Genomic DNA, 230686 nt, shown 5'->3' with positions numbered 1-230686 from the left:
CAGCAATCGATGCTTATGTAGAAAAAACGGCAAAACGTTCCGAAAGAGAACGTATGGCCGATGTAAAAACCATTTCGGGAGTATTTACGGGAGCGTATGCTGAACATCCTTTTACCAAAGAATCCATTCCGGTTTGGATTGGGGATTATGTTTTGGCAGGTTATGGAACAGGCGCGGTTATGGCCGTTCCTTGTGGCGATGAAAGAGATTATGCGTTTGCGAATTTCTTCAAGGGTCAAAATGGTATGACAGAAATCAAAAACATTTTTGCCAATATAGATATTTCTGAAGTTGCCTATGGCTGTAAAGACAATGTGATTATTGCTAATTCTGATTTCCTAAACGGACTGACCTATAAAGAAGCGACTAAAAAAGCTATCGAAGAATTAGAAAAACTAAACCAAGGAAAAGGTAAAATCAATTACCGTTTGCGTGATGCTGTTTTCTCTCGCCAGCGGTATTGGGGAGAACCTTTTCCGGTATATTATGTGAATGGCTTGCCGCAAATGATTGATGCGCAACATTTGCCAATCATCTTGCCCGAAGTAGAGAAATATTTACCAACTGAAGACGGTCAACCTCCTTTAGGAAACGCTTTGGTTTGGGCTTGGGATAGTGTGAATAACAAAGTAGTTGAAACTAATTTGGTTGAAGATAAAACAATATTTCCATTAGAATTGAACACGATGCCAGGTTGGGCGGGAAGTTCTTGGTATTGGATGCGTTATATGGATGCGCACAATGAAAAGGAGTTTGCCAGCAAAGACGCATTGTCGTATTGGGAAAACGTCGATTTATACATTGGCGGAAGCGAACATGCCACCGGACATTTATTGTATTCTCGTTTTTGGAACAAATTCCTAAAAGACAAAGGTTTTGCACCCACCGAAGAACCGTTCAAAAAACTGATTAATCAGGGAATGATTTTGGGTATGAGTGCTTTTGTTTATCGATTAAATATAACAAGTGTTTCAGGAGGAAGAGATAGTTTTGGCAATGATACTGTTGGAGATGGCATTTATGGAGAAACAGTATTTGTTAGTTCAAAATATTATAAAGAATTTGTTCGATGTAAAAAACTATATGATTTGACTGACTTTGGACTTTCTTTAAGTAGAGGAAAAGAAGTTTTTATTGGTGGAGAAAAGAATGAAATTTTTACTGAATTATCAGCACGTCTGTTTGAAATGACGACTAACAATACTACTGGAATTACGATTTATGAGGATTCATTCGTTGAATTGGATATGAATGAGTTGCATACTGATGTAAAGTTGGTAAATGCTTCTGATGAATTAGAAATAGAAGGATTTAAAAATCATCCTTTAAATCAAGATTATAAAGATGCTATTTTTATCACTGAAGAAAACGGTAAATACATAGTGGGTCGCGAAATCGAAAAAATGTCGAAATCCAAATACAATGTAGTGACGCCGGATGATATTTGTAATGACTACGGAGCTGATACCTTGCGTTTGTATGAAATGTTTTTAGGACCATTGGAACAAGCTAAACCATGGAATACCGCAGGAATTTCGGGAGTTTTTGGTTTCTTGAAAAAACTGTGTCGTTTGTATTTTGATGACAATGGTTTGATTGTTACCGATAACGAACCAACGAAAGACAACTTAAAATCATTACACAAAACCATTAAAAAAGTAGCAGAAGATATTGAAGGTTTCTCTTTCAATACTTCGGTTTCTCAGTTTATGATTTGTGTGAATGAATTATCCACTCAAAACTGTCATTCTCGTGCGATTCTGCAACCATTAGCGATTTTGATTTCGCCTTATGCACCGCACATTGCCGAAGAATTATGGTCATTGTTAGGAAATGCAGGTTCAATTGCAACGGTTGATTTTCCGATTTTCGACGCGCAACATTTGGTCGAAAGCAGCAAGGAATATCCAGTTTCTTTCAACGGAAAAATGCGTTTTACTATGGTTTTACCTTTGGATTTAACCAAAGAACAAATCGAGGAAATCGTAATGAAAGACGAAAGAACCATCAAACAATTAGAAGGAAGAACACCGAACAAAGTAATTATTGTTCCGGGAAAAATCATCAATTTGGTGGGATAACGTCTAATGTAGAGACGCACAGCCGCGTGTCTTTACGGTAAGTATATTAAATCCAAATCCTAAAATTATTTTTGGAATTTGGATTTTTTGTTTTAATTCATAATATTCATTTGATCTGGATTCTGTTTTATAAATGCCAAATTGACATTGTAAAAAAGTGGTGCTAAATTTGATATGTAAGTGGTAAGTTTATATTTTAAAAACAAGAAAATATGGGAATGAGTTATATAGTACTGGCTGGAGTGATTATGCTTTTTAGCTGGTTGGTAAGTTCAAGACTGAAAAGTAAATTCGAACATTATTCTAAATTGCATTTGCAAAACGGAATGAGCGGTGCTGAAATAGCCGAAAAAATGTTAGCTGATAATGGAATTCGCGATGTGAGAGTAATTTCGGTTGCGGGACAATTAACAGACCATTACAATCCATTGGATAAAACAGTGAATTTAAGTGAAGCAGTTTATAACCAAAGAAATGCTGCTGCTGCAGCTGTTGCTGCGCACGAATGTGGTCACGCGGTGCAACATGCTGTGGGATATCAGTGGCTGACGATGCGTTCTAAGTTGGTTCCAGTGGTAAATATTGCATCAACTTATATGCAATGGATTTTACTGGCGGGTATCTTGTTGATTCGTACTTTTCCGCAATTGCTATTAATAGGAATTATAATTTTTGCTGCAACCACTTTGTTTTCAATAATTACTTTGCCTGTTGAATACGATGCCAGCCATCGTGCATTAGCTTGGTTAGAAAGTAAAAATATGCTGACTCAACAAGAACAGGCAGGCGCTAAGGATTCTCTGAAATGGGCGGCAAGAACTTATGTGGTGGCTGCTTTAGGTTCCATTGCGACTTTATTGTACTACATTTCAATTTACATGGGAGGAAACAGAAGATAATAATACTCGTTTTAATAAATAAAAATCCGTCTTGTTTTAAAACAGGACGGATTTTTTTATCAAATAATCAAATTGACGATTAACCGATAAAACCAAAAATTACAATTGTATCTGTCTGTCAATTTGTTGGTCTAATGAAATGAAGGTTTCTGTTCTGGAAACGCCTTCAATAGCCTGAATTTTTGTGTTGAGCAATTGCATTAAATGTTCATTGTCCCGACATATAATTTTTATCAGAATAGACCAGTTTCCAGTGGTGTAATGGCATTCTAAAACTTCTGGAATTTTTTTTAAATCTCGAACGGCTTCTGGATTTCTTGCGGCTTTATCTAAGTAAATACCAACAAATGCCATCGTATTATATCCCAGGATTTTGTTGTTCACTGTAAACTTTGAACCCGAAATCACTCCGGATTGTTCTAGTTTTCGCAAACGTTGATGAATCGCAGCTCCTGAAATCCCTATTTTATTAGCGATTTGAAGGATTGGCATTCGCGCATCTTCCATCAGGAAACGTAGGATTTCTTTATCGATACCGTCTATTTCTACTATTAAGGAATTGATTTTCATAATTTACTGCTTGAAACTAAAGAATAGTTTTTAGTTTTAATTTAAAACCAAATTTAAGGAAAAAACGAATAATAGGAACAAAAAACGATTTTTTTGTAATGGTTACAAAACAAAAACCATCCGTTTTGGCGGATGGTTTTTGTTATTTAGAGATAAATTAAAATTTATTTTGTTTTGTTTGCTTCGATGATATACTTTTCCAAAGCCATGGTCATCGAGGGAGTTGCAGGTGTAGGTGCAAGTATGTCCACTCGTAAACCGTGATCCAAAGCTTCTTTTTGGGTTGTGCTTCCAAAAACTGCAATTCGAGTATTGTTTTGTTCGAAGTCTGGAAAATTCATAAACAATGATTTTATTCCGGTTGGGCTAAAGAAAGCCAAAACATCATAATATACATCGGCCAAATCAGATAAATCACTCATTACTGTTCTGTAAAAAACAGCAGGAGTCCAGTCCACTTTTAATGCATTCAATGTTATAGGTGCATCGGCATTTAATTGATCTGAAGCAGGTAATAAGAATTTTTCGTCTTTGTATTTTTTTATCAATGGAGACAAATCAGCAAAATCTTTAGGTCCAACATAGATTTTACGTTTTCTATATACGACATATTTTTGTAGGTAAAACGCAATTGCTTCAGACTGACAAAAGTATTTTAATCCTTCAGGAACTTTATAACGCATTTCATCAGCAACTCTAAAGAAGTGATCAACAGCATTTTTACTCGTCAAAATGATAGCAGTATATTGATTAAGATCGATTTTTTGGAGTCTAATCTCTTTTGCATTTACTCCTTCTACGTGAATAAAAGGTCTGAAATCAATTTTTACTTTATGCCTTTGTTGAAGCTCAAAGTATGGGGAATTTTCCACTTTAGGTTCGGGTTGTGACACCAAAATTGTTTTCACTTTCATATTTAAAACGGTTTCTAAGCACTCCCTTTTGTAAAGCAATAATACATAAAATAATAGGGAGCTATTTCAAGAGTGCAAAGATATAAAATAAAATAAAACAACTTACCTAATATTAAATTTTGATAATTTTTTATTGAAATTAAATAGCTTATTACGTTGGCAGCTATTACTACAGCTATAAATACGAAAACGATATTTGGTGATAAGGAGTTGTAATAGAACAAAATAATATTGATTGGCAGTATAAATAACCCAATATAAGTTCTATAAGTAACCTTTTGAAGGTTAAATTGTTCAACAAATTCTTCGATATCAAATGCTGTAGCAATTATTTTTTCGATTAAATATTTCGATAGGATGAAGAAAATAAGAAAGGTTATTATTTGAATATATAAAACCCAATCTGTTTTTAAAGCTTTACCAAAAGAACTAAGCGAAAGCTGAATGAAAAAAGCAAGTGAGATTACCTGCACAAAAAACAAGGAGATGGTAAAACCACTTTTAAGGTGGCTACTGTCTCTGTAAACTTTAATGTATTTATCTGAAAAAATTAAATTTGCAAAATCACCAAAGCGGTTTTCGAAAATGGATTTAGTAATTGCAATAGTCCCAAATGACAACACAAATAAAAGCGTTGCCCAGTCATTATTTTCAATTGTTCTCAGGTGAAGTACATGTTCCGTCATAGCGATGCAAAATTACAAATTTTTTATATCATTCTTTTTATTATAATTTTATTATGAATCAAATCGTATAAAAAGTTTACTTTTGCGGTGAAATTACTCTAAAATATGAACGATTCCATTGTTATAATCCCAACCTATAACGAGATTGAAAATATAGAAAGCATTATTAGATCAGTGCTTTCACAACACAAACCTTTTAATGTTCTTATTATTGATGATAATTCGCCAGATCATACAGCTGATAAAGTGATTCAACTACAATCGGAATATTCCGGTAGGTTATTTTTAGAAAAAAGGGCCAAAAAATCAGGTTTAGGAACCGCTTATGTACATGGTTTTAAATGGGCTTTGGAACGTAAATATGAATACATTTTTGAAATGGATGCTGATTTTTCACACAATCCAAATGACTTAGAAAGATTATATAATGCCTGTCATTTAGGCGACGCTGATTTGGCAATAGGTTCTCGGTACGTCACTGGAGTGAATGTGGTAAACTGGCCTTTAAGCCGGGTATTGATGTCCTATTTTGCATCCGTTTATGTGAAATTGATAACTGGAATGAAAATTCACGATGCTACGGCCGGATTCGTTTGTTACAAAAGAAATGTTTTGGAAAAAATTAATTTAGATAAAATAAAATTTGTTGGCTACGCGTTTCAAATTGAAATGAAGTATCGAACATTTTGTAAAAAATTTCAAATTGTCGAGGTACCTATCATTTTTACGGATAGGATTAAAGGACAATCCAAAATGAGTAACTCTATTATTGTTGAAGCAGTTTTTGGAGTTATTTCACTTAGATTGAAAAAATTAATTAACACATTATAAGAAAAAGATACGATGAACAGGTTTTTAATTAAAAATGCCAAAATAGTAAATGAAGGAGTGATTTTTGAGGGCGATGTATTAATTGAAAATGACTTAATTGTTGAAATTTCAGAAAGTATAAGTGCCAAATCTTCCCAATGTGTGATTATTGATGCCGAAGGAAATTATTTGATGCCAGGCGCCATTGATGATCAGGTACATTTTAGAGAGCCTGGACTTACTTATAAAGGGGATATAGAATCAGAATCGAAAGCGGCAGTTGCAGGTGGAATTACTTCTTACATTGAGCAGCCTAACACGGTTCCTAATGCTGTAACACAAGAAATTTTAGAAGAAAAATACCAAATCGCTTCAGAGAAATCCTATGCGAATTATTCTTTTATGATGGGTGCAACAAATGATAATCTGGAGGAAGTTCTAAAAACAAATCCAAAGAATGTTGCAGGAATAAAAATATTTTTGGGATCATCAACAGGTAATATGTTGGTTGATAATGAAGCGACTTTAGAAAAAATATTCTCAAGTACGCCTATGCTTATTGCCGTACATTGCGAGGATGAATTCACAATTCAAAATAATTTAGCGAAATACAAAGAAGAATTTGGAGAGGATGTTCCTGTAACTGCTCACCATTTAATTCGCAGTGAAGAAGCGTGTTACATCTCTTCTTCAAAAGCTGTAGCACTAGCTAAGAAAACTGGGGCCCGTTTGCATGTTTTTCATCTTTCTACTGCCAAAGAAATGGATTTGTTTACCAATAAAATTCCATTGGAAGACAAAAAAATTACGGCCGAAGTTTGTATTCATCATTTGTGGTTTACCAATGATGATTATGCGACCAAGGGAAATTTGATCAAATGGAATCCTGCAGTAAAAACAGCCAATGACAGAAAAGTGTTATGGGAAGCTTTACTGGATGATAGAATCGATGTGATTGCAACAGATCATGCGCCACATACCTTCGAAGAAAAAAAACTGCCGTATCTGAAAGCTCCTTCTGGTGGACCATTAGTGCAACATGCCGTTGTGGCTATGTTTGAAGCGCATCACCAAGGGAAAATCAGTATTGAAAAAATTGTTGAAAAAATGTGTCATAATCCGGCCAAGATTTTCAAAATTGAGAAGCGCGGTTTTATAAAAGAAGGTTATTATGCCGATTTAGTTATTGTCAATTCAGGTTTGCCTTGGAGTGTAAAGAAAGAAAATATTATTTCTAAATGTGGTTGGTCACCTTTTGAAGGATTTACATTTAAATCCAGAATTACACATACTTTTGTAAACGGACAATTGGTTTACAACTCTTTTAAAGTGAAAGACATCCGTGCAGGAAAACGATTGTTGTTTGATAGATAGAAAAAATGAAGAAAATAATTATACTTTTAGCGATTGTATTTGTGTTTGTTAGCTGTAAGGATGAGGTTATCAAAAAACCAAATCGTTTTATAGAAAAAGAGACAATGATTAATATTATGTATGATTTAGCAGTTTTAGACGGTATCAAATATCAAAATCCGGCTTCTTTGGACTCTTTTAAAATAAATCCAAAGAAATATATTTATAAAAAATACAAAGTTGACAGTCTTCAATTTGCGCAAAGCAACATTTATTATGCTTCTAATTATGAAGAATATTCAGCAATTATAGATCAGATAAATATTAGATTAGTTGCAACTAAAGCAGAAGTAACTGCCTTGATAAAAGCTCAGACCAAGAAGAAGAAACCGATAAAGAAAGCAATTTTGCCTAAAAGTAAAGAGCTAGATTCCTTGGAACTATCGCAGAAAAAAAGTCTTTAGTTACAAAGTTGAAATTTCTTTGATGTATTGATGAATATCTAAAAAATCCGTTTTTAAAATAATTGTGATTTTCTCATTAGAATACTTATTTTTAGAATAAGATGCTTTTGCGATAGCACTGGGTAGTTTTCTTTTTTGCATAAAAATATTCGATAGAATCCAATCCATTCTCCACATAATTTCCATTAAAAATGGTTTTGCATGAAAGGAAGGCCTTTTTACAAGTAGCGAATCAGCAATGCTGTTCAAGATATCTCTAAAGACAATATTTGTTGCAATTAATGTAAATCGTTCGTTATGGATGTCACTTTTCATTAATTGAGCTGCAATTCGGACTACATCAGTCACGGCAATAAATCCGGAACTTCCCAAAGTGTAAAATGACAATCCTTGTTTTACTTTCGTAAAAATTTTTCCGCTTCCCTGTTCCCAAAAACCAGGGCCGATAATAACACCGGGATTTATAATTAGTACTTGCAATCCTTCTTGTTGTCCACGCCAAATTTCCATTTCGGCACCATATTTAGAAATAGCATAATCGCTATGTGGTTTCTCGGGATTCCATTCGGTTTCTTCTGTAATAACTTTTTCATGTGAAGCAATATCACCAAGGGCAGCAATGGAGCTCACAAAACATAGTTTTTTTATAGCATAGGCAACACAAAAATTGACAATATTTGCGGTTCCTTCAATATTGATTTTTCGAATTAAATCTTCGTCTTTTGGATCGAAAGAAATCAAAGCGGCGCAATGATAAACGTACTCGATTCCCAGGAAAGCATTTTCTAAAGCAGGAACGTCAGTGATATCAGCTTGAATCCATTCGATAGCGGCAAATAAGTCAGGCTTTTTGTATAAATTAAAGAGATTTTTAGTTTTTTCGATACTTTTTGCACCGCGATAGATAGCACGAACATTTTCACTCCCGATACTTCGGGATTCCATTAAATGAAACAATAGATGCGCTCCTACTAAACCGGTTCCTCCTGTGACTAAAATCATGCTACGAAAATACGAATAATTTTTTTCGAATAACCTAATAAACAAATAACCTAATCCGCAATAAATTTTATCTTTGTGCAAATTGATTAAAAAGATGAAGAATTTTATTGAAGAAGTAACTTGGAGAGGAATGCTCCACGATGTTATGCCCGGCACAGAAGAACATTTGATGGAACAAATGCGAGTGGCGTATGTGGGAATTGACCCAACTGCCGATTCATTGCACATAGGACATTTAGTTGGCGTTATGTTATTAAAACATTTTCAACTATCGGGACATAAACCTTTAGCTTTAGTCGGTGGTGCGACAGGAATGATTGGTGATCCGTCAGGGAAATCAAATGAAAGAAATTTATTGGACGAATCGACTTTGCGTCACAATCAAGAAGCTATAAAAGGACAATTGTCCCGTTTTCTGGATTTTACTTCCGATGCGGCTAATGCGGCAGAATTAGTGAATAATTACGACTGGATGAAGAACTTTTCTTTTCTGGATTTTATTCGGGATATTGGTAAACACATCACAGTAAATTACATGATGTCTAAGGATTCAGTAAAGAAACGTTTGTCTTCTGAAGCTGCCGAAGGAATGTCATTTACGGAGTTCACGTACCAATTGGTTCAAGGATATGACTTTTTGCATTTGTACAAAAATAAAAATTGTACGCTACAAATGGGAGGAAGTGACCAGTGGGGAAATATCACTACAGGAACCGAATTAGTGCGCAGAATCGCTGGTGGAAAAGCATATGCTTTGACTTGTCCTTTAATTACAAAAGCGGATGGAACAAAATTCGGAAAATCTGAAGGCGGAAATATTTGGTTGGATGCAGCCAGAACTTCTCCTTATAAATTTTACCAATATTGGTTAAATACATCCGATGCTGATGCGGAAAAATACATTAAGATTTTTACTTTTTTATCGAAAGAGGAAATTGAAGTTTTAACCGAAAAACATCGAGAAGCACCACATTTACGTTTGTTACAAAAACGTTTAGCCGAAGAAATTACGGTAATGGTACATTCAGCCGAAGATTTAGAAAACGCTATAAAAGCATCGAATATTTTGTTCGGAAATTCTACTTCAGATGATTTGAAACAACTGGATGAAGCAACTTTCTTAGATGTTTTTGACGGTGTTCCTCAAGCAGAAATCAGTAGAAAAGAGATTGAAGCTGGAATTGATATTGTTGCTGTTTTGAATGAAAAAACAGGTTTTATGAAATCGAATGGTGAAGCAAGACGCGCATTGACGGCTAATTCTATTTCAGTAAATAAAGAAAAAGTTGCCGAAGATTTTGTGCTTTCGACGAAAGATTTAATTAACAATCAATTTGTATTGTTGCAAAGCGGTAAGAAAAATTATTTTGTGGTGAGAGTGGTTTAATAGGTGAATTGTTTATCGTTTATTTGGTTAACCAATTAAACAAATAAACTTTTTAAAGCACCATCAAATTACACCCTCGAATATCAGAATTATCAAAACGTCCCAGTACCTCGAAAGAGTTGTTGGGATTTTTTTTGCCCAAATCCTGCGTAGCAATAAAAGAACAGGAATTGATGTTAGCAAGATCGATAACGTTGATTCCGCCCGTTTTTCCGTCTCGAATATAGGTCAAAGCATCTTCGGTGTCACGAATGAGGATTTGCATCCAAGAAGGACATTCAAATACGCCTTCACCAAGAGAATAGGCCTGCGAAAGTAATTCGGTCATTCCGTATTCTGAATGAATGGCTGAAACGCCAAAACCTTTACACAATTGTTCGTGCAATTCTTCCCGTATCATTTCTTTGCGTTTACCTTTCATTCCGCCAGTTTCCATGATAATGGTATGTTGCAGTTGAAACTGGTGTTTTTCAACTAAGTCCAATAACGCATAAGTGACGCCTATTAAAATGACATTTTGTCCAGCTTGGTCTAAAGCAATTAGTTTGGCTATAAGTTCATCATGATTGTGCAGATAAAAACCGCTTTCTGGATGATTTGACAGTTGAATTAAATCTTCGACCATATAAATCAACGAAGAACCTTTTCTTTCCAGATAGGATGGCAATAAAGCCAAAACGGCATAATCTTCGATGTTGCCGTAAAATTGAGAAAATCCTTTGCGATAACTTTCTTCGTAGATGGAAGTATCAGTTACCAAGTGTTTGCTCGTTATCATTCCGGTTGTTCCGCTACTGGTAAATGTAGCCTGAATCGAATTTGCATTCGAAACCACAGAATGACTCTTGAAAAACTGAATAGGCAAAAACGGAATCTGCTGTAATGATTTTACTTTATGGGAATCTGTTTTCAAAAAATTACAAAATTCTTGATATACTAAGTTATTTTCATATTGAAAACGAAACGTTTGTAAGGCTGTTTTTTCAAATTGCTTTTGAGAAGAAATGGCAAATATATTGGTAGTTGGAATCAAGCTTATTTTTTTACAAAAGTAATTAAAAAATCTGTTGGGTTTCTGTAAACGCAAAGTCTACTAAATGTTTTTCCATAAAAAAAAGCTCCAACATAATTGGAGCTTCTAAATTTATGTTTAAAGGATTATCTTACGATTAATTTTCTTGTAGCTGTTGCTTCCTCCTCGTTAATTTTTATAATATAAACGCCTGGAGAAAGATTGGAGATGTTTAATTCTCTCGAGCTTAGCATTGTTTGAAGTACTTTTTTTCCTAATATATCAAAAATAATTACTTCTTTGTCCAAATCATTTTTTGATGTAATGTAGATTTTGCCATTACTCACAGGATTTGGGTACAAACTTAAACCTTCAATTGAGGTAGTTTGTTGCGTCCTTGGCTGTTGTTTATTTTCCTGAGCAGTAAGGCTCAAGGAAAAGAAAAAAGCCAATAAAGTGATAATATAAAAGTAGTTTTTTTTCATTAGTTCTGATTGTTACTAGTAAAGATATAAAAAATATTTCAAATACTGTACCAAAAAAAACACCTTTCAAAAGAAAGGTGTTTAGTAAATGTATTTATGGTTTTTTTAATAAAAACTATTTAATTAAACTAGTGCCGCCAACGGTTGTCCATGTACCAGCAGTTAATGAAGCACCTGTAGCAGATGTACTTGATGTAAAATTGCCAACTGGAAAACTCACAACTATAGCAGATGTAGCTCCTACAGGTACAGTTTGTGTTGTTGAAGAGATGGTCACATTAGTTAATTTTATTTTTGATCCATTAACTTGATTAATGTTTGTCGTAGCATCTTGAATTTTTACTACAGCACCTTTATAGATAGTTGTTCCTTCAGTATAGTCTCCGTATCCTGAGATAATGATATTGCTATAATCTCCATTTCCTTCTTTTTTGAATTGGAAAGCATCAACTTGAACATCACCAGCAACTTCTGGTACACATCCTGCTTCTCTTTTTAAAGTAATGTTAGAAACTTTTGGCCAAAATCCATTGTTATTATTAGAACATTCGATTTCCATTCCGTAATTTCCTTTACCCGTTTGGTAAGCATACCAGTTAGAGTTGTTTTGACCTTGCCATCCATCTTGCCAGTCAAAAGCATCATCATAGTTACCGTAAGAAATAGCGTTTGTCATACTTACAGTTCCTCCAAAAAATTCATATCCATCATCAGCACCTTTGTAAGAAACTAAGTGGTCTAATGTTGTTCCTGAACCTACTGAATAAAATGTAAATCCATTATTTTCTTTTGTTCCATCAGCTAATTTTGCTCCAGCATATTCAACTCGGGCATAGTTTAATGAACCTCCGTTGTGAGTTGCATTTGTTCCTCCATAAGGTAATGCATTTCCATCTTCTGAAGTAGAAGTTGTTACACCACCAATTGCTTTAATTGGCGCATCGCCGTAAATTATAATTCCTCCCCAAGCACCTGGAGTTGCAGAAGCTTCTGTAAATACAACTGGTTTGTCAGCTGTACCATTAATGTTTAATTTTCCTCCGTTTAAAACAACGAATGCATTGTCTCCAGTAGTTTTATTTGCTGTAATTGTGGAACCTGCATCGAAAGTAACTGTTACTCCTGAAGCAACCTTAACAATACCTTTTAAAGTGTAATTTCCATATGCAAAAGTTTTATTTGCAGTTATTGTACCTGTAATTTCTCCTGTTGCTGCTGGTGTAACAGGGATTGGGCTGTCACTATTAGAGCAAGAATTTAGAAAAAGCCCTGTAGCAAGCGCTAAAGCAAAAAATTTAGTTTTCATAATCAGTTGTATTATTTATTGTTTTTTATTTTTGTCAAAATTATGGGAAAACTTCACAAAGGGTGTTAGCTGAATATTACAATACAGTTATTAAAAAAACACTAAAATGTGAAGCTAATGTTAAGGGTGTTATGTGAATTTTAAGCGTAAAAAAAGCCCTAAGTAAATAGGGCTTTCTCGTGTTAGGCAGTATATGTTAAAAAGTGTATCCTAAATTAACTGAGAATCCTCTCCCTTTTTTGTAACTGTTTGTTATGTTTGATTGTTCTACAATGGAAGAAGTTCCGTTATTTCCTTGTTCCGATTTGCGCATTGGATCAAGTAGATTATCAGCACTGAATTTTAAATCAAAATGATTAGATAATTTGCTGCTCCAGATGAAATCCAACTGTTGCACCGGTAATTCATAAATATGGTCTAATCCACCTGTTCCTACAGCATAAATTCTTTTTCCAAATACAGAATAAACTAATGAAACCGTGTTGCTCCAAGATTTGCTTAAGTCAAATTGGTATTTTAAATCAGAATTGATTAACCATTTCGAAGCGCCTTGTAGTTCTCTATTTCTAAAAGTTTCGATTGATGTAGTCACATTGCCGTCACTATCAGTAGTGGTTGGTTTCACATCTACTTTCGTATGCATTAAAGAAGTGTTGAACCCAAAAGAGAAATCAGTTAAGCTTTCGTTAATTCTTGCAAAATCCAATAGGAGTTCAATTTCTGCTCCATATAAAATTGCATTGTCTGAATTTAAATAAGTTGTGATAGTTGAATTCGCAGCATTAGAGATGAATGTTCTTTCAATAGGCTGATCTATTTTTTTACCGAACAATCCAAGTACTAAAACTTCTTTTGATGTTGGGAATAATTCATATTTTAAATCAACATTGTAGTTGCTGCTATTTTTTAAAAATGGATTTCCTTTTGTTGAGGTTCCATCAGCATTGATATACTCGATAGGATAAGATTCCATTACTACCGGTCTGGTGTATGTTTTTCCGGTAGCAAAACGTAGATTCGAGTTTTCATTCAAACCGTATTTCACATTTAAAGCGGGTAAGACATAGAAGTTGTCATATTTTAAAGTTTTAAATGGATCTGAGAAAGAACCTTGAGTTCTGTACTTTGTTTCTCTCATGGTGCTTTCTAAACGAATTCCTCCGTTTACTTCCCATTTTTCTCCAAACTTGTAAAGTAAGTTGGCATAACCGGCATTAGCGCTTTCCTTTAATTTTGCCTGATATGTTGCATTAGAACTTTCTCTAAAACTAATTGCGTTTGAAGATAAATAACCATTTAATTGCGTATCCAATGAATTTAACGGTGTTGTAAAACTGTTTGGCGCACTATTATTTACCGGTGTAATAAAACGATAGGATGAGGTCATGTCAGACATGTTTCCATTGTATCCAGCCGTAAAAATATTATTTTTTTCAGTTTTACCAAATTTCAACGTGTATTCTCCTAATCCTGAGAAATAAGAATCACCAGAAACATCCAAATACTGTTTGATGAAATTATTTCCGGCAACAGAAACTAAAATATCGTCTGTTCCTGATCTTGTTCCTGAAAAGAATTTTCTATCTGGTTGCGCATACTTCGTAATCGCATAGGAAACTGCCGCTTTTACATTTTGACTTTTATCTTCATTCAATGCATATTCGCCCAATAACTGGTTGTTTAAATAATTAGATTCGTCTAATTGATTGGTTCTAATTAAAGTGTTATTGTTGCTTGAATTTGAATCAGCTATACCAAATTGATCTTTAACCAAATTTTCAGTTGTTCTGATGAAAAGTGTATTGTAAGAAAGTTTCAGTCTATCTGTAGTGTAATTTAATCCTACTAAAGAAGACAGTGATGTTTTATATCGGTATTCTGTATTGTCGAAGTCATTTCTATAAGTGAAGCCAGAAGGATTGTTAGTAAACGTTCTTTCCACTCCGTTTCTAATCGAATAATTATTGTCAAAATTAATAGAAAGTAAGTACGAAAAAGTCTTGTCGTCTTTCAGGTTAAATTTCTCGGAATGAAGAAAACCAATGCTTGAATTTAGAGGACTGTTTATTTTTGAAACATCAAATCCACTTTTAAAAGATCTTAAAGATTCATCTGCAGTAAGCGTGTAACTTGACGGTGTGTTCCCAAGTAATCCTGGAAGTTTTCTGTCGTTTCCGGTCAAGCCAAATAATCCTTTGGTAGAATTAGCGTCTTTAGAAATTAAAAACTTTTCTAAATTGTTATTTACAGTGTAGCCAACTCCGACATTCAATTTGGTTACGCTTTTTGAACCTTTAGATGTTTGGATATTAAAAGTTCCTCCTGCAAAATCACCATAAATATTTGGATTAAACGTTTTATATACTTCAATAACACCTACAATATCGGTAGAAAACAAGTCTAAAGAAATAATTTTTTTGAAAGGATTATTAGTTGGAGCAGCAAGATCGTTTATCAATAAGTTGTTGTAACGGTCTTCCAGTCCGCGTACAAATAATCCTCTTGAACCTACTTTTGTAATTCCTGTTATTTTGGTAAGCCCTTCCTCTACATCGCTAACTCCTTTGCGAGCCATTTCTTGCGCGCCGATACTTTGTTTTATTACAACTGCTTTCTTTTGATCAAGCAATAAGGCAGTTTCTTTTTCTCTGCTCACATTAGATTTTATAACAACATCATCTAGTTTGTAGCTTCCTGAGCCAATAGCTTGATTTACGGTCGCAGTTTCATTTGCTACTATAGTTACAGGAATTTCTACAGATTCATAACCTACGAAACTAAATTGAACAGTATAATTCCCCGGTGCTATAGCAATGGAATATTTACCATCAATATCAGTATTAGTCCCTATAGTGGTCCCTTTTATAAGTACATTAGCAAAAGGCAGGGATTGATTGTTAGCATCTTTGTCTGTAAGGATTCCAGAAACGGTACCTTTATTCTGTGAAAAAGAAAAAGTTGTAATTAACAATGCTATAAACAATATTCTAAATTTCATTTTTGTTTGTTTTATTTTTATGCAAAGTAATGTCTGTTTTGTAAAGTAAAAGTTACTGGATTATTACCATTTAGTTTTGTAAACATTAATAAATCGTTAACATATTAAATTACGGTTAATGTGAATTTTAAACGATTCTTTTATTGCTATATTTACATTCGGAATTAAAAATCAATGAGTATTTCAGGCGTAAATTCCATCAGAATAATATAATTTTTCTATTATGAAAAAAAGAAACACAAAGATTTTACTCGTTGATGATGAGCCGGATATTTTGGAAATTGTCGGGTACAATCTTACTCAGGAAGGATATCAGATATTTACTGCAGCAAACGGAAAAGAAGCTATTATAAAAGCTAAAAAAGAATTGCCGGATCTAATTATCATGGATGTAATGATGCCGGAGATGGATGGAATGGAGGCGTGTGAAAATATCAGAAAAATACCGGAACTGAATAATGTGATTATTACTTTCCTGACAGCAAGAAGCGAAGATTATTCCCAAGTGGCTGGCTTTGATGCTGGCGCGGATGATTATATTACGAAACCCATCAAACCAAAATTATTAGTCAGTAAAGTGAAAGCATTGTTAAGACGCTTGAAAGAGCAAGAGCAAAATAGCGAAACGCTTAACGTAGGTGGAATCGAAATCAATCGGGAGGAATATAAAATAAGAAAAGATAATGTGGAGATTGCTTTGCCTCGAAAAGAATTTGAATTGTTTTACTTATTGGCATCCAAGCCGGGAAAAGTATTCAAGCGTGATGAGATTTTAGATAAAGTATGGGGCAATGAAGTCGTAGTTGGCGGAAGAACCATAGATGTTCATATTAGAAAATTACGGGAGAAAATTGGGGAAGATTTATTCAAAACCATTAAAGGAGTAGGGTATAAATTTGAAGTGTAAACACCTTTTTTTTATAAGAATACAAATTACAAAAGCCAAATCGCTTTAAAAGCGAGGTGTAAAATAAATGAAAATAAATTTTAAGAAAACCTATAAGTTCGCCATAAAATCTGCTTTGTTCATTAGCCTTTTTGCTGCTGGATTTGTTGTGTTAATGGTAGTGTTATTCTTTGGTTCCAAAGTAACTAATTTGCTGCTTTTTGGAATCGTTTGTCTCTTAATTATTTATCTGTTTTCTTTTATAGTTTTACAATATCGAGTCGAACGGTTTATTTACAGACGTGTAAAAAAAATATACGATGATGTGTCGCTTTTGGAATCTAGTACTTTTATAAATCAGCCCATTACCACTGATATGGAAACCTTGACGCGAGAAGTCAAGAAGTTTGCCACCGATAAAAAGCTAGAAATTGAAATGCTGCAGATGCGGGAAGAATACCGAAGAGAATTTCTTGGAAATGTTTCACATGAACTTAAAACACCATTGTTTACAGTTCAAGGTTACATTTCTACTTTGCTGGACGGAGCAATGGATGATAAAAATATTAGAAAAAAATATTTAAAACGTGCCGAAAAGGGAGTAGAGCGATTAATCTATATTGTGGAAGATTTAGATATGATTACAAAATTAGAATCTGGTGATTTGAATCTGGAGTTTTCTGAATTTGATATTGTAGAATTAATACAAAACGTTTTTGATCTATTGGAAATGAAAGCTGATAAGAAGAAAATCGCATTGGCTTTCGAAAATTATCACATACAACCCATTCTTGTTCATGGAGACAAAGACAAGATTCAGCAAGTTGTTGAGAATCTAATTGTAAACTCCATAAAATATGGTAGAGAAGGGGGTTTTACAGAGGTCGCCGTTGTTAATCTGACTAAGAAAAAGGTCTTGGTTCGAATAACTGATAATGGAGAAGGGATTGAGAAAAATAATATAACAAGGCTTTTTGAACGTTTTTATAGAGTAGACAAAAGTGGTTCCCGTACAGAAGGAGGGTCAGGTTTAGGATTAGCAATTGTAAAACATATTATAGAAGCGCATAAAGAGAAAATATATGTGGAAAGTGAATTTGGAATTGGATCTGAATTTTCCTTTACAATTGAAAAGGCAGGATTAAAAAAACCAGAATTAAATCCGAAAGAAATATATAGTAAAAGTCTTAAAATTAATAGATTAAAAAAATAATAGATTTAGAAATTAATGCGAATGAATCCTAAAAGAAGGATTGGGAACTTTTACGAAACGATAATTTATCACCAACATAATAATTTGTTAACATTGGCTTAACATACTAAGATGACCTTTGCAAAAAATTAAATCATACAACAACGATGAAAAAAATTTTATTTGCAGTTTTAGTTATGACTTCAGCGTTAGCTAATGCACAAGATATAAAGAATGATACTATTAAAACAATATCGGTCGATTCTTTAGAAACAATGAGTGTTGATACCGTTAAGACGGTGACAATAGAATCGTTGAAAGAAGCACTAGACGAGCATTCTATGAAATTTTCAGGTTTGGATGAAAGGCTTGCAACTATGGATAGTGATTTGGGGAAATTAACCAAAATTAAATTTTCAGGGTACTTACAGGCGCAATACGAAATGTATAATTATCAAGACAATATTGGGCCAGGGCCTTCCACTACTGCTGTGCCTATAAAAAACACTTTTTTTATCAGAAGGGCACGCGTAAAATTGACTTATGAGCCATTAACTGGTGCGGTTTTTGTAATTCAGCCGGATTATGCTTTTGATAAAGTAACTTTAAGAGATGCTTATGTTCAGTTAAATGATAAGTGGTTGCAAACATTTAAATTGTTTTTAGGACAGTTCAATAGAACAAGTTATGAAGTGGAATTTTCTTCACGCTCAAGAGAATTGTTAGAGAGAAGCAGAATGTCTGGAATTTTGTATCCGCAAGAAAGGGACTTAGGAGCAAAAATTGAAATGGATTTAGACACAAAATATGAGATACCATTTAAATTTCAGTTAGCTGTTTTTAATGGAAATTATGGAGAAGGTTCTTTGACAAATAATCTTAGAGATGTCGATAATAAGAAAGACGTCATGATGAGAGGCGTTTATTCTTTCCAGTTTCCTTCTCAAGGTTTGGGAATTGACATTGGAGCTCATACTTACTTAGGTAATACGGCTGTTTTACAAGCTGGAACTTTTAGCGATACAAATAATAAAAATTTCACAGCTAAAGTTGGGGATAGTTTCCAAAAAAAATGGTTTGGTGGTGAGATGAGAGTTTACTATGATTTTCTTGGCGGAATGTCTCTAAAGGGAGAGTATATTTCTGGAAAGATATCTGGCGAAAAATCAAGTACAGCGTTGCCTGTAGCAAATAGCAACCCTAGTTTTAATTTCAATGGTATTAGAGATTTCACAGGATACTATGCAACTTTGGTGAAAAATATTGGAAAAAGCAATCAAATTGCAGTTCGATATGATAGTTGGGATCCAAACAGACATTTAGCTGGAGATGCAGTGACTATTAAAGAAGATCTGAAATACGATAACTGGTCATTTTCTTGGCAGTACTTTTACGATGATAATGTAAAAATTGTTGCGGGTTATAGTTTACCAATCAATGAAAAAAGTACCACAGTGGGTGGCGATTATATAAAAGATAAATTAGATAATACCTTTACAATTAGAATTCAAGCGGGATTTTAATTATATAATAAATTAGACTTTAATACAATAAAAAAAATAAAATGAAAACAACAAAAATTAAATTAGCGGCTATTCTATTAGTTGTTATGGCAGTAGGATTTTCTTTTACCGCACTGAATAAAATAACAGTTAAAGGGTCTGATACCATGGTTATTTTGTCACAAAAATGGGCTGAAGTCTATATGCAAAAACACCCAGGAACTACCATTCAGGTTACAGGCGGTGGATCTGGTGTAGGACTTGCGGCTTTGATAAACGGATCAACAGATATTGCAAATTCAAGTCGCCCTATCAAAGCTACTGAGGTAGAAAAATTAAAAGCGCGATATAGTACTTTAGGAGTAGAAATTCCTTGTGCAAAAGACGGGTTGTCTGTATATTTAAACAAAGCAAATGGAGTTTCCGAATTAACAATTAAACAAATTGGATTAATTTTTGCCGGAAAAATTACAAACTGGAAAGAAGTAGGTGGAGTAGATGCAAACATTAGATTGTACGGAAGAGAAAGTAGTTCAGGTACATTTGCTTTTTTTAAAGATAATGTAGTGAAAACAGATTACTCTCCAAGTTGTCAAACATTACCAGGAACGGCAGCTATTGTAAATGCAGTAAAGAAAGATAAATTAGGAATTGGTTACGGTGGTGCTGCGTACGCAGAGGGGGTAAAAGACTGTAAAGTAAAAAAAGACGATAAAAGTCCGGGTATTGCACCAACTGCAGAAACGATCAAGAACAAGACATACCCAATTACAAGATACTTATACATGTACTTGAAATCAAGACCAACAGGTGAAACAAAAGTTTTCATAGACTGGATCTTAAGCCCTGAAGGACAAAAAATCATTACATCAGTAGGTTATTTTCCTGTAAAATAAGTTAAGCTTTTAATATCCTTTACTGCTTTTTTCAGTGAAGGATATTTCTGTATTTTAAAAGAAAAGTAGATTTAATGTTACCCTAATAATTGAAAATTATGAAAACAAGTAAATTAAAAATTGTAACAATTTTATTGGCCGTGATGGTAATAGGATGTACATCTAGTGAATCGAAAAATGTAACTGTAAAAGGTTCAGATACCATGGTGATCTTATCTCAAAAATGGGCTGAGGCATTTATGAAAAAAAATCCTAAAACTACAATCCAGGTGACTGGAGGAGGTTCTGGTGTGGGTATTGCAGCACTTATCAATGGTTCAACAGATATTGCAAATGCAAGTCGTCCTATGAAACCATCTGAAATAGATCAAATAAAAGAAAAATATAAAACAAGCGGGATAGAAATTGCTTGTGCGAAAGATGGTTTGTCTGTTTTTCTAAATAAAGAAAATCCGGTTGCGGAACTTACATTAGATCAATTAAGCGGAATTTTTTCTGGTAAAATTACGAATTGGAAAGAAGTAGGCGGCGACAATCATAAAATACAATTGTATGGTAGAGAAAGCAGTTCAGGTACTTTTGAGTTTTTCAAAGAGCATGTTGTAAAAACAGATTTTTCAAAAACATGTCAAACTTTGCCCGGTACAGCTGCTATTGTAAATGCAGTTAAAAAAGACAAATATAGTATTGGATATGGTGGCGCAGCTTATGCAGAAGGGGTAAAAGATTGCAAAATTAAAATAGATGCTAAAAGCGAAGGGATTTTGCCAACGGCGGCAACTATTAAAGACAAAACTTACCCAATTTCAAGATATTTATACATGTATTTGAAATCGCAACCAACAGGAGAAGCCAAAGCTTTTATAGACTGGATATTGAGTGCCGACGGACAAAAAATGGTTGAAGAAGTAGGATATTATCCTTTAAAATAATACGCGTTTGGTCTCATCTACCTTTTTGTTGGGGGAGCGTTTTTTATATTAAATAAACATATGAATTCTTAAATAAAATAAATGGATTCCGAATTTCCAATCAAGCAGAATTTCACTAAAGAGAGTCTAAAGAAACAATTTAGACTTTCTGAATTCCTAGCTGAAAAAATTATTTCATCGGTTGCTTTTTTATCGATAGCCATAATTGTTCTTATTTTTGTTTTTGTTTTTAAAGAGTCGCTGCCTATTTTTAATTTTGGCTCATCCGAGAAAGTAAAAACTGAAATTGAGGCTACTTCGAATTCAGGTTCTAAACCAGAATCTTATGGTTCAGAACCAACTGAAGTTTTAAAACCGGAAACATACGGTTCAGAGCCAGTTGCTAATGAAGACTTGAAGCCTGAAACGTATGGTTCAAAAGCCGTAACCAATGAAGAGCTAAAGCCGGAGACTTATGGTTCAGAGCCTGTCACCAATGAGGATTTAAAACCAGAAACATATGGCGATGTGAAAGCCCAGCTAATTATTCCAGCCTCTTCAGACGAAATGAAAGAAGTTGTCGGGAGTAATAATGATGGTGCTGACAAAACATGGAGTACTTTTTTTACGACAGAATGGGTACCTGTTTCTGAACATCCAAGATTTGGTTTAATAGCTTTATTAATAGGAACTTTAAAAGTGACAATAATCGCTATGTTGATTGCGGGACCTATTGCAATATTAGCTGCAATTTACACTTCTTGTTTTGCATCAAAAAAAGCCAAAGAAATTATTAAGCCTATCATTGAGATGCTGGCTGCGTTTCCATCAGTTGTTATTGGGTTTTTTGCATTGATGGTTTTAGCTACATTCTTTCAAGATGTTTTTGGATATGAATCAAGATTAAATGCTTTTATTGGTGGAGTTGCTATGGCATTAGCAGCAATTCCAATTATTTATACCATCTCAGAAGATGCACTTTCAGCAATACCAAAAACATTTACTGAAGCAAGTTTAGCATTAGGCGCAAGTAAGTGGCAGACTGCTTTTTTTGTGATTTTACCTGCCGCTACACCAGGAATTTTTGCCGCTTTACTTTTAGGAGTTGGTCGAGTTTTTGGAGAAACTATGATTGCACTGATGGCAACCGGAAATGCAGCACTATTGTCAGCAAATCCGTTTGAGAGTGTACGTACGTTTGCAGCAACAATTGGGTCTGAAATGGCGGAGACAGTTTTTGGCGAAACCCATTACAGTGTCTTATTTTTCATTGGATCATTACTTTTCATTTTTTCATTCGTGTTAAATGCCGTTGCAGAGTTTTATGTAAAAGGTAAATTAATCAAAAAATTTCAAGGTAAATAATCATGAATACAGCTATCAAGGAAACAGAAAACCATTTTTTTTCAAACAAAAAAAAGGGTGTAGATGTAAAAGGAAAATTTATTATTGGGATTACTCAGGTTGCGGTACTTTTGATTATAGCCGTTCTTTTTATTATTTTAGGAATAATTATTTATGAAGGACGCGAAAAATTTTCATGGGAATTTATCAGTTCATTTCCAACAAATGGAATGACCGAAGGAGGAATATTTCCTGCTTTAATTGGTACTTTTATATTGGTTATTGTGATGTCAATCGCAGCAGTTCCTTTTGGAACTATTACCGCTATTTATTTAACAGAATACGCTAAAGAAAATTCAAAAATTGCAGCTGCAATTCGATTCTCAATTCGAACATTAGCAGTTGTGCCTTCGATTATTTTTGGTTTATTTGGACTTGGATTTTTTATTCAGTTTGTAGGTGGTGGAATCGATAAAACATTTAATGCAGGTCAATTGCATTGGGGACAGCCTAATATTCTTTGGGCAAGCCTTACCATGGCATTACTAACTTTACCTGTAATTATTGTTTCTGTTGAAGAAGCACTGAAAACAATTCCTCGAGAGTTGCGTGAGGCAAGTTTAGCTTTAGGTGCAACAAAGTGGCAAACTATAAAAAATGTAGTGCTTCCGGGATCTATTTCCGGGATTATGACCGGGACAATTTTGGCTGTGAGTAGAGGTGCCGGTGAAGTGGCTCCTATTTTATTTACAGGAGCGGCTTATTATTTAGCCACTTTACCAGCTTCGTTGAGCGATCAATTTATGAATTTGGGATACCATATTTATATCATGGCAACTCAATCTTCTGATGTCGAAAAAACAATGCCAATTCAGTTTGCTACAACTTTGGTATTGTTAATCCTTACCTTATCACTAAACTTAGTAGCAGTAATTATTAGATCCAGAATCAGAAGAAGAGCGAAATAATTTGAAATCTGACTAATAAATTTTACTTTAGATATAACATAAACACACATGAAAGATATAAAAATACAGGTTAATGATTTATCATTATACTATGGCGAAAAAAAGGCATTAAAGGAGATTTCGATGCAAATCCCTGCCAATAAAGTAACTGCTTTGATTGGACCATCCGGTTGTGGGAAATCTACTTTTCTTAGATGTATCAATAGAATGAATGACCTTATTCCTGAGGTAAAAATTACTGGTGAAATGCTAGTTGAAGGAGTTGATATCTATGACAAAAATGTCGATGTTGTTAATATTAGAAAAAAAATTGGAATGGTTTTTCAAAAATCAAATCCATTTCCAAAATCTATTTATGAGAACATTGCTTATGGTCCAAAAATAAACGGAATAAAAAATAAAACTGAATTAGACGAAATCGTAGAAACTTCATTACGAAAAGCAGCTATTTGGGAAGAAATTAAAGACAGACTTGATGATTCAGCTTTGGGACTTTCTGGTGGACAACAACAACGTTTGTGCATTGCGAGAACATTGGCAGTAAGCCCGGACATTATTTTGATGGACGAACCAGCCAGTGCACTGGATCCGATTTCTACTTCAAAAATTGAGGAATTAGTCCATGAATTAAAGGAGCAGTATACCATAATTATTGTAACCCACAACATGCAACAAGCGGCAAGAACAAGTGATTATACCGGTTTCTTTTACCTGGGTGAGTTGATAGAAATGGGCAAAACTAATGCTATATTTACAAAACCAGAACGAAAGCAAACTGAAGATTATATCACTGGTAGATTTGGATAATTGTTTAATTGTATTATATTTAATTGTTTAATCGCTGGGTCTAAACTCTTAAACTTTAAAATTTAAACTTAAATTAAAAAAAAACATGGCGTCACATTTTGAAATAGAATTAGAAAAACTTAAAAATATAATTGAAAAGATTGGCGTTTTGGCAGAAAATCAAGTAGGCGAAGCCGTTAAAGCGTTACTGTCGGAACCTGTTTCAGAAGGAAAAGAAGTAAAAAAAACAGAAAACAAAATTGACAAACTAGATGTAAAAATCGATGAAATTTGTCAAAGTATTTTCGCTTTGCAACAGCCCGTAGCGTCTGATTTACGCTTTATTATGTCGGCAATGCAAATAAGTAATGAAATAGAACGTATTGGAGATTTGGCAGTTAGTATTATCAAAAAAGCCAAAAATATAAAAGATAAGCACGATCTAATTGTCAAGTTTAGCATTGCAGATCTTGCCAGACAAGTAGAGATTGTTACTTTAAAAACCAATGAATGTTTCTTGACTCGCAGTGAAAATTGTATTGGGGAAATCTTTATTTTAAACAATACGATCAAAAATGATTGTGAGGATGCGATTCACAATATTATCAATGAAATGAAGATTAATTCTAAGGCAGTTGTTTCAGGAACAAATCTGATTATTGTTTTAAAACATTTAGAACGTATTTCTGAGCATTGTACTAATATTGCTGAATATGTTTATTTTATGATCAATGCTAAAATAATCAAACACGAAAAGTTTGGTGACAAGAAATTAGATAGCTAGTTGTTTACCAATGAACGTTATTTAATAGAACTGCAGTTTAAAAAAACACACTAATTACTTACGTTGAAGGTAGTATTAGTGTGTTTTTTGTTTAGGGTAACAAATGGAGTGATTTAAGCACATTAAATCGCTTCAAAAACCTGAAATAATGACTGCCAATTCAATACTGTTTCTATTTGCGGAAGCCCTTTGTACTGTTCTATTTCAAACAAATGTTCTATTTTAAAATCCTCTTGTTCCGCATAAGGAACTAATCCTTCTTCTTTTAATTTTTTGGCTAAATACTGTTGTTCATATTGACCTGGAGTAGGAATAAAAAACGCTTTTTTACCGAGTTTCACCAAGTCCATAATTGTGGTATAACCTGATCTACACAATACCAATTCACTTTCATTAAAAACTTGTTCGAGTTGGCGCGTATTCATAAAATTGAAATAGGTAACATTTCCTATTTTCTCGTTCTTCTGAATTTTTTCTACAATTCCTTTAATAAAAATCACTTTACCTTGATATCGCAAAATTTCTACTTTTAACTTTTCTTCCAATAATCCTCTTTGCGGTTCAGGTCCTGACAGAATAATCATTAAATCATATTTTATCTCTGTTTTTTTTTTGTGCAAACGGCTCAAAGGGCCAATATATTTAATATTTAACTTATTTTTCTCCAGATGACCCAATTTACCGGTCAAATTCGATGTTCCGTCAAAGTCAGGTACCCAACACACAGTGTTTCTTTTTATTATATATTGATGTAGTTTACTGGTTACCCAAGTGGTATTCCCCGTCAACACATTCAATTGGTGTGTTATAAACACAGTAGGTATTTTTTTGCTAAAAACACCTAAACGATTATCAGATATAATGCCATCAATATCATATCTTCTAATCCATTCTTTGGTCAATTTTTTCTCGTTCCAAATCGCTTCCATCATTTTTGGAAAATTTTTTAATAATTTCCATTTAAAATTTTTTCCATTTTTGGAATATTCTATTTGGTAAGATGGGAGTTCGAGGAATTGTAAATAAGGGAATTCTTTTCGCAAAATTTCAAGTGCAATACCATCAGAAGCGATTATGGGAATATAGTTATTTTCTTGTAAAGCCTTTATAATTGGAATACATCTTGTGGCATGTCCCAAACCCCAATTTAACGGTGCAATCAGAATAGTCTTGCTGTATGAATTAAAATCCATTGGTAGAGATATCAATTAGTTTTAGTGTGGTGAAAGATACATAAACTAGAAGTTTGTTTGTATTTGCAAAGCATTACCAAACTATTAAGTTATCTAATTAATTTTTGTTACTTATAGGCTAATATACATGCATTTTTGTAATAATTAGAAAGAGACTATCAATAAATGACAGCCTCTTTTCTAGTGTTTTTAAGATGAACTTATTCTTGAATATAGGTTTTGTTTCCGTTTGAATTGATATAATATTTTCCCCCTCTTAGACAGGTATTATTCTTCACATCGCTTTTTGTCTTCTCAGCTTTGTCTTTTTGCTTCTTTTGCTTCTTTTGCTTCTTTTGCTTCTTTTGCTTTTGCTGTAGCCTTATCTTTCGCTATTTTCTCCGTTTTATCTTTCATTTTTTGCTATAACGCAAAAGTTTCTTATCCGTAAAAGTTTTCAGATAAAATAAAGACAAAACAGCAGAACAATAATTTTTTCATGACCTATTGTTTTTAAAGTTAGAATTATGAAGCCTGATTTTCAATAAATTTAATAATTTTCATCTCTATAATTAAGCTAAATAGCTAAAAATAAGCTCTTAACTGAATACTTCCTGTGTGAATAGTTTGAGTTGATTCACTTTTTCGGCCTTGGTAATTTAGATTTACATCTAAAAATTGAGTTAAGTTTTTCTGCACCAGAAATCTCCACGTCAAGTTTTGTCCAGTTTGCAGTCCTTCCAACATTTGAAAACCAACTGAAGAAAATTCATTTCCTGTAAATTTATTTTGATAGAACGATATTTCTCCATTTAGCGTAACTTTTTTATTACTGGCATAAGAGAAGGAAGTTCCCAAACGATTTTGTAATAATGTTTCTAAATTTTGAATTCGGTTTTCTTTATTTTGTAATTCATAAAACAGATCCCAGCTGGTGTTTTTAGAGAATAGATAACTGATTTTTGGAGCCAACTGATATCCACATAACACATAATTTTTTTCAGGAAAATTTTCGGAAGCAATTGATGTTTGAATGGTCTTTGCAAAAAAATTGAACAACCAGCTTTTCTTGTATAAATGTGTGTATTGTAATTGATGTGAGCTGTTTTTGGCTTCTTGAAAACCTATCGATAATAAATTTTTTGTTTGATTTTGCAAGTAAGAATAGGTAATGGAGTGATTTTGTTTACCCCGATTATAATACAAACTATTTCTGAAACTGGAATTCAATCCTAAGACATTTTCATCCGAGGAACTAAAAGGATTTAATTCGAAATTATTGCCTTCGCTTTTTGTTTTTCGGTCAATTATAAATGCCGTTTGGTTGTAAAAATAAGATAGCAATTTTTTTAATCCAAATTCGTTTTGCCACTGATTTGGGTTTAGCGTAACAGATTGGGAAAACTTATTTTGGTGCGTTTTTATATAGATTCGGTTCGGCAGAAAAATTCTAATATATTTAGCCTGATCTATAAATGGCGCAATTTCAAACTCTTGCAATTCCTGGATTCCATTAGCATTATAATCATTCCAAGTATATACTCCCTGACCTGCGGGAACCTCCAGATAAGTAAATTCTTGTTGTGGAATGCTTCCCGATATGGTTTCATAGACGGTTGTACTTTGAATTAATTGGTTAAAAAAACGGTCGGAATATATTATTCTGGAATTCAATGAAGACTCTCTTTTTTTAGCGGCATCAATAAAATTTAAGTTTCTGTAATTTATATAAATGGACAAATCACTTTTGTTGGTTTGGATCAATTTAGACTTCAAAAAGTAGGTTTGCGAATTATTTACTCTTTGCAATAATCCATTTTGCAAACTGTCATTTTTTCGGTTTAAATAGCCTAATTCAACGAAAACTTTAGTGCTGTCCCCACGACCTGTAAAAAAGCTGTATTCTGTAAATCTTTGGCTTACAGCCGAAAATTGATTTGTTGTTTTATTTTTTTCTTGATTGTCCTCCAATCGCAAACTGTTTCCAATCCAGTTTTTATTAAAATGATAACGAGTTTGTGTTTGGTTTCTAATGAATTTGGATGAAGAGACTACTCCGTCACTTTTTAGGAAACTTCCTTGGTTTTGAACCGTCCAATTTTTCAAACGTAATAACCCATTTAGAATATGTCTGCTACCAGAAAAACTTTCAGAAAAGTCAAGTTTTTCAAATTGGTAGGTTAGCAATCCTCTATTTTGATTTTCCGGATTTTCATTTAAAATAAAATTTAATCCTGAAACCAAAAAACTTTGATTGCCAATTACGGTAGCTCCCAGATTCCAATCTCTGTCGAATTCAATGGTATAAAGACGTTCAACGGACCTGAAATTTTTCTGTACAAATTGATAATTGGCAAAAGCATCAACGTTCCATTTTTTTGAAATCAACCGTTGTTTTGCATTTATTTTTCCTACAAGACCTTTGTTATTGTTGTCATCTAAAGAAGAGAACAAATTCTGGTCATTGTTACTAATTCCTATTTCAAAATCGACAGCTGTTTTTTCTGTGGGTTTGAATTTTCCTAAGAAGGTGGCGATTTGGATTTTCGTTGGAGCTATTAATTGAATTACGGGCTCGTAATTTCCTTGCGGAACTCCATTGGGCTCAATATATTCATAAATTCTACCATTTGCGGCTGAATTTGTCAGGATATAATTCCCCTTATTTGCTCCTACAAAACTAAATCGAACATTGAATAGTTCGTCTTGAGGATTATTTGAATATTCGAAGATTTCTTTAGTTTTGAAAATGGTTTTTTTGTACAACACTTTGTTTTCTGAATACGTGTCTGAATAAGCAGAAGGTGAAACCATCAAATCGGGATTGTCTCCGGAATTTACTAATATTTGAGCTTGCTCCTTAGAGAGATTTTGTTGTAAAGGTTGGTTTCTCAAATCATTTTCGGAGTATAAATAACTGCCAAAGCTCCACTTTTCATTTTCATGAGTGGCACCGGTATAAGTAACAAATCGCGTATAATTTCTATCCGAATATTGGTATTCTATCGTAATCCGCATTTCGGAAGTAATAGTAAAAAGAGCAGTAAATATGATTTCGCCTGCATTATAATCAATGGTGTAATCATTGTTTTCTCCTCTTTTCAGTAAAATTCCATTTACATAAACCCGCTCTGAACCGGAAATCACAAGAACATATAATTCACCATTTTGTCCTTTTAATTTATAAGGACCTTGGTTCCCTTCTTGTCCTGTAAAATTACTTTTGGCATATTGTCCCTTCACAAGTGCCGCAGATGCAAAAACATTGGTTTTGCTGCCTTCTGTTCCAAAGTCGAAACTGGTTGCCAGACCTTGCACTTTTTTATTGAAATTTAGGAACTGTGTTTTTTTATTTTCAAGAAAAATATCCCCGGCTCTTATATTCCATTTGTCGCTAAATAATTCCATGAATACATTGTCGAATTGATCTAATTTTTGGGAATAGCCACCATCTTGTAAAGGGATGTTGCTGTCCTGTAGGGAAGCTCTTAGGCTTACTTTTTCGGATATTTTTCCTGTTATTTGTAAATCTAAATTTGAATTTAAAACGGTATTTTGATTGTTGCCAATAGTTACTCCACGAGTAATACTTCCGGAAGTATTTAATCCGTCAAAAGGGACGTTTTTTTTCTCCGCTTCCGGTTCAATTTTATATAATTTTCCTGAAGTGGCTTCGTTACTCACCACCCGGCTTGGATCGTAAATACGATATTCTTTAGTCAGAATTTCAGGTAGTTTGAGATAGTTAATCGTTATGGAATCAGAAGGAGCCGGATAATTTTCGTTAAGAAATAAGGTGGCTTTTTGAAAGTTTACTTTGTAAAATGAAGTGTCAATTGATTTGCCAGTGGAGTCAAGCACTTTAAAAAAATTAGAATTTAGGCCTCCACTTTCGAGATGGATTGTATCGCGTGAAGCAAGTAATTTTTTGGTTTTGTATAATGAATTGGTTTCCTGGGCTTGCAGTCCAGAAAAACAACCGATGACCAGCCAGAAAAGTAATTTTTTCAACATAAATACAATAGCTCGAAAGTATCAAAAGTAGTATATATAATTGTTAAATCGGCGGTTGTTATTTTTTTGATTTTTAAAAGCCAAAAAGTGATTTTTCGGGTGGGATATAAATAAAAAAAGGAAGCCGCAGTGGGACTTCCATTTTTTGGGTTAGAACAATATAACTTATTCTTTGGTAATTACTTGCATCGTTTCTCGACTCACTTGTTTTAACAAAACAATTTTATTTTTTTCAACAGTTTGTGCTGCATTATCATTAAAATGTCTAATCGTGTATAAAGTAACATTTTCGTTAAATTCGACTTTGAATTTTTTGGATAAAATCGCGTTTAAGTCTGTGAAGTTGCTAAATTTATCTTCCACACAAACAGAAAAACTAATGGCAGAATTCTGAATTAAGTTTACCTTGATTTTAAATTGGTGAAATAAAGCAAAAATCTCGCTAATATTTTCTTCCATAATAAAAGAGAAATCTATTGAGGAAAGCGAAATCAAGAGCTGGTTTCTTTTGACAATAAAACAAGGCAAATAAGGTTCTAAATCAGCACCTTTGGCAACGCGGGTTCCCGGTAGCAAAGGATTAATAAACGATTTCACATACAAAGAAATTTCCTTTTTTTGTAAAGGTTGTAAAGTTTTTGGGTGAATAACGGTGGCGCCATAAAAAGCTAATTCGATGGCTTCACGATATGAAATTTGATTAAGCAAACTTGCATTTTCAAAATATCTAGGATCAGCATTCATAACTCCGGGAACATCTTTCCAGATGGTTACACTTTCGGCATTTAAACAATAGGCAAAAATAGCTGCGGTATAATCAGAACCTTCGCGACCCAATGTGGTGGTGAAATTATTTGCGTCAGAACCCAAGAATCCTTGAGTAATATTCAAAATTTTTCTTTTTACGTTTTTGGCAATATTTTTTTGTGTCAATTCCCAGTCCACTTCCGCATCTCTATAGTTAGCATCAGTTTTTATAAAATTACGCACATCCAGCCATTGTGTTTTTATTCCCATAAAATTCATGAAATGGCTTAGAATAGTGGTTGAAATTAATTCACCATAACTTACAATTTGGTCGTAAACAAAATTATAATTTGGAGATTTATTATGAGCCAAAAAATATTCTAAATCAGAAAATTGGATATTTACAGCACTGAAAACTACATTTTTTTCATCTTCAAACAAATCCATTAAGATTTGATTGTGGTATTTTTTTACTTCTTGAACCGAAGAATTTAATTCAGCTGATTTTTCGAAATAATTTTTAATAACCACTTCCAGTGCATTTGTAGTTTTCCCCATGGCAGAGACCACCAACAATACGTCTTCGTAACCTACTTTTTGTAAAACGTCATAAACATTTTTAATTCCTTCGGCATCTTTAACAGAAGCACCACCAAACTTGAATACTCTCATATTTTTTTAAACAAAAAATTTGTAATTTTATTTTAATCTATTATCTACAAAATAGTTGATAGCTTCTTCATCCATTTGTGCCAAATACCAATTTTTTAGCACTTTTGCCCCTGATTTTTCATAAAATTCGATAGCAGGAGTGTTCCAGTCCAGAACATGCCAGTCAATTCTTCGAACATTGTCTCTCTTGCCTTGTTTGATAATTTCTGAATACAAAGCGTAGCCTAATCCTGTGCCCCTCATCTTATCTTTTACCACTAAATCTTCTAGATGTATTATTTTTCCTTTCCAAGTAGAATAACGATAATAATACAAAGCGATACCTACGATTTGCTTCGCCTGTGCGCTATCGCTCGGGTCGTCATCTAGTTCGGCTACAAAAACATGAAATAAAGGAGTTGTGCCAAAACCATCGCGGACTAAATCAGCGACAGTTACCAGAACAGCATCTGGCTCTTTTTCGAATTCGGCTAATTCTTTAATAAGACCCAAAACGGCAGGCATGTCTTCGGGTGTTCCTTTTCTAATATTCATAGGTAGATTATTTTTTATTGGAATATGGAATTTGCATGGTTTGATAGTTGTTTGTATTAAACGCCTATAATGCTCATTTCATAAATTTTTATTTTTAATGTTTTCAATTGATCAAAATAAAGCTATTTAGCTTAAAATCCGGCAATTTTTAAAGCAAATATACAATAGTGGCAAACTAAGTAACTATTATTGAAATCATTTTCACAAAAAAACCGATATTTGTGACTTCAAAATAACTACAACGATTTCGTAATGGAAGAACGCAACAAAACATTAGGTGAGTTTATCATCGAAAACCAAAATGCTTTTCAATATTCGTCAGGTGAATTATCACGAATTATCAATTCAATCCGTCTGGCTGCTAAGGTGGTCAACTATAAAGTAAACAAAGCTGGATTGGTCGATATAATTGGTGCTGCCGGAGAACAAAATATTCAAGGGGAAGATCAACAGAAACTGGACGTATATGCCAATGAAGTTTTTATCCAAACTTTAATAAATAGAGAAATTGTATGTGGCATCGCTTCAGAAGAAAATGATGACTTCATCACTGTTGAAGGAAGCGACAAAAGCCACAATAATAAATATGTAGTTTTAATGGATCCGCTTGACGGCTCATCAAATATTGATGTAAATGTCTCTGTGGGAACAATATTTTCCGTTTATAGAAGGATCACTCCAATAGGTGCTCCGGTTACAATCGAAGATTTTTTACAACCGGGAATCAATCAAGTAGCAGCGGGATATGTAATTTATGGAACATCGACCATGCTGGTTTACACTACAGGATGTGGAGTAAATGGGTTTACCTTAAACCCTGCAATTGGAACATTTTATTTATCTCATCCAAACATGCAGTTTTCTAAAGATGGAAATATCTATTCAATCAATGAAGGAAATTATGTTCACTTTCCGCAAGGTGTAAAAGATTATATTAAGTATTGTCAGCTTGAAGAAGAGGATAGACCGTATACTTCTCGTTATATAGGAAGTTTAGTTTCTGATATCCATAGAAATATGATAAAAGGCGGAATATATATTTATCCAACAAGTTCTAAAGCTGTAAAGGGGAAATTACGTTTGTTGTACGAATGTAATCCAATGGCCTTTATTGTGGAGCAAGCGGGTGGAAAAGCTTCGGATGGTTTTGGAAGTATAATGGAAATATTACCAACGGAATTGCATCAGCGGGTTCCTTTTTTCTGCGGAAGTTATAATATGGTAGAAAAAGCAGAAGAATTTATGCAAAAAGCAAAATTAAGCAAGTACTAAAGCAAGAAATATAAAAAAGCTTCCGCCATGGCGGAAGCTTTTTTTATTTATGAATGTTTCATCATTTCTGAAACAAAAATGTCTAAATCTACTTTTTCATCCACCAATATCATTGCTTTCTCAATAATGTAGTCTACATTTTCAGGGGTAAAACCTAATGCCAATCCGATTTTTCTTAGCAACAGATCTTGTGTGTCTCCTAAATGATGATCTACATGAACCATTCGTGCTAAATCAAACAAACGCTCCACTCTTTGCTCTTGTAAATACGGAGGATTGATCGGATATTTTAATGGGTTTTCTAAAATTTCTGCATATTCTATCGGAGAAATTTCTAGTCTTAAAGCTAGTTTATCTAAAAACGCTTTTTCTTCTGGAGCAAATTTTCCATCGGCAAGTGCCACACGAACAATAGCTGAAAAGTGACCTTTATTTCTTTGTTTGAATTCGCTATCAAATAAATCTGAAAATGACATAATTATAATTTTTTATTTGACAAAGATAAATCTATTTTTAAATTTATTGATTTTAATTTTCTTATTAATTTTCTTTTATGGAATTTAACTTTTTAAGGGATGATTTATTTCCTCAAATCAATCATTTTCAAAATTAATCGTAAGTTTACAACCCCAATCTCAATCAAATTATTTACCTATGTCAGAATTTTGGATTTATTTTCAAATAGGATTAAAACATGTTTTGGATATTCATGCTTACGATCATGTTTTGTTTTTAATAGCTTTAGCCGTACCTTTCTCTTTCAAGGATTGGAAACAAATAGTACTGTTAGTGTCAATGTTTACAATAGGTCACACGCTGGCTTTGTTATTATCCATATTTGGAATAATTGCCATCAAAGCAAATGTGGTAGAGTTATTAATTCCCATAACCATTTTAATAACGGCAGTTTTTAATCTTTTTACTGCAGGGAAATCAAGTAAAAAAGAGAGCATAAATCTGGTGTTTTTTATCACGCTTTTCTTCGGAATAATTCATGGTTTGGGTTTTGCAAATTATTTCAAATCAATCCTAGGAGGAAGTCCTAGCTCGAAATTAATACCTTTAGGGGAATTTGCATTAGGAATTGAAGCAGCTCAAATTGTAGTGGTTTTTGTAGTTTTGGTTCTATCTTATATTGTACAAACTATTTTTAGATTTTCGAAAAGAGACTGGACTTTGGTTATGTCCGCTTTTATAATAGGAGTAGTTTTACCAATGATTGTAGAAAGTAAAATTTGGATTAGATAAAAAAATGGAAACGATAAAATTAAATAAGTACGATAAAGCCTATCTAAGAATTGCTACGGAATGGGGACTTTTATCCTATTGCAAAAGAAAACAGGTAGGTGCAATCATTGTAAGAGACCGAATGATAATCTCTGACGGATATAATGGAACTCCATCTGGTTTTGAAAATTGTTGTGAAGATGCTGAAGGCTTAACGCGCTGGGATGTTTTACATGCTGAAGCAAATGCTATTCTGAAAGTAGCAAGATCGACACAATCTTGTGAAGGAGCGACACTATATATTACACTTTCGCCTTGTAAAGAATGCAGTAAATTAATTCACCAATCTGGGATAAAAAGAGTGGTTTATCATAATGGATATCGTGATGAATCAGGAATTCAGTTTTTGATTAAAGCCGGAGTAGAAGTAGAGCATATTTCAATATTAGAAGAACAATAAAATTGATAAAACATTAAATGGGTTATCCATTTAAGAAATATACGAACACCTTAGAATCATTGTCAACCCAATTTAAATCATCTTATATTTCTCATGTGATGTAAAGTTTGTTTTTGGTGTTAATTATTAGATAATAAATGAAATTGGAGATGTTCTATTGTTTAATTTTATGGTTTTTAAAGCGTAATTTGATAAAATATAAGTGTGCTTAATTCCATTAATTGACAATCTAGCTTAAATGAAATTCGATAATAAATATCTGCCTATTCTTATTGGTGTGACTCTTGCTCTAGGAGTTGTTCTGGGCGGTGCATTAAATTTTCCCAACCAAAATCAGTTTTTGATAAAAAATAATTCTAAAAATAAGTTGAATAAACTTATTGATTTTATTGATAATGAATATGTAGATAATGTAAATACGGATTCTATTGTAAATCTTACCGTGGACAATATTCTGGCCAAATTGGATCCGCATTCCGTATATATTCCACCAAGTGAACAAGCGGAAGTTGTTGAAAACATGAAAGGAGATTTTGTTGGAATTGGCGTAAATTTCTATATGTACAATGATTCCGTTGCCATAATAAAACCGTTGGAAAATGGCCCTTCGGCAAAAGCTGGCATAAAAGCGGGAGATCGGATTTTGTATGTTAATAAAACAAAATTATACGGACGAAAATTGCCTAATGATAGTTTGTTTGCTAAATTAAAAGGTTCGGTAGGTTCCGAAATAGAACTTACCGTTTACAGAAAATCGGAAGGTAAAAAAATAAAATTAAAAGTAAAACGAGATGTTATTCCAATTAAAAGTGTTGATGTAACGATGCTTTTAAAAAACAATACCGGTTATATAAAAATAAATCGATTTGCTGAAACTACTTACAGTGAATTCAAAGCCGGTCTTTTAGACTTGAAACGGCAAGGTGCAAAATCATTGATTATAGATGTTCGTGATAATGGTGGAGGTTATATGGAAGAAGCTATCGCTATTGCCGATGAATTACTGAAAGACAACCAATTGATTGTTTTTACGAAGAACAAAAAAGGTAATATTGACAAAACATTTGCAACAGAAAGGGGAAGTTTTGAAAGTGGAAATGTATTTGTATTAATCAATGAAAATAGCGCGTCTGCCAGTGAAATCTTAGCAGGAGCCATTCAGGATAATGACAGAGGGACTATTGTTGGCCGACGTTCTTTTGGTAAAGGATTGGTACAACGTGAAATGGATTTTGATGATGGTTCGGCAGTTCGTTTGACCATTGCAAGATACTACACACCAACTGGTCGCTCGATTCAAAAACCATATTCTAAAGGGAATGAAGCTTATTTTAAAGAATCGGACGAAAGATTTGAAAACGGTGAATTGTACAATAAAGACAGTATAAAAGTTTCGGACACTTTAAAGTTTAAAACTAAAAAAGGTAAAATTGTATATGGTGGCGGTGGAATTGTTCCTGATGTTTTTGTGCCGCTTGAAGTGGAACACGGCAGTGAAAGCACGCCTTATTTATTGCAATCTGGTATTGTTGGTCATTTTGTTTTTGAACAATTAGATAAAAATAGAAATGCATTCAAAGGATTGGCTTTTCAACAATTCATAACTAAAATGAATGCGACCGATTTGTATTTTAATTCTTTTCAGAAGTATATTTTCCAGAATGGATTGGATTTGAAATTTGGAAAAAGCAAGTCCTTGGTAAAACGATACCTTGTCGCTGAGTTTGCGCGACAATTATATGGTGAAAAGTATTATTATGAAATTGTATTGAAAGAAGATGCGATGATTAAAGCAGTTTTCGAAAAAAAATAATCAATACATTTTACAGTATGGAAAATAAATTTTCTGGAATGACAGTTAGTTAATGATTATATGTTGGAGGTCTTATGAATGATTTTGACAATTGTCTGAAGCAAAAAAATATTGAAGGAATCAAATCTATTCTAAAGAAGGTTGAATTAAATGAAGAATCTATTTTTGAAATAATTAATAGTTTAGAGCTGATAGGTAACTAAAAATTTTACATTAAACGCAAACGTTTTATCTAATGCTATCGTGAGAATGAGTTTGCACACCGCCATTCCATAAAGTAAGAATATCGGTAGCAACAGCAGCACCGCTTCCGGCAGCAATGGCAAGTTGGCTTCTCCAGCCAGCTAAAGTTCCCACAACATAAATTCCTTCTGCAACTTTATGGTCACTGTTTTTCAGCTGAATTCTTTGTTTTTCTGGAAGTGATTTTTGGTGTGGTTCGATGTATTGCATCAAACCTTCAATCGCAAAAGTATTTGCCGAACTAATACCTATAACAATAGTCTTTGTTTTATAGCTGTTCTTATTTGTAGTAACTATAAAATCCGGAAAAGTTCCCTCGATTTTCAACACTTTTTCATTTGGAATTTGTGCGACATGAGGATACGTTTTGGAAAGATGTTGAATGCTCTCCTCCAGTAAATCGGATCCTAAAGTGTCTGGAGTTATTCCATAAGCATTATTAAAAAGAGCTTCTTGAAGAGAGGATGTTTTTTGATGGATAAAAACGCCAATTTTTTTATCAAAGGCAAAGAGTTTGTTTTTGGCTGATCCTAAAACAAGCGAACATGACATTCCAGATACTCCACCCCCAACAATTAAAATGTCAAACATGTTAGAATTTACCATTCATTTTTTCTTCAATTTTTTTAGACATTCTAAAGATTAGAAGAATTAAGACGGCACATAAAGAAGCTGCAACACCTATAATAGCATATAGACTATTACCTTGAAAAGGATGGCTAAAATCAAGTAAAGTAACATTAAATATGATTAAAGCTAAGGCTAAAAACACGAGTATGTTAGTGAAGATTTTCATGATATTTTTTTGTTTTTTAATGAAAAATTTAAGATTATTTAATTAAAAATTAATTTTAATAAAAATCAAATATTTTTATACATTGTTGCGTTATGGGGTAAATTTATGAAAATTTATTCTACACAAACAAACCTTTAACATTCGCAGCGAATAATTTAACAGCGATGGCAAGAAGAACTACTCCAAAAGTCTTTCTAATGACTCCAAGTCCGTTCTCACCTAACAACTTTTCGATTCTTGCAGATGATTTCAAAACAATGTATACGAGTATGATATTCAGAATTATGGCAATGACAATATTAATAGTTTGAAATTCTGCTTTCAAGGATAATAAAGTAGTCATTGTCCCGGCGCCAGCAACAAGTGGGAACGCTATTGGGACTATTGATGCAGAACTGGCAGCTTCATCACGATACAACCGAATTCCTAATATCATTTCTAATGCTAAAAAAAATAAAACAAAAGATCCGGCAACGGCAAATGAATTAACATCGATTCCAATTAAATTTAAAAATTCCTCCCCTATAAAAAGAAAGACAATCATAATGGCTCCTGAAGCTAATGTTGCTTTTTCTGATTCGATATGTCCAAATTTTGATCGTAAATCGATGATAATGGGGATAGTACCAATAATATCAATTACTGCAAAAAGGACCATACTCACGGTTACAATTTCTCTAATATCGAATCCTATCATATTTTTTTGATTGTAAAGTTAAACTTTTTGGCAAATTATCAGTTAAAATACAAAGGTATTGCTGTATTTTGAAGCTTTTTTAAACTAATATAAAACAATGTTTTATCCGATTTGTTTAGGTGTTGTAGTCGCTGTGAATCTGATTTTATCGATGACAGATTCGATTTTGATAGAAGGTTAAAGTTGGGTTTTAACTAAAAAATTACCATATACTTTGACTACCTTTGCATTTTATAATCACAGTACCACAAAATAATGTTTCAATTAGGAAAAACAATAGTCTCAGAAGACATATTAGGAAAAGATTTTGTTTGCAATTTGTCAGCTTGTAAAGGAGCCTGTTGTGTAGATGGCGACGCCGGAGCTCCGTTGAGTCTTGAGGAAACAAAAATTTTGGAGGAAATCTATCCTAAGGTTAAGCCGTTTTTACGTAAACAGGGAATTGCCGCTATCGAAGCGCAAGGGACTTGGGTAAATGGTACTGATGGGGATCTTGAAACACCCTTGATTGATAATAAAGATTGTGCTTATGTTATTTTTGATGGTAAAACGGCCCTTTGCGGTATCGAACAAGCCTACAATCAAGGAATAATTGACTGGAAAAAACCTGTTTCCTGTCATCTGTACCCAATTCGAGTAAAAGACTTTACCGAGTTTGCCGCTGTCAATTATGACAAGTGGGATATTTGCGACCCAGCCTGTTCTTTAGGTCAGGAACTTGAGGTGCCAGTATATAAATTTGTCAAGGAAGCATTAGTTAGGAAATTTGGCGAAGACTGGTATGCAGAGCTTGAAAAAGTGGCTCTCGACATGAAAAAATAATTTAAAAATAATTAAAATAATCCTTGTTTTTTATTTTTATAATCCTATATTTTACAGTACTTTACGCGCTTTTTTATTTTTCAATACGCTAATATTCAGCTATTTGAAAAAGACACGAAAAATATTTCGATTTTTCTCATTTGTTAAAAACTAAAGCCGATTGTGAATAAGTTTGGCTTTTATTAGTCGCAATATTTTACAACCTTTGTATTCTACAGAAAGCATAAAATTTCGGTGAAATCTAAAAAAAAACACACATTTATAATGGCACAAGTTGAACCAATTTTACAAGAAAATAAAAATCGTTTCGTAATTTTTCCAATCAAACACCATGATATTTGGGAATTTTATAAAAGTATGGAAGCCAGTTTCTGGACTGCTGAAGAAATTGATTTGTCTCAAGATTTAAATGACTGGAATAACAAACTTTCGGAAGATGAGCGTTATTTTGTTAAACACATTTTGGCATTTTTTGCTGCTTCAGATGGAATCGTAAATGAAAATCTGGCTGAAAATTTTGTGAACGAAGTGCAATATGCAGAAGCAAAATTCTTTTACGGTTTTCAAATTATGATGGAAAACATTCATAGCGAAACCTATTCGTTATTGATTGATACGTATGTAAAAGATGAAGTGGAGAAAGATGAATTGTTCAATGCTTTAGAAGTTTTTCCTGCAATTAAGAAAAAAGCGGATTGGGCTTTGAAATGGATTGAATCGGATTCATTTGCGGAGCGATTGATTGCTTTTGCAGCAGTGGAAGGAATTTTCTTTTCGGGAGCATTTTGTTCGATTTATTGGTTGAAAAAACGTGGATTAATGCCAGGATTGACGTTTTCTAATGAATTGATTTCTCGTGACGAAGGAGTTCACTGTGATTTTGCCGTGCATTTACACAACCACCACTTGGTGAACAAAGTGCCAAAAGAAAGAATTAGAAGCATTATTGTAGATGCTTTAAATATCGAAAGAGAATTTATCACCGAGTCACTTCCCGTGAGTTTGATAGGAATGAATGCTGTATTGATGACGCAATATTTAGAATTTGTTGCTGATAGATTATTGGTTGAATTAGGTTGTGAACGAGAATACAACACTTCAAACCCTTTTGATTTTATGGACATGATTTCCCTTCAAGGAAAAACAAACTTCTTTGAAAAGAAAGTAGCCGAATATCAAAAAGCGGGTGTTATGAATACGGATGAGGATGCTCAGAAAATATCTTTTGACGCTGATTTTTGATTTTAACTATTATGAAACATATTGAAAACATAGAATGTTTTTCGAATTTTGATGATAAATATTATTATGAAGAGGTTGGGAAAGCTAAGTTAAAGTTATGTGAATTAAACAATGATAAAAACATACAGTTTAATTTAATTAGAGAGTCATTAGATGTAGATTTAAATAATAAATATTTATGTAATTACACGATTCATGATGTCATTAGTAACGGAGCTGTTTTAGGAGAATTGCGTTGTTTTAAAAGCAATGATTATGATTTTTTTACAATATACACTTTCGATAAACAATAATTTAATTTTGATTGTTAGCTAAATTTCATAAAAACAAAACAACTAATTCATATTAGCCCAGATAGTAATGGAAATCCTTTCTAGTCCTGAACTTGTTTCAGGATCCTGAAACAAGTTCAGGACTAGAAAGATTGCAATGGATAGCTGGAAACAGCTCCAAAAAAAGATGCTGAAACAAGTTCAGCATAAATTACAAATAACGAAAAACAGCGAAGGGATTTTCTGTTTTAAAAAACAAACAAAAGTATGTACGTAGTAAAAAGAGACGGGCACAAAGAGCCGGTAATGTTCGACAAAATCACAGATAGAATTAAAAAACTATGTTATGGTTTAAATGATTTGGTTGATGCCGTGAAAGTAGCAATGCGAGTAATTGAAGGGCTTTATGATGGAGTTTCTACGTCAGAATTAGATAATTTAGCAGCCGAAACTGCGGCTTCAATGACTATTGCGCATCCTGATTATGCACAATTGGCAGCGAGAATTGCAATTTCGAATTTGCATTCCAATACTAAAAAATCATTTTCGGAAACAATGAACGATATGTTTCATTATGTAAACCCGAGAAATGGACAAGATGCACCTTTGTTATCTGAAGAAGTTCATCAGGTGATTATGAAAAATGCTGAATTTTTAGATTCCCATGTGATATACAATAGAGATTTTAATTATGATTATTTTGGGTTTAAAACCTTGGAAAGATCATATTTACTTAAAATAAACGGCAAAATAGTGGAGCGTCCGCAACACATGTTGATGCGTGTTTCGGTTGGGATTCACTTAGATGATTTAGATTCAGTGATTGAGACATACGACTTAATGTCGAAAAAATTCTTTACCCATGCAACGCCTACATTATTCAATGCAGGAACTCCAAAACCTCAGATGTCTTCTTGTTTCCTTCTTGCGATGCAAGATGATAGTATTGACGGGATTTATGACACGTTGAAACAAACCGCTAAAATCTCGCAGTCAGCAGGTGGTGTTGGGCTTTCTATTCACAATGTGAGAGCGACGGGTTCTTATATTCGTGGGACTAATGGAACGTCAAATGGAATTGTTCCGATGTTGCGTGTTTTTAATGATACAGCTCGTTATGTAGATCAAGGTGGTGGAAAACGCAAGGGAAGTTTTGCAATATACATCGAAACCTGGCATGCGGATATTTTTGAATTTTTGGACTTGAAAAAGAACACCGGAAAAGAGGAAATGCGTGCCAGAGATTTGTTTTTTGCGATGTGGACGTCTGATTTGTTCATGAAAAGAGTACAGGAAGACAGTTATTGGACATTGATGTGTCCTAATGAATGTCCGGGACTGTACGATGTTTATGGCGAAGAATTTGAAGCCATGTACATTGATTACGAGAAACGTGGAAAAGGTAGGAAAACCATCAAAGCACATGAACTGTGGGAGAAAATTCTGGAATCGCAAATAGAGACTGGAACTCCTTACATGTTGTATAAAGATGCAGTTAATAGAAAATCAAACCAGAAAAATCTGGGTACGATTCGTTCTTCGAATTTGTGTACCGAGATTATGGAATTTACATCCAAAGATGAAATTGCAGTTTGTAACCTGGCTTCTCTTTCCTTGCCAATGTTTGTTGCCAATGGGAAGTTTGACCATGAATTGATGTATACCGTTACAAAACGCGTAACCAGAAACTTGAATAAAGTAATCGACAGAAATTATTATCCGGTAATTGAAGGAGAAAATTCGAATAAACGCCACCGACCAATTGGTCTTGGAGTACAAGGTTTAGCCGATGCTTTTATTATGTTGCGTTTGCCGTTTACGAGCGACGAAGCTAAAAAACTGAATCAGGAAATTTTTGAAACATTATACTTTGCTGCGGTAACAGCATCGATGGAAATGGCGAAAGAAGAAGGTCCTTATTCCACTTTTGAAGGTTCGCCAATTTCTCAAGGAGAATTCCAATACAATTTGTGGGGAATGAAAGATGAGGAATTATCTGGTCGTTGGGACTGGGCTTCATTACGAAAAGAAGTGATGGAACACGGAGTGAGAAACTCGTTGTTAGTGGCGCCAATGCCAACAGCTTCGACGTCACAAATTTTGGGTAACAACGAAGCATTCGAGCCCTATACTTCTAATATTTACACCAGAAGAGTACTTTCGGGAGAATTTATTGTGGTAAACAAACATTTGTTACACGATTTAGTGGAGCGCGGTTTGTGGAACGAAACATTGAAACAAGAATTAATGCGAAATAACGGTTCAGTTCAAGACCTGAATATTCCGCAAGACTTGAAAGAATTGTACAAAACAGTTTGGGAAATGTCTATGAAAGACATTATCGATATGTCTCGTCAACGTGGTTATTTTGTGGATCAATCGCAATCGTTGAACTTATTCATGCAAAACGCCAATTATTCAAAATTGACATCAATGCATTTCTATGCTTGGCAATCTGGATTGAAAACGGGAATGTACTATTTAAGAACAAAAGCTGCGGTGGATGCGATTAAATTTACATTAAACAATGATAAAAAAGCAGAGCCAATCGAAATTAAAGAGCAATCAATCGCTGTTCCTGCAGTTGCTGAAGCAGTAGAAATGACTTCGGATGAATACAGAGCTATGCTTGAATTATCTAAAAATGCAGGGCCTGACGAATGTGAAATGTGTGGTAGTTAATTAAATGAATATAAAATGATAAAGGCCTCTTAATGGAGGCCTTTTATAAGAATACTAACTTTAAATCGATCGCTGAGGTAAAGAAAAAAAATAATACGCATAAAAAAAGGGACATCTGTGATATCCCTATTTTGGAAAACGTAAAATTAAAACGGCCAGCAAGCTTTTAAAAAATTAAGTTATAAAGATAATGAGGTTGCCTCACCTTCTTTTTATATACTTCAAAAGTATATAATTCGAATCTTCTTTCCAAAATTATTTTTTAAGATAATATCAATGTTGATATTATTAATCTACAACTCTTATGTCATAATGGATTATAGAGTTGTTAACAAAACAAGTAAAATGGAAAATCCATCAAACAATGATTTTTACTACATTTTTAGAAAATGTATAACAACAAGGAATGGAAGAAGAATTTGTAAAACAGACGGAAGTTGTTTTAAAATTCGAATTAAAAAAAGTATTTAAATTTAAAAACAGTTATTGTAATGATAGCTGTTTTTTTTTAGAGCTATTTCCCGCTTTTCGTTGCAATCTTTTTCTTCACCAAAAAAAGGTGAATAAAAAGGATTTCCACTTTAATCGGGGCTAAAACATCAAGAGATAATAGTTTGAATTTGTAAATAATTCACTATATTTGAGATAATTCCCATCAAAAACAATCCTTTTTAAATTACTACCATGGATAATAAAAAATTTACTGTTACAGATGATTTATTAGCTTCCAAAAGCCAGCGTCTCCTGAATCTACTTATCGACTTATTGATTATTTATATTATAGCAATAAGTATTGTCGCTACCATTAATATAATTGCAGATACAACAAACAGTTATGGGGCATCGAACTGGGTTACATCATTAAGCGTAGTTGAAAGTTTCTTTTTCGGACTTGTTACCTTGTTTTTTTATTATTTAATTACTGAAATGTACTTTTCCAGAACCTTCGGGAAGTATTTCATGAAAACAATGGTTGTAAAGCATGACGGTTCAAGACCCAACATGAAAAGTGTAATGATTAGAACACTTTCTAGATTAATTCCTTTTGAGCCTTTTTCTTTTTTAACTGCTAATAGAGGATGGCATGATACATTATCAGTTACTTATGTGGTGAAAAAACACGAATTTCTTGAGAAAAAGAAAATGTTTTCTGAGGAATAAAGAAATAGAAAAGATAAAAATAGCGGTCATTTTAGACTGCTTTTTTGTTTTTAAACACATCCTTTTCTTTATATTCGCTCCTTTTAAATACCAAAAATAAAATGATGAACTGGGAACAACTTTTATCACTGAAACGACAAGGCGACAAAGGCAAAAGATTGCGTGTAGAACAAGACGATACTCGTTTGGGTTTTGAGGTGGATTACGATCGTATTATCTTCTCGGCGGCTTTTAGAAGTTTGCAGGATAAAACGCAGGTTATTCCGTTATCAAAAACTGATTTTGTTCACACCAGATTAACGCATAGTTTAGAAGTTTCGGTTGTGGGGCGTTCTCTAGGACGATTGGTTGGTAAAAAAATAATTGAAAAATACCCGCATCTGAAAGAAGTTCATGGCTACCACATGAATGATTTTGGGGCAATTGTTGCCGCGGCATCCTTGGCGCACGATATTGGCAATCCGCCTTTTGGTCATTCTGGCGAAAAAGCGATTGGAGAATATTTCTCCATTGGAAACGGACAAAAATATAAAAATCAGCTTACTGCTAAAGAATGGCAGGATTTAATTGATTTTGAAGGAAATGCTAATGGTTTTTCAGTTTTAAACAGTTCAAGACCAGGAGTAGAAGGAGGAATTCGACTTTCATATGCAACATTGGGTGCATTTACTAAATACCCAAAAGAAAGTTTACCAAAAAAGCCGACGCAAAATATTGCGGATAAGAAATATGGTTTCTTTCAAACCGACAAAGTCTTTTTTCAGGATGTAGCTTCTGAGATGGGGTTGATTCCAAATAAATCGGGAGAGAATATAGGTTTCGAACGACATCCTTTGGCTTATTTAGTGGAGGCGGCTGATGATATTTGCTATACGATTATTGATTTTGAAGACGGAATAAACTTAGGATTAGTTTCTGAAGATTTTGCTTTAGAATATTTGATAAAATTGGTAAAAGACAGCATAGACACTTCCAAATATAAAACGCTTACCACCAAAGAAGACCGAATAAGCTATTTGCGAGCTTTGGCAATAGGAAGCTTAATTAATGACGCAGTAAAAGTTTTTATCGAAAATGAAACATTAATTCTGGAAGGTAAATTTCCTTTTGCGATCATGGATAAAAGTAAGTATAAAGCACAAATGGATGATATTATCAAGATTAGTGTTAATAATATTTACCAAAGTAGAGAAGTGATTGAGAAAGAAATTGTGGGTTATCAGATTATTCAAACGTTGTTGGAAAAGTTCCTCACTGCGTTCAACAATAAATTCGATGGGAATGCATCTAATTATGATACTTTAATTTTAAAAATGTTGCCAGAAAAGCATCATTTGGAAAAAGAAAACCTGTACAGTCGCTTGTTACATATTTGTCATTTTATTTCGTTACTTACCGATGGTAATGCTTTGTTATTTTATAAAACAATTACCGCAGTCAAAAGTTAAATTACGAACACTTAAATGGTTAATTGTTAAATCAAATAAAAACAATTATGTTTGTGGCACTAATTAACCCTGTTTGAATTTAACTATATCTATGAAAAAAATTACCCTATTAATTTTATTTCTTATCCCTATTATTAGTTTTTCACAATCTAATGCTGAAACGATTCAAAGATATTTGAACAGCAAAACCGCTAAATTGGATGTTTCCAATGCTGATGTTAAAGATTGGATAATTGAAAGTGAAGGAAACTCTACGACAACTAATATAAATAACTGTTATGTTTTACAACGTTATCAGGGCATCGAGGTCTTTAGAGCACTTTCTAATTTCTCGATAAAAGAGGGTCAAGTAATTAATGTAGGCAACCGTTTTGTAGCAAATTTATCTCAAAAAGTGAATGCTACCAAGCCTTCGCTTCCTATACTTGATGCTTTGGCAAAGACATATTTAAAATTAGAAATTACGGCTACTGCACCATTTAAAATTCTGGAAAAAACAGGTCAATATAAATTTAAAATTTCAAACGGCCTGTCTATTGAAGAGCCTGTAAGTGCAAATTTAGTATATCATTTGACTAAAGAAAACACTTTAAAATTAGCTTGGGATTTTACCATAAACACACCTGCCCACAATCATATTTGGAGTATTAGAATTGATGCTTTAAATGGTGAAATATTGGAAAAAATAGACTTAAATATTTCTTGTAATTTTGACAGTAATAAATATTATTCCTCTGCAAATACTTCTTTAAATATGCCTGCAAAGGCTACTTATAAACAATTATTTTCTACGGCTCCGGTATACGCAGGAGGAGGTTCGTATAATGTCATTCCTTTTAATTACGAAAGTCCAAATCACAGTGGGAGAAAGTTAATATCAAATCCGGCAAATGCTTCAGCCTCTCCTTACGGCTGGCATGATATTGATGGCTTTGCTGGTGCAGAATTTACCGTTACAAGAGGTAATAATGTTTGGGCAAAAGATGACTTCCTCGGTGATAACATTGTTGTAGGAAATGGTGCTGATGGGGGAGCGGGTTTAGTTTTTGACTTTTCTTATGCAGGGGCGGGAGCTGATGCATCTTCATACATTGATGCCGCGACAACCAATTTGTTCTATATGAACAATGTGATGCATGACATCTGGTATCAATATGGTTTTAATGAAGCTAGCGGAAATTTTCAAGAGAATAATTATTTACGTGGAGGAAAAGAAAATGATTTTGTTAATGCGGATGCTCAAGACGGATCTATGGCAAATCCTAAGAGTATAAATAATGCAAATTTTTCTACGCCTATAGATGGGGGTAAACCTAGAATGCAGATGTTTTTATGGAATTACGGTCCTGAAATCAAGCCTATAATCGTTAATTCTCCAAAAAATATAGCAGGAAGTTACGTGGCTAAACAAAATTCTTTTAACCCTGGACGAGTTGATTTACATATAGTGCCTAATTTTATTCAATCCGATTTAGTTCTATATTTAGATAGTGCAGGTGGGACTAGCGATGGTTGTAATGCGCCATCAAATGGGAATGCCATAAATGGAAAAATTGCAGTAATAAGAAGAGGGTCTTGTACATTTGTAGTGAAGGTTAAAGCTGCTCAGAATGCAGGTGCGTTAGCTGTAATTATTGTTAATAATGCCGACGGTGCAATAACGATGTCGGGAGCTGACGCGTCTATTGTAATTCCTGCTATAAGTGTAACACAGGCTATTGGAGAATCTCTGATATCGCAAATGCAAACACAAAATGTGAATGTCAAATTACAGGTGGAAAACTCCCCATTTATAAATTCAGATGGAGACTTTGATAATGGTATAATTGCCCATGAATATGGACATGGGATTTCAACTCGTTTAGCAGGGGGGCGAAATAATTCCAGTTGTCTTCAAAATACAGATCAAATGGGAGAGGGATGGTCTGATTGGTTTGCACTTATGTTACAAATTAAGCCCGGCGACGTCGGGACTTCAAAACGAGGTATAGGAACATTTGTATCGATGCAACCAACAGATGGATTAGGAATAAGAGATTATCCATATTCTACGGATAAGGCCATAAATCCTATGACTTATGACAATACAAATAAATATCAATATACAGATAAAGACGGTAAAGAACAAACTGAAATTCATGGAACTGGTTCTGTATGGACTACCGTTTTATGGGATTTGACTTGGGCTTATATCAGTAAGTATGGCTATGATGACAATAAGTACACCGGTATTGGTGGGAACAACAAACTAATGCGAATTGTATTAGATGGCATTAAGTTACAACCCTGTAGCCCCACTTTTGTTAGCGCAAGAGATGCGATTATAGCAGCTGATCAGGCAATTACCGGTGGTAAAGATTATTGTGTGATATGGGGGGTATTTGCAGCTCGAGGTTTAGGTGTAAATGCGTCAGCTGGCGATGGGAATATAGGTAATGATCAGGTAGAGGATTTTACAGCTCCTGCTGCTGGACCAAATTGTGTTCTTGCGGTAAATGATTTTGAAAGCAATAAGGGAATAAGTGTTTATCCTAATCCTTCTAATGGGCAAGTAAATCTACATATTGATCAATATGTCGGCAAAGTTACTATTCAAATAATTGACATCAACGGAAGAGTAGTTTCTAAATTTAAAAATGAAGAATTCAATAATTTTAAAACTATTGATTTAAGCCGTCTTCAAAAAGGAGTTTATATTTTGAAGGTTAACGGTAATAATCTTGATTTTACTGAAAAAATTATTTTGAATTAAATTTCAGATGAAAAATTTTGGTAAATGGCTTGAATGTCAAGAGATGAAAAACCAAATACAGTTTTAATAAATAATCCATCCGTCCAAAATAGACTGATGGATTATTTTATGCTTTATAATTTCTTTGTGGATTCGCGTTCTTTTAATTTAGTTTTAATGACAACGGTTTCGTAAGGAATGTTTTCTTCTTTTGATTCTAATCTTTCAATAAGTAATCTTGCTGCTACTTCGCCTATTTCGATGCCGTGCTGGCTAACAGTAGTTAAACTCGGGGACAATCTTCTAGAGGCAAGAATTCCATCAGCAAAACCTATAATAGATAGGTCTTCAGGGATTTTATATCCTTTTTTAAGACCAAATTTCAATGCAGCTACTGAGTCACTTTCTTCTAAAGCAAAAATTCCATCAATTGTATTGTTATCAAAAATCTTCTCAATTTTCTCGTTTAAATCGTCTTCGGAATCTGTTCTCAAGATTAGATTCGGATTAATGGTTATGTTATTATTCTCTAATGCCTTGAGGTAACCTTCAGCTCTGAGCTTACCCACACTCAAATTATCTATCGAAGAAAATAATGCAATATTCTTACATCCTAAATCTATTAAACGTTGCGTGGAGTTTAAAGCAGAATCAAAATCATCGACAATAACTTTATCGCAATCTACCCCTTCGGCAATTCGGTCAAACATAACTATAGGAGTGCCATCATTAATAATTTCTTTAAAATGATTGTATTCATGGAGTTTTTGTGCTTCTTCAGAAACAGATAAAATAAATCCATCGATAGTTCCATTGCTAAGCATTTCAAGTGTATGGGCTTCTTTTTCTAAAGATTCGTTAGAGATACACATTATTACATTGTATCCTTTTTCATCAACGACTTTTTCTATACCACTAAATACTTTGGCAAAAAAAGAATTTAGAATATTCGGTATAATAACACCAATCGTTTTTGTTTTTCTGTTTTTAAGATTCAGACCAATAATGTTTGGTTTGTAATTCTTAAGTTTTGCGTATTCTTTAATTTTAATTTTTGTCAACTCACTAATCTCCGGGCTATCATTAAGTGCTTTTGAAACAGTAGAAACAGATACATTAAGTTCTTTTGCAATTTGTTTTAATGTTGCTTTAGCTTTCATAAGGAGAAATTTATTGTAATTTATAATGTAAAAAGAAGGTTAAGATAGAAATAATTAGAATATTAACTATATAACAGACAAAAATAACCATTAAAATATAAAATTCACCCTTGAAAAATGATTAATGTTTAATTTACTCCCAAAAAACGGTAGCGGTTTAGTTTAATAAGTCAACTATCTATTAATTCTAAATTCAATCCTGGATAATTATTTTAAATATACATTTGATTATCAGAGTCAAAACAAGATAAAAATAATCATTTAAGGTATTTGGATTTAAAATAATTAATTGTACTTTTGCAACCCCTTTATAGGGGATGGAATGTTTAATTAAAAATATATTATGGACGCATTAAGCTACAAGACACAATCAGCAAGCAAAGCCACCGTTACAAAAGAGTGGATTGTTGTAGATGCTGATGGTCACAACTTAGGTCGTCTTGCTTCAAAAGTCGCTATGATTTTGAGAGGTAAGTACAAGCCAAGTTACACACCACACGTGGACTGCGGAGATAACGTAATCGTTATCAACTCAGAAAAAATTAACCTTACAGGTAACAAAATGGACGAGAAGACTTACATTCGTCACACAGGTTACCCAGGTGGTCAAAGAACTTTAACTGCTAAAGTATTGCAAGCAAAAAACCCTGCATTATTAGTAGAGAAAGCTATTAAAGGGATGTTACCTAAAAATAAATTAGGGGCAGAGCTTTTTAGAAATTTAAATGTTGTTGTAGGATCAGAGCACAAACAAGGCGCTCAAAAACCTAAAACAGTTAACCTTAACGATCTTAAGTAATGGGAGTAATTCACAAAATCGGTAGAAGAAAAACCGCTGTTGCACGTGTATATGTTTCGGAAGGAACAGGAGTAATCGTTGTAAACAAAAAACCATTCGAAACTTATTTCCCTACTGCAACTTTACAGTACAAAGTATTACAACCAATGTCTATGACAGAAAATGTAACTAACTTTGACGTAAAAGTGAATGTTTACGGAGGTGGTTCAACTGGTCAAGCAGAAGCTGTAAGAATGGCATTAGCACGTGTTATGTGTGAAGTAAATGCTGAAAACAGAGCTATCTTGAAACCAGAAGGTTTATTGACAAGAGATCCAAGAATGGTTGAACGTAAGAAATTCGGTCAGAAGAAAGCTCGTAAGAGATTCCAATTCTCTAAACGTTAATATTACCTGTCTTGTTCAAATGGGACAAGACATCGTTTATTTATTATTGAATTTAAAAAACAAAGTTGTTGTTGCTCTCCTACTGAGGTAGGAAATAGTTTAGCATCTAAATGGATAAAGCCGAGAAATCGCCATTTATTCATTGCTAATCAACAGAACGTAAACTAGAACAAAATGGCAAACAAAGTAGAAGTAAAAGAATTACTAGAAGCAGGTGTTCACTTCGGACACATGACTAGAAAATGGGATCCAAACATGGCTCCTTACATTTATATGGAGCGTAATGGTATTCACATTATCAATCTATATAAAACTGCAGCAAAAATTGAAGAAGCGAATGAAGCTTTGAAAAAAATCGCTGCATCAGGTAGAAAAATATTATTCGTTGCTACCAAAAAACAAGCAAAAGACATCGTTGCTGAAAAAGCAAAAGCTGCAAACATGCCTTATATTACTGAAAGATGGCCTGGTGGAATGCTAACTAACTTCGTAACTATCCGTAAAGCTGTTAAAAAAATGGCTACTATTGATAAAATGAAGAAAGATGGTACATTCATGACCCTTTCTAAAAAAGAGCGTTTACAAGTTGATCGTCTTCGTGCTAAATTAGAGAAAAATTTAGGTTCAATCGCTGACATGTCTAGACTACCAGCTGCATTGTTCGTAGTTGATATCAAAGCGGAACATATCGCAATAAAAGAAGCTCAAAAATTAAACATTCCAGTTTTCGCAATGGTGGATACCAATTCTGACCCAAGAGAGGTTGAATTTGTAATCCCATCTAACGATGATGCTTCTAAATCAATTGATAAAATTTTATCTTTAGTAACAGCTGCAATTGTTGAAGGACTTTCTGATAGAGGTTCTGACAAAGAAGGTGAAGCTACTGCTGAAGTCGTTGCTCCTGCTGCTGAAGTTGTTACTCCTGCTGCTGAGGTAGCTGAGGTTGCTCCTGCTGTTGAGGCAGCCGCTCCTACTGCAACTGAAGAATAAATAAACATTTAATTCCAAGTTTTAATTCCTCTCCATAAAAAATTAGAAACCTAAAGTTGATAATTTAATAAAATTGGAAACTGGATTTGAAACTTGGAATTTTTTACTTTTAACCTTAAAAAAATATACAATATGGCAACAATTACTGCTGCAGACGTAAATAAATTAAGAACAATCACAGGTGCAGGAATGATGGACTGCAAAAAAGCTTTGGTTGAAGCAGACGGAGATTTTGATTTAGCGATCGAAAACTTACGTAAAAAAGGACAAAAAGTAGCTGCAAACCGTTCAGATAGAGAATCTACTGAGGGTGCTGCAATTGCTGTTGTAAATGCGGACAAAACTGCAGGAGTTGTTATCACATTAAACTGTGAGACTGACTTTGTAGGGATGAATGAAAACTTTGTGAAAATGGCTACGGAAATGGCTAATTCAGCATTGAACTTCAATACTAAAGAAGAATTTTTAGCAAGTGATTTCAACGGAATGACTGTTGCTGATAAATTGATCGAGCAAACTGGAGTTATTGGTGAAAAATTAGAAATTAGAACTTTTGAAAAATTAGAAGGTGCTTTTATCGGTTCTTACATACACTCTGGGAACAAAATTGCTACTTTAGTTGGTTTATCTGCAAAATTAGATGGTGCTGATGAAGTTGCAAGAAACATTGCTATGCAAGCTGCAGCTATGTCTCCTATCGCTTTAGACGAAACTGGTGTTGATGCTGATACTATCGCTAAAGAAATCGAAATTGCTAAAGATATCCTACGTCAAGAAGGAAAACCAGAAGCAATGTTAGACAATATTGCTAAAGGTAAATTGGCTCGTTTCTTTAAAGACAATACTTTAGTGAACCAAGATTACATCAAAGACAACAAAATGAGCGTTGCTGCTTATGCGAAATCTTTAGATAAAGATCTTATCGTTACAGGTTTCAAAAGAGCTGCTTTAGGGTAATCAGATTTCTGATTTCATAAAATATAAATTCCCATTTTGTTGTAAAACAAGATGGGTTTTTTTTTGTCTGAAAAGGAATTAAAATACTAAATTTGAATGCTAATTATTCATTTATGTTTCAATCCAAAAAAGACACTGTTTATGTTGTTCTAGCTGGAATTTTCATAACCAATGCTGTTGTTGCCGAATTAATAGGTGGAAAACTAATTTACGTAGGTCCATATTTGATGAGTATTGGCATATTGCCTTGGCCTATTGTTTTCTTGACAACCGATTTAATCAATGAATATTTTGGAGAAAAAGGGGTTAAAAAATTATCGTTGATAACCGCCAGTTTAATTGCTTATTATTTTGTATTATTATTCTTCGCTTTAAGAATTCCTGCGGTAAAAGGAGTAAATTTGGTAACTGATGCGCAATTCAATGGGGTTTTCGGACAAAGCATGTGGATAATTGTTGGAAGTATTACGGCTTTTTTAGTGTCACAATTAATTGACGTAAGTATTTTTCACTTTTTTAAAAACAAAACCGGCAACAAAATGATTTGGTTGCGAAGCACTGGCTCAACGGTTATTTCGCAATTTTTTGATAGCTTTATTGTGTTAGGAATTGCCTTTTGGATGACTGGAAAAATGACTACCGACGTTTACATTGCTTCGGCCTTTACCGGTTATTTTGTGAAGCTGATTATTGCTATTTTACTAACGCCGCTAATTTATTTAGGACATTCCTTAATTGAGAAATACATTCATAGTAAATAATTATGGATGATAAAATGCGCTGCAATTGGTGTGAAAAAGATGATTTATATCGAAAGTACCATGACGAAGAATGGGGAGTTCCCGTTTATGAAGATCAAAAATTATTTGAATTTCTGATTTTAGAAACTTTTCAGGCGGGTTTAAGCTGGTATACGATCTTAAAGAAAAGAGAAAATTTTACACTGGCTTTAGATAATTTCGATTACAAAAAAGTAGCTAACTTTTCAGAAGATAAAATACAGGAATTGCTTCTTGATTCAGGAATTATTCGCAATCAATTAAAAATTCGCGCTGCAGTTTCGAATGCCATTGCATTTTTGAAAGTACAAGAGAAATTTGGTAGTTTTTCCAAATACATTTGGGAATTTACCGATGGAAAACCAATTCAAAACAACCGACAATCCTCAAAAGATATTCCTGCCACAACGCCACTTTCAGATGAAATTAGTAAAGATTTGAAAAAACGCGGGTTTAAGTTTGTGGGATCCACTGTTGTTTATGCGCACATGCAAGCAACAGGAATGGTCGATGATCATGTAGCAGATTGCTGGAAAAGAAAATAGTATTTCAATTGACAGTAAGATAGAAGTGCATATGTTTAGAATCTGTCAACTATTCAATTTTCAATATCTCCATAAAATCGGTTCGGTCAATTTCTCTACAGCCCAAACTTTCGAGATGCGGATTATAAACTTGGCAATCCAGCAGTTTGTAGTTGGCTGCCTTTAATTGGTTTGTCAAAGCAATGAAAGCGACTTTTGAAGCATTCGATACCAAAGAAAACATACTTTCACCACAAAAAACATGACCTAAATCGATTCCGTATAAACCGCCGACCAATTTCTCATCCTGCCAAACTTCAACTGATTTTGCAATTCCCAATTCATGAAGTTTACAGTAGGCTTCAATCATGTCATTGGTAATCCAAGTCCCGTTTTGACCGTCTCGTTTTATATTTTTGCAGTTTGAAATTACATCTCTTAAATTTTGATTGAAGGTGACAGTAAAAATATTTCTATTAAGAATGCTGCGCATACTTTTGGAAATTACCAATTCATCTAAAAATAAAACCATTCTGGGATTGGGTGACCACCACATAATTGGTTCTCCTTGTTCAAACCACGGGAAAATACCACTTTTATAAGCAAGTTGCAATCGTTCCGAAGATAAGTCACCTCCAATAGCCAAAATTCCATCGCGGTTGGTTTGGGAAACAGGAGGGAAGAATAAGGCTGCAGTTAAATAATACATCTTTTATATTACTATAAAACCCGACAGTTAAATCAATAGCTGTCGGGTTTTTATTATAAAATCAATTAAGATCAAATGATTAAAATGGTAAATCGTCCGCTTCTTCTTCGTTTAAATTTGTAGCTGGAGCAAATGCTTCAGCAGCTGGCATTGGAGCTATTTGAGCATTAGGAGCATCAGCAGATACTCTTTCTACTCTCCATCCTTGTATAGAATTGAAATATTTAGTTACACCTTGAGGATCTACCCATTCGCGGCCTCTTAAGTTGATAGAAACTTTTACAGCTTCCCCCACTTTAAAACTATTCAATAAATCACATTTGTCTTGTACAAATTCCACTAAAATGTGCTGTGGATATTGTTCCTCAGTCGTTACAACTAGTTCTCTTTTTAAGAAACTTCCATTTCCTACATTTTTAGCTTCTCCAAGCATTTTAATTTTTCCTGTAACTTCCATCTTCGTTATTTTTTGTTGTTATATTGAATTATTTTTTTTTAGCTAAAAGTACTTTCCAAGCAGCTAGAACATCCTTTTTATTCAGGTATTTTTTCGCTTCCATATGCAATTTTTGCTGATCATCTGAGCTTAAAACCCCTTTTACAGGAAAATTCTGTTTTACAAATATACTAACTTCCTCTAAAGTAGGCAAGGCCTCAATATTACCCAACATCCCTAAATCATTTCCATCAAAGACAGCACTTTCTTTTATGAAATCAGGTATCGCATCAACCCCGATTCCCTGTGTTGTAAGTGGTTTTGGTACTTCAAAAAGTCCCTGGTTTGATCTGGAATACCAGTTGGCTCCTAATCTAGAAACTAAGTCTATTTTATATTGATTAATTGCTCCATTTTCGTCTAAAATACGTTCGTCAATATGAATTCTCAGTACTTCACAAAGGATCAAATTGCCAGCTCCGCCTTCGGTTCCCAAAGGGATAATCTGAGTAACTTTGCATTCAAATTGCACAGGTGACTCTTTTACTCTAAAAGGTTTCACAACCTCAGAGGGAATTGATGTAAAACCTGATTTTAGAAACTCATTTACGCCCTCCGCATATTCCGTACTTGCAAGAGATGTTTGTTGCACCATATCAAAATTAACCACATTTATCACTACTTCTCGAGTAGATTCAGCATTGATCAAAGTGTGTTTTATCGAATTGTCACGAACACGTCTGGCAGGTGAGAAAATAAGAATTGGCGGATTGGCGCTAAATACATTAAAGAAACTAAAAGGAGATAAATTTGGGTTTCCCTCACTGTCCATAGTACTGGCAAATGCTATAGGTCTTGGTCCCACGGAACTTTGAAGGTAACCTTGTAGCTTTGCGGTTTCAATACTTTTTGGATCAATAGTAATCATGTTGATGTAGTTTCGGATGAATGGATTTGCTTAATGCAAAAGTAGCGAAACCGTTTAAATTTAGAAAGGAGGTTTAAAGATTTAAGTTTAAATAAATATTTTGCTCTCAATAAAAAAGGCTCTTAAACCAAAAACTAAAATAATAGTGCAAGTATTTCGTTATATTTATACCTCAAAATTTAATTTATGCAGTTTTCTGATAAAAAAAATACAACCCGTTGGGCCATCATTTTTGCTTCATTCTTTATCATTTCTCTAATTCTGTGGAATACATATACCTTTTTTCAAATCTTCAAAAATGAAGAACGTCTTAAAATGAACCTCTGGGCAAATGCACAAAAAACATTAAAAAATGCTGATGAAAATACTGATGTAGAGCTTCCTCTTCAAATATTCAGTAACAATACTTCCATTCCGATTATTCTTACGGAGAATGACATTATCATAAATACTGTCAATGTAGAGGAAGAAATAGTAAAAGATAAGATGAAAGCCAGGGCTTTTTTATCTGATTTACGAAATGAAAACGAAGCCATTGTTATTGAATACGTTCCCAACAAGTTTCAAAAATTATATTATGGCAACTCAGCTTTACTGAACAAACTTAAATATTATCCTGTTGCCTTAGTGCTAATTATAGTGTTGTTTGGCGGCTTAGTTTATAATTTTTATCGAAGTAACAAAATGGCTACTCAAAACAAGCTTTGGGCCGGGATGGCAAAGGAGACTGCCCATCAAATAGGAACGCCCCTTTCTTCCTTAATTGGTTGGGTTGAATTATTGAAATCTGAAAATGTAGAGGAGAGTACCACATTCGAAATAGAGAAAGACATTGAAAGATTACAAACGATTACGGATCGTTTTTCAAAAATAGGCTCTGAGCCAAAATTAGAAACCAAAAATATTATAGAAGAAACACTGCAATCCTATGATTATCTGCAGTCGCGTTTCTCAAAACAAATTGAATTTTCTTTTAAAGCACCGCAAGCGCCAATCTATGTTTTACTCAATCCCACTTTGCACAGTTGGACGATCGAAAATTTGGTAAAAAATGCTATTGATGCGATGAAAGGGAGAGGCAAATTGTCGTTAGAAATAGAACAAGATGCAGGGCATGTGAAAATAAATGTTATAGATACAGGAAGCGGTATTCAAAAAAAACAATTCAAATCCATTTTTGAACCGGGATTTACGACCAAAAAAAGAGGTTGGGGCTTGGGACTTTCTTTGACTAGAAGAATTGTCGAAGAATATCATAAAGGAACCATAAAAGTCCTGAATTCCGAATTAGGAAAAGGAACTACAATGCAAGTTAGTTTTAAAAAAATATCTTGAATAACCAATTAAATCAGTACCAAATTGTTTTAGTAAACATTCCTTTTCTGGCTATATTATTTTTGCTTAAATAGTTTTGTACAAATAGAATATGTTCTTCCGTTTGTGCCAAAGCATTAGTAACTGATTTTTTTAGAGAAGCTAAACTGGATGAATTTTCGTTTCCAACATAGCCCACGTTGTAAAGTGCATTTTTGCATTCAATTAATTTTTGTTTTGGTATTTCAATCATGCTTTTAATTTCGTTATCTGGTAGGGCAGGGCTGAATCTTTTGTTTCTGTAATAAATAAAATCATTCAACAAGTTAATAGCCTGATTGCAATTGTTAGCAATTAGATTTAATTTTTCAACATTTGTTTTTTGGCGTAAGTAGGTTATGTTTCTATCTTTGTTTTTTAATCGTTCTAAAATCAGATTATTTTCAACTCCGTTCTTTTCTATTCTTTCAGCCGAGTCGTATAATTTAGCGATTTCTGAGGATGATTCGTATTTAGCAATTTCACTTTCAAAATCGAAGTATTTCTTTGATTTATTAATTTGAGTTTTACCTTGATAAAACTCTGTGTTTGTTATTGGATAATTTAGAAATTGCCATAAATAATCAAACGGAATGTGTGATGTGATCGATTGTGAAGGGTTAACTTTAAAATAAGAATTATCTATTTTTTTATAGAAACGACCGTTATTTGCGAAACCGGAACCCCAAGTTGGATCAAATAAATACCATTTGCTGTTTATTTTTGAGCCACACCAAGCATGAGAAATGGTGTCAATCACCCCATTTTGTTTTGTATATCCGCTTATAATAACTGATTTTATACCCACTTTATTCGCTAAATCATTAAAGATTTCAGTGTAATCACTACAAACTCCCTTTCTGGTTTTGAGAATATTTTTTATTTTATTTTCAGAAGTTTCTCTGCTATTTGAAGTAAACGTATTATCCATATCATAGCGTATATTGGAGGCTGTCCAATAAAAAATCGCCCGAATTTTGTCATTATCTGTTCTGAAATTTGAATTTATATAATTGGCGATGCCTTTAATTGTAGTAGTAGAGCTATTAGGAATCTTGGAAATTTGGCTGTCAATTAAAGTATAGTCTGTTTGGCTCTGACCAAAACTTAAGACAGATAAAAATAAAGAAAGTAATAAATAAATGTTTTTCATCTTATAGGGTAAGCTTATAAATTAGAAAGGGAATAAGTTTTCACCTATTCCCTTTCTAAACGAAAACCGTACCAATTTATTTTATTTGTAAAAACATTATAAATTGCTTTTAATAAGTATTGCTAATGCTTCAAATTCTTCTTTTGAAAGTGACACTTTATTTTGAAAACGCATTTCATCCATTTCATTTAAAGGAATAAGGTGAATGTGAGCGTGAGGAACTTCAAGTCCTACAACTGCCATTCCTATCCTTTTGCAAGGAACTGATTTTTTTAAGGCAATGGCAATTTTTTTAGAAAACTGCATCAATCCGATATATAATTCATCTTCGATATCAAAAATCTTATCAATTTCGAGTTTTGGAACACAAAGTGTATGTCCTTTAGCGTTTGGATTTACATCCAAAAAAGCCAAAAAATTGTCATCTTCAGCAATTTTATAACTAGGAATTTCTCCTTTTATAATTTTAGTAAATATTGAACTCATGAGTTAAATTTTTAAAGAATGGTCATTCGATGTAAGATGCTGCTCTGTTTACAGAAGAGACTGAATATTACTGCTGAACACTGAATACTAGCTTTAATCGCGTGAAATTTCTAAAATCTCAAATTTCAAAACTCCGTTTGGAACTGTGATTTCAGCAGATTCACCTACTGATTTTCCCAATAAACCTTTACCAATTGGTGAGGTCACAGAGATTTTTCCTGTTTTTAAATCGGCTTCACTTTCGGCAACTAATGTATAAGTCATTTCCATTCCGTTAGTTTGGTTTTTGATTTTTACATTAGATAAAACCAACACTTTAGAAAGATCTAAATGAGATTCATCAATTAATCTGGCGTTAGAATGTACCTCTTCCATTTTAGCAATACGCATCTCAAGCATTCCTTGTGCTTCTTTGGCTGCATCATACTCGGCATTTTCAGACAAGTCACCTTTATCTCTTGCTTCAGCTATATCTGCGGATGCTTTTGGACGCATTACACTTTTTAAATAATCTAATTCTTCTCTTAATTTTTTTAATCCTTCTGCTGTATAATAAGATACTGTACTCATAACTTCCTCGTTTATATAAATAGAAAAAATCCCATCAGGACGGGATTTCTTTCCACTAAGATACTATTAATTTTTTTAGCCTATAATTATATGTTAATCATATATAATTCAAAGTTAAATAAATTAAATTTGTTTCGCTAATTCTTTTACAATATTTTAGAAAATGAAAAAATTTATCCTATTCTTGGTTCTTTCATGCTTTTTCTTTTCCTGCAGTGATAATGGTTTTAACAATAAAAACCCTTTTATACCTAATTATAGCTTCACTATAGATCTCAACATGAATTTGCCTGCTTATTCGAAGCTGCAATACACCAGCAATGCTATTTATTATTCTGGAGTAGGAGCCAAGGGAATTTATGTATTTTGTACGGCACCAGGTAATTACAATGCTTTTGATGCAGCCTGTCCCAATCAAGATTTGAGCTCTTGTTCTACCATGACTCTAAAAGGTATAAATATAGTTTGTGCTTGTGACAGCAAAGAATACAGTTTGTTTACAGGTCAAGCTCAAGGCGGGGCGCAATATCCTTTGAAACAATATCGTGTAGAAGTTAATGGAAATGTGCTTCGGGTTTATAATTAAAACCAAAAAAAATCCTGACAGTCAGACTAGACCATCAGGATTTTTAAAATTTAATTTGACACTATTCTAAAACTTCAGCGTCAATCCAGCCAAGAAGTTGATTCCGGCTTGCGGGTAATAATAGGGATAAACATCCCACATATATCCATTTGAAACATATTTCTTATCAAAAATGTTATTAACCAAGCCGGTAATTATAATTGATTTGAAAACTGATTTCGGTTTGATTTCATAAGCGATATTCAAATCATTTACAAAATAGTTAGCCAATTTCGCAGCCGGTAATTCAATATTATTCATATATTGCTCTCCTACAAATTTTTGTAGCCATGAAATCTGAAGGTTTTCTAGCGGTTTGTAAACGATAATATTCCCTACTATAACCGATGGCGAGTAAGAAATATCAGTAGTTCCATAATTCTCCCCTTGCACAGCTAAATCAATATTTTTATTACTGCTTAAAGTAAAATTTGGACGAATAATAAATTGTTCTGATAAGGCAATTGTAGCATCGACCTCTAACCCTAGACGGTAACTTTTTTCGCTGTTCGAACGAATCGGACTTCCTACATCATCTAGTTTTCCAGTTAATATCAATTGGTCTTTATAGGCCATGTAATACACATTCGAATTGAATTGTACTTTATCAGCAACATATCTCCAGCCCATTTCAAAGTCATTTAACTTTTCTGGTTTAGCATTTCCACCTTCATAATCCGTTCTGTTTGGTTCCCGATTGGCTCGTGCATAAGAAAAGTACAGTTTATTATTAGGAGTAATATCGTAATTCAAACCTGCTTTTGGATTGAAGAAATTGAAATTATCATTTACAGAACCTGTTTCGTAACTATTGGCTTTGTAATGTACGTTTCTAAGTTGCAGATCTCCAAATAAGCTAATTTTTTCTGTGATTTGATAATTGGCTTTTGCAAAAATATTTCCATCAGTTTTAGTTGCAAAATCATCGTAATAATGATCTCCCAATTCACTTTGTGAAGCATATCGTGCCCAAATTACTTTTCCAAAATGGGCTCCCTCATATTTATTATAACCACCTCCAAATAGTAAGTCTAACTTTTCGTCTCTATAATTTGCTGAAAATGTAGTTCCGTAGAAATCATTATCTAACCATTTTTGACGGATTAAATCAGTTTTCTTTATTGTTGCGCCGTTAATGACTATTGGAGCTAATCCATAGCTGGAAAATTTGGCATCTTCTTTATAATTTTCATAAAAGCCTTTTCCTTTAGTATAATGGAAAGCTAAATTCGTACTCCAATTATTGGAAACTTTTTCGTTCCAATGCAATTGATAATGGTATTGTTGGTAATTATCGGTTTCATTGTCATAAAAACGGGTTTTTCCAAATTCGTCTGTGAAAATCCCAGAGGAATTAAACGTTCTGTCACTGTTTAAAGTTGCTTCATCAATTCCATTCCAGGATTGGTAGGTTTTTTCTTTTCCTCCAAAAGCCAACGCTTTAATCAAAGTAGTTTTCCCCACATAAGTTCCTTGAAGAAAATAAGATTTCAAGTCAGAAGCACCTCTGTCAACAAAACCATCCGATTTTAAAGCTGACAAACGACCGGCAATTTCAAAATGGTCATTCATTAATCCCGTGCTGAATTTTACAGTATGTTTTTGGGTATTAAAACTTCCAAATGAATTAGAAATTTCACCGGATGCTTTATCAGAATAGGAATCAGTCAACATGTTTAAACTAGCACCAAAAGCACCAGCTCCATTTGTCGAAGTTCCTACACCGCGTTGCAATTGCAAACTCTCCACCGAAGAAGCGAAATCTGGCATATTCACCCAGTAAGTTCCATGACTTTCTGAATCATTATAAGGAATTCCGTTGATGGTGACATTCACTCTTGTTGCATCGCTCCCACGAACACGTATTCCGGTATATCCGACACCATTTCCAGCATCGGAAGTAGTAACTACTGAGGGAAGATAATTCATCAAAATTGGGATATCTTGTCCTAAATTTCGAAATTTGATGTCTTTTTTATCCAAATTGCTGAAACTTACCGGTGTTTTTGAAGTAGCGCGAACGGCCGAAACCAATACTTCATCGAGTTGATTGACTTTAACAGTGTCTTTGACTTGTGAAAAGGAAGAGATAGAGAATAGAGAAAAGATAATAGACATGCAAGGAGTAAGAACCTTGCTTTTAAAAACTTTACAATTTTGCAATTTTGCAACTTTGCGACTAATAATAGTATTCATCCGTAAAAAGATTACGAATAAAAGGGGGAATTATTCTTTTGTTAAATTTAAATCATTGTTTCCTATGACAAATAGATAGTGTGCACGCTATTTTTTGTCATTTTTTCCCTTAACAGCATTACCTGTTCAGGTTCGTTGGGTATAATCTCAGCTTTATTCTGAATTTGATTCAGAGTTTAAGCACCCCTTTGAGACGGTGCAAAAGTAGTTTTTTTTGTTTAAAGTTTAAAGTTTTAAAAAATAAAAGTAAAAACGAACTAATCTAATTTAGGTTTTTTTCTGTTTTTCTTGACCTCAGACACATTTTTTTTATCTTTTATTCGCTTTCTAATTACCGACTTCGGAATTTTAGTAGTCTTACGTTCTTTAGGAATAAACAATGCATTTTTAATCAATTCTAAAAATCGTTTGATTACAATTTCTTTGTTTCTAAACTGACTTCGATCTTCATCGCAGTTCAAGATTAAAACTAAATCCGTTGTCAATCTTGAAGCTAATTTGGTTTCCAGCCGCACTTTTTCCTCTTCGGTTAATGCTTGCGAGTTTTTCAAATCAAAAGTCAAAACCACTTTAGAGGAAACCTTGTTTACATTTTGTCCACCGGCACCGCTGCTACGAATGGCTTTGAAACTTAATTCTGATATGATTTTCTCTTTTTCCATTTATGCTTTCCCGAAACTTTGGGATTGTTTTCAGTACCTCTATTGAGGTTGGTGTGCCGATTTTAATAAATCATTTACGCTTTTTACAGGATTGAATGTAATTAATGGAACTTGAACAAAAATGGTAATCCAGTTTGCCATAGCTCCATTCCATAAACCAGGTAATTCATATGATTTAATTTCCCGTCCAAATATAGTTTTTTGTACTATAAAACCACTGTTATGGTCTACAAATTGAGTCAAATCAAATTTCTCTTTTTTGTAGTTTTTAATTCCGCAAACTAAGTCGACAGGGTTAAAATGTGTTGAAGCATTAAGAATATTCTTTTGATTTTCATTTGACAGATCTACTTGTGAACTTTCTACAATTTGAAGCGAAATAATTCCATTGTCATCTTTTACCCAGAATGGTCCGCCTCCGGATTCACCTTCATTTTTTACCATTCCACAAACTCTTATGGGTTTGTTTAAAATAGCTTTAATTTCGGTCACTCTGTTATCAAAATTACGTTTGTCAAAACTGTCCGGGATTCTAATGTTTAATTTTTCCTGCAAAAAAAGTAAAATCTCATCAAGATATTCTTGTTGTATTTTGTTGGTGTCTAGTGCATGCAAATACTTGAATATGATTTCTTGCAATTCGATCAAAATTCCTGCCAGTGCTTTTTTATACCTTGCCGTTTTTTCAATATTATTGTGAATTATGTTGTCTATATTTTTAATAAATATAATATCAGAATTCAATTGGTTGAGGTTTTCTATCAAAGCGCCGTGACCTCCAGGTCTAAAGAACAATTTGCCATTTTCATCTCTAAATGGATTATTCTTAAAATCTACTGCGATTGTGTCCGTATTCTTGTTTTGAAACGAATAGCTTACATTTAGTGCTATTTCTGATTTTCTTTTTACTTCACTTTTAAGGGAATTGATTATCGTTTCGAATTGGCCTAAATGGGACTCTGACATTGTAAAATGCATATTTGAAACGCCATCAGAACTCGCATAATACATACATTCATGAAGGTGTTCTTCAACAGGGGTTACAATACGTTTTTTATATTTGTGAAAAGGGAGCGCTCCTTTAGGTTTGGCGGAAAAATCAAAGTAATCTTTTGCTAAAAGTAATTTTATGAAATAATAATTTTTATGGTCCCTATCAAGATATTCAAAATTCGGATATATTTCTCTCAATTTTTTATCAACTTTATTGAAAAAGGGAAATTTCTCTAAGGCCACAATAAAAATAGAAAGTTCTGAATCTTTTTTTCTATTGATGTATGCATTGATGGTCTCATTTTCAATATCAAAGTCTTGTAAAAAGGAAAGTAAAAATTTAAACATTCTACTTGCCGCACCCGATGCAGGAACAAATTTTTCCAGTTTTAAATTTGATTTGTTTTCATCAAAAAAAGTTGCTTTTTCCTGAAAATCATTTTCAGATAATTTTAAAATACCATTAAATAAAGTTGCTGGTGCTACCAGATTGCTCTTTGCTATTCCATTTCTAAAGAAACTCAATTGTTGTTTAATGTTTTTTAGTGGAATTTCATTTTCATAAATTTGTACAAAATCAATAGAAGAAAAACCCATTTTTTTGGCTTCTGTCAAATCATCAATTATAGTAATAGCTTTATTTAATCGTAAATCCTTATCTCCAGTAAGGGTTATGAATGGTTTTTTATTATCAATTAGCGATTGTTTGAAAACTGCAAACACAGATTCTCTGCCTTCTGCTTGATCTCGTAAGTCATCTTTTTCCCAAGGAACGTCAATATCCGTCAGGAAAAATAAATCGTATTTATGTTCGCGAGCTGCCTGATCTAATAATGGATCGCAATAGCCATAATACACTTCTGAAAACACTTTAGTCACCATTAGATTCGTGTCACAAAAGAGATATTTATTGGCTAAAAATAAACATTCATTTTCCAGTTTTGTTTGACCATACGCAATAGGCAGCATATCATCAATATTGCAAATGTCTTGATTTTTATCCCATTTTTCTTGAAGATAATCTCGCGCAAATTCAGGAACCCATTCCGTTTTATAATATGCGGCGAGTTGTTTTGCTAATGTCGTTTTGCCTGTACTTTCAGGACCAAAAAGAGCAATTTTTATAATTTCGGTAGCTCCAGTTTGCTGGAGTTGTCTAAGGTTTTCTTCCATTCTAAATAACCGTAAATGGCAACAATTGTAAATATTATATATTGAAAACTTGTAAAGGTAAATCCTTTTGCAAAATATAAAGGAATAGAAATGACATCTCCAATAATCCAAAATATCCAATTCTCGATTTTTCTTTTTGCCATTAACCACATACCTATAAAGAAAATACCCGTTACAAAGGAATCGACATAAGCAAACCAAGTGGTGAATTTACCAAAATAGTGATAAACAGAAACAACAAATGTGACCGTAAATATAAAGATAATTATTGCTATTTTTTTTTCATGATTAGAAATTACTGAAATTGGGAATTCCACGGCATCCCCTTTTTTTCTGGTCCAATGGTACCAACCATAAATACTCATTATGAAATAATAACCATTTATCATCATATCGCCCCATAAAGTCCATTTCCATAATAAGTAGACGTAAATAAAGGTACTCACTAATCCTGTTGGGAAAACTAAAATATTATCTTTTTTGGCATACCAAACACTGAATAGCCCAAAAATGACCGCAACAATTTCCAGAACTATGTCTAATGTGGGGTAATCTTTATATTGAGAGAAAAAGTATTCTATCATTAGTCAATCTTAAATTATTGATTAAAAAAATTCATGTCATTTTCAAAAGCCGTTCCTATAACCACTAAATCAGCTCCTGCAGCATAAGAATCCTTAATCCCCTGCAAATCTACAATTCCGCCACCAACAACTAACGGAATTTCAATATTTTGAGCTACTTTTTTAATAGTTTGGAAAGAAACAGGCAATTCTGCGCCACTTCCTGCTTCCAGATAAATCAACTTATTTCCTAACATTTCGCCAGCTTGCGCGGTTTGAATTATATAATCAATATTATTCCGGTCTAAAGGCTTGGTTTTACTGACGCGTTCTACTGCCGTTTCATTGCCACTTTCAATTAGAATGTAACCAGTCGAGATTACTTCTAAATCTGTTTGTTTCAAAATTGGAACAGCATTTACTTGATGTTCTATTAAATAGTCGGGATTCCGTCCTGAGATTAAAGACAAAAACAAAATCGCATCAGCTTTATCTGAAATTTGGGATGGGTTTCCGGGGAAAAGAACGATTGGTAAATTGCAGTTTTGTTTAATTTTTAGAATTAATTCGTTTAGAATAGTAGTTGTAACATGGCTTCCGCCAATGAAAATATGGCTTGCCGGCGAATGATTGATTTTTGTAATTAAAAGATCTAGGTTTTCTAAAACTAATTTATCAGGATCAAGAAGAACTGCCAGAAGTTTTTTACGTTCGACTTTAGATTGGATGATTTCGTTATAAATGTTTGTCATTTGTGGCATTTAGATTACGCGGATTTTACAGATTTAAACTGATTTCTGTTATTTAGGACTGTTCCTTTTTACTTGTCTTGTCATTGCGTACCTAGTTCGGGCAAAGCAATGACAAACTGCGCGGCGGAACATTGAATACTGATCACTATTTTTCGAAAGCATAAACTAAGGTAAAATCCTCTATTTCTTCAAAATGAATATTGAAATACTTTACTACATTATCATAATGAAGCTTAGCGTTATTTTGTTTAGCATTTAATTCGAATGATTGAACATTTATATGATCTTTGAAACTGATTCCTTTTTCGTTTCGAATTTTGAAAATGGCTTCTTTGGCACCCCAAATAACGGTCAGTTTTCGGATGTATTCGTCACTATCCATATCCAAAAACTTAAATTCCGAATTACAAAATTTATCTGCGATTCGGGTAATTTTATTTCTTTGCAATTCGATATCGATTCCTACGGTTTCGTCACTGATAATAATAGCGGAAAAATTATGCGAATGTGTTATCGAAATATGCTTTTCTCCATGAAGATGTGGCTTGCCGAATTCATCGTAATACAAATCTAAATCCGTACGTCCAGTTTCCTGCAATAGTTTGCGAACACTAAGGAATGCACACTGGTGCATCTGGGACTTCATTCCTTCAAGGCGAATGCGATTGGTATCGTTTAAGACCACTTGCTCGAATAATTCGGTATAGGATTCGGTTACCTTCCAAACGAGGATTTGAGTAGTAGAATTGAAGTTTACGGTTTTGAAAAGTGGCATCGTGTTCAGGTTTTGTTTTTTAGCCCCGGTAGCAGCGATATCCTTTTTTCACGCTTTTTTGCGTGTAAAAAGATATAGCGAATAACGGGAATAGCTCCAAAAAAAAATTATTTAGTTAATGTTCAAAAGATTAGCGAATTAAACAATTCATAAATCTTTTGGAAAACAGTTAAATTCTAAAGTTATTACGTAAATTTGCAAAAAATTTATAATTACAAATATACTGTAAATGAGTACGACAACTATGCCTTTTGTGGCTTTCAAAGTAAAAGACATTTCTCTAGCGGCTTGGGGAAGAAAAGAAATTGAACTAGCAGAAGCTGAAATGCCAGGTTTAATGGCACTTCGCGCTGAATACAAAAACGAACAACCACTTGCTGGTGCTCGTATTGCAGGATGTTTGCACATGACAATCCAGACTGCGGTTTTGATTGAAACTTTAATCGCTCTTGGTGCTGAAGTAACTTGGAGTTCTTGTAACATTTTCTCTACTCAAGATCAAGCTGCTGCCGCGATTGCTGCTGCAGGAATTCAAGTTTATGCTTGGAAAGGATTGAACGAGGAAGATTTTGACTGGTGTATTGAGCAAACATTATTTTTTGGTGAAGACAGAAAACCATTGAACATGATTCTTGATGACGGTGGAGATTTGACCAATATGGTTATTGACCGTTTCCCGGAATTGGTTGCTGGAATTAAAGGATTATCTGAAGAAACTACAACTGGAGTTCACAGATTGTACGAAAGAGTAAAAGCGGGAACATTGCCAATGCCGGCAATCAACGTGAATGATTCGGTTACTAAATCGAAATTTGATAACAAATACGGTTGTAAAGAATCTGCAGTTGATGCGGTTCGTCGTGCAACTGATATTATGCTTGCTGCAAAAAGAGTAATCGTTTGTGGTTACGGTGACGTAGGAAAAGGAACTGCGGCTTCTTTTAGAGGTGCTGGATCTATTGTTACTGTTACTGAAATTGACCCAATTTGTGCGCTTCAAGCTGCAATGGACGGTTTTGAAGTAAAAAAATTAGATACCGTTATTGCTACTGCTGATATTATCATTACCACGACTGGAAATAAAGATATTGTTTTAGGTTCTCATTTTGAAAAAATGAAAGACAAAACTATCGTTTGTAACATCGGGCATTTTGATAACGAAATTGATATGGCTTGGTTGAACACAAACCACGGTGCATCAAAAATCGAAATTAAACCACAAGTTGATAAATATACTATTGCTGGAAAAGATATTCTTATCTTGGCCGAAGGTCGTTTAGTAAACCTTGGTTGTGCTACAGGTCACCCAAGTTTTGTAATGAGTAACTCATTTACGAACCAAACTTTAGCTCAAATCGAATTGTGGAAAAACAGCGCGTCATACAATAATGAAGTGTACATGTTACCAAAACATTTAGATGAGAAAGTAGCAATGTTACACTTAGCTAAGTTAGGTGTTGAATTAGAGACTTTACGTACTGATCAAGCGGATTATATTGGTGTTCCAGTTGAAGGACCATTCAAACCAGAATATTACAGATATTAGTCTGAAATTAGATTTTTAAAACCCTTGCAGTCCCGAAGTTTCGGGAGCAAGGGTTTTTTGCTTTTGGACATGCAAACAATAGCAAAAAATAATTCTTCGGAAATGCACCATTATCAAGCACTTGTGCTGCACAAAAATAGTATGTTTGTGCATCTATTAACACACATACAAGTAGCAAAATACTTCCCCAACTTTAAATATTATTAAATTCTAATGCTTTTAAAAAAAACAGTTTATTTATTCGTACTATTATTTTCATTAACGCTCAGTCAATTTATTTCTGCCCAAGAGAAAAAACCTAAAGTAGTTTTAGTCTTAAGCGGAGGTGGTGCCAAAGGAATAGCACACATCCCGCTTTTACAAGCTTTAGACTCCTTGAATATTGTTCCTGACCTTATCGTAGGAAACAGTATGGGAAGTGTTATTGGAGGCATGTATGCAATGGGGTATTCTGGTGACAGTATTGAAAAAATAACCAAAACCATCGATTGGGACAAACTCCTAGGAGGAAATATGTCTTTGAAAAGTGTGAGTGTGGAAGAAAAAAGTGAATTTCAGAGATACTTGGTTGGAATAGGAATTAAGGACGGTAAACCAACGAGCGTAAGTTCTTTATTAAACGATCAATATTTAAGAGAATTTCTTTCAGAATTGACCTTTCCAGTTTACAATGTCAAAGATTTTGATAATCTAGCTATTCCATTCAGGGCAATGGCTACAGATGTTGTATATGGTAAGGAAGTTATTCTTAGCAAAGGAAATTTAGCCTTTGCTATGCGATCGAGTATGTCATTGCCCGCCGTTTTTAAAACCATGCCTTATGAAAAAACTCTTTTAGTTGACGGAGGAGTAATGAATAATTTCCCAACTGATATTGCTAAAAAAATGGGTGCCGACATCATCATTGGTAGTGATGTAGGTGGAGGAATGGAACCGATAGACAAATTAGATAATTTTGTATCAGTACTGATGCAAACTAGTATGTTTCCCAGTAATATCAAAGATCCGGAAAATCGAAAACTATGTGACATTTTAGTAGATCACTTTCCTAACTTGAGATTTTCTACAGCTGATTTTACAAAAAGTAATGAAATTTACAAAGATGGTAAAATTGCAACTAATCTTAATTTAGAGGCACTAGCAGCATTAGCAGAAAAATTAAAAGGATTCAAACAACGAACTCATGAACTGCCAAAAATTTCCCGCGAATTTATAATTGATACCATCGTTTATAAAAATATCAGCAAGGAAAATCTTCCTCTTGTTATTGCCCGAACAAATATAAAAACACATACTAAATATACGACGAAAGATTTAACAGTCGGCATCAATGGTGCCATGGGGACAAATCTTTTTAACCAAATCACTTACAGTTATTTCGTGCACGACGGAGACAAATTAGGTTTACTATTAAACGGATTAGAATATTCTAAAAACCAAGTTAATGCATCGCTGCATTACGACACTTATAGAGGTGTCGGACTAATTCTTAATTATAATGCCAGAAATGTTCTGGCCGAATCTTCCCGTCTTGTTGTTACTGCTGATATTGCAGAACAACCAAAAGTGCGAATAGATTTTCAGAAAAACTTCGGTAAAAATAAAGATTGGTGGTGGGGAACGGAACTTTATGGTGCTTTCCTTCAACAGGAAATTTTTATAGATGGAGAATCAGCAGATAACATGCGGTATACTGCTTTTGAATTTAATAATGAGGCAAACCGAAATTTGAATTCTCTACAAAGTTATGTGGGATTTGGCTTAAACTATAGTTACACCGTGGTGAAACCTAAAAATGATCCCGATATAAATGATAACTTACTATCACTTAAAAACTATAATTTTAATAACATAGAAGTAAACGCACATTATTCTTATAACGATATGGATAAAGTTTTTTTTGCTACAAATGGAACAATTTTAAAAGCAAATATAAAGCGATCACTGTTCAACGACATTAACATAGCTTTTACAGAAACAGACTCAACCGATTTTTCGGGTTCAACAAATGGCTTCGCAAAAGTAGGCTTCGAATTTGAAAAAAGACTACAATTAAAAAAGAAGATTACCGGAATAATAGGATTTGATGCAAATTTTATTTTTCAGGACAAACTAAAAGACAATCAGGGCTCCTTTTCTAATTATGGTTATGCCGCAAAATATTTCCTTGGAGGTTTTAATCCAAGTTCCGGCAGTAATCGGTTTGTATTCCCCGGTCTGTATGAGGACGAGCTGAGTGTCACTCAATTTATGGCAATTAAACTTGGCGTACAATTAAATCCCTTGGGTAAATTTTATCTAACTCCACATTTTAATATTGCATCCGTTGGCTTTGGTAATTTTAATGAATATATAGGTCACGTTTCTTCTACAGTGGGAAGTTGGGACGACAATAAACAAACCAGTTTATTAATGTCAGGCGGAGTAGCAATCTCCTACCTATCCATTTTAGGACCTTTTCATTTTGATACCTCATGGATAAACGATATTAACAAAGTAAGATTGTTTTTCAGTGTAGGATTTTCATTTAATCCGTCAAATTAGAGCACTGAATTGAAGTATGCCCGTACTTGATCATTTGAGTTCACGTTGAAGGTCCATTCAAACCAGAATATTACAGATATTAGTAGTAAGAATGTTCTACTAAGTATTAAGATACAACCCTTGCAGCGATGTGAGGGTTTTTTATTTTTGCATGGCCACGTTGAGCGAATTTTTATTATCAGTAAAACCCACCTAACGGATTTTATTTACTAATTAACATGTGTAAAGACCAATGTTTAATTGAAAGCACAATAAAAGTAACACCCATTATTAATAAATCAGTAACGGAATCATTATAATCTAAGTTTATGGTATATTTGAGAGAATTATTTTTATTCAGGAAATTTAACTTACTGAAAAGCCGTAATCATAAAACCGAAGAAAGAATAACCTTAACTACAAAATCATGAATACTTATTCCATTATCGCCCAACTTATAATCGCATTGTCTGTATGTTATGTTTGGATTTTTAGATTTGATAACATCGTTAAAGAATTTCAACAATATGGACTTTCGGATTTAACACGAAATATTGTAGGAGCTTCAAAAATAGCCTTATCAACCTTGTTAATAACAGGAATTTGGTATCCTGAATTAGTATTTATACCGGCACTTATAATGGCCTTTCTAATGATAAGCGCACAATTTTTTCATTTTAAAGCAAAAAACCCTTGGTCTAAACATTTTCCATCATTATTCCTTTTGGCGTTATCTCTTTTTGTCGCATTATGTGCCTCCAAATAATTAAAATATGAATTTCATAAATATGCTTATTTTCTTTTCGGCAGCCTCCTTTCTCATTTACGGAATCGCTTATTTTGTCTCTACAAACATGAAAAATGAATTCAAACGCTTTGGCCTTGAAAAATATGGTCCCTTAACGGCCATTTTGGAATTGGCGGGTGCTATAGGTTTATTTATCGGTACTCAAAATCATACCGTTTTATTGCTTGCTTCCGGGGGTTTAACATTATTGATGCTTCTTGGTACAGGAGTAAGAATAAAAATGAAAGACTCAGTATTGGTTTCTTTACCTGCTTTTTTTTATTTTCTGTTGAACGGCTATATTTTATATAAAACCTTAGAATAAATCAACCTTAAATTACGCTCCTTCTTTAATCAGCACTTTATCTATTCTAAGAATTTGCTGTTCAATCATATTAACATCTAAACAAAAAACCCGTTTCTTTCGAAACGGGTTTTTATAATAATTGAGAAAATCAATTATGCTTCAACTTCAAATGGAAGGATAGAAACATACGATTTGTTATCTCTTTTCTTTTGGAAGAAAACAACTCCGTCTACTCTTGCGTGTAGTGTGTGATCTTTACTGATGTAAACGTTTTCACCTGGATTGTGTTTTGAACCTCTTTGTCTTACGATGATGTTCCCAGCAATAGCAGCTTGACCACCAAAAATCTTAACACCTAAACGTTTTGATTCTGATTCTCTACCATTCTTCGAACTACCGACACCTTTCTTGTGAGCCATGACGTATTAGTTTTATTTTGTTATTATTCTTTTGTGTCTTCTTTTTTAGCTTTAGCTACCTTTTTCTTAGGAGCTTCAACTTCTTCTGTAGTTGCTTCAACTGCTGCTTTTTTAGGAGCTGCTTTCTTTGCACCAACACCAGTAATACCTTCAATTACAATTTGAGTAAGATACTGTCTGTGACCATTTCTCTTTTTGTATCCTTTTCTTCTTTTCTTTTTGAAAACGATAACTTTATCTCCTTTTAAGTGTTGTAACACTTTAGCTTCTACTGAAGCACCTTCTATAGCTGGGGCGCCTAAAGTGATAGTTCCGTTATCATCTAATAAAAGAACTTTGTCAAAAGAAACTTTTGAACCTTCTTCATTAGTCAAACGGTTAACATAAACCTTTAAGTCTTTGCTTACTTTGAACTGTTGCCCTGCTATCTCTACGATTGCATACATACTGAATTGTTTTAATAATTTTTAAGGTTGCAAATATACAATTAAATATTTATCCTGCAATCTCTTAAACAAAAAAATACTTCACCTATTTTATTCTTTGTTTTTCAACACTTTATCCCCTTTAAATCAATAAATTTTTCATCGGAAATTGTTAAAATTAATCGAAAGTTGAAATCAGTAAACAATCATGATTAAAAAAGGGTATTTTTGAAGTACAATTATTTTTCGTTTTTATCTATTGCAAATAGAAATGTATTAATCCGTATGAAAAAATTATTAATGATGTTAAGTACTGCGCTTATGTTGGGAGGAATAGCTTCGGCTCAAAAAATAGCTTTTGAAGAATACAATTTAGACAATGGCATGCACGTCATATTACATAACGATCCATCGGCGCCAGTTGTTGTGACTTCTGTAATGTATCATGTGGGATCCAAAGATGAAACACCGGACAGAACTGGTTTCGCTCATTTTTTCGAACATTTATTATTCGAAGGAACTGAAAATATAAAAAGAGGGGAGTGGTTTAAAATCGTCACTTCAAATGGCGGAGTAAATAACGCCAACACCTCAGATGATCGTACCTATTATTACGAAGTATTTCCTTCTAATAATTTAGAATTGGCACTTTGGATGGAATCCGAAAGATTAATGCATCCGGTAATCAACAAAATTGGGGTTGATACTCAAAACGGAGTGATAAAAGAAGAAAAAAGATCTCGTTATGACAATCAGCCTTATGGAAATATCATTGGTGCTGTAAAAGAAAAGATGTTCAAGAACCATCCATATCGTTGGACGACTATTGGTTCGATGGAACATTTAGACGCTGCTACTTTAGAGGAATTTCAGGCTTTTAATAAAAAGTTTTATATTCCGAACAATGCTGTACTTGTTGTTGCAGGAGATTTTGAAAATGGCAAAGCCAAAGAATGGATTCAGAAGTATTTTGGATCAATCCAAAGAGGCAAAGACATAAAAAAACAAATTTTTGTTGAAGAACCGATTACGCAAATGATAAAAGCGACATACGAGGATCATAATATTCAGATTCCAATGGTTTTGGCTACCTACAGAACTCCTTCAATGAAAACGAGAGATGCCAGAGTATTGGATTTAATTTCGTCTTATTTAAGTGATGGAAAAAGTTCTAAACTATACAAGAAAATCGTCGATGAGAAAAAAATGGCATTGCAAATTGACGCTTTTGGTTTTAGTCAGGAAGATTATGGAATGTATATTTTGTATGGCTTACCAATGGGAACGCACACTTCTGAAGATTTAATAAAGGAAGTTGACGAAGAAATTGTAAAAATCCAAACCAAATTGATTTCGGAGAAAGATTACCAAAAATTGCAAAATACATTTGACAATCGTTTTGTAAATAAGAATGGAAATTTGGAGGGAATCGCTGAAAATTTAGCGACTTATTATTTACTTTATGGGGATGTTAATTTGATAAATTCGGAGATTGAGTTGTTGCATTCTATAACTCGAGAAGAAATTAGAGAGGTAGCCAAAAAATATTTAAATCCAAATCAACGACTTATTTTGGATTATGTTCCCTCAAAGACAGCGTCTCAAAATTAAGACTTTCTCGATAATGAAAAAAACAACTATTCTATTATTCATTTTGTTCATAACAGGAATTATGCAGGCACAAAATCGTCCACAACCAAAACCGGGAGTTTCTCCGGTTGTAAATATAAAAAAACCACAAACCTTTATTTTGGCCAATGGCTTAAAAGTAATGGTTGTTGAAAATCACAAATTGCCCAGAGTAACTTTTAACCTTGCTTTAGACAATGAACCTTTTGTTGAAGACACTAAAAAAGGTGTAGATGAATTAGGCAATAACATGATAGGAAATGGCAGTGTGAAAATTGCAAAAGATGCATTCAATGAGGAAATTGATTTCCTGGGCGCTAATATAAATTTTGGTTCAAAAGGGGCGTATGCCAGTTCTCTCTCTAAATATTCAGGAAGAATTTTGGAACTCCTGGCAAATGGAGCATTACACCCGAATTTCACACAAGAAGAATTTGATAAGGAAAAAGCCAAACTTTTAGAAGGTCTTAAGGCAGAAGAAAAAAGCGTTCCTGCAATAGCGAACCGAGTGGTTGAAGCACTTGCATTTGGTAAAAATCATCCTTCGGGTGAATATATGACCGAGGAAACACTGAAAAACGTGACACTTGCAGACATTAAAACCAATTATGAAACCTATTTTGTACCTGAAAATGCCTATTTGGTAATTATTGGAGATGTGAAATATAATGAAGTAAAGCCAATTGTTGAAAATCTGTTTGGCTCTTGGGAAAAAAGAAGTACGCCAAAACTGACGTACCCCGCTCCGCAGAATGTTCCGTTTACCCAAATCAATTTTGTAGATGTGCCAAATGCCGTTCAATCGGAAATCTCATTGGTAAACACCTTGAATTTAAAAATGAGTGATAAAGATTTCTTCCCAGCTGTCATTGCCACTTATATCCTTGGCGGGGATTACAGTAGTTATTTAAATATGAATTTAAGAGAAAAACAGGGCTGGACTTATGGCGCAAATTCAATAATTGGCTCTGGAAAATACGTTACGAAAATTAAATCGACATCGGCAATACGAAGTTTAGTTACGGATAGTGCCGTGGTGGAATTTATCAAAGAAATCAAAAAAATAAGAACCGAAAAGGTATCAATAGATTTACTCAACAATGTGAAAGCTGGTTATATTGGAAGATTTGTAATGCAAGTGCAAAAACCACAAGCAATTGCACGATATGCTTTAAACATAGAAACAGAAGAACTTCCTGCTGATTTTTATGAAAATTACATCAAAACCATAAATGCTGTAACTCCTGATGACATCATGCGAGCTGCGAATAAATATTTCCTTTTGGATAATACTCGAATTATTATTGCAGGAAAAGGATCGGAGGTAATTCCTGGATTAGAAAAATTAAACATGCCAATATTTTATTTTGACAATTACGGTAATCCTGTGGGAAAACCGGTTTACAAATAATAATTTCTTTTTCTAACTTAAAAACAAATAAAGCTGTCTTTTCGGACGGCCTTGTTTGTTTTTTATAATTACAACATCTGCAATTTGGAAACTACTTCTTCGCCGACAAATAAACCCCAATCAAAATAATAAATGCTCCAAAAAACTGAACAGGAGTCAGCATTTCATTATCCAATAATCCCCAGAAGAAAGCAACTATTGGAATCAAATACGTTACCGAAGTTGCAAAAACAGGTGAAGACATTTGTATCAGTTTAAAGAAAAGAATGTTTGCGATTCCAGTTCCTATAACTCCAAGAACCATTATAAACAAAATCGAATGTTGTACTTTGGCCACATGGATTACTTCAAAAAAACCAGAAAAAATTAAAATGAGAAAAGTGGGTATAACTAAAAAAGCAAAATTTCCCGTGGTAATACTCAATGGACTCAAATCATGAAGATATTTTTTCAGCAAATTGACATTGACAGCGTAACAGATAGAAGCAATTATAACCAAAATGGCATAGTAATAGTTTTGTTCCGGATGGTTTATAGCTCCATTAAAAACTAAAAGCATACTTCCCAAAAGTCCTATAAACACTCCCCAAACCTGATTTTTTTTGAAATTTATCCCAAAAGCCATCGCTCCCAAAATCAATGTATTTAATGGAGTCAAGGAATTAAGAATGGCGGTTATGGAGCTGTCTATTTCTGTTTCTGCAATGGCAAAAAGATAGGCTGGGATGAATGTTCCAAACATGGAAGTAAGTGCAATATATTTCCATTTTTGCTTTGGGATTTTCATCAGACTTTTGAAACCTATCAATAACAGAAAAACGGCTGCAAATAGGATTCGCAAGGAGCCCAGCTGCAAAGCGCTCAATCCTACTAATCCTTTTTTTATTAATATAAATGAACTTCCCCAAATCAAGGCAAGAATCATCAAGTAAACCCATTTCAATTGTCGTGCATTCATAAATCTAAATTTGCCCCAAAATTGTAATAATTTTATGAATTACTGTTCCTTTTTTTTCGTTAATTTTGCAACTGATTATTAAGTAATTAATTTAAATCTCATAAAAATGAATTTCACAAAATCAATAGCAGCGGTAGCAATTGCAAGTTTTTTGTTTATTAGCTGTAAAAAAAATACTTCAGAAGTTGCTAAAAACGTTATGAACAGAACAGAAACTACTGCTCCAAAAGTTAAAAAGGAAATTGCAGCCGCTAATTTGCAAACAGCAAGTTTCAAGGTAGAAGGAATGACTTGCGCTATTGGCTGTGCCAAAACCATACAAGAAGAATTGACAGAACTTGACGGTGTGCAAACAGCGACAGTAGATTTTGATAAAAAACTGGCAACTGTAACTTTTGACAAAACGGTTCAAAATCCTGAAAACTTAACTAAAGTAGTTCAAGCGACAGGCGATGGAAAAACATACAAGGTTTCGAATATGAAATCGTAATCGAAATTACTATATAAAGAAAGCTTCTCAATTGAGAAGCTTTCTTTATTGAACCATATAAGAAATTGAAGGTCATTTAAGAATTGCTTGAATGATAATTATCAATAAGCTTATTTGTTCTTAAATGTTGTTGTGGTTAAAATTGTTTTTATTGAACTTTTTATAAAAATCATTTCCACTTTAGTGTTTCCATGAGCTTTTGCATGTCGTTTCTAACATAGCTTGCCGCCGGCATAATAGAATCAAAGTTGGGTTTTGCATAGAAATAAACGGAGCCCGTTACAAAATGCTTGGTGCTATCGGTTGCATAGAATTGGGAGTTCGTTGCTGCATTTCCATCAACCTGATAAAACATTCCATATACTTTCTTGGTAGGATTTAAATAAGGCTGTTCTAATATGTCATCTGCTTTTATGACGTGTTCGTAGGTCAGTTTTTGGGCATCTCGCAGCAATTTTGCGATATTATTGTTCACGGGTTTATACGTCAAATAAATCGTGGCTTTCATTTTTGGGTACGTGATAGTAAATCCGCAATCTTTTTCTCCTTTGATAACCGCTTCTGAATTAATTTCGAAAGCGAATGGACATTCATTTTCAAAACCTACATATTTTGCCTCGGGATAATCCAATCGTAAATGGCTTGCTGGCTTTGGTACAACGTCATCTTTGCAGCTAAAACTTAAAAATGACGCCAATATTATTGTTGAAAAAGTGATTATTTTTTTAAACATTTTTAATTATTCAATCGTTACTTTTATTTGTTTAATTCTTTTTTTGTCAACCGCTTCTACCGTGAATTGGCAGTTTTCAAAAGAGATTTTTTGATCTTTTTTTGGAAAATTCCCTAAAATCTCAAGAATAAATCCGGCCAATGTCTCCGCTTCTCCTTTTTTAATTTCGAATAACTCTTCCTCAACGGCAATAATTCTATAGAAATCTTTGAGGTTTGTTTTTCCTTCAAAAATATAATTTTTATCATCAATCTGAGAAAAATTAAGGCTTTCATCATCAAATTCATCACTGATGTCGCCTACAATTTCCTCGATTACATCTTCAAGAGAGACCAAACCTGAAGTTCCGCCATATTCATCAACAACAATGGCCAAATGACTTTTCATACTTTGAAAATCTTTTAGCAAATTGTCTAATTTTTTATTTTCAGGAACAAAAAATGGTTCTCTTAATAAGGTCTTCCAGTCAAATTCATTGGTGTTTATATGAGGTAATAAATCTTTGACAAACAAAACGCCTTCAATCTGGTCAATATTGTCTCGGTAAACAGGAATTCTGGAATATCCTTTTTCTATAATTTTTGGACAAATAACTGAAAAAGATTCTTCTATTTCTAAAGCGAAAATATCTATTCTAGGGCTCATCACTTGCTTGGTGTCTGTATTCCCAAAACTCACAATTCCTTCTAATATTTTTTGCTCTTCAGATGAGGTTTCATCTGAGTCGGTAAGTTCTAATGCTTGTGATAATTGATTTACTGAAAAATTAGTCTTTTGTTTCCCCAATTTATTATGCAAATATATTGTTGCTGCTCGCATTGGCAGACTTAAAGGCGAAAGCAATTTATCAAGTGCTGCAATAGGGTAAGCAATCAACTTGGCAAACTTGATATTGTTTCTGCTGGCATATACTTTTGGTAAAACCTCGCCAAATAGCAACAATAAAAAGGTAACGACGATTACTTCCAGAATAAATTTTAAAACGGGTGAAGTTACAGCGGCAAATAAATTTTTCCCAACAAATGAAAACAGGATTACTACGCCAATGTTGATGAAATTATTGGCGACAAGAAGTGTAGCTAATAGCTTTTTGGGTTTTTCTAAAAGATTACAGATAATTTTCCCTTTAGAAACATTTTCTTGTATTGTTTCGTCGATGTCTTTTTGTGACAGTGAAAACAAGGCTACTTCTGCTCCTGAAACTAAAGCAGAGCAAAATAATAAGGCAAATATCCCAATAAAACCAAATACTAAATCAGTATCAATGGCATAGGAAAAGAATAAACTGGGCTCTGGGTCCAAATTAAATAAGATTAGTTAAACAATCAAAACGGTAAATCATTGATAGGTAAATCGTTTTTTTCTGGGTCAAAGTTAGTGTTTTTTGTGGATTCCGAACTTTGAATTTGTTTGTTACTGTCGTTGTCCTTCTTTGTAGATAAAAAAGTAAACTCTGTAACTTGAATTTCGGTCGTGTATTTAGTAGATCCATCCTCAGCCTGCCACTGACGGGATTTTAATCGTCCTTCAACATATATTTTGTCACCTTTGGAAAGGTATTTTTCACAAAGTTCAGCCGCTTTATTGCGTACCACTAAATTATGCCACTCCGTAGAAGTAATTTTTTCATTGGTGGTTTTGTTGATGTATACTTCATTGGTGGCTAATTGAAATCTGCCGATACAGTTGCCTCCGTCAAAATAATGCATTTTGACTTCGTCACCCAAATGCCCTATTAGCATAACCTTATTTAAAGTTCCATTCATGATATTAAATCCTATTTCAATCAAAGATACATTATTTTTGCAATCTTATTTTATTCCTTTTCTATAAAATTATAAATCACGATAGGGAAGGGGAATGTTCTTAAAACGGCTTTATTTATTCCATTTTCAATACTTCCGTTTAGGTTGACTTTCCAAAATTTGATATGCAAATGTTGATGTGACAATTTATGAATGATACTTTTCTCGTTGTATTCTAACATACTTATAACAGTATTATCTTTAAAATAATCACCCTGAACAGCTTCACTTACATAATCAAAATCCTCTTCTTTTTCTGTTTCAATTAAAGGGAACTCATATAGATTATGCCATATTCCTTTATCCGTTCGTTTTTGAATTATGGTGTTGTCATTTTCATCTGCAACAACCAAATAATTAAAGTATCGGTTGCGAATTTTTATCTTTTTGGATTTTACAGGTAACTGATCGACTTTATTTTTTTGCAAAGCGGCGCAACTTTCGTTGAAAACACAACTGCCGCAATTCGGACTTTTAGGAACGCATTGCAACGCACCAAATTCCATAATGGCCTGATTGAATGTTGCAGGTTTGTCTTTTGGCATTAATTCGAAAGCCAAAGCAGCGAATTCTTTTTTGGCGGAAGCCTGAGCAATATCTGTTTCAATATCAAAATAACGGGACAAAACCCGAAATACATTCCCATCAACAACTGGGACTGTTTCGTTATAAGAAAAAGAAGCAATGGCCGCAGCGGTATATTCCCCAATCCCCTTTAATTTTAATAAATCAGCGTAGTTATCCGGAAATATTCCCCCTAAATCAAAGGCCACATATTGAGCCGTTTTATGCAAGTTACGGGCTCTGGAATAATACCCTAATCCCTGCCAGAGTTTCAAAACCTGTTCTTCATTGGCTTTCGCCAAATCAAAAACAGTAGGAAAAGCGGTTGTAAAAGATAAAAAATATGGCATTCCTTGGACTACTCGTGTCTGTTGTAACATGATTTCGGAGAGCCAAATTGGGTATGGATTGGTGGTATTCCTCCATGGTAAATCACGTTTATTTTGTAAATACCATTTTATCAGCACTTTAGAAAAATTCATCTTTAAATATTAGACTACAAAAGTAAAAGTTTATGTGATTAAAATTTAATGAATTAGCTTGAATATTTGTTTTTTAAATTCCTATATTTGCAAACTCAAAAAAATAGTACAACATAATAAAATAGGAAAGAAAATGACGAAAGCAGATATCGTAGCAAAAATTTCAGAAAAACTAGGTCTTGAAAAAGGAGATGTTCAGGCAACTGTAGAGACTTTTATGAATGAAGTAAAAAATTCATTAGAAACTGGAGATAATGTTTATTTAAGAGGTTTTGGAAGTTTTATTGTAAAAACTAGAGCAGAAAAAACAGGTAGAAATATCTCAAAAAATACAACAATAAAAATTCCTGCACACAATATTCCTGCATTTAAACCTGCAAAAGTTTTTGTTGAAGGAGTAAAAATAAATAACGAAGCAAAATAACATAATTAATTAATCATAAAATCTTCAAGATATGCCAAGCGGTAAAAAAAGAAAGAGACATAAGGTAGCGACTCACAAACGTAAAAAAAGAGCGAGAGCTAACCGTCACAAAAAGAAAAAGTAGTTTTAAACTACTTTTTTCTTTTTAAAAGTTCATTGAAATCGAAAGTTAGTAATCAGTATTCAGATTTTAGTATGCAGTTAACTGCAAACGCAACACTGCAAGCTGCCAGCTAATTTTCCCCGGGTTCAATACCTGTTAAAATATTGTTTAATCCATTTGTTCGCTTTGGCGAATAGATAAAAAATTTACAGTGTGAATAAAGAATTAATCATTAGATCTAGTTCTGAAGCCGTAGATTTTGCCTTATTAAAAGATGGAAAACTAATTGAATTACACAAACAGGAAGAAAAAAGCAATTTTCAAGTAGGTGATATTTTTATTGCCAAAATACGAAAACCAGTTGCCGGACTTAACGCTGCTTTTGTAAATGTAGGCTTCGAAAAAGATGCCTTTTTACATTATCATGATTTAGGACCAAATTTAGCTTCCCAATTGAAATTCATAAAACTTGTAAGCGCAGGTAAATTAAAAGATTTCTCCCTAAAAACCTTTCCGTTTGAAAAAGAAATAGACAAAGATGGTACTATTACTGATGTATTAAGTGCCAATCAATCTGTTTTAGTACAAGTCGTTAAAGAACCAATATCTACCAAAGGACCAAGAATTAGCGCTGAGCTTTCTCTTGCCGGACGTTTTATTGTTCTGGTTCCCTTTTCTGACCGTGTTTCTATTTCACAAAAAATAGAAGACAAAAAAGAAAAAGACCGTTTAAAACGATTAGTACAATCCATCAAACCAAAAGGATTTGGTGTTATTGTTCGCACAGTAGCCGAAGGCAAAAATACAGCCGAATTAGAAAAAGATTTGCAGAACCTGCTTAGCAGATGGACTGCAATGTGTAAAAAATTACCAACTGCTCATCATCCTTCCAAAGTATTAGGAGAACTCAACAGAGCCTCTTCGATATTGCGAGACGTTTTTAATGATACCTTTAGTGGTATTCAAATTGATGATGAAGAGTTGTACAACCAAACGAAGGATTATTTGCAAGAAATTGCACCTTCAAAACAATCAATTGTTAAGTTTTATCAATCAAACGATACGCCTATTTTTGAGAAATACAACATAGAGAGACAAATCAAAACATCCTTTGGGAAAACAGTTTCCATGAGTAAAGGGGCTTATCTTATTATCGAACACACTGAAGCTTTACACGTTATAGACGTAAACAGCGGAAATCGTTCTAATAAGGCCACTAATCAGGAAGACACCGCAATGGAAGTAAATATGATCGCTGCTGCCGAAATCGCTAGACAATTACGTCTTCGTGATATGGGTGGTATCATCGTAGTAGATTTTATCGATATGTCTAATCCAGAAAATCGTAAAGTTTTGTTCGAGTTCCTTAGGGAAGAAATGAGCGATGATAAAGCAAAACATAAAATCTTACCTCCTAGCAAATTTGGATTAGTTCAAATTACAAGACAGAGGGTAAGACCAGAAGTAAATATTAAAACTAGAGAAGAAGATCCAAACAATGAAAATGGCGAAATCGAAGCGCCAATATTAATCATTGATAAAATTGCTTCCGATTTAGAAAGAGTTTTAAAAAATCACAAAGAAGTGGTACTTAATGTACATCCATTTGTGGCCGCATACCTTACCAAAGGTTTTCCATCATTACGTTCAAAATGGTTTCTTGAACATAAAAAGTGGGTGAAAATCATACCTCGTGACGCTTACACGTACTTAGAATATCATTTCTACGACAAAAAAGAAAATGCTGTCATAGAATAAATTAATAACTCCTCAAGAAATTGGGGAGTTTTTTTTTGCTCTTTTTTTAGGAGCTATTTCCAGCTATACGTTACAATCTTTTATCCCTAAAAATCGGGATAAAAGGATTTTCACTTCAAACAAAGTTCACTGAGCTCCTATGAAAATAAACATTAAGTGAAGTAATCTGGGCTAGGGCGTTTGTGTAAATAGTATTATTTTCTTTTCTCAGCAAAAAACCGCTTCATCAACTCCGAAGCTTCATTTGCCATAATTCCAGAAACGACAGTTGTTTTAGGATGCAATTGCGTTCCCATTTTTGCAAAACCACGATTTTCATCAGTGGCTCCATACACAATTCTTGAAATCTGACTCCAGTACAAAGCTCCAGCACACATCTGGCAAGGTTCCAGTGTGACGTACAGCGTACAACCCATTAAATATTTCCCGCCAAGATAATTCGCAGCAGCAGTGATGGATTGCATTTCGGCGTGAGCCGTAACGTCATGAAGTAATTCGGTTAAATTATGACTTCTGGCAATGACTTTATTATCAATGACAATTACAGCGCCAACAGGAATTTCGCCCTTTTCAAAAGCCATTTCGGCTTCCTGCAAAGCTTTTTTCATGAAATATTCGTCGGTGAAAGGATTTATCATAATTGCAAAAATAAGGCTTTACAATTTATTTTTAAGTACATTTAAATATTGATATTCAAAAATGGAAAGAATGTACAAAATTGCGATGCCCAAACCTTGTAGCAAAAACTGGGATGAAATGACTCCAAAGGAAAACGGTCGTTTTTGCTTAAGTTGTTCCAAGTCAGTTATCGATTTTACTACAATGCTTCCTGATGAAGTACAGCATTTTTTCATTCAAAATCAAAACAAAAATATCTGCGGAAGATTTAGAAAATCACAATTAGATACGATAACAATTCATATTTCGAGTCGTGTTTTATTAACACAAACGCAATATCACAAAATGTTTTTATTGGCATTGTTTATCGCAATGGGAACCACTTTGTTTAGCTGTAAAGATAAAAATGGTAACAAGCAAAAAATAGATAAAGTAGAAGTTGTTAGCAAACTTGAATTAGATACCAATAGAATAATGATTGGAAAATCGAAATTCGATCCGAATGATAGTTTACACAACAACATTCCCCCACCGCCGCCACCTAAAACAACGCAAGTAAAATTTATAAAAACAAACAAATCTAAAATTAAAGCAAACTCCACCACAACTATATGTGATTCTGTTTCTACAAAAGTTCAGGAAGAGGAAATAATATACATGGGAGCGGCGATTTATACAGATCCTGAATTCAAAGGTGGTATAAAAAAATTCAAAGATTACATACAAAAAAATTATGTATTCCCTAAAAAAACAAAAGAGATAAATGGGGAAATCCTAGCTACATTCGTAATTGGAAAGGATGGTGGGTTAAGTGATATCAAATTAATAAAAGATATTGGAGACGGAATGGGACAAGAACTGATTCGACTTTTAGAAAAATCTGAAAACTGGATTCCTGGTTCTCAAAATGGAAAAATGGTACGTAATTTATTCTCGATAACACTGTTTATAAAAACCAACACCTTAAAAAAGTCATTTTTTACAAATAAATTTAATCACCGAATTGATTCTATAATCGTTACACAATAACCTTTTTGAATAAACTAAATTTCCACTATAAAATCGTAAATTTGTTTTTTTAGATCTCAATGAAAAACAGTTTACTTTCAAACATAAATAACCCAACCGATTTACGCCTGCTTCACGAAGCGCAACTTCCTCAAGTCGCTCAGGAATTACGTAATTTTATTATCGATATTGTATCTGTTAAAGAAGGGCATCTTGGTGCCAGTCTTGGAGTTGTAGAACTTACTATTGCTTTGCATTATGTTTTTGACACGCCAAACGATTTGTTGATTTGGGACGTAGGCCATCAGGCTTACGGACATAAGATACTGACGGGCCGAAGAGAAAGTTTTCATACCAATAGGCAACTCGGCGGTATTTCCGGTTTCCCAAAAAGAAGTGAAAGTATTTACGATGCCTTTGGCGTAGGACATTCCTCGACTTCCATTTCGGCGGCATTAGGAATGGCAATTGCTTCCAATTTGAAAGGCGATTACGATAAACAACATATTGCGGTGATTGGAGATGCCTCCATCGCATCAGGAATGGCTTTTGAAGGATTAAATCACGCCGGAGTTACCGATGCTAATTTATTGGTTATTCTTAATGATAATGCCATCGGTATTGATCCAAGCGTTGGTGCATTAAAAAAGTACCTTACTGCCGTAAAAGAAGGAAAAAACCCAAGGCAGAATAACATGATCAAATCACTAAATTTTGATTATTCAGGACCTTTTGATGGTCATGATATATTTGCCGTTATCAAAGAACTCAAACGCTTAAAAAAAGTAAAAGGACCAAAATTTCTTCATATCATTACCACCAAAGGCAAAGGACTACAACAAGCCGAAGAAAATCAGGTTAAATATCATGCTCCAGGGAAATTTGACGCAATTACGGGCGAAATTCATATAAAATCTGTAGAGAATTTACCTCCAAAATATCAAGATGTTTTTGGCTTGACCGTATTAGATTTGGCTAAAAAGAATGAAAAAATTATAGGAATTACACCTGCAATGCCTTCGGGAAGTTCTCTCAAATTCATGATGGACGCACTACCGAAACGCGCTTTTGATGTGGGAATTGCAGAACAGCACGCCGTTACATTAGCCGCTGGAATGGCCACGCAAGGCATGGTTGTTTTTTGCAATATTTATTCTACTTTTTTGCAAAGAGCATACGACCAGGTGATTCATGATGTAGCTTTGCAAAATTTACCGGTTATTTTTTGTTTGGACAGGGCAGGATTAGTGGGTGAAGATGGAGCCACGCATCACGGGGTTTTTGATTTAGCTTATTTACGTTGCATTCCTAATATGATTATTTATTCTCCGTTGAATGAAATTGGATTGCAAAATATTTTATATACCGCACAATTAGGATTAAACAACCCTATTTCTATTAGATATCCTCGTGGTCGTGGGGTGATTACTAATTGGCAGTCTAAAAATTTTGGAAAATATGAAAAAATAGAAATTGGTAAGGCAATTTGTCTCCAAAAAGGTTCTAAAACAGCTGTTTTATCTAATGGAACTATTGGGAACAATGTTACTTTGGCAATAGCCAAAATAAAGTATCCAGAAACAATTGCGCACTATGATTTTTCTTTCGTTAAACCATTAGACGAAAGATTATTACATAATATTTTTATGGAATTTATAAATATAATAACAATTGAGGATGGTGTTATTAAAGGTGGATTTGGCAGTGCCATTCTAGAGTTTTCTTGTTCATATAATTACAATTCAAAAATTAAAATACTGGGTATTCCGGATGAATTTATTGAACAAGGAACTGTTGATGAATTACAACAATACTGCAAAATTGACGTTAAAAGTCTAGAAGTGCTTTTTTCAAATTATTAAAATAATTATTTGCACCCTTAAATTTATCCGCCTTATAATGAAATTACTGCCTTACAATCTTCTTTTCTTTATATTCTCAATCGTTACAAATAGTTTTTGCCAAGAGACCATATTACCTGAACTTCTACCTGTAACAACGCTTGTAAAAGTTACTGCATATGAACCATTAACAGTAGAATTAAATATACAACCATCAAAACCATTTATTCCATTATCTCATTGGACAAAAAAAAATACCTTAGGATTTTACATTTCTGAAATTGCTTTTGTTAATTGGAGTGCGGGTGGAACCAGTTCCGTATCAGGTTTGATCAAAGGGGATTTTTCAAAAGTTTATACAAGAGAAAATTATAAATGGTCAAATGAACTTATTGTTCGCTATGGCTTAAATAAGCAAGACGGAATCGAAGTCAGAAAAACAGATGATGCGCTCCAATTAAATTCTACATTTGGCTATCGCCAAGACACTATTTCAAATTGGTATCATTCAGCTAAGTTTAACTTTAACTCTCAGTTTACAAATGGTTATTCGTATCCTAATACAGAAATTGCTATATCAAAACCATTTGCACCCGCTTATATTTTCTTAGGAGTAGGGGCTGAAAATATAATTAAGGAAAAGAAGAGAACGTTTTATATTTCGCCTTTTACATTTAAGAAAACGTTAGTTTTAGATCAAAGACTGGCTAATCAAGGGGCTTTTGGTGTTACTAAAGCGGTTTATGACGCAAACGGCATTTTAATTATGGAAGGGAAAAGATCTAAAACTGAACTTGGTTTTTTGATGACCAGTTTTTATAAAAAAGAAATTTTTAAAAATATCAATTTAGAAAACCGATTGAGTTTATATTCTGATTACATCAATAATTTTGGTAATGTCGATGTGGATTGCGATTTAATATTAGATTTAGTTGTAAACCAATATGTAAAAGCAAATATTGGGACACGCATCGTTTATGATGACGATATAAAATCTAAAAAAGAAGTTGATGGCACTCAAGTTACTCAAGGACCTAAAGCGCAACTAAAACAAATGTTAGGAGTAGGAATTGTGTATGTTTTTTAAATAATCATCCTAAAACAAGTTGACAATAATGTTCAATTTATTTTAGGACGTTACTCATTTTAATATTAATGCGCCTCTAGCCAATCTTTCCCGGCTCCTAAATCGACATCTAAAGGTACATCGAGTTTAAAGGCATTTTCCATCTCTTGTTTGATCATTGGTTTGATTTTTTCCAATTCACTATTGTGAACATCAAAAACAAGCTCATCATGAACCTGTAAAAGCATTTTGCTTTTCCAATTTTCCGAAGATAATTTTTCATGAATATTGATCATTGCAATTTTAATGACATCCGCTGCACTTCCCTGAATGGGTGCATTTACAGCATTTCGTTCCGCACCCCCGCGAACTATTGCATTTTGGGAATTTATGTCTTTTAAATAACGACGACGTCCAAGAATAGTTTGAACATAGCCATTCTCTCGTGCAAATTCTATTTGTTCCTGTATGTAGGACTTCAGTCTTGGGTACGTTTTGTAATAAGCGTCAATCAGTGCTGCGCTTTCGCTTCTGGATAAAGAGGTTTGATTGCTCAGTCCAAAGGCAGAAACTCCGTATATAATTCCAAAATTCACCGTTTTCGCATGACTACGTTGTTCTCGCGTAACTTCTTCCAAAGGAACATTGAATACTTTTGAAGCCGTAGATTTGTGAATGTCTTCCTGATTTTGAAAAGCTTTTATCATGTTTTCCTCACCACTTAAAGCAGCAATAATTCTCAGTTCTATCTGAGAATAATCGGCAGAAACAATCGTGTGATTTTCATCCCTGGCAACAAATGCTTTCCTGATCTGTTTTCCTCTCTCTGTACGAATAGGGATGTTTTGTAAATTTGGGTTATTAGAACTCAATCGCCCAGTTGCGGCAACCGTTTGCATATAATCCGTGTGGATACGATTTGTAATTGTATCTACCTGAAGCGGCAGGGCTTCAACATAGGTGTTTTGTAGTTTTATCAATTGGCGCCAGTCAAGAATATCTTTTACAACTGGGTAATCAGTGGCTAAATAGCTCAAAATTTCTTCTCCGGTAGCGTATTGGCCCGTTTTAGTTTTCTTTTGTTTTAGACCGCCAATTTTTAATTTATCAAACAAAATGTCACCGAGCTGTTTTGGCGAAGCCAAATTAAATTTCTCTCCGGCTATTTCAAAAATAGTTGTTTCTAATACTTTGATATCTTCATCCAATGTTTTTGAAAGGGATTTCAAGAAATCAACATCCACACGAATTCCTTCCTTTTCCATATCCGCTAAAACTTTTACTAATGGAATTTCTATTTCTTCAAATAATTTTTTGGTACCTGTTTTGTCTAATTCTAAGGTAAATATTTCCTTAAGTTGCAAAGTGACATCGGCATCTTCAATAGCATATTCTTTGATTTCTTCGAGTTCAATATCTCGCATTGATTTCTGGTTCTTCCCTTTTTTTCCAATTAAAGCTTCAATAGATTTCGGTGAATATTTTAAATACGTTTCGGATAAAATATCCATATTATGACGCATATCCGGATTGATCAGATAATGTGCAATCATGGTATCGAATAGTTTTCCTTTTACAGTAATGTTATAATTAGAAAGAATTTTTAAATCATATTTTAAATTTTGTCCAATTTTCTCGATGTTTTCATTTTCGAAAAATGGAATAAACTTCTCGGCTAAAGTTTGTGCTTCTGCTTGATTTTCTGGAAACGGCACGTAAAAACCTTTTCCTTTCTCATAGGAAAATGAAATTCCAACCAATTCTGCATGCAAGGCATTTATACCAGTTGTTTCGGTATCAAAACTAACAGAAGATTGGTTTTTTAAATTTTGAAGCAGTAATTTAATTCCCAAGTCACCTTGAATTATCTGATAGGAATGCTCCGTATTTTCTAATGTATTGTAATATTTATGACGTGTTTCTTCAGTCGTATCCTCTGGAATTGTGCTCCCAAAAAGATCGAATTGTTCTTCATTTTTAGGTTGTATTTTTTTGTATAATTTTGTATCATCAACAGTGTTATTTGTCGTTGCATTTCCATCTTTTTTAAATATGGCATCAAATTGTTCAGCCATTCTACGGAATTCCAGTTCGTTGAAAAGGGCGTCTGTCTTTTCGACATCAGGAGTTGATAATTCATAATCTGTTTCATCAAAAACGACGGGACAATCTAGTAATATGGTTGCTAAAGTTTTAGATAATAATCCCTTTTCCTTATTTGCTTCAATGTTCTCTTTCATTTTCCCTTTTAGCTTGTCAGTGTTGGCTAAAAGGTTTTCCATGGTTCCAAATTCTTTCAAAAGTTTCTTGGCAGTAACTTCGCCTACGCCGGGCAGTCCCGGAATATTATCGGCTGTATCGCCCATCATTCCAAGAAAGTCAATTACTTGATCTGGTCGTTCGATTTCAAATTTTGCCAGAACCTCAGGAATTCCCCAAATTTCTATTCCATTTCCCATTCGGGCGGGTTTGTACATAAATATGTTTTCAGAAACCAATTGTGCAAAATCCTTATCTGGCGTAACCATAAAAACTTTGTAGTTCTGTTTTTCAGCTTGTTTGGCAATAGTCCCAATTAAATCGTCGGCTTCATAACCTTTAACTTCAATAATGGGAATATGCATCGCTTTTAATAACTCTTGTATGTAGGGAATGGCAATTTTTATGGCCTCAGGCGTTGCATCACGATGGGCTTTATATTCTGGAAATATATCATTCCTTAACTGGCTTCCCCCATTGTCAAAAGCTACCGCTAAATGATCCGGTTTCTCTCTTTTTATTACATCCATTAAGGAATTCATGAACCCCATAATGGCTGATGTATCCATTCCTTTTGAGTTAATTCGAGGGTTTTTTATAAAAGCGTAATAACCGCGGAAGATTAAAGCATAAGCATCAAGAAGGAAAAGACGTTTTTGTTGTGACATGATTGTGATTTTGTAAAGTTTTCAAAAGTACAAAACTTGTCAGATAAAGGAGTGACAGATTGAAATAATTCTTCCTTATTCTTGTCTTGCCGCTATTTATTTAAACACGACTGTTGGTAAAAAAGCAGTTCTAAAAAATTGAAAATTATTTAATTGAAAATCATTGATGTTATTTATTTATCAGAAAAATATCAATAAATAATTTATTGTATAAATAAACAGTTTATTTTTGTAGGAAATTAATAATATTTTACGAAATATCGTGTAGTTAATCGATTAAATAAGCATTTAACCGAGGTAATTCTTATTTTTGTAAAACAATTTTGAACGCCGATTTCGGTTCTTTTATTTAATCTTTTATTCGTTTGTTATGAAAAAAAATTACTCTGCTAAAAAGGTATTACAAGCCTGTCTATTATTTTTCATGATAATCACGACAAATTTGTTTGCTCAAGTGGGAATTGGAACATCAACTCCAAATGCGAGTTCAATTTTGGACTTAACATCTTCAACGCAAGGGCTGTTAACCCCAAGAATGACGACAGCGCAGAGAATAGCTATTTCATCTCCAGCTGATGGATTGATGGTTTATGATACAGATTTGAAATCATTTTTTCACTATGATACCAGTATTTCTGCTTGGGATAAAATTAACACGGATGCTAATTATGGTAGGACTAAATTTAAACGAATAAAATCTACAGATGTTTTAGCAACTGTTTTGGCAGCAGAAAAAAGCGCCGGAGGTGATAAATATCGTTTGGATACCGGTACATTGTATGAAATTAACGGGACAATTAATCTTGATTGGCCGATAGAATTAAACAATGCTTATGTTATTGGTTTAGATTCTGGAGAGGATAAATTGGTTAAAGCTAGCGGAGATCTTTTTGTGGGAACAACAGGTGGGTCAATTAGGGGATTAACTTTGGTGGCATCAGCAGGAAATGTTTTTAATATTTCAGGGCCAGAAGCTATAGGGGCTCAAACACAAAATTTAATTTTAAGAGATGGTGTTATTGCCAATTCAGCTAATGTAGGTCTTATCAAAGGTTTTTCAATGGTATTTGTGAGTATTATACAATATGTTGGTAATGCAAAGGGAATTATTTATCAAGACATTAAAAAGTTGTTGATTAATAATGCAGGTTGGTTTGGAGGTAGCTTGCCTCTGGGTAATTCTGGAACTTATGAAACAATTCAAGGCACGTTTGACTTAGTGCAAAAACAAGGTGGTTTCAGTGAAGTTTCGGGGACGAGTGTTGGCTTTGATGTATCGTCCAATCCAACAATAACAGGAGATGCTGTTATGGAAACAGTTGTTTTTACTGGACTCGGAAAATATGTAAATGGATATGCCGCCGGAAGTTATACGGGATATAATTTTAATGGTTTTTGGTCCGTACGTTCAACAGGAATTCCAAATGAGGGGGATTCTTTTACAACTGGTAATTTATATTTGAATAGAGCAGCAACTCCAGTAGCCGCAATACAATTTACAGATCCGGGTGTAGCCTATAAAATTCCGGGAACCACAATTGCTACGAATTTGTTTAGAATGGATGGCGCGACCAATAATCGTTTATTATATTTAGGTAGAAAATCAAGAACATTTACGGTAACTGCTTCAGTTTCCTTCGAAGGTGCAAATGGTAATACTGATCTTTTGTTTTATTTTGTAAAATTTGCTTCTGATGGAAATACTTCTAAGCCCATAACTTCATCAGAGACTTTTATAGATTCCAATACTGCAAATGTGCAAAGTTTTTCTGTTTCAGGAACCATAAATCTTGTTAATGGTGAATATGTTGAATTGTATGCACAGCGGTTAAATGGTACAAATAAAATATTTACATTTCGTTCATATAATATGTCAATGAAATAAAATAAATAAATTTACAGCTTATTAAAAACCGCATTATTTTTAAACTAAATATTACGGTTTTTTTTGAGATACATATTTTCGAGTTACAGTTGCGTTTTTAAGTTTTAATCAACCGTTAAATTTTAACCAATACTAATCTGTTTTAATTAATTGTTTTGTTATTTTGTCTAAAATTTGATAGAAATGATTTTTAGAATACTATTATTATGTATTGTCCTTCTTATTATTGAACTTTATGCATTCCAAGCATTACGAACTTTGATAAAGGTGAAATGGGTTTTGGTTTCTTATCAAATTCTTAGTTTGCTGCTTTTTATATTTATTATTTATTCTTTCATGCAATTTGATCGCTCAGTAGGACAAACTAAGCAAACTATGTTCACTATGGGTTTGGTGCTTTTAGTATATGTTCCAAAAATGGTTTTAGCTCTAGTATTGCTTGGTGAAGATATTTTTAGAATGGCAGCTGGCTCCGTAAATTATTTTATTAAGAATAATGATAAAACCACTTTTTTTGCTTCAAGAAGAAAATTTGTAAGTCAGGTTGGATTAGGATTGGCGGCAGTTCCTTTTTTGTCTTTAATATATGGAGTGACCGTGGGTAAATACAATTACAAGGTTATCAGACAGCAGATATTTTTTCCTGATCTGCCAGATGCTTTTGATGGTTTTACCATTACTCAAATATCAGATGTTCACAGCGGAAGTTTTGATAATCCCGAGAAGATAAATTATGCTATAGATTTAGTCAACGAACAGAATTCGGATATGATTTTATTCACCGGTGATATTGTCAACACAGATGCGAAGGAAATGCATCCCTGGATAGCAACTTTTAATCGAATAAAAAAACATGAGTATGGTAAATATTCGGTTTTAGGGAATCATGATTATGGTGAATATATAACTTGGCCCACAGAAGCTGCTAAAGAGAAAAATTTTCAGGATATAAAAAATCTTTACGGACAAATTGGTTTCAAATTAATGTTGAATGAGCACACCTTTATTGAAAAAGGAACCGATAAAATTGCATTAGTTGGTGTTGAGAATTGGGGACAGAATTTCAAAAAAGCCGGTGACATCAGTAAAGCTTCCGAACAATTAAATAAGGAAGATTTTAAAATCTTGATGAGTCACGATCCAAGCCATTGGGACTATGAAATCAAAAATCACGATAAAAACTTCCATCTTACATTATCCGGACATACCCATGGAATGCAATTTGGAATAGAGATTCCAGGTTATTTCAAATGGAGTTTGGCGCAATATGTTTATACACAATGGGCTGGTTTGTATGAAAATTTAGGACGATATGTTTATGTAAATAGAGGTTTTGGCTTTCATGCGTATCCAGGAAGAGTAGGAATTATGCCTGAAATTACAGTCATTGAACTAAAAAAGGGTAAGGCTATCGCTTAATTCGTTAAAAATGTTACATTTGTATAATAATTATCTCTTTTTAGTAAATTTAGAAAATTAAATTTTTGGTTTTATGTCAAAATTTGGAGAACTTATAAACACACAAATTCCTGTGTTGATTGATTTTTATACGGATTGGAATGAATCATCAGTTTCGATGCATCCTGTTATTAGAGATGTTGCGGCCGCTCTTGGTGATAAAGCCAAAGTTATAAAAATTGATGTGGATAAAAATCAGGAATTAGCCGAAGCTTTACGAATAAAAGGGCTTCCTACTTTAATGATTTATAAAGAGGGTTTAATGATCTGGAGACAATCTGGGGAGTTAGATGCTAATACGATCATTAACCTTGTTCAAGAGCAGTTATAGTATTGTCACTGACTTGTCTTATTTTATAACTTCACAGACAAAATTGTTTTCTTTTAAGTAGACTAAGGTTTTGGGTAATACATATTCAAGGTTTTTGAAGGCTTTTATACTGTCATGAAAAACAATTATACTTCCAGATCTTACATTGGAAAGTACATTTTCTAAGCATTTTTCTCGCGATAAAGTGGAATCAAAATCTACACTGAGAACATCCCACATTATTATTTTATAACCTAATTGTTGTATCGCTGTCGCTTGTGATCTTTTTATCTTGCCATATGGTGGACGAAAGATTTTAGAATGCAGATTGTTGATTGCAAATTGGTGAATAGTTTCCTTACATCGTTCAAAATTTGCTAAATACCTTTCGGTTGTTGTTTTCCATCCATTCAAATGATTGAAGGTGTGATTTCCAACAGCGTGTCTTTCACTAATTACTTTTTTGAATACTACAGGGTGTTTGACAATATTATCACCAATACAGAAAAACGTTGCTTTAACATTGTGTTTCTTTAATACTTCTAAAACCCATTCGGTAATTTCGGGTGTGGGACCATCGTCAAAAGTAAGGTATATTTTATTTTCAGTATTGGGAAAATCCCAACTATAGTTTGAAAATAGTTTCTTTATAATCCAGTTTGTTTTTACCCAAAGAAAGTTCATCTTTTTATTTTTAAAAGTAAAAAAAAAATAGCGACATTTTTCAATATCGCCATAATCTATGATTGTCAATTTTTTTTAATCAAATTTACTCTTTCTCACGACCAAAACGTTCAAACATTTTAATATAAGTATTGAAAGCGGTCCTGTTTTGATTGTAAAATGCTATATCTCCGCTTTCTTTCATGACTTTCAATAAGCCTCTGTAGCGCTCAATATCTGTTATAATATCAATTCCAATACTAGTTTGATCCGATGCGCTTAAGTTTCCGTAGTAATTAAGATTCTCTTTGTATTTCGACATTAATTTTTCTAGAAGTTGTTGCGCTTTTGCTTTTTCGCCAATATTATAATATCCTTCAGCAAATGGCTCAACTAGTGAATAATATCCAAATTTATCCAATGGCATTTTAGTCATGACTAAATCAATGATGTTTTTAGCTTTGTCTTTTTTTCCTTCGGTAATTAACTGATTCATCAATCGGGAAAGATTCATTCTATAAGTAATGCTGTTTCTTCTAGTTTCAGGATCATGATATATGGTTGGACTTTCGCTATTTCCCCAATCCCATTTCATAACGTTGGCGTACATTTTATCCGAATCTATTTGACCCATGTCCATTTGTCCGGCGTCTTTTTTTAATCTCGTTCTTATAGGAACTAATTTATAAACCATTCCGTCTAGCTGAAGATACTCTTTCATCCAGATATAATCTTCGTTATCAAATGCTCCACCGCTGAAATAGATGGGTCTTTTCCAGTTGTTATTAGCAACGATATCAAGCATCATTAACCTATTTTTATACAATGCATTCCCTTTTATGTCTAAATCTATATAAGGAACGATAGAATCATTGTATTTAGCTGAAACAACTTTGTTTTTGATAATCAAATTTTTATCAACAGGAATTCTAACTTTATTTGTTGGATAAAAATGTATCGTCTGTCCATTCTGCATCTCAACGGTAGATTTTGGATTTTTAATAAAATCGATAAAATCTTTTATTTCCCATCGGCTTTCTACTTTTGGAATATGAGCCACATAATCCAGTTTGTCTCCTACGTATTGATCGTGTGTAAATGAAATGGGCAAGGGGTCAGATTCATACGTTTTGGTTTTCATTTGATCAATATACCAATCAGTCATAAAAAGACTCGTATTTACGATTTTAACGTCTGTTCTTATTTTTTCTATTTCTTGGGCGTACCATAATGGGAAGGTGTCATTGTCACCAATAGTGAATAATATGGCATCTTTATCGCAAGAGTTTAAATAGGCTTTTGCCATAGCTACGGCAGTATATTTTCCAGAACGGTCATGATCATCCCAGTTTTGAGAAGCCATTAATACTGGAGCTGCTAATAAACAGGAAGCAATAAGTAATGGACCGGCAATTTTTGGCGCCAAATATTTCTGGGCACTTTCGTAAAGCGCATAAACACCAAATCCTATCCATATGGCAAATACATAGAAAGAGCCAACTAAGGCATAATCTCTCTCGCGAGGTTCAAAAGGTCTTTCGTTTAGGTAAATTTTCAATGCAATTCCTGTAAATAGAAACAGTGCAAGCAAAACATAAAAGCTCTTTAAATCTTTGTTGGCATGATACATCAAACCGATTAGTCCAAGTATAAATGGTAAGAAGAAATATACATTTCGACCTTTATTATTTAACACATCTGATGGTAGATTATCTTGGGAACCTAAATGTAAGTCATCAATGAATTTAATTCCACTAATCCAATTTCCGTCTAAATTGTCGTATTTTCCTTGAACATCACTTTGGCGTCCAACAAAATTCCACATCAAATACCTCCAATACATGTATCCAAATTGATATTCAAACATGAAACTTAAATTATCAACAGTTGTTGGTTTTTCAATAATCAAATAATCTCCGTAACTTTTTAGAAAAGAAACATAACCATCATTATCAATTTGTTTTTGGGCATACGCTTGTCTGAATTCATTTACCGTTTTTTCAACTTCATTTTTCAACTGTGCAATGGCCTTGTTGTATTCCTCTTCAGTTAATTTGCTTGGGTCAATACCATATTTTGATAAATCATCCTCATAAGGATAGTCCGGATTGATTTTGAATGTAGGAGGACTTGTAAAATTCATGTAATTCGCTACATGCTCCGTACTCCACATTCTTGGTAAAATAGTTTTTTGGTGGTCGTCACTATTTTGCTCGGCATTTTTAAAATTATTTGTGATAATGTATTTACCGGTTTTTAAATCTCTTTCGTAGTTAGGCGCTTTGTCTAAGTAAGGATGTTCTTTGTCAAGGCCAGTAAAGGTTTCCGTGTATTGAGGTCCGTAAAATAATGGATTTACACCGTATTGTTCTCTGTTATAATACGCAAGAACTTCCGCTGCATCCGATGGTTTATTTTCGTTAATTACTGTATTGGCATTTGCTCTGATTGGTAACATCATCCAAGTGGAGAACCCAATTAAAATAAACAAAATACAAAGAATGATAGTGTTATAAAAGATCAAACCTTTTTGTTTGGTATATCGCAAACCAAAGTAAAAGAAGGCGATGAATAGTAATGCAACAAAAATAGATCCTGAATTAAATGGCATTCCTAATTCATTCACCATGAAAACTTCTGTCTTAGCAAAAAAGGCCATAGTCAATGGTAGTAACATTTTGAATATAACTAGTAAAATAGCAATAACAACAACATTAGCAATTATAAAATTTTTGACGGTAACTACTTTATAATGTTTAAAAAAATAAAGAAAACCTATAGCTGGTATGGTTAATAAAGCCATAAAGTGAACTCCAAACGAAAGTCCAACAACCAATGAAATGATTAGTAACCATTTATTTCCTCTTGGCGTATCCATGTCTTGTTCCCAACGCAATCCCAACCAAAAAAGTAAGGAGATAAATAAAGAAGCCATGGCGTAAACTTCGGCCTCTACGGCGTTGAACCAAAAACTATCAGAGAAGGTGTAGGCTAACGCTCCAACAAATGAACTTCCAAGAATAACTATTGCGTTGTCTTTGTTTATGTCAGAAAATCGGGCAATTAGCTTTTTCAGTAGCATTGTGGAAGACCAATACATAAATAAGATTGTAAAGGCACTTGAAAAAACGGACATCATGTTGACCATTAATGCAATGTGTTTGTCATCTGTGGCGAACATTGCGAAAAAGGCTCCAATCATCTGGAATAAAGGAGCTCCGGGTGGATGTCCTACCTCTAGTTTGGCGGCAGTTGCAATATATTCTCCACAATCCCAAAAACTCATTGTGGGCTCAACAGTAAGCGTATACGTTACTAATGCTATTACAAATGTAAGCCAACCTATAATCGTATTCCATTTATTGAAATTGAATGTTACCATATTTCAGACTAAAATTTAGTTAAATTTATTGAGTTACAAAGAAAATGTTTTTTTGTCGAATGATGCGAGCATTAACAAAATTTTCAAAAAAAAAATGAAGTTTGGTAACCGATTGGTTTTTAGTTGTTTTGAAATCAATATTTGATCTTTGTCAAAGCGAACGAAATTTTTTTTAAAAAAACGCATTAAAAAATTTGTGTAGCTTAAAATTTGTATTAAATTTGCACTCGCTTAACAGCAATGGAATTGGTCTATGGTGTAATGGTAACACAACTGTTTTTGGTGCAGTCGTTCAAGGTTCGAGTCCTTGTAGACCAACAAAAGCCTCTCATTTTTTGAGAGGCTTTTTTATTGTAGAAATATTTTAGCTTTTTATCTCCTAAAAAAACTAAAGGTGACTTTGAAAGGGAAGAGCGTGTTAAAGCAGTTTTTAAGAAAACTAAATTTTGAAGGTTATTACGGGTTTTATGGTATGATTTACTAAATCTTCACTAATGCTGCCGTTGAAAAAATGCGCCAATCCAGTTCTTCCATGCGTGCACAGGCCGATTAAATCAGCATTCATAGAAGTAGCAAAATTGAGTATTCCATTTTCAATATTTGAATCGTTGAAAATATGCATGGAATAGTTTTTTACTTCAAAATCTTTAGCAAAGTCATTCATTATTTTTTCCGCGGCAATAGTAGTTTTGAAACTATTGGGAGTGCATATCATTACTAAAAATAGATTTGCATCAAAAATTTCGGCGAATTGAATCATTTTTTGAAACGGTTTTTTTATTTCTTGAGAGAAGTCAGAGGCGAAAACGAAATTTTTAGCTTCAAATTTTCCAGGATCTTTTTTTATAACTAGAACAGGAATGTCAGAAAGACGCACTACTTTTTCAGTATTGGAACCGATAACTATTTCTTCAATTCCTGAGGACCCATGTGAGCCCATAATGATTAAATCGATTTTATGTTTTTTGCTGAATGATAATATACCATGTGAAGCTCGTTCGAATTGGACAGTTTCTATAACCGATATTCCGTTCAGAAATGAGCTTTCCTTGATTTTTTGTAATGTTTCGTTTGCTTTTTTGATAAACAGCATCACCTCTGGAATGCCGCTTCCTCCCGAAACAGCATCGCTCATTTGACCAGGTAATTCCAACATGTGCAACAAGAAAATTTCACAATTGTTCTTTTTTGCAATTTGTGCTGCTAGCTTTAAAGCATCCTCGGCGTGTTTTGAAAAATCAGTTGGTACTAAAATTCGTTTCATAATTAAGAGGTTTTAAATTACGGAAAACTACTATTTTATGTCTTATTAAAGATAAGAAATATTTTAACAGTAATTGATTATTTATTTTTATAAAAAAAAACACTATATTTGCACCGTTATTTATTAAAATCTAGATAATGAGGGGACTAAGTGTCCCCTCTTTTTATAAAAAATATGACATTCAAAGAAAAAGTAAATACAGTGCTGGCGGAAGCCCTTTTAGACAAGCCTTCGGTTTTTCTAATTGACTTGATTATTACAGATGCTTTTAAGGTTATTGTGACCTTAGATGGCGATAATGGGGTGGTTCTGCAGGATTGTATAGACGTTAGTCGTGCAATCGAGAATAATATCGATAGAGAAGAACAAGATTTTTCTTTGGAAGTAGCTTCTGTTGGAGTCGGTTCGGCTCTAAAATTTGTGCGTCAGTACAAGAAAAATATTGGCAGAACATTGATTGTTAAGACTGGTTCAGAAATAATTGAAGCAGAATTAGTGGATGCTGATGATGATTTTGTAATTTTGTCGTGGAAAGCAAGAGAGCCTAAAAAGTTAGGAAAAGGAAAAGAGACAGTTCAAAAAGAACTAAAACTGCCTTACGCAGATATAAAAGAAGCAATTGTTACAGTAACATTTTAATTAAAGAATTCGCATGGAAAATTTAGCATTGATCGATTCATTCTCAGAGTTTAAAGATGATAAACTTATTGATCGTGTAACGCTTATGGCAATTTTGGAAGATGTATTTAGAAATGCATTGAAGAAAAAATACGGTTCAGATGATAATTTCGATATTATTATAAATCCTGATAAGGGAGATATGGAAATTTGGAGAAGAAGAGTAATCGTTGCTGACGAGGATTTAGATTTTGAAAACGAAGAGATTACTTTGACAGAAGCAAGAAAAATTGAAGCTGATTTTGAAATTGGGGAAGAAGTTTCTGAAGAAGTAAAATTAATTGATTTAGGGAGAAGAGCTATTTTGGCCTTGCGTCAAAACTTAATTTCAAAAATTCATGAGCACGATAATACCAATCTTTATAAACAATTTAAAGATTTAATTGGCGATATATATACAGCCGAAGTACATCATGTACGTCCAAGAGTTGTAATTTTGGTTGATGATGAAGGAAACGAAATCATTTTGCCAAAAGAAAAACAAATACCTTCAGATTTTTTCCGCAAAGGAGATAATGTTCGTGGTATAATTGAAAGTGTTGAATTGAAAGGGAATAAACCTCAAATTATTATGTCCAGAACTTCAGAGAAGTTTTTAGAAAAATTATTTGAACAAGAAATTCCTGAGGTTTTTGACGGTTTGATTATGGTTAAAAAAGTGGTAAGAATTCCAGGTGAAAAAGCAAAAGTAGCCGTAGATTCTTATGATGACAGAATAGATCCTGTAGGAGCTTGTGTAGGTATGAAAGGTTCCCGTATTCATGGTATTGTTCGTGAATTAGGAAATGAAAATATTGATGTTATCAATTACACCAGCAATATTCAATTGTTTATAACTAGAGCGTTGAGTCCAGCTAAAGTTTCTTCTATTAAAATTAATGAAGAAACAAAAAGAGCAGAAGTGTTCTTGAAACTAGAAGAAGTTTCTAAAGCAATTGGTAGAGGTGGGCATAACATAAAGTTAGCTGGTTTATTGACCGGCTATGAATTAGATGTTATCAGAGAAGGTGATGTTGCTGGTGCAGCCACTGATGATGATGATGTTGAGTTAACAGAGTTTTCAGATGAAATCGAAAGCTGGGTTATCGAAGAATTTGCAAAAATTGGTTTAGATACTGCAAAAAGTATTTTGAAACAAGATGTAGAAGATTTAGTAAGAAGAACAGATCTTGAAGAGGAAACAATTCAAGAGGTAATGAGAATATTGAAAGAAGAATTTGAGAGTTAATCAATTTGTCTTCAACGATAAACATGCCACTTTACAATTAATTCTTGCTCGGTAGGTATCGAGTTGGGAGTAAAGTGAGGAATAACAAAAAAGGTAATAATAAAAAGGTTTTATGTCTGAAGAGAGAATTATTAGAATAAACAAAGTTTTAAGGGAATTGAATATTTCTTTAGAGAGAGCTGTGGATTATCTAAAAGATAAGGGAATTGCTATTGAAGCAAATCCAAACACAAAAATTTCTGATGATGTTTACAATGTCTTGTGCGGTCAATTTGCTGGTGACAAAGGGAATAAGGAGGCTTCGAAAGAAGTAGGGGAAGAGAAAAGAAAAGAAAAAGAAGCTTTGCGTTTAGAGCGAGAGAAAGAAATCGAAGACAAACGTAAACTAGAGGAAGAGCGTCTAAAACAACAAGAAGTTATAAAAGCGAGAGCAGTTATAGCAGGTCCTGTTCAAGTGGGTAAGATTGATCTTAATCCAAAGAAAGCTGTCGTCGTTCCATCTGCAAAAGCTGTTGAAAAAACGGAAGTTCCTGTGGCAAAAATACCTGAGGTAAAACCTGTTCAAAAGGAAGCATTAGCAGAAAAACCAACACCAGAAAAACCTTTGGAAGAAAAAGTTGTTTCAGATAAAAAAGAGGTAAAACCTGTTGTTGGGATTAAAGAAGTAAAAAAAGAGACTGTCAAAGAAGTCCCTGCGGAACCAAAAGTGGTTGCGAAAACCGAAGCTGTTAAAGTTGATGAAGCGCCAGTTGATGAAACCATCACAACGCAATATCAAAAACTATCGGGAACTACTTTAACAGGTCAGATAATTGATTTATCGCAATTCAACAAACCGAAGAAGAAGAAAGAAGAACCAAAAATCACTCCGAATAAACCGGGTGCTCCAGGTTCGGCTGCGGCCAATGCAAATAAAAATAAACGTAAAAGGATTGCTCCTAAACCGGGTGTTCCTAGACCGCCGGCTGTACCAGGAGTTCCTGGTGCGCCAAATCCTAACAAGATTACACCTAATGTAGGTGGCGGTGGATTCAATGCTAACAGAAGTGCAAGACCTGGTTTTGTAAAAGGAAACAGACCTGCAATTGTTGCGAAAGTTGAGCCTACTGAAGAGGAAGTTAAAAATCAAATTAGAGAGACTTTAGAAAAACTACAAGGAAAAGGTGGTAAATCTAAAGCGGCTAAATATAGAAGAGATAAAAGAGATACGCACCGTCAGAAATCTGATGATGAGCAAAGAGCTATTGACGAAGGAAGTAAAACGATTAAAGTTACCGAGTTTGTTACAGTAGGTGAAATTGCAATCATGATGGACGTGCCAATTACTAAAGTTATTGGAACTTGTATGTCGCTTGGAATCATGGTTACCATGAACCAACGTCTTGATGCGGAAACGTTGACTATCGTTGCTGACGAATTTGGTTATGAAGTTGAGTTTATAACTGTTGATATTGAAGAAGCAATTCAAGTAGTTGCTGATAAAGAAGAAGACTTAGTATTTAGAGCACCTATCGTTACTGTAATGGGTCACGTCGATCACGGTAAAACATCCTTACTGGATTATATTCGTAAGGAAAACGTAATTGCAGGTGAGTCTGGAGGAATTACACAGCATATTGGTGCCTACGGAGTAACTTTGGATAACGGACAAAAAATTGCATTTTTAGATACACCGGGTCACGAAGCGTTTACTGCGATGCGTGCGCGTGGTGCTCAAGTTACAGATATTGCTATTATTGTAATTGCGGCGGATGATGATATCATGCCACAAACCAAAGAAGCAATTAGCCATGCTCAAGCAGCTGGAGTTCCAATCATATTTGCTATCAATAAAATTGATAAGCCAAATGCTAATCCTGAAAAAGTAAAAGAAAGATTAGCAGGTATGAATTTACTTGTAGAAGATTGGGGTGGAAAAATTCAATCACATGATATTTCTGCGAAAGTGGGAACTGGTGTGAAAGAATTATTAGAAAAAGTATTGTTAGAAGCGGAACTTTTAGATTTGAAAGCAAATCCAAATAAAGCGGCTTCTGGAACTGTTGTTGAAGCTTTCCTTGACAAAGGAAAAGGATATGTTTCTACGATATTAGTTCAAAACGGAACGTTGAAAATTGGAGATTATATGTTGGCTGGTAAGCATCATGGTAAAATTAAAGCCATGCATGATGAAAGAGGGAATATAGTAACTGTTGCGGGTCCTTCGACTCCGGTTTCAGTTCTGGGTCTTGATGGAGCAGCAACTGCGGGTGATAAGTTCAATATTTTTGAAGACGAAAAAGAAGCAAAACAAATTGCCTCTAAACGTTCTCAATTAATGCGTGAACAATCAGTTCGTACACAAAGACATATTACGTTAGATGAAATTGGACGTAGAATTGCATTGGGTCAATTTAAAGAATTGAACATTATCCTTAAAGGAGATGTTGATGGTTCTGTTGAAGCATTGTCTGATTCGTTCTCTAAATTATCTACTGAAGAAATTCAAATTAATATCATACATAAAGGTGTTGGAGCAATTACAGAAACTGACGTTATGTTGGCTTCTGCTTCTGATGCGATCATTATCGGATTTAATGTGCGTCCTGCTGGAAATGCAAGACAATTGGCAGACAAAGAAGAAATTGATATCCGTTATTATTCTATTATTTATGCAGCTATCGACGACTTAAAAGATGCAATGGAAGGAATGTTAGCTCCGGAAATGAAAGAAGAAATTCTGGGTACTGCAGAGATTAGAGAAATATTCAAAATTTCTAAAGTTGGTTCAATTGCAGGATGTATGGTTATGGATGGTAAAATTGCCAGAAATGCTAAAATGAGAATCATTAGAGAAGGTGTTGTAGTCTTTACAGGAGAATTGTTAGCGTTGAAACGTTTCAAAGATGATGTGAAAGAAGTAGCCAAAGGATACGATTGTGGTATTCAAGTAAAAGGATACAATGACATTGAAGAAAGAGATGTTATTGAATCCTACCATGAAGTAGCAGTGAAGAAGAAATTGAAATAGAATTTCAATATTATAAAACTAAAATCCCGATTCGTCGGGATTTTTTTTATTTTAGCTAGGATTAGAAGTATAAGTATAACGGGAAAGAATTACAGGACGAGCTGGGGCTTAACATGTACGATTATGGAGCGAGAAATTACGACCCTGCTTTAGGACGTTGGATGAACATTGACCCATTAGCGGAGAAAATGAGAAGACACAGCCCGTATAACTATGCTTTTAATAACCCCAATCTATTTTATTGACCCTGATGGAATGCAAGGATGATTGGATAAATTGGATAGGGAAAAACGGACAACAGCACATCACATATCATGAAGGTATTACAACTGTAGACCAAGCTAAAGCTAATGGATATACAACAGCTACGCAAGTCTTCGAAGCAGATGCTGGAAATATAAAAAAAACAGGAGAAGAATTTAATTTTCAAGCTGGAGGTAAATTTTCAGTAAATAGAAGTGGGACAATGGATGTTGCTGATGGTGGATATCAAACAGAAGGCGGAGCGTATATAAACAAAGGCCTGACGGGTTCCGAACAAATTCTTGAGGTATCAAGCGGATTACAAGACAGCGGTGATTCAATTGCACTAGCAGGTTATGGCTTGACAACAAGTGTTATTGGTGCTCCAATTGGTGTCCCTATGGCTATAGTAATACCAAACACATGTTTTATATGGTCCAAATATTATCTTAAAAAATATAGCTATATCCACAGATACTCATTACCTCTTTTTTAGTTGTATTATTCACTACATTAGTAATAAAATCTTCTACCTCTTCCAATGAATTATAAAATTTATTAGAAAACTCTCGTTTGTATTTTGCCCACATTTTTTCAGCGGGATTAAGTTCTGGAGAATATGGTGGCAGAAAAACCAGAACAATATTTTCAGGAATGATTAATCTTTTAGCCTTATGAAACCTTCCATTACCCGATCGCGCAGATATGTATAGTAGTTAGCGCAGTTTTGTAAACTGTGCCCTTAAACAAAAGCCAAGCGAAACAAGAATGCCAACGCTCTCCTAGGTCTATGTCGGGAATGCTGAGTAAATATCTTTGACTTTACACCTGAAACGATGTTTAAAAAAAACAAAAAAGCAACTCGGGTTGCTTTTTTACTTGTTGTTTATTCGTGATTTCGTTTGAATGTTGTAATTTAAAAGGAAGATAAATTTTAACTTGGTTTTATCAAAAGTACATTTTTGTATTTTTTTCTAATGTCGATTAAATTTCGTTCCGCTTCAATACGGGTTTTAAAATTACCAACCCAAACTTTATAATTAGGTGTGTTAAATACTATAGTTCCATCTAGATTAATAAATTCTTGTTTAAAGCTTCTTAATGTTTTTTTTGCATTTTCGCTGTCGCCACTAAATATTTGAATTTTATAACGGTCATTTACAGAGGCTGAAACATTTAATTTGCGCTTTTCGTTCAATAATTGTTCAAATTTAGGGTCTTGATTTACTCTAACTTTAGTGTCTTGAGCATGCATGCAGCAAGATGAAATTATTAAAGTCAGAGTGTAAAAAAATGCTTGTTTAGTAGCTAAAATTCTCATAATGTGATTGTTTTTATGTAAAAATAGTGATTATAGGATGTAATGAAATATTAAATATTATTTAGAATTAATATAAATTGAATTTAAGACTATTTTAAGGTTTTGTGAATAGTTCTTAAGTCGTATTTTTGTGCAAGTTTTAAAGAATGTATTAGTTTTTTCTGAGAGTATTGTTAGAAAAAACCGTACCAATTTTAGTGGATAATCATTATACTATATGAAAAAGGTGGGTAACCATAATTCGATCACAAGAAAATTATATTTAAGCTTAGGACTTACTTTAGTTTTCTCCTTAACATCAATTGCACAAGTTGCGGCCCCAGTGGCGGCAACACCAGCTCCAGCAGATGCTGCTGTTGCGTCAGGTGGTGACCCTGTAAAGGGAAAAGAACTTTTTAATGCGAATTGCGCAGCATGTCATAAATTAGATGCTAAAGCAACAGGGCCTATGTTAAGAGGTATATCTGCAAAGCATGAAATGGCATGGCTTTACAAGTGGATTCACAATAGCTCTGAACTGATAAAGTCAGGGGATGCTGCTGCGGTAAAAGTCTATGAAGAAAATAACAAGTCGGTTATGACTGCTTTTCCTCAATTATCAAATGCTGATATCGACAACATCATTGCTTACACTTCTGAGCCTAAAGAGGTAGCTGCTGCTCCAACCGGAACTGCTGCTGTTCCTGGTACAGCTGCGCCCGAGAATGCTATCTCAAACAATGTGATTCTTGGTGCGTTAGGTTTAGTTATGGCTATGCTGATAGTTATGCTATTCTTGGTAAATAAAGTTTTGTCGAAAGTAGCGAAAGCAAATGGAATTGAAGTTGCTCCAAAAGAGCCTACTATGCCGATTTGGAAAGCATTCGCTAAAAATCAATTTTTAGTGTTGGTCACTTCGATATTTTTACTTTTGACAGGAGCTTATCTTGTTTATGGTTTTTTAATGCAAATTGGTGTTGATCAAAATTATGAACCAATACAGCCGATTCATTATTCGCACAGAATACATGCCGGTAGTAACGGGATAAGTTGTAAATATTGCCACTCTTCTGCTAGGGTTAGTAAACATTCAGGAATACCTTCATTGAATGTTTGTATGAATTGCCACAAAAACATTGCAGAGGTTTCAGATACTACTGCCACTCCGGAATATTCAAAATCTTTTTACGATGGTGAAATCCAAAAATTATATAAAGCAGTAGGTTGGGATCAATCTACTCAAAAATATACCGGAAAAACTGAACCTGTGAAATGGATTCGTATTCACAATTTGCCAGATTTTGTTTATTTCAACCATTCACAACACGTAACCGTTGCTGGTATTGAATGTCAAACCTGTCATGGTCCCGTTCAAACCTATGAGATAATGAAACAATTTTCTCCTCTTACTATGGGTTGGTGTATAAATTGTCACAGAAAAACGGAAGTTAAAATGGAAGGCAATGAATATTACACCAAAATTCATGAAGAACTTTCTAAAAAATATGGTGTAGACAAATTGACTGCAGCGCAAATGGGAGGTTTAGAATGTGGTAAATGCCACTATTAATCAAATTATTAAGATTTTAATATTTATATATGTCATCAAACAAAAAATACTGGAAAAGTGTTGAAGAACTAGACGAAAATAGTTCTATTGTTGAGGCGCTTAAAAATAACGAATTTGTTGAAGAAATTCCTACTGATGAGTTTTTAGGAAATAATGATGCTTTGTCATCTTCATCAACATCACGTCGTGACTTTTTAAAGTACGTTGGGTTTAGTACTGCGGCAGCTACGCTAGCAGCTTGTGAAGGTCCGGTACACAAGTCAATTCCTTATGTGTTGCAACCAGAACAAATCATTCCTGGGGTAGCGGATTATTATGCGACTTCTGTTTTTGACGGTTTTGATTTTGCTAATTTATTAGTAAAAACACGTGAAGGGCGTCCTATTAAAATAGATAATAACACTATTGCAGGAGCAAAATTTGCTGCTAATGCTAGAATTCATGCGTCGATATTGTCATTATATGATAGTATGCGTTTGAAAGAACCAAAAATTGGAGGTAAAAATTCAACTTGGTCCGCTGTTGATTCTGCTATAAAAGCAAGTATTGCTGATGCCACAGCAAAAGGAGGTCAGGTTATATTGTTAACTAATACATTAGCAAGTCCTTCAACAGAAGAATTAATTGCACAGTTTATTGGTAAAAACCCAAATGCTAAACATGTTGTTTATGATGCGGTTTCTTCATCAGAAGCATTAGATGCTTTCGAAACTGTTTTTGGAGAAAGAGCTTTAGTTGATTACGATTTTTCAAAAGCTTCGCTTATCGTTTCGGTAGGTGCTGATTTTCTCGGAGATTGGCAAGGTGGAGGGTATGATTCAGGTTATGCTCAAGGCAGAATTCCTAAAAACGGAAAAATGTCGCGTCATTTTCAATTGGAATCAAATATGACTTTATCTGGTGCTGCTGCTGACAAGCGTTTCGCGATGTCAACTGCAAATCAAAAACAAGCATTAGTACTTATATATAACATCATTACTGGTTCGTCTGCAGCTGTAAATTTAGATGGTAAGTTTAAAGTTGAAGTTACTAAAGCGGCTCAGCAATTAAAAGCTGCTGGATCTAAAGGAGTATTGGTTTCTGGTATTCAAGACAAAAATGCTCAGTTATTAGTTTTAGCTATTAATCAAGTTTTGGCTAGTGAAGCGTTTACTACTTCAGGGGCAAGACAAATCAGAAAAGGTTCTAACGAAAAAATTACTCAGTTAATCAATGATATGAAAGCGGGAAGCGTTCATACTCTAATTATGAGTGGCGTTAATCCAGTTTATACTTTAGCAGATAGTAAAACATTTGTTGAAGCACTTAAAAAAGTAAAAACATCTGTTACTTTTTCTTTGAAAGAAGATGAGACTGCTTCACTTGCAACAATTGCGGCTCCGGCTCCACATTATTTAGAGTCTTGGGGTGATTTAAGTTTAACAAAGGGTTCTTATAGTATTACTCAACCAACAATTCGTCCTTTATTTAATACTAAGCAATTTCAAGAGGTTTTAATGTCTTTGAATGGAATAGGTGGTACGTATTATGATTTTGTTAAAGCGAATGGATCAACAATCGTTGCGGGATCTACTTGGAATAAAGTGTTGCACGATGGTGTTTATGTTGGTGCGGTATCATCAGTATCTGGTGGTTCAGCTGATTATTCTGCTGCAGCTAACGCATTGGCACAATCAAAACCGGCACAATCTTTTGAATTAGTATTGTACACGAAAACAGGTTTGGGTGATGGACAGCAAGCGAATAACCCTTGGTTACAAGAGTTACCGGATCCAATTACAAGAGTTTCTTGGGATAATTACGTTACTGTTTCCAATGCTGATGCTAAGAAGTTAGGATTGTCTAATGAAATTGTTGCTAATGGTGGTTTGAATGGTAGTTATGCTACTATTACAACTGCAGATGGTTTGAAACTCGAAAATGTTCCGGTTATTGTTCAGCCAGGACAAGCTGTTGGAACTGTAGGTTTAGCTTTAGGTTATGGACGTAAGGCAGCTTTAAAAGAAGAAATGCAAGTAGGTTTAAATGCTTACTCATTATATAAAGGCTTTAATGATGTACAATCGATATCTTTAGTTAAAGCGGATGGAGAACATGAATTTGCTTGTGTTCAAGGTCAAAAAACATTAATGGGAAGAGGGGATATTATTAAAGAAACTACTTTAGAGATATTCAATACTAAAGATGCTGAATTTTGGAACGAACAACCAATGGTATCTTTGGATCACAAAGAAGTAGCAGCTACATCAGTAGATTTGTGGGGTTCATTTGATCGTTCAACGGGACATCACTTTAACCTTTCTATTGATTTGAATGCTTGTACTGGATGTGGGGCTTGCGTAATTGCCTGTCATGCCGAAAACAACGTTCCGGTTGTTGGAAAAGCAGAGGTTAGAAGAAGCCGTGATATGCACTGGTTGCGTATTGACAGATATTATTCTTCAGAAAGTACATTTGCAGGAGATAACGAGAGAAAAGAGAATATCGCTGGTTTGTCAAGTTCATTATCTACGTTCAATGAAATGGAAAAAGCAGGAGATAATCCTCAAGTTTCTTTTCAACCGGTAATGTGTCAGCATTGTAATCATGCTCCTTGTGAGACTGTTTGTCCAGTTGCTGCAACATCACATGGTCGTCAGGGTCAAAATCAAATGGCATATAACAGATGTGTTGGTACTCGTTACTGCGCTAATAACTGTCCATATAAAGTTCGTCGTTTTAACTGGTTCTTATACAACAAAAACAGTGAATTCGATTATCACATGAATGACGATTTGGGACGTATGGTATTAAATCCAGATGTAAATGTTCGTTCTCGTGGTGTTATGGAAAAATGTTCTATGTGTATTCAAATGACACAGGCTACAATTTTAAATGCAAAAAGAGAAGGAAGAATAATCGTAGATGGAGAATTCCAAACCGCATGTTCAAATGCTTGTTCTACTGGAGCAATGAAATTTGGTGATGTAAATGATAAAGAAGCTGAAGTAACTAAATTAGCTGCTGACGAAAGAATGTATCATTTGCTAGAGCACGTTGGAACAAAGCCAAATGTGATTTATCATGTTAAAGTTAGAAATACCTAGTACAAAAAATAATTAATTAAGAATCAATATAAAGGATTATGTCGTCTCACTACGAAGCAACCATTAGAAAACCCTTAGTTATAGGTGATAAATCTTATCACGATGTAACTGTAGATGTAGCTGCGCCTGTTGAAGGTAAAGCAAACAAACATTGGTGGATTGTATTTTCAATTGCATTAATAGCCTTCCTTTGGGGATTGGGTTGTATTATTTACACTATATCTACGGGTATTGGAACATGGGGATTAAATAAAACTGTAGGATGGGCTTGGGATATCACTAACTTTGTTTGGTGGGTAGGTATCGGTCACGCAGGAACATTAATTTCAGCCGTATTATTACTTTTTCGTCAAAGATGGAGAATGGCAATTAACCGTTCTGCGGAGGCAATGACCATTTTCTCAGTAATACAAGCAGGTTTATTTCCTATTATTCACATGGGTCGTCCATGGTTAGCATATTGGGTATTACCAATTCCGAACCAATTCGGTTCTTTATGGGTGAACTTTAACTCTCCTTTACTTTGGGACGTTTTTGCAATATCTACTTATCTTTCTGTTTCATTGGTTTTCTGGTGGACTGGTTTGTTACCCGATTTTGCTATGTTGAGAGATAGAGCAATTACTCCTTTTAATAAACGTGTCTATTCTATATTAAGTTTTGGATGGTCTGGTCGAGCAAAAGATTGGCAACGTTTCGAAGAAGTTTCTTTGGTCCTTGCAGGTTTAGCGACTCCACTTGTACTTTCTGTACACACTATTGTATCGATGGACTTTGCAACTTCAGTGATACCAGGATGGCATACAACAATTTTCCCTCCTTACTTTGTTGCTGGAGCTGTTTTCTCAGGATTTGCAATGGTGAACACGCTGCTTATAATTATGAGAAAAGTGTCTAATCTTGAGGCTTACATTACGATTCAACATATAGAGTTAATGAACATTGTAATCATGATTACGGGTTCTATTGTAGGGGTTGCCTATATTACTGAACTTTTTATAGCTTGGTATTCAGGAGTAGAATATGAGCAATATGCATTCTTAAACAGAGCAACGGGACCTTATTGGTGGGCTTATTGGTCAATGATGACTTGTAATGTTTTCTCTCCACAATTTATGTGGTTCAAAAAATTAAGAACAAGTATTATGTTTTCTTTTATTATTTCAATTGTAGTTAATATTGGAATGTGGTTCGAAAGATTTGTAATTATCGTTACTTCATTACATAGAGATTATTTACCATCTTCATGGACAATGTTCTCTCCTACCTTTGTTGATATAGGAATTTTCATTGGAACTATAGGTTTCTTCTTTGTATTGTTTTTGTTGTATTCTAGAACATTCCCTGTGATAGCACAAGCGGAGGTTAAAACAATATTAAAAGGAACTGGAGATAATTACAAAAGAGAAAGAGAAGCAAATAAAGATTTACATCATGAGTAATAAAGTAATATACGCCATTTATAATGACGATGATATTTTGATGGATGCGGTTAAAAAAACTAAAGCAGCCCATCATCATATTGAAGAAGTTTTTACGCCATTTCCCGTTCACGGATTGGATAAAGCGATGGGACTTGCTCCTACAAGATTAGCCATTTGCGCTTTTATTTATGGTTTGTTAGGTTTGGCTTTTGGGACCTGGATGATGGACTATATAATGATACAAGATTGGCCACAAGATATTGGTGGTAAGCCAAGTTTTAGCTATATTGATAACATGCCGGCTTTCGTGCCAATTATGTTTGAAGAAACTGTTTTTTTTGCTGCTCACTTAATGGTTATTACTTTTTATATGCGAAGTAAATTATGGCCTTTTAAAGTTGCTGAAAATCCAGATGTTAGAACCACAGATGACCATTTTTTGATGGAAGTTGCTGTAAATGATAATGAGGATGAATTGATTTCCTTTTTTCAAAATACAGGGGCAGTAGAAGTTAAAGTAATTGTAAAGAATTAATTGTCGATATGAAAAGTCTATATAAAATAACATTTTTAATTTGTATTACTATTTTAGTTTCGTCTTGCCATAATAATTCGAAACCTAATTACCAATACATGCCTAATATGTACGAGCCTGTAAGTTATGAAACTTACGAGGAATCTAGTGCATTTAAGAACGGTAAGGAAGGTCAACTTCCTCCGACAGGAACAATAAATAGGGGTTTTGAGCCTTATGAATATGAAAATTCTACTGCAGGGTATGATTTAGCCAAATTAAATTTGAAATCGCCTTTGGATTCTATATCTGAAAAAGATGTTGAAAAATCTAAAGAGTTATACGATATTTATTGTGCTATTTGCCATGGTACTGAAGGTAACGGTAAAGGAAAATTGGTAACACAAGGTAAATATCTAGGTGTTCCAAGTTATAAAGATAGAGTGATAACGGAGGGAAGTGTTTTTCATGTTCAAACTTACGGTTTAAATTCAATGGGGTCATATGCGAACCAATTGAATTCACATGAACGTTGGTTAGTAGCGTCTTATGTTATTAATCTGAAAGCTAAATTATAATTGTTGAACAAACTGATCGTAATAGATATGTATACATTTTCAAGTAAATTAAAAACATTTTCTTTTGTCTTAATGGCTGTTGGTCTATTAGGAATTGGATATGGTTTTTTAACTGCACCAAAAGATCTTCAAGAAGTTGAGAAAATTATTGCTTCTGAAACTCATGGTGGTCATGGTGAGGCGAAACATGAAGTTTCAGTTCCTGCTGGAGAAGTTCATGCCGAAATAGGTAAAACTAATGAAGTAAAAGAAGCTGCTGAACATAAAGAGCACACTGAGCATGTTTTGCATCAGTTGCAAAATAAACCTTGGGCATCATTGTATGTTGCTTGTATTTTCTTTATGCTGCTATCAATGGGTGTTTTAGCTTTTTATGCTATACAACAAGTAGCACAAGCGGGTTGGTCTCCTGTTCTGTTCAGAGTTATGCAAGGGATAACAGCTTATTTACCTGTAGGTTCTGTTATATTTTTTATAATACTTGTTGTTTGTGGTTTAAATATTTTCCATTCCAACAGTTTATTTATCTGGTTAGATCCGGAAGTTGTTGCACACGATAAAATCATTGCTAACAAATCAGGATATTTGAATTTTCCTTTTTGGATAATAAGAGCAGCTATCTTTTTGATTGGTTGGAATCTATACCGTTATTTTTCAAGAAAAAATTGCTTAGCTCAGGACCAAGCTTCTGATGATCTCAACTACAAAAAGAACTTCAAAATGTCAGCGGCATTTCTTGTTTTTTTCATCGTAACGGAATCTATTATGTCTTGGGATTGGATTATGTCAATTGACCCACATTGGTCTAGTACTTTATTTGGCTGGTATGTTTTTGCTAGTTTCTTTGTAAGTGGAATTACAACCATAGCTTTGATATCTTTATATTTAAAATCAAAAGGATATTTAGAAAATGTAAACACAAGTCATATTCATGATTTAGCTAAATTCATGTTTGGTTTCAGCGTTTTCTGGACTTATTTATGGTTTTCACAATTTATGTTGATTTGGTATGCAAATATTCCTGAAGAGATTACTTATTTCGTAACTAGAATTCAATTATACAATCTCCCATTTTTTGGTGCAGTGGTGATGAATTTTCTTTTTCCAATTTTGATATTAATCAATACGGATTTCAAAAGGATTACATGGATTTTAGTGATGGCTGGTACAGTTATCTTATTAGGACATTATATAGATTTCTTTAATATGATTATGCCTGGAACAGTAGGAGATAGATGGTTCATTGGTATCTCAGAAATTGCATCCGTTCTTTTCTTCCTTGGATTATTTATTTATGTTGTATTCACTGCATTAACTAAAGCTCCTTTGTTACCAAAAAGAAATCCATTTATAGAAGAGAGTAAACATTTTCATTATTAATATTTAAAATAAGTAAACAGATGACAAGTTTGTTGGTAATTATAGTTTTAGTTTTATTAGCCGTTGCTTTATGGCAATTGACGAAAATATTTGACCTTACTCAAGTAGGTTCAATTTCGGACAATTCTCAAGTAGCCTCAGATGATGATAATAATGTTCAGGGTTATTTAATGTTTGGTTTCTTAGCATTCCTATATATATTCTCAATATACGGTTTGTTTAAATGGGGTCCATTAGTGCTTCATACACCTGCTTCAGAACATGGTTCCTTAGTTGATAGTTTGATGAATATTTCATGGGTTCTTTTATTTATAGTCCAAGCTATAACTCAGGTTTTATTGCATTATTTTTCTTTTAAGTATAGAGGTAAAAAAGGTCAAAAGGCATTGTATTTTGCTGATAACAATAGATTAGAAGCGCTTTGGAGTGTTATTCCAGCAGTTGTTCTTGCAGGTTTGATTCTTTATGGTCTTTATGCTTGGACAAATATTATGTTCATTGATGAGGAAGAAGACACAGTTGTTGTTGAATTGTACGCACAACAATTTAAATGGACTGCCAGATACGCTGGTCCTGACAATGTGTTAGGTAAGGCTAATGTTAGATTAATAGAAGGTGTAAATACACTTGGTGTTGATTTATCGGATCCTTATGCACAAGATGATATTGTAATTAATGAGTTGCATATACCAAAAGGCAAAAAAATTCATTTCAAAATGCGTTCGCAAGATGTTTTGCATTCTGCTTATATGCCTTATTTCAGAGCGCAAATGAACTGTGTACCAGGTATGGTAACCGAATTTGCTTTTACACCGATTTATACTACTGATGAGTATAGAGAATTGCCTTACATGGTAGAAAAAGTGGCGAATATTAATGATCTAAGAACTAAGAAAAGTATTGAACTTGTTGCAAAAGGAGAAACAGCATTAGATCCGTACACTTTTGATTATTTATTGCTTTGCAATAAAATTTGTGGTGCCTCTCATTATAATATGCAAATGAAAGTGATCGTTGATACGCCAGAAGATTATAAAAAGTGGTTACAAGATAAACCTACAGTAGTACAAGAAGTAAAAACGGCTAAAACTCCTGCTGCTCCTGTTGATGGAGCAAAGGGCGCGGATTCTACTAAAGGTAAGGATACCGCTGCAGCTGTTGTTAAAATGGCAATGAAATAATTATTAAGAAAATTTAAAGTAAACGTATATGTCAGCAGAAGCTCACGATCACGGACACGATCTAGAACACGAACACCATCATAAAGAGACTTTTATTACTAAATATATATTTAGTATCGATCATAAAATGATTTCCAAGCAATACCTAATCACTGGTATTATCATGGGTGTTATTGGTGTGGGTATGTCAATGCTTTTTAGAATGCAATTAGCTTGGCCTGAAGAGTCTTTTAAAATATTCAATGTATTATTAGGTGATAAATTTGCTCCTGATGGAGTTATGGCCAATGATATTTATTTAGCATTAGTCACCATTCACGGTACCATAATGGTTTTCTTTGTGTTGACCGCTGGTCTAAGTGGAACCTTTAGTAACTTATTAATTCCGCTTCAAATTGGGGCAAGAGACATGGCGTCCGGTTTCATGAACATGATATCCTATTGGCTTTTCTTTTTGTCAGCGGTAATTATGTTGTCCTCTCTCTTCGTTGAAGCAGGGCCTGCGTCTTCTGGATGGACAATCTATCCACCTTTAAGTGCATTACCTCAAGCTATTCCGGGTTCAGGTATGGGGATGACACTTTGGTTAGTTTCGATGGCGATTTTTATTGCATCATCTTTAATTGGATCATTAAATTATATTGTTACAGTTATAAATCTGAGAACTAAAGGAATGACAATGACAAGATTGCCATTGACAATCTGGTGTTTCTTTGTTACTGCTATTATTGGAGTTGTTTCATTTCCTGTTCTGTTATCAGCTGCTTTGTTATTAATTTTTGATAGAAGTTTTGGTACTTCTTTCTTCTTGTCTGATATTTATATTGCTGGGGAAGTTCTGCATTATCAAGGTGGTTCACCAGTATTGTTTGAACACCTATTTTGGTTCTTAGGTCACCCTGAAGTGTATATTGTAATTTTGCCTGCAATGGGAATTGTATCTGAAGTTATGGCTACTAATGCTCGTAAACCAATTTTTGGTTACAGAGCGATGATTATGTCCGTTTTGGCGATTGCATTTTTATCTACGATTGTTTGGGGTCATCACATGTTCGTTTCAGGAATGAATCCCTTTTTAGGTTCCGTATTTACTTTTACCACGTTGTTGATTGCGATCCCCTCTGCTGTAAAAGCTTTTAACTGGATTACAACTTTATGGAAAGGTAACTTGCAATTGAATCCCGCAATGTTGTTTTCAATTGGTATGGTTTCTACTTTTATTACTGGTGGTTTAACTGGAATTATTCTTGGAGATAGTACTTTAGACATCAATGTTCATGATACTTATTTTGTTGTTGCTCACTTCCACTTGGTAATGGGTATTTCTGCACTTTACGGTATGTTTGCAGGTGTGTATCACTGGTTTCCGAGATTGTACGGAAGAATGCTTAATAAAAATTTAGGATATGTTCACTTTTGGGTTTCTGCTATTTGTGCTTATGGGGTGTTTTTTCCAATGCACTTCATCGGTTTAGCAGGATTGCCAAGACGTTATTATACTAATACGAATTTTCCATTATTTGATGATTTACAAAACGTAAACGTTTTGATAACAACATTTGCTTTAATAGGTGGTATCTTCCAACTAGTTTTCTTATATAATTTCTTTAGTAGTATTTTCTATGGAAAAAAATCGGTTCAGAACCCTTGGAAATCTAATACCCTTGAATGGACTGCACCAGTAGAACATATTCATGGTAACTGGCCGGGTGCACTTCCTGAAGTACATCGTTGGCCTTATGACTACAGTAATCCTGCACATGATGTGGATTTTGTACCTCAAAACGTTCCGATGAAAGAAGGTGAAGAAGTTTTACATCACTAGAAAATATATAATCAAGCCTCTGCGAAAGTAGAGGCTTTTTTTGTGATCTTTTTCAATTGTCTGCTAGTCGTATTTCCCCATTTCCTGTGATCTTTTTTAATTTTCACTGTATTTAGAATTTAGAATTCAAAATTGCTTTGCTATCTTTGTTAAATGAATGAAAATTTAGACCCAACTACTGATGGTTATAATTCTGAAGAATTTGATCTTGAAAAAAGATTAAGACCGCTTTCTTTTGATGATTTTGCCGGTCAAGACCAAATATTAGAGAACTTAAAAGTTTTTGTACAGGCTGCCAACCAAAGGAATGAAGCGCTTGATCATACACTTTTTCATGGTCCTCCGGGTTTGGGTAAAACTACGTTGGCAAATATCCTTGCCAATGAATTAAATGTAGGAATTAAAATTACTTCTGGACCTGTTTTAGACAAACCAGGTGACTTAGCGGGTTTACTGACAAATCTTGAAGAAAGAGATGTGTTGTTTATTGACGAAATTCATCGTTTAAGCCCTATCGTTGAAGAATATTTATATTCGGCAATGGAAGATTTCAAAATTGATATAATGATTGAATCTGGACCTAATGCAAGAACAGTTCAAATTAATCTAAATCCTTTTACCTTAATTGGCGCAACAACCCGATCCGGTTTATTAACAGCTCCCATGAGAGCTCGTTTCGGAATCGCTTCACGTTTGCAATATTATACGACTGAATTGTTGACATCGATTGTTGAAAGAAGTGCCAGTATTTTTAAAATGCCAATTTCTATGGAAGCGGCTATTGAAATTGCAGGCAGAAGCAGGGGAACTCCGCGTATCGCCAATGCATTGTTAAGAAGAGTGCGTGATTTTGCTCAAATCAAAGGAAATGGAACAATTGATATTGAAATTGCGCGTTATGCCTTAAAGGCACTCAATGTTGACGCTCACGGATTAGATGAAATGGACAATAAAATACTGACAACAATCATCGATAAATTTAAAGGTGGTCCAGTTGGCTTATCAACTTTGGCAACAGCCGTATCAGAAAGTAGCGAAACTATCGAAGAAGTCTACGAACCTTTCCTAATTCAAGAAGGTTTCATTATGAGAACACCCAGAGGAAGGGAAGTAACTGATAAAGCGTATAAGCATTTAGGGAGAATAAAGACTAATATTCAAACTGGTTTATTTTAAGGTTTTTAAATAATTACTGCTATTTGTTAAATCTATCTGGGTAATAAACGAGATAGAATATTGATTCAAACTATTCTCACTGAACTCCTATAAAAATAGAAGCTAAGTGCGGTAATAAGGGCTAGGTTATAGTTTTCAAATTTAATTTTTTAGTCATCATTCACAAATCTAAATATTCAGAATTCATTAAATCCGAAGCAAAACGTCTCGGATTTTTGTCATGTGGTATATCTAAAGCAGGATTTTTAGAAGAAGAAGCGCCAAGGTTAGAAAATTGGTTAAATAAGAATCGAAATGGTGAAATGTCGTATATGGAAAATCATTTTGACATACGGTTGAACCCAACTTTACTTGTTGATGATGGTAAGAGTGTGATCTCACTTTTATTAAATTACTATCCGGACCAATTTCAATCAGATTCTTATAAAATATCAAAATATGCCTATGGACAAGATTATCATTTTGTAATCAAGGAAAAGTTGAAAGAATTGCTTTTTTCTATTCAGTCAGCTATAGGAGATGTTTCTGGTCGGGCGTTTGTAGATTCTGCACCAGTACTTGATAAAGCATGGGCTGCTAAAAGTGGTTTAGGATGGATAGGTAAAAATAGTAATTTATTAACTCAAAAAGTGGGTTCTTTCTACTTCATTTCGGAGCTGATAGTTGACTTAAATTTAGAATATGATCACGCTACAACCGATCATTGTGGAACTTGTACCGCATGTATCGATGCTTGTCCAACGGAAGCCATAGTTGCTCCATACATTGTTGACGGTAGTAAATGTATCTCCTATTTTACAATCGAACTTAAAGGAAACATTCCGCAGGAGATGAAAGGCAAATTCGATGATTGGGCTTTCGGGTGTGATGTCTGTCAGGACGTTTGTCCTTGGAATAAATTTTCAAAAGCGAATAACGAGCCTTTATTCAATCCAAAACCAGCATTGCTTTCTATGACCAGAAAAGATTGGAAAGAAATTACAGAAGAAACTTTTAGAGTAGTTTTTAAAGATTCGCCTTTAAAAAGAACAAAATTTGAAGGATTGAAAAGGAATATTGATTTTCTGAAATAATGACTTTTTACAGTTTGGAAGAATTTGCAGTTGGTTAAAAGAAATTAATAAAGATTAAGGTTTAACAGTAGATTCTCTAATAATATTAGAAGTCTTCAGTTCAACCGTTCTTGGTGTAAACGAAATCCCTTCTTTGTGGCAAATCATTTCTTCCAGCAATAAATTGAATGATTGAACACCCATTTCGTGACTGGGTTGCTCGACACTGCTTAATTTTGGGGTAACCACTTGTGACATAAACCAGTTGCTGAACCCTATCAAAGCTACTTGTTCAGGAATCTTAATGCCGTTATCGTTAAAATAAGTCAAAACACCAACAGCAACTAAATCTGTAATAGCAAAAATTCCATCGACATCCGTATGTTCTTTCATTATCTGTTTAGCAAAATCAATTCCTTCTTCAAAAGTTACTTTTTCACAAGTGTAAACTAATTTTGAATCGAAAAGAATGTTGTTTTTTTCTAAAGCTTTTTTGTATCCAATGTAGCGATCAATAGAGTTTTGAGGATTTAAAGGGCCTCGAATATGAACAATTTTTTTACAACCAGTATCTATTAAATGCTGAACAGCATTAAATGCTGCCTTTTGATCATCAATTATTACTTTCGAACATGCAGTTAATTTGTTGATCTTGTCAAACATAACAAAAGGAATATTCCTACTGATTATTTCCTTGATGTGATCATCATTATTTGATTCGTTTGAAAGGGACATGATAATACCATCAACTCTTTTGTTAATTAGTAATTCAACTTGTTTTTTTTCTAATTCTAACGATTCATTAGATTGTAAAATGATAACGAGGTAACCGTTTTTTTCAGCTTCATCAATAATTGCATTAACTACATTTGAAAAAAAATGGTGAACTACTTCAGGAATAATTAAACCAATTGTTTTTGATTCTTTAGTTCTTAAATTTACCGCAAAGCTATTTGGTGTGTAATGTAGCGTTCGAGCAAGATCAATTACAGCTTTTTTTGTTTTTGCACTAACATCCGGATAGTCTTTCAAAGCTTTTGAAACGGTAGTAATTGAAATCCCCAATGTAGTTGCAATTTCTTTTAGGGTAATATCTTTCATGAATCTATTATGTGCTTATTTAAGTTTAGAAAAATATTTTTTGGGTAAGGACTTCGTTTTTAATTCTCAACGTATTGTGATTAATTTATATTGATGAAAACGAATATAGCTTAAAATATTCTTTACCAAGATATTAATTTTTATCGTATTTCTAATGTTTTTATCAAAATAAACAATTTAACAGCACTTTGTTAAATTAAACAAATTTAAAATCTACCTGTTGTTTTTAACTTGATTGTCTTTTATTTATACTTGTTTCCAGTTCGAGTGATTAAAAAAAAACTATTGGTAGATTATTTTTTACAATAAATGTCGTCAAATAAAATTGCTGATTTTCTTCCAATTTCAAATCCTGCCGAGTGAATGAAGCGAAGGAGATGAACCACTTACTAAAACCAAAAATTGCAATCTGTCGTGGAAGTATAATTCCCACTTCATTCCAATATTTGATAGCTCCATTTTGGCATTAATCGCCGAATGCTCGGCAAGTGCTTTTTCTTCATTTTCATAATCATATTTAAAATTAGTATTGTTATCACAGACAAAATCAGCGGCAAATCTATTAGCACTATAGTTGGAGACCGTTGCTAAATCTTTAATATCTTTTTTAAGTAGCTTCACTTATGTCAGAATAATTTTCTAATAGCTAAAAAGCTGTTTTTATAGAAATTCCAAGTTCAATAAAAATTTGCTTAAGCGTTGTATATTTCAGGGATGCCTAAATTAAAAAAATATAAACTGTTTCTTGAAGACATGCTTACAATTTAATTATTGTAAATCAATTTTCAAAAAACAGTTTAGCTTTACTATTTTATTACTTGTGAGTTAGATTATTTTTATCGAATTAAATAAATAATTTAAATGTTATTTAAGTTCTATTATTTTCGCTTCATAAGGTCGCAACATATTTGTTTTCGTGTTAATAAGATCTTGATAATTTCCTAAAATAATTTTTGATTTTAGAGTTAAAAATCCAGTATTATAGGTAGCTTCTTTATCCGAAAAATTCAATAAGACAAGTAATTTTTTACCATTTAGTTCTCTCGTGTAGGCATAAACGTTTGGGTTCTCTTTGTCTAATAAAGTATATGTCCCATAAACAAAGGCAGGTTCTTGCTTGCGTAATTTTACTAATTTTTTAAAATAGTTTAAAGTAGAATTAGGGTCTTTTTCTTGTGCCTCAGCATTTATAGTTTGATAATTTGGATTTACCTTCAACCATGGTGTTCCAGTAGTAAAACCCGCATTTTGAGTTGTGTCCCATTGAAAAGGTGTTCTTCCATTTTCTCTGGAAGTTTGTTTTTGTTGCTCTAAAAAAGCTTGTAAATCCCCACCCTTGTTTTTTAAACCAATGTATCTGTTGCGAGTGTCTAAATCTTTATAATCTTCAATTGAATTAAATCGAATGTTGTCCATCCCTAATTCATCCCCATAATAATAATAGGGTGTTCCTCGCATAGTCATTATAAATGTAGAAAGCATTTTAGATGAAATAGCTCTATATTTAGGGGTGTCGTTACCAAACTTACTGACCATTCTTGGTTGATCGTGATTCGCAAGGAAAATAGCCAGCCATCCTTTATCCTTAAATTCTTGGTCGTATCGAGAAAAAATAGCTTTGTATTTCACAAGACCAAAATCTTTTAAATGTTTACCAATATCAACACTTTCAAAATGGTAAGCCATATTTAATTCTTTTCGATCCGGATCGACAAATAACATTGCATCTTCTGGAGAACTTCCTGCGCCTTCCGCAACTGTCATAATATCATATTTACTGAATACTTCTTTGTTCATTTCTTGCAAATATTCATGTAAATGAGGTCCTACACCATAGTATTTTATAATGTTTTTTTCATATCCTTTTGGTAATTCTGGCCAAGTGGTATCTTTAGAAGCAAACTGAAAAGCATCCATTCTAAAGCCATCAATTCCCTTGTCCAGCCAAAAACGCATAATGTCATAGACTTCGTGCCTCACTTTTGGGTTTTCCCAATTCAAATCGGGTTGTTTTTGCGAAAAATAATGTAGGTAATAGGAATTAGTTTGTGCATCATATTTCCAAGCGTCGCTATTGACATCAAAAAAACTCCATCTATAAGGAGGTTTCCCTTTTTCGGCAGGCCACCAATGATAATAATTTCTATACGGATTATCTCTGGAACTACGGGATTGTTTAAACCATTCGTGTTCGTCACTACTATGATTTACTACTAAATCCATTATGAGTTTTATACCACATTTGTGCATTTCTTGTAACAAAAGGTCGAAATCTTGCATCGTTCCGAAATCCTTCATGATTTCACGATAGTTGCTTATGTCGTAGCCATTATCATCATTTGGGGAAGAATAAATAGGATTAAGCCATACTGCATCTATGCCTAAACTTTTAATATAATCAAGTTTAGAAATAATTCCTTTGATATCGCCAACGCCATCGCCATCACTGTCTTTAAAGCTACGCGGGTAAACTTGATAAACGACGGCCTCTTTCCACCATTTTTGCTGGAGTGCGTCTGATGATTTCACTTTTTGTGAACTAACGCAATGGGTTGCGAATAAAATTAGTGCCATTTTGAAGATGTTATTTTTCATTTAATAAAATTTAAAAAGTAATTACCATTTTAGTTTAATTGTTAGATAATAGTTTCATACGGTTTTAATTCAAACCCTTTTGATGGTTTTGTATAATTCCCGATTAATACTTTTGCATTACCAATGTTGTATTTCGTATTTACCGTCGCTTTTTTGCTCGAAAAATTAAGTAATATTAGTATTTTTCTACCGTCTAATTCTCTTTTGTACGCGTGCACATTCGGATTGTCTTTATCCAATAATGTATATTTTCCATAAATTAACACAGCGTTTTTTTGCGTAATTTGACCATTTTTCTAAAGTAATTTAACACTGAATTTGGGTCCTTTTCTTGCTCGGCAGCATTTACAGTTGTATAGTTGTTATTGACGTTGAGCCATGGGGCTACAGTTGAAAAGCCAGCATTTTTAGTTGTGTCCCATTGAAAAGGAGTTCTTCCATTATCTCTTGCACCATCCGTTTTTTGATTTTTAATAAATTGTTGCAGAACACCAACGGTATTTTTTAGTCTTTGGTATTCGGCCAATGTTTCAATATCGCGATAATCTTCAATTTTGTCAAATTTAGCATTCACCATTCCTATTTCATCGCCATTATAATAATAAGGGGTTCCTTTCATAGAAAGTAAAAAGGTAGTAAGCATTTTCGATGATAATTCTCTAAATTGAGGCGAGTCATTTCCCCAACTTGAAGTCATTCTTGGCTGGTCGTGGTTTCCTAAATAGATAGTTCCCCAGCCTTTTTTGTCATATACAGCATCCCAATCCGAATAGATTTTTTTAAATTCAATTATACTCCAATTGGGATTTATTTTTTTGAAATATCCGGCAACATATCCTAAACTCACACCATCAAAATGATAACCCATATTCACTTCTTTTCTGTTGGCATCAACAAAATTTAAGGCAGTTACTTTTATCATTCCAGCACCTTCAGCCAAAGACATAACATCATATTTACTCAAAACTTCTTTGTTCATTTCCTGAAGATAATCATGCAAATGTGGTCCGCTAGCAAGATATATATCCCATTTTCCTTCATAGTTTTTATCCAATTCTTCTTGGGTAATTACGGGGAAAGTAATGTCTTTGGCTATAAAAGCAAGTACATCCATTATTTATGCTCGTCACTACTATGATTTACCACTAAATCCATGACTAATTTCAAACCTCTTTTATGTATTCCTTTTAGTAAGGATTCGAAATCTTCCATAGTTCCAAATTCCTTCATAATAGATTGATAATTTGAGATGTCATACCCATTTTCAGCATTTGGAGAACCATAAATAGGGTTTAGCCAAACTACATCTATTCCTAAACTTTTGATGTAATCTAATTCTGCTATAATCCCTTTGAGATCTCCAGCACCATCACCGTTTGTGTCTTTGAAACTTCGCGGGTAAATTTGGTAAACAACGGCTGCTTTGCACCATTTTTTTCCTGCAGGTGTTTTCATCTCCTGCGCTATAAAAGTATTGTAGGGTAAACAACCTAAAAACAGTACAAGCGCAAATGATATAATTTTTTTAATTTCTAGTTTCATATCGATTTATAAGTCAAAAGGATTTATAAATTTTTCAATCTTTTTTTCTGATATTTTCGGGTTTGCACCTTCATTAGTTGCCACTAACGCACCCATTGCGCACGCAAAATCGATGGCTTCTTGTGGATTATTTTCTTTTAATAGTTTGCTTAGTAATGCGGCTAGGAAGGAATCGCCAGACCCTACCGTATCAATTACATTAATTTTATAGCCGCTATTGTAATACATTTTTCCATTATAATATAAAACGGCTCCGTGATTGCCTTTAGTAACACAAATATGGGTCGTGTTGGTTTTTTCAGCAATAAAAAGAATATTTTGCTCTAATGAATGATAGGGTGATTTTAGGAAAGAACAAATTTCGAATAACTCATCATCATTAAATTTTATGAAATCGGACTGTAACATTAATCTAATTAGTATTTTTTTTGTGTAAAAAGGAGCGCGTAAATTGACGTCAAATATTTTGTACCTGGCATAATTTATTAGTATTAACAAGGTGTTGTAAGAGGTTAAATCCCTGCAAACAAGGCTGCCGAAGACAAATGCATGCGCTTTTTTTACAGCATTTTCTATTTCGGGGTTGCATTGTATTTTATCCCAAGCGACTGGATGTTTAATGGTATAGGAAGCAGATCCCTTATTATCTAATCTCACGATTACTTGCCCAGTTTCTAAATGAGAATCACTTTGGACAAAAGCCGGATTGACTCCATTTATTTGTATGAAAGCTAATAATTCTGTACCAATTTCATCATTTCCAATTCTACTTATTATTTGAGTGTTTATACCAAGTGAGGAGAGGCGAAATGCTACATTCAATGGAGCTCCGCCGATTTTTTTATGTGTTGGGAAAACATCAAATAATACTTCGCCAAAACAGATAATACTGATTTCTTTTTTTATATTATTCATTTTTAAACATTTTATGTTCTAATTCTTCCAAGGTTAATCCTTTCGTCTCTGGCATCATAAATAAAACAAATACCAGCTGCAAAACCATCATAAAAGCAGAGAAGGCAAATATTGGCCAAGGATTTTCTTTAAAGTGGTCAATCACTACGGGTCCTGATAAAGTTATTAGAGCAGCGAAAATCCAATGAATTCCTGTGCCAAAGGATTGCCCACGCTGACGTTATTTTTTTGGAGTCTAATGAATTAAATCAGTATTAACTGCATGACCCCAGTGCATCGGGCCCCAAACTATGTCGCTACAATAATATTGGAAAAACAAATGATATATGCCTTTGTAATATACCATAGCGTTAGGATCATTCATCTATTTTTTTTTTGGTGAAAAATGAAATTGTGGTCTAAAGGGTTCCGCGTAAAGGATTGACATATTGCGTTCTATTTTATTGCGGGTATTTATTGTAATGTCGTTATTTTCTGAATTTTGTTTGCATGAAAGTAATAATAATAAATTTACAATAAAGATACATTTTGATGATGGATTTCCTGTAAACGTCATTTGCAAAGTGTTTTTTATTAAAATTAGAATATAAAAATATAATTCCTTTTGATATAAACCAATTACAAAAAATCGACAACGTTTTCGATATTCCGAAAACGTTGTCGGTATTAAATTATTGGTAGTTAATGGGATAAAATATATTTTAATAAATAAATTACATAAGTTTGGGTGAATTATTAAAAAATGACAATTATGATTTCAAATTTAAAAAATGTCTTGTTTCTGTTTTTTGTTGGTCCAATTGTTTTTGGTCAAACAAAATCAGACGAATGGCATTTGTATGCAAACTCCAGAGAAAATTATTATGGTGTTGCTATGGCGAATGGACAAATAGGAATAGTTACAGATGATACGCCTCTAAAGACAAAAGAGATAATATTAAACGGAGTGTATGATGGTTCTCCTGAAAATGGTATCAGTAGAATTGTGAGAGGCATTGAATTTCTTAATCTCCATTTGTCTATAAATAATCAGGAAATAAAATCCGATAATATCGATAATTGGAGTCAGGTCGTTTCCATGAAAGAAGGAACAAGCACGACGTCATTTTCATTCAAAGATTTTGCGAGCATTAAGTATACGATTTTAGCGAATCGAGCGGTTCCTTATTCCGCTATGGCAATAGTCGAAATTATTCCTAACAAGGATATCGAAATAAATGCTAACAATTACATGACAGTTCCTGATGAATTGAAGGGGGCAAAAAGTCAATTTAGAGTTTTGAAAGACAATCAATACTTGATGCCAGTTTTTGGAACAATTGCAAAAACATTGACAGGTAAATACACCGTTTCAGCAGCTACAACTTTTCTTTTTGATGGACAAAGCGAAACATTAAAACAAACTGGTAATGAAGTTGGTTTTTCAAAAAAACTCTTAAAAGGTCAAAAATACAGGTTTGCCATTGCAGGTGGAATCTGTACTTCTAAGGATATCACGGATCCTGTAAACGAATCAGAAAGACAACCTATTTATGCCTTACAACAAGGAATTGATAATTTGCTGAATCGACATAAACAAGCTTGGGCTGAATTATGGAATACCGGCGATATTCAAATTCAAGGGGATTTAGATGCACAACAAAGGGTTCGTTTTGCCTTGTACAATTTATATTCATTTATTCGCCCAGAGACAAGGCAGAGCATTGCACCTATGGGATTATCTTCTCAAGGGTATAACGGACATATTTTTTGGGATTCTGAACTTTGGATGTATCCAACCCTTTTGGCTTTACAGCCCGATATGGCAAAATCATGCTTGGATTATCGTTCTGATCGTTTGCAGAAGGCAAAACAAAAAGCTACCATATATGGTTATAAAGGAGCAATGTATCCGTGGGAATCAGATGATACTGGTGAAGAAGCTACTCCAACATGGGCATTAACAGGAATTTTCGAACAACATATTACGGCGGATGTTTCTATTGCGTTTTGGAATTATTATGCTTTTACTCAAGACAAGGCGTGGTTGCAAAAAGAATGGGCTGTTTTGAAAGAGACTGCTGATTTTTGGGTAAGCCGTGCCGTTAAAAATCAAGACGGAAGTTATTCTATATTGAATGTTGTAGGGGCAGACGAGTATGCACAACATGTAGATGATAATGCTTTTACAAACGCTTCCGCGATTGAGTCTTTGAAAAACACAATCAAAGCGGCAACAATTCTAAATGAACCGATTAATCCAAAATGGAAAGCTGTTTCAGATAAATTAGTAATTCATACTGAAAATGGAATCACACAGAATTATAAAGGATATAAAGGACAAACTATAAAACAAGCCGATGTGAATTTATTGGCATATCCTTTACATATTATTACTGATAAAGCACAAATCGAAAAGGATTTAGAATATTATGTTGAAAAAATTGATAAAAAAGATGGCCCTGCAATGGCTTCAGGAGTTTTATCTGTTCTTTATGCGCGATTAGGCGATAAAGAAAAGGCATATAACTATTTTGTGAAATCGTACTTGCCAAATAGTCGTCCTCCATTTGGTGTTTTTTCAGAATCGGCGAATAGTAATAATCCATATTTTGCAACAGGTGCTGGAGCTATGCTTCAAGCAATTATTTATGGTTTTGGAGGCGTTGAACAAACCGATCATGGATTAAAATACAATAAAGGGCTATTGCCAAAAAAATGGAAATCTTTAAAAATTATTGGTATCGGAGTTGATAATAAAACAATCACAATAGAATAGCAAAAGATAATTTTTAAGCCATCCATTCTAGTTTTTAATCAAATAGTTATGATTTAAAGCTAGAATGGGTGGCTTTTTTATTGAAAATAGTCCAAATCTGTTTAAGTGTAACTTTTTTGTCGTGAAATGGTATTCAAGCCTTGTTCTCCACTATTTGATGAAAAATTATATTATAAGGTAATTATTACAATTTAACATTTATTATTATATGTTTAGGGAATAGATATTTGAATTAAATAGTTACAAATTTTTTTTGTCAAAACTCATTTTTTTTAATAAATGTTTCCCGATACTAAATGCCCTAAAATAAAGAATTATTATTTATTCACTCTTTATTTTAGGGCATTTACAACATTGTTATTAATATTTTGAAGTATTTGTTTTTAAAATCGAAAACGTTTTCGATACAACGAAAACGTTATAGTTGATAATATTCATAAAATTATCATAAAATTATAAGTAAGTTTGATTCGATATTAAAACAAACCAATTAAACAAATTATTAACCAACTTATTTATTACGTATGAAAAATAGTCTATTAAAAGGCTTGATGGTGTTTCTAACGATGCTTTGTACAAGTTTGACATATTCTCAAGAAGTGTCTGGTACAGTATCTGATTCTAGCGGTCCGCTTCCAGGGGCTTCGGTATTAGTAAAAGGAACAACAAACGGAGCACAAACTGATCTCGATGGAAAGTTTACTATCAAAAACGTTGGGTCAAACCCAGTTTTAGTTTTTAGTTACATAGGTCTTAAAAGCCAAGAATTAAATGTAGCAGGAAAAAGCTCAGTGAGAGTAATCTTAAAAGAAGATTCAGCTGAATTAAAAGAAGTAGTGGTTATCGGTTACGGTTCTGTTAAAAAGAAAGACGCAACAGGTGCCGTTGATCAATTGAGTTCAAAGAAATTTGACAACGTCGCTGCTACTAACCCTGCTGAACTTTTAAGAGGTAAAGTCGCAGGTGTTCAAATTACTTCTTCAAGTGGAGAGCCAGGTGCTGCAAATTCAATAAGAATTCGTGGTAATGGTACTTTACGTGGGGGTAACGGACCGCTTATTGTTGTAGATGGAGTGCCTTTAGCTGGAGGTGACGTATCTGCAGGTGGTGCTAATATGAATTTAGGTTCTATGAGCGCCAAAGACCCATTGAGTTTTATTAATCAAAATGATATCGAAAGTATGTCTATTTTGAAAGATGCTTCTTCGACGGCGATTTATGGAGCTAGAGGGGCTAATGGGGTAATTATTATTACAACTAAGAAAGGAAAGTCTAAATTGCCAGAATTAACTTATTCTACTTCTTACACGACTTCTTCATATGCTTCAAAATTCGATGTTTTATCTACTGATGAATTTATTGCGGCAACTCCAGGTCAGACAGCAAATCATTTTGGTGGAGCATTCGATTGGAAAAAACAAGTATTGCAAACAGGTAGCACTGTAAATCATGATTTGTCTTTCTCAAGTGGAACAGACAATTCTAATACTAGAGTGTCTTTGGGTATGGCTAATACGGATGGTATTGTAAGAAATACTGGTTTAGATAAAATTACTGCAAGTTTTTACAACTCAAATGATTTCTTCGATGGTAAAGTAAAATTAGAAACTCGTATAGCTTATTCTAATATCAAAGATCGTAGAGGTTTGATTACTAATGACACAGGATATATTGGTAACTTATTAAGTGCTGCATTGTATTGGAATCCAACGCGTTCAGTTTATGATCCAACACAGCCAGGAGGTTTCACAAGAGTAAGTGGTGATTATCTTAACCCTGTTCATTTGATGAATTCGTTCTCTAATAATGGTGATTTGTCTAAATTATTAGGTAGTCTAACCACTACTGTGAAATTAACTAATAGTTTGAAATACAACATGGTTGTTGGTATCGAAACGTCTAATTCTTCTGTAAAGCAACAAGCTACTCCAGATTTAAATATTCAAGATTTTGCAACGGCTACTAATCCTGCGGATTTGAAAACGTACAGAGGACAAGCGACAGTTTCTAATGATCAAAGAGTAAATAAAACTATTGAACACAATTTGACATTTACAAAAGATATTACAAAAGATATTAACTTGAATGCAATTGTTGGATATTCTTTCTATAACTATGCATCTAATGGTACTTACGTATCTGCAAAAGGTTTTGCTGCTACACAAGCTAATTTATTAGAAAATATGGAAGGTGGAATTCCAACAGAAACAAGAACTGGTTCTTATAAAGGATTAGTTGAAATGCAATCTGTTTTTGCTAGAGCATCATTAGCATTCTATAATAAATTGAATCTAGATTTAACGGTAAGACGTGATGGTTCATCCAAAACAGCAGCGGGTAAAAAATACGGAAATTTCCCTTCTTTAGGTCTGGCTTACAAATTAGTTGATGGAAAAGATGGATTAGTTAATGATTTGAAATTAAGAGGAAATATCGGTAAAACAGGTAATACTGAATTTCCTAGAAACTCTTCCGTAGGTACAATTGAATACAATGGTCCGGATCAATTTAATATCGTAAACAATGCGAATTCTCAACTAACTTGGGAGACTACAACTTCTTACGGGGTAGGGACAGACTTTGCTTTGCTTAATAATAAGTTAACGGGATCTGTTGATTATTTCAACAAAAACACTACTGACTTAATTGTTGGTATCCCTTCAACCTCAGGACAGCCATCTCCTCAAGGTATTAAATATACTAATTTACCGGCTAACTTAATAAATAAAGGAGTTGAGGTTTCATTATCTTACAAAGTAATTGATACAGATGATTTAACTTGGGACATTTCTGGTAATGTGGCATTCTTGTCAAATACTATTGAAAATCTTGGTGCTGCAAACGTGTACAACGTTGGGGCCATTCACGGGCAAGGTCTGAGTGATGCATATGTTCAAAGAATTCAAGATGGATATCCGTTGTATACTTATTATCTTCCAACATTTACAGGATATGATGCAAATGGAATTTCTCAATATGCAGATGGAGGCGCTGTAAAATTGTTAGATAAACAGCCTTTACCTAAAATGACTGCAGGCTTTTCAACAAGTTTGGCCTACAAAGGTTTTGATTTCTCAACATCATTATATGGAAATTTCGGGAATTATTTATTTAACAACACTAATGTCGCCCTTTTCTATCAAAATCAATTGGGAGGTAAAAACGTAACTCCAGAAGTTGCAAATTCAGTTCAATCAAGATCTGATGCTAATACACCATCTACTAAATACCTTGAAAAAGGAGACTTTATTAGAATGGGTAATTTAACCTTCGGTTACACTGTTAAAGGAAATGTTTTAGAGCGTTTTAAAGTAAAATCTGCTCGTTTTTATGTAAACGGTTCTAACTTATTTATAATTACTAAATATTCAGGTTTTGATCCGGAAGTTGATACTAACAAATCTTTAAATGGTATACCTTCGGCAGGTATAGATTATTTATCTTATCCGAAAGCTAGAACTTTTTCAGTAGGTCTTAACGTAACATTTTAATTAGAATAAAAATGAAAAAAAATAATTTTATAAAGTACGGTATTTTTGCTGGAGCATTAGTTCTTGGCGTTAGTTGTACTAATTTGGATGAACAAATCCTTGATGCAACTGAAATTTCAAAGGCAGATCCTGATGCAGTTTTAACTTCAGCGTATAATGGATTGCGTCAATTTGAGGGACAAGACGGAATATTTGCGGTGCAAGAGGTTTCTACAGATTTTGTTATTGTGCCAACACGTGCAGGTGACTGGGGTGATGGTGGAGCGTGGCTACAAGATCATTTTCACACATGGGATGCAAACAGTAGAGAAATAAATACTGCTTGGAGACAAATGCTATCAAGTGTTTACAATTGTGACTTAGCATTAGGGATACAAGGAATTCCAGCTAGTAAGAAAGCGCAAGCTCAATTTTTGAAAGCTTATTATTACTACAATGCAATTGATATGTTTGGTCAAGTGCCTTACAGAGAAGCAGGTAGTTCTCCAGATGATTTTCCTAAGGTTTGGACTTCTCCTGAAGCGACAGCTAAAATTATTGCACTGCTTGAAGAAGCATTGCCTAATTTGCCTGCAAAAAATACTTCTGATCCTTCAATTGCAAGTAAAGATGCAGCTCATTTTTTATTAGCTAAAATTTATTTGAATAAAGCGGTATTTGACTCCCCAACTCATACTGGATTTAATGCCAATAATGTGGCTAATATGAATAAAGTTATCGCAAACGTTGATGCTATTTCTGGTGCTACAACATTAGCTTCTGATTATTGGGATAACTTTAAACCAACAAATCATACTAGTCCAGAGTTAATTTTTACAGCTAAAAATATCAATGGTGTTGATATGGGCGCTATTAGAACAAGGTGGTATATGGGGAACCATTACAATCAGGTTCCGAGTGGTTGGAACGGATTTTCGGTATTGCAAGAATACTATGAAAAATTTGACCCGTCAGATAGACGTATAAAAAATAATGATCCTGCTATTATTGCCGCTTTCGGAAGTCCTTTAGGATTGCGTAAAGGACAGCAATTTGATAAAGGGGGAATTACTCCTCTAACAACAAGAGCTCAAAATGGTTCATTACCTTTAGATTTTCAAAGTGATGTGGCAAATTTGCCAGCAGATGGTAAAATCATTTCTCAAAGCTGGTTAGAAAGATGGGGTATTCGTCCACAAAAATACATTCCAGATGTGTCTAATATGGATAAACCGGAAAATGACTATGTGTTATTCCGTTACGCGGATGCTTTATTGATGAAAGCGGAGGCTATAGCAAGAGGTGGTTCAAGCACAAGTACTGTTGTTTCTATTGCTGCTCAATTACAAGCTCGTCAAGGTATTACCACTGTAGTTAATTTGTCCACTTTGGCTAACATTGATAAAGCTAGAGCTACAGAATTGTGGGAAGAAGGTTGGAGAAGAAATGACATGATTCGTTTTGGAACTTACACTACTGCTAGAGCCACAATGAAGAATACTGATGCGTATAGAGTATTGTTACCACTACCAACAACAGCTTTATTGAATCCTAATATTAAGCAAAATCCTGGATATTAAAAGATTTGTTTATTGTTAATTATGTTTTAAGTTAGTTATAAAGAGGGTAATAAATTACCCTCTTTTATTTTTTTATAATTTAGAGCTTCCGACAGAGCTCTTTTTTTTGTTTTATTTTAACTATTCCGTACTATTTTAGGCCGTTTTTAATTTTTTTATAAACCGAAAAAAACATAAATTGCTTCCTTATAATTATTTAAATTAATTCATTTTTAAGATGTTGAAACGTATTGTGTTTTTTTTTCTATTTATAATTTTTGTAAGTTGTTCTAAAGAAAATTCGAATTCCTTGTTTACTAAATTAGATGCTTCTGAAACGGGTATCAGTTTTCAGAATGAGGTGAAAAACGGTAAAAATATGAACATCTTTAAATATCGTAATTTTTACAATGGTGGTGGTGTAGCGGTTGGAGATATTAATAATGATGGTTTGGCGGATGTCTTTTTTACATCTAATCAAGGAACTAATAAATTATATCTGAATAAAGGCAATTTTAAATTTGAAGACATTTCAACAAAATCTGGAATTGAAGGTAAGAAAGCGTGGTCGACAGGTGTGGTGATGGTGGATATTAATGGTGATGGGTTGTTAGATATTTATGTTTGTGATGCAGGAAGTAATATTGATGCTATAAGAAAAAGTCAATTATATATCAATAACGGGAATACCACGTTTACAGAAAAAGCAGCTGAGTATAATCTTGCCGATACAGGAATTACAACTCATGCGGCCTTTTTTGACTATGACAAGGATGGAGATTTAGATTGTTATATTTTGAATAACAGCTTTATTCCGGTGGGGACCTTAAATTATTCTAATAAAAGAGAATTACGAGATAAAGACTGGGACGTAGCTGAAATCCTTAAAGGAGGTGGTGATAAATTAATGCGAAATGACAATGGTAAATTTGTAGATGTTAGCAAATCAGCCGGTATTTTTAGTAGTTTGATTGGTTTTGGTTTAGGAGTAACCGTAGGAGATGTTAATGGGGACTTATATCCGGATATTTATATCTCAAATGATTTTTATGAAAGAGATTATTTATACATCAATAACAAAAATGGAACTTTTACGGAACAAATTCAAGGTTGGGCAACTCATATAAGCCAATCTTCTATGGGGGCTGATATGGCCGATGTTAATAATGACGGTAAATCTGATGTTTTTACTACGGATATGTTACCAGAAGGGGATGCCCGTTTAAAAACGACAACAAGTTTTGATAACTATGATTTATTGACTAGAAAATTAAATCTGGATTTTTTTAATCAATATATGTCTAATGCTTTACAGATTAATGATAACAATAATAAATTTATTGAAGTAGCTAATTATGCAGGCGTGGCTAAAACGGATTGGAGTTGGGGAGCCTTAATATTTGACATGGATAATGATGGATATAAAGACATTTATGTTTGTAATGGCATTTATCATGACTTAACTAATCAAGATTTCATGGACTTTTTTGCAAATGAATTTTTGCAGAAAATGGTAGTTACTGGTAAAAAAGAAGATATTGAAACCATTATAGCCAAGATGCCAAGCACACCTGTTTCAAATTACGCTTTTAAAAATAATCAGAATTTGACTTTTGCAAATAATGCGATAAATTGGGGTTTGGATACGCCAAGCTTCTCTAATGGGGCTGCATATGGTGATTTAGACAATGATGGTGACTTAGATTTAGTAGTGAATAATGTAAATATGGAATCCTTTGTTTACAGAAATAATTCAGAGAAAAATAAAGCAAATCATTTTGTAAAGGTAAAATTGAAAGGAGATAATCAAAATAAATTTGCTGTCGGTAGTGTAGTTGAATTATATTCAGGTAAGGAAATTATAAGACAAGAGTTAATTCCTTCAAGAGGTTTTCAATCTTCTATTGATTATGTAATGACGTTTGGTATTGGAACTAAAAAAATAGATTCATTACAGGTAATTTGGCCAAATGGAAAATCGCAAAAGATAAAAAAAGTAATTCTCAATTCAACTATCAATTTATCAATTGGTGATGCTAAAAAAGAGTATGTCTTTAAAAAAACACAGCCAAAAGCTTTGTTTAAAGAGGTGAAATCAAACTTCATTACTCCTAAAGAAAATGATTATATCGATTTTGATTATGAAGGATTAATCTCTAAAATGCTCTCACAAGAAGGACCTTCACTTGCCGTAGGAGATATTAATGGTGATGGCAATGATGATGTGTTTATTGGAGGTGCTAAAGGACAAGCAGGAAAAATTTATTTGAACAAAGGAAACAATAGTTTTGGCGTCACAGTTCAAAAAGATTTGGATGTAGATGCTGATTTTGAAGATACAGCCGCTAGCTTCTTTGATGCTGATAATGATGGGGACCTTGATTTATTTGTAGGTTCAGGCGGAAATGAGAAATCGGATCAAGCCAATTATAAAAACCGTTTGTATTTGAATAATGGCAAAGGGATTTTTATAAAAAGCAAAACTATTCTTCCAACAACTAATAATAATGTATCGGTCATTGCGCCCTGTGATTTTGATAATGATGGGGATATCGATGTTTTTGTGGGAAGTAGAAGTGTTCCTGGGGTTTATGGTATTGACCCAAAACATTTATTATTAGAAAATGATGGCAAAGGAAATTTTACAAATATTATCGATAAAAAAGCCTTCAAACTCAACTCAACCGGAATGATTACTGATGCGGTTTGGGAAGATATTGATAATGATTCTAAGAAAGATTTAATTGTAATAGGCGATTGGATGGCTCCACAAATCTTTAAAAATACAGGAAGACGTTTGGCTGTTTTTAAATCAAATTTGACTAGTTATTCCGGTTTTTGGAATTCAATAAACGGTGTTGATTTGAATAATGACGGTAAAAAAGATTTTATTCTGGGGAATAAAGGAACTAATACTACCTATAAAGCTTCTGCTAAAAATCCTATGAAATTGTTTGTCAATGATTTTGATAGTAATGGAACTATTGAACAAATTACTACTCGTTCTATTGAAGGCAAGGACATGCCAATTAATTTAAAACAAGAATTGGCAAAACAGATTCCATTGATAAAAAAGAAAAATTTAAGTTATACTGATTATGCGAAAAAATCAGTTCAAGAAATATTTGCTCAAGATTTAGTTAGCAATTCTTTACAAAAAATTGCAGTGATTCAGGAAAGTGTTGTGGCTATAAACAAGGGGAACGGTCGGTTTGAAATAAAAATATTACCTAAAGAAGTGCAATTTTCCTCTGTAAACACCAGCTGTGCGATGGATGTAAACAAGGATGGGATTTTAGATATCATTCTTGGAGGAAATCAATATGAATTCAAACCGCAATTTGGACGATTGGATGCCAATCACGGTAGTATTTTGTTAGGAGACAAAAAAGGTAATTTTACTTGGCTTCCTTATGCTAATTCTGGTTTCTTTTTAACCGGAGAAGTGCAAAAGATTAAAACAATAAAAAACAAAAATAATACGATAACTATCTTAACAGTACTCAATAATAATACTCCAAAACTATTTACCGGTAATGAATAATTTTTTTAAAATAATTCTAGCATCATTGCTATTTATTAGTTGCTCAAAAAATGAAAATCTATTATTTGAAAAACTATCGCCAGAAGAAAGTAATGTAAAGTTTAATAATCAATTAGATGAATCAAAGGATATTTCTATTTTAGATTATCTCTATTATTACAATGGAGGCGGAGTAGCTCTGGGAGATATTAATAATGATGGTTTAGTAGATATTTATTTTACGTCCAATCAAGGGAAAAATAAGTTGTACCTTAATGAAGGCGGTAATAAATTTGAGGATATTTCCGTAAAAGCAGGAATAGAAGGCGAAAGTGATTGGAAAACGGGTTCTATTATGGCCGATGTCAATGGTGACGGGTATTTAGATATCTATGTTTGTGCGGTTGTAGGAATCAATGGATTTGAAGGTCATAATGAATTATTTATTAATAACAAAAATAATACCTTCACTGAAAGTGCTTCAGATTATGGATTAGATCTTGATAATTACAGTTCTTCGGTGGCATTTTTTGATTATGACGTCGACGGCGATTTAGATATGTATTTATTAAATCACGCAATTCATTCAGAAGCGTCTTATGGTAAAGCTGATATTCGAAATAAAAGAAATTATGAAAGTGGTGATAAACTATTCAGAAATGACAATGGCAAATTTGTTGATGTAAGCGCGCAAGCGGGAATTTTTGGTGGCGCTAATGGCTATGGTTTAGGAATAGCGGTTTCTGATTTTAATTTGGACGGATATCCAGATATTTATGTTTGTAACGATTTTCATGAAGATGATTATTATTACTTGAATAATGGGGATGGTACATTTACAGAAAGCATGAAGAATTATTTTGGTCATACCAGTCGATTTTCGATGGGAGTTGATGTGGCTGATATCAATCATGATGGTTTTCCAGACATAATGACCTTGGATATGTTACCTGAAGATGAAAAAGTCTTAAAATCTTCATCGGGTGACGATAATCCTCAAATGTTGAAGGTTAGAACAGAGAAATTAGGGTATCATTATCAATATACCAGAAATATGTTGCAAATCAATCAGGGTGGAAAACATTTTACCGAAACTGCTTTGTTGAGTGGGGTCGCTGCATCAGATTGGAGTTGGAGCTCATTGTTTGCAGATTATGATCAAGATGGGGAACAAGATATTTTTATTTGCAATGGAATTCCAAAACGTCCAAATGATTTGGATTACATAAAGTATTTTTCAAATGACCATGTGAAAACCAAACTCAACACAACGAAGTTATTGGATAGACAGGCGTTGAGCAAAATGCCGAAGGGGAATGTAACCAATTATATATTTCAAGGGACTAAAGATTTAGAATTTAAGAACAAATCGAAAGAATGGATTGAAAATGATTCCATTATTTCAAATGGAGGTGCTTATGCCGATTTAGACAATGATGGTGATTTGGATATTGTAACCAATAATTTGAATAGTGTGGCTTCTATTTATATTAATAAGACTAATAATAAAGCCAATTATTTAAAATTAAAATTGCGTTTTAAAGGAAAAAACACTTTCGGAATAGGAAGTATAGTGATTTCGTATGTAAAAGGCAAAAAACAATTTAAAGAAATTCAAACTACTCGTGGTTTTCAATCGAGTTCAGAACCCATAATTCATTTTGGTTACGGAAAAATAAAGCAAGTAGATTCTATTCAGGTAATTTGGCCAGATAAAACGGTCCAAACCCTGAAAAATGTAAAAACGAATCAGACGCTTACAATCCAGCCTAATCCCGGGCGTAAAGTATTTAATTATGCAAAATTACATCCAGCTATTTTGCCTATTTTTAAAAAATCAGAAACCAATTTAGGAATCGATTTTACACATCAAGAAAATGACTTTGTTGATTTTACAGCTCAAAAATTAATGCCGTATCAACGTTCTGATCGTGGACCGGCAACTGTTATTGGAGACTTGAATAATGATGGTAAAGAAGATGTTTTCTTTGGAGGTTCACAAGGAAAGTTAGCCGCAATTTACCTTCAAAATGGAAAAGGATTTTCAAAAAAAGCATTCAATTCAATTTACTTAGATTCCATTTATGAAGATGCCTCGGCGGTGATTGGTGATTTTAATGGTGATAAGCAAAATGATTTAGTAGTTGCTTCTGGAAGTGGACAATATGCGGCTGATCTTATTCATAGATTGTATTTAGGAAATGCGCTAATTAAAAGTGCTTTTCCAGATACAAAGGCAATGAACGCCTCCGTTATCAAAACAATAGATTATGATAAAGACGGCGATTTGGATTTGTTTATCGGAAATAATTCTAAATATAATAGTTTCGGTCGAATGCCAGATTGTTATTTGTTAAATAACAACAAAGGTGTGTTTTCGATAGATCAAAGTAAAATTTTTGCGGGAATCGGAATGGTTACAGATGCGGTGGTTACGGATTTTAATAAGGATGGAAACCTAGATTTGATTGTAGTGGGTGAATGGATGAAACCTAAATTTTTTGCCAATATAAAAGGAAGTTTTAAAGAGGTTACAGAAAAGCTTTTACCAGGAAATCAGAATGGATTATGGCAGTCTATTTGTGCATTTGATATTGACCATGATGGAGATCAAGATTATTTAGTGGGCAATTGGGGAATGAATTCAAAATTCATAGCCTCTCGGGAATTTCCTATGAAAATGTATTACGATGATTTTGATACCAACGACACTTTTGAAACAATTGTTGCGATCGAAAAAAATGGAAAATATTATACCACAATGGGGTTAGATGAATTAGCAGAAGAATTCAGTGGAATGTTGAAAAAGAAATTTAACACGTATAAATCCTTTGCTGGAAAATCACTTGAGGAAGTTTTTGACCCCAAAATGTTAGACAAAGCAAAATTATATGAAGTCCATAATTTAAAATCAGGATATTTAAAAAATGACAAGGGTAAATTCACTTTTGTTCCATTTTCCAATAAAATGCAAGTCAGTCCAATTACAAGTTTTGTAAAAGCTGATTTTGATGGTGATGGGCAAGACGAAGTTTTTGCTGCGGGAAATTATTTTGGGGTGACTCCATATCATAGTCGATTTGACTGCTTTTCTGGAGCGGTAATAAAAAATCAAAAAATAATCTATTTAGGAAATCAAATAGGAATTGATTTGACACAAAAAGCAGTGCGGCACTTAGATATTATTCCGTTTAATGGAAAAAAATATTTATTGGTAACCATAAATAATAAAAAAGCGGAAGTCTATGAACTCCCGATGAATAAGAATTAAAACAATAAAAAATGAAAACTAAAATTTATCTTTTAGGAATTATTGCACTTCTTTTTGCGTCTTGTAAAAAAGAAAAAGCCATTGTTATTACTACCAATGATTATTGCTCAGTGGTTGATACAATAACAGGAATTATGGTTCACGATATTTTCTCTCCTCCCGTAGCTAGTAGAATTTATGTTTATCCTAATGTGGCAGCTTATGAAATTATGGCTCAAAACAACCCGAAATATAAAAGTTTGCAAGGACAATTAAGAGGATTGGATTCTATTCCTAAACTAAATTCTAAAAGCGGAGTCAACAAAAATCTAGCGGCACTCATTGCCCATATTGAAGTGAGTAAACAATTAATTTTTTCGGAAGAAGCATTAGAGAAATACAGAGATAGTTTATACCAAAAGTGGGAAGATGAGAACGCTAAGGAATTTCTGGTTTCTAAAGAGTATGGCTTAAAAGTAGCAGATCAAATTAAAAAATGGATGGGAAAAGACAACTACAAACAAACTAGAACTTTTTCTAAATTTTCTGTTCATGCTGATCAACCAGGAAGATGGCAGCCTACACCACCGGCCTATATGGATGCCGTTGAACCGCATTGGGGGGAAATAAGAACTTTAGTTATGGATTCTGCTTCTCAATTTAAAGCAATTGCACCCTACCCTTTTTCTACAGATAAAAATTCTTCTTTTTACAAAGAAGCCAAGGAAACTTATGACGTAGGAAATATGATTTCCGAAAAATTAGTAGTCATGGAGAAAAGTAAAAGTACTGTAATTCCGGAGGAATCCGCTATTGCCACTTTTTGGGATTGCAATCCATATGCTACAGTAACTCAAGGGCACATGATGTTTGCCAAGAAGAAAAACTCACCGGATGCACATTGGATGAATATTACTAAAATTGCTTTGAAAAAAAATAAATCTGATTTTGAAACTACCGTTTTTGCCTATACTAAAACGTCAATCGGAGTTTTTGAAAGTATTATCAGTTGCTGGAATGGAAAATTTAGAACTAATGTAGTTAGACCTGAAACTTACATTAATCAAAATATTGATGAAAATTGGAGACCACAATTGCAAACACCTCCTTTTCCGGAATATACAAGTGGACATTCGGTGATTTCTTCTTGCTCATCACTAATTTTAACTTCTATTTTTGGAGATAATTTTAGCTACATTGATGATTCTGAAGTTTCTTTTGGGTTACCAAAAAGACCTTTTAAATCGTTCAAGCAAGCTGCAGCAGAAGCTTCTATTAGTAGGTTGTATGGAGGCATTCATTATAGAGCCTCAATTGAGAATGGGGTAGTTCAAGGTACAAACCTAGGGACATATATTAATAGTAAAATTAAATTTTTTAAATCTAAATAAATCAAATTCATATAATGAATAATAAGTTAAAGGGGTTATTTGCTGTCATTTTACTTTCTTTTTTAGGATGGTATTTTTTATTAAAACAATCGGATTATACTATTACTTTTAAAGTTAATGCTGCAACAGGAACTATTTCTCAAGGAATTATAGAGTGGACAACAACACAGACTAAAAATCAAAAAGAAATTTATACTATTTTAGAAAAAAGAAATTTTGATTTCATCAAACATCAGATGAAAAAAGGAAACGACAAAATGGAATACACTTGGGATATGAAATCAATAAATGATTCAATGACCAATGTAACTATTGGAATAAAAGATTTGAATCATTCCTTTTACAATAGATTAACAGCACCTTTTATTGCAACCAAGTTTAGAACGGAACAAATAGAGAAAATAAAATCGTTTAAATTGGGACTTGAAGATCATATTGATGATTTTAAAATTAGAATTGATGGTGAAGCCTCGTCTAAAGAAATGTATGTAGCTTATATTTCTTTAAAAAGTGTTTTACAGGAAAAAGCCCAGACTATGCTTGAGTATGATCCTAAAATTGTAGGATATTTAGACAAAAATAAAATAAAAATAATCGGTTATCGTCCCTATTTAGAAATTACAGATTGGGATGAAGATAAAGAAATTGTTAATTTTAATTATTGTTTTCCGATTCCCAAAAACACAAAATATGTTCCTGACAGTAATGTCAAATTCAAAATTATACCCGCCTTAAAGGGAATTCAGGCAAGTTATTTTGGAAATTATAGAACTTCGGACAGAGCTTGGTTTACTTTATTAGATTATGCAAAGAGAAATGATATTAAAATAGAAAATAAACCATTGGAACATTTTCTAGCAAATCCTTTTAATGGAGGAAGTGAATTGGAATGGGAGACTAAAATTATTATTCCATTTGCCAAAAAATAAAAAACATATTCTTCAGTTATTTTACTACTTCGAAAACGTTTTCGGTTATTCCGAAAACGTTTTTGTTTTATTTCTTTATTTAATTGAAAATTTTAAAATTAAATTTAAAAAAAATTAACATATTAAAGAATGGGAATTAAAATAAAATTAAGTTTTTGGCAGATTATCAATATGAATGTTGGTTTTTTAGGTATTCAATATAGTTTTGGTTTACAGCAAAGTGCAGTAAATCCTATTTATGATTTTCTTGGTGCCAGTCCTGATCAGTTGCCATTACTTAATCTCGCAGGACCATTGACGGGATTATTGATTCAACCAATAATTGGAGCATTAAGTGATAAAACATGGTCTCCAAAATTTGGAGGACGAAGAAAACCTTTTTTTTTAATTGGAGCATTAATTTGCAGCATTGCGTTATTCTTATTTCCGTTTAGTAGTTCGCTATGGATGGCAGCGGGATTATTGTGGATTTTAGATGCAGGAAACAATACAGCAATGGAACCTTATCGCGCCTTTATAGCTGACAAATTAGATGTGTCTCAGCAGCCTGTTGGTTTTCAGGCTCAGAGTTTCTTTACCGGTTTTGGACAAACATTGGCAAACATATCGTTATTTATATTTCCAATGATTTTTATTGGTACAACTGGAAAATTGCCAACTTGGGTCTATGCCTCTTTTTTTCTTGGAGCAGTATGTTCAATAGCCTCCGTTTTATGGAGTTCTCACACTACAAAAGAAATTCCTCCTACAGAGGAAGAGTTACAAAAGATACATGAGGAGCCTTTACATGTTTACAGTCCATTTATTGATATTTTTAGTGCCATAAAACACATGCCTAAGGTGATGTGGCAACTGGCTTTGGTGTATCTATTTCAATGGTACGCCTTGTTTTGTTATTGGCAAAATTCATCAAAAAGTATTGCTCTCTCGGTTTGGCATACGACACCTCAAAAAGACATGAAATTGTATTCTGAAGCGGTAGGATGGACTGGATTAGTAAATGGATGGTATAATATTGTTACTTTTTTATGCGCCTTTTCATTAGTGTATTTTGCAAAAAAGTATTCCGCAAAATCGGTGCATTTTACTTGCTTGATGTTGGCAGCAATTGGCTTTTTAATTTTTCCTCACATAGAAAACAAATATTTATTATTTCCGGCCATAACTGGTTTTGGAATTGGATGGGCAAGTATGATGGGAATACCTTATCTGATGGTCGTGAACAACATACCTAAAGAACGTTATGGAGTGTATATGGGTATTATTAATATGATGATTGTAATTCCTATGTTTATTCAGACGATCACTTTTGGTTATATTCTTAAGCATTTTTTGAACAACGATCCCAGATTAGCAATAACTTTTGCAGGAGTGTTATTGGTTATTGGTGCAATTTGCACCTTATTTATTAAAACAAAAAAAGTAGAATTAAGTGAATAATTTAAATTATACCAAAGCACTTGAATTGCTACAAAAAGCTTCTTCAAGCGAAGGTTTTTTGGCTAGTGCTCAAGACATTTCTAATTATAAAAGAGTTTGGGCTCGTGATGGCGTAATATGCGGATTGGCCGCATTGGCTTCAGGTAATGTGGAATTGATTGCTACTTTTCGTAAAACATTAGAGACATTGGCTGAAAATCAACATTATAATGGGACAATTCCTTCTAATGTAATGACGAATGAAAATGTTGTTGAAGTAAGTTATGGAGGTTTGGCCGGACGAGTTGATGCAGTAACTTGGTTTATTATAGGAATTTGTCAATATTCATTTTATACGAATGATGCCGATTTCATGAAAAAATACGAAAGTAACATTCAAAAGTGTTTGCAGCTTTTAGAGGCTTGGGAATTTAACAATAGACATTTAATGTATGTACCGCTTTCTGGAAACTGGGCGGATGAATACATTACAGATGGCTATGTTTTATACGATCAATTGTTAAGAATTTGGGCATTAAAGAGTTTCAATCATTTTGCAAAAAACGATTTGATTAGTGCTAAAATTGAAAAAATTACAGAACAACTCGAAATTAATTTCACCCCAAATTCTATTGGCGAGAAATACCATGAAAGAGCATATAAAGAAGTAAATATCCAAAAATATATGCCTTGTTCTTTTTCACCAGCAGGATATAAAACACAATTTGATGCTTTCGCTAATTCGTTAGCGTTGTTCTTAAACATTGGTTCCAAAGATTTTCAAAATAGTATTTTAGAGTATTCAATAGCGCTCAAAAATGAAATGACTTTGCAGTTATTACCCGCTTTTTGGCCTCCTGTAAAAGAAAGCGATTTAGACTGGAACTTGCTTAAAAACAATTGTAAATATGAATTCCGAAATTATCCGAATGAGTTTCATAATGGAGGAACCTGGCCTATGGTAAACGGATTTTATGGTTTAGCGTTACTTGCTAAAGAAAAGGATGGTGAGGCCTTACGGCTTCTAAATGCGATAAATGAAGCAAATGCAGTTGAGAATTTTAGTTTCTATGAAAATTTCAATAGTGAGACTAAACTCGCAAATGGCGTTCCTTTTTGCACTTGGAGTGCAGCTGCGACGGTTATGTTGCATCAAAGTATAAATACTAACTTTAAATTTTTAGTGTAAAGTGGAAAAAAGAATAGATATAATATGTGCAGGTGAAGTACTAATCGATTTTATAGGTCATGAAGTAAATACATCTATTAATAGAACAAAGGATTACCATCGTTTTCTTGGCGGATCGCCAACTAATGTAGCTGTGAACGCTTCAAGATTGGGCTTAAAGTCGGCGTTAATTGCTACTTGCGGTCAGGATGGTTTGGGTGAATATATTGTTCGAAAATTAAAAGAAAATAATGTTATAACCACTCAGGTAAAAAAATTAGAAGGCGTACCGACCTCAATTATTCTTGTTTCAAAATCTTCTGGAACACCAGATTTTATTCCGTATCGAGAGGCAGATTATCAGATTGTACAAAGTCAAATTTCAGATGAATTACTCAAAAGTGCCAAAATATTTCATACCACTTGTTTTGCCTTGAGCAAAGATCCGGCTCGAACGACTATTTTAGAAAGTGCTAAAAGAGCAAAACAATTAGGATTATTGACTAGCATCGACATTAATTTTTCGGAAAGAATATGGCCAGATCGAGAAGAAGCAAAAATTGTTTTGAAGGATTATTTATCTACCAATCCACTAGTTAAATTAAGTGAAGACGATTGTTACAGACTCTTCGCTGAATCAAAAACGGAAGATTTTATTTTTGAGTATTTTCATGAATTAGGTGCATCAACTATTTGTTTGACAAAAGGTAAGGACGGAGTGGTGTTGTCCAATACTGATTTTGGTATGTTTCATCAAAAAGCTTTGCCAATAGAAGATATAAAAGACACTACTGGTGCCGGCGATGCTTTTTGGACTGGTTTTTTATATGCACAATTAGAAAATAAAAATCTGGAGGAATCCATTACTATTGCTCAGAAATTAGCGATACTAAAACTTCAAAACGTGGGAAGATTACCGGAAGGAATTAATTTTAGAGACTATTTGAATATCGAATCGTAATTTACTTTTAACAAAAAAGTCAAACTCCCAAATATATTTTAAATGAGAAAAAGTACTATAAAAATAGCAATGTATCTAAATTATTTTGTGTTTGCTATACTGCTAAATAGCGTTGGAATAGTAATATTAAAAGCACAAAAAAATTATGGTGTAGATGAATTACAAGCAAGTATTCTTGAGGCTTTTAAGGATTTACCTATTGCTATAGTTTCTTTTTTAATAGCGTCTTTTTTGCCGAGAATTGGATATAAAAGAGCTATGCTTATTGGATTGGCATTAGTTTCTGTTGCTTGTGTCAGTATGTATTTTGGAAATTCATTTGGTACGGCAAAATTGCTTTTTGCAACAGTGGGTGTTTCTTTTGCTTTAATAAAAGTATCGGTATATTCACTTATCGGAACCGTTACAGATAATCAACAGGAGCATAATAGCTTGATGAGCAGTATAGAAGGGGTTTTTATGATTGGAATTGCGGTAGCTTATTTTTTGTTTCCTGCTTTTAATTCTGAGGTAAATCCTGATGCCTGGCTCAATGTATATTGGTTATTGGCTGCAATCTCATTAGTGTCTTTTGGATTTTTATTTTTTGCCAAATTTGAAAATAAAACTGAAATACCTGGAGTTAACTTAGCGGATGATTTCAAACAAATGTTCAATTTATTTGTAAAGCTATTAACAATTGTATTTGTAATTAGTGCTTTCTTGTTTGTGATGATTGAACAAGGAATAATGTCGTGGTTGCCTACTTTTAATAGTAAAGTATTGCATCTCCCAGAGAATATAAGTATCATGATGGCAAGTATTTTGGCAATTTCGTTAGCTGCCGGAAGACTTTTAGCGGGTGTGATAATTAAAAAAGTAAATTGGATTTGGGTACTTAGTTCCTGTATCGTAATAGCAATGTTAATTGTGATTTTTGTGCTCCCAAAAACAGTTGGATTGGATGTAAAAGAAATTAATTCGTTAAGGGATATTCCATTAATTGGGTTTGCATTTCCATTAGTAGGACTTTTTATTGCGCCAATTTATCCACTTTTGAATTCTGTGGTTTTAAGTGCGTTACCTAAAAAAATGCACAGCTCGATGACAGGGTTAATTGTTGTTTTTTCTGCACTTGGCGGAACTCTTGGTTCTAGAATTATTGGATATTTGTTCAAAAATGAAGGTCCTGAAAATGCATTCTATTATACATTAATTCCAATGTCCTTACTACTTGTTTCTTTCTTTATACTAAAAAAACTTACTTCTAAAAAATGAAATTCTTACTCAACATAGATAAGGTATTCCGCGAACTGCTGCTTCAGGAAGATACCGATAACGATAAAAAAATAACAAAAGACGATAACGGTCCTAAAAAATTTGTTTTAGTGGATGAAAAGTCGAAACAGGAACAGGTTATAGAGGGAACGTATCATCTTTCGAATTTACTTCAGGAGTTGGCTATGCTGAGAGAAAGTAATATTCAAATTGGTGAGGTGGATTTAAATCGAATTCAGGAAAAGCCCGTAGAACGTATTTCGAGAAAAATCAAAGAAGATTACTGGGATGAACTTACTCGCACTATTGATAAAAAGGGACTTACCCAAATTATTGAAGACGAAAAAACTTCTAGTAAAGTACCTACGCTGTATGTTTCTGCCAAAGATAAAAAAGGAGTAGATTATTTTAGAGAATTGGAAAAAGAACTAATAAATTTTAAACTTGAGATCTTACCTGAAAATTATTCGGTTGAATACGTAGATACTTTAAATGCTAAACCCGGGATTCTTGCCTTGGCATTAGAACAAAAGTTATATAGTTTACAAGGTGTTCCTTTTGTGGTACCCGGAGGACGATTTAATGAAATGTATGGTTGGGACAGTTATTTTATTGGTGTTGGGTTGTTAGTTGACAATCAAATTGAAAAAGCCATGGCTATTGCTGAAAACTTTAAGTATCAGATCATACATTATGGAAAAATACTAAACGCGAATCGAAGTTATTACTTAACCAGAACACAGCCTCCTTTATATTCGTCGCTATTGATTGACATAGTGAAATATAAAGTGCCAAGTTTAGATTGGTTAAGAAGTCATCTTAAAATCGTAATTCTGGAATATAACACGGTTTGGATGGTGCAAGGAAATCGATTGACTGAAACGGGTTTAAATCGGTATAAAGCAGATGGCGTAGGTATGCCTTTTGAAGTGGAACCGGGGCATTTTGATGATGTTTTTGAACCTTACGCTAAAAAATACAAACTGCCCATTCGAGAATTTGAGAAAAAATATTTGGAAAGAACGTTGGTTGATGTGGAGCTCGATTTGTATTTTGTGCATGATCGAAGTATGAGAGAAAGCGGTCATGACACGACGAACAGGTTTATAAATACTTGTGCCAATTTGAATTCAATAGATGTAAACAGTTTTCTTTATAAATATGAAAAAGATGTTGCTCACCTGATAAAAGAGTATTTTAATGGTATTTTTCAAATAGAAGATGTGATTTATACTGCTGACGAATGGGAACAAAAGGCTCTTTTTCGAAAGGATAAAATCAATGAATTATGCTGGAATGAAGAATCAAGTATGTATTTTGATTATGATTTTGTGAATAAAAAACAATTTCCATTTGAAGCAGCTGCAACTTTTTTTCCTTTATGGGCTAAACTATGCAGTGAGGAGCAAGCTAAAAAGTTGGTAGAAATTGTACTGCCACAATTTGTAATGAGCGGTGGAATTACCGGTAGTACCCAAGCTAGTATTCCTAATTTTCCAAAAGACGTGCCGCAGCGACAATGGGATTATCCGTTTGGATGGGCGCCACATCAAATGCTATTATGGGAGGGTTTGATTAATTATAATTATCTGGATAAAGCGCAAGAGATGGTCTATAGATGGCTGTGGTTGATAACCAAAAATGCGGTAGAATATAATGGAACTATTCCTGAAAAATTCGATTTAGAAATTAGCTCGCATAAAGTTTTTGCTGAATATGGCAATGTAGGAACTAAATTTGATTATATCGCAAAAGAAGGATTTGGGTGGGTAAATGCGTCGTATCAATATGGTTTAAGCATTTTAAATGATAATTTTAAAAACGAGTTGAACAAGTTGACCTCTCCGGAAGATTTATTTGAACAATAAAAAAATATGAAATTTTTGTCATTTGTATGTTATTTTTTCTAACTTTATAATTCAATAAATTTATTCAATATGACTGTAAATCAAATATTAAGCACAAAAGGAAAGGAAGTATATTCTATAGTTTCTACTATTACTGTATATGAAGCTTTAAAGGTGATGGGAGAAAAGAATATTGGAGCGGTATTAATAATTGAAGATGATGTGTTAAAAGGAGTTTTATCTGAAAGAGATTATGCTAGAAAAATTGTTCTTAAAGACAAATCTTCAAAAAAAACGTATGTGAATGAAATAATGGAAAAGGAAGTTTTTACCGTAAAGTCATCTGATAATTTAGATTATTGTATGGAATTGATGAGTACCAAAAGAATTCGACATTTACCGGTTGTCGAAAATGATCAAACTGTTGGGATTATTTCTATGGGAGATGTAGTAAAAGCAATCATTGAAATTCAAAAGGAGACCATTCAACATCTGGATTCTTATATCAGTGGAAGCAAAATGTAATCAAGATAAAATTATAAATTAAAATAGCTGCAATTTTTTGCAGCTATTTTAATTTACACATAATGACTTAGGCTATTTTTTATAAAAGAATAAGATAATAGCTTAATTTTTGGACCAAGTGGTATATCTTTGTAAACTAGGATAAAATCTAAAAAAATGGACAAAAATAGCAAAAGAAGAGAGGCATTATTATACCACGCAAAGCCTACTCCCGGTAAAATTCAAGTAGTTCCCACTAAGAAATATGCAACACAAAGAGATTTGTCTTTGGCGTATTCTCCGGGTGTAGCTGAGCCTTGTTTGGAAATCGCAAAAGATGTAAATAATGTTTATAAATATACAGCAAAAGGAAATCTGGTTGCTGTAATTACAAATGGGACTGCCGTTTTAGGACTTGGTGACATAGGTCCGGAAGCTTCAAAACCAGTAATGGAAGGCAAAGGATTATTGTTTAAAATTTTTGCAGATATAGATGTTTTTGACATTGAAATTGGAACTAAAGACATTGAAGAATTTATCCAAACAGTCAAAAATATTGCGCCAACTTTTGGTGGGATAAATCTGGAGGATATCAAAGCACCTGAATCTTTTGAAATAGAAAGACGACTGGTTGAAGAATTAAATATTCCGGTGATGCATGATGATCAGCATGGAACTGCAATTATATCATCTGCAGCTTTGTTGAATGCATTGGAATTGGCAAATAAAAAATCAGAAGAGGTAAAATTAGTGATTTCAGGAGCGGGTTCAGCAGCTCTTGCTTGTGCCGATTTATATGTTTTGCTTGGAGTGAAAATAGAAAATATATTGATGTTCAACAGTAAAGGTGTCTTGACAAAAGACAATAAATTACTTTCTGATTTACAACAAAAATATGCAAAAGATATTGAGCCAATGACTTTGGAAGAAGCATTGAGTGGAGCTGATGTTTTCTTAGGGTTGTCAACAGGAGACATTATGACTTCACAAATGTTATTGGGGATGGCAGAAAATCCGATTGTTTTTGCGATGGCAAATCCAGATCCGGAAATAGACTATAACCTTGCTATTGCAACTCGTAAAGATGTTATTATGGCAACTGGTCGCTCTGATCATCCTAATCAAGTTAATAATGTTCTTGGATTTCCATATATTTTTAGAGGAGCACTAGATGTTAGGGCTACCAAAATAAATGAAGCTATGAAAATGGCCGCGGTGAGAGCACTTGCTTTACTGGCTAAAGAATCCGTTCCGGAGCAGGTTAATGTTGCTTATGGAGCAACTAAGTTAATTTTTGGGAGAGAGTATATTATTCCAAAACCATTTGACCCGAGATTGATAACAATTGTTGCCCCAGCGGTTGCTAAAGCAGCTATGGATTCAGGAGTTGCATTAAATCCTATTACAGATTGGAAAAAGTATGAAGAAGAGCTTTTAGATCGATTGGGGAATGACAATAAAATGGTTCGTTTGATTACTAATAGAGCCAAAATGGATCCGAAAAGAATCGTTTTTGCGGAAGCAGATCATTTAGATGTTCTTAAAGCAGCGCAAATTGTATTAGAAGAAGGAATTGGTTTTCCAATTCTACTTGGGAACAAAGAAATTATTTTGGAATTAAAAGAAGAACTAGGTTTTGATGCCGATGTTGAAATCATAGATCCAAAAGAAAAAGAGGAAGAATTTAGAAGAAACAAGTTTGCTACAACTTATTGGTCGTCCAGACAAAGACGCGGTATTTCATTATTAGATGCTCAGAAATTAATGCGCGAAAGAAACTATTTTGCAGCGATGATGGTCAATGAGGGAGAAGCGGATGCGTTAGTGACAGGATATTCCCGAAGTTATCCATCTGTGGTAAAACCAATGTTGCAGCTTATTGATAAAGCACAAGGAGCTTCACTTATTGCTACTACAAATATGATGATGACGACTCGTGGGCCAATGTTTTTATCGGATACAGCTATAAATATTAATCCTTCGTCAGATGATTTAGCAAAAATTGCAATAATGACTGCTAAAACAGCCAGAATGTTTGGTGTAGAGCCAGTTATAGCAATGATTTCTTATTCTAATTTTGGATCTTCGACAAATGAAAGTGCTTCAAAAGTGAGAGCAGCAGTCTCTTATTTGCATAAAAATTATCCAGAAATGGTTATCGATGGCGAACTTCAAGCTGATTTTGCTCTAAATCCAGAAATGTTAAAAGCAAAGTTTCCATTTTCAAAACTAGCAGGAAAAAAAGTAAATACATTGATTTTTCCTAATTTGGAATCAGCCAATATTACCTATAAACTTTTGAAAGAATTGAATAAGGTAGATTCAATAGGACCTATCATGTTAGGAATGGGAAAACCAGTTCACATATTTCAATTAGGTGCAAGTGTAGAAGAAATGGTAAATATGGCAACTATTGCTGTGATTGATGCGCAAGAAAAACAAAAGAAAAAACAAGTGTAATCGGTAATTTTTTGGCAATAAAAACATTTATAAAGATAAATTTAGTAAGATAATTTGTTAATTTTGTTATATTTGGTGACATAAAATAATAATAATGATAGCACATTTACAAGGAAAATTAGTAGAAAAGTCACCAACACAGGTGGTTATTGATTGTGGTGGTGTTGGATATCATGTAAATATCTCTTTACATACCTACTCCTTGCTTCCTAATGCTGACTTCATAAAATTATATACGCATCTTCAAATAAAAGAAGATGCGCACACGTTATTTGGTTTTGTAGAAAAATCAGAAAGAGAGATTTTCAAATTATTATTGTCAGTTTCTGGTATTGGGGCCAGTATTGCAAGGACCATGTTATCATCATTAGATCCCAAACAAATTACAAATGCTATTGCATCAGGAGATGTAATTACAATTCAATCCATAAAAGGAATTGGTAGTAAAACGGCCCAAAGAGTGATACTTGATTTGAAAGAAAAAGTATTGAAATTGTATGATTTAGATGAAGTTTCTTTATCACACAACAATACAAATCGAGATGAAGCGTTATCTGCTTTGGAGGTATTAGGTTTTGTTCGAAAAACTTCAGAACGAATCGTAGAAAAAATTGTAAAAGAGGATCCAGAAGCTTCTGTTGAATCGATTATTAAAAAAGCTTTAAAAAACTTATAAAAGAGACTCAAAAACCGGATTATATGCATAAAATTTGTATTTTTTTGCTAGTCATATTTTGTGGTTTTGTATCGAAAGCCCAAGTTACACCAATTGCTAAGGATACAATTAAAACTGGTTTTTCTACAGGGAAAGTCCAACTTAAAAATCCTCAAAGTATTCTTTCTGCTTATTCCTATGATCCTGTCACAGATCGGTATATTTATACTAATTCTGTCGACGGGTTTTCTATTGACTATCCTATAATATTAACGCCAAAAGAGTATGAAAACTTAGTTTTGAAAGAATCCATGCGGGATTATTTCAAGAAAAAAGTGGATGCTATAGATGGAAAAAAAGAAGGAAGTGAACAAGCTAAAAAAGATTTATTGCCAAGGTATTATGTGAAATCAGGGCTTTTTGAATCCATCTTCGGAAGTAATACTATTGATGTGAAACCAACTGGATCTGTAGAAATGGATTTGGGAATGCGTTACACAAAACAGGATAATCCCTCATTCTCTCCCAGAAATAGATCAAATCTTTCTTTTGATTTTAATCAAAGGATAAGTATGAGTTTAATGGGAAAAGTAGGGACTCGGCTTAATGTAAATGCGAACTACGATACGCAGTCTACTTTTGCTTTTCAAAATTTAATAAAGTTAGATTACGCCCCTACTGAAGATGATATAATTCAAAAAATTGAGGTTGGAAACGTTAGTATGCCATTGAACAGCTCATTAATTAGAGGCGCACAAAGTTTATTTGGGGTAAAAACGCAGTTGCAATTTGGTAAAACTACTGTGACTGGTGTATTTTCGGAACAGAAATCGCAAACCAAAAGCATCGTTGCCCAAGGAGGCGGAACAATTCAGGATTTTGATATTTATGCCTTGGATTATGATAACGACAGACACTTTTTCTTGTCGCAGTATTTCAGAAATAAATACGATGCATCCTTAAAAAACTATCCTTTTATTGATAGTAGAGTTCAAATTTCAAGATTAGAAATTTGGGTTACCAATAAACAAAACAGAGTTACCACTACTAATAACAATTTAAGAAATATTATTGCACTTCAGGATTTAGGGGAAGCACAATTGACAGGGTCAAATGGGAATCCGATAACTGATAATGAAGTGGTGGTGTTAGATCCTTCTACAGGGATGTTTTTAGTTCCCACTAATGAGCCTTCCGATAATAGAAATAATAAATATGACCCTGCATTAATTGCCAGTAACAGCGGTTTTCTGAATAATAATATACGAGAGGTTGTTACTTCCAGTTCAGGATTTAATGGTATAACCGTAAGTGAAGGCCAGGATTATTCTAAACTAGAAAATGCCCGAAAACTGAATCCTAATGAGTATACATTTAATGCTCAGTTAGGATATATTTCATTACAACAACGATTAGCCAATGATGAGGTTTTAGCTGTTGCTTATCAATACACTATTGGTGACAAAGTTTACCAGGTAGGGGAATTTGGAAGCGACGGGGTAGATGCGACCGTTGTAACAGGGACTAATCAATCAAATCAGGCAATTATAACACAGAGTTTGATATTGAAAATGCTGAAAAGTAATTTGACCAATGTCAAAAATCCGGTTTGGAACCTGATGATGAAAAATATTTATCAAATTCCGGGTGCGTATCAAGTAAAACAGGAAGATTTTAGATTTAATATTCTTTATACTGATCCTTCTGCTTTAAATTATATAACCGAAGCAAAAGATGCTGCCGGAAATCCAGTTCCATTTCCTGGACCAGATCCATTAAAAACACCTAAAGAAAACGAAGAAAATAAAGTTGCTGAAACTCCTTTACTTAAAGTGTTTAATTTAGATAAATTGAATTATAATAATGATCCACAAACAGGAGGGGATGGTTTTTTTGATTTTATGCAAGGCCTGACAATCGATGCTCAAAACGGAAGGATTATATTCACAACCAAAGAACCATTTGGAGAACTGTTGTTTTCTAAATTATCTAACGCTGGTTCGGGAGAAAATTATAATAATGAAAGTAGTTATAACCCAAATCAAAAGAAATATGTGTTTAGAAACATGTATCGTAATACACAATCCGGAGCTCTACAAGATAGTGATAAAAATAAATTTTTATTAAGAGGAAAATATAAATCTACTGGAGGTGACGGGATTCCAATTGGAGCTTTTAATGTGCCAAGAGGATCAGTTGTTGTGACAGCCGGAGGAAGGATTTTAGTTGAAGGAATAGATTATAGTGTCAATTACCAATTGGGAAGAGTTCAAATTCTGGACCCATCACTTCAGGCATCGAATACACCAATTAATGTTTCTTTGGAAAATAATTCAATTTTTGGTCAACAAACCAGAAGGTTTATGGGCGTTAATGTGGAACACAAAATTTCGGATAATTTTTTAGTCGGTGCTACTTTTTTAAAAATGTCTGAAAGACCATTTACACAAAAATCTAGCTTTGGTCAGGAATCCGTGAATAATACTATTTTTGGATTGAACTCCAATTTTTCTACTGAAGTTCCATTCTTAACCCGATTAGTAAATAAATTACCTAATATAGATACGGATGTCCCTTCGAATCTGTCCGTAAGAGGAGAAATTGCATTTTTGAAACCGGATTCGCCAAAAGCAGATCGTTTTCAAGGAGAATCTACTATATATGTTGATGATTTTGAAGGTTCGCAATCGACCATTGATATGCGTTCACCATATGCATGGAGTTTATCATCAACACCAGAAAGAAATGCCAGGAGTACGTATGATTTTAATGCCAGTGCTAACGATTTGAGTTATGGTTTTAAAAGAGCAAAATTAGCATGGTATTCAATTGACCCTGTATTTTACACCCAAAAACCATCTGGAATTTCAAATGAAGATTTGTCTTTAAATACGACCAGAAGAATTTATAGCGAAGAATTATATCCTTTAACGGATATTGCACAAGGACAATCCCAAGTTGTTAATACATTAGATTTAAGTTATTATCCTTCAGATAGAGGACCTTACAATAATAGTTTAAATTACAGTACAAGCCCATCATCAAATTTTGGTGGGATTATGAGATCATTGAATTCAACTAATTTCGAACAAGGGAATGTAGAATATATTCAATTTTGGGTATTAGATCCGTATGTTGGAAGTGGGCAAATTCCTCAAACTAATACAGGTAAAATTTATTTCAATTTAGGAGAGGTCTCTGAGGATGTTCTTAAAGACGGAAGAAAACAATATGAAAATGGTCTTGGTCCAGATCAAATTTTGTCAAATCCGCCATCTGTCTGGGGAGATGTCCCTGCATCGCAATCTTTAATTTATGCGTTTGATACCAATGCTGATAATAGAAAAAATCAGGATGTCGGTTTAGATGGTTTGGCAAATGTCAAAGAAGTTTCAGTTTACAATAATTTTGCGTCAGAACGGGATCCTGCATCAGATGATTACACCTATTATTTGAATGCTTCTGGAAATGTTTCAGAACGATATAAAAATTATAATGGTGTGGACGGAAACTCCGCAGTTGATATTAATGATCCTAATAGAGGTGCCTCTACGGTTCCAGATGTCGAGGATATTAACAGAGACAATACTATGAATACCATTAATGCATATTATGAATATAGTATTGATGTCAAACCAAATATGAGTATTGGACAAAATTACATTACTGATATTAGAAATACCCAAGTCACTTTGGCAAACGGTTCCGTAACTGATGCAAGATGGATTCAGTTTAAAGTACCAGTTTCACAACCCGAAAATACTATTGGAAATATTTCAGACTTTAGATCAATACGTTTCATGAGAATGTTTATGACGGGTTTTAATGACCAAGTAACGGTTCGTTTTGGAGCTTTAGATTTAGTTAGAGGAGAATGGAGAAGATATACAAATACACTTGATTTTAATGATACTAATGTAGCTGATGACAAAACTGATCTGGATGTATTGGCGGTTAATGTTCAAGAAAATAATGAAAGATGTCCAATAAATTATATAACTCCTCCAGGGGTAGTAAGAGAGCAACTATACAATAATAATACAGTTATTAATCAAAATGAACAATCATTAGCTCTAAGAGTATCGGGTGATGGATTGGAGCCAGAGGATTCGAGAGCTGTTTTTAAAAATGTGAGTATCGACATGCGTCAGTTCAAAAAACTGAAAATGTTCTTGCACGCTGAATCTTTGCCAAATGAAATTGCGCTTCAGGATAATCAAATGGTTGGTTTTATTCGTTTTGGAAATGACTTTACACAAAATTTCTATCAAATAGAAATTCCTTTGAAAATTACTAAGCCTTCTCCCTCTTCAACCTCAGATTGCTCTGCTTTAAGTGCGGAAGCAGTTTGGCCAGCGGATAATGAAATTGATTTATCTTTGGCCTTACTGACCAAATTGAAGATTTTGGCGATGAGTGTAAATCCAAATGATTTACCATTGGACGGAATTTATTATAAAAATGAAGATGATGATAAACTGGATCCGTCATTATCCAATAAACCTAATAAATTAAGATTAGGAATTAAAGGAAATCCTAATTTTGGCCAAGTTCGAACTTTAATGGTTGGTGTCAAAAGTAATGAAACGCATCAGGATATTAAAGGAGAGGTTTGGTTCAATGAATTGCGTATTGCTGATATGGATAATCAAGGCGGTATGGCTGCAGTACTGAATTTGGACTCAAATCTTGCAGATTTTGCCACTGTTTCTGCTACAGGGAAAATGAGTACCATAGGTTTTGGAGCATTAGAACAAGGTCCAAATGAAAGAAGCCGTGAAGATACAAAGCAATACAATATCGTAACAAATTTAAATCTCGGAAAATTATTGCCGCCAAAATGGGGGGTGAATTTACCTTTTAATTATGCTGTTGGTGAAGAAATGATTACCCCAGAATATGATCCCTTCAATCAAGATATTAAACTAAAACAGTTATTAGATAATACAGATAATCAAGCAGAAAGAGATAATATTAAAAGAAGAGCAACGGATTATACAAAACGAACAAGTATTAATTTTATAGGAGTTCGAAAAGAAAGAAGTCCGGAGCAGAAACAACATGTTTATGATGTAGAAAATTTCACCTTTTCGCAATCTATTAATGAAGTGGAGCGACATGATTTTGAAATTGAAGATTATATCGATCAGCATGTAAGTTCATCTGTTGATTATGGCTTTGTTTTTCAACCTAAACCAATTGAGCCTTTTAAGAAAACCGCTTTCATGAAAAAAAGTAATTATTGGAAATTGTTAAGTGATTTTAATTTTAATTATTTGCCATCCAATATTTCATTTAATTCTAATATCAACAGGCAATACAACCGTCAGCAGTTTAGACAAGTTGATGTGGAGGGAATAGGACTTGATCCTTTGTACAGAAGAAATTTTGCATTCAATTATCAATATGGGTTTAATTTTAATTTAACAAAATCTTTAAAATTAAATTATACAGCTTCATCCAGTAATATTGTCAAAAATTATTTGAATGAGAACAATGAACCGATTGATTCTTTTACAATTTGGGATAGTTATTGGGATATTGGAGATCCTAACCAACATATGCAACAATTAGTTTTAAATTATGAGTTGCCTATTAATAAAATTCCACTTTTTAGTTTTGTAAAAGCTAATTATTCTTACACGGGAGATTATAGCTGGCAGCGTGCTTCTAATGCATTGTCTCAAATACAAATTGATGGAAATAATTATAATTTAGGAAATACGATTCAAAATGCAAGCTCTAATAATTTAAATGCTGCGTTCAACATGGATGCATTGTATAAGTATTTGGGATTGACAAAAAACAGCAATAAATCAGTAGCTAAGCCAAAAGCGGCTATCCCAAAACCGGGTGAAAAAGTAGTAAATACAAATAACCAACAACCTGCAAAAAACAATGAATTCGTAGACGGCTTGATAGGGGTTTTAACCAGTGTCAAAAATATTCAGATGAATTACACGGAGAATAGCGGTACAATATTACCTGGATATACTCCAGGAGTTGGGTTCTTGGGTTCATCAAGACCGTCATTAGGTTTTATTTTTGGTAGCCAAGATGATGTGCGATATGAAGCGGCTAGAAATGGATGGCTGACCAATTATCAGGAATTCAATCAGAATTTTACCCAAGTAACAAATAGAATATTTAAAGCTACGGCAAACGTTGATTTGCTTCCTGACTTAAAAATTGATTTGTCATTAGATAGAGCATATTCTAGAAATTCCTCGGAACAATATAGAGTTGATATTCAAGAAGGGTACATACCTCAATCACCTTATAGTTATGGTCTTTTTTCTATATCGACGGTTCTAATAAAAACAGCGTTTTCAGTAAGTGATGAAAATGGATCTGCTGCATTTGATGACTTTAGAAAGAACAGACTTGCAGTTGCGAATCGATTAGCTTCTCAACGAGGAATAGATATAAATAATCCGTCTAAACTAGATGGTGAAGGTTATCCATTAGGGTATGGTAAAAATAATCAGGCAGTATTATTGCCTGCTTTTCTAGCCGCTTATTCCGGTTCTAATGCATCAGACGTTTCCCTTGGGATATTTAGAAGTTTTCCAATACCAAACTGGGCAGTAAAATATAATGGATTGATGCGTTATAGTTTTTTCAAAGAAAATTTCAAGCGTTTTTCTATGCAGCATGGGTATAGAGCTTCTTATACAATTAATGCTTTTAGATCTAATTTTGAATATGATAAAGATCCTGCTGGAACGGATGCCAGCGGAAATTATTTCAACAAAACAATCATGTCAAATATCAATCTAGTGGAGCAGTTCAATCCACTTATCAGAATGGATTTTGAATTGAAAAATTCATTGAAAGTACTTACCGAAGTAAAGAAAGACAGAGCGTTATCGATGAGTTTTGATAATAATTTATTGACCGAGGTAAAAGGAATAGAATATGTCGTCGGATTAGGATATCGATTTAAAGATGTGATTTTTTCCTCCAGGTTGGCTGATAATCCAACTGGAATTATAAAAAGCGATATTAGCGTGAAAGGTGATTTGTCATACCGCAATAATCAAACAATTGTTCGTTATTTGGATTATGATAATAATCAATTAGCCGGAGGGCAAAACATTTGGTCTTTAAAAATTACTGCGGATTATGCATTTAGTAAAAACTTGACAGCAATTTTCTACTATGATCATTCATTTTCGAAAGCCGTAATATCAACTTCCTTTCCTTTAACAAACATTCGATCAGGATTTACAATGCGTTATAATTTTGGCAATTAATTTTTTTAAAATCTAAACAAGATTTGAATTGAGATTGTTACATTTGTTCCATAAAATTTCAATTAGTAAATAGTAATTATCAATAAATATTTTTATGAATATACCAGCAAATTTAAAGTACACAAAAGATCACGAATGGGTTAGTTTAGAAGGTGATATTGCAACAGTAGGAATTACACATTTTGCACAAAAAGAATTAGGAGATATCGTATATGTTGAGGTTGAAACTCTCGATCAAGCTTTAAAAAAAGATGAGGTTTTTGGTACAGTTGAAGCAGTTAAAACTGTTTCAGATTTGTTTCTTCCGTTATCAGGGGAAATTATTGAATTTAATGATGCATTAGAAGGCAAGCCGGAAGTTGTAAATTCTGATCCTTACGGAGCTGGATGGATGATAAAAATTAAAGTTGCAAACATGGATGAAGTTGATTCTTTGCTTTCAAGTGAATCATACAAAGAACTTATTGGTGCCTAAATTACTTTATCTTTGGATTTCTTTATTTTGGACTGGAGTTATTGCGTATTTTTGTTTAACGCCATCAAATAATCTTCCAAGTATAAGTATTCCTTATTTAGATAAATTTGTACATGCATGCTTTCATTTTGTATTTACTTTATTTTGGTTTCTGTTTTTTAAAAAACAATTAAATAGCCCAAATTTCATTAAACCTTTAAGGTTGTCATTTGTTCTTTCTGTTTTTTTTGGAGTAGGAATTGAAATTTTGCAAGAATTGTGTACAACAACCAGAAAAGGAGATGTTATTGATGTCTTGGCAAATATAACAGGGGCAACTCTGGCGGTTTGTGTTATTCTAATATATGGTAAGTATTGCAGTTTCGATAAAATTTAGCAGATAGTATAATCCCACTTAGGTGGGATTTTTTATACTTATACTTTTTCTTTACCAAAGAAGGATTAAGTAAAAGAAGAAGCAAGTTTGAAAAGTAAATGTTTATATTAAAAATATGTGAATTTAAAATGTATTTTTGCTGCTTAGCGCTTATCTCATTATAAAATCAAAAGAACAATGGATATTAAACAATACTTAGATTCAACCTATTTGAAAACGGCAACACAAGCTGGACTGAGTGAGGCTGAGAATATTATTGTAGTCAAAAAAAATATTCATGAAGCGATCGAAGAGCAATTTAAACTCATAATGATTCGGCCAAATATGGTTTCATTGGCTAAAAAAATGATTATTGCTGCTGATTCAAGTTTGCAAATAGGGACAGTAATTGATTTTCCTGAAGGAAAGTCAAACGTACAAGAAAAGCTGAAGGAAGCGATCCAGGCTATTAATGATGGAGCTGATGATTTAGATTTCGTTTGTAATTACGAGGCATTCAAACGCGGTGAACTGGATTTGGTAAAAAATGAAATTTTAAAATGCACGCAATTAGGTTTAGAAAATGGCAAAGTCGTAAAATGGATTATAGAGGTTGCGGCACTAGATGATAAACAAATTATACAATTGTCAGCTTTTATAAAAAACTGCGTTATTTCAAATTTTAAACAAGAGTTGTGTCCTTCTGTTTTTGTGAAATCATCAACTGGTTTTTATAAAACAGAAAATAATTTACCTAATGGAGCGACTATTCCTTCTATTATTATGATGTTGGAAAATGCTTCGCCACTTCCTGTTAAAGCAGCCGGAGGAGTTAGAACTTATGAGGAGGCTGTTGAAATGATTCGGTTAGGTGTAAAAAGAATAGGCACTTCGAGTGCAAAATTAATTGCTAATGGGCAAAATTCAAGCTCTGAATACTAAATTTACAAAGAAAGTCAACATGAAAAAAGGTTTGTCAACTATACTTTTGTTATTTTATTCGTTTTTTATTTATTCACAAGAAGTAAATAATAGTTCGTTACAATCAGATCCTTCTGCAGAGCGGTTTCCTATTTTTCCGAATTGTGAAAACTTGCAGTCTAATGAATTAAAAAACTGTTTTTATAATAAAGTGCTGGATTTTATTTTTCAAAATTTTGAAGTTCCTGAAAATTTAAAACAAGCCGATTATCAAGGCAATGTAAAAGTGCTTTTTGAAGTGGACAATAATGGTTCTTTCAAAGTGATTTATACTGATGCTGTAGATGAAAGTTTAATAAAAGAAACAAAAAGAGTCTTTGAGAAATTTCCAAAAATAAAAGCATCGACTTATAATGGAAAACCTACCTACTCTAAATATACCATTACAATTGCAATCCCTTTAAAAAGCCCGGAACAGTTAGCTTCTGAAGCACTTGTTAGAGCAGAGATTATAAAAAACGATACAAAACAAGTAACGGAACTGGATAGTATAGTTTATAAAAAATTTAGAAACCCTGAGTTTGAAAGCCATTTGAATATTCCTTTTTCGCATAGTTATTATTCTCAGTTTGATGCTTCTTTAAATCAGGTAGGAAGCAACAATCATACGGCATCTAAGCCATATTCTTATGCCGAGGTTTCGAAATATTATGATCTTAAAACGGTAAATGATAAGCTTAAAAAAAATACTTCTGGTTGGTGGGCCAGAAAATTATGGAATGAAAGTACAGTAGAAATTCAAGGGGAAGGCTATTGGTTTACATTAAATCCGATATTGGATTTACAAGTTGGTAAAGCATCGCAGACCAAAGCGAATTATACATATGTAAATACACGAGGGTTGAATTTTCGTGGGGGCATTGGGAAGCAAATTAATTTCACTACAACGGTTTTTGAAAGTCAGGGGCGATTTGCTGATTATTATAATCGTTATGCCGAGTCTATAAGGCCAGCGGGAGGGAATCCTGCAATTATTCCAGGTATGGGAATTGCCAAAAATTTTAAAACGGATGCGTATGATTTTCCTTTGGCGGAAGCCAATATAACTTTTGCACCCAGTAAACATTTTGATCTGCAATTGGGTTACGGGAGAAATTTTATAGGAGACGGATACCGTTCTTTATTGGAAAGTGATGGGGCAAGTCCATATCCATATTTCAAAATCAACACTAATTTCTGGAAAATAAAATATACAAATACATATATGTGGCTTAAAGATGTTCGCCCTGAGGTGACTCTTGAAAGAACATATGCAACAAAATTTATGGCAAACCATTATTTGAGTTGGAATGTATCGAATAAATTAAATATTGGTTTGTTTGAATCGGTAATTTGGACTAATACAAATGATCGAGGATTTGATGTCAATTTTGTAAATCCAATTATATTTTATCGTTCGGTTGAATTTGCTTCTTCGGCAAGAAGCGGAAATGCAGTTTTAGGATTGACCTATAAGTACAAATGGAACAATCAGATAAACGCTTACGGACAATTCATTCTTGATGAATTTTCTCTTGGCGATATTAAAAAGCGCGATAATAGTTGGAAAAATAAATTTGGTTATCAGTTAGGGATTAAATATTACAATGCTTTTCAGGTTGATAATTTAATATTGCAGTTAGAATACAATCATGTTCGTCCTTATGTTTATTCCCACAGCAATCCTATTACAAATTATGCGCACAATAATCAAAGCATAGGACATCAGTGGGGAGGGAATTTTAAAGAATTTTTAGCCATTGCCCGTTATCGTAAAGGAAGATATTATGGTGATGCAAAATTTACAATAGGAACTCGAGGTTTAGATTTTGATACCGTTGATGACCGTTATAATTATGGAGGAAATATTTATAAAGATTATGATGAAAACAGACCGTTAGATTCTGGCGTAAAAGTTGGGCAAGGTAATAAAACGGCCGTTTTTATAGCTGATATCCAAGGAGGTTACCTGATAAATCCATCTACTAATTTAAAACTTTTTGGAAGTTATATTTACAGAAGTTTTGATCCTGAAATGAATACCTCTACTACTTTTAATCAAAGTACTAATTGGTTTACATTGGGAATACGTTCGGATGTTTTTAATTGGTATTTTGATTATTAGTTTATTATATTTCTAAAGAAGTTTTTTTATGAATTGTTTTTTGTCAAATCCCTTTTGATAAACTACTTTTGCAAAAGTTTTTACGAAGCAAATAACCATTAGCATTGAACGCAACACAAAATACCTTTTCATTAAAGTCTATCTATATTGATTTCCGCGAGATAACTAAGGCGCGTCTCGCTGTTAGCGTAGTGTTTTCGTCTATTGCAGGATTTATGCTTGGGATTGCTAATATCCATTCATTCAGTTGGATAGTGTTGTTGAAACTTGCTATAGGTGGTTACTGCATGGTAGGTGCTTCTAATGCTTTTAATCAGGTTATTGAAAAGGATTTAGATGCTTTGATGGATCGAACAAAAAATCGGCCGGTTCCAGCAGGCAGAATGTCATCTAATACTGCTTTGATCATTGCAAGTCTTCTCACTATTATTGGAATTGTACTATTATATACGATCAATTCTAAAACCGCCATGTTTGGTGCGATTTCTATATTTCTATACACGAGTGTATATACGCCTTTGAAGACAATGACTTCGCTGTCAGTTTTTGTAGGAGCTTTTCCTGGAGCAATTCCTTTTATGTTGGGATGGGTTGCGGCAACAGGAGAATTTGGTATAGAAGCAGGGACTTTATTTTTAATTCAGTTTTTCTGGCAATTTCCTCATTTTTGGGCCATCGGATGGTTTTTGTATGAGGATTATGAAAAAGCGGGTTTCTTTATGTTGCCTACCGGGAAAAAGGATAAATCAACTGCTTTGCAGATTATTTTATATACGGTTTGGCTTATAATAGCTTCGCTTTTACCAGCTTTGGGTTATACCGGTCAATTGTTTATTACGCCGTTAGCTGCGGGTTTGGTATTTTTATTGGGTCTTTGGATGCTTTATTATGGAGTGCAGTTGTATAAAAAACGAACTGCTAAAGCGGCAAGAACTTTGATGCTGGTAAGTGTTTCGTATATTACGTTGTTACAGTTAGTTTATATATTTGATAAATTTTTAAGATAGTTATGGAAATCACAATGACAACGGAAGAAGACCACAAATCTAGAACGGCAAGATCGTACAAGTTACTCTTACTTTTTGCTATGGTGAGCATGATAATGATGTTTGCGGGGCTTACAAGTGCTTATGTAGTTAGTAAATCAAGAACAGATTGGTTGAAGGACTTTCAGTTACCGACAGCTTTTTATTTTAGCACAGTAGCAATTATTGGATGCAGTGTTACTTTTCATTTGGCAAAAAAAGCAATTCAAAAAGACAACCAAAGTGCCACTACTAAGTTTCTTTTGTTTACTTTAGTATTGGGAATTTTGTTTGTTATTTTGCAGTTTGTAGGTTTCGGACAAATAGTGGAAAACGGGTATTATTTTACCGGAAGTGAAAGTTCAATAACGACAACATTTCTATATGTTGTTACCGTTGTACACTTGATTCACCTTGCTGGTGGGGTAATTTCTCTTCTTATTATAATTTATAATCATTTTAAACAAAAATATAATTCATCTCAAACCCTTGGAATTGAACTGGGTGCAATGTACTGGCACTTTCTTGATTTATTGTGGGTTTATTTGTTTTTGTTTTTATATTTCTTTAAATAAGAAAAAAACGTAAATTTGGGAACTTTTTAACGAATAACTTTTATGGAAGCGACAGTTACTACTGCAAATAGTGAAGAGAAAACTTGGGGAGGCGGCAATGAGCCAATGAAAGCAAGTTATGGTAAATTAATGATGTGGTTTTTTATCGTATCAGATGCCTTAACGTTTTCTGGATTTCTAGCGGCTTACGGATTTTCTAGATTCAAATTTATTGAAACTTGGCCATTGGCCGATGAAGTGTTTACACACTTTCCATTTATGCATGGGGTATCTGCTCCGATGTATTATGTGGCATTGATGACTTTTATTTTGATTTTTTCATCAGTAACAATGGTTTTAGCCGTTGATGCTGGTCATCAAATGAAAAAAGACAAAGTCGTTATTTATATGTTTTTAACCATTATCGGAGGTATGATTTTCGTTGGATCTCAAGCCTGGGAATGGAAAAATTTCATAAAAGGGGAATATGGTGCAATCGAAACAAAAGGAGGAAGTTTACTTCAGTTTGTGGATAAAGAGGGGCATCGAGTAGCTCTTGCTGATTTTGCGGCAACATTACCGGAAGAAAGAGAGCAATTGACAAGAAGTAAAGGAAAATGGTTCATGTCAGAATCTTCTTTGCCTACTTATTCAGTTGCGGAAGTTCAAGCTGGATTTAAAGCACACCCTGATCTTTTAATAAAAACAGAGATTATCACAAAAGAGAAGCAAAAAACAATTCTTTCTAGAAAGGATTCTGAATTGAGATTAACTCAAGCTAGTTTAGTAGTTGAAGGGGCTAATTTAACCCACAACGAATACGGAAGTAAATTATTTGCTGATTTCTTTTTCTTTATTACTGGGTTTCACGGTTTTCACGTACTCTCTGGGATTATTATAAATATTATAATATTTTTCAATGTGCTGTTAGGTACTTACGAGAAAAGAGGAAGTTACGAGATGGTCGAAAAAGTTGGTTTATACTGGCACTTTGTCGATTTAGTTTGGGTATTTGTATTTACATTTTTCTACTTAGTTTAATTTTAGATTTATCATTATGTCACACGAACATGTTTCTAATACAAAGAGAATTTGGACCGTTTTTGCTCTTTTGTCTCTAATAACGATTGTAGAGGTAATTTTTGGAATTTTTAAGCCAGACGCGCTTCACTTGAATAGCTTTATGGCTATGAGTTTATTAAATTGGTTATTCATCATCCTTACACTTGTAAAAGCGTTTTATATTGTATGGGCCTTCATGCATATGGAAGGTGAAAAAAGTACACTAAAAAATGCTGTTGTTTTACCAGTAATTTTTCTAGTATTATATTTACTTTTCATTCTTTTGACTGAAGGAAATTATATTTATGAGGTTTTTAAGAATTCTACTATCAAATGGAATTTTTAACAAGATATTAATTCAAAAAAAGGGTGCGCATTGCGTGCCTTTTTTTATTTTTGTACTTTAAATAATATCAAAATAATGAAAAAAAATATCGTTCTTTTTGTGCTTTTTATTTTGCCTATTGTTGCTTACCTTTTTTTTGCATCGGGAATAAATAGTTTCACTAAGTTGCCTGTAATTACTCCCAAAGTTGCTGATTTCGGGCAATGGAAATCTCTAAATGGAGAAAAAGTCAGCTTGAATAGTAAAATTACTATTTTGGGATTTTCCGGAACGGAACTATTAAAAAACAGAGGTAATTATTTCAATATAAATGAAAAAATTTACCAGAGATATCATGATTTCGCAGACTTACAATTTGTTGTAATTTGTCCATTAGGAACCGAAAATGAAGCAAGAAAAATAATAGATGCCTTAGATGATTTTACGGATGTCTCTCAGTGGCATTTTCTTTTTACGACGCCTCAAGAAATTAATGCCTATTATGACCAGTTAAAATTGGTTGGGAAGTTAGATAAGAACTTAGGAACTCCAAATGTATATATAGTAGACAAGGTAAGAAACCTGAGAGGGCGAAAAGAAAAGAAAGATTATAAAGAAGGGTATAATACATTTCATTTAGCCGAATTGAGTAATGAAATGTTAGATGATTTTAAAGTAATTTTGTACGAATATCGTGCTGCACTTAAAAAAAATAATAATGCCACCAAAGAACTTTAATTCTAAGAAACTATGCTTAAAAATAAATCATACATAGGAATTTCATTTATTATCTTGCTTTTTGGCATTTATGCTGTACCAAAAATAATAGACAGAATACAAAATAATGATGTGGTTAAAGGAGATCGTTTAGATAAGATTGGTTCTATTGCAAAGAATGATGAAAAATTAGTAAAAATTGGTCCGGCTCCAAAGTTTGAATTGCTGAATCAGGATAATAAAAAAATCACTAATGAAACGTACAAAGGTAAAGTATATGTTCTTGAATTTTTCTTTACAACTTGCCCTTCAATTTGTCCAAAAATGAATCTGAGTATGTTAGCTATTGAAAATAAATTTTTCGGGAATCCAAATTTTGGAATTATTTCTATTACGATCGATCCAACACACGATACTCCTGAAGTTTTGAAAGCACATGCAAAATTATTGGGGGTGAAATCATCTAATTGGAATTTCTTGACAGGCGACAGAGCTTATATTTTTAATTTGGCAAACAAGGGTTTTAATCTTTATGCTGGTGAAAATGGTAAAGTAGATGGCGGCTTTGAGCATTCTGGTTTGTTTGCGTTGGTAGATAAAAACGGAGATATTCGTTGCAGAAAAGATGATTTTGGGAATCCAATATTATATTACGACGGTTTAGAGAAAAAAGGAGTAAGAGATATTCAACAAGACATTAATATTTTATTAAAAGATTAAGATGGAAGATAATTCGATAGAACAAAAATATAATAAATGGATCATCATCCTTTCTGTGCTTATACCTGTCGCAGTTGCCATACTTTTTAAAGTAAAGCTTAAAGATTTTGGTATTCATGTTGCTCCCTTACATTTTTTACCTTCCATTTATGCTACAATTAATGGTGTTACTGCTGTCTTATTAGTTTCAGCAGTCTTGGCTATCAAAAACGGTAAAAGAACGCTTCATGAAAATCTGATGAAATCAGCAATTGGTTGCTCTATTGCTTTTTTAGTGATGTATGTAGCATATCACATGACAGCCGACTCCACTATATTTGGAGATGTAAATCACAATGGTGAATTGGATGTCGCTGAAAAATTGAAAGTAGGAAACTTAAGATTAGTTTACTTTTTAATTTTAATAACACATATAATTTTATCAATTGCAATTATTCCATTAGTCTTAGTAACTTATGTTCGTGCTTTGGCTACTAAATTTGAGATGCATAAAAAAATTGCTAAAATTACGTTTCCTATATGGTTGTATGTTGCCGTTACCGGTGTGATCGTCTATTTAATGATTTCCCCTTATTATGCTCAATAAAAAAACAATACGCAATACGCAAGTAAAAATTTTTTCAAGAAAAAGAGTTATAGTATTCTTTCTTCTTGTTTCTTTCTTTTTCCCTCTCAATACGCAAGCACAATGTGCTATGTGTCGTGCTGCATTGACTAGTGAAGGAAATAAAACGAAAGCGGCAGCCGTAAATGACGGAATTGTATATCTAATGGTGATTCCTTACTTACTTGTTGGCGGTATTGGTTATGCTGTGTATCGAATGAGAAAGAATAAAAGTTAAGCTTCAATTCCAGGTAAAAAAATTAAAAGTCCACTTTTTCTGAAAGGATTTCCCCCAGCGTGGACCTGAGATGTTTACTTCAGTCCGTTTACGGATATATTTACGGCCCCTTTTACTTTTATAAAGGCAATAATGGCTTGATTGGTTAATTCGATTTTTTGGAATTGAATGTCTTCCATTTTTCCATTTACGTAAACGCCTTGCATGGGAGAATAATTTTTTAAATAATTCATCATGCTTTGTTTGCCTTCTTCTAAATTTGGTCTTATAGAATAACGACAGCTCTGTTGAATTTTTCTTAAAATTAATCCTTGAGTAAGCCAGTTTGCAGTGCGCATTAATTTGTTTTTAGTATCAAGAGCATAATCCAATTGATCAAAAAACACTTCTTTGGTTTGTTCATTATACTTTGGAAAACCTGCTAAATAAATGGTTCCGTTAACTGATCCCATAACATCTAAAGCAATTATCATTTTGCTTTTTTTTTGCCAAATGGCTACGTTTTGTACTTTTATTTTATTGCTGCCAGAGCCAAATTCTTGTCCGGAAAAATTCTTGGTCATTATTTTTGAAGCCTCTTGATAAGTTGAAACAGCCACGATATTAGCTGTTATTGCCTCCGGTATGTTAGTGACTGATTTCAAAATGATTTTTGTTGCATCAAATTTAGATTCAGGTTTAGTTCCTATTAAAGTTTCCATGTTGCATTTCATTCCCATTTCCAGTATGAATGTATCGTTTTTCAATTTGGCGTTAGCAGAATAAATTTCAATAGGAACAATTCGAAGCCAACTTTGATAAACATCACTCATTTGAAAAGGAATGCAAATCTTTTCTAAAGCTGCCAGAACATTAGGTTTAAAATCCATCGATTTTTCTATGGCAGCATCTATCTTCTTTTCTATTTTTGATTTAAAAAGTTTAACGCCAGGATTAATTAGATATGTTACAGGTACATTTTTACCAAAAACGGTCATCGTGGGACTTTCATTCCATTCTAATGATTTTAGTTCTGTTGTGGTATTCAGTTTCCAATTGGTCAAACTAACATCGCTTAGTAAAGTTATTACACCGTTTAGATTGAATTCCCTGGTATCGTAAAGTGAAATGCCAAGTTTTTTAGTGCCAATTCTATATTTTACGATAGCTTTTAATGGTAAAATTGTTTTTATCTTTTGTCCCGAACTCCCATGATCGTTCATGATAGTAATGGGGGCCAGTTTCCAAATTTTCATTTCAATGCCATCATCTTCAATGTTGTTGTCTTCATAAATCAAACCATTCAACAATGCGTTAGTTTGGTTCTCAATATCCTTCAATTTTACACTAATAGGCAAATTAATAAAAGAGGGGACATTTTCGTAAACCAAAGGAATGGCATCATCAGGTTCCGGTTTTAGTGTAGCTATCTTTTGGGAAGTGGAACAACCAGAAATCGATACAATAAGTAGAATAACAAGTAAGATCGAAAAGAATTTCAGCATTTTGTTTTTGTTTGAAGGAACAAAATTAAGAAAACAATTATATTTTAGGGTTAAACTGTAACATTTTCAAAGCTATTATGTCTTATTGGTGTATTATCAGAAAAACCAGTATGTTTTTATCAGAATTCATTTTGGGAATAATAAATATTGTTTAAATAATTAGCTTTAAATTTAAAAGTGAAATTATGTTTTTTTATAAAATAAAAGTTAGATATTACTGTCTGAAGAAGTAAACAATAAATAAATAAAGCAGAGCTTGAAAAGATAAGTAGTTTTTGAAAAATGTTAAATTTGTGTAGTACCTTTGCTGCATTTTTATCAAATGAATATGAAAAAAAAGAGTTGTATAAGTTTCGTTTTTATTGTTCTGTTTGGGCTTTCAGCTCAGGCACAATCTAAAAAGTGGACCTTGGAAGAATGCGTAAATTATGCTGTACAAAATAATATTTCCATCAAGCAAACCGAATTAGATTCTAAAACGGCAATGATCGATAAGAAAGGAGCTATTGGGAATTTTTTGCCATCTGTTAATGCAAATGCTTCTCATTCTTGGAATATTGGTTTGAACCAAGATATTACGACAGGACTTTTACGAAATCAAACTTCACAGTTTACTTCGGCAGGAGCAAGCGTAGGTATTGATATTTACAAGGGACTGCAAAACCAAAACACGCTGCGAAGAGCCAATCTTTCCATAGTTGCTGCGAAATATCAGTTATTGAAAATGAAAGAAGATGTGGCGTTAAATGTTGCTAATGCTTTTTTGCAAATCCTTTTTAATAAAGAAAATCTAAAAGTGCAACAAGAGCAAAAAGCGTTTAACGAAAAACAATATAGCCGTTCAGAAGAATTAGTAAAGGCAGGATCAATTCCTCGTGGGGATTTATTGGATATAAAAGCTACTGTGGCGTCCAATAATCAGAGCGTTATTGCTGCAGATAATGCGCTGTTGATTTCTAAATTAAGTTTAGCGCAATTATTGCAATTAAAGGATTTTGAAAATTTTGATGTAATTGATAATACTTCAATTAAAGACGAAAATAATATTTTGGCTCAAACTCCTACAGCTATCTATGATAAGGCCAAGGAAATCAGAACAGAATTAAAAATTGCTCAAACTAATTTAGAAATTGCCGAAAAAAATGTTGCTATTGCAAAAGGTGGTTTTCAGCCTACATTACAAGCATTTTATAATTTTAATACCAGAGCTGGATATTCCGATAGAATTATTGGTTACGGTCCAAATACGAATAATCCAACTTCAATTATTGGTTATGTTCAAGAAACGAATCAAAATGTATTGCAACCTACTTACACGCCAATTTTAGGAAAAGCATTACCCGTTTTTGATCAATTTAATGATAATAAAGGGCAGTCTTTTGGGGCACAATTATCGATTCCGATATTTAATGGGTTTTCAGCAAGAAATAATGTAGAACGTTCTAAAGTAAGTTTAGAGAGATCAAAAATCGCATTAGAACAACAGGATTTAGATTTGCAAAGAAATGTGTATACTGCATTTACGGATGCAAAAGGAGCTTTAAATGCGCATGAATCTTCAATAGTAGCTTTAGAATCCAGACAAGAATCCTATAATTATGCTAAAGAAAAATATGCTGTTGGTTTAATGAATTCTTTTGATTTTAACCAATCGCAAACCTTATTGTCAAATGCACAATCTGAAGTTATTAGAACCAAATACGATTATATTTTTAAAATTAAAATATTGGAATTCTATTTTGGAATTCCAATTATCAAAAACTAATTTAACATGTCAAAAAAAACAATTTATATCTTAATTGGTAGCGTCGTAGTAATTATAGCATTATTGGTTGTACTTTCAAAAACGGGAGTTATTGGTAATAAAGATAAGGGAAAAGAGATAGAAATAACTACAGTAGATGTTTCAACAATTATAGAAACTGTTTCTGCTACTGGGAAAATTCAACCTGAAATACAGGTAAAAATATCTTCAATGGTTTCCGGAGAAGTTATTGCATTGCCTGTAAAAGAGGGACAAGTAGTTAAAAAAGGAGATCTATTGGTAAAAATCAATCCAGATTTATATACATCCGGTTTAAATAGAACGGTTGCCAATTTATCAGGAACAAAAGCCGGATTGAGCCAGGCAGATGCGTCTTTTAAGGAAGCCAAATCAAGTTACGATCGAAACAAAACTTTATTTGAAAAGGGAATTATATCTAGATCAGATTGGGATAAAGCAATCGCTTCTTTTGCTGTAGCAAAAGCAACAAAACAATCGGCTTATTATAATGTTCAAAGTGCTTCAGCTTCTGTAAATGAAGCCCGGGATAATCTTGGTCGTACCATTATTTATGCTCCGGCAGATGGGACGATTTCTATGTTAAATGTAGAATTAGGGGAACGTGTGTTGGGAACGCAACAAATGGCCGGAACTGAAATAATGAGAGTTGCCAACTTGAACAATATGGAAGTTGAAGTAGATGTGAATGAAAATGACATTGTAAAAATAAAAGTAGGTGACGAGGCGAAAGTTGAAGTTGATGCTTATTTAAAAAAACAGTTTAAAGGTATTGTTACCAGTATTTCTAATTCGGCAAGTTCTTCTTTAACGGCTGATCAAGTGACTAATTTCAAGGTGAAAGTTAGAATACTTAAAGAATCGTATGAAGATTTATTAGAAGGAAGACCTGCAACTTATTCTCCTTTTAGACCTGGAATGACAGCAACGGTTGATATAATTACTAAAACAAAAAATAATGTATTGTCTGTGCCAATAAGTTCAGTGGTGGTAAAGTCAGATACTACGGCGGTGGTTATAGGTAAGATGCCAGATTCTAAAACAGAAGGTAAAGAAACAATGCCTAAAAGTGATAAAAAGTTTGAATGTGTTTTTGTAAAAGTGGGAGAGAAAGCTAAAATCAGAATCATAAAAACAGGAATTCAAGACGATACAAATATTGAGGTTTTAACAGGTCTGAAAAAAGGAGATGTTGTTATAACTGGTCCTTATACCACGGTTTCGAAGGATTTGAATTCAGGTGATAAAGTGACGTTAAAAACAGATAAAGAGAAGAAGTAAATTTTTTTTAAAATTTCAAAAGCAAATTTCAAATTCCAAGTTTTATAACGAGATTTGTATTGTGATTATGTTTTATCAAAAAATAAATCACCCAACCATTGTCATTCCGATAAAGGAAGAATCGCATCGTCTGATTCCTTCTTTATCGGAATGACAAGTTTTGGAAAAATAGAGATTAAATAATTATGATTTTATGATTCAGTAATCCTAAATCTAAAATCCTAAACCCAAAATTAAATTGCCTTATATACTTAACATCGAAACTGCGACTAAAAACTGTTCTGTTGCTCTCGCAAAAGAGGGAAAAACGATTCTATGCAAAGAAATTGCTGAAGAAGGTTATTCTCATGCCGAACGATTGCATGTTTTTATTGAAGAAATCATAGAAGAAGCGGGAATTACAGTCAATGATTTAGTGGCTATTGCAGTAAGTCAAGGACCAGGTTCTTACACTGGATTGAGAATTGGAGTTTCTGCAGCCAAAGGACTGAGTTATGCTTTAGATGTTCCTTTAATTGCAGTTGATACATTGAAAACATTGGCTTCTCAGGTAGTTGTTACAAATGGTTTAATTGTTCCAATGATTGATGCCCGAAGAATGGAAGTATACAGTGCCATATTCAATCCAAATTTAGAGAACAAACGGGCTATTTTGGCTGAAATAATCACAGAAGATTCCTTTAATGATTTAAAGGAAACAATTTATTTTGTGGGTGATTGTTCAGAAAAATGCAAAACGGTTCTTACTAAAGAGAACTTTATTTTCTTAGATGAAATCAAATATCCATCTGCAAAGGAAATGAGTCTGCTGAGTTTTGAAAAATTCAAAATAAGGGACATTGTTGATGTCGCTTATTTTGAACCGTATTACTTAAAAGATTTTATGATTACAACCTCAAAAAAGTAAGATATTTAAATTAAGAATTAACCTTAGACGATTCTCTTACGTAAGGTTGAACAACAATTCTGGCTGCATCAAATGCCAGTTTGCAACTTTCCAGAGTGTCAGAGAAAACAGCGCCAAAATCTTCATTATTTGCCCAAGGTCTAACTGCAAGCTGGATAGCATTATCTGTTAAGTTTTTTACTGAAACTTCAGCAATGGGTGTTTTAAGTATTTTTGGATTGTTGTTCAGAACATTTGTAATGATATCCTTTGCTTTTTTAATGTCAGTATCGTAGGAAATGGCTATTGTCAAATCAGCTCTTCTGAATCCTTGTAAGGAGTAATTGATGATAGTGCCGTTTGATAAAGATCCGTTTGGGACGAAAATGGTTTGATTGTTGGCATTAATTAATTTGGTGACAAATATTTGAATTTCGCTTACTGTTCCGATAACTCCTTGTGCCTCTATTGTATGACCGACTTTAAATGGTTTAAAGAGAATAATCAGCATTCCTCCTGCAAAATTTGATAAAGAACCCTGAAGTGACAGACCTACGGCGAGTCCCATTGCCCCAAGAATAGCGACAAAAGAAGAGGTTTCGATTCCCAGATTTGAGATAAAAGTTATAAATAGTAAAACCCTTAAAACCCAAAGTAGAATATCCGAAAGAAACCTAGTTAGTGTAGGGTCTAAATTTCTTTTTATCATCATGCTTCTAATAAATCTATTGATAAGCCGAATCGTATAAAGTCCTGCTAACAGAATAAGTACCGCAGATATTAATTTTGGGGAATAATCAATTAATACTTTAACAAAAGTACTGGCGTAATCAGTAAGTTGATTAGGGTCTAAGTTCATTTTTGAAATAATAAAAAACCTTCTCATAGGAGAAGGTTAAGTTTGAACCGCGAAAATACAAATTAATTATTTTTTAGAACCTAATCTGCATCTTCTTCTATTTTATTTATGGTTTTTTTGGCTATTTCTGCACCTTTTGAATCAATATCATTTGCAAATTCACTTGTTTTCTCAGAAATAGTTTCTGAAGTTTCTGAAACAGCTGTTAGGGATTCATCTACTACATCTTCAATTTTGTTTTTTGCAACTTCAGCAGTTTCTAAAACGGTTGTTTTAGAGTCTTCTGCTACATCTTCAACTTTGTTTTTGACAATGTTAGCAGTTTCTGAAACCGTTGTTTTAGATTCATTTACTATATCTTCAACTTTTTCTTTTGTAACATCAATATTTTCTTTTGCACTTCCCGTCACTTTTGCAAAAGCATCTCCCGCTTTATCAGAATATTCGCTTACTACTTCCTTCACTTTGTCAGTATATGTTTCTGTGTTCTCTATAATTGGTGCGACTGTTTCTTTTACTTTTCCTATTGTGTCATTAGCAAAGGATTCTGCTTTTTCAAGATAAGGTGAGGCAGTTTCTTTTACTTTATCAAACGTTTCCTCTGTAAAAGCCTCTGCTTTTTCAAGATAAGGTGCTGCTTTTTCTTTTGCTTGGTCGAAAGTTGTTTCGGCTTTTTCAACCAATTCACCGGCTGATTCTTTGGCTGAGCCAAACAAATTCTTTAAAAATGATAATACTCCCATGATATATTTATTTGATTAGTCTTACAATAGTAAGCAATTTTTTCTAAAAGTGTTTAATTATATCGTTAATAGTTTGCTGAAAATCAGTGTTTGGTGGTAAAAATGTCTTGTTTTCGCATACATAAAAGAATGTTTTTTCCTCTTTATGACGTGCAGTTAAAAAAGGGAGATTTGATTTTTTTGGCTTCCGCCAATGAGTTGGCGTTCCGGGCTTTCGATTGAACCGGATTGCGGGAATTGCTTCTAAAAAGTAATTGTATAAAAAAAGCGTCTCGAATGAAACGCCTAAATTTTTTATTAAAATAATCTATTCGAGTTCGAATGTCAATTTTAAATTTACTCTATATTCTGTAATCTTACCATCTTTTATAGTTGCGCTGTGGTCTTTAATATATGCAGATCGTATGTTTTTTAACGATGTAGCCGCTTTGGCAACTCCTTTTCGCGCTGCATCTTCCCAACTAATTTCTGAATTGGAAAGTACTTCAATTACTTTTAATACTGACATAATTTCTAGGTGTTAAATTAGATATTAAATATACCAAATTTTTAAAATTTTAATTTAAAATTGCCTATTTTTTAATGTAATATTAACATTGTCAGGTGGTTGTGGTTTTATGCGTTGACTGCCTCTACTTTGATGTTATCATCGTTAAGCATACTTTTAAGCATGTTTTCAATACCGCTTTTTAACGTAAATGTGGATGAAGGACAGCCGCTACAAGCGCCTTGCAAAATTACTTTTACTGTTTTATCATTTTCATTATAAGAATCGAAAACGATATTACCGCCATCAGCTGCAACGGCCGGTTTTACGTATTCTTCCAGTATATTAATTATTTGTTGTGAAGTTACATCCAGATTATCAAAATCTTTATGGGTGTTGTTTTCTTGTTTCGTATTACCTTCCAGTAAGTTTTCATCTAGAACAGTTCCGCCATTTTCAATATATTGCTTGATGAAACTTCTTAATTCTAAAGTTATTTCTTGCCATTCATTGATTTCGTATTTAGTTACGGAGATGTAGTTTTCATCTATAAAAACTTCTTTTACATAGGGAAATTTGAATAATTCTTTCGCTAAGGGAGAAGGTGCCGTTTGATCAATGTTTTTGAATTCGATAGCATTTTTGGTCAACATTTTGCTAACCACAAATTTTAATGCTGCTGGATTAGGGGTTGTTTCACCATAAACTGTTATTGGCTGTTTTTTTGTTTTATTTTCTTCTATGCTGATGATTATTCCGCCATTATTTACAAATGTTTCAATTTGCTCTGCAACGGCATCTTTAACGTCTTCCCATTCTACGATGCTGTATTTTTCAATTGCGATAAAATTACCGGAGATGTAAATTGTTTTTACAAAAGGTAAGTAAAATAATTGTTGAGCAAGGGGAGAAGCTTTAGCTTCATCTATATTCTTGAATTCGAAACTTTCGTTTTGAGTGATGAAATCTTGGAATTCAAATTTAAGTATGGTTGGGTTTTGTGTTTCTTTAATACTAACTTTTGTCATGATATTTGTAAATTTCTACAAATTTAGTAAAGATATTTTCCACGAATCGCTATATTTGGATATTAATAAAATAAATTAACAATAATTTAGTTATATAGCTAGTTGTCGCAGATTATGTTGGTTTAACATTCATTTTATATAATTGTATCTCGATGTATAACAAAATTAGAATTTTAGCACTTCTTTTTTTTACAGCACAATATTCTTTTTCGCAAGAAGGGATTGCGGTTTATTCAGATTATTTGTCAGATAATTATTATTTGATTCATCCTTCTATGGCTGGTGCTGCAAATTGTGCTAAAATTAGACTTACAGCAAGAAAACAATGGTTCGGACAAGAAGATGCTCCGGAGCTGCAAACATTAAGTTTTAATGGAAGAGTAGGGAAAAAAGCTGGTGCTGGTATTATTCTTTTTAATGACAAAAATGGATATCATTCGCAAAAAGGGGTAAAGTTTACTTATGCCTATCATTTGATGTTTTCAAGAGATGAAATCGACTTAAATCAATTGTCTTTTGGGATAAGCGCAGGTTTAATCCAAAGCCAGTTAGACGAAACAGAGTTCAGACAATCGGGTGATTTTGATCCAATTATTGATGGAACAATAGTGCAAAAGGATTCTTATTTTAATGTTGATTTTGGTGCTTCCTATAATTATTTAGACTTTTATGTTCACGGTACGGTAAAGAATGCTATTGAAACAAGAAGAGATATTTACACGGAATATGAAAGTGATAATTTGAGAAAATACTTGTTGAGTTCGGGTTATGTTTTTGGAGATAAGGATAGAATATTATGGGAACCTTCAATTTTATTTCAATTGGTAGATAAGACTAAAGAGAAATCAATTGACCTTAATATGAAAGCATACAAAGATTTTAATTTTGGAAAACTATGGGGAGGTTTGTCTTATCGCAGAAGTTTTGACAGTGCCGAATATACTAATGGATCTGGAGTTTCTAAACAGAGACTTCAATATTTTACTCCAATTATTGGAGTAAATTTCAATAATTTCATGTTTGCCTATACGTATTCACATGTCTCCGGCGCCATGAAATTTGATAACGGTGGCTATCACCAAGTTACTTTAGGAATCAATTTATTTTGCAAACCTGAAAAATACGAATGCAATTGCCCTGCAATAAATTAATTTTACTTTATAATCATGTTAATTAAATCTGTAAACGGAAAATCTCCTTCTATACCAGAGGATTGTTATGTAGCCGAGAATGCTACTATTGTTGGTGATGTTAGTTTTGGTTCTTCTTGTAGTGTTTGGTTTAACACAGTGATTAGAGGTGATGTGAATTTCATCAAAATAGGCAATAAAGTAAATATACAGGATGGTGCTGTAATTCATTGTACTTATAAAAAGCATCCGACAATTATAGGAAATAATGTTTCAATTGGTCATAATGCCATTGTACATGGTTGTACGGTTCATGACAATGTATTGATTGGAATGGGAGCAATTGTAATGGATAATTGTATTATTGAAAGCAATTCTATTGTTGCGGCTGGAGCTGTCATTACTCAAAATACAGTTGTCTCCTCTGGTTCTATTTGGGCCGGTGTTCCTGCCAAAAAGGTAAAAGATATTGACCAATCTGATTTCGCTGGTGAAATCGAACGTATATCTAATAATTACGTAATGTATTCCAGTTGGTTCAAGGAAGAATAAACGGAATTTCTTAAAATTCAATTTTTTCCACGTCATATTTATTTTCTAAAATCTCAGATAATACTTTTGAATCGGTATTAGTATAAAAAATAGGTTTGCTTTTTTTGGAAGAAGAAAACCCTATTTTTTCTCTTAATATATTTTGTGTTTGTTTGGCAACAGCTTCACCGGAATCGATAATTTGAATATGCGGTGGAAGTATTTTTTTTATTTGAGGAATTAGATAGGGGTAGTGGCTGCAGCCCAATACTAAATAATCGATATTAGCTTCAATCATGGGAGTAAGATAGGAATGAAGCAATTTTATCATCTCTGGCGAATTAATATCACCGTTTTCAATAAGTTGAACCAATCCATGACCCACTTGTTCAATTATTTTGGTATTTTGATACTTCTCCGTAGTTTTATTAAAAAGCGCACTGTTCAGTGTTCCTTGTGTGGCAAGAATTCCTATAATTTGTGTTTTTGAATTAGATGCGGCTGGCTTTATTGCCGGTTCTATTCCTATAAATGGGACATCGTACTTATCTCTCAATTCCTCGATTGCATTTGTAGTTGCAGTGTTGCAAGCCACAACTATCAATTTGCAGTTCATCTTGAGCAGGAATTCAGTGTTTTTAATACTTAATGCAATAATCTCCTCTTTTGATTTTTGACCATAAGGAGCATTTTTGCTATCGGCAAGGTAAATAGTTTTTTCGTTGGGAAGCAGATGATGTATTTCTTTCCAAATTGAAGTTCCTCCAATACCAGAGTCAAAAATTCCTATAGGTTGATCGTTATGCATAGAAACAAAGTTAAGAGGTACAACATAAATATCCTAAAAATTATTTTCAAAAAAAAACTGCTCATTCCCAAATTTGGAGTGAGCAGTTTTATAAACTAATGGGTGTATTTTTTAAAAACCTAAATCTTTTTTTACATCAGCAGTCAAGTTTGGACCATCAGCTAATAAAAGTGTAGAGCCGTCTAATACATATTGAAATCCTTTTGCTTTACCTACTTTTTGGATTGAAGCTCTTACTTTATCCATTAATGGTTTTACGATGTCAGATTCTTTTTGTTGCAATTCTTTTTGAGCATTGTCTCTGAAATCAACAATTCTTTTTTGCATATCTTGAACTTCTTTTGAGCGTTCTCCATTAACTACTTCAGTTACTGTTGCAGATTCTGCATCGTATTTTTTTAATTTTGTTTGGTATTCTTCAACCATTTTTTTGTAATTCGCATCATAAGTACCACTCAATTTCTCCAGTTGTTTTTGAGCGTCTATCATAGCTGGCATTTTTGCCATAATTTCACTTACATCAACATGTGCTGTTTTTGCTTGTGCATTAATTGTTTGATTTGCGCCAAATAATAATATAGCGGCAATTAGTAAAGTTTTAATTTGTTTCATCGTTTTTAAAATATTTAATATTAATTTTTGTTTGTATTTTCTTTTAATTTTTCAGCGTTAGCTTTTTTTATCGCTTCTCTATCTTCCAGTATTTTTTTCTTTTTATCTTCTAAAGCTTTTTTACGATCTTCAATTACTTTTTTTCGATGTTCTAATATCGTTGCTCTTTCTTCAACTTGTTTAATTTTGGTATCCTCTATCACTTTTTTTGAAGCTAATTTAGTGGAGTCATTGACAGTTGTTTTTGTTTTAGGTTCCTCTGTTTTAGCTGAGGCAGAAACCGTGCCATTTTTTTTAGATTCCCTTTCAGATAGAAGTTGTTTTCTCCTTTCGTCAAATTCTTTTTTCTTTTGTTCTTGAAGCAATTTTCTGTCAGCGATAATCTGGTCTCTTCCTGCTTTCTTTTCGTCTAATGCTTTTTTTCGGTCTGCTAAAACTGGATTTTCATCCAAAGCATCTTCTTTATTTTCTTTCGTTTCTTGATCTTTAAGCTGCTTTTTTGTTAACTGCTCTCTTTTTTCTGTACGATTCAGTACGCGTAAAACCTGTTCGCTAATGTCAAACCTTTTGGCCGTAAATAACATAGTCAAATCAGAAGATTTATCAAAGATAAAATCATATTTCAATCTTTCTGCAATGTCTTGAATGGCAGTAAACACTTGGTCCTGTATCGGCTTTGACAAAACTATTTTTTGTTGAATTAAATCACCAGTTGGCCCAAATCTTTTCTGCTGATAATCTATCATTTCATTTTCAAGAAACTTGATTTCAGTTTCCCTTTCGTCAATGAGTTGTTTTGTCAATAAAGCTTTTTCTGCCTTTAAAGCATCCTTAAGTTTATTGACCTCTATTTTTTTTACCTCAATTTCCTGTTTCCATTTTTGAGCTTTTTGATCTAATTGGCTCTTCGCTTCCGTATAATCGGTTACATTCTGTAAAATGTACTCCATATCAATATAGCCTATTTTGGTACCTTTAGTTTGCCCATTTATTGTACTTAGTACGATAAAGGCTAAAAATGGAAATAAAAAATGTTTTCTCATAACGGTATAGTATTAGAAAATTTTATGTCATTTTTTTAAAATTGTTGTCCAATAATAAAGTGTGTTTCCCATCCATTAGGTTTAGCTGTTCCTGGTAAAGCATCAAAACCATATCCAAAATCAATACCTAATAATCCAAAGGCTGGCATGAATACACGTAATCCAACTCCAGCTGAACGACTTAAATCAAACGGATTATAACTTTTGAAATCTTTATACGAAGAACCCGCTTCCAAGAAAGTCAGTGCGTAAATAGATGCCGATGATTTCAATGTTATAGGATAACGCATTTCTAATGAAAATTTATTATAAACTGTCGCTCCAATTTGCTCTCCTTTAGTGTTTACTGGTGTCAATGAATTGTTTGGATAACCTCTTAATTGTATAGTTTCTCTTCCATCCATTGAATAATTCGCTAATCCATCACCACCTACATAGAATCTTTCAAATGGTACAACACCTCTGTCTTGATTGTATGCTCCAAGAAATCCAAATTCCGTTAACGTTCGTAGTACTAATTTACCATAAATTTTTGTGTACCAATCCGCTTTGAACTTTATTTTGTAATATTCTAGCCAATTAAACTTCTTTTGGTCAACTAAAGCAGGGTCAGCCGCAGCATCTTGATAGTTGAATACTTTATTTCCGGCTGCATCTACATAGTCACCTATTTTAACTGTATTCCCATTTGCATCGGGTACATTGGATCGGTCAACCGTATTTTTTAATTTGTATTCTTCTTTGTCACCTAAAGTAGCATAATCAATTCCATTCATCAAAGAATAAGGAGGTGTTACTTTTGCCGAAATACTGAACTCTGAACCATAAGTAGGGAATATAGGGTTCGTTCCTTTATTACTTCTTGTTAATCCTATAGTGTAAGCTAAGTTTCTCGATGTTCCATTTCCAAACGTAAATAATCCAGTATTATAATTATGCAAATCATAATGTTGGTAACTTATAGATTGTGACAAAACAAAGAAATCATCTGGCACAGTAAGTCTTTTCGCTAATCCTATGGATAAGGTTAAAATATTAAAACTTTTAGTTTTGTCAACTCTTTGCGTAACATAGTTATTTAAAAACTGTTTGCTATATGATAATGATGTACTAAATTGAACTGGTTTTTTTTGTCCAAACCAAGGCTCAGAAAACGAAACACTATACGTTTGGAAGTATGTACTTCCTTGTAATCTTAATGACACTTTCTGTCCGTCACCCATTGGTAATGGTTTGTATGCATCTTTATTCAAAAGGTTTCTTGCAGAGAAATTGTTAAATGATAATCCTAATGTACCTATGAAACCTCCACCACCATAACCACCTTGAAGTTCAATTTGACTGGATCCTTTTTCTACAAGATTATATTCGATATCAACAGTACCAGCTGCAGAATCTACGTTTTTAAATTTCGGTTCAATAGCTTCTGGATCAAAGAATCCTAATTGTCCTATTTCTCTAACAGTTCTTACCGTTTCTTCTTTACTGTACTTTTCTCCCGGTTTAGTTCTTAATTCTCGGTAAATTACACGGTCATTTGTTTTGTCATTTCCTACAACGGTAATTTTGTTGAAATAAGCTAATGGGCCTTCAGTAACTCTTATCTCAAAATCTATAGTATCATTTGCAGTTTTTACCTCAACAGCATTTATATTAGAAAATAAATAACCGTTATTTTGGTACAAATTGGTAATGTCTTCTCCATCTGGTTTAGATTTATCTGCAATTCTTTTTTCAAGAAGTACTCCATTGTAAGTTTCCCCTTTTTTAACTCCCAATATTCTGCCTAATAATTGATCTGAATAGACCGTATTCCCTAAAAATTTGATGTCTCCAAAATAGTATTTGTTCCCCTCTTCAACATTTATTTTGATTGCTAATGCCTTTTTATCTTTATCATAAGTGACAGAGTCAGATAGTATTCTGGCATCACGATATCCTTTTTCTTTGTAAGCGGCTATTACTTTTTCTAAATCGCTTTTGTATTTTGCCTGTACAAATTTAGATGCTTTTAAAACACGTATAGGATTCTTTTGTTTGGTGTCTTTCATTGCTTTACGCAATGTTTTATCAGATAATTTATCGTTTCCTACAAAATTAATACTTTGTATCTTTACTTTATCGCCTTTGTCAATTGTCACAAGCATGTTTACTTGATTTACAGTTGATGTATCTTTTATGGTAGTTATATTTACTTTAGTATTGTAATATCCTTCTTTTTTATATTTACTTTCGATGTAGTTTTTAGTGGTAGTAATTAAATTTTCATTTACTATTTTTCCTTTTGTAAGACTGTTATCTTTAATTAAACTTTCCGTTTTATTTTTCTTAACTCCTACAAACTTAACTTCATTCAACTTTGGTAATTCTACCAGGTTTAGATCAAGGTAAATACTGTCATTTTGTATTTTATTCACATAAAATGAAATTTCATCAAAAAGACCTAGTTTTCCAAGTTTTTTAATAGCACCACTTATTTCTTCACCTGGAATCGTTATTTCCTGTCCTTTTTGAAGTCCTGCAAAAGTTATTACGGTCTGAGTGTTAAAACTTATTTTACCAACAACAGCAACATCTGCTAGGATATATTTTTTTCCTTGGTCAAAGGGTACTCGATCTTGAGCTTTAATTTGGGTAAAACTTCCAAAAATTAATAAGGTAACAGCTATTCCTATTTTTTTATGTAACACTAAAAAATTATTTAATTTGTTCACTTGTTTTTCCAAATCTACGTTCTCTTTTTTGATAACTAATAATAGCCTCATATAAATCTTGTTCTTTAAAGTCTGGCCACAATATATCAGTAAAATACAATTCTGCGTAGGCAATTTGCCAAAGCAAGAAATTACTTATTCTATGTTCTCCACTTGTTCGTATTAATAAATCTACATCCGGTAAATTTTGCGTGTAAAGATGCTCATTTATAATTGAATCATCAATAGCGTCTATTGAAATTATATTATTTTTAACTTTACTACATATGTTTTTTACAGCACTGACTAATTCCTCCCTAGATCCGTAGCTTAATGCCAATGTTAGGGTCATTTTAGTGTTATCTTTTGTTTTATTTATTACATCAAGAAGTTCCTTTTGAGCGGATTGTGGTAATTTTTCTAAATTACCGATCGCGTTCAGTTTGATGTTATTTTTTTGTAGTGTTACAAGTTCTTTTTTTAATGAATTGATTAGAACTTTCATAAGTGTTTCAACCTCTAGTTTTGGTCTGTTCCAGTTTTCAGATGAAAAGGCATATAGAGTAAGAAATTCAATTCCTAATTTAGCACTTGCTTCTATAATTACTTTCACCGATTTTGTACCACTTTGGTGTCCTAAAGATCTTAAAAGGCCTTGTTGTTTTGCCCAACGGCCATTACCATCCATAATGATGGCTAGATGTTTGGGTAAATTAGTTGTGTCTACTGTATTTAATATTTCCATTTTTTTAATCTATACAATAACAAGGTTTGTTTCCAAAAGTGTATGTTAAGGTAAGTCCCGAGAAAACATACCAGTCATTATTGTTTATGTTGCCAAATTGTAAGTTCTTTAAGTTGTCATTCGTCGGATTGCTTCCATCTAAGTCATCTGCATAGGTATATCTGGCTCCAACTTCCAATCCTAAAACAAAATTAGGGGTAATATTTGATTTTATACCTAAAATCATTGGTATTGCTATGGTTCCGTGGTTAGAATCTGATCTAGTTTTCCCGTCTACAAAAAATAGACCTTCATATTGCACAAAGCTTAGACCGGAGTATACATAAGGCGTAATTTTGGTTCGTAGTTCATGTAAATTAAAATCAAAAAAATTAAATTCGAGCCCAGCAGAAAATTCTTTAATGCTGTTTTCAAAACGATAACCTCTCTGATTTCTACCGGCTTCTTCAGAATTTAGATCGTTTGCAGTAATTTTCGATTGTGTATATGAAAACCGATAGGAATGTCTTGGACTTTTATTCCATTTATAAAGTATTCCAATAGCAGGTTCATTAGGGGATATGTAAGTGGTTGAACCTACATCGCCTATGAAATTGCTTCCACCGACAAAAACGCCAATCTCATGAATTTGAGCGTGGATTGCCAGGAAAGGGAACAGGAATAATAAAAAGTTAAAAATTCGATTCATTTACTTAAAAATTGCGTGCAAATATAATAATTATCGATATGATTCGACACCTATTTAGTTAATTGTATGTTTTTTATAAAAACAAACATAAATTGGGACTTGATTAATCAAAACGTAAAAAAGTTATGGAATCGTATAGTATTAGTTATAAATGCTTTAATTCCTTTTGTCTTCTCCCCAAAGCAATTTAGTTCGCAGTGTTTTTGAAAATGTTTCTTCGGGAATTTCTACCATGTTTATTTGAAAAGGAGTTTTCTTGATGGTCAGAATCGATTCGTTTTTTACAGATGTAATTCTGGAATCTAGTGAAACGAGATAATTTTCCTCTCGACCGGAAACTTTTAATCGAATTTCAGTTTCGTCAGGAATCACAAGTGGTCTTGCGTTGAGATTGTGAGGAGCGATAGGTGTAATAACTAAACTTTTTACGTCCGGAGTAAGTATTGGACCTCCACAACTTAAAGAATAGCCCGTTGAACCCGTCGGTGTGGAAATAATCAAACCATCTGCCCAGTAGGAATTTAAAAATTCATCATTTAGATAGGTGTCTATTGTAATCATAGACGTAGTGTCTTTTCTACTAACGGTAATTTCATTCATTGCAAAATTAATGTCCTCAATGGCTTCATTGTTTGGTGAACATGATAAACTCAACAGCGTTCTTTTTGAAATAGTATATTTTTTTTCAATTACAAATTGCATAAACGCTGCAATATTTTCTTTTTGAACGGTTGCTAAAAAGCCTAATCGGCCAGCATTGATTCCTAATATAGGCACACCTGAATCTCTAACTAAAGTAGCTGCTCTTAAAATAGTTCCGTCGCCGCCAATACTTATCAGCATATCAAAACTTTGATCTAATTCGGTATGAGATTCAAAAGTTTTATATTCTTTTCGAACAATATTTTTTTCATAAAGTATTTTCAAAAATTCAGAATCAATGACCATTTCTACCTTATTGGTATTAAAAAAAACGAAGATGTCTTTAATTATTGGTTCGGTGCTGTTTTGGTAATATTGTCCGTATATCGCTACTTTCATTTTTTTGAATTATAATTAGATAATATGTCAATTAGAAGATCAATTTTCTAATTTTCTCATTTTCTAATTCGTTTTTTATCAGATATTGAGATATTTATCTAAATAGTCAGAACGTTCTTTTAAGTTGTTGATGTAATTGTCTTCTTGATGCTCAGATATAATTTCGTAATCGTACCTTCTGAAGGTTTGGATGATGTCATTCATTGCGCCTAATGTTATTTTCACCGTAATTTGAACGCTTTCAATATCTGCTTCAGAAATGAACAAACCTAAAAGTTTACCATTGTTGCTTTCAACTATTTGAGTAATTTGACTCATAGAATAATCCAACACTGCTTTTTTAACAATAATAATTCCTCCTTGTTCTTTTAAAAAAGGAGTTTCATGAAAAAATCTCATGATGTCTTCTATTTCGTAATAACCTACATATTTATTATCTAGGTCTAAAACAGGGACTAAATTAGTATGATTCTTTGCGAAAATTTCTAGTACATCCAGCCAGATTGTATTTGTTCTAACGAAAAATCCTTCGAGAGTAAATCTATAATCTGCTATTTTTTTCTTGTTTTCAAAAGTTACAATATCATCTGCGGCCATACTGCCAATATAAACTTCCTCCTCAATTACAGGAAAATGTGAAAAGTGCACATCATTAAAAAAGTCTTGAACATCCGCAATAGTATCTTGGCTGTCAATCGCTTTAAAATCATTGGTAATATACTCTGTAATTTCTGTCATAAATCAATCTCAATATTTCATGCAAAATAATCAAAAATAAGCAAAAACTCCTAGATTTTACTTTGTATTTTTGTCACAACAAATACTATTTTTCACAATCAAAAAGTGTTCCAATGACAAAGTTAAGTGTAAACATCAATAAAATAGCTACTTTACGTAATGCACGTGGAGGAAATGTTCCCGATTTATTAAAGGTTGCAGCCGACATTCAAAAGTTTGGTGCCGAAGGAATCACGATTCATCCGCGTCCAGATGAGCGTCACATCCGTTATCAAGACGCCAGAGATTTGAAATCCTTTGTTTACACCGAATATAATATTGAAGGAAATCCAGAGAAAACATTTATCGATCTTGTTCTCGAAATCAGACCTACCCAAGTTACTTTAGTTCCGGATGCTGTCGATGCGATAACTTCCAATGCAGGTTGGAATACCATAAAACATGCCGCATATTTAACTGAAATTGTTCAGGAATTTCAACGCAACGGAATCAGAACTTCTATTTTTGTGGATCCGGTTCTTGAAATGATTGAAGGCGCTAAAAAAATTGGAACTGAAAGAATCGAATTGTATACCGAGGCATTCGCACACGAATACTGTTTAGGTAATAAAAGAGGTATACAGTCGTATATGGAATCAGCAATTCTGGCCAATCAAATCGGTTTAGGAATCAATGCAGGTCACGATTTAAGTTTAGATAATATTCAGTTTTTCAAGGAAAATATACCGGGATTGCTGGAAGTTTCCATTGGGCACGCTTTAATTTCCGAAGCTCTTTATCTGGGATTGGATAATGTGATCAACATGTATTTGCAAAAATTAAAATAAAATAATTGGGGCGTGACCACGCTTTCACTAGCGTTGCAGCGTGGTCGGGCTATCCGTTGCAATCTTTTTTTCATTCCACTATCGTTTCATGATAAAAAAGGATTTCCACTGCTATCCCTCACGCACGTAATTCTGCAATCTAAAATATAAAATCAAAATGCTCTACTCAAAAATAGAAGGTTCAGGCAAACCACTTTTAATTCTCCACGGCTTTTTGGGAATGTCGGATAATTGGAAAACACTAGGAACTCAGTTTGGTACCGAAGGTTTTCAAGTTCACATGATCGATTTGCGCAATCACGGCCGAAGCTTGCATTCGGAGGAATTTAGTTATGAAATCATGGTTCAGGATGTTTTCGAGTATTGCAATGCCAATAATTTAGAAAACATAAATATAATCGGTCATTCCATGGGTGGAAAAGTGGCCATGCTTTTGGCGACAACTCATCTGGAATTAGTAGATAAATTAATTGTTGCTGATATCGGACCAAAATTTTATCCGCAACACCATCAGGATATTTTGGCAGGATTAAACGCTGTTGATTTCTCCAAAAAACCAACCCGAAACGAAGTTGAGGAAATTATGTCTCCATATATTCCTGATTTTGGAACGAGACAATTTTTAATGAAAAGTTTGTATTGGCAAGAACCGGGACAACTCGCTTTCCGATTCAACTTGGAAGTTTTCAATAAAAAAATGGATGAAATTGGAGTTCCATTGCCGCCAAATGCCGTTTTTGAGAAACCAACATTATTCATACGCGGTGGAAAATCCAATTATATTTTGGACACTGATTTCGAAAACATAAAACAGCATTTCCCTAATTCCACTGTGGAAACAATTGCTGATGTAGGGCATTGGCTGCATGCTGAAAACCCAATCCTTTTTCATCAAATCGCAAGTTCTTTTTTAAAATAAATTAATTCGATTTAAATTTTTCTTACATTTATTTAAATTTTAAAATAAAAACTATGAATTTATTGATCAGAATATTAGTTACATCAGGATTAGTGCTACTTATTGCTCATTTCATGCCAGGTGTTCATGTAGCTGGTTTTACTACTGCGTTGATTGTAGCTATAGTTCTTGGTTTGCTTAATATATTTATCAAACCAATATTGGTAGTACTAACTTTACCGGTTACCATTGTTACATTAGGATTGTTTTTGTTAGTCATTAATGCATTGATTATATTATTGTGTACAAATATTGTTGGCGGGTTTAGTGTAGACTCGTTTTGGACCGCATTAATCTTTAGTATTGTATTGTCATTGTTGCAATCCATTATGAATGGGATATTAGGCGAAGGGAAGTAATTGATTTTTTAACAAGTAATTAGGAGTTAATAAATTAGCAATAGTCCTTAATTTAATACCTTTGTTTTTTACAAAAGTTTACTGATGACAAAAAAGTTTTACATAATGCTACTTGTTATGCTTGGTTTCTTTATGATGCCAAGCGTAGCTTTTGCATGTGGAACCAAATCAGAGAAAGCGTGTTGTAAAAAAGAAGCTGTTTCACAAAAGGAGAAAACGGCTTGTTGCGACAAAGGAAAAAGTTCAAAAAGCCATGAGGGTTGTAACGGAGGATGTAAACATGTTTCTTGTACCAGTTCTGTAGTTAGTTTGGCTTTGTCTTCACAAGTTTATGTTGCACTTACTAGTCAAATTTTTAGTTTTTCACCTGAGAAACAAAATTATTATTATTCTGAAATCTTCATTTCTTCCGATTTCCGTTCCATTTGGCTTCCACCTAAAATAAGCTAAATTTCTATTTAGATAGCCATTATTGGGTCTAATTCAAAGCATTACTGCTTTAAAATCATTAAATTTATAGTTAAATTCAATACGGATTGTAGCAAGATGCTATTGTTCTAATATTAAGTAGGACTTATTCACTTCAAAATTATTTAAAACAATGAAATCAATAAAAAAAATATTGATGGCAATTATACTATTGCTTTCAATGACAATTACGAACGCACAAATAAAAAATGCTAAAACCGAAACGGTAAAAATCTACGGGAATTGCGGAATGTGTGAAACAACCATAGAGAAAGCAGGAAATTTAAAAAAAGTAGCTCAGGTAGATTGGGATAAAGACACCAAAATGGCTACGCTAACATATGATTCAGCAAAAACGAATCAGGACGAAATCTTAAAACGTATTGCTTTGGCAGGTTATGACAGCGAGAAATTCCTTGCTCCTGATTCTGCCTATAACAGCCTTGCCGGTTGTTGTCAATACGACAGAGAAGCTAAAGTAGCTGCTACGCCACAGGCGAATCAAATGGCAGGAATGGAAAATCATCAAGATCAGTCAGAAATAACCAAAACGGATCAAGTAGCGCAAAATCAATTAAAACCAATTTTTGAGAATTACTTTTTATTAAAAGATGCTTTGGTTAAAACGGATGGGAAAGTAGCTTCTTCAGTCGCAAAAAATTTATTGACTTCTTTAAATGGGGTAAAAATGGACAAACTTGCTATGGATGTTCATATGGTTTGGATGAAAGTGATGAAAGATTTAACTGCTGACGCCAAAAGTATTTCTGAAATACAAGATATCAAAAAACAAAGAACGGTTTTTATGTCATTATCAAAAAACATGTATGATTTGATAAAAGTGGCCAAATATGAAACGCCAGTTTTTTATCAGTTTTGTCCAATGGCAAACGGAGGGAAAGGCGCTAATTGGTTAAGTAAAGACAATGCAATTAAAAACCCGTATTATGGTTCACAAATGATGTCTTGTGGTAAGACTGTGGAAACCATTAAATAAAAATGAAGATTTATATCAAAAATATGGTATGCAATCGCTGTAATATTGTCGTGAAGTCTGAAATTGAAAAAATTGGACTTCACGCTGTTTCAGTTCAGTTAGGAGAAGTCGAACTTTTGGAAGATTTTAAAAATGATGAAAAAGAGATACTTTCAAAAAGGTTACATGCACTTGGTTTTGAATTATTAGAAAACAAAATTGCTGTTACAATTGAACGGATTAAAAATCTGATAGTTGACTTAGTTCATCACCAAGATAATGAACTTAAAACTAATTTATCGCATTATCTAGCGCAACAATTAGGACAAGATTACAACGCTTTAAGTAATTTATTTTCGGAAGTTGAAGGAAAAACTATAGAACATTACTTTATTACTCAAAAAATTGAAAGAGTAAAAGAGTTGCTTCTGTATGACGAATTTACATTGAGTGAAATTGCTATTCAATTGAAATATAACGATGTAGCGCATTTGAGCAATCAGTTTAAAAAAGTAACGGGTTCGACACCGACATACTTCAAAAAAGCAAAAGAAGCCATTTGATTCGAAATTGACAAATTGTAAATTTTACAATTTTTTATAATTATTATACAATATTCTAAAACGATTATTTTTAGAACTTTGTATAGTTAAAATAAAGCTAGAAGTAAAAATAAAACTAAAAAATATTAAAATGAAAAAAGTATTCTTATCAATTGTAATTATGGCTGCAACTTTAACAGCTTGTAATCAAAAAGTCAAGCAGGTTGAAGAAACAAAAGTTGAAAAAACTGTTGCTTCCACAGATTTATATGCGTGTTCTATGCATCCCGAAGTAAAGGGAAAGAAAGGGGACAAATGTTCTAAATGTGGTATGGAACTAACAGTACCGGTTAATGAAGCTACAACTATAACTCCAAATACGACAGTTGAAACAAAAACAGAATCAACTGTTACAACAACTTCCCAATCTTCATTTTCTACAAATGAAATTGTAGCAAATTATTTGAAAGTAAAAAATGCATTTATTAAGGATGATTCAAAAGGTGCGGCGAATGCAGCTAAAGCATTATATGCGACTTTAAATAGTATAAATGCCAATTCATTGGATGCGAAATCGAAATCGGAATATATTGATATAAAAGACGATGCTAAAGAACATGCGGAACATATAGGTAACAATGCTGGAAAAATTGAACACCAAAGAGAACATTTTGCCATGTTGAGCAAAGACATCAAGGATTTGATAAAAACTTTTGGTACTACTCAAAAATTGTATCAGGATTATTGTCCAATGTATGACGAAGGGAAAAGCGGTTATTGGATAAGTGAAACTAAAGAAATCAAAAATCCATATTACGGTGGCCAAATGCTTACTTGTGGATCAGTAAAAAAAACATTCTAGATGAAAATTAATTTCAAAAAAATATTGACTTTAGGTTTTGTTATTTTTTTGCTGTTACAATTTTATCAACCTGCTCGCAATTTAGATTACGGGCGGGTATTACCTATCCATTTTACCAAAACCTACGATGTTCCCTTAGATGTAAAAAACATTTTGCAAACTTCCTGCTACGATTGTCACAGCAACAGCACGGAGTATCCTTGGTACTCCTACATTCAGCCCGTTAGACTGTTTTTGGATAATCATATTAATGAAGGAAAAGAGAATCTGAATTTTAGTGAGTTTGGTAATTATTCTGAGCGAAAGCAAGGAAACAAATTAGAAGAAATTGTCAAACAAATTAAAGCTGAGGAGATGCCATTGGCTTCGTACACAATGATACATAAAAATGCCATACTTACTCAAGAGAATAAAAAGGTGTTGATTAATTGGATAGAACAAACTAGAGATAGTATTTCATCACAAAATTATATGACAGTTGTACAATAGTTGATTCACCCGCACAAAATAATCTTATGATACATACTTACACTGTTACTGGAATGTCATGCGACGGTTGTCGTTCCAAAGTCGAAAAAACATTGAATGCTATTGATGGGATTCAAACAATAGTTACTTTGGATCCTCCAATGGCAACGATAACAATGGATAAACACATTCCCACTGCTCAATTACAAGACGCATTGACAGCTGCTGGAAAATATACAATAGAAATGAATAATGGGGTTGATTCTCATGTAACGACGGAGAAATCAACAGAAAAATCGTGTTGCAGTTCGAATAAACCACAAGAGAAACCAAGAATAGCTTTACCAAGCAATGCGCAAGGCAAATATTATTGCCCGATGCATTGTGAGGGTGAGAAAGTCTACGATAAACCGGTAGATTGTCCCGTTTGCGGAATGGATTTGGTTAAAGAAGCAACGATAATAAGTAGTAAAACGATGTACACTTGTCCGATGCATCCTGAAGTTGTCAAAGAAGGTCCTGGTTCTTGTCCCATTTGTGGAATGGATTTAGTACCAATGGAGCCGACAGATGCTGAAGAAAATAAAGTTTATGATGACTTAGTGCGTAAAATGAAAATCGCCGTATTTTTTACGGTTCCTATTTTTATTATTGCCATGTCAGATATGATTCCAAATAATCCATTAATGAAAATTATGGATGCTTCAAAATGGAATTGGGTACAACTAATTTTGTCCCTTCCGGTAGTTTTTTATGCGTGTTGGATGTTTTTTGAGCGCGCTTGGAAATCCGTTATTACCTGGAATCTCAATATGTTTACACTTATCGGAATTGGTTCCGGAGTCGCTTTTCTATTTAGTTTGGTTGGGTTATTCTTCCCAACTATTTTCCCAGATGAATTTAAAACGCATGACGGAACGGTTCACCTTTATTTCGAAGCAACAACAGTCATATTGACATTGGTTTTATTGGGACAGTTATTAGAAGCCAGAGCACACAGTCGTACTAGTGGTGCGATAAAAGAATTATTGAAATTAGCGCCAACCGAAGCCACTTTAGTTATTGACGGAGCTGATAAAGTAATCTCCATTCATGATATCAAAAAAGGAGATTTATTGCGCGTGAAACCGGGAGATAAAATTCCGGTTGATGGGAAAATTACCGATGGAGAAAGTACTATCGATGAATCGATGATTTCAGGAGAACCGATCCCTGTTGATAAAAAAATTGAGGATTCCGTTATAGCGGGAACCATAAATGGGAACAAATCCTTTGTTATGATTGCTGAGAAAGTGGGTTCAGAAACCTTGCTTTCGCAAATTGTGCAAATGGTAAATGATGCCAGCCGTTCCAGAGCCCCCATTCAAAAATTAGCCGATAAAATAGCTAAATATTTTGTGCCAATTGTTGTCTTAGTTTCCTTAATTACTTTTTTTGTTTGGGCAAAATTTGGACCGGAACCAGCAATGGTTTATGGATTTATCAATGCCATTGCGGTATTGATTATTGCCTGTCCGTGCGCTTTGGGGTTAGCTACGCCTATGTCGGTCATGGTTGGCGTTGGGAAAGGAGCACAATTGGGAGTTCTGATAAAAAATGCAGAAGCATTGGAAAATATGAACAAAGTAAATGTTCTGATTACCGACAAAACAGGAACGATTACTGAGGGAAAACCTTCTGTTGAAAAAGTATTTTCCCTGCAAAATGACGAAAATGAACTTTTGCAAAGTATCGCTTCCTTAAATCAGTATAGCGAACATCCTTTGGCGCAAGCCGTAGTCAATTTTGCAAAAGGGAAAGAAATTGCATTAATCGAGGTAAAGGATTTTGAAGCAATTTCAGGAAAAGGAGTTGTTGGTACAGTTACCAATAAAAAAGTAGCGCTGGGGAATAGAAAATTAATGGAACAAGTGAATGTTACGGTTTCTGCAGAACTGGAAAATCAAATTATTGCGGAACAAAAACTAGGGAAAACTGTTTCTTATATTTCAGTTGACGGAATTGCTGTGGGATTTGTATCAATCACTGATGCTATAAAAGCAACAAGTGTTGAAGCTATAAAAGAATTAATTCGTCAAGGTGTAGAGGTAATAATGCTTACCGGAGATAATGAAAACACCGCAAAAGCAGTCGCTCAGGAATTGCATTTAAGTTCCTATAAAGCGGGTTGTTTACCTGAAGATAAACTGAAAGAAATTAAACGATTGCAAGGGGAAGGAAAAATTGTAGCTATGGCGGGTGACGGAATAAACGATGCTCCAGCTTTGGCGCAAGCTGATGTTGGAATAGCTATGGGAACCGGAACGGATGTTGCTATTGAAAGTGCCAAAATAACGTTGGTGAAAGGTGACTTACAAGGGATAGTAAAAGCCAAAAACTTAAGTCATGCGGTGATGCGAAATATCAAACAAAATTTATTCTTTGCCTTTTTCTATAATGTGTTAGGAATACCAATTGCTGCGGGCATTTTGTATCCGTTTTTTGGAGTTTTGCTTTCACCAATGATTGCGGCTTTGGCAATGAGTTTCAGCTCGGTTTCTGTTATTGCAAATGCATTGCGATTGCGAAATTTAAAGCTTTAATTTAAAGAAGCCGGTATATTTGTTTTTTGAGGTACATGTTGTATTAAAGTTCATTAAGAATTAGGATTTGATTGTTTTAAATTTAAAAAATCATAACTGAATGTGCCGAAATTGTCTTAAATTTATAATATAATTTTAATTAGTTTTATTTTTTAATTATCTCATTTTCAATAACTAATAAATACTGTAGTCAAATGAAAATAATTTTAGCAACTGATGGTTCGCCTTTTAGTGCAGCAATGGTAAAAGAATTTGCTCTTAGACCTTTTCCTTTAAACACAAAAGTGAAAATCATCTCCGTTTATGAAGGAGATAGGCTCATGAATGTGGCTCCAATGGGTGTTTTAACGGAATATTACGACGACGCGGGTATGAATTCTTTGAAATTTGCAGAGAATTCTGTCGCAGAAGCAGCGGAAATAATAAGAAATAAAAATCCTGAAATTGCAGTTGTAACAGAGGTAATAGAGGGAGTCCCTAAAACTGCTATTGTCGATGAGGCCGAAAAGTTTCGCGCTGACCTTATTGTTCTTGGGTCACATGGTTATGGTTTTGTTGAACGTCTTTTATTAGGATCAGTTTCACAGTCCGTTGCACTTCATGCAAAATGTTCTGTTGAAATTGTACGTAAAAAAACAAAATGAAAGTATAACAGTAACTTAATATAAAAATGGGGAAGTGATTTTATATTTAAGAGAGAATGAAATTCGGTTAGTTGGCTAGCCTTTTATTATTGAATAACGAAAAGGAGTAATTATATAATTTTTTTTCAAAATTCAATAAGAGTTTGTCTCTTTAAAACGCGGACATTTATAGGATTAATAGGTTTAACAAATAAATTTAAAATCATGAAAACAGTACAAAAAATTGCAGTATCGTTCGGATTAATCGCTCTTTTATATTCCTGCCAGTCAACTAATCAGGTTCTCTCAAAATCAGACAAGAGAATGGAAATTATGAATGAGATTGCTAATAATGAAAGTATGTCTAAAGAGATGATGGGTATACTTATGAACAGCAAAAGTGGTATGATGATGATGCAGGAGAAGGAAAAGGAAATGATGAAGGATGGTCATGCAAAAATGATGACAATGATGAAGGAAAATCCAGAGATGATGAAAAGTATGATGTCAGAAATGATGAAGAATAATCCAGAAATGATGAAAGAGAATCATGCTAAAATGATGGCAATGATGAAAGAAAATCCGGAAATGATGAAAGGTATGAAATCAGAAATGATGAAAGGAATGAAGGATGACCCCGAAATGATGAAAAATATGATGTCAACAATGATGGAATCATCAAAAGGGGATGATGCCATGATGTCTGAAATGTGCAAGGAGATGATGGGGAGCGAGAAAATGATGAAAATGATGGACAAAATGAAAAAAGAAAAAATGGACATGAATAAAATGAAGGCGATGGATAAAAAACAGGAAAATAAAGAAGATCATAAAGCGCATCACTAATTTAATACTATAGAATTATGTTGAATAACGGTAACGGAGAAATGCACATGGGGGAATACTCTTTCATGGGAATGCACCCATTTTGGTTAATTTTAGTGATTGTGCTGCTTCTTTTTGCATTGGTAATGTTAAACCGATTTAGAAAAAGAAAATAAGAATTACAAAATTTAGAATCCTATAAATGAAAAGATTAATAGTAATGTTGATTCTGACATTTTATTCTTTTGCGCAAGCGCATGAGACGAATATGTCAAAAAAAGAAAATGCACAAAAAGTGCAAGCAACAACTTATACCTGCCCAATGCATCCTGAAATTCATGCGAACAAACCTGGAAATTGTCCGAAATGTGGGATGGCATTAGTAAAAGAGAGGACTAAAGTTATAAAGAAAGAAGTTAGGAAGCCACAAAGCATGAAAATGCCATACAAAAAAACCTCTAAAAAAGAGCCTGTTGCACAAGAAAAGATGGACAATAAAGAGGCTCCCAAAGGGAATGATATGAGCAATATGGCTATGCCAAAAGCAGAGTTAAACATAAAAAAAGTGGTAAACAACACACCGCCACGAACGGTTCGTTATGATTTATATGTTAGGGATACCATCGTAAATTTTACAGGAACTCCTAAACGAGCTATTGCAGTAAATGGCCAGATTCCCATGCCAACACTTACGTTTACAGAAGGAGATACAGCTGAAATTCATGTGCATAATGAATTGAATGAAGATACTTCGTTGCATTGGCACGGTCTCATGTTACCCAATCAATATGATGGTGTTCCTAACCTTACACAAATGCCCATAAAGCCGCATACGGAACATATATATAAATTTCCGATCATTCAAAATGGGACACATTGGTACCATAGTCATACTGGTTTACAAGAGCAAATTGGGATGTATGGTTCCATGATTTTGAACAAACGAGAAGACCTTAATATTCCAACAATTCCGGTGATTTTAAGTGAATGGACAGATATGAATCCTGAGAATGTGCACCGCATGTTGCATAATGCTACGGATTGGTTTGCAATTCAAAAAGGAACAACCCAAAGTTATTCGGAAGCTATAAAAGCGGGACATTTCAAAACTAAAATAGCCAACGAGTGGAAGCGCATGAATGCGATGGACGTAAGTGATATATATTATGATAAATTTTTAATTAACGGAAAAAGTGAAAGTCAATTGGCGCAATTTAAAGGAGGAGACAAGGTGCGTTTGCGAATTTCAAATGGTGGCGCCTCAACGTATTTTTGGCTTACCTATGCCGGCGGAAAAATAACCGTTGTGGCCAATGATGGTAATGATGTGGAGCCAGTTGAAGTTGATAGATTACTCATTGCAGTTTCTGAAACTTACGATGTTATTGTAACTATTCCCGCTGATAAAACGGCTTATGAATTTTTAGTAACATCAGAAGATCGAACAAAATCAGCTTCCTTGTATTTAGGAAATGGCATCAAGCAATTGATAACTCCCTTGCCTAAACTTAAATATTTTGAAGGCATGAAGATGATGAACGGAATGATGAAAATGAACGGTGACTTAGATGATATGGGGATGCAAATGTCCCTCAATCAAATGGATATGAATGTGGTAATGTATCCAGAAATTACCGGCCCAGCAACGAAAGGGGAAGCTCAAAAAGAAGGTGAGATGGATCATTCTTCGCATGATATGGGAAAAATGAAAATGGATAATTCTTCTGCAAAAAAGGACATCATGAAAATGGACGATTCTTCTGCAAAAAAGGACATCATGAAAATGGACGATTCTTCTGCAAAAAAGGACATCATGAAAATGGATGATTCTTCTGCAAAAAAGGACAGCATGAAAATGACAGAAGAGGACTATAACAGTAACGAACTTTCAGACATTACGACTTTGAATTATGCGATGCTTAAATCATCAACAAAAACAACGCTTCCAAAAGATGCCCCGGTTAAGGAATTAAAATTTGAACTAACGGGAAATATGAACCGCTATGTTTGGAGTTTAGATAATAAAGTAGTCTCAGAAACCGATAAGATTCTAATAAAAAAAGGAGAAAATATTCGGTTGATTTTACATAATGGTTCCATGATGCGCCACCCGATGCACCTGCACGGACACGATTTTAGAGTGCTCAATGGACAAGGTGATTATGCGCCCATGAAAAACATTATTGACATCATGCCAATGGAAACCGATACGCTGGAATTTGCAGCGACAGAGAGCGGTGATTGGTTTTTTCACTGTCATATTTTGTATCACATGATGAGTGGAATGGGTCGGGTTTTTAGTTACGAAAATTCTCCCGCCAATCCAGAAATTCCAAATCCAAAATTAGCACAACGCAGATTATTTGCTGATGACAGAGCTTTTCATCTTATGGCAGAAAATGATTTTGCCACTAACGGGAACGATGGGGAGGTTATGTTATCTAATACACGTTGGAGTATTGGTACTGAATGGCGTTTGGGTTACAGTGATCATCATGGCTATGAGACCGAAACCCATATTGGACGTTACATTGGGAAAATGCAATGGTTGATGCCGTTTATTGGTTTTGACTGGAGATACAGAAAAATGAAAGAGGGAGAAATGGAGAAAAATATTTTTGGTCAAGAAAGTACTAAAGATAAACGAGCAGTTGTAAGTTTAGGATTTGAATATACACTGCCAATGCTAGTGAAATTTCAAACAGAAGTTTTTAGTGATGGAAAAGTCAGATTGCAGTTAATGCGAAATGATATTCCTGTCTCAAAAAGATTGCGAATGAGTTTAATGTGGAACACAGACAAAGAATACATGGCAGGATTGCGCTATATTGTTAAGAGAAATTTTGGAATTACAACCCATTACGATAGCGATATGGGATTAGGTTTTGGATTGAATCTCAATTATTAAAAGATAGAAGAAGCGTTCTATAGCGGGAGAAATATTTTGTACAGTTTGGGTTCATTGCAGATTTGTATCTTTTGTTATTTAAAATTTTGTTTAATATTTAAAATATCAATTATGTTGAATAACGATAATGGAGAAATGCACTTGGGATCTTACATGTTTATGGGGGTACATATTTTTTGGTGGTTTTCAATAATCGTTTTAGGACTGGCATTATTGGTGGCAGCTCACAGATACAGGAGAAGAAAGTGATCTTGAATTAGGACTCAATAATTAATTGAAATAGATTTTAACTTATAAAAATAAAACAATCATGGAATATTATTTTAATAAAACAATTACAGACAGTTTCGAAAATGCGATTCAAAAAGTTACAGAAGCACTCAAAAAAGAAGGATTCGGAATATTGACAGAAATTGATTTGAAAGCGACTTTAAAGAAAAAATTGGATGTAGACTTTTATAATTATACCATACTGGGTGCTTGTAACCCGCCATTTGCTTACAAAGCTTTGATGGCAGAAGATAAAATAGGTACAATGTTGCCTTGTAATGTAATTGTTCAAGAGAAAGTGGCAGGCCAGATAGAAGTATCTGCAGTTGATCCTGCAGCTTCAATGCTGGCAGTTGAAAATAAGGAACTTGTTGAAATCGCAACAGAAATTAGAGATCGATTAAAGAAAGTAATAGAACAATTGTAGTTTTGAATTTCAAATTTTGAATTTCAAATTTTAAATGCTAATTGTTTTCGAGCTTTAAATACTTACAGGTGTTAATACCAATCAAAATCAACTTCCATTTTTACTAAAAAATTGAAGTTGATTTTTTAGATTACTACACATTATTCTTTAGATTTGTAAAATAAAATTAACAATAAAATGGTTTAAAGTCTGGAGAGGTAATGATGTTTGTAGTTTATAATATAATTTAAAAAAAACGCACGGCTAGTGACGTTTATGTAACATGTTTGCTAAAAATATGTGAATTATGTAATGATGGTCTCTAATTGTGTTACATTTAGTCAGATTTACAATGTTATTTTTACTTTACCGAAACATATTAAGTTCGGAGCAACTTTAAATTATACATATGAATAACCCTTCAGCACCAAAGAAAATTACCTGGATTATAGGATTGATTTGCGGTATACTTGGAATCATCGGACATTTTGCACATATTCAGATTTTATCGGAAAATAGCTTCACACTATTGCTTATTGGTTTCGTTGTTTTGGCAATAGGAACTACCGTAAAAGGAGTTTAAATAAATAAAAATTTAGCTGATAAAAGCGGTTTCATATTTCTTAGGGTTTGTTATACTCAACACTTTGCGGAGCTTGGTGTTTTATAAGATGAAAAAAGCTAGGTTTTACTCCTAGCTTTTTTGATTTACTGTCGCGCATTATATTTGCAAGAGTCAAATCAATCTTTTTTATGTTGTTCCGTGTGATTTTGATTTCCGTTAATCTTATGGTCTCCCACGTTCATTCCGTTTGACATTCCGATCATAAATGCGGTAATGATTAGAATGATTTTTCTTTTTACCCAAAGAAAAGGGCGTTTAGAATGCTCTAAACATGGTTTGTTGTTGTGTTTATACATTTTGTAAATGATAAATGATTAGACATTTGTTATCATCTTTATGCATGGAATTTCATAAATGCGGAGAAAGAATTATCTAGGCTGTGTATATACTTTTATAGGAGTTTCTGCAAGTAATTGTCTCATTTATAAAAATGTATTGAGATGCAAATGAACTTACTTTTTGATAAAGTAACGTCTGTAATTTAAGTAGAACCGTAATTTGAAGACTATAACTATCTTGAAATTGGAGATAAACTAAGTGAAATAGGAATGATATTTTTTCAGACGGATTTGCCTGATTGAACACATATAATTTTGAACCCTTATAGTTTAATTCTCTTCTAAGAATTACGTTCGAGAATTGATAGTAATCTGCAGAATTTGATTGAGAGTCTAAGATACCATCATTTGCAATCAGGCCAAAAGCCAGAAAGAGTGAAATGAGATATTTTAAATATTTTTTCAATCTATTTAATTTGAAAATTATTAATATGTTATATGACGTTCCTATGTTTTGTTAGGATCTTGGAGCTAAAATACCATTTATTTTCGGATTATTAATACCCAATTCTTTACTATCCGGACTCTTGAACCTTCTTTACTTGAAAAACGTAAGTCGTTTGTCTTTAACGGCATTCAAGCGAAGCATTTTATAATCCAGCACATAATTTTGGTAAATACGCCAAGGTGCTTTGTTTCCTTGACTAGGAAGAGTATTCGCTGCTCTGTAAATGTAGCCGGAATTCAGGTTGAGTAGTGGAACCGGTTTTAAATTTGTCTCGACTACTTTTGCCTGCACCGCTTTATAATGGTGTTTGTCCAAATACTTTAAAACCCGAGATATATATTCGCTGGTAAGGTCACTTTTCAACGTCCACGAAGCATTAGTATAGCCAACAAAAATAAAGAAGTTGGGCAGGTCGCTTAACATGAGGCCTTTATAGACAAAAGATTTTGAAACATCAAAAGGTTTCTCATCCACTTGAATTTTTACGCCTCCAAACGCCACTAAATCAAGTCCAGTTGCGGTGATTATAATGTCAGCGGCCAGTGTCTCCCCCGATTTTAGTAAAATTCCATTTGTTAAAAAACAATCGATATGGTCAGTAACTACTGATGCGTTCCCTTTTCTGATGGCTCTAAAAAAATCTCCGTTTGGCGCAATGCAAAAACGTTGTTCCCATGGATTGTAATTAGGTATAAAATGAGGGTCCACGGGAAAGTTACCCAAAGCTTTTTTAGCCCCTTTTATGATGAATTTTTTCATTGCCTCCGGAAAGAACTTGCACAGATTAAAAAAGACAATAGCGTAAAAAATATTTTTATAACGAATCAGTCTATAGGCTACTTTTTTTGGGAACAGGCTTTTGAGGCGAGCAGCAATTTTGTCTTTATTGGGTAAAGCAGCAATATAGGTTGGCGATCGTTGCAGCATAACAACTTGTGCACCTTCGGCGGCAAGCTCCGGAAGGATGGTCACAGCAGTGGCGCCGCTGCCAATTATAACCACTTTTTTATTGGCAACATCTAATTTTTCAGGCCATTTTTGAGGATGGACAATTTCACCTTCAAAACGGGATTGATCCTTAAATTCAGGAGTGTACCCTTTGTTATAATTATAATAGCCGCTACAGCTAAAGATAAACTGGCACCTATAAACTGTTTCTTCTTCCGTAACGGTATTTACGGTAGTGACCGTCCATGATTTTTTTTCTGTATCGAAGTTATAAGAAAGAGCGCGTTGATTGTAGATGATATGCTCGCGCACTTTATATTCGTCTGCGGCTTCATTCAGGTATTTTAAAATAGAAGGTCCGTCTGCGAAAGACTTTTGGTCTTCCCATGTTTTGAAGGAATAGCCAAAAGTATACATATCCGAATCGGAACGGATTCCAGGGTATTGAAACAAACTCCAAGTTCCTCCAAGTTCCGCTCTAGCCTCTAAAATAACATAGTTTTTGTCTGGATTTTTGCGTGACAAATGACAGGCAGCGCCTATACCGGATAATCCTGCTCCTATTATAATAATATCTGTATGATTAGTATTCATGTTTTTATTTTAGAATTAAATGCTGTTGCAAAATACAAAATTGTAGCAATAAAAAAACACCATTACATTTTCTTAAGTAACGGTGTTTGTAATTGATATGAAAACCTTTTAAAGTGAAAAGTGAGAGCAACTCTCTAAAGTGCTGCTCAAAGTCTCCAGACATTGCGTAATTTTTTTGTAATTTGATTTAAGGAAAAAACAGTATAAAGTTTCCTGACTTTTTGAAGTTTTAGGTTAGAATGGTTTTGTAAAGCGAAATGAACAATAAAATGTTTTAAAGTCTGAAGACTAAATGGTGATTGTTGTTTTTAAGTTGATTTTTAAAGGGGTGCAAAGTCAGGAGACTTTGCGTAGCAGGTCGTTTGCGCAGCTCATGCGACAAATTTATTCTTTTAATGAACACTTTGCGGAGATGAGGGTAATTTTTTTAATATTTATCCCTAAAAGGAGAAGATTTTATTTCTAATTTAGAATTAAATTTTTTTCTAAAGTCTAATTTGTGATTCTGTATTTCAGAAGAGGACATTGGACTTCTAGTACATATAATATATGAAATTTTATTTCCCTTTTTAATATTTAAACTAAGGCGATTTATAGTTGATTTTATTTGCTCTAAAGCGTGTTCCAAATCTTGACCTTTCAATTCTATATAAAATTCAATTTCTTTTGCTATAAGCATAAAATCGCATCTTATTGAATTGTCATTTATCTCACATCCATCAACTCTAACACTTGTTGATTTAATGCTGTCAACATTCTCTAAAGTTAATTTACTTCTCATTTCTTGATAAACAAACAACTTTTGACTAGATATGTTTCTACAGCTCATCGTTAAATTCAATATCTAAAAGTTTATCAAATTCTAATGAGATTTCTTCTGATACAGAATCTAAAATAGATTGAGAAATTAAATTATTTTCGTTATTCATCAAATCTATTTTTTCATTATTTTTTATAGAATACACACGAAAATATTCGCTTTTTAATTGTTCTTTAGTCGGTACTATTTTTGCTACTAATTCTGTTTTTTCTGAAAAATTCCCGGCATAAATTAAATTATTGAAAGACGATAACACATATGGACTGTGGGTTGTGACAAATATTTGAAATTTTTTATTAGTGTTATTATTAAATGTTCTCGATAGTAATTGAATAATTCTTTTTTGAGCAGTTGGGAAAAGATGAGCTTCTGGTTCCTCTATATATAAAGTAAAGCCACTACCTCTTGAATTTATATAATTTAAGGCTTTTAAAATAATCATTAAAGGTAAAGTTTCTTGTTGACCAGAAGAAGCATTTGTTAAATTTACTTTCCTGGAATCTTTATGGACAAGAAAATCTTTTTCTTTTTCTCTAATGTAGTTACTATTTAAAACTTGTGAAATAAGCTCGTCGAATTCCTTGTCTGATTTCCCATCAGTTAAAATGTCATTATAAAAACTTTTAAAAGTTTCATAAAATGATCCAAATTCAATAAGGAATGGGTCTAAAGACCTATTGTCACTTAAAAACGAAAAAATACTATTTTGTATATTTGCAAAGAAACTTCGACCTGCAGGAATAAAAAATTGATCATAGGTTGCTATATCACCTAAATCATTTTTTATACAATTTTGTATTTTTTCATTAATTTCTCTTTTTATTCTAAAACTAGGTATCTTTCTGTTTTCTGAAAGTTTTAATTTTTCATCATTATAAATTTTCTTTCCCTTATTTTGTATTTTCTTTAAATTGTCGGAATAATCAAAGAATAATTTATTATTTGTCTTTTTTATAAATATTTCGACTTCATTAAATTTATAAGAAACGGCAAAATCATCTTTACTCCACGATTCTTTTGGAAAAAATGTAATAAAAGTGTCTTTTTGTTTTTTATCTAAGTCTCTTTTAGATTCTTGACTCTCAATACTTTTTACGATTTCATTAGTAAAATTTTTAAAAAAATATAATAATTTCACAGTTATACTTTTTCCTGATCCTTGAGGACCAATAAGAATGTTTATGGAATTAAATTCAAAATCCATTTTTTTAATTCCGCCAAAATTTTCAATATATATATATTCCAAAATTATTTTTCTTGTAAAGATATTGTTTTTATTTGTATTGAAAAGTTTTTTAAAAACTGTCCTTAATTAGTTTATAGCACTGATAAATTCATCCCAATCCGCCTAAAAGCGGGTTACTTTGTCTGATAGGCGTCAATGGTTATTTAATTTCAAATATATAAATAAATTATTACAAATTATCAAAATAACTTTATATTGTCGCATACTTCAAGCCGCGTGAAGGATGGCAGTGGAGCTATTTTATGGGCTGCCTTTTTTTGGCAGGCGATAAAAAGCGGGAACGTACAGCCTGACCCGCAGTTTTTACGGAGGGACACGCCCAAATTATTTTCCTTTTAATACCTGTAATTTTTCCAAATAAACAGCTAAAATTCAATACCGTTTTGTTCCGACGCCTCTCGATTGGGAACGTGTATAAAAAACTTGTTTGGGTTGCAAAAATTTTATAATTTTGCAGTCCAATTTTATTATGTAAATTAAAGAAGAAGATGGATATCAAAAGAGTAGCAATAGACGCTGTGACGGAAACAATTGTAATGACTGTTGTTCACATGGATTACAAAGGACAAGTAGCAAAAAGAATAAACGAAAAAATGCCTTTGGCAACGGTTAAGGGATTTAGAAAAGGTGCGGTGCCTAAAGATCTTGTTGAAAAACAATATGGTAAGGCAATTAAACAAGAAGAAATTCAAAAAGTGGTTGACTTGGCTTTAGAGCGTTTTGTTCAATCAGAAAGATTAAACCTTCTTGGAACGCCACTTCCTAAAGTAGACGAGCATTTTTCTTGGGATGCTGAAGAACTGGTTTTCGAATATGAAATTGGTTTGGTACCTAACTTCGAATTGGATTTAGAAGCTAAAAACAACATTGTAAAATATGTAGTTTCAGCGGATGATAAAATGATTGAAGGTCAGGTAGAACGTATTCAAAAACAATTTGGAACTGCAATTCCTCAAGAGGTTGTTGCTGCAGATTCAGATGTGACGGGAACATTCACTAACGAAGAAAAAGGAATTAATAACGCGACCACTATTGCTGCTGATCTTTTTAAAGACAAAGCGACTTTTGATTTATTCGTCGGTAAAAAAGTAGGGGATGTTGTGACTGTAAATACAAAAGATTTATTTGAAGACGTACATCAATTGATGGATGTGTTGAAAGTAAGTCATGATGAAGTTCACGAATTGGCGGTTGATGTAAACTTCACAATCGAAGCGATTAATACAGCAGAATTGGCGGAATTGAACCAAGAATTGTTCGACAAATTGTTTGGAGCTGGAACGGTTTCTTCACTTGAAGAATTGAAAGCAAAAATCAAAGAAGATGCTGAGACTCAATTTGCACAACAAGCGGATCAAAAATTACTAGGCGATGTAACGGAATTTTTAATCGAAAGTACCAAATTTGATTTGCCAGCTGAATTCTTGAAAAAATGGTTGCAAACTGTAGGAGAGAAAAAATTGTCTCCTGAGGAAGCTGAAGTTGAATATGTACGTTCTGAAAAAGGACTGCGTTTTCAATTGATCGAAGGTAGAGCATTGGCTCAATCGGACATCAAAATCACTTTTGAAGATTTGAAAACGTTCACTACAAAAAATATCCGTCAACAAATGGCGCAATTCGGGCAAACAAATCCTACTGATGAAGAAGTTCAAGGAATTGTGGCTAGAGTTTTGTCAAACCAAGACGAAGTGAAAAGACTTTCAGACCAAGTTGTTGCTGAAAAATTATTGGAATTGTTCAAAGAAAAAGCAAATCCTACCACTAAAGAAGTAACGTACGACGAATTTATTGCTGCGTCTTACGGAGAATAAATAGGAGTTTGTACTGTCATAAAGTCAAAAGTCAAAAGCCGTAAGAGCGCAAGTTATTATTAAAAATTTTATGATTTTATTACAAATACGAAACAATAAAAAATAGTTATATTTGAGCGTCAGAAAAAATATTTTTTGGCGCTCTTTTATTTCAATTAGTTGCGGGAGCCAATCCAGCTGTACGTTACAAGTTTTTTCTTCCGTTTCAGTTTTTTAAATTCCTGCAAGAGCTTCTTTCAGTCGCTTTACAAGAATAAAAAAACTAAAAAACGGAATTCAAAAAGCTTTTTACTCCCATCTGGGCTAAAAATAAGACATATTGACATCATTTGGAAATAGGTATAACCTTTGCATTAAATCGAATCACAAGATATTACGTAAAACTTAGAACAAAAAAATATGAACTACGGTAAAGAATTTAAAAAATTTGCTACAAAGGACCACGGCGTAAACTCGATGTATTACGATAAAATCGTAGGCGCAATGACTCCTAAAAACATGACTCCATATATCATCGAAGAACGTCAGTTGAATATTTCACAATTAGACGTATTTTCCAGATTGATGATGGACAGAATTATATTCCTTGGAACAGGAATCGATGACCAAATTGCAAACATCGTTCAAGCACAGTTATTGTTCCTTGAAAGTGCTGATGCTTCTAAGGATATTCAGATTTATTTGAATTCTCCTGGAGGAAGCGTTTACGCAGGATTAGGAATTTATGACACAATGCAATACATCAAACCAGATGTAGCAACAATTTGTACAGGAATGGCAGCTTCTATGGGAGCAGTGCTTCTATGTGCCGGTGCGGCAGGAAAACGTTCGGCATTGCCACATTCAAGAGTAATGATTCACCAACCATCAGGTGGAGCGCAAGGAGTAGCAACGGATATGGAAATCAACTTACGTGAAATGTTAAAACTGAAAGATGAGTTGTACAAAATTATCTCTCAGCACTCAGGACAAACTTTTGATAAGGTTCATACGGATAGCGAACGTGATTATTGGATGATCGCCGAAGAAGCAAAAGCATACGGAATGATTGATGAAGTTTTAGTAAGAGGATAAATTATTAGTCGAAAGTCAAAAGTCGGAAAGTCAAAAGCATTGCTCAGACTTTACGACTTTTGACTTTATGACATTAGACTATAAAAATGGCAAAAGTAGTATTAGAATGTTCGTTTTGTGGAAGAAAGAAGCCAGAAACCCAATTATTGATTGCTGGTATCAATGCACATATCTGTGATAAATGTATTGAACAAGCGCACGGAATTGTTCTTGAAGAAATAAAATCCAGCGGAAGTTCAAAACTGGTTGGAGATTTGATTTTGAAGAAACCAAAAGAAATCAGAGCGTTCTTGGATCAATATGTGATTGGACAGGACCAAACTAAAAAAGTAATGTCGGTTGCGGTTTACAATCATTACAAACGTTTGATGCAACAACAATTAGACGATGAGGTTGAGATTGAAAAAAGTAACATCATCATGGTGGGACAAACAGGAACAGGAAAAACATTGGTGGCTAAAACCATTGCAAAAATGTTGGATGTACCGTTAGCTATCGTTGATGCGACCGTTCTTACAGAAGCAGGTTATGTTGGGGAAGATGTCGAAAGTATTTTGACGCGTCTTTTGCAAGCTGCTGACTATGATGTAGCCAAAGCCGAACGCGGAATTGTATTCATTGACGAAATAGATAAAATTGCACGTAAAAGTGACAATCCTTCTATTACGCGTGACGTTTCTGGGGAAGGTGTGCAACAAGCATTATTGAAATTATTAGAAGGAACGGTTGTAAATGTGCCACCAAAAGGAGGACGTAAGCACCCAGACCAAAAATTTGTTGAGGTCAATACACAAAACATTTTGTTTATTGCCGGTGGCGCTTTTGATGGAATCGAAAGAATTATTTCGAAACGATTGAACCGTCAGGCAGTGGGTTATTCTACCTCAAAAAATGTAGACAATATTGACAAAGACAATTTGTTGCAGTACATCATCCCAAAGGATATTAAAGATTTTGGATTGATTCCGGAGATCATTGGTCGTTTGCCAGTATTGACACACATGGATCCTCTAGACAGAGAAACCTTGCGTGCGATTTTGACACAACCTAAAAATGCGTTAATTAAACAATACGAGAAATTGTTTTTAATGGATGATGTTGAATTCACGATTACTAATGAAGCATTGGATTTTATTGTTGATAAAGCGTTAGAATACAAGTTAGGCGCTCGTGGATTGCGTTCTTTATGCGAAGCTATCTTAACCGATGCGATGTATGAATTGCCGAGTTCTGATGATAAAACATTAGAAATTGACGTAAATTATGCAAAAGAAACGCTGAATAAAAATTTATTGAAACGTTTAGAGATTGCATCATAAAAATTGCGTTTTTCTTAAAAATACAAACCTGTTTATTAATTTGAACAGGTTTTTTTATGTGGAATTTACACTATTTGTTATTGTTTGAAAAAAGGAAGATTTTTTTTTTTTATCAACGTCAGATTGTCGATTTTTGTACATTCTAAATTAAATGATTATAGCATGCAAGTAGAAGAGATTGAGGTTATTTTATTAAAAGTTTCTGGTCAGGACAAACCTGGTGTAACTGCTGGTTTGACATCCATCTTGGCAAATTATGATGCCATTATTTTAGATATTGGACAGGCAGATATTCATGACACGTTATCTTTAGGTATTTTATTTGAAATAAAAGCGGGTTCTTCTTCTGCGCCTGTTTTGAAAGATTTATTGTTTAAAGCATATGAATTGGGTGTTAAAGTTAAATTTATTCCTATCTCGATTGCAGATTACGAAATTTGGGTAAAAGGACAACGCAAGCAACGCTATACCATCAATGTTTTGGGTGAAACATTAACAGCGGTACAATTGGCAGCGGTAACCAGGATTCTATCCAACCAAAATTTAAATATTGACGCAATTACAAGATTAACGGGTCGGGTTTCTATTGTTGATAAAGAAGAATTTCCCCGCTCTTGTATACAGTTATCAGTTACAGGTACAATTGTAGATAAAACGTTTATGACCGCTAGTTTTATGGAAATTTCCAGAACTTTAGATGTGGATATTTCTTTTCAAGAAGATAATATGTATCGCAGAAACAGACGTTTGGTGTGTTTTGATATGGATTCGACCTTGATTCAAACGGAAGTGATTGATGAATTGGCTGAGTTAGCGGGTGTCGGTGAGCAAGTAAAAGCCATAACAGAAGCAGCAATGAATGGTGAAATCGATTTTAGTGAAAGCTTCAAGCAGCGTATGGCTTTGTTAGAAGGTTTGAGCGAAGAGGTACTGCAAACAGTTGCAGAAAATCTACCCATTACAAAAGGAGCGCATCGCTTGATGAAGGCCCTGAAATATTACGGCTATAAAACCGCTATTTTATCCGGAGGCTTTACCTTTTTTGGAAAATATCTTCAAAAGGAATTAGGCATTGATTACGTTCATGCCAATGAATTGGAAATTAAAGACGGTAAACTGACGGGTAATTATATTGGCGAAATTGTTGATGGTAAAAAGAAAGCGGAATATCTGCAAGCCATTGCCGATAAAGAGGGCATTCACATCAACCAAACTATTGCAGTGGGTGATGGTGCCAATGATTTGCCTATGTTGAATTTGGCAGGCTTAGGAATTGCTTTTCATGCCAAACCTACGGTAAAAGAAAAAGCAGAAAGCTCTATTTCAAGCTTAGGTCTCGACGGTGTTTTGTACCTATTAGGTTACCACGACAGACATATTGATATGATGGAGGAGGAGTAAAATACTGCAATAATTATAAAGGAGGCTGTTCAAAAAGTGATTTTTGGACAGCCTTTTTTATGCTTTGACAGTAAATGCTTTTTCAGGTTTTTCAAGTGTTTGTTTTTCGGGAGATTTACAAATTCCTCTGGCGCCACGACTCATTCTGTGCGGTCCGCAGGAACTCAAAAAAATTAATGTGATCAAAATGTAGATGGTGTTTTTCATCTTTTTCGTCTTTTATGCGGTTTGAAACTGCATGCTTTTCAGTTGTTCTAAATAATCTCTTTGGTTAGAAAGTCTTGGAATTTTGTGTTGCCCTCCCAATTTGTCCTTGCATTTTAACCAGTCGTAAAACAGATTTTTTCGCGCCACATTGATTATTAGCGGATTTAATGTCATGTTGTTGTAGCGTTTCGCTTCGTAATCTGAATTTAAAGATTGGATGGATTCATCCAATGCTTTCTGAAATTGAGATACATCCGCGGGATTATCTTTGAATTCAATCATCCATTCATGGGCGCCTTTTTCTTTGCCTTCCATAAAGATTGGCGCAACCGTGTAATCGACTACTTCTGTTTGGGTCATTTTACACGCTTTTGCAATAGCCTGATCGGTATTTTCGACCATTAATTCTTCGCCAAAAACATTGATATGATGCTTGGTTCTTCCCGTCACCCTAATTCGATACGGATTCAATGAGGTGAAACGAACAGTATCACCTATCAAATAACGCCACAAACCAGAATTGGTGGTAATGACCAAAGCATAATTTTTGAAAAGTTCCACATCTGCCAGTCGAATTACTTTTTGATTTAGTGTCCCAAAAGTATCCATCGGAATAAATTCATAGAAAATCCCGTAATCCAACATTAATAATAAATCACTGGAATAATTTAAATCCTGAATGGCAAAAAAGCCTTCAGAAGCATTGTATATTTCGTAATACTTAAACTCTTTTTTAGGGAGAATTTTTTTGTATTGGTCTCGGTACGGTTCAAAATTAACGCCGCCGTGGAAGTATACTTCTAAATTAGGCCAAAGTTCAAATAAATTTCCTTTTCCGGTTTCTTCCAGCATTTTGTTCATTAAAACTAACATCCAGGAGGGAACTCCGGCAAAACTGGTTACATTTTCGTTTTTTGTTTCGTTTATAATTGCAGCAATTTTGGTTTCCCATTCGCTCATCAGGGAAATCTTGTTGCTTGGCGTACTGCTGAACTCCGCCCAAATGGGCATGTTTTCAATCAATATGGCTGATAAATCCCCAAAGAACGTATTGTTGTCTTCATAGATTTGGGAACTTCCACCAAGACGCAGACTTTTTCCAAGAAACAGTTCGGAATCTTCGTTGTTATTTAAATACAAGCACAACAAATCCTTACTGCCTTTATAATGACAATCCTCCAAGGCTTCATTGCTTACCGGAATAAATTTACTTTTGGCATTAGTTGTTCCGCTTGATTTGGCAAACCATTTTATAGGTGTTTCCCAAAAAACATTTTGTTCTCCTTTACGGGTTCTTTCAATGAGCGGCTGTAATTCTTCGTAAGTAGAAATAGGAATTCTTTCGGCAAAAGTCGCGTAGGAATGTATCGATGCATACTCATATTCTTTGCCTAAAGCAGTATTTTTTGAGGACTGAATTAAATTCATAAGCAATTCTTCCTGAACTTCATTTGGATATTTCAAGAAAAGTTCAATCTGATGGATTCGTTGTTTAAGAACCCAAGAAGCAAACGAATTGATTATGGTTAGTGGCATTTTTAAATTATGAATTATGAATTATGAATTATAACTTTACCAAAAATAACAAATTTTGTTTAACTTGATGTGTTAAACTTGAAACTTTAAATAGAATGACTTACGAAGGTGTACTTACAAAAATGCAGACTGAATTTGGAAACCCAATTCAATATTACTTGGTTTTTGAAAATAGTTTTTTGAATGTGAATCAGTTGCTGAATAAAAACATAGAAATTAATTTTGTGGGACACCAATGTTTAAATTGCAGAAAGAAGAAAAAGATTTTCCGTCAAGGATTTTGCTATGATTGTTTTTATTCTAGTGCTGCTGTGGGAGATTGGATTATGAAACCGGAACTGAGTACAGCACATCTTGGAATTCAGGACAGGGATTTAGTTTATGAAGAAAAAGTACAATTGCAACCGCATATCGTGTATTTAGCTTTGTCAAGCGAAGTGAAAGTGGGAGTAACACGAAAAACACAAATGCCAACGCGTTGGATTGATCAGGGTGCAAACAAAGCCATTTCGATTGTTGAAGTTCCAAATAGATACCTGGCAGGGATTACTGAAGTTGCCTTAAAAAATCATTATGCCGATAAAACAAACTGGCGAAAAATGCTCACTAATACTTTTGAACAGGTTGATTTGATTGCCGAAAGATTAAAAGTGGAACATTTAATCCCTACAGAAGTACAAGAGTATTTTTATTCGCAGAAGAATGACTTATATGAAATGCACTACCCCGTTTTAGAATATCCAAATAAAGTAAATAGTTTAAGTTTAGATAAAACCCCTCAGTTTCAAGGAAAACTCACAGGCATAAAAGGACAATATCTTATTTTTGAAGGCGGAACAGTTTTCAATATCCGTGGTTCTGAAGGATATGTGGTAACGATTAAAGTGTAATAAATTTTATGAAAAAAGCAGAAATTTCAAACAATTATTGTAATTCCTGCTTTTTAGAATGATGAAAAACGACTATTTTCAATCAAATTATCTTATTGAACTTTAGGCTCTTCCACTTTTTTCTTTTTATTAAACAATCCATTTAGTAACTCTGTAGCCTTAGCTTTTACCTCTTCTTTAGTTGCGGGAGTAGCCGTTTTTGTGGTGTCACTGGGTTTCTTATTTTTATTGATATAATCAGTTAAAGCCGAAGTTCCTTGTTTTACTAATCTGTCTTTTTGTTGGTTCACTAATTGAGTAGTCAATTTAGTCACCGCACTATTAATGTCAGTTGTAATTTTTGGATTGGTAAAATTACCTGCTAATACCGCATTTATTGGAAAGCTTTCTAATTTTGCAGCATCGGCCGCTGACAGTTTTGCGATAAGCGCATTGGCTTCTGAGCCAAGATATTTTGCAGGGACATCAAATTTTAGATTATAATTCATGCTTTGATCAAAACCGTGAGTCCCTCCAATAGTCGCTTTGATGTCTTTATACTTGATATTGAAAGGTTTTACATTCACTTTTCCATCCTTGAATGTGATGGCGGCTTTCAAATCATTCAAATTAATTTTGCTTACATCGATAAATTTCAAATTAGAACCTAATGCCGTCAACAAAGTTGAATTGGTTGAATTTACTGTGGTCGAAAGCAGTTGTCCCAATAAATCTCCGGTCAATGTTTTCAAATCAGGAGTCAATTCTTTTGCGTCAAGATTTCCATTCAATTTAATACTTGAATTTAGCTTTCCGTTGATGATTCCGGCAATTGGCGCGATTTTTTTCAGCATATCCAATTGGGTGAAAGATTGTGCAATATCCACTTGATTTAAATTCAAATCCATAGTGAAAACCGGCGTTTTCCCTTTTGTGGAAACAGCTCCATTTACACCAATTGTTCCTCCAAAAATAGATGTTTTTACATTTTCTAAAGTTACTTTTTCGTCTTTCACAATCAGTTTTCCAGAAACATCTTTCAGAGTCAAATTATCATATAAAACCGCAGTAGCTTTTGCTGTAAGCGTACAATTTAAGAAAGCAGGAATTTTCATTGCGTCTGCTTTTTTAGTTTCTGTTTTAGTATCAACTTTAGTAGTTTCACCGGTTGTCATAAAATCATCAACGGCCAATTGTTTAGAATTCATGTTGAAATTTCCTTTCAATTCTTGGTTTCTAAATATAAAACCGTAAAAATTCTCTAAAATTCCCGTGACGCTAATGTCACTTTTACCCGTTGTTGCATTGAATTGTTTCAAATTGACCTGACTTGGATTAAACTGAACTAAGGCAGTGCTAATATTCATTGTTTTTCCGTTTTCATCCACGTAGTTGAAACCAGACAAACTCATCGTTCCTGCATTGTTGATATTTTGATATTGACTTTTTTCCACCGATTCCATATCGAATTTAGTGGTTACATCAGCGTTCAAAATACCGGATAAAGGTTTGTCTAATTTTACAGGATAGGCTTCGGTTACATTAGCCAAGTTGATGGTTCCTTTCAAAGCAGCATCGATTATGGGATTTTTTGTGATGTTTTTAATGTTTGCTTTGGCATTGAAAACATCCTGATCTATTTTGAAAGAAAGTTTATCCAAATTGACATACGTGTCGTTCAAAATACCCGTTTCATTTATAATTTTAGTGTCAATAACTATATTTTGAACCGATTTCGGTAAATTAGGATACTTAAAGGATGCATTGTTGGAAGCAATTTCAATTTTGAATTTTGGAACTGTAGTGTCCGAATACAATCCTTGTGCAAAGCCAGCAACCGTAAAATCCCCAGTAGTTTTTACATTAGCTAAACTTGAAGCATACGCCGCAGGAATAACTCCCAAGAAATTTTTGAATGAAGAAGTTGGCGTTTTGAACTTTAAATTATATTCCTGACCCGCTGCTACCATTTGAATAAACCCATCAAATTCTAATGGTAATTGGTTGATCAATGCTTTATTCTCTTTAAAAGTATATTTGCTTTTATCTAAATCGATACCTAAAACTGCATCGAGAGTCAAGGCAACATTTTTCATGTAATTGACTTTGTCGATATCTAAAGAAATTTTTGCAGTAGATTTGGTAACCAAATCTAATTTTTGGGCAGCAAAATTCCCGGTTCCTTCGTGGTTCAGGCTATCGATTACCATTTTTATTTTTGAACTTTCGTCAAAATATTTAAACTTGAAATTCTCGATTTTATAATCCCGAATTTTTAATGACAACGGGCTGCTTTTGCCATCATCTTTATTGTTTTTGTTTTTTAAAGCGATATCGTAATTCGCAATTCCGTCTTTGTTGAAAAGAATATTGATTACTCCGTTTTTTGAAGTTATTCCGTCAATATTCATTGCTTCATTTTTGCCTTTAAAGAGTTCTTTGATTGACATTTTTAAATTCAATTCACCCAATGAAACTAAAGTGTCACCTTCAAAAGGAGCTTTATTTATAATGACTAATTTATCGAGAGTTACATTCGCGTTGGGAAAATTTTTGAATAAACTTAAATCCGCATCTGCAAAGGAAATTTTGGCGTCTACTTTCTCATTGATTGCTTGGGTAATTTTGGATTTTATTTGTTCTTTAAAAAAATAGGGTAAAGCAAATAATGCAACAGCGAGTAGTAGAATTACAATTAATGTGATTTTTAAAATTTTCTTCAACATAGTTTTCTTTCTTTACATTACATAAGTTTAGCAAAAATCCTGCCTTACTTCTTACAAAAATAATAGTTTAGGATTTAGGATTTTCTAATATTGTGCTAAATAATGATTTATATCAAAAAAACTATTGGATGTTGATTTCAAATGGCATCATGGCTTGAACTCCTTTTTGCGATTGTAATCTTTTTATTTGTTCCATAATTTTATAGTTTTCTTCTCCAATTTCTTCTTTAATAAAGTCTGCTTTCGAGTTTGCAAATGGTAGACTTTCTAAAAGATCGTTGAAATTTTTCTCATATTCTGGGTAGTTTTGTGTATTGTAGCTTTTTGTTTTAGCGAGTCTAGCCGCTTCATGAATAGCATCATCCAAACCGCCAATTTTATCTACAAGTCCTTTTTTTAATGCTTCCGAACCAGACCAAACTCTTCCTTGAGCGATTGCATCCACTTGGGCAAAAGTCATTTTTCTTCCTTGCGCAACATGGGTAACAAATGTTTTATAAATATGTTCCACACCTTCAAGAGTAACGGCTTTAAATTTTTCGTCTAACGGTACAAAAGGACTGTAATTTGCAGCGTTTTCATGAGTTTTTACTTGTTCTGTATTGATGCCTATTTTAGTAGCCAACTGGGTGAAATTAGGTAATATTCCAAAAACACCAATTGAACCAGTTATTGTGTTATTTTCGGCAAAAATAGTATTGGCATTACAAGCAATATAATATCCTCCTGAAGCCGCATAGTTTCCCATAGAAACTATAATAGGTTTAACTTTTTTCGTCAATTCAATTTCTCTCCAAATTAAATCAGAAGTCAAAGCGCTTCCTCCAGGGCTGTCGATTCGCAGTACAATTGCTTTTACGTCTTTATTTTTTCGTGCTTCTTGTAACGAACGGCGCATTGAACCTTCGCCGATGGTATTAACATCGCCTTCACCGCTCATTATTTCACCTTGGGCATAGATAATTGCAATTTGATCTTTAGCGTCGCTCATTTTTGAAGTCGTGACTACATTTTTAGCATAATCTAAAATGGTAACTTTATTGTAATCTTCGTCTTTATCTACTTTCAAAATATTTTTAATGGCATTGTGATAGACATCTTCATAAGCAATAACATCTACTAATTTTGCTGCTTTCGCCATTTCCGGAGTTCTGGCTAAAAGTCCATTTGCAATTTCATTTAATTTGCCTATTGATATATTTCTGCTTTTTGAAACATCAGTTACAATTGAAGTCCAAACAGAGTTTAATAAAGCGGTAACTTGTTCTCTATTGGCATCACTCATTTTATTTTCAAGGAAAGGTTCTACTGCACTTTTGTATTTTCCGTGACGTATAACTTCCATTTTTAGACCTGATTTTTCTTGGAAATCTTTGAAAAACATAATTTCCGCAGAAAGTCCTTTGAAGTCCAAATCTCCTACTGGGTTCAGATAAACTGTATTAGCGACAGAGTTCAAATAATACTCTTTTTGCGAATAAGAATTGGAATAAGCCATTACAAATTTCCCTGTTTTTTTAAAATCTCCTAACGCATCTCTCAAGGCTTTGCTTTGGGCCATACCTAAAGAAGAATTATTATTTAAAATTGATATTCCTTTGATGTCATCATCCGTTTTTGCTTCCCCAATGGCATTTATTATATCCGTTAGTCCTACTTTTTTGTTTTCTGAAAAAATTGTCATCCAAGGATCTTTATATTTTCCTGCATAATCATTTTTTATGTCTTCTAAATTTAGTTCGATAACTGAATTGCTTTTTATTGCAATACCTTCAGATTCGCCTCCAAAAATGGCTCCAATTAGTAGTATTCCAAAAAAGAATAGCATACAAAAAACAAAAATACCTATGATGGTAGCCAATACATTTCCTAAAAATTTCATATTTATATTTTTTTAATAAGTCTCAAATGAGGTCAATTTGTTACAGCTTTAGTTTTTATAATTTTAAAATTAGTTTTCAACACTCTTTACAAAGATACTTCTATTCTAAAATTCTTTTAGTTAATTTGCGCTTAATATGAAATCACAACATCAGGTCATTTTATCTCTAGGAAGTAATCAAGGTAATCGACTGGAAAATATCGAACATTGTTTGCAATTAATACATCGGGAAATAGGGACGGTAATAAAAGTTTCCAGATTGTATGAATCTCCAGCATGGGGTTTTGAGAGTGATGCATTTTACAATTGTGTTTTAATTATTCACACGACTAGCTCCGCAAATAAAATTTTAACGCAAGTTTTAAAAGTTGAAAAAAAATTAGGTCGGGTTCGAAGTAATAAAGTAGGGTACCAGTCTAGAACTATAGATATAGATTTAATTTCTTTTGATGAAGAAATTATTGATTCTGAAAAACTCCAGATTCCACATCCGTTGATGCAAAATAGGAAATTTGTTTTGTTGCCTATGCAAGATTTAAATTTGGATTGGAAACATCCTATTCTCAAAAAAACAATTTTGGAGTTGCAGGAATCGTCGCCAGACCAAAGTGTTTGCAAAGTAATTCAAGAGTTAAAAAGCCCGTTGCAAAGTATTTCATTGGAACAATTTAATTATGTTGCCTTTGAAGGAAATATCGGGGCAGGAAAAACAACTTTAGCTACAAAGATTTCAGAGGATTTCAATGCAAAAACAGTTTTGGAACGTTTTGCAGACAATCCTTTTTTGCCTAAATTCTACAAAGACCAAAATCGATATGCATTTCCGCTTGAAATGTCATTCCTTGCCGACAGATACCAGCAATTATCAGATGACTTAGCGCAATTTGATTTGTTTAAAGATTTTATTGTTGCTGATTATCATATTTTCAAATCCTTAATTTTTGCCAAAATCACTCTTGCAGATGATGAATATCGTTTGTACCGCAATCTATTTGATATCATTTACAGAGAAATGCCAAAACCGGATTTATATATTTATTTGTACCAAAATTCAGAACGATTGTTGCAAAATATCAAGAAAAGGGGCAGAAGCTATGAACAAAAAATTCCTGCTGAATATTTAGAAAAGATCAATAATGGTTATTTGGATTACATTAAATCACAAACAGAATTAAATGTATTAATCATTGATGTTTCAGATAAGGATTTTGTAAAGAACCAAGAAGATTATCTTTATATTTTAAATGAAATTCAGCAAAAAATCAGCTTATAAAATTGAGAAGCGCCTATCTTTTAAGAGAAAAATGACCTCTGACTTCGGGGGTTAAATTGTCAATTTTTAAAATGTACCAATAATCTGATGCCGGTAATAAACTAGTATTTAATGTACCGTCCCAAATTAATTTTTTTGCGTTTAGTATAACAATTAATTTGCCAAATCGGTCAAAAATAGAGACTTCGGCTTCTGGATAATTAACCAATCCTTTTACTTCCCATACATCATTATAAGTGTCATTGTTAGGGGTGAAAAATTTAGGTGTTATCAGTACAATAAAGGTTTTGGTATCATAACTACAGAAATTAACTTCTCTTACATAAGCTGTTTGCAGACCACTGGGAACATTAAAAAAGACATTTGAATTTTGGTAATTAGTTCCGTCAACAGAATATTCAAAATAAGCTTCTTCCTTTTTTAAATAGATTACTATTGTTGTTTCATTGACATCAACACGGTCGATTTCGGGAGTATTATGTTCAACAACACTAATTTTTTTTCTGCTGGTACAGTTTTCAGGGGCGGGACTAGTTATATCAACGTAATAATTACCGGCAGTTTTAATACTAATTGTTTGCGTGTTTTCTCCAGTTGACCATAAATAAGACATATTAGGAATTTGAGCATCAAGTGTTAGAGTTGCGGATTTGCACAAAGTTAATTCCTGATCTACAACAAAAGGTGGCGAGTAGATTTTAATATCAACTGGAGTTCTGTTACGATTAGTGCAACCGTTGTTTTGGGCTTCAGCGTAATATGTTGTGTTTTGAGAAATGCTAGAAATTGTAAAACTTGTCCCGGTTCCTTCAATTGCTCCGTCGGTTGCAACTGAGTACCAATTAATAATCCCTGCACTAACAGTTGCTTGAAGTGTAACTGCTCCGGAACTGCATCTTGTTGCAGGTGTATTAGTTGAAGTTATTTTAGGAGTAGCATTTATAGTCGCAATAATTGCTGTTCGAGGAGCGCTGCAATTAGCACCTGCGTCCACATAATAGGTGGTGGTTGTAGATAAGTTTGGCGTTGAATAGGAGTTTCCTATTGCTAGTAGATTTCCTCCGGTTGCAGCATCAAACCAATTAACAGTTCCGTCAGACGCTGTGGCTTTAAGCGTTACGCTTCCTGAATCACAACTTTGTGAGGGAGTTGTATTTGTGATTTTAGGTATGCTGATTTTTGTGCTTGTTGAAATTTGTAGTGGCAGTTCTCCCGGCATTCCACCATATTCTACTATGTACCCTTTGGCTTGATAATTTCCTGTTGCATCCCCGTTTAATTGTAAATCATTCCACGATCCAGGTGTTCCTGGAACGCCGGGTGCTTTAACGTGTGCATAATGTTCAATTCCATTACTATTATTCGGTTCTCCTGTGTTCCAATTTGAATAAGTTGGCGATGTGCCATTCACTCCTCCATTCCAGAATACAACTCTGTCAATATCTGGTCCAGTTACCCATTTCCAAATTCCCTCTGTTTCAGCATCGCTGCCACCAATCCATCCATTTCCGTTTGCTTGTGCTCCGCAAAGTTGTGCTTCATCTTGGGCTGTAATTGTGGCTAAATAACCTTTTAATCCAAAATAAGTACTATTCTCTGCGGCCGCTTTTGCTGCTGTCCAACTGATTCCAGGATTCGGAATGTATTCATAATAATGACCGTTTCGGGCTAAGTAATTTGCTTGTCCTATTGTAATTGAGAAACTACGAATTCCGGAAGGAGATGTGTTGCTACTGGAATATTTTATGTCTTTTATGGCGGCTATGAAGGCTGCAGTGCTTGGTTGTCCTGTTATTCCGGTTAAGGTAAATTTCCCTGATAAACCATCCCAACCGCCTGTAATTGATGGATGTGTTCCTGCCAAAGACAATACATCTTCACCGTTAATATAACCCGAAGAAATCTGTATATAAATAGAAGTAATGAAATTGTCCGGGTCTGCTATTGCTATGTCACTCACAATATTTAAAGAAGTTCCCGGGCAGTAGGGTTGATTGTTGTTTTGAGCAATTAGAATCGGAGCAGTACTAGCAACTAATTTCCGATTTTTTTTTATTTGCGGAGAATTTAAAGTGTTTCGTGTTTTACTGGAGATGTGTTTTTTTGTCGTATAATCAAAGCTGGATGCGTGGTTTATTTCTGAAGTAAAAAATACTAAAACTAAAATTATTTTAAAAAACACATGTTTTCCCATTTTATAAAAGTATTGTTTTTCTTGTTTGATTAAACATTAATTTATGCAGGCCAATTTATTTTTTGAAACAAATCCCACACTACAATTCCGGCGCTTACTGAAATGTTTAAAGAATGTTTGGTTCCTAATTGTGGAATCTCAATTGAACCATCACATAAAGCGACTGCTTCTTGTGAAACTCCATAAACCTCGTTTCCAAAAACTAACGCGTATTTTTTGTCTTTTTCAACTTTAAAATCTTGGAGAAAAACAGCACTTTGTACCTGTTCTATAGCCAATGTGATTACATCCTCTTTTTTTAAATTTTCAATGACGGCAAGGACATTATCACTGTGCTCCCAAGTTACCGTTTCTGTTGCGCCAAGAGCGGTTTTATGGATTTCCTTATTTGGAGGAGTTGCCGTAATGCCGCACAAATATATTTTCTCAATCAAAAAGGCATCAGCTGTGCGGAACACAGAACCAATATTATGCAAACTACGGATGTCATCTAAAACTAAGATAATAGGCGTCTTTTTAGATTCTTTAAAAGCTTCGATTGATTTTCTTTCCAATTCGCTGTTTTCAAGCTTTCTCATGTTTTTCAGGGTTAGTTTCAATAAAAAAGCTTCCACAAGTTGGGAAGCTTTTTAATGTAAATTAAATTTAGAAATTAGCTTTTTGGTGCATCATCTGCTAAAACTGTTCCTTTTATTGTTAGTGTTTTTGTTGCTTGACCAGTTGCGTTTGAGGTTACAGTTACCGTTTTTGTAAATGGGCCTACTCTGTCAGTTGCATATTTTACACCAATAACACCTTTTGCACCAGGAGCAATTGGTTCTTTTGGGCTTGTAGGAACTGTACATCCACAAGAACCTTGAGTATTAGTTATAATTAATGGTTTGTTTCCATTATTAGTAAAAACGAATTCACGCTTTCCGTCGGCATTATGGGCAACTGTCCCATAATCAATAGTCTCATTCATAAAAACCATTCCTGCTCCGTCAACTTTTGGAGTTGAAATTTTAGCAGTTTTAGCTTTTATTTTTTTAGTAACTTTAGATGTTTCTTGAGCATTAGAAGATGTAACTCCTAAAACTAATAATAACGCTAGTGTAAGTATTTTTTTCATTTTCTTGTTTTTTTAATTAGTTAAACAAATTTAAAGAAAAAATCATGCCATTAGATTAATTTTTACTTAAAAATATTTAATTTTTTTGTAGCTCACTGTAATTCGCTTTAAAATATATAAATTCGCTGATTAATGTTTTTCATTTATTAAATATAAAATAACTTGGCATCTAAAGATAATACGGTTAAGGAAACGCCATTAATGAAGCAGTATAACGAGATCAAAAGGAAATATCCTGATGCGTGTTTATTGTTTCGAGTAGGAGATTTTTATGAAACTTTTGGGGAAGATGCAGTTCGTGCGTCGAAGATTCTTGGTATAACTCTGACAAAACGTGGCGCAGGATCAGCAACAGAAACAGCGTTGGCAGGATTTCCGCATCATTCTATAAATACCTATTTGCCAAAGCTTGTCAAAGCTGGACTTCGTGTCGCAATTTGTGATCAGCTCGAAGATCCAAAAATGACTAAAACTATTGTGAAACGTGGTGTTACTGAACTTGTAACTCCAGGCGTTTCCATGAATGATGAGGTTTTGCAATCTAAAACAAATAATTTTTTAGCATCCATATTTTTTGCAAATAAATCAATTGGAATTTCATTTTTAGACGTTTCTACAGGGGAGTTTCTTACTGCTCAGGGAAATGCCGAATATATTGATAAGTTGTTGCAGAATTTTAATCCCAGCGAAGTGCTAATTCCTAAAAATAACAAAAATGATTTCCGAGAAATTTTTGGGGAGGATTATCACAGTTTTTATTTGGAAGATTGGATCTACAAAGAGGATTATGCTTTTGAAGTCTTAACTAAGCATTTTCAAACAATATCGCTGAAGGGTTTTGGAATTGAAGAGTTAAAAGAAGGAATTATTGCTTCGGGCGCAATTTTGTATTATTTGTCCGAAACGCAACACAATAAAGTACAGCATATCACAGCCATTCAACGTATTGCCGAAGATGCTTATGTTTGGATGGACCGATTTACAATTCGAAATCTAGAGTTGTATCATAGTTATAATCCAAATGCAGTTACGCTTCTCGATGTTATTGACAAAACGCTTTCGCCAATGGGAGGTCGGTTATTAAAACGATGGTTGGCTTTGCCTCTGAAAGACAGCAATAAAATACGAAGTCGTCATGAAGTAGTTTCTTATTTAAAAGAAAATCAGGACGTTTTAAAAAATATTCAGCATCAAATTAAGGAAATTTCAGATTTGGAGCGTTTGATTTCCAAGATTGCTACCGGGAAAGTATCACCTCGTGAAGTAGTATATTTAAAAGAATCATTGGATGCTATTATTCCAATAAAAATGCTGGCGTTGCAAAGTCCTCAGGAAGCTGTAAAAGTAATTGGAGATAGTTTACACAGTTGTGATTTACTTCGCGAAAAAATAAAAATAACGCTGAATCAAGATGCTCCTGTTGCTGTTTCTAAAGGGAATGCTATTGCCAAAGGAATAAATGCGGAGTTGGATGATTTGAGAACCATATCAACTAGCGGAAAAGAATTCTTGGAAGGAATTGAAAAACGAGAATCGCAGTTGACAGGAATTTCTTCTTTGAAAATATCTTTCAATAACGTTTTTGGATATTATATTGAAGTTAGGAATTTACATAAAGATAAAGTGCCAGCTGAATGGATCCGAAAGCAAACTTTGGTTAATGCAGAACGTTACATCACTGAAGAACTAAAAGAATACGAAACCAAAATTCTTGGAGCCGAAGAAAAAATACACAAAATTGAAGCGGAATTGTTCGAGCAATTGGTCAGTTGGATTGCTACTTACATCAAGCCGGTTCAAATGAATGCGAATTTGGTCGCGCAATTGGATTGTCTGTGTTCGTTTACACAATTAGCTATTGAGAATAATTATGTTTGTCCGGAATTAGACGAAACTTTCGAACTGGAAATCAAAAATGGAAGGCATCCCGTTATTGAAAAACAATTACCAGTTGGAATGCCATACATTGCCAATGATGTTTTCTTAGACAGAGAGATACAGCAATTGATTATGATTACGGGGCCCAATATGTCTGGTAAGTCGGCTATTTTGCGTCAAACAGCCCTAATTGTGTTATTGGCTCAAATGGGGAGTTTTGTTCCCGCTGATAGCGTAAGAATGGGAATTATCGACAAAATATTCACCAGAGTAGGAGCAAGTGACAATATTTCGATGGGGGAATCTACTTTTATGGTCGAAATGAATGAAACAGCATCCATCTTGAATAATATTTCTGATAGAAGTTTGGTACTGTTGGATGAAATTGGGCGAGGAACGAGTACCTATGACGGAATTTCTATCGCTTGGGCCATTGCTGAGTTCTTACATGAACATCCTTCAAAACCCAAAACATTATTCGCAACGCATTATCATGAGTTGAATGAAATGAGTGAATCACTACCAAGAATTCAGAATTATAATGTTTCTGTGAAAGAATTAAAAGATACGGTGCTTTTTATTCGAAAATTGGTAAAAGGAGGCAGTGCGCACAGTTTTGGGATACATGTTGCAAAAATGGCTGGAATGCCGCAGATAGTGATTCTAAAGGCTCAGAAACTATTAAAAAAGCTGGAGAAGAGCCATTCAAGTGATGCATTAAACGGAATTAAAGCTGCAAAAGATGGCTCGAGCCTGAAAGGCGAACAAGCGGAGCAAATGCAAATGAGTTTCTTTAATTTGGATGATCCTTTATTGGAAGAAATCAAAGAAGAGATTTTAAATTTGGATATAAATACCATAACTCCAATGGAAGCTTTGATGAAACTAAATGAAATTAAAAGAATGTTAACCAGAAAATAATTTCTTTTGTTTTAAAGTTTACGTTATCAGAATGTTAACTTTAATCTGTGAATTTTTTGTAGAAAAGGCTTGTGTAATTCAATAAATGTCTTAAATTTGCATCCGCAATACAGAACAAGTATTGCGGTTCTTTTTAAGAATTGAAAATGCGAAAATAGCTCAGTTGGTAGAGCGCGACCTTGCCAAGGTCGAGGTCGCGGGTTCGAGCCCCGTTTTTCGCTCCACACCAAATAATGCTCGGATGGTGAAATTGGTAGACACGCTGGACTTAAAATCCAGTGAACAGCAATGTTCGTGCGGGTTCAAGTCCCGCTCTGAGTACTAAACCGCTTCAATTGAAGCGGTTTTTTTTGTTTTATGATTTTTCGTATTAGAACTAAATCTGTCTGAACCGGTATCGACTTCTTTTTTTTTGGATTTATAATTTGAATTTTTATAAACTATGGGGGCTTTTGTAATTAGTAAAAGATTTAATGACGAGTATAAATTTGTTTTTACTTCAAGAAAGGGAAAGGTTGTTTTTACCAGTTTGAGTTATGAACTGAAATTTGAGTGTGAAGAAGATGTTGACAAATTAAAAGAGAACATCGAATCAGCGGACTTTTTAAAGTTTAGGTCTTCTAATGGTAAGTATTACTTTAAATTGATGTTAAAGGGAGGTCATCTTGCTACCAGTAGAAAATACACGACTTCTTTGAGACTTCAAAAAGGAATAGATGAAATTGTTAAATATGGGAACGTATCTGAAATTTTAGATTTTTCGGCAAATGATTTTATTTTTGAAGATTAAGGTTTATTACGAAGCAGTACGTTAAAAAAAAAGAGAGCAATGGTAATTTTACCATTGCTCTCTTTTTTTATTTATCTGATGCTCTAAAAACGTCAATATAAATAATTAAAAAAGCCATCTCGCTTGCGCGGATGGCTTTAAAATTTTTAGAATTAAATTCTAATTATTTTTTTGCAGCTTCAGTAGCAGTTGCAGCAGCTTCAGTTGCAGTTTTTGCAGCGTCAGTAGCAGTTGCAGCAGCAGAGTCAACAACAACAGCAGCAGAATCAACTACAGCAGCAGCAGAGTCAACAACAACAGCAGCAGAATCAACTACAGCAGAAGCGTCATCAGCAGGAGCGTCAGCTTTTTTACATGATACAACAGTTAAAACAGCAACAACAGCTAAACTTAAAAATACTTTTTTCATCTTACTTTATTATAAAAGGTTAATTATTAATTCGTGGCAAAGATATAAATTTTTTAATATGTAAAATATTTTTTTATTTTTTTTTTAAAAAATAATATATTTTGCCAACATACTCATTAACACCAACTATTATGCCACAAAGACTATTTTGCTAAATATAAAGGGTTAATTCAATGAAAGCTACTTTGTGGGGCTTTTTTTATAATCTAATTAGACCGAATCCTCTTTCTTGGTTAAAAGAAGTCTCTTATTCAAATTCGATATTTTTAATGTAAAAATAGTTTTGAAAATTAGAACAACTCAAAATTTGAGATCGTATTCATGATAATCGCAGTGGCGCCTTTATTCATGTGTACAAATGTGCCGCAGATATGACCTTTTTCCTGTCTTTCTGTTTCAATAAGAATTAAGTTTATAAAAGCGACTTGTAATTCCTTTTTATTGGAAACAGAAATACAGCCTTCCAGATTTATCAAAGCCGTTGCCTCGGCAAAATGAGAATAGTTTGGACCAATCACAATTGGAACTCCAAAAGTTGCTGGTTCAAGTATATTATGTACGCCAAGATTACCAAAACCACCGCCTACATAGGCAATGTCCGCATAACTGTAAATTTTTGTCAAAATGCCAATCGTATCAATTATAAAAATGTCATAATCAGCAAGATTTTTATCCTTTCTTTCGCTGAATAAAACTGTTTTTTTAGTAATGCTGTTTTTTAGATTCTGAATTTGTTCCTCCTTAATATTATGTGGCGCAATAATAAATTTGACATTGTATTTGTTAGAATTGATAAAATTCACTATTAAATCTTCATCTTTTGGCCATGAACTTCCCACGACAATAGTGAGTGTGTTGTTTTTAAAATCAGAGATAAAATCCAACGAATTGTCTTTTTCTAAAATTGCTGCCACTCGGTCAAAACGGGTGTCTCCTGAAACGGCAACATTGGCTTTGCCTAACTGTAGTAACAATTTCTTGAATTTTCTTTTGTTTTTCGGCTTCGTTGCTCATGGAAGCAGTTCCGTCCAAAACTAAAGTGGTTACATCTTCAATTTTTACCATAAAAGTCACAGTCAAACCTTCGTTTGGCAGTTCTTCTTCCATTTTGTAAGCCCAAAAACCATCTGTCAGATAATCATGGTCTACGGTGGAATGCGATTGAATTTGTGAAAACCCGCAATGATGATTGGTCAGGATCAATCCTTTTGGGGAAATAACTTCTGAGGTACAGCCCCCGTTAAAATGTGGAACCGCATCTTTCATGCTCGACTGATTTACATCATAAATGTCTTTTACGGACATTTTCATGCCCAGATTTTTCATTTCGGTTTCATTCATTCCATTCAGCAGCGAAGGAATCTACATTCCGCCTTCCTGGGCTTGTAGCTGAATGACAAATAGTAATAGGAATAATTTTAAAAATTTCATGGTATTGATTTAAGTTGATTTTTTATTTAACAATATATTTCATTAATTTCCGATGGAGGAATATAAAATTGCTGGCGAGACACAATTTTTGAGCGTTTTCATTGTGATTTTCAACTTCTAGGTAGATTATTTTCAGGTTTAATTGTTGTGCTTTGGCTTGAATAAAAGCCACCGTTTTTTTGCCAATTCCTTTGCCGCGAGCCGAATCGGAAAG

196 protein-coding genes, 3 tRNA genes and 4 pseudogenes (2 of these 203 cut by a window edge) are annotated in these 230686 nt (G+C 33.6%); 123 read left to right on the top strand and 80 right to left on the bottom strand.

The annotated features are described in order from the left end of the window. Window positions 1-2081, top strand: partial view of a leucine--tRNA ligase gene (locus C4S35_RS04685; protein WP_103999058.1) — the 3' portion only. The gene continues 1054 nt to the left of window position 1, outside the view; only the last 2081 of its 3135 coding nucleotides appear in the window; its start codon lies beyond the left edge, outside the window; the stop codon is at window positions 2079-2081. Window positions 2082-2293: 212 nt separating this feature from the next. Beyond that, complete coding sequence (locus C4S35_RS04680) at window positions 2294-2980, top strand: zinc metallopeptidase (protein WP_103999057.1); 687 nt, start codon at window positions 2294-2296, stop codon at window positions 2978-2980. Window positions 2981-3079: 99 nt separating this feature from the next. Here C4S35_RS04680 and C4S35_RS04675 read toward each other — a convergent pair whose 3' ends face one another. From C4S35_RS04675 to C4S35_RS04665, 3 genes are all read right to left on the bottom strand, one after another. Then, a complete protein-coding gene (locus tag C4S35_RS04675) occupies window positions 3080-3550 on the bottom strand; it encodes an Lrp/AsnC family transcriptional regulator (RefSeq protein WP_103999056.1) in 471 nt (156 codons plus the stop codon). A 164-nt stretch (window positions 3551-3714) separates the two neighbouring features. Continuing rightward, window positions 3715-4464 (bottom strand): uroporphyrinogen-III synthase, encoded by a 750-nt coding sequence (locus C4S35_RS04670; RefSeq protein WP_103999055.1) that lies wholly within the window; start codon window positions 4462-4464, stop codon window positions 3715-3717. Window positions 4465-4478: 14 nt separating this feature from the next. Next, on the bottom strand, window positions 4479-5150 hold the full coding sequence (locus tag C4S35_RS04665) for a DUF4271 domain-containing protein (RefSeq protein WP_103999054.1): 672 nt from the start codon (window positions 5148-5150) through the stop codon (window positions 4479-4481). Between the two features lie 105 nt (window positions 5151-5255). Here C4S35_RS04665 and C4S35_RS04660 point away from each other — a divergent pair, with 105 nt between their 5' ends. Genes C4S35_RS04660 through C4S35_RS04650 form a run of 3 tightly spaced genes read left to right on the top strand, consistent with a single transcriptional unit; the run spans window position 5256 to window position 7777 of the window. Continuing rightward, entirely contained in the window at window positions 5256-5981 is a 726-nt protein-coding gene (locus C4S35_RS04660) for a polyprenol monophosphomannose synthase (RefSeq protein WP_103999053.1), read from the top strand. A gap of 12 nt (window positions 5982-5993) precedes the next feature. Next, entirely contained in the window at window positions 5994-7334 is a 1341-nt protein-coding gene (locus C4S35_RS04655) for a dihydroorotase (RefSeq protein WP_103999052.1), read from the top strand. 5 nt (window positions 7335-7339) lie between these two features. After that, window positions 7340-7777: a DUF4296 domain-containing protein gene (locus C4S35_RS04650; RefSeq protein WP_103999051.1), complete on the top strand. Its 438-nt coding sequence runs from the start codon at window positions 7340-7342 to the stop codon at window positions 7775-7777. On the opposite strand, the gene C4S35_RS04645 is transcribed toward C4S35_RS04650, so the two are convergent. After that, entirely contained in the window at window positions 7778-8779 is a 1002-nt protein-coding gene (locus C4S35_RS04645; protein WP_103999050.1) for an NAD-dependent epimerase/dehydratase family protein, read from the bottom strand. It lies immediately after the preceding gene. A gap of 94 nt (window positions 8780-8873) precedes the next feature. On the opposite strand from C4S35_RS04645, the gene tyrS reads away from it, so the two are divergent. Beyond that, window positions 8874-10166, top strand: coding sequence for a tyrosine--tRNA ligase (gene tyrS / locus C4S35_RS04640; protein WP_103999049.1), 1293 nt, complete (start codon window positions 8874-8876; stop codon window positions 10164-10166). A 52-nt stretch (window positions 10167-10218) separates the two neighbouring features. Here the strand turns inward: tyrS and C4S35_RS04635 are convergent, their stop codons facing one another. The 4 genes from C4S35_RS04635 to C4S35_RS04620 form a co-directional block, all read right to left on the bottom strand. Continuing rightward, on the bottom strand, window positions 10219-11196 hold the full coding sequence (locus C4S35_RS04635; protein WP_482788920.1) for a LuxE/PaaK family acyltransferase: 978 nt from the start codon (window positions 11194-11196) through the stop codon (window positions 10219-10221). 128 nt (window positions 11197-11324) lie between these two features. Next, a complete protein-coding gene (locus tag C4S35_RS04630; RefSeq protein WP_103999047.1) occupies window positions 11325-11663 on the bottom strand; it encodes a T9SS type A sorting domain-containing protein in 339 nt (112 codons plus the stop codon). Window positions 11664-11778: 115 nt separating this feature from the next. Then, window positions 11779-12969, bottom strand: coding sequence for a hypothetical protein (locus C4S35_RS04625; protein ID WP_103999046.1), 1191 nt, complete (start codon window positions 12967-12969; stop codon window positions 11779-11781). 196 nt (window positions 12970-13165) lie between these two features. Next, the gene (locus tag C4S35_RS04620) at window positions 13166-15967 is read right to left on the bottom strand and encodes a TonB-dependent receptor (protein WP_103999045.1); all 2802 of its coding nucleotides are present in this window, start codon (window positions 15965-15967) and stop codon (window positions 13166-13168) included. A 223-nt stretch (window positions 15968-16190) separates the two neighbouring features. On the opposite strand from C4S35_RS04620, the gene C4S35_RS04615 reads away from it, so the two are divergent. The 9 genes from C4S35_RS04615 to phoU all read left to right on the top strand — a co-directional run bounded on the left by C4S35_RS04615 (window position 16191) and on the right by phoU (window position 25236). Next, a complete protein-coding gene (locus C4S35_RS04615) occupies window positions 16191-16874 on the top strand; it encodes a response regulator transcription factor (RefSeq protein ID WP_035669540.1) in 684 nt (227 codons plus the stop codon). Window positions 16875-16941: 67 nt separating this feature from the next. Next, complete coding sequence (locus C4S35_RS04610) at window positions 16942-18066, top strand: ATP-binding protein (protein WP_103999044.1); 1125 nt, start codon at window positions 16942-16944, stop codon at window positions 18064-18066. Window positions 18067-18212: 146 nt separating this feature from the next. Further along, the gene (locus tag C4S35_RS04605) at window positions 18213-19568 is read left to right on the top strand and encodes a porin family protein (protein WP_103999043.1); all 1356 of its coding nucleotides are present in this window, start codon (window positions 18213-18215) and stop codon (window positions 19566-19568) included. A gap of 41 nt (window positions 19569-19609) precedes the next feature. Beyond that, a complete protein-coding gene (locus tag C4S35_RS04600; protein ID WP_103999042.1) occupies window positions 19610-20443 on the top strand; it encodes a phosphate ABC transporter substrate-binding protein in 834 nt (277 codons plus the stop codon). A 98-nt stretch (window positions 20444-20541) separates the two neighbouring features. Then, window positions 20542-21375 (top strand): phosphate ABC transporter substrate-binding protein, encoded by an 834-nt coding sequence (locus C4S35_RS04595; protein WP_103999041.1) that lies wholly within the window; start codon window positions 20542-20544, stop codon window positions 21373-21375. An 81-nt stretch (window positions 21376-21456) separates the two neighbouring features. Further along, window positions 21457-22719, top strand: coding sequence for a phosphate ABC transporter permease subunit PstC (gene pstC / locus C4S35_RS04590; protein WP_103999040.1), 1263 nt, complete (start codon window positions 21457-21459; stop codon window positions 22717-22719). A 2-nt stretch (window positions 22720-22721) separates the two neighbouring features. Then, window positions 22722-23666 (top strand): phosphate ABC transporter permease PstA, encoded by a 945-nt coding sequence (gene pstA / locus C4S35_RS04585; RefSeq protein ID WP_103999039.1) that lies wholly within the window; start codon window positions 22722-22724, stop codon window positions 23664-23666. Between the two features lie 48 nt (window positions 23667-23714). Next, entirely contained in the window at window positions 23715-24473 is a 759-nt protein-coding gene (gene pstB / locus C4S35_RS04580; protein WP_103999038.1) for a phosphate ABC transporter ATP-binding protein PstB, read from the top strand. 85 nt (window positions 24474-24558) lie between these two features. Then, entirely contained in the window at window positions 24559-25236 is a 678-nt protein-coding gene (phoU, locus tag C4S35_RS04575; RefSeq protein WP_103999037.1) for a phosphate signaling complex protein PhoU, read from the top strand. A gap of 122 nt (window positions 25237-25358) precedes the next feature. Here phoU and C4S35_RS04570 read toward each other — a convergent pair whose 3' ends face one another. From C4S35_RS04570 to C4S35_RS04555, 4 genes are all read right to left on the bottom strand, one after another. Beyond that, window positions 25359-26429 (bottom strand): glycosyltransferase family protein, encoded by a 1071-nt coding sequence (locus C4S35_RS04570; RefSeq protein ID WP_103999036.1) that lies wholly within the window; start codon window positions 26427-26429, stop codon window positions 25359-25361. A gap of 564 nt (window positions 26430-26993) precedes the next feature. Continuing rightward, a complete protein-coding gene (locus tag C4S35_RS04565) occupies window positions 26994-30422 on the bottom strand; it encodes a hypothetical protein (protein ID WP_103999035.1) in 3429 nt (1142 codons plus the stop codon). 165 nt (window positions 30423-30587) lie between these two features. After that, a complete protein-coding gene (locus C4S35_RS04560; RefSeq protein ID WP_103999034.1) occupies window positions 30588-31841 on the bottom strand; it encodes an aspartate kinase in 1254 nt (417 codons plus the stop codon). Between the two features lie 27 nt (window positions 31842-31868). Beyond that, window positions 31869-32375 carry a GNAT family N-acetyltransferase gene (locus C4S35_RS04555; RefSeq protein WP_103999033.1) on the bottom strand — a complete coding sequence of 169 codons (507 nt, stop codon included), beginning with the start codon at window positions 32373-32375 and terminating at the stop codon, window positions 31869-31871. Window positions 32376-32627: 252 nt separating this feature from the next. Here C4S35_RS04555 and fbp point away from each other — a divergent pair, with 252 nt between their 5' ends. After that, window positions 32628-33647, top strand: a complete 1020-nt coding sequence (fbp, locus tag C4S35_RS04550) for a class 1 fructose-bisphosphatase (protein WP_103999032.1) — start codon at window positions 32628-32630, stop codon at window positions 33645-33647. 47 nt (window positions 33648-33694) lie between these two features. Here fbp and C4S35_RS04545 read toward each other — a convergent pair whose 3' ends face one another. Continuing rightward, window positions 33695-34123, bottom strand: a complete 429-nt coding sequence (locus C4S35_RS04545) for a tellurite resistance TerB family protein (protein ID WP_103999031.1) — start codon at window positions 34121-34123, stop codon at window positions 33695-33697. Window positions 34124-34301: 178 nt separating this feature from the next. Here C4S35_RS04545 and C4S35_RS04540 point away from each other — a divergent pair, with 178 nt between their 5' ends. From C4S35_RS04540 to C4S35_RS04530, 3 genes are all read left to right on the top strand, one after another. Then, complete coding sequence (locus C4S35_RS04540; protein ID WP_103999030.1) at window positions 34302-34895, top strand: HupE/UreJ family protein; 594 nt, start codon at window positions 34302-34304, stop codon at window positions 34893-34895. Window positions 34896-34899: 4 nt separating this feature from the next. Further along, on the top strand, window positions 34900-35334 hold the full coding sequence (locus C4S35_RS04535; RefSeq protein WP_103999029.1) for a deoxycytidylate deaminase: 435 nt from the start codon (window positions 34900-34902) through the stop codon (window positions 35332-35334). Window positions 35335-35572: 238 nt separating this feature from the next. Beyond that, window positions 35573-37147 carry a S41 family peptidase gene (locus tag C4S35_RS04530; protein WP_103999028.1) on the top strand — a complete coding sequence of 525 codons (1575 nt, stop codon included), beginning with the start codon at window positions 35573-35575 and terminating at the stop codon, window positions 37145-37147. 228 nt (window positions 37148-37375) lie between these two features. Here the strand turns inward: C4S35_RS04530 and C4S35_RS04525 are convergent, their stop codons facing one another. The 3 genes from C4S35_RS04525 to C4S35_RS04515 all read right to left on the bottom strand — a co-directional run bounded on the left by C4S35_RS04525 (window position 37376) and on the right by C4S35_RS04515 (window position 38883). After that, complete coding sequence (locus C4S35_RS04525) at window positions 37376-37981, bottom strand: FAD-dependent oxidoreductase (RefSeq protein ID WP_103999108.1); 606 nt, start codon at window positions 37979-37981, stop codon at window positions 37376-37378. A 1-nt stretch (window position 37982) separates the two neighbouring features. Continuing rightward, window positions 37983-38186: a hypothetical protein gene (locus tag C4S35_RS04520; protein WP_103999027.1), complete on the bottom strand. Its 204-nt coding sequence runs from the start codon at window positions 38184-38186 to the stop codon at window positions 37983-37985. Window positions 38187-38304: 118 nt separating this feature from the next. Next, entirely contained in the window at window positions 38305-38883 is a 579-nt protein-coding gene (locus C4S35_RS04515) for a MarC family protein (protein ID WP_103999026.1), read from the bottom strand. A 255-nt stretch (window positions 38884-39138) separates the two neighbouring features. Here C4S35_RS04515 and C4S35_RS04510 point away from each other — a divergent pair, with 255 nt between their 5' ends. The 7 genes from C4S35_RS04510 to C4S35_RS04475 all read left to right on the top strand — a co-directional run bounded on the left by C4S35_RS04510 (window position 39139) and on the right by C4S35_RS04475 (window position 49262). Then, a complete protein-coding gene (locus C4S35_RS04510) occupies window positions 39139-39705 on the top strand; it encodes a DUF3109 family protein (RefSeq protein ID WP_073204693.1) in 567 nt (188 codons plus the stop codon). A 264-nt stretch (window positions 39706-39969) separates the two neighbouring features. Beyond that, window positions 39970-40947 (top strand): ribonucleotide-diphosphate reductase subunit beta, encoded by a 978-nt coding sequence (locus tag C4S35_RS04505; RefSeq protein ID WP_103999107.1) that lies wholly within the window; start codon window positions 39970-39972, stop codon window positions 40945-40947. 11 nt (window positions 40948-40958) lie between these two features. Further along, window positions 40959-41240 carry a hypothetical protein gene (locus C4S35_RS04500; RefSeq protein ID WP_103999025.1) on the top strand — a complete coding sequence of 94 codons (282 nt, stop codon included), beginning with the start codon at window positions 40959-40961 and terminating at the stop codon, window positions 41238-41240. A 246-nt stretch (window positions 41241-41486) separates the two neighbouring features. Continuing rightward, complete coding sequence (locus C4S35_RS04495; RefSeq protein ID WP_103999024.1) at window positions 41487-43901, top strand: ribonucleoside-diphosphate reductase subunit alpha; 2415 nt, start codon at window positions 41487-41489, stop codon at window positions 43899-43901. Window positions 43902-44585: 684 nt separating this feature from the next. Next, window positions 44586-45062: an RDD family protein gene (locus C4S35_RS04485; protein ID WP_103999022.1), complete on the top strand. Its 477-nt coding sequence runs from the start codon at window positions 44586-44588 to the stop codon at window positions 45060-45062. Window positions 45063-45166: 104 nt separating this feature from the next. Further along, the gene (gene dgt / locus C4S35_RS04480) at window positions 45167-46510 is read left to right on the top strand and encodes a dGTP triphosphohydrolase (protein WP_103999106.1); all 1344 of its coding nucleotides are present in this window, start codon (window positions 45167-45169) and stop codon (window positions 46508-46510) included. Between the two features lie 91 nt (window positions 46511-46601). Continuing rightward, window positions 46602-49262: a T9SS-dependent M36 family metallopeptidase gene (locus C4S35_RS04475; RefSeq protein WP_103999021.1), complete on the top strand. Its 2661-nt coding sequence runs from the start codon at window positions 46602-46604 to the stop codon at window positions 49260-49262. A gap of 113 nt (window positions 49263-49375) precedes the next feature. Here C4S35_RS04475 and C4S35_RS04470 read toward each other — a convergent pair whose 3' ends face one another. Continuing rightward, the gene (locus tag C4S35_RS04470) at window positions 49376-50401 is read right to left on the bottom strand and encodes a LacI family DNA-binding transcriptional regulator (protein WP_103999020.1); all 1026 of its coding nucleotides are present in this window, start codon (window positions 50399-50401) and stop codon (window positions 49376-49378) included. Between the two features lie 343 nt (window positions 50402-50744). Between C4S35_RS04470 and rplM the strand changes: the two genes are divergently transcribed. The 6 genes from rplM to C4S35_RS04440 all read left to right on the top strand — a co-directional run bounded on the left by rplM (window position 50745) and on the right by C4S35_RS04440 (window position 54860). After that, the gene (gene rplM, locus C4S35_RS04465; RefSeq protein WP_073204674.1) at window positions 50745-51200 is read left to right on the top strand and encodes a 50S ribosomal protein L13; all 456 of its coding nucleotides are present in this window, start codon (window positions 50745-50747) and stop codon (window positions 51198-51200) included. Further along, window positions 51200-51586 carry a 30S ribosomal protein S9 gene (gene rpsI, locus C4S35_RS04460; protein ID WP_103999019.1) on the top strand — a complete coding sequence of 129 codons (387 nt, stop codon included), beginning with the start codon at window positions 51200-51202 and terminating at the stop codon, window positions 51584-51586. Before rplM ends, rpsI begins: the two co-directional genes overlap by 1 nt. 174 nt (window positions 51587-51760) lie before the next feature. Further along, window positions 51761-52579 carry a 30S ribosomal protein S2 gene (rpsB, locus tag C4S35_RS04455; protein WP_103999018.1) on the top strand — a complete coding sequence of 273 codons (819 nt, stop codon included), beginning with the start codon at window positions 51761-51763 and terminating at the stop codon, window positions 52577-52579. 132 nt (window positions 52580-52711) lie between these two features. Continuing rightward, window positions 52712-53536 carry a translation elongation factor Ts gene (tsf, locus tag C4S35_RS04450; RefSeq protein WP_103999017.1) on the top strand — a complete coding sequence of 275 codons (825 nt, stop codon included), beginning with the start codon at window positions 52712-52714 and terminating at the stop codon, window positions 53534-53536. A 113-nt stretch (window positions 53537-53649) separates the two neighbouring features. Beyond that, window positions 53650-54297, top strand: coding sequence for a queuosine precursor transporter (locus tag C4S35_RS04445; protein ID WP_103999016.1), 648 nt, complete (start codon window positions 53650-53652; stop codon window positions 54295-54297). Between the two features lie 2 nt (window positions 54298-54299). Next, window positions 54300-54860 (top strand): DNA-3-methyladenine glycosylase I, encoded by a 561-nt coding sequence (locus C4S35_RS04440; RefSeq protein WP_103999015.1) that lies wholly within the window; start codon window positions 54300-54302, stop codon window positions 54858-54860. A 49-nt stretch (window positions 54861-54909) separates the two neighbouring features. On the opposite strand, the gene aat is transcribed toward C4S35_RS04440, so the two are convergent. The 3 genes from aat to C4S35_RS04425 all read right to left on the bottom strand — a co-directional run bounded on the left by aat (window position 54910) and on the right by C4S35_RS04425 (window position 56912). Continuing rightward, window positions 54910-55548 carry a leucyl/phenylalanyl-tRNA--protein transferase gene (aat, locus tag C4S35_RS04435; protein WP_103999014.1) on the bottom strand — a complete coding sequence of 213 codons (639 nt, stop codon included), beginning with the start codon at window positions 55546-55548 and terminating at the stop codon, window positions 54910-54912. Between the two features lie 79 nt (window positions 55549-55627). Next, a complete protein-coding gene (locus C4S35_RS04430; RefSeq protein ID WP_103999013.1) occupies window positions 55628-56005 on the bottom strand; it encodes a DUF3127 domain-containing protein in 378 nt (125 codons plus the stop codon). 28 nt (window positions 56006-56033) lie between these two features. Beyond that, on the bottom strand, window positions 56034-56912 hold the full coding sequence (locus C4S35_RS04425) for a flavin reductase family protein (RefSeq protein WP_103999012.1): 879 nt from the start codon (window positions 56910-56912) through the stop codon (window positions 56034-56036). Window positions 56913-57098: 186 nt separating this feature from the next. Here C4S35_RS04425 and C4S35_RS04420 point away from each other — a divergent pair, with 186 nt between their 5' ends. Beyond that, entirely contained in the window at window positions 57099-58247 is a 1149-nt protein-coding gene (locus C4S35_RS04420) for a sensor histidine kinase (protein ID WP_103999011.1), read from the top strand. A gap of 13 nt (window positions 58248-58260) precedes the next feature. On the opposite strand, the gene C4S35_RS04415 is transcribed toward C4S35_RS04420, so the two are convergent. The 3 genes from C4S35_RS04415 to greA form a co-directional block, all read right to left on the bottom strand. After that, the gene (locus C4S35_RS04415; protein ID WP_103999010.1) at window positions 58261-59418 is read right to left on the bottom strand and encodes a transglutaminase domain-containing protein; all 1158 of its coding nucleotides are present in this window, start codon (window positions 59416-59418) and stop codon (window positions 58261-58263) included. A gap of 96 nt (window positions 59419-59514) precedes the next feature. Then, the gene (locus C4S35_RS04410; RefSeq protein WP_103999009.1) at window positions 59515-59904 is read right to left on the bottom strand and encodes an HIT family protein; all 390 of its coding nucleotides are present in this window, start codon (window positions 59902-59904) and stop codon (window positions 59515-59517) included. Between the two features lie 93 nt (window positions 59905-59997). Further along, entirely contained in the window at window positions 59998-60474 is a 477-nt protein-coding gene (gene greA, locus C4S35_RS04405) for a transcription elongation factor GreA (protein WP_103999008.1), read from the bottom strand. 163 nt (window positions 60475-60637) lie between these two features. On the opposite strand from greA, the gene C4S35_RS04400 reads away from it, so the two are divergent. Beyond that, a complete protein-coding gene (locus tag C4S35_RS04400; RefSeq protein WP_103999007.1) occupies window positions 60638-61060 on the top strand; it encodes a Rieske (2Fe-2S) protein in 423 nt (140 codons plus the stop codon). 66 nt (window positions 61061-61126) lie between these two features. Here the strand turns inward: C4S35_RS04400 and C4S35_RS04395 are convergent, their stop codons facing one another. The 6 genes from C4S35_RS04395 to C4S35_RS04370 all read right to left on the bottom strand — a co-directional run bounded on the left by C4S35_RS04395 (window position 61127) and on the right by C4S35_RS04370 (window position 68213). Further along, window positions 61127-63295: a TonB-dependent receptor gene (locus C4S35_RS04395; RefSeq protein WP_103999006.1), complete on the bottom strand. Its 2169-nt coding sequence runs from the start codon at window positions 63293-63295 to the stop codon at window positions 61127-61129. 257 nt (window positions 63296-63552) lie between these two features. Continuing rightward, the gene (gene arfB / locus C4S35_RS04390) at window positions 63553-63957 is read right to left on the bottom strand and encodes an alternative ribosome rescue aminoacyl-tRNA hydrolase ArfB (protein ID WP_103999005.1); all 405 of its coding nucleotides are present in this window, start codon (window positions 63955-63957) and stop codon (window positions 63553-63555) included. A gap of 39 nt (window positions 63958-63996) precedes the next feature. Further along, window positions 63997-66123: a DUF4301 family protein gene (locus tag C4S35_RS04385; RefSeq protein WP_103999004.1), complete on the bottom strand. Its 2127-nt coding sequence runs from the start codon at window positions 66121-66123 to the stop codon at window positions 63997-63999. After that, complete coding sequence (pnuC, locus tag C4S35_RS04380) at window positions 66072-66707, bottom strand: nicotinamide riboside transporter PnuC (RefSeq protein WP_103999003.1); 636 nt, start codon at window positions 66705-66707, stop codon at window positions 66072-66074. The genes C4S35_RS04385 and pnuC overlap by 52 nt, the downstream gene beginning before the upstream one ends. A 14-nt stretch (window positions 66708-66721) precedes the next feature. Continuing rightward, entirely contained in the window at window positions 66722-67438 is a 717-nt protein-coding gene (locus C4S35_RS04375) for a phosphoglycerol geranylgeranyltransferase (protein WP_103999105.1), read from the bottom strand. A 145-nt stretch (window positions 67439-67583) separates the two neighbouring features. Next, entirely contained in the window at window positions 67584-68213 is a 630-nt protein-coding gene (locus tag C4S35_RS04370; RefSeq protein ID WP_103999002.1) for a 4'-phosphopantetheinyl transferase family protein, read from the bottom strand. Window positions 68214-68442: 229 nt separating this feature from the next. Between C4S35_RS04370 and ahcY the strand changes: the two genes are divergently transcribed. The 4 genes from ahcY to C4S35_RS04350 all read left to right on the top strand — a co-directional run bounded on the left by ahcY (window position 68443) and on the right by C4S35_RS04350 (window position 73394). Beyond that, window positions 68443-69759 (top strand): adenosylhomocysteinase, encoded by a 1317-nt coding sequence (gene ahcY, locus C4S35_RS04365; RefSeq protein WP_091203022.1) that lies wholly within the window; start codon window positions 68443-68445, stop codon window positions 69757-69759. Window positions 69760-69972: 213 nt separating this feature from the next. After that, window positions 69973-72303 carry a patatin-like phospholipase family protein gene (locus C4S35_RS04360; protein WP_103999001.1) on the top strand — a complete coding sequence of 777 codons (2331 nt, stop codon included), beginning with the start codon at window positions 69973-69975 and terminating at the stop codon, window positions 72301-72303. Window positions 72304-72709: 406 nt separating this feature from the next. Beyond that, on the top strand, window positions 72710-73048 hold the full coding sequence (locus tag C4S35_RS04355) for a DoxX family protein (RefSeq protein WP_103999000.1): 339 nt from the start codon (window positions 72710-72712) through the stop codon (window positions 73046-73048). 7 nt (window positions 73049-73055) lie between these two features. Beyond that, window positions 73056-73394 (top strand): DoxX family protein, encoded by a 339-nt coding sequence (locus C4S35_RS04350; protein WP_103998999.1) that lies wholly within the window; start codon window positions 73056-73058, stop codon window positions 73392-73394. Between the two features lie 134 nt (window positions 73395-73528). On the opposite strand, the gene rpmA is transcribed toward C4S35_RS04350, so the two are convergent. Together rpmA and rplU are read right to left on the bottom strand one after the other, a co-directional pair. Then, the gene (gene rpmA / locus C4S35_RS04345; protein ID WP_035669638.1) at window positions 73529-73795 is read right to left on the bottom strand and encodes a 50S ribosomal protein L27; all 267 of its coding nucleotides are present in this window, start codon (window positions 73793-73795) and stop codon (window positions 73529-73531) included. Between the two features lie 23 nt (window positions 73796-73818). Then, window positions 73819-74241, bottom strand: coding sequence for a 50S ribosomal protein L21 (gene rplU / locus C4S35_RS04340; RefSeq protein ID WP_103998998.1), 423 nt, complete (start codon window positions 74239-74241; stop codon window positions 73819-73821). 264 nt (window positions 74242-74505) lie between these two features. On the opposite strand from rplU, the gene C4S35_RS04335 reads away from it, so the two are divergent. Next, the gene (locus C4S35_RS04335; RefSeq protein WP_103998997.1) at window positions 74506-75831 is read left to right on the top strand and encodes a M16 family metallopeptidase; all 1326 of its coding nucleotides are present in this window, start codon (window positions 74506-74508) and stop codon (window positions 75829-75831) included. A gap of 13 nt (window positions 75832-75844) precedes the next feature. Beyond that, window positions 75845-77260: a M16 family metallopeptidase gene (locus C4S35_RS04330; protein ID WP_244175189.1), complete on the top strand. Its 1416-nt coding sequence runs from the start codon at window positions 75845-75847 to the stop codon at window positions 77258-77260. A gap of 91 nt (window positions 77261-77351) precedes the next feature. On the opposite strand, the gene C4S35_RS04325 is transcribed toward C4S35_RS04330, so the two are convergent. Then, window positions 77352-78218 (bottom strand): DMT family transporter, encoded by an 867-nt coding sequence (locus C4S35_RS04325; protein WP_103998996.1) that lies wholly within the window; start codon window positions 78216-78218, stop codon window positions 77352-77354. A gap of 106 nt (window positions 78219-78324) precedes the next feature. On the opposite strand from C4S35_RS04325, the gene C4S35_RS04320 reads away from it, so the two are divergent. Beyond that, window positions 78325-78708, top strand: coding sequence for a heavy-metal-associated domain-containing protein (locus C4S35_RS04320; RefSeq protein ID WP_103998995.1), 384 nt, complete (start codon window positions 78325-78327; stop codon window positions 78706-78708). 169 nt (window positions 78709-78877) lie between these two features. On the opposite strand, the gene gldD is transcribed toward C4S35_RS04320, so the two are convergent. From gldD to mutY, 4 genes are read right to left on the bottom strand one after another with little or no spacing between them, the layout of a single operon-like run. After that, window positions 78878-79441 (bottom strand): gliding motility lipoprotein GldD, encoded by a 564-nt coding sequence (gene gldD / locus C4S35_RS04315; RefSeq protein WP_103998994.1) that lies wholly within the window; start codon window positions 79439-79441, stop codon window positions 78878-78880. Between the two features lie 6 nt (window positions 79442-79447). After that, a complete protein-coding gene (locus tag C4S35_RS04310; RefSeq protein ID WP_103998993.1) occupies window positions 79448-80743 on the bottom strand; it encodes a gliding motility-associated protein GldE in 1296 nt (431 codons plus the stop codon). 23 nt (window positions 80744-80766) lie between these two features. Beyond that, entirely contained in the window at window positions 80767-81207 is a 441-nt protein-coding gene (locus C4S35_RS04305) for a single-stranded DNA-binding protein (protein WP_103998992.1), read from the bottom strand. Window positions 81208-81257: 50 nt separating this feature from the next. Continuing rightward, window positions 81258-82292 (bottom strand): A/G-specific adenine glycosylase, encoded by a 1035-nt coding sequence (mutY, locus tag C4S35_RS04300; RefSeq protein WP_103998991.1) that lies wholly within the window; start codon window positions 82290-82292, stop codon window positions 81258-81260. 121 nt (window positions 82293-82413) lie between these two features. Here mutY and C4S35_RS04295 point away from each other — a divergent pair, with 121 nt between their 5' ends. Further along, entirely contained in the window at window positions 82414-82716 is a 303-nt protein-coding gene (locus tag C4S35_RS04295) for an HU family DNA-binding protein (RefSeq protein WP_465254609.1), read from the top strand. Window positions 82717-83032: 316 nt separating this feature from the next. Beyond that, on the top strand, window positions 83033-84577 hold the full coding sequence (locus C4S35_RS04290; protein ID WP_103998990.1) for an Rne/Rng family ribonuclease: 1545 nt from the start codon (window positions 83033-83035) through the stop codon (window positions 84575-84577). 194 nt (window positions 84578-84771) lie between these two features. On the opposite strand, the gene C4S35_RS04285 is transcribed toward C4S35_RS04290, so the two are convergent. Then, window positions 84772-85215: a nucleoside deaminase gene (locus C4S35_RS04285; protein ID WP_103998989.1), complete on the bottom strand. Its 444-nt coding sequence runs from the start codon at window positions 85213-85215 to the stop codon at window positions 84772-84774. 61 nt (window positions 85216-85276) lie between these two features. Between C4S35_RS04285 and C4S35_RS04280 the strand changes: the two genes are divergently transcribed. Genes C4S35_RS04280 through C4S35_RS04270 form a run of 3 tightly spaced genes read left to right on the top strand, consistent with a single transcriptional unit; the run spans window position 85277 to window position 89131 of the window. Beyond that, the gene (locus C4S35_RS04280) at window positions 85277-86224 is read left to right on the top strand and encodes an energy transducer TonB (RefSeq protein WP_103998988.1); all 948 of its coding nucleotides are present in this window, start codon (window positions 85277-85279) and stop codon (window positions 86222-86224) included. Window positions 86225-86283: 59 nt separating this feature from the next. Then, window positions 86284-88065, top strand: a complete 1782-nt coding sequence (locus C4S35_RS04275; RefSeq protein WP_103998987.1) for a 1-deoxy-D-xylulose-5-phosphate synthase — start codon at window positions 86284-86286, stop codon at window positions 88063-88065. A 37-nt stretch (window positions 88066-88102) separates the two neighbouring features. Beyond that, complete coding sequence (locus tag C4S35_RS04270; RefSeq protein WP_103998986.1) at window positions 88103-89131, top strand: DUF3078 domain-containing protein; 1029 nt, start codon at window positions 88103-88105, stop codon at window positions 89129-89131. 65 nt (window positions 89132-89196) lie between these two features. Here the strand turns inward: C4S35_RS04270 and polA are convergent, their stop codons facing one another. Further along, a complete protein-coding gene (gene polA, locus C4S35_RS04265) occupies window positions 89197-92037 on the bottom strand; it encodes a DNA polymerase I (RefSeq protein ID WP_103998985.1) in 2841 nt (946 codons plus the stop codon). A 370-nt stretch (window positions 92038-92407) separates the two neighbouring features. Between polA and C4S35_RS04260 the strand changes: the two genes are divergently transcribed. From C4S35_RS04260 to C4S35_RS04250, 3 genes are all read left to right on the top strand, one after another. After that, window positions 92408-93922 carry a hypothetical protein gene (locus C4S35_RS04260; protein WP_103998984.1) on the top strand — a complete coding sequence of 505 codons (1515 nt, stop codon included), beginning with the start codon at window positions 92408-92410 and terminating at the stop codon, window positions 93920-93922. 183 nt (window positions 93923-94105) lie between these two features. Continuing rightward, window positions 94106-95341, top strand: coding sequence for a metallophosphoesterase (locus C4S35_RS04255; RefSeq protein ID WP_103998983.1), 1236 nt, complete (start codon window positions 94106-94108; stop codon window positions 95339-95341). A 73-nt stretch (window positions 95342-95414) separates the two neighbouring features. After that, the gene (locus C4S35_RS04250; RefSeq protein WP_103998982.1) at window positions 95415-95711 is read left to right on the top strand and encodes a thioredoxin family protein; all 297 of its coding nucleotides are present in this window, start codon (window positions 95415-95417) and stop codon (window positions 95709-95711) included. A gap of 18 nt (window positions 95712-95729) precedes the next feature. Here C4S35_RS04250 and C4S35_RS04245 read toward each other — a convergent pair whose 3' ends face one another. Further along, window positions 95730-96374 (bottom strand): polysaccharide deacetylase family protein, encoded by a 645-nt coding sequence (locus C4S35_RS04245; protein WP_103999103.1) that lies wholly within the window; start codon window positions 96372-96374, stop codon window positions 95730-95732. Window positions 96375-96459: 85 nt separating this feature from the next. After that, the gene (locus tag C4S35_RS04240) at window positions 96460-99735 is read right to left on the bottom strand and encodes a glycosyltransferase family 117 protein (RefSeq protein WP_103998981.1); all 3276 of its coding nucleotides are present in this window, start codon (window positions 99733-99735) and stop codon (window positions 96460-96462) included. 247 nt (window positions 99736-99982) lie between these two features. Here C4S35_RS04240 and C4S35_RS04235 point away from each other — a divergent pair. After that, window positions 99983-100053, top strand: a tRNA-Gln gene (locus C4S35_RS04235). Between the two features lie 121 nt (window positions 100054-100174). Here the strand turns inward: C4S35_RS04235 and C4S35_RS04230 are convergent. Further along, window positions 100175-100999, bottom strand: coding sequence for a universal stress protein (locus tag C4S35_RS04230; protein WP_103998980.1), 825 nt, complete (start codon window positions 100997-100999; stop codon window positions 100175-100177). 174 nt (window positions 101000-101173) lie between these two features. Here C4S35_RS04230 and rimP point away from each other — a divergent pair, with 174 nt between their 5' ends. From rimP to C4S35_RS15945, 5 genes and pseudogenes are all read left to right on the top strand, one after another. After that, window positions 101174-101638 (top strand): ribosome assembly cofactor RimP, encoded by a 465-nt coding sequence (gene rimP / locus C4S35_RS04225; RefSeq protein ID WP_103998979.1) that lies wholly within the window; start codon window positions 101174-101176, stop codon window positions 101636-101638. Between the two features lie 13 nt (window positions 101639-101651). Further along, a complete protein-coding gene (gene nusA, locus C4S35_RS04220; RefSeq protein ID WP_073204480.1) occupies window positions 101652-102905 on the top strand; it encodes a transcription termination factor NusA in 1254 nt (417 codons plus the stop codon). Window positions 102906-103017: 112 nt separating this feature from the next. Continuing rightward, entirely contained in the window at window positions 103018-105915 is a 2898-nt protein-coding gene (infB, locus tag C4S35_RS04215) for a translation initiation factor IF-2 (RefSeq protein WP_103998978.1), read from the top strand. A 65-nt stretch (window positions 105916-105980) separates the two neighbouring features. Continuing rightward, window positions 105981-106173, top strand: a pseudogene (locus C4S35_RS15950) (RHS repeat domain-containing protein); the annotation flags it as partial. Beyond that, window positions 106166-106654 carry a hypothetical protein gene (locus C4S35_RS15945; protein WP_103998977.1) on the top strand — a complete coding sequence of 163 codons (489 nt, stop codon included), beginning with the start codon at window positions 106166-106168 and terminating at the stop codon, window positions 106652-106654. The pseudogene C4S35_RS15950 and the gene C4S35_RS15945, both read left to right, overlap by 8 nt. Here C4S35_RS15945 and C4S35_RS16300 read toward each other — a convergent pair. Both C4S35_RS16300 and C4S35_RS04195 read right to left on the bottom strand, forming a co-directional pair. Continuing rightward, window positions 106608-106865 (bottom strand): transposase, encoded by a 258-nt coding sequence (locus C4S35_RS16300; RefSeq protein ID WP_103998976.1) that lies wholly within the window; start codon window positions 106863-106865, stop codon window positions 106608-106610. The two genes, C4S35_RS15945 and C4S35_RS16300, sit on opposite strands and share 47 nt — an antisense overlap. A gap of 227 nt (window positions 106866-107092) precedes the next feature. Next, entirely contained in the window at window positions 107093-107479 is a 387-nt protein-coding gene (locus C4S35_RS04195; protein ID WP_103998975.1) for an SPOR domain-containing protein, read from the bottom strand. Window positions 107480-107696: 217 nt separating this feature from the next. Here C4S35_RS04195 and C4S35_RS04190 point away from each other — a divergent pair, with 217 nt between their 5' ends. The 10 genes from C4S35_RS04190 (at window position 107697) to queG (ending at window position 121265) form a co-directional block, all read left to right on the top strand. After that, window positions 107697-109028 carry a c-type cytochrome gene (locus tag C4S35_RS04190; protein ID WP_103998974.1) on the top strand — a complete coding sequence of 444 codons (1332 nt, stop codon included), beginning with the start codon at window positions 107697-107699 and terminating at the stop codon, window positions 109026-109028. 29 nt (window positions 109029-109057) lie between these two features. Beyond that, a complete protein-coding gene (locus tag C4S35_RS04185) occupies window positions 109058-112114 on the top strand; it encodes a TAT-variant-translocated molybdopterin oxidoreductase (RefSeq protein ID WP_103998973.1) in 3057 nt (1018 codons plus the stop codon). 38 nt (window positions 112115-112152) lie between these two features. Further along, entirely contained in the window at window positions 112153-113556 is a 1404-nt protein-coding gene (gene nrfD / locus C4S35_RS04180; protein ID WP_103998972.1) for an NrfD/PsrC family molybdoenzyme membrane anchor subunit, read from the top strand. Next, window positions 113549-114073 (top strand): DUF3341 domain-containing protein, encoded by a 525-nt coding sequence (locus tag C4S35_RS04175; protein ID WP_103998971.1) that lies wholly within the window; start codon window positions 113549-113551, stop codon window positions 114071-114073. The genes nrfD and C4S35_RS04175 overlap by 8 nt, the downstream gene beginning before the upstream one ends. 8 nt (window positions 114074-114081) lie before the next feature. Next, window positions 114082-114630 carry a c-type cytochrome gene (locus C4S35_RS04170; protein ID WP_103998970.1) on the top strand — a complete coding sequence of 183 codons (549 nt, stop codon included), beginning with the start codon at window positions 114082-114084 and terminating at the stop codon, window positions 114628-114630. Between the two features lie 27 nt (window positions 114631-114657). Next, window positions 114658-116010: a cation-translocating P-type ATPase gene (locus C4S35_RS04165; RefSeq protein WP_103998969.1), complete on the top strand. Its 1353-nt coding sequence runs from the start codon at window positions 114658-114660 to the stop codon at window positions 116008-116010. A gap of 20 nt (window positions 116011-116030) precedes the next feature. Continuing rightward, a complete protein-coding gene (locus C4S35_RS04160; protein ID WP_103998968.1) occupies window positions 116031-117191 on the top strand; it encodes a cytochrome c oxidase subunit II in 1161 nt (386 codons plus the stop codon). Between the two features lie 28 nt (window positions 117192-117219). Further along, on the top strand, window positions 117220-119016 hold the full coding sequence (locus tag C4S35_RS04155; RefSeq protein WP_103998967.1) for a cytochrome c oxidase subunit I: 1797 nt from the start codon (window positions 117220-117222) through the stop codon (window positions 119014-119016). Window positions 119017-119169: 153 nt separating this feature from the next. Further along, window positions 119170-120192: a Holliday junction branch migration DNA helicase RuvB gene (gene ruvB / locus C4S35_RS04150; protein ID WP_103998966.1), complete on the top strand. Its 1023-nt coding sequence runs from the start codon at window positions 119170-119172 to the stop codon at window positions 120190-120192. A gap of 155 nt (window positions 120193-120347) precedes the next feature. Then, on the top strand, window positions 120348-121265 hold the full coding sequence (gene queG / locus C4S35_RS04145; protein WP_167386510.1) for a tRNA epoxyqueuosine(34) reductase QueG: 918 nt from the start codon (window positions 120348-120350) through the stop codon (window positions 121263-121265). 54 nt (window positions 121266-121319) lie between these two features. Here queG and C4S35_RS04140 read toward each other — a convergent pair whose 3' ends face one another. The 9 genes and pseudogenes from C4S35_RS04140 to C4S35_RS15790 form a co-directional block, all read right to left on the bottom strand. Next, window positions 121320-122345: a LacI family DNA-binding transcriptional regulator gene (locus tag C4S35_RS04140; RefSeq protein ID WP_103998964.1), complete on the bottom strand. Its 1026-nt coding sequence runs from the start codon at window positions 122343-122345 to the stop codon at window positions 121320-121322. A gap of 345 nt (window positions 122346-122690) precedes the next feature. Next, complete coding sequence (locus C4S35_RS04135) at window positions 122691-122966, bottom strand: hypothetical protein (protein ID WP_103998963.1); 276 nt, start codon at window positions 122964-122966, stop codon at window positions 122691-122693. Window positions 122967-123209: 243 nt separating this feature from the next. After that, window positions 123210-124940, bottom strand: a complete 1731-nt coding sequence (locus C4S35_RS04130) for a glycoside hydrolase family 13 protein (protein WP_244175187.1) — start codon at window positions 124938-124940, stop codon at window positions 123210-123212. Between the two features lie 41 nt (window positions 124941-124981). Beyond that, window positions 124982-125206, bottom strand: a complete 225-nt coding sequence (locus C4S35_RS15940; RefSeq protein WP_244175186.1) for an alpha-glucosidase C-terminal domain-containing protein — start codon at window positions 125204-125206, stop codon at window positions 124982-124984. Further along, window positions 125200-126054 carry an alpha-amylase family glycosyl hydrolase gene (locus C4S35_RS15935; RefSeq protein WP_167386507.1) on the bottom strand — a complete coding sequence of 285 codons (855 nt, stop codon included), beginning with the start codon at window positions 126052-126054 and terminating at the stop codon, window positions 125200-125202. Before C4S35_RS15935 ends, C4S35_RS15940 begins: the two co-directional genes overlap by 7 nt. Then, on the bottom strand, window positions 126054-126482 hold the full coding sequence (locus tag C4S35_RS15930; protein WP_167386506.1) for an alpha-amylase family glycosyl hydrolase: 429 nt from the start codon (window positions 126480-126482) through the stop codon (window positions 126054-126056). Before C4S35_RS15930 ends, C4S35_RS15935 begins: the two co-directional genes overlap by 1 nt. Before the next feature lie 6 nt (window positions 126483-126488). Continuing rightward, a complete protein-coding gene (locus C4S35_RS04120) occupies window positions 126489-127397 on the bottom strand; it encodes a carbohydrate kinase family protein (RefSeq protein WP_103998962.1) in 909 nt (302 codons plus the stop codon). Then, window positions 127390-127605 (bottom strand): annotated as a pseudogene (locus tag C4S35_RS04115) (MFS transporter); the annotation flags it as partial. The gene C4S35_RS04120 and the pseudogene C4S35_RS04115, both read right to left, overlap by 8 nt. Window positions 127606-127632: 27 nt before the next feature. After that, the gene (locus C4S35_RS15790; RefSeq protein ID WP_208618862.1) at window positions 127633-127761 is read right to left on the bottom strand and encodes a hypothetical protein; all 129 of its coding nucleotides are present in this window, start codon (window positions 127759-127761) and stop codon (window positions 127633-127635) included. A gap of 387 nt (window positions 127762-128148) precedes the next feature. On the opposite strand from C4S35_RS15790, the gene C4S35_RS04105 reads away from it, so the two are divergent. The 28 genes from C4S35_RS04105 (at window position 128149) to C4S35_RS16255 (ending at window position 170964) form a co-directional block, all read left to right on the top strand. After that, the gene (locus C4S35_RS04105; RefSeq protein WP_103998960.1) at window positions 128149-130155 is read left to right on the top strand and encodes a kojibiose hydrolase; all 2007 of its coding nucleotides are present in this window, start codon (window positions 128149-128151) and stop codon (window positions 130153-130155) included. Between the two features lie 524 nt (window positions 130156-130679). Next, window positions 130680-133646 (top strand): SusC/RagA family TonB-linked outer membrane protein, encoded by a 2967-nt coding sequence (locus C4S35_RS04100; RefSeq protein ID WP_103998959.1) that lies wholly within the window; start codon window positions 130680-130682, stop codon window positions 133644-133646. An 11-nt stretch (window positions 133647-133657) separates the two neighbouring features. Further along, on the top strand, window positions 133658-135205 hold the full coding sequence (locus tag C4S35_RS04095) for a RagB/SusD family nutrient uptake outer membrane protein (protein ID WP_103998958.1): 1548 nt from the start codon (window positions 133658-133660) through the stop codon (window positions 135203-135205). Window positions 135206-135422: 217 nt separating this feature from the next. After that, complete coding sequence (locus tag C4S35_RS04090) at window positions 135423-138728, top strand: VCBS repeat-containing protein (RefSeq protein ID WP_103998957.1); 3306 nt, start codon at window positions 135423-135425, stop codon at window positions 138726-138728. Continuing rightward, window positions 138721-141978, top strand: a complete 3258-nt coding sequence (locus C4S35_RS04085; RefSeq protein WP_103998956.1) for a VCBS repeat-containing protein — start codon at window positions 138721-138723, stop codon at window positions 141976-141978. The genes C4S35_RS04090 and C4S35_RS04085 overlap by 8 nt, the downstream gene beginning before the upstream one ends. A gap of 11 nt (window positions 141979-141989) precedes the next feature. Beyond that, window positions 141990-143348 (top strand): vanadium-dependent haloperoxidase, encoded by a 1359-nt coding sequence (locus C4S35_RS04080; protein WP_103998955.1) that lies wholly within the window; start codon window positions 141990-141992, stop codon window positions 143346-143348. A gap of 14 nt (window positions 143349-143362) precedes the next feature. Beyond that, entirely contained in the window at window positions 143363-144277 is a 915-nt protein-coding gene (locus C4S35_RS04075; protein WP_103998954.1) for a GyrI-like domain-containing protein, read from the top strand. Between the two features lie 129 nt (window positions 144278-144406). Continuing rightward, window positions 144407-145717 carry an MFS transporter gene (locus C4S35_RS04070; protein ID WP_103998953.1) on the top strand — a complete coding sequence of 437 codons (1311 nt, stop codon included), beginning with the start codon at window positions 144407-144409 and terminating at the stop codon, window positions 145715-145717. After that, on the top strand, window positions 145710-146885 hold the full coding sequence (locus C4S35_RS04065; protein WP_103998952.1) for a glycoside hydrolase 100 family protein: 1176 nt from the start codon (window positions 145710-145712) through the stop codon (window positions 146883-146885). Before C4S35_RS04070 ends, C4S35_RS04065 begins: the two co-directional genes overlap by 8 nt. 1 nt (window position 146886) lies before the next feature. Beyond that, entirely contained in the window at window positions 146887-147825 is a 939-nt protein-coding gene (locus tag C4S35_RS04060) for a carbohydrate kinase family protein (RefSeq protein WP_103998951.1), read from the top strand. Between the two features lie 42 nt (window positions 147826-147867). Then, window positions 147868-149082, top strand: coding sequence for an MFS transporter (locus tag C4S35_RS04055; protein WP_103998950.1), 1215 nt, complete (start codon window positions 147868-147870; stop codon window positions 149080-149082). Continuing rightward, entirely contained in the window at window positions 149079-150950 is a 1872-nt protein-coding gene (locus tag C4S35_RS04050) for a trehalase family glycosidase (protein WP_103998949.1), read from the top strand. Before C4S35_RS04055 ends, C4S35_RS04050 begins: the two co-directional genes overlap by 4 nt. Before the next feature lie 69 nt (window positions 150951-151019). Next, on the top strand, window positions 151020-151454 hold the full coding sequence (locus tag C4S35_RS04045; RefSeq protein WP_103998948.1) for a CBS domain-containing protein: 435 nt from the start codon (window positions 151020-151022) through the stop codon (window positions 151452-151454). 156 nt (window positions 151455-151610) lie between these two features. Further along, a complete protein-coding gene (locus tag C4S35_RS04040; protein WP_103998947.1) occupies window positions 151611-153893 on the top strand; it encodes an NADP-dependent malic enzyme in 2283 nt (760 codons plus the stop codon). A gap of 94 nt (window positions 153894-153987) precedes the next feature. Further along, window positions 153988-154569, top strand: coding sequence for a Holliday junction branch migration protein RuvA (ruvA, locus tag C4S35_RS04035; protein WP_103998946.1), 582 nt, complete (start codon window positions 153988-153990; stop codon window positions 154567-154569). A 23-nt stretch (window positions 154570-154592) separates the two neighbouring features. Beyond that, entirely contained in the window at window positions 154593-161804 is a 7212-nt protein-coding gene (gene sov, locus C4S35_RS04030; protein ID WP_103998945.1) for a T9SS outer membrane translocon Sov/SprA, read from the top strand. A gap of 94 nt (window positions 161805-161898) precedes the next feature. Beyond that, complete coding sequence (gene gcvH / locus C4S35_RS04025; protein ID WP_103998944.1) at window positions 161899-162279, top strand: glycine cleavage system protein GcvH; 381 nt, start codon at window positions 161899-161901, stop codon at window positions 162277-162279. After that, window positions 162224-162655: a VanZ family protein gene (locus C4S35_RS04020; protein ID WP_103998943.1), complete on the top strand. Its 432-nt coding sequence runs from the start codon at window positions 162224-162226 to the stop codon at window positions 162653-162655. The genes gcvH and C4S35_RS04020 overlap by 56 nt, the downstream gene beginning before the upstream one ends. 177 nt (window positions 162656-162832) lie before the next feature. After that, entirely contained in the window at window positions 162833-163576 is a 744-nt protein-coding gene (gene deoC / locus C4S35_RS04015) for a deoxyribose-phosphate aldolase (protein ID WP_103998942.1), read from the top strand. Window positions 163577-163595: 19 nt separating this feature from the next. Beyond that, on the top strand, window positions 163596-165719 hold the full coding sequence (locus C4S35_RS04010; protein WP_103999101.1) for an energy transducer TonB: 2124 nt from the start codon (window positions 163596-163598) through the stop codon (window positions 165717-165719). A 104-nt stretch (window positions 165720-165823) separates the two neighbouring features. Then, window positions 165824-166726 (top strand): heme o synthase, encoded by a 903-nt coding sequence (gene cyoE, locus C4S35_RS04005; RefSeq protein ID WP_103998941.1) that lies wholly within the window; start codon window positions 165824-165826, stop codon window positions 166724-166726. A 2-nt stretch (window positions 166727-166728) separates the two neighbouring features. Then, window positions 166729-167319: a cytochrome c oxidase subunit 3 gene (locus tag C4S35_RS04000; protein ID WP_103998940.1), complete on the top strand. Its 591-nt coding sequence runs from the start codon at window positions 166729-166731 to the stop codon at window positions 167317-167319. Between the two features lie 42 nt (window positions 167320-167361). Then, window positions 167362-168339, top strand: coding sequence for a cytochrome c oxidase subunit 3 (locus C4S35_RS03995; protein ID WP_103998939.1), 978 nt, complete (start codon window positions 167362-167364; stop codon window positions 168337-168339). Between the two features lie 16 nt (window positions 168340-168355). Then, window positions 168356-168706, top strand: a complete 351-nt coding sequence (locus tag C4S35_RS03990) for a cytochrome C oxidase subunit IV family protein (RefSeq protein WP_103998938.1) — start codon at window positions 168356-168358, stop codon at window positions 168704-168706. 75 nt (window positions 168707-168781) lie between these two features. Next, a complete protein-coding gene (locus C4S35_RS03985) occupies window positions 168782-169423 on the top strand; it encodes a hypothetical protein (protein WP_103998937.1) in 642 nt (213 codons plus the stop codon). Between the two features lie 12 nt (window positions 169424-169435). Beyond that, window positions 169436-170122, top strand: coding sequence for an SCO family protein (locus tag C4S35_RS03980; RefSeq protein WP_103998936.1), 687 nt, complete (start codon window positions 169436-169438; stop codon window positions 170120-170122). A gap of 1 nt (window position 170123) precedes the next feature. Beyond that, window positions 170124-170708, top strand: a complete 585-nt coding sequence (locus tag C4S35_RS03975; RefSeq protein ID WP_103998935.1) for a DUF420 domain-containing protein — start codon at window positions 170124-170126, stop codon at window positions 170706-170708. 109 nt (window positions 170709-170817) lie between these two features. After that, window positions 170818-170964, top strand: coding sequence for a hypothetical protein (locus C4S35_RS16255; RefSeq protein ID WP_341865118.1), 147 nt, complete (start codon window positions 170818-170820; stop codon window positions 170962-170964). Window positions 170965-171038: 74 nt separating this feature from the next. On the opposite strand, the gene C4S35_RS03965 is transcribed toward C4S35_RS16255, so the two are convergent. After that, a complete protein-coding gene (locus C4S35_RS03965; protein WP_103998933.1) occupies window positions 171039-172448 on the bottom strand; it encodes a DUF4403 family protein in 1410 nt (469 codons plus the stop codon). A 328-nt stretch (window positions 172449-172776) separates the two neighbouring features. Between C4S35_RS03965 and C4S35_RS03960 the strand changes: the two genes are divergently transcribed. The 3 genes from C4S35_RS03960 (at window position 172777) to tsaB (ending at window position 176419) form a co-directional block, all read left to right on the top strand. Then, on the top strand, window positions 172777-174213 hold the full coding sequence (locus tag C4S35_RS03960; protein WP_103999100.1) for a TolC family protein: 1437 nt from the start codon (window positions 172777-172779) through the stop codon (window positions 174211-174213). Between the two features lie 6 nt (window positions 174214-174219). Next, window positions 174220-175512: an efflux RND transporter periplasmic adaptor subunit gene (locus C4S35_RS03955; RefSeq protein ID WP_103998932.1), complete on the top strand. Its 1293-nt coding sequence runs from the start codon at window positions 174220-174222 to the stop codon at window positions 175510-175512. A gap of 238 nt (window positions 175513-175750) precedes the next feature. Continuing rightward, window positions 175751-176419 carry a tRNA (adenosine(37)-N6)-threonylcarbamoyltransferase complex dimerization subunit type 1 TsaB gene (tsaB, locus tag C4S35_RS03950; protein ID WP_103998931.1) on the top strand — a complete coding sequence of 223 codons (669 nt, stop codon included), beginning with the start codon at window positions 175751-175753 and terminating at the stop codon, window positions 176417-176419. A 10-nt stretch (window positions 176420-176429) separates the two neighbouring features. Here the strand turns inward: tsaB and C4S35_RS03945 are convergent, their stop codons facing one another. The 4 genes from C4S35_RS03945 to C4S35_RS03930 all read right to left on the bottom strand — a co-directional run bounded on the left by C4S35_RS03945 (window position 176430) and on the right by C4S35_RS03930 (window position 179515). Then, on the bottom strand, window positions 176430-177257 hold the full coding sequence (locus C4S35_RS03945; protein WP_103999099.1) for a mechanosensitive ion channel family protein: 828 nt from the start codon (window positions 177255-177257) through the stop codon (window positions 176430-176432). An 80-nt stretch (window positions 177258-177337) separates the two neighbouring features. Next, window positions 177338-178000 (bottom strand): apolipoprotein A1/A4/E family protein, encoded by a 663-nt coding sequence (locus tag C4S35_RS03940; protein ID WP_208618861.1) that lies wholly within the window; start codon window positions 177998-178000, stop codon window positions 177338-177340. Window positions 178001-178307: 307 nt separating this feature from the next. Continuing rightward, entirely contained in the window at window positions 178308-178508 is a 201-nt protein-coding gene (locus C4S35_RS03935; RefSeq protein WP_103998930.1) for a dodecin family protein, read from the bottom strand. 107 nt (window positions 178509-178615) lie between these two features. Beyond that, window positions 178616-179515, bottom strand: a complete 900-nt coding sequence (locus C4S35_RS03930) for a NifU family protein (protein WP_103998929.1) — start codon at window positions 179513-179515, stop codon at window positions 178616-178618. A 152-nt stretch (window positions 179516-179667) separates the two neighbouring features. On the opposite strand from C4S35_RS03930, the gene C4S35_RS03925 reads away from it, so the two are divergent. Next, window positions 179668-180666: a PorP/SprF family type IX secretion system membrane protein gene (locus C4S35_RS03925; RefSeq protein WP_103998928.1), complete on the top strand. Its 999-nt coding sequence runs from the start codon at window positions 179668-179670 to the stop codon at window positions 180664-180666. Window positions 180667-180681: 15 nt separating this feature from the next. Further along, window positions 180682-181197 carry a gamma carbonic anhydrase family protein gene (locus C4S35_RS03920; protein WP_103998927.1) on the top strand — a complete coding sequence of 172 codons (516 nt, stop codon included), beginning with the start codon at window positions 180682-180684 and terminating at the stop codon, window positions 181195-181197. Window positions 181198-181207: 10 nt separating this feature from the next. Here C4S35_RS03920 and murI read toward each other — a convergent pair whose 3' ends face one another. The 8 genes from murI to C4S35_RS03880 all read right to left on the bottom strand — a co-directional run bounded on the left by murI (window position 181208) and on the right by C4S35_RS03880 (window position 189544). Beyond that, window positions 181208-181984 (bottom strand): glutamate racemase, encoded by a 777-nt coding sequence (gene murI, locus C4S35_RS03915; protein WP_103998926.1) that lies wholly within the window; start codon window positions 181982-181984, stop codon window positions 181208-181210. A gap of 111 nt (window positions 181985-182095) precedes the next feature. Further along, complete coding sequence (locus C4S35_RS03910; RefSeq protein WP_103998925.1) at window positions 182096-182596, bottom strand: OmpH/Skp family outer membrane protein; 501 nt, start codon at window positions 182594-182596, stop codon at window positions 182096-182098. A gap of 20 nt (window positions 182597-182616) precedes the next feature. Then, complete coding sequence (locus C4S35_RS03905; protein ID WP_103998924.1) at window positions 182617-183639, bottom strand: OmpH family outer membrane protein; 1023 nt, start codon at window positions 183637-183639, stop codon at window positions 182617-182619. A 35-nt stretch (window positions 183640-183674) separates the two neighbouring features. Then, window positions 183675-186404, bottom strand: coding sequence for a BamA/OMP85 family outer membrane protein (locus tag C4S35_RS03900; protein WP_103998923.1), 2730 nt, complete (start codon window positions 186402-186404; stop codon window positions 183675-183677). After that, a complete protein-coding gene (locus C4S35_RS03895; RefSeq protein WP_103998922.1) occupies window positions 186337-187077 on the bottom strand; it encodes an isoprenyl transferase in 741 nt (246 codons plus the stop codon). The genes C4S35_RS03900 and C4S35_RS03895 overlap by 68 nt, the downstream gene beginning before the upstream one ends. Before the next feature lie 4 nt (window positions 187078-187081). Continuing rightward, entirely contained in the window at window positions 187082-187765 is a 684-nt protein-coding gene (gene porG, locus C4S35_RS03890; protein WP_103998921.1) for a type IX secretion system protein PorG, read from the bottom strand. Between the two features lie 156 nt (window positions 187766-187921). Next, window positions 187922-188806, bottom strand: coding sequence for an NAD kinase (locus C4S35_RS03885; RefSeq protein WP_103998920.1), 885 nt, complete (start codon window positions 188804-188806; stop codon window positions 187922-187924). Between the two features lie 78 nt (window positions 188807-188884). Beyond that, a complete protein-coding gene (locus C4S35_RS03880) occupies window positions 188885-189544 on the bottom strand; it encodes a CBS domain-containing protein (protein WP_103998919.1) in 660 nt (219 codons plus the stop codon). A 113-nt stretch (window positions 189545-189657) separates the two neighbouring features. Here C4S35_RS03880 and C4S35_RS03875 point away from each other — a divergent pair, with 113 nt between their 5' ends. The 15 genes from C4S35_RS03875 (at window position 189658) to C4S35_RS15700 (ending at window position 203201) form a co-directional block, all read left to right on the top strand. Beyond that, window positions 189658-190371, top strand: coding sequence for a pyridoxine 5'-phosphate synthase (locus C4S35_RS03875; protein WP_103998918.1), 714 nt, complete (start codon window positions 189658-189660; stop codon window positions 190369-190371). A 157-nt stretch (window positions 190372-190528) separates the two neighbouring features. Continuing rightward, window positions 190529-191290, top strand: a complete 762-nt coding sequence (locus C4S35_RS03870) for an alpha/beta fold hydrolase (RefSeq protein ID WP_103998917.1) — start codon at window positions 190529-190531, stop codon at window positions 191288-191290. Window positions 191291-191343: 53 nt separating this feature from the next. Then, window positions 191344-191688, top strand: a complete 345-nt coding sequence (locus C4S35_RS03865) for a phage holin family protein (protein ID WP_103998916.1) — start codon at window positions 191344-191346, stop codon at window positions 191686-191688. Between the two features lie 84 nt (window positions 191689-191772). After that, window positions 191773-192138: a hypothetical protein gene (locus C4S35_RS03860; protein ID WP_131477585.1), complete on the top strand. Its 366-nt coding sequence runs from the start codon at window positions 191773-191775 to the stop codon at window positions 192136-192138. 151 nt (window positions 192139-192289) lie between these two features. Beyond that, on the top strand, window positions 192290-193153 hold the full coding sequence (locus C4S35_RS03855) for a DUF3347 domain-containing protein (RefSeq protein WP_103998914.1): 864 nt from the start codon (window positions 192290-192292) through the stop codon (window positions 193151-193153). Between the two features lie 2 nt (window positions 193154-193155). Then, the gene (locus C4S35_RS03850; RefSeq protein ID WP_103998913.1) at window positions 193156-193695 is read left to right on the top strand and encodes a helix-turn-helix domain-containing protein; all 540 of its coding nucleotides are present in this window, start codon (window positions 193156-193158) and stop codon (window positions 193693-193695) included. A gap of 130 nt (window positions 193696-193825) precedes the next feature. Continuing rightward, window positions 193826-194536, top strand: coding sequence for a DUF3347 domain-containing protein (locus tag C4S35_RS03845; RefSeq protein WP_103998912.1), 711 nt, complete (start codon window positions 193826-193828; stop codon window positions 194534-194536). Then, a complete protein-coding gene (locus C4S35_RS03840) occupies window positions 194537-195025 on the top strand; it encodes a heme-binding domain-containing protein (RefSeq protein ID WP_103998911.1) in 489 nt (162 codons plus the stop codon). 26 nt (window positions 195026-195051) lie between these two features. Beyond that, window positions 195052-197586, top strand: coding sequence for a heavy metal translocating P-type ATPase (locus C4S35_RS03835; protein ID WP_103998910.1), 2535 nt, complete (start codon window positions 195052-195054; stop codon window positions 197584-197586). A 194-nt stretch (window positions 197587-197780) separates the two neighbouring features. Beyond that, window positions 197781-198230, top strand: coding sequence for a universal stress protein (locus C4S35_RS03830; protein WP_103998909.1), 450 nt, complete (start codon window positions 197781-197783; stop codon window positions 198228-198230). A 204-nt stretch (window positions 198231-198434) separates the two neighbouring features. Then, the gene (locus tag C4S35_RS03825) at window positions 198435-199055 is read left to right on the top strand and encodes a membrane or secreted protein (RefSeq protein WP_103998908.1); all 621 of its coding nucleotides are present in this window, start codon (window positions 198435-198437) and stop codon (window positions 199053-199055) included. 181 nt (window positions 199056-199236) lie between these two features. Then, on the top strand, window positions 199237-201942 hold the full coding sequence (locus C4S35_RS03820) for a multicopper oxidase domain-containing protein (protein WP_103998907.1): 2706 nt from the start codon (window positions 199237-199239) through the stop codon (window positions 201940-201942). 111 nt (window positions 201943-202053) lie between these two features. Then, on the top strand, window positions 202054-202191 hold the full coding sequence (locus C4S35_RS15570) for a hypothetical protein (RefSeq protein ID WP_159916646.1): 138 nt from the start codon (window positions 202054-202056) through the stop codon (window positions 202189-202191). A gap of 61 nt (window positions 202192-202252) precedes the next feature. Beyond that, on the top strand, window positions 202253-202639 hold the full coding sequence (locus C4S35_RS03815) for a DUF302 domain-containing protein (RefSeq protein ID WP_103998906.1): 387 nt from the start codon (window positions 202253-202255) through the stop codon (window positions 202637-202639). A 388-nt stretch (window positions 202640-203027) separates the two neighbouring features. Next, entirely contained in the window at window positions 203028-203201 is a 174-nt protein-coding gene (locus tag C4S35_RS15700; RefSeq protein WP_167386505.1) for a hypothetical protein, read from the top strand. A gap of 158 nt (window positions 203202-203359) precedes the next feature. Here C4S35_RS15700 and C4S35_RS03810 read toward each other — a convergent pair whose 3' ends face one another. The 4 genes from C4S35_RS03810 to C4S35_RS03790 form a co-directional block, all read right to left on the bottom strand. Next, on the bottom strand, window positions 203360-203539 hold the full coding sequence (locus C4S35_RS03810; protein ID WP_103998905.1) for a hypothetical protein: 180 nt from the start codon (window positions 203537-203539) through the stop codon (window positions 203360-203362). Window positions 203540-204119: 580 nt separating this feature from the next. Next, complete coding sequence (locus C4S35_RS03800; protein ID WP_103998903.1) at window positions 204120-205571, bottom strand: flavin-containing monooxygenase; 1452 nt, start codon at window positions 205569-205571, stop codon at window positions 204120-204122. A gap of 427 nt (window positions 205572-205998) precedes the next feature. Beyond that, the gene (locus C4S35_RS03795; RefSeq protein ID WP_159916643.1) at window positions 205999-206352 is read right to left on the bottom strand and encodes a hypothetical protein; all 354 of its coding nucleotides are present in this window, start codon (window positions 206350-206352) and stop codon (window positions 205999-206001) included. Between the two features lie 37 nt (window positions 206353-206389). After that, the gene (locus tag C4S35_RS03790; protein WP_103998901.1) at window positions 206390-207637 is read right to left on the bottom strand and encodes an AAA family ATPase; all 1248 of its coding nucleotides are present in this window, start codon (window positions 207635-207637) and stop codon (window positions 206390-206392) included. 488 nt (window positions 207638-208125) lie between these two features. On the opposite strand from C4S35_RS03790, the gene C4S35_RS03785 reads away from it, so the two are divergent. From C4S35_RS03785 to serB, 4 genes are all read left to right on the top strand, one after another. Further along, window positions 208126-209451 carry a trigger factor gene (locus C4S35_RS03785; RefSeq protein ID WP_103998900.1) on the top strand — a complete coding sequence of 442 codons (1326 nt, stop codon included), beginning with the start codon at window positions 208126-208128 and terminating at the stop codon, window positions 209449-209451. 399 nt (window positions 209452-209850) lie between these two features. Beyond that, the gene (gene clpP / locus C4S35_RS03780; protein ID WP_103998899.1) at window positions 209851-210525 is read left to right on the top strand and encodes an ATP-dependent Clp endopeptidase proteolytic subunit ClpP; all 675 of its coding nucleotides are present in this window, start codon (window positions 209851-209853) and stop codon (window positions 210523-210525) included. 86 nt (window positions 210526-210611) lie between these two features. After that, entirely contained in the window at window positions 210612-211844 is a 1233-nt protein-coding gene (clpX, locus tag C4S35_RS03775) for an ATP-dependent Clp protease ATP-binding subunit ClpX (RefSeq protein WP_091202762.1), read from the top strand. A 162-nt stretch (window positions 211845-212006) separates the two neighbouring features. After that, window positions 212007-213245 carry a phosphoserine phosphatase SerB gene (gene serB, locus C4S35_RS03770; protein WP_103998898.1) on the top strand — a complete coding sequence of 413 codons (1239 nt, stop codon included), beginning with the start codon at window positions 212007-212009 and terminating at the stop codon, window positions 213243-213245. Window positions 213246-213302: 57 nt separating this feature from the next. Here the strand turns inward: serB and C4S35_RS15565 are convergent, their stop codons facing one another. Together C4S35_RS15565 and C4S35_RS03765 are read right to left on the bottom strand one after the other, a co-directional pair. Continuing rightward, window positions 213303-213452, bottom strand: a complete 150-nt coding sequence (locus C4S35_RS15565) for a hypothetical protein (protein ID WP_159916640.1) — start codon at window positions 213450-213452, stop codon at window positions 213303-213305. Between the two features lie 12 nt (window positions 213453-213464). Next, complete coding sequence (locus C4S35_RS03765; RefSeq protein WP_103998897.1) at window positions 213465-214988, bottom strand: GH3 auxin-responsive promoter family protein; 1524 nt, start codon at window positions 214986-214988, stop codon at window positions 213465-213467. Window positions 214989-215083: 95 nt separating this feature from the next. Between C4S35_RS03765 and C4S35_RS03760 the strand changes: the two genes are divergently transcribed. After that, complete coding sequence (locus tag C4S35_RS03760) at window positions 215084-215878, top strand: DUF2797 domain-containing protein (RefSeq protein ID WP_103998896.1); 795 nt, start codon at window positions 215084-215086, stop codon at window positions 215876-215878. Window positions 215879-215970: 92 nt separating this feature from the next. Here the strand turns inward: C4S35_RS03760 and C4S35_RS03755 are convergent, their stop codons facing one another. Continuing rightward, a complete protein-coding gene (locus C4S35_RS03755) occupies window positions 215971-218583 on the bottom strand; it encodes an AsmA-like C-terminal region-containing protein (protein WP_103998895.1) in 2613 nt (870 codons plus the stop codon). Window positions 218584-218704: 121 nt separating this feature from the next. Beyond that, window positions 218705-220465: a signal peptide peptidase SppA gene (gene sppA, locus C4S35_RS03750; RefSeq protein WP_103998894.1), complete on the bottom strand. Its 1761-nt coding sequence runs from the start codon at window positions 220463-220465 to the stop codon at window positions 218705-218707. A 136-nt stretch (window positions 220466-220601) separates the two neighbouring features. Here sppA and folK point away from each other — a divergent pair, with 136 nt between their 5' ends. After that, window positions 220602-221738, top strand: coding sequence for a 2-amino-4-hydroxy-6-hydroxymethyldihydropteridine diphosphokinase (folK, locus tag C4S35_RS03745; RefSeq protein ID WP_103998893.1), 1137 nt, complete (start codon window positions 220602-220604; stop codon window positions 221736-221738). A 13-nt stretch (window positions 221739-221751) separates the two neighbouring features. Here the strand turns inward: folK and C4S35_RS03740 are convergent, their stop codons facing one another. The 3 genes from C4S35_RS03740 to C4S35_RS03730 all read right to left on the bottom strand — a co-directional run bounded on the left by C4S35_RS03740 (window position 221752) and on the right by C4S35_RS03730 (window position 225043). Then, complete coding sequence (locus C4S35_RS03740; protein ID WP_103998892.1) at window positions 221752-223932, bottom strand: Ig-like domain-containing protein; 2181 nt, start codon at window positions 223930-223932, stop codon at window positions 221752-221754. Window positions 223933-223973: 41 nt separating this feature from the next. Next, a complete protein-coding gene (locus C4S35_RS03735; RefSeq protein WP_103998891.1) occupies window positions 223974-224510 on the bottom strand; it encodes an RNA methyltransferase in 537 nt (178 codons plus the stop codon). Window positions 224511-224584: 74 nt separating this feature from the next. Then, window positions 224585-225043 (bottom strand): DUF1573 domain-containing protein, encoded by a 459-nt coding sequence (locus C4S35_RS03730; protein ID WP_103998890.1) that lies wholly within the window; start codon window positions 225041-225043, stop codon window positions 224585-224587. A gap of 201 nt (window positions 225044-225244) precedes the next feature. Here C4S35_RS03730 and mutS point away from each other — a divergent pair, with 201 nt between their 5' ends. The 4 genes from mutS (at window position 225245) to C4S35_RS03710 (ending at window position 228632) form a co-directional block, all read left to right on the top strand. Further along, window positions 225245-227842 carry a DNA mismatch repair protein MutS gene (gene mutS, locus C4S35_RS03725; protein WP_425269137.1) on the top strand — a complete coding sequence of 866 codons (2598 nt, stop codon included), beginning with the start codon at window positions 225245-225247 and terminating at the stop codon, window positions 227840-227842. Between the two features lie 148 nt (window positions 227843-227990). Further along, window positions 227991-228066 (top strand) — tRNA-Gly (locus C4S35_RS03720). Between the two features lie 11 nt (window positions 228067-228077). Next, window positions 228078-228163 (top strand) — tRNA-Leu (locus tag C4S35_RS03715). Between the two features lie 121 nt (window positions 228164-228284). Next, window positions 228285-228632 carry a DUF1508 domain-containing protein gene (locus C4S35_RS03710; RefSeq protein WP_103998888.1) on the top strand — a complete coding sequence of 116 codons (348 nt, stop codon included), beginning with the start codon at window positions 228285-228287 and terminating at the stop codon, window positions 228630-228632. 163 nt (window positions 228633-228795) lie between these two features. On the opposite strand, the gene C4S35_RS03705 is transcribed toward C4S35_RS03710, so the two are convergent. The 4 genes and pseudogenes from C4S35_RS03705 to C4S35_RS16295 all read right to left on the bottom strand — a co-directional run. Next, window positions 228796-229041 (bottom strand): hypothetical protein, encoded by a 246-nt coding sequence (locus C4S35_RS03705; protein WP_103998887.1) that lies wholly within the window; start codon window positions 229039-229041, stop codon window positions 228796-228798. 290 nt (window positions 229042-229331) lie between these two features. Then, window positions 229332-230021: pseudogene (locus tag C4S35_RS03700) on the bottom strand (3-deoxy-D-manno-octulosonic acid transferase); the annotation flags it as partial. Then, window positions 230002-230472 (bottom strand): annotated as a pseudogene (locus C4S35_RS03695) (S46 family peptidase); the annotation flags it as partial. The pseudogenes C4S35_RS03695 and C4S35_RS03700, both read right to left, overlap by 20 nt. 22 nt (window positions 230473-230494) lie before the next feature. Beyond that, on the bottom strand, window positions 230495-230686 hold the 3' portion of the coding sequence (locus C4S35_RS16295) for a GNAT family N-acetyltransferase (protein ID WP_103998886.1). It continues 96 nt past the right edge of the window; only the last 192 of its 288 coding nucleotides appear in the window; its start codon lies beyond the right edge, outside the window — the gene reads right to left on this strand; it ends in the stop codon at window positions 230495-230497.

The organism is Flavobacterium urumqiense (assembly GCF_900108015.1).
Taxonomy (GTDB): domain Bacteria; phylum Bacteroidota; class Bacteroidia; order Flavobacteriales; family Flavobacteriaceae; genus Flavobacterium; species Flavobacterium urumqiense.
This window is presented reverse-complemented; position numbering and strand designations above follow the sequence as displayed.

Coding starts and splice junctions, on each gene's coding strand:
- C4S35_RS04680 (WP_103999057.1), top strand. CDS start 2,294: ATGGGAATGAGTTATATAGTACTGGCTGGAGTGATTATGCTTTTTAGC.
- C4S35_RS04675 (WP_103999056.1), bottom strand. CDS start 3,550: ATGAAAATCAATTCCTTAATAGTAGAAATAGACGGTATCGATAAAGAA.
- C4S35_RS04670 (WP_103999055.1), bottom strand. CDS start 4,464: ATGAAAGTGAAAACAATTTTGGTGTCACAACCCGAACCTAAAGTGGAA.
- C4S35_RS04665 (WP_103999054.1), bottom strand. CDS start 5,150: ATGACGGAACATGTACTTCACCTGAGAACAATTGAAAATAATGACTGG.
- C4S35_RS04660 (WP_103999053.1), top strand. CDS start 5,256: ATGAACGATTCCATTGTTATAATCCCAACCTATAACGAGATTGAAAAT.
- C4S35_RS04655 (WP_103999052.1), top strand. CDS start 5,994: ATGAACAGGTTTTTAATTAAAAATGCCAAAATAGTAAATGAAGGAGTG.
- C4S35_RS04650 (WP_103999051.1), top strand. CDS start 7,340: ATGAAGAAAATAATTATACTTTTAGCGATTGTATTTGTGTTTGTTAGC.
- C4S35_RS04645 (WP_103999050.1), bottom strand. CDS start 8,779: ATGATTTTAGTCACAGGAGGAACCGGTTTAGTAGGAGCGCATCTATTG.
- tyrS (WP_103999049.1), top strand. CDS start 8,874: ATGAAGAATTTTATTGAAGAAGTAACTTGGAGAGGAATGCTCCACGAT.
- C4S35_RS04630 (WP_103999047.1), bottom strand. CDS start 11,663: ATGAAAAAAAACTACTTTTATATTATCACTTTATTGGCTTTTTTCTTT.
- C4S35_RS04625 (WP_103999046.1), bottom strand. CDS start 12,969: ATGAAAACTAAATTTTTTGCTTTAGCGCTTGCTACAGGGCTTTTTCTA.
- C4S35_RS04620 (WP_103999045.1), bottom strand. CDS start 15,967: ATGAAATTTAGAATATTGTTTATAGCATTGTTAATTACAACTTTTTCT.
- C4S35_RS04615 (WP_035669540.1), top strand. CDS start 16,191: ATGAAAAAAAGAAACACAAAGATTTTACTCGTTGATGATGAGCCGGAT.
- C4S35_RS04610 (WP_103999044.1), top strand. CDS start 16,942: ATGAAAATAAATTTTAAGAAAACCTATAAGTTCGCCATAAAATCTGCT.
- C4S35_RS04605 (WP_103999043.1), top strand. CDS start 18,213: ATGAAAAAAATTTTATTTGCAGTTTTAGTTATGACTTCAGCGTTAGCT.
- C4S35_RS04600 (WP_103999042.1), top strand. CDS start 19,610: ATGAAAACAACAAAAATTAAATTAGCGGCTATTCTATTAGTTGTTATG.
- C4S35_RS04595 (WP_103999041.1), top strand. CDS start 20,542: ATGAAAACAAGTAAATTAAAAATTGTAACAATTTTATTGGCCGTGATG.
- pstC (WP_103999040.1), top strand. CDS start 21,457: ATGGATTCCGAATTTCCAATCAAGCAGAATTTCACTAAAGAGAGTCTA.
- pstA (WP_103999039.1), top strand. CDS start 22,722: ATGAATACAGCTATCAAGGAAACAGAAAACCATTTTTTTTCAAACAAA.
- pstB (WP_103999038.1), top strand. CDS start 23,715: ATGAAAGATATAAAAATACAGGTTAATGATTTATCATTATACTATGGC.
- phoU (WP_103999037.1), top strand. CDS start 24,559: ATGGCGTCACATTTTGAAATAGAATTAGAAAAACTTAAAAATATAATT.
- C4S35_RS04570 (WP_103999036.1), bottom strand. CDS start 26,429: ATGGATTTTAATTCATACAGCAAGACTATTCTGATTGCACCGTTAAAT.
- C4S35_RS04565 (WP_103999035.1), bottom strand. CDS start 30,422: ATGTTGAAAAAATTACTTTTCTGGCTGGTCATCGGTTGTTTTTCTGGA.
- C4S35_RS04560 (WP_103999034.1), bottom strand. CDS start 31,841: ATGAGAGTATTCAAGTTTGGTGGTGCTTCTGTTAAAGATGCCGAAGGA.
- C4S35_RS04555 (WP_103999033.1), bottom strand. CDS start 32,375: ATGAATATTAGAAAAGGAACACCCGAAGACATGCCTGCCGTTTTGGGT.
- fbp (WP_103999032.1), top strand. CDS start 32,628: ATGGAAGAACGCAACAAAACATTAGGTGAGTTTATCATCGAAAACCAA.
- C4S35_RS04545 (WP_103999031.1), bottom strand. CDS start 34,123: ATGTCATTTTCAGATTTATTTGATAGCGAATTCAAACAAAGAAATAAA.
- C4S35_RS04540 (WP_103999030.1), top strand. CDS start 34,302: ATGTCAGAATTTTGGATTTATTTTCAAATAGGATTAAAACATGTTTTG.
- C4S35_RS04535 (WP_103999029.1), top strand. CDS start 34,900: ATGGAAACGATAAAATTAAATAAGTACGATAAAGCCTATCTAAGAATT.
- C4S35_RS04530 (WP_103999028.1), top strand. CDS start 35,573: ATGAAATTCGATAATAAATATCTGCCTATTCTTATTGGTGTGACTCTT.
- C4S35_RS04525 (WP_103999108.1), bottom strand. CDS start 37,981: ATGTTTGACATTTTAATTGTTGGGGGTGGAGTATCTGGAATGTCATGT.
- C4S35_RS04520 (WP_103999027.1), bottom strand. CDS start 38,186: ATGAAAATCTTCACTAACATACTCGTGTTTTTAGCCTTAGCTTTAATC.
- C4S35_RS04515 (WP_103999026.1), bottom strand. CDS start 38,883: ATGATAGGATTCGATATTAGAGAAATTGTAACCGTGAGTATGGTCCTT.
- C4S35_RS04510 (WP_073204693.1), top strand. CDS start 39,139: ATGTTTCAATTAGGAAAAACAATAGTCTCAGAAGACATATTAGGAAAA.
- C4S35_RS04505 (WP_103999107.1), top strand. CDS start 39,970: ATGGCACAAGTTGAACCAATTTTACAAGAAAATAAAAATCGTTTCGTA.
- C4S35_RS04500 (WP_103999025.1), top strand. CDS start 40,959: ATGAAACATATTGAAAACATAGAATGTTTTTCGAATTTTGATGATAAA.
- C4S35_RS04495 (WP_103999024.1), top strand. CDS start 41,487: ATGTACGTAGTAAAAAGAGACGGGCACAAAGAGCCGGTAATGTTCGAC.
- C4S35_RS04485 (WP_103999022.1), top strand. CDS start 44,586: ATGGATAATAAAAAATTTACTGTTACAGATGATTTATTAGCTTCCAAA.
- dgt (WP_103999106.1), top strand. CDS start 45,167: ATGAACTGGGAACAACTTTTATCACTGAAACGACAAGGCGACAAAGGC.
- C4S35_RS04475 (WP_103999021.1), top strand. CDS start 46,602: ATGAAAAAAATTACCCTATTAATTTTATTTCTTATCCCTATTATTAGT.
- C4S35_RS04470 (WP_103999020.1), bottom strand. CDS start 50,401: ATGAAAGCTAAAGCAACATTAAAACAAATTGCAAAAGAACTTAATGTA.
- rplM (WP_073204674.1), top strand. CDS start 50,745: ATGGACGCATTAAGCTACAAGACACAATCAGCAAGCAAAGCCACCGTT.
- rpsI (WP_103999019.1), top strand. CDS start 51,200: ATGGGAGTAATTCACAAAATCGGTAGAAGAAAAACCGCTGTTGCACGT.
- rpsB (WP_103999018.1), top strand. CDS start 51,761: ATGGCAAACAAAGTAGAAGTAAAAGAATTACTAGAAGCAGGTGTTCAC.
- tsf (WP_103999017.1), top strand. CDS start 52,712: ATGGCAACAATTACTGCTGCAGACGTAAATAAATTAAGAACAATCACA.
- C4S35_RS04445 (WP_103999016.1), top strand. CDS start 53,650: ATGTTTCAATCCAAAAAAGACACTGTTTATGTTGTTCTAGCTGGAATT.
- C4S35_RS04440 (WP_103999015.1), top strand. CDS start 54,300: ATGGATGATAAAATGCGCTGCAATTGGTGTGAAAAAGATGATTTATAT.
- aat (WP_103999014.1), bottom strand. CDS start 55,548: ATGTATTATTTAACTGCAGCCTTATTCTTCCCTCCTGTTTCCCAAACC.
- C4S35_RS04430 (WP_103999013.1), bottom strand. CDS start 56,005: ATGGAAGTTACAGGAAAAATTAAAATGCTTGGAGAAGCTAAAAATGTA.
- C4S35_RS04425 (WP_103999012.1), bottom strand. CDS start 56,912: ATGATTACTATTGATCCAAAAAGTATTGAAACCGCAAAGCTACAAGGT.
- C4S35_RS04420 (WP_103999011.1), top strand. CDS start 57,099: ATGCAGTTTTCTGATAAAAAAAATACAACCCGTTGGGCCATCATTTTT.
- C4S35_RS04415 (WP_103999010.1), bottom strand. CDS start 59,418: ATGAAAAACATTTATTTATTACTTTCTTTATTTTTATCTGTCTTAAGT.
- C4S35_RS04410 (WP_103999009.1), bottom strand. CDS start 59,904: ATGAGTTCAATATTTACTAAAATTATAAAAGGAGAAATTCCTAGTTAT.
- greA (WP_103999008.1), bottom strand. CDS start 60,474: ATGAGTACAGTATCTTATTATACAGCAGAAGGATTAAAAAAATTAAGA.
- C4S35_RS04400 (WP_103999007.1), top strand. CDS start 60,638: ATGAAAAAATTTATCCTATTCTTGGTTCTTTCATGCTTTTTCTTTTCC.
- C4S35_RS04395 (WP_103999006.1), bottom strand. CDS start 63,295: ATGAATACTATTATTAGTCGCAAAGTTGCAAAATTGCAAAATTGTAAA.
- arfB (WP_103999005.1), bottom strand. CDS start 63,957: ATGGAAAAAGAGAAAATCATATCAGAATTAAGTTTCAAAGCCATTCGT.
- C4S35_RS04385 (WP_103999004.1), bottom strand. CDS start 66,123: ATGGAAGAAAACCTTAGACAACTCCAGCAAACTGGAGCTACCGAAATT.
- pnuC (WP_103999003.1), bottom strand. CDS start 66,707: ATGATAGAATACTTTTTCTCTCAATATAAAGATTACCCCACATTAGAC.
- C4S35_RS04375 (WP_103999105.1), bottom strand. CDS start 67,438: ATGACAAACATTTATAACGAAATCATCCAATCTAAAGTCGAACGTAAA.
- C4S35_RS04370 (WP_103999002.1), bottom strand. CDS start 68,213: ATGCCACTTTTCAAAACCGTAAACTTCAATTCTACTACTCAAATCCTC.
- ahcY (WP_091203022.1), top strand. CDS start 68,443: ATGAGTACGACAACTATGCCTTTTGTGGCTTTCAAAGTAAAAGACATT.
- C4S35_RS04360 (WP_103999001.1), top strand. CDS start 69,973: ATGCTTTTAAAAAAAACAGTTTATTTATTCGTACTATTATTTTCATTA.
- C4S35_RS04355 (WP_103999000.1), top strand. CDS start 72,710: ATGAATACTTATTCCATTATCGCCCAACTTATAATCGCATTGTCTGTA.
- C4S35_RS04350 (WP_103998999.1), top strand. CDS start 73,056: ATGAATTTCATAAATATGCTTATTTTCTTTTCGGCAGCCTCCTTTCTC.
- rpmA (WP_035669638.1), bottom strand. CDS start 73,795: ATGGCTCACAAGAAAGGTGTCGGTAGTTCGAAGAATGGTAGAGAATCA.
- rplU (WP_103998998.1), bottom strand. CDS start 74,241: ATGTATGCAATCGTAGAGATAGCAGGGCAACAGTTCAAAGTAAGCAAA.
- C4S35_RS04335 (WP_103998997.1), top strand. CDS start 74,506: ATGAAAAAATTATTAATGATGTTAAGTACTGCGCTTATGTTGGGAGGA.
- C4S35_RS04330 (WP_244175189.1), top strand. CDS start 75,845: ATGAAAAAAACAACTATTCTATTATTCATTTTGTTCATAACAGGAATT.
- C4S35_RS04325 (WP_103998996.1), bottom strand. CDS start 78,218: ATGAATGCACGACAATTGAAATGGGTTTACTTGATGATTCTTGCCTTG.
- C4S35_RS04320 (WP_103998995.1), top strand. CDS start 78,325: ATGAATTTCACAAAATCAATAGCAGCGGTAGCAATTGCAAGTTTTTTG.
- gldD (WP_103998994.1), bottom strand. CDS start 79,441: ATGTTTAAAAAAATAATCACTTTTTCAACAATAATATTGGCGTCATTT.
- C4S35_RS04305 (WP_103998992.1), bottom strand. CDS start 81,207: ATGAATGGAACTTTAAATAAGGTTATGCTAATAGGGCATTTGGGTGAC.
- mutY (WP_103998991.1), bottom strand. CDS start 82,292: ATGAATTTTTCTAAAGTGCTGATAAAATGGTATTTACAAAATAAACGT.
- C4S35_RS04285 (WP_103998989.1), bottom strand. CDS start 85,215: ATGATAAATCCTTTCACCGACGAATATTTCATGAAAAAAGCTTTGCAG.
- C4S35_RS04280 (WP_103998988.1), top strand. CDS start 85,277: ATGGAAAGAATGTACAAAATTGCGATGCCCAAACCTTGTAGCAAAAAC.
- C4S35_RS04275 (WP_103998987.1), top strand. CDS start 86,284: ATGAAAAACAGTTTACTTTCAAACATAAATAACCCAACCGATTTACGC.
- C4S35_RS04270 (WP_103998986.1), top strand. CDS start 88,103: ATGAAATTACTGCCTTACAATCTTCTTTTCTTTATATTCTCAATCGTT.
- polA (WP_103998985.1), bottom strand. CDS start 92,037: ATGTCACAACAAAAACGTCTTTTCCTTCTTGATGCTTATGCTTTAATC.
- C4S35_RS04260 (WP_103998984.1), top strand. CDS start 92,408: ATGAAAAAAAATTACTCTGCTAAAAAGGTATTACAAGCCTGTCTATTA.
- C4S35_RS04255 (WP_103998983.1), top strand. CDS start 94,106: ATGATTTTTAGAATACTATTATTATGTATTGTCCTTCTTATTATTGAA.
- C4S35_RS04250 (WP_103998982.1), top strand. CDS start 95,415: ATGTCAAAATTTGGAGAACTTATAAACACACAAATTCCTGTGTTGATT.
- C4S35_RS04245 (WP_103999103.1), bottom strand. CDS start 96,374: ATGAACTTTCTTTGGGTAAAAACAAACTGGATTATAAAGAAACTATTT.
- C4S35_RS04240 (WP_103998981.1), bottom strand. CDS start 99,735: ATGGTAACATTCAATTTCAATAAATGGAATACGATTATAGGTTGGCTT.
- C4S35_RS04230 (WP_103998980.1), bottom strand. CDS start 100,999: ATGAAACGAATTTTAGTACCAACTGATTTTTCAAAACACGCCGAGGAT.
- rimP (WP_103998979.1), top strand. CDS start 101,174: ATGACATTCAAAGAAAAAGTAAATACAGTGCTGGCGGAAGCCCTTTTA.
- nusA (WP_073204480.1), top strand. CDS start 101,652: ATGGAAAATTTAGCATTGATCGATTCATTCTCAGAGTTTAAAGATGAT.
- infB (WP_103998978.1), top strand. CDS start 103,018: ATGTCTGAAGAGAGAATTATTAGAATAAACAAAGTTTTAAGGGAATTG.
- C4S35_RS15945 (WP_103998977.1), top strand. CDS start 106,166: ATGGAATGCAAGGATGATTGGATAAATTGGATAGGGAAAAACGGACAA.
- C4S35_RS04195 (WP_103998975.1), bottom strand. CDS start 107,479: ATGAGAATTTTAGCTACTAAACAAGCATTTTTTTACACTCTGACTTTA.
- C4S35_RS04190 (WP_103998974.1), top strand. CDS start 107,697: ATGAAAAAGGTGGGTAACCATAATTCGATCACAAGAAAATTATATTTA.
- C4S35_RS04185 (WP_103998973.1), top strand. CDS start 109,058: ATGTCATCAAACAAAAAATACTGGAAAAGTGTTGAAGAACTAGACGAA.
- nrfD (WP_103998972.1), top strand. CDS start 112,153: ATGTCGTCTCACTACGAAGCAACCATTAGAAAACCCTTAGTTATAGGT.
- C4S35_RS04175 (WP_103998971.1), top strand. CDS start 113,549: ATGAGTAATAAAGTAATATACGCCATTTATAATGACGATGATATTTTG.
- C4S35_RS04170 (WP_103998970.1), top strand. CDS start 114,082: ATGAAAAGTCTATATAAAATAACATTTTTAATTTGTATTACTATTTTA.
- C4S35_RS04165 (WP_103998969.1), top strand. CDS start 114,658: ATGTATACATTTTCAAGTAAATTAAAAACATTTTCTTTTGTCTTAATG.
- C4S35_RS04160 (WP_103998968.1), top strand. CDS start 116,031: ATGACAAGTTTGTTGGTAATTATAGTTTTAGTTTTATTAGCCGTTGCT.
- C4S35_RS04155 (WP_103998967.1), top strand. CDS start 117,220: ATGTCAGCAGAAGCTCACGATCACGGACACGATCTAGAACACGAACAC.
- ruvB (WP_103998966.1), top strand. CDS start 119,170: ATGAATGAAAATTTAGACCCAACTACTGATGGTTATAATTCTGAAGAA.
- C4S35_RS04140 (WP_103998964.1), bottom strand. CDS start 122,345: ATGAAAGATATTACCCTAAAAGAAATTGCAACTACATTGGGGATTTCA.
- C4S35_RS04130 (WP_244175187.1), bottom strand. CDS start 124,940: ATGAAAAATAACATCTTCAAAATGGCACTAATTTTATTCGCAACCCAT.
- C4S35_RS15935 (WP_167386507.1), bottom strand. CDS start 126,054: ATGGATGTACTTGCTTTTATAGCCAAAGACATTACTTTCCCCGTAATT.
- C4S35_RS15930 (WP_167386506.1), bottom strand. CDS start 126,482: ATGAAACTAGAAATTAAAAAAATTATATCATTTGCGCTTGTACTGTTT.
- C4S35_RS04120 (WP_103998962.1), bottom strand. CDS start 127,397: ATGAATAATATAAAAAAAGAAATCAGTATTATCTGTTTTGGCGAAGTA.
- C4S35_RS15790 (WP_208618862.1), bottom strand. CDS start 127,761: ATGAATGATCCTAACGCTATGGTATATTACAAAGGCATATATCATTTG.
- C4S35_RS04105 (WP_103998960.1), top strand. CDS start 128,149: ATGATTTCAAATTTAAAAAATGTCTTGTTTCTGTTTTTTGTTGGTCCA.
- C4S35_RS04100 (WP_103998959.1), top strand. CDS start 130,680: ATGAAAAATAGTCTATTAAAAGGCTTGATGGTGTTTCTAACGATGCTT.
- C4S35_RS04095 (WP_103998958.1), top strand. CDS start 133,658: ATGAAAAAAAATAATTTTATAAAGTACGGTATTTTTGCTGGAGCATTA.
- C4S35_RS04090 (WP_103998957.1), top strand. CDS start 135,423: ATGTTGAAACGTATTGTGTTTTTTTTTCTATTTATAATTTTTGTAAGT.
- C4S35_RS04085 (WP_103998956.1), top strand. CDS start 138,721: ATGAATAATTTTTTTAAAATAATTCTAGCATCATTGCTATTTATTAGT.
- C4S35_RS04080 (WP_103998955.1), top strand. CDS start 141,990: ATGAAAACTAAAATTTATCTTTTAGGAATTATTGCACTTCTTTTTGCG.
- C4S35_RS04075 (WP_103998954.1), top strand. CDS start 143,363: ATGAATAATAAGTTAAAGGGGTTATTTGCTGTCATTTTACTTTCTTTT.
- C4S35_RS04070 (WP_103998953.1), top strand. CDS start 144,407: ATGGGAATTAAAATAAAATTAAGTTTTTGGCAGATTATCAATATGAAT.
- C4S35_RS04055 (WP_103998950.1), top strand. CDS start 147,868: ATGAGAAAAAGTACTATAAAAATAGCAATGTATCTAAATTATTTTGTG.
- C4S35_RS04050 (WP_103998949.1), top strand. CDS start 149,079: ATGAAATTCTTACTCAACATAGATAAGGTATTCCGCGAACTGCTGCTT.
- C4S35_RS04045 (WP_103998948.1), top strand. CDS start 151,020: ATGACTGTAAATCAAATATTAAGCACAAAAGGAAAGGAAGTATATTCT.
- C4S35_RS04040 (WP_103998947.1), top strand. CDS start 151,611: ATGGACAAAAATAGCAAAAGAAGAGAGGCATTATTATACCACGCAAAG.
- ruvA (WP_103998946.1), top strand. CDS start 153,988: ATGATAGCACATTTACAAGGAAAATTAGTAGAAAAGTCACCAACACAG.
- sov (WP_103998945.1), top strand. CDS start 154,593: ATGCATAAAATTTGTATTTTTTTGCTAGTCATATTTTGTGGTTTTGTA.
- gcvH (WP_103998944.1), top strand. CDS start 161,899: ATGAATATACCAGCAAATTTAAAGTACACAAAAGATCACGAATGGGTT.
- C4S35_RS04020 (WP_103998943.1), top strand. CDS start 162,224: ATGAAGTTGATTCTTTGCTTTCAAGTGAATCATACAAAGAACTTATTG.
- deoC (WP_103998942.1), top strand. CDS start 162,833: ATGGATATTAAACAATACTTAGATTCAACCTATTTGAAAACGGCAACA.
- C4S35_RS04010 (WP_103999101.1), top strand. CDS start 163,596: ATGAAAAAAGGTTTGTCAACTATACTTTTGTTATTTTATTCGTTTTTT.
- C4S35_RS04000 (WP_103998940.1), top strand. CDS start 166,729: ATGGAAATCACAATGACAACGGAAGAAGACCACAAATCTAGAACGGCA.
- C4S35_RS03995 (WP_103998939.1), top strand. CDS start 167,362: ATGGAAGCGACAGTTACTACTGCAAATAGTGAAGAGAAAACTTGGGGA.
- C4S35_RS03990 (WP_103998938.1), top strand. CDS start 168,356: ATGTCACACGAACATGTTTCTAATACAAAGAGAATTTGGACCGTTTTT.
- C4S35_RS03985 (WP_103998937.1), top strand. CDS start 168,782: ATGAAAAAAAATATCGTTCTTTTTGTGCTTTTTATTTTGCCTATTGTT.
- C4S35_RS03980 (WP_103998936.1), top strand. CDS start 169,436: ATGCTTAAAAATAAATCATACATAGGAATTTCATTTATTATCTTGCTT.
- C4S35_RS03975 (WP_103998935.1), top strand. CDS start 170,124: ATGGAAGATAATTCGATAGAACAAAAATATAATAAATGGATCATCATC.
- C4S35_RS16255 (WP_341865118.1), top strand. CDS start 170,818: ATGTGTCGTGCTGCATTGACTAGTGAAGGAAATAAAACGAAAGCGGCA.
- C4S35_RS03965 (WP_103998933.1), bottom strand. CDS start 172,448: ATGCTGAAATTCTTTTCGATCTTACTTGTTATTCTACTTATTGTATCG.
- C4S35_RS03960 (WP_103999100.1), top strand. CDS start 172,777: ATGAAAAAAAAGAGTTGTATAAGTTTCGTTTTTATTGTTCTGTTTGGG.
- C4S35_RS03955 (WP_103998932.1), top strand. CDS start 174,220: ATGTCAAAAAAAACAATTTATATCTTAATTGGTAGCGTCGTAGTAATT.
- C4S35_RS03945 (WP_103999099.1), bottom strand. CDS start 177,257: ATGAACTTAGACCCTAATCAACTTACTGATTACGCCAGTACTTTTGTT.
- C4S35_RS03940 (WP_208618861.1), bottom strand. CDS start 178,000: ATGGGAGTATTATCATTTTTAAAGAATTTGTTTGGCTCAGCCAAAGAA.
- C4S35_RS03935 (WP_103998930.1), bottom strand. CDS start 178,508: ATGTCAGTATTAAAAGTAATTGAAGTACTTTCCAATTCAGAAATTAGT.
- C4S35_RS03930 (WP_103998929.1), bottom strand. CDS start 179,515: ATGACAAAAGTTAGTATTAAAGAAACACAAAACCCAACCATACTTAAA.
- C4S35_RS03925 (WP_103998928.1), top strand. CDS start 179,668: ATGTATAACAAAATTAGAATTTTAGCACTTCTTTTTTTTACAGCACAA.
- C4S35_RS03920 (WP_103998927.1), top strand. CDS start 180,682: ATGTTAATTAAATCTGTAAACGGAAAATCTCCTTCTATACCAGAGGAT.
- murI (WP_103998926.1), bottom strand. CDS start 181,984: ATGCATAACGATCAACCTATAGGAATTTTTGACTCTGGTATTGGAGGA.
- C4S35_RS03910 (WP_103998925.1), bottom strand. CDS start 182,596: ATGAAACAAATTAAAACTTTACTAATTGCCGCTATATTATTATTTGGC.
- C4S35_RS03905 (WP_103998924.1), bottom strand. CDS start 183,639: ATGAGAAAACATTTTTTATTTCCATTTTTAGCCTTTATCGTACTAAGT.
- C4S35_RS03900 (WP_103998923.1), bottom strand. CDS start 186,404: ATGAGGCTATTATTAGTTATCAAAAAAGAGAACGTAGATTTGGAAAAA.
- C4S35_RS03895 (WP_103998922.1), bottom strand. CDS start 187,077: ATGGAAATATTAAATACAGTAGACACAACTAATTTACCCAAACATCTA.
- porG (WP_103998921.1), bottom strand. CDS start 187,765: ATGAATCGAATTTTTAACTTTTTATTATTCCTGTTCCCTTTCCTGGCA.
- C4S35_RS03885 (WP_103998920.1), bottom strand. CDS start 188,806: ATGAAAGTAGCGATATACGGACAATATTACCAAAACAGCACCGAACCA.
- C4S35_RS03880 (WP_103998919.1), bottom strand. CDS start 189,544: ATGACAGAAATTACAGAGTATATTACCAATGATTTTAAAGCGATTGAC.
- C4S35_RS03875 (WP_103998918.1), top strand. CDS start 189,658: ATGACAAAGTTAAGTGTAAACATCAATAAAATAGCTACTTTACGTAAT.
- C4S35_RS03870 (WP_103998917.1), top strand. CDS start 190,529: ATGCTCTACTCAAAAATAGAAGGTTCAGGCAAACCACTTTTAATTCTC.
- C4S35_RS03865 (WP_103998916.1), top strand. CDS start 191,344: ATGAATTTATTGATCAGAATATTAGTTACATCAGGATTAGTGCTACTT.
- C4S35_RS03860 (WP_131477585.1), top strand. CDS start 191,773: ATGACAAAAAAGTTTTACATAATGCTACTTGTTATGCTTGGTTTCTTT.
- C4S35_RS03855 (WP_103998914.1), top strand. CDS start 192,290: ATGAAATCAATAAAAAAAATATTGATGGCAATTATACTATTGCTTTCA.
- C4S35_RS03850 (WP_103998913.1), top strand. CDS start 193,156: ATGAAGATTTATATCAAAAATATGGTATGCAATCGCTGTAATATTGTC.
- C4S35_RS03845 (WP_103998912.1), top strand. CDS start 193,826: ATGAAAAAAGTATTCTTATCAATTGTAATTATGGCTGCAACTTTAACA.
- C4S35_RS03840 (WP_103998911.1), top strand. CDS start 194,537: ATGAAAATTAATTTCAAAAAAATATTGACTTTAGGTTTTGTTATTTTT.
- C4S35_RS03835 (WP_103998910.1), top strand. CDS start 195,052: ATGATACATACTTACACTGTTACTGGAATGTCATGCGACGGTTGTCGT.
- C4S35_RS03830 (WP_103998909.1), top strand. CDS start 197,781: ATGAAAATAATTTTAGCAACTGATGGTTCGCCTTTTAGTGCAGCAATG.
- C4S35_RS03825 (WP_103998908.1), top strand. CDS start 198,435: ATGAAAACAGTACAAAAAATTGCAGTATCGTTCGGATTAATCGCTCTT.
- C4S35_RS03820 (WP_103998907.1), top strand. CDS start 199,237: ATGAAAAGATTAATAGTAATGTTGATTCTGACATTTTATTCTTTTGCG.
- C4S35_RS15570 (WP_159916646.1), top strand. CDS start 202,054: ATGTTGAATAACGATAATGGAGAAATGCACTTGGGATCTTACATGTTT.
- C4S35_RS03815 (WP_103998906.1), top strand. CDS start 202,253: ATGGAATATTATTTTAATAAAACAATTACAGACAGTTTCGAAAATGCG.
- C4S35_RS15700 (WP_167386505.1), top strand. CDS start 203,028: ATGAATAACCCTTCAGCACCAAAGAAAATTACCTGGATTATAGGATTG.
- C4S35_RS03810 (WP_103998905.1), bottom strand. CDS start 203,539: ATGTATAAACACAACAACAAACCATGTTTAGAGCATTCTAAACGCCCT.
- C4S35_RS03800 (WP_103998903.1), bottom strand. CDS start 205,571: ATGAATACTAATCATACAGATATTATTATAATAGGAGCAGGATTATCC.
- C4S35_RS03795 (WP_159916643.1), bottom strand. CDS start 206,352: ATGAGAAGTAAATTAACTTTAGAGAATGTTGACAGCATTAAATCAACA.
- C4S35_RS03785 (WP_103998900.1), top strand. CDS start 208,126: ATGGATATCAAAAGAGTAGCAATAGACGCTGTGACGGAAACAATTGTA.
- clpP (WP_103998899.1), top strand. CDS start 209,851: ATGAACTACGGTAAAGAATTTAAAAAATTTGCTACAAAGGACCACGGC.
- clpX (WP_091202762.1), top strand. CDS start 210,612: ATGGCAAAAGTAGTATTAGAATGTTCGTTTTGTGGAAGAAAGAAGCCA.
- serB (WP_103998898.1), top strand. CDS start 212,007: ATGCAAGTAGAAGAGATTGAGGTTATTTTATTAAAAGTTTCTGGTCAG.
- C4S35_RS15565 (WP_159916640.1), bottom strand. CDS start 213,452: ATGAAAAACACCATCTACATTTTGATCACATTAATTTTTTTGAGTTCC.
- C4S35_RS03765 (WP_103998897.1), bottom strand. CDS start 214,988: ATGCCACTAACCATAATCAATTCGTTTGCTTCTTGGGTTCTTAAACAA.
- C4S35_RS03760 (WP_103998896.1), top strand. CDS start 215,084: ATGACTTACGAAGGTGTACTTACAAAAATGCAGACTGAATTTGGAAAC.
- C4S35_RS03755 (WP_103998895.1), bottom strand. CDS start 218,583: ATGTTGAAGAAAATTTTAAAAATCACATTAATTGTAATTCTACTACTC.
- sppA (WP_103998894.1), bottom strand. CDS start 220,465: ATGAAATTTTTAGGAAATGTATTGGCTACCATCATAGGTATTTTTGTT.
- folK (WP_103998893.1), top strand. CDS start 220,602: ATGAAATCACAACATCAGGTCATTTTATCTCTAGGAAGTAATCAAGGT.
- C4S35_RS03740 (WP_103998892.1), bottom strand. CDS start 223,932: ATGGGAAAACATGTGTTTTTTAAAATAATTTTAGTTTTAGTATTTTTT.
- C4S35_RS03735 (WP_103998891.1), bottom strand. CDS start 224,510: ATGAGAAAGCTTGAAAACAGCGAATTGGAAAGAAAATCAATCGAAGCT.
- C4S35_RS03730 (WP_103998890.1), bottom strand. CDS start 225,043: ATGAAAAAAATACTTACACTAGCGTTATTATTAGTTTTAGGAGTTACA.
- mutS (WP_425269137.1), top strand. CDS start 225,245: ATGAAGCAGTATAACGAGATCAAAAGGAAATATCCTGATGCGTGTTTA.
- C4S35_RS03710 (WP_103998888.1), top strand. CDS start 228,285: ATGGGGGCTTTTGTAATTAGTAAAAGATTTAATGACGAGTATAAATTT.
- C4S35_RS03705 (WP_103998887.1), bottom strand. CDS start 229,041: ATGAAAAAAGTATTTTTAAGTTTAGCTGTTGTTGCTGTTTTAACTGTT.